The organism is Streptomyces sp. NPDC001663, from assembly GCF_042893105.1.
In the GTDB taxonomy this organism is placed as follows: domain Bacteria; phylum Actinomycetota; class Actinomycetes; order Streptomycetales; family Streptomycetaceae; genus Streptomyces.
The window spans coordinates 56992-280744 of sequence record NZ_JBIAUR010000014.1 but is presented as its reverse complement, the minus strand read 5'-3'; the positions used below and the strand labels follow the sequence as shown (position 1 = coordinate 280744).

Below are 223753 nucleotides of genomic sequence, written 5' to 3'. Positions count from 1 at the left end.
GTGGTCTCGCCCAGGTGCAGGTCGTTGCAGAGCGCGATCGACAGCAGATGCCGCCCCGGCGGCGGCTGCGGCGTGGTGAAGGAGTACGGACCCCCGATCGAGCCGAGCCCGTGGCGATTGGTGCCTACCGCGTTGCCGCGCACGAGATGCAGCGGTGTGGGCGTCGCGGCCACGCCCCGCGAGCGGGCCTGGTAGTAGTACGTCTGCCCGGGCTCCAGGTCCGTGAGCTCCACATAGTGGTGCGCCACCGGCCCGTCCTCCGCCGCGACGCGGTTCAGGCGGCCGGGATGGGTGCCGTAGACGACCTCGCCCTCGGTGACCGCGGGGAGCATGTGGCCCAGGCCGTCGCCGGTGCCGGGCACCCCGGTGTACCAGGTGATGACTGCACGGTCCTCGGTCAGCGTGACCAGTTCCAGATGGACGGCCGCCACGCCGCCGCGGTGACGGTGCTTGTTCCTGCCCCCGGGGCCGCGCAGGGCATCGGCGGCGGTCCGCAGCAGCGCGGGCGTGAGGAGGGCACCGGATCGCATGATCTGGCAGGGATCGGGGAGCGCCGACAGGGCGGCAAGGGGAGCGGACAGGCAGCAGCGCATGCCCAAGTGTGCCCGCCCGCAGTGAACGACCGCAGTGCTGTCGAGGGCGCGACAGAGTACGGAGAGGAACAAATCCCAGGTGGGTCCGCCTCGGATCGGCCGGGGTGATAATGCTCACCTCGTCATGATCAGCGCGGTTCGCCGCGGTATGTGCCGAAATACCACCTGTTTCCTTCGGGGTCGCGGGCCGCGAAGTCGCGGGAGCCGTAGTCGGTGACGTGCAGGTCCATGGTGATCTCGGCGCCGGCGGCCTTCGCGCGGGCGTGCACCGCGTCCGGGTCTGCGGTGACGACGTAGGCACTGAAGGCGCCCGGCGGGGTCGGACCGGTGGCGGGGTCCTGGTCCTCGCGCACCGAGCCCAGCATGACGCCGCCGCCCTCGGGCCAGCTCAGCTGGGCGTGCTCGACCCGGTCGGCCTCGCCGTAGACCACTGTCTCCTCGAAGCCGAAGGCGTCGAGGAGGAAGCGGATCAGGGCACGGGCGTCGTTCGCGCGCAGGGTGGGCCAGACCTGCGGGGCGGGCGGCTGCTTGGCGGTGTCGGACGTACTGGTCATGATCGTGCGCCTTCCCTCTCGCGGGAGCCGGCCGGAGCGGCCGGCGGTCACCACCAGGGTCAGGTGGACGGGTGGTGCCCGGATTGGATGTTTCGGAACTCCTGCGCCAGCCATGCGCTCGGCGTGCAGGAGGCCAGGGCGGCGAACTCGCGGTCGAGGTGCGACTGGTCCGCGTACCCGCAGTCGGCGGCCAGCCCCGCGAGGTCGGGGCGGCCGGGGCGACGGGCCAGTCGACGTCGTGCCAGGTCGAAGCGGATGACCCGGGCGGCCGCCTTGGGCGTCAGACCGATCTCCGCGCGGAAGCGGTTGCGCAGATGCCGGTCGCTGAAGCCGGTCTCGGCGGCGAGCCGGTCGACGCGCAGTCGGCCGCCGCTGGACAGCAGCCGCTGCCAGGAGCCCGCGACCGGATCGGCGGAGGCCGTCGCCACGCCGTCGAGCCGGGACAAACGGCCGAGCAGCCAGCTGTCGACGACGTGGAAGCGGGCGGCCCAGTCGGGTGCCTCGTGCAGCCGGTCGTGGACCTCGCGCACATCGGCGCCCAGGACGTCGTCGGCGTGGACGTCGATCCCGGCCAGCTCCCCGGCCGGCAGCCCGAGCAGGACGCGGGCGCCCAGCGGGCTGATCGCGACCTGGATGCCCGACTGCCGGCCGGGCACGTCGATGAGCGCCGGCGTGAGGTGCAGGCCGCCCAGCAGGGTGAGGTAGTCGCCGGGGGTGGCGAACGGGTCGGGGTGGGTGGCCATGCTCAGCGGTTCGTCGAGGGTGAGGATCAGCGTCAGCCACGGCGACGGCAGTCCGCGGTGCCGGCCGTGCGGGATGCCGCGCTGACGGTACCCGGAGTACCAGCCGACCAGCCCCCGCAGCGGCGGCGCAGGCACCGCCCGCACCGCCTCGTCCACGAACCCACCACCCATGCGCTCATTCTCCTGCGCCGACCCGCACCGCGCAGCAGCTGAGCAGGATCACGCACGGCCCTTGATTACGGCAGCCCCCACGGCTCACCCGACTCACTCACGCCCACCGGGGAGATGACGAGGTCGGGCCGTTCGCCGACGTAGAGCAGGACCTCGCGGCCCTTGGGCAGATCGACGGCGAGGTTGCCGTCGGAGGTCGTGCGGGTGTGCGCCGGACGGCCGTCGTCGAGAACGGCGGTCAGTCGGCCGTCGGGCAGACCGTGCCGGAGCACCAGCGGCTCGCCCGCCAGGCTGCGTACCCGCACGAAACGCGTGACCCCTCCGGAGCGCACCGCACTGACCAGGAAGGCCCCCTGCGCACGGAAGTCGTGGAGGGTGACATCGGCCCACGACTCCGGCACGGCGGGGAAGACCCGGACGACCCCGCCCCAGCTCTGGCAGAGCATGTCGTGCAGGGACTGCGAGGCCGACAGCGGCGTCTCGATGACCGGACCGGCCTCGGTGTAGTGGGTGTTGGCCCGGCACGGGTAGCGCGTGGTGGGATCGAAGAACTTCTTCAAATACGACAGTGCCGTGTCACCGCGGCCCATCATCGCGTACATCGACGCGGCGCCCGTATAGCTGTAGCCGCGGTGCGCACCCGTCAGCGCATGCCACCGGACCACCGTCTTCTCGATCAACTCCCGTTGCTCCGGCTGGTCCCAGTTGACGAGGTACAGCGGATAGACCATCAGCAGGTGGGAGTAGTGGCGGTGGGACTGGGCATAGGGCGTGTCCGCGCCGATCATGAAGCCGTTCTCGTCGACCGGATACGGCGTCAGTTTCGCCAGGATCTCCTGCCAGCGCGGTTTCAGCGCATCGTCGACTCCGAGGTGTTCGGCCACCTCCAGAAGAGTGGTGCAGCCCCAACGGATCAGCGCCAGGTCGTAGTTGGTGTCCTTCGGCGGAACCACCGGATACTCCGGGGAGAGCGTCGACGGCAGGTGGAGTCTGCCGTCGTCGCCCGGCTGGAGGAAGTGCCAGTAGTAGTTGATCGCGCGGCGCAAGAGCGGGTAGATCGTGTCGCGCAGCAACGCCTCGTCCATGGTGTGCCGGTAGCTCAGCCACGCGTTGTGCAACGCCCAGGTCAGATCGCCCACTTCGGCGCCGGTGCCGGGAGTTCCGACGCCGCGGTTGGCGAACATGTCGGAGCTGCGGCCGATGCCGGCACTGTCCGACTGGTACGAGGCGGGCACGTTGGCGACCAGCTGCTCCTGGCTCTGCCTCAGGGTGCTGGCCAGCGAGTCGAGTTCCAGGTGGTTGGAGCCGTGGATGAGCCAGTACTCCAACTGCACGTTGAGGTTCCACCAGACGGCGGGCCAGGGCGTGGGCTCCAGCCACGGCCCGGAGGTGGCCATCACCGGACCGCCCGCGCGGCTGGCCGAGGCGACCTTGTACAGCTGGATCCAGTGGAAGCTCTGCAGCCGCTGGTCGGGGATCGAGACGAAACTCTTGCGGTAGAAGGCGTGCCACCAACGGGTGTGCTGCGAACGCAGAGTTCCGTACGACCCCGCCCGCTGGACCTTCTTGAGCGAGACCTCCCCGGCCCGGGTGTTCGAAGGGTGGCTGTGCGCGACGCTGAGCACCAGCGTGTTGCCCGAGCGGCGGTGGGCGGTCGCGGTCTGCCCGCCGCCGACGAGCGGCTGGAGGACCTGCTCGACATCGCCAGTCGTCTGCGTGGTCCAGGGCGGGTTGGCGACATACCCGGCCGGCGGCGCCTCCTGGATCTTCCGTGGACTGATGGCCTCTTCGGGATGGAAGGTCCAGCGGACCTCCTCGTCACCGTCGGCGGTCACACGAGCCGCGAAGATCCCGTCGTGGATGAAGGCGGCGAGGGTCAGGGTCCCCTTGTCGGTCGTGATCGTGCCGGTGAGTTCGGCGTTCCACAGGCTCAGCCGCCAGTCGACGCCCGTGATGGTGCCGGCCGGGTCGAGGGTCAGATGCCCCACGGGCAGCCGGGCGGTGCCCCAGCCGCTGCCGAACTCGGGGCGGTGGTCCTGGACTTCGCCGTGTTGAACCGTGAAGCGGATGCTGTTCGCGTCCGGCTCCCGGTACACCATGCTGCCCAGCCGCCCGTCGCCCAGGAACGGACCCTCGTACCAGAGCGTGGGCAGCCGGTGCCACACCAGGTCCTGCCCGCGCAGGAAGTCGGCCCAGGCGCCGTCGGATTCCATGCGGTTGTGCAACTGCCAGCGAGCGCTGCGCGGGTCGGTGGCGGATAAGTCACGGGCGGGCTCGGCCTGGGCAACTCCGGGGATGGCAGCGGCAGTTGTGCCGCCCAGCACCGAGCCGAGCACGACTCGTCTAGAGGTCATTGCGGGTGCCTCCAAGATGCGACGGTTCCTGAACGTTGCAGGGGTGCGCGAGAGGGATCGCAGGCAATGCCGTAGCAGATTCAGCCGTAACAGATTCATCGGATCTATCTGTTGGCGCAGCGTAGAACTGGCTCGCGAGAGGCGTCAACAGTCCCACTCGACCGAAGATTGATCCGATGGATCAGCGGTAGGTGCGGAAGAACTCGGTGATGTCCCGTGCGAGCAGGCCCGGTTCCTCGTGCGCGGCGAAGTGCCCGCCGCGGGGCATGTGGGTGTAACGCGTGATGTTGTGGGTGCGCTCGGCCCAACTCCGCGGCGGACGGCTCAAGTCGGCGGGGAAGAGCGCGAGGGCCGTGGGGACGTGCACGCGCCGCACACGTCGGGTCAGTCCGTGGGCGTACTCGTAGTAGGGCCTGAACGAGGTCGAGATCGTGCCGGTGAACCAGTAGAGGGAGGCCTGGGTGAGGACGAAGTCGTCGCTGAACCGGGAGGACAGGTCGCCGCCGCAGTCGCTCCACGCGCGGTACTTCTCGACGATCCAGGAGAGCAGGCCGGCAGGCGAGTCGCTCAGGCCATGGCTCAGGGTGAGGGGGCGAGTGCTCTGCTGGTGTTGGTAGCCGCCCTCTTGCTGCTGCCAGGCGGCCAGGGAGTCGAGGTACGTCCGCTCTTGCGGGGTGAGACCGGAGGCGTCGTAGTCCTGCGGGCCCGCCACGGCCAGCACATGGATGGCGACGACTTCGTCGGGATGGGCCTCGGCAAGGCGTGAGGTGATGCCGGCGCCCAGGTCCCCTCCGTGGGCCGCGTAGTGCTCGAAGCCGAGTACGTCGCACATCAGCCGGTGCCAGAGGTCGTGGGTCTGTGGTGTGTCGGTGAGTTGGGGGCGCTGCGGCGAGAAGGCGAATCCGGGCAGGGAGGGCACGATCACAGTGAAGGCGTCCGTGGGTGTGCCTCCGTAGCGGGACGGAGCGGCCAACCGGTCGGCGAGAGCCGTCAGTTCGAGGAAGGAGCTGGGCCAGCCGTGCGTCAGGACGATCGGCAGGGCGTCCGGGTGTTCGCCGTCGTAGCGGAGGTAGTGCAGCGGCGTTCCGTCGATGTCGGCGAGGTGCGACGGGAGGGCGTTGATGGCGGCTTCGTGGGTCCGCCAGTCGAAGTCCGAGGCCCAGTACGCGACGAGACGGCGGAGTTCCGCGGTGTCGGTACCGGCGTCCCATCCGGTCACGGGCCAGGGCTCGGGCCATCGAGTGGCCTTCAGTCGTGCGCGCAGCTCGTCCAGTTCGGCGTCACTGACCGAGATCATTGCCGCTCCCGCTCGCCGGTCCCAGGGCCTGCACGATCGCCGCCCGGGTCATCTCTCGTGGTTCGGGTTCCGTCGTGAGGAGTGCATGCATGATCATCCCTTCGAGCAGGGCGTCCAGGCGGCCGGCGATCTCGGGACCGGTGAAGCGGGCCAGCACGGCTCGGCTGTCCTTCGTCCATTGCTGCGTCAGCTTGCGCAGGTCGGGATTGCGCAGCGCCGCCAGATGCAGCTCGAAGCCCAGGACCGCGCTGCGGCGCCGGGACGGACCGCCCTGCACGAGATCGACCAGGACCTCGACGAGGTCGTCGCGTGTGTGCACCGCCGTGAAGAGGTTCTCGAACTCGGCAGTCCGCTGTTCGACGTACCGGGCGAATGCCCGGGCGAGTAGATCGGCCAGGCTCGCGAAGTGGTAGGTGACCGACCCCAACGGCACGTCGGCACGCGCGGCGACCTTCCGGTGCGTGATGCCTGCCGCGCCGTCGCTCACGAGCACGTCGAGAGCGGCATCGAGCACTCGCTGCCTGCGCTCCGGATCGTGCCGACGAGCTCGCCGGGGGGACTCCACCTTCGCCATAAGAACAAAAGTACACTGGCTAAGAACGGATGTACGCATCGGGCTGCGAAGAGGGACGTGAGTGTGGACGAGCTCTTCTACCGGGACGCGACCGAGCTGGCCGAGCTGATCCGGACCCGGCAGGTGTCGGCCGTCGAGGTGGTCCGGACACACCTGGACCGGATCGACGAGGTGAACCCGGGGATCAACGCGATGGTGACCGTGCTCGCCGAGCAGGCGCTCGCCGCGGCCCGTGCCGCGGACGAAGCGGTCGCAGCCGGCGCCCCGACGGGTCCGTTGCACGGTGTGCCGTTCACGGTCAAGGACGCGCTGGACGTGGCGGGCGTTGTGACCACGCGCGGCTCCGCGCTGTTCCGGGACCATGTCGCGGCGGCGGACGCCACCGCGGTGGCCCGCATGCGGGCGGCCGGAGCGATCGTGCTGGCCAAGACGAATTTGCCGGAGTTCTCGTACTGGACCGAGACCGACAACGCGCTCGTCGGCCGGTGCCGCAATCCCTGGGACGGCGAGCGGACACCGGGTGGATCCAGCGGCGGCGAGTCGGCCGCGATCGCCGCCGGGATGTCGCCGCTCGGGCTGGGCAGCGACATCGCGATCTCGGTGCGCGGGCCGGCCCACGACACGGGGATCGTGGCGCTCAAGGCGACCCGGGGGAGGATCCCGATCACCGGACACTGGCCGGAAGTTCCGCGCCGCTATTGGCACGTAGGCCCGATGGCGCGCAGCGTGCGGGACATCGGGACCGCGTTGCGGGTGCTTTCCGGTCCTGACGGCGTGGACGGCGAGGTGCGGCACTTCCCGCCGGGCATCGACCGTGCCGACACTCCGGGCGAGGTGTCCGGGCTGCGGGTCGGCTGGATCACCGAACCCGGCTTCGGTCCCGTTGACGGTGAGGTGACGGCCACGGTCCTGGCCGCCGCCGACGCGTTGCGCGACCTCGGCTGCAGCGTCGAACCCGCTCCTGCACAGATGGTGGAGACATTGGAGGCGGTCGACGGGACGGCGTCCAGCGCCGTGCTGTTCACCGCGGAGATCGTGCCGTTCTTCCGGCAGATTGCAGCCGGACGCGAGCCGGAGTTGTACACCGTCACCCAACGAGCGATCACAGCGCCGGAAGTGACATCTGCCGACCTGGTCGCGGCCGGCCGGCAAGTCGATACGCTGGGTTCGCTGTTCGCCGGATACTTCGAGTGCTACGACGCGCTCCTGTGCCCCGTGTGCCCCCTCCCGGCCCCGCCGCACGCGCAGTCGAAGTACCGGGTGGGCGACCGGACCGTGCCGGCGCGCGGCATCATGCGGGCCACGGTGCCGTTCAACCTCACCGGCCTGCCGGCACTGTCGCTTCCGTTCGGAACCACCGCCGGCGGCCTGCCGGTCGGTGTCCAGCTCGTCTCCCGCTGGTACGACGAGGCAACCGTCCTGCGCCTGGGCGCCGCACTCGAAACGGTCAGCTCGGTCCGCGACCGCCACCCCGACCTCCCCGGCAGCTGACGGGCCTCGGCAGTAGGGCGGTGATCGCCCGATCGCACTCGCGATGGCGATCACCGCTGTCGTGCCTCAGGCAGAGATGTCGGTCTCCGTTCGCTGCTCTGCCTGGCCCGCGACGGGTGTCGAGGCGATGGGGGCGGGGCGGCGCAGGGTGAGGGCGATGCCGACGCCGAGGAGGGTGAGGGCGGCGGCACTGAAGCCGGCGGTGCGCAGGCCGGGGACGAGGTCGGGGCCGGTCGCGGTGTGGAGGCCCGAGTTGGCGATGGCGACCAGGATCGCCAGACCGACCGCGGAGCCGATCTGCTGGGTGGTGGAGGCCATGGCCGAGGCGATGCCCTGATGGTGGGCCTCGACCCCGGTTCCTGCCGCGACGAACATCGCGGTCCAGGCGATGCCCTGACCGAGGCTGAGCAGGACGACGCCGGGGAGCAGGGCCGGGTAACCGCCGCCGGGGGACATTGCCAGGGCCAGGGCGGTCATGCCTACGGCGCCCAGGAGCAGTCCGGTGATGATGGTGGCGCGGACGCCGACCTTGCCGAGCAGCTTCTCGCTGAGCTTGGTGCCGACCATGCCCACCAGCGCCGAGGGCAGGAACGCCAGACCGGTGGCCAGGGCCCCGTAGCCGCGGACGGTCTGCAGATAGACGGTGAAGAAGTAGTACTGGGCGCCGAAGGTGCCCATGAAGACGAAGGTGATGCCCATCGCGGCGACCAGGCTGCGGTTGCGGAACAGGTGCAGCGGCATCAGCGGGTGTGCGGCGCGGGTCTCGATGAGCAGGAACACCCCGATGAACAGCACGCCGGCCAGCAGCGCGGCGATGGTCTCGGCGGAGGTCCAGCCGGCCTCGGGGCCCTGTACGACGGCGAAGACCAGAGCTGTGAAGCCGACCGTTGCGGTGAGTGAGCCGGCCAGGTCGAAGCTGCGGCCGTGCTCACGCGGCGCGTCCTTGGGGGCGATGGCGAAGGCCGCGGCGGCGGCGCCCAGGGCCAGCGGGACGTTCACGTAGAAGACGGCTTCCCAGCCGAAGTAGTTGGTCAGGATGCCGCCCAGCAGCGAACCGAGCGCCAGGCCGACGGCCCCGGCTCCGCCCCAGATCGCAAGCGCTCGGTTGCGTTCGGCGCCTTCGGTGAAGGTGGTGGCGATCAGGGAGAGGGTGGCGGGCAACAGGAGGGCGCCGCCGAGTCCTTGGACGGCGCGGGCGGCCACGAGCAGTCCGGGGTCGGTGGCGAGTCCGCCGGCCAGGGAGGACAGGCCGTAGAAGGTCAGGGCGGTGGAGAACACCCGTCGTCGGCCGAGGATGTCGGCGGCCCGGCCGCCCAGCAGCAGGAAGCCGCCGAAGGCGACGGCATAGCCGCTGACGACCCACTGCAGGCTGTGTGCGTCGAAGCCGACCTCGCGGCCGATCTCCGGCAGGGCGACGTAGACGATGTTGTAGTCGATGGCGCTGATGAACTGGGCGAACGCCAGCAGGGCCAGCAGCAGCCCGGTCCCGCGGCGCGGGGAGGGGGACGGCATGAGGAGACAGCCTCTCGTTAGTAAGTGGTTGACCGCTTACATCTTGGGTCAAAGAAACGGGCCGCTCGGGGCGGCCCGGCTCGACGCTTTCCCTAGGCGTGCAGTGTGCGTGCCCAGGGGGCGTCGACGGAGGCGGCGTCGATCGCCACCACGACATTGCTCAGCAGGCCGTCGGCGAAGTATCGACGGATCTGCTCGTCCGAGGCGCCGGACACGGCGCGGACGTACTCGACCTGCTTGGCGTAGCAGGTGCGCACCGCCTCGCCGATGACCGGCTCGCTCGCGCTGCAGTTGGCGTGCATGAGGATCATGAGGACGTCCCGGTCGGCGATGACGTCGTCGTACGAGGCCGTCATCGCCTTGAGGACCGCTTCCGGATCGGTGCTGCGTACCGACGCGGCGGCCGAAGCGGCAGCCTCCCGCAGGCGGTCGGAGCAGTAGTCGACCAAGGCCGCGAACAGCGTTTCCTTGTCCTTGAACAGCCGGTACAGGTAACCCTGCGAAATGCCGGCGGCCTTGGCCACGTCCATCGTCGAGGTCCCGTAGTACCCGCGCGCGGCGAAGGCTTTGATCGCCGTACGCATGACCGTGGCTCGGCGTTCCTCGGCAGTGGAGCGCTGTCGTGTCCTCGTTTCCATGGAAGCAATTAATCACTCACATCTGGATGGTGTCAAACGAGCTCCCGCCAATGCGGCTTCAGGCGTTGCAGGGTGATGGGTGTCCCGTCTCGGTGGCGAGGCTTCGCGCGTGGAAGGACGTGGCTTCCACGCGTTCGAGCACACCGCGGACCCGGGCACGCTCGGCGCGGCGCGGATTGAGCGGGTGTACCAGGGGGCGGCAGGCCTTGCGGAAGGCCTCCAGCGCCTGATCGAGATCATGTGCATCGGCTGCGCGCTCCGGGCCGTCGGCCTGCGGCGCGCAGCGTACGAGGCGGTCGAGAACGAAGAGCAGCTCCCTCAGACGGAGTTCGGCGACCGCCCGGACGGTCGTGGGGACGACCAGCGCGGCCGCCAGAATCCCGCATCCGGCCCCCAGAACGGTCTCCTGGATACGGAGGGCGAGCAGTTCAGGGGAGAGCGTGTGCAGGAGCGAGAGCACCATGCTGAGCGAGGCGGTGATGAAGAAGGTCACCGCCCAGTAGCTGCCGGAGGGGGTGTAGAACATCCCGAAGATGCAGGCGAGGAGAAAGGCCAGGGCCAAGGCTGTGTGCCCGTCGGCCAGGACGGCGAGGCCGTATCCGAACGGCACCCCGGCGACCGTGCCGATCAGCCGCCGACCACTCTGCAGCAGGACGTCCCCGGTGTGCTCGGCATTGATGAACACGACCCACGCCGTGGCCACGGCCCAGTACCACAGGTGCGAAGAGAGAAGATGCCCGCCGAGTACGGCGAGCGCGGCCGCGGCGGTCACCTGGAACGCCTGCCGTGTCGTCTGCCGCCGCGGGCCGGAAGGCCCTGCCGTCCCCAGCCGCTGAGCGGCCGTGTCCGCACGTGCCGTACGGTGCAGCTCCGCCGCCGTGTCGCCGAGCAGCCCGCCAGGAGCCTCGTACAGGAACTCCTGCAGCAGCACCGCGGAGGTGTGCAGCCGGTCGAGACGTCGTACGACTCCGCGGACGCTGCCCGTGCCATCCGCCAGGAGCTCCGACGTGGCCCGCTGCGCATCACGCAGCCGTACGTCGAACCCCGTCCTCATCCGCTTCAGGATTCCGTACGACGTCGTCGGCACCAGGCAGAGCCGAGTGACCGCCGCTGCCGCGAAAGCGACGGCCAACGTCCCGGTCAGTTGCGGGAGTTGGTGGGACTGGATCCTGGCGAACTGGGACAGGAAGTACGCCATGAAGGCGAAGATCCCCAGGTCCAGGCCCCGTCGCCCGAAGCGGCGCGCATAGACCGCGGCGAAGATCAGCAGCAGGAAGGCCGGGTGGGAGGCGAGGGGGAAGGGTGCCAGGAGGCCCCCGGCCGTCAACGCGGCGAGGGTCACGGGAGCCCCGGCGAGCAGGGTGAGGAACTGGTTGCGGGGGTGCAGGTCGCTGATCCCCAACGAGGTGACCACCGCCGTGAAGCCGCCGGCCAGAAGCACGACTGACGGCTGGTCCAGGATCATCAGCGCGGCCAGGGTGAGCGTGAGACCGAGGACGGCACGAAGGGCGGCGGTCAGCCGCAGCAACCCCGGGTCGGCGGCGGCGAAGCGGTCCCACAGCGACTCTGTTTTCGCAGCCACCATGGTTGTCCGTTCCCTTGCCTCGCCCTTGTGACAAGCCTGACTCGTCGGGAGGGCGGGCGGTATGCGTCAGGTGACTGCTTCCGGGTCCGGGCGGGCCGTCGCGAGGGTGCCCTCGATGAGGTCACGCAGCTGGGACCGGGCGGTGATGCCCAGCTTGGGGAAGCTGCGGTAAAGGTGCGAGCTGACCGTGCGCGGTGAGAGGAAGAGCTTCTCGCCGATCTCGCGGTTGGTCAGCCCGCGGGCGGCGAGCCTGATGATCTGCTGCTGTTGCGGGGAGAGTTCGGCGAGCGCGTCGGGGGTCGAGTCCGTGACGTCGAGGCCGGCGGCGCGCGATTCGGTCCGGGCGCGCTCGATCCACGGCCGCGCGCCCAGGCGCCGGAAGGTCTCCAGGGCCTCGGTGAGCGGCCCACGCGCCTCGGCGATGCGCCGACGGCGCCGCAGCCACTCGGCGAGGTCGAGCAGGGTCTGTGCGCGTTCGAAGGGCCAGCGCTCCAGTCCCGGATCCGCCAACGCCGCCCGGAAGTGCGGCTCGGCGTCCTCGGGGTCCGCCAGCAGGCCACGGGCTCGGCCGATCAGCGCACGCAGGCGGGGAGAGGCGTTGTCCGCCAGCGTGTGTGCGGACCGCTCGACGATCGCTGCGGTCTCCTCGCGGCGGCCGCAACGCACCGCGGCGGCGGCCAGATCCGCGAGGGCGGGGTAGGAGGCCTGGTAGTGCACGGGCGCGCCATCTGCCTTGAAGACCAAGCGGAGTTGGTCGTACGCGGTCTCGTACGCACCTTCCGCGGCTGCCGCGGCACCGAGCGCGCGGCGGGCGTAGACGGAGACCGAGCGGCTTTCCAGCGGATCGATCAGAGCGAGCGCGTCCTCGGCCCGGGCGCGGGCCGTCTTCGCGTCTCCCTGGAAGGCCAGCACGGTGGCATCCACGGTGGCCGCACAGGCCACGGCGTGGTCGAGGCCGGCCGCCCGGCCGACCGCGGTGGTGCGGGCGCAGGCCTGACGGGCCTGTTCCCACCTGCCCCGTTCGACATAGGACCAGGCGACCGCGCCGCCCAGACCCTCCGGCAGCGCTCCCTGCAACTCCCAGCGGTCGAAGGCCTCGTCGAAGGCGCGGACGGCCTGCGGGGTCTCGTCCAGGAGCCACGCCATGATCCCGAGGGTGGTGAGCCGCTCCGGCCGGGCTTCCGCCTCGGCGGCCAACTGCGGCAGCTGGGAGGCGAGTTGGGCCCGGTCGTCGAAGGGGTCCGACACGGCCCGCACCCAGGTGCGCAAGCCCGTGTGCGAGGCGTCCTCGGGAAGGCGCCGCAGGATGTCCTGGATGCGATGCCGCTGGGCGTCCTCTCCGGAGTAGAAGCGGATCACGGCCGCGCCGGCCACGAGGTCCAGCGCGGCGGACGGCTCGGAGACCGCCAACTCCTCGGCGGCTTCGGCCAGTCGGGAGAAGACCACGCTGTGCCGTCCGGTCAGGATCGCCAGCCGTCCGGCCTGCACGGCGGCGGAGGCCAGCAGCGACACGTCATCCGTGCGTGCGCGTACGGCGGTGACCAGTTCCTCGACCCAGGCCATGTCTCCGGTGAACACGGCCGCCGAAGCGGCTTCGACCAGCAGCCGGGCACTGTCCTCGCGCCGCGGTGCGAGTTCCGCGGCGCGCTGCAGGGCCTTGGCCGCCGCCGCGTGGCCGCCGCGTCGGCGGGCCCGGGCGGCGGTCCGCTCCAGCTCAGCCGACACGGCCGCGTCCGGGCCCGGGCCGGCGGCGGCCAAGTGCCAGGCACGCCGGTCCGGTTCGTCGCGCAGCATCTCGGCGAGCGCGAGGTGCGCCTCGCGCCGGGCGGCCGAGGAGGCGGCGTGATACACGGCGGACCGGACCAGGGGGTGACGGAACCGGACGTCCCCGCCGGTCCGCCGGACCAGCCCGGCCTGCTCGGCGGGTGGCCAGGCCTCGTCCTCGGCGCCTGGCAGCCCCGCCGAGACGGCGGTCGCGGAGTCGGCGCTGTCCATGGCGGCCAGAAGCAGCAGGGCACGTGTGGTGGAGGCGGGGAGGCCGTTCAGGCGGGCGGCGAAGATCCGCTCGAGGTGATCGGTGAGCGGGAGCGGACCCGCGGGCGGCAGCGCCGTGGCCGTGTCCTGAGCGGTGGCCGCCCTCGTCAGTTCCACCAAGGCCAGCGGGTTGCCGCCTGCCTGGTCGAGGATCCGCGTCCTGGTGCGGCCGGTGGGGATCTTCGGCTGCAGGTCCAGCAGTTGACCGGCCGCAGCGTTGTCTAGCGGTCCCAGGGTGAGCGTCGGCACTTGACGGTCGAATCCCGGGAGGTGATCGCCGACACGGACCCCGATCAGCATCGTGACCGGTTCACCCTCCAGCCGTCGGGCGGCGAAGGACAGGACGTCGAGGGACGCGCGGTCGAACCACTGCGCATCGTCAAGGGCCACGAGCACGGGTCCTCGGTCGCCCAGGTCCGACAACAGGCTCAGGACGGCGACCCCGATCAGCATGAGGTCGGGTCCGGACGCGGCCGACCCCGCGCCGAAGGCGTCCTGCAGCGCAGCGCGCTGCCTCTGCGGCAGCTCCTCGACCTCGGCCCGCACCGTCCCCAGCAGCTGGTGCAGGGCGGAGAACGCCAGGCTCGACTCCGACTCGCTCCCCTCGGCACGCAGTACACGAGCGCCGTTGGCTTCGGCCCGACGCACCACCCGATCCAGCAGCGCGCTCTTCCCCGTGCCCGGGTCACCGACCAACATCAGCACCGGGTCGGCAGACACCGAGTCCACCGCATGAAAGAGGCGTGCCAATTCCGCGTCCCGGCCGACGATCAGTTCCCCTGGCTGTGTGTCCACGGAGTCAGGCTACAAGCGGCCGGGACCAGCGCCCGGGCCATGCGCGCAGGTGCAGTCACGTTACGGATACCGCACGCGCCGAGTCTGCTCGTACGTTTCCAGGGAATCCTCCGAATCCTCCGAATCCTCAAGGACACCCCATGGAACAAATCACGCTCGGCGACATCACCATCACCCGCGTATGGGAGTACTTCGGTCCCGTCGAAATGACGCCCGACTCCTTCTTCCCGGAAAGCCCGAAGGAAGTGTGGGACGACGGCGCCTCCTGGCTGACCCCGCACTTCCTGGATTCCGAGACCAATATCGTCAATTCCGCGATCCAGACCTGGCTGCTGCGCAGCGGGGGCAAGACCATCCTCGTCGACACCGGCGTGGGAAATCACAAGGAGCGCCCTTACGCCCCGGTCTGGAGCCGACTGGAAACCGACTTCCTGGCCAATCTCGCCCGCGCCGGCGTCCGACCGGAGGACGTCGACATCGTGATCAACACACATCTCCACATCGATCACGTCGGCTGGAACACATATCTGGACGGTCGGCAGTGGGTGCCCACTTTCCCCAACGCCACTTATCTGATGCCGAAGGACGACTTCGACTTCTGGAATCCCGAAAACAGTCACAAGCCGCTGCTCGGCCGCGGCAACCAGAACGTCTTCGAGGACAGCGTGGCCCCGGTGCACCAGGCCGGCCAGACGCTGCTGTGGGAGAACAGCCACCAGATCGACGCCGACCTCCGGCTGGACGCGGCTCCCGGACACACGCCCGGCTCCTCCGTGCTGACCCTCACCTCCGGAACGGACCGCGCGGTGTTCGTCGGCGACATGCTGCACAGCCCCGTGCAGATCCTCGAGCCGGACTCCAACAGCTGCTTCTGCGAGGACCCCGCGGGCGCCATCGCCACCCGGCGCAAGGTGCTGGGCTGGGCGGCCGACAACAACGCGCTCGTGATCCCCGCGCACCTCGGCGGCCACGGCGCCGCGGAAGTGGCCCGCGAGGCGGACAAGTTCGCCATCAAGGGCTGGGCCCCCTTCGCCCCGTACACCGAGCGGGCCTGAGGCCCGCAGAGAGGCACCACTGTGAACCACCACCCCGACCCCGTCGTGACCACGGCGCAGGGAGCCGTCCGCGGCCTGCGCCAGGGCGACACCACCGCTTTCCTCAACATCCCCTACGCCGCCCCGCCCCGCGGCGCCGCCCGATTCGCGCCGCCCCGACCGCATGAGCCGTGGGACGGCGTACGGGACGCCACCGTGCCGGGGCCCAACGCCCCGCAGTCCGAGCGCAAGCTCGGCAGCGTGGACATGTCCCCCTACTTCGGCACCGGTTGGAGCCGCGGGGAGGACTACCTCACCGTCAACGTCTGGACGCCCACGGCCGTGGCCGGCGACCTGCCCGTCATGGTGTTCGTCCACGGCGGCGGTTTCGTCGCCGGATCGACGCGGTCCGCCATGTACAACGGTTCCGCCTTCGCCCGCGACGGCGTCGTCCTGGTCACGCTCAACTACCTTCTCGGCATTGCCGGTTTCCTCGACATCCCCGGCGCGCCCGCCAACCGCGGCCTGCTCGACGTCGTCGCCGCACTGCGCTGGGTGCGGGAGAACATCGCCGCTTTCGGCGGTGACCCCCACAACGTCACCCTCTTCGGCCAGTCAGCCGGGGCGACCATCGTCGGCGGCGTGCTCGCCACCCCCGAAGCCACGGGCCTCTTCCGCCGGGCGATCGTCCAAAGCGGCAGCGGCCTGGGGGCGTTCACCACCGAACAGGCCGCCCGCGTCACCAAGGCAGCGGCCGAGGCCCTGGGCATCGAGCCGCACGTCGACGCCTTCGCGGACATCTCCGACGACCGACTGGTCGAGGCCGCCTCCCGGCTCGCGGGCATCGACCTGCAGACCGCGACGGACCGCGACCCGCTGATCGGACTCAGCCCCTTCAGCCTCGTACTCGACACGCAGCCCGCCGAAACGGTGGCCGCCGGCATCGGCAACGACATCGACCTGCTCATCGGAACCAACACCGAGGAGGGAAACCTCTACCTGGTTCCGGTGGACAAGTACGCAACCTCGACCGCCGGAGACGTCGACGACGTGGCGGCGCGCGCGCACCCGAAGCCGGCACAACTCGTCGAGACGTACCGGAAGTCACGCCCCGAGGCGTCCTTCGGCGAGCTGCGTTCCGCCATCATGGGCGACGCGCTGTTCGGCGCGGGCAGCCGGGCCCTGGCCGACGCACACGCCGCGCACCCCGAATCCGCCACCTACGCCTACGAGTTCGCCTGGCGCTCCCACGCGCTGGACGGAGAGCTCGGCGCCACCCACGCGGTCGAGCTGCCCTTCGTCTTCGACCTCGCGCACCACCCCCAACTGCACGGCCCCGCCGCCCTGCTCGGCCCCGACAAGCCCCCGGCGGACCTCGCCGCCCGTATGCACGAGACATGGGTCCGGTTCGCCGGGACCGGCAACCCCGGCTGGGACCCGTACGACGACAAGCACCGGGCCACGATGCGCATCGACGCCGAATGGACCCAGCTCGACGACCCCCGCGGCCAGGAACGACAGGCCTGGAGCTGACCCTCCGGCCGACCTTCTCAAGGACACACCATGACCAGAACCGTCATCACCACGGAGAACGCACCAATCCTGCCGGCCCCGCTGTCCCAGGGCATCCGCAAGGGCCCCGTCCTGCAGATCTCCGGGCAGCTCCCGCTCGATCCGGACACGGGCGAGGTCGTCGGCACCACGGTCGCCGAGCAGACCGCACAGACCCTGCGCAACGTCACCGCCGTACTCAAGGCGGGCGGCGCGGGCCTGGAAGACGTCGTGATGCTCCGCGTGTACCTCACCGATCCCGCCCACCTGGCCGAGATGAACGAATCGTACGCGGCGGCCGTCGGTGAGCCCTTCCCCGCCCGCACCACGGTCTACATGCAGCTTCCGCCGGGACTGCTCGTCGAGGTCGACGCCCTGGCAGTGCTGGACGACTGATCAGGATGACCGGTCGTCTGACAAGGGCGTGCGCCGGCCTGAGAGTTCCGCCGGCGGACCTGCTGGACGCCCTGTGCGCCCTGGCCGGACGACCGGGACCCCCCTCCGAGCCACATCCTGTACGTCGCGCCTACGAGCAAGTGCTCCTAGCGGTGGGGTCGTTGCCGCCGGGCGCGCTGCAGCCAGGCGATGTGAGCGCGGCCACGGACGTGTGTGCCGGCCTCCTGAACGCCGAAGTCCCGGCCCAGTCGGACACGGCCGCCCTCTGCATCCGGCGCACGGTCGACGACCTGGGACCGGCCGACCTGTGGGAGCTGGCTCGCAGCACCGCCATGACCCGTGACGATCTCACGCGGGGCGCTGCCGCAACCCTGGCGGAGGGAGACCTGGTCAACGGAGACCTTCTGGACGAACTCGCCGCGCACATCCTCGCGGAGGAGATCGCGGAACGGTCCCCGTGCCACTGGGGCCGGCACCACGCCGATGCGGTACGCGCCGCGCTGTACCGGAGTCTGGCCGACCTCGCGGATGCACTTCTGGAGGTGTCGGAGTCGACCCCGACGCCGCTGGACTGGACCGCGGACGCCAACGACGGGACGTGCGCCACTGCAGTGATCGACGGGGTGGAATACGGCGTAGTGGTCCAGGTGGCGGAAACCGCGTCCTCGGCCGCCGAGCCGGTCTGGCACCACCCCTCGCTCCCTGCCGCAGGCATCTCCTGGCAGTGGCGGATCACGAGCGGTCCGGCCGACCGTACCTTCCACGGCCGCGGGCCCTTCCCCTCCGTGCTCGCGGCACGGCACGCCGCCGAGTGCGCGATCACTGCGCTCGCCGCCGGGAGATGCGGCCTGTGAGGGCCTCTGAGCGCGGATCATCCCGCTCACGGGACGAAAAAAGCGGCGTAACTGGGACAATCCGATGTCGTTGACCCGGCTATGAAGAAGATCAGCGCCCTCGCCGCGCTCGCCATTGTCGGACTCGCCCTCGCCACCCCGGCCCACGCCGACGACAACAACAACAACGTCAGCGGTCCCATCGTCCTCACCACCCACCAGAACCCCTTCGGCGCCGACCTCTGCAGCGGAGCACTCGCGCTGGTCCCATGGGCCGCACCGTGGGCCGGCACCGCGCTGAACGACGCCTGCAACAACCGCGAGCACGTCGACCACGTACGCGACTAGTTGATGCAGCCCGGCGTGCATCCGGCCGGGCTGCACACGCACGCCGGTCGGCGCCTGATGGATGCGAGTCCTGCGCCCCGGCGTCGAGAAACCCGTTGGGCGGGATCGCGCCCCGTTGGTAACCTGCCGGAAGCCGTGACGTCGTGCGAGGAGGTGAGACCCATGAACGCTGTAGCTGTATGGGTGCTCCCCCTCTCCTTCACGGTCGGGCGATTGACATAGGTGTCCGCCGGGAGCGCCTCAAGAAGGCACTCTCGAGAGGCAACAACCTATGCATTCTGTGCAGTTCACTGCGGAGTCGACGTCGGACGGCATCCTCGAACGCGACTTCACCGTGGGGGAGATCCCCGGCGTGCTCTGGTCGCCCGCACCGTCATCCGCACCCGACCCCGTTCGCGCACCCTTGGTGCTGATGGGCCACGGCGGCGGCACCCACAAGAAGGCACCGGCCATGTCGGGCCGCGCCCAACGCCTCGTCCACGGCTGCGGTTTCCACGTCGCCGTCATCGACGCGCCCGGTCACGGCGACCGGCCGCGCACGCCGCACGACGAGCAGGAGATCGCCGTCATGCAGCAGGCGATGAAGGCGGGCGAGCCGGTCGGCCCGATCGTCGTCCGCTACAACGCCCACCTCGCGGAGCGCGCCGTACCGGAGTGGCAGGCAACCCTGGACGCCCTCCAGCAGTTGCCGGAGATCGGCGCCGACGGGTCGGTCGGCTACTACGGCCTGAACATGGGCACCGCGATCGGTGTGCCGCTGGCGGCGGCCGATCCCAGGATCACCGCCGCCGTCTTCGGCCTCTTCTGGCCCGACCCCCTGGCCGAGACGGCGAAGCGGATCACCATTCCGGTCGAGTTCGCGCTCCAGTGGGACGACGAGCACATCCCCCGCGAAGCCGGTCTCGCGCTGTACGACGCCTTCGCCTCGAAGGAGAAGACGCTGTACGCGAACGCGGGCAGCCACAAGGAGCTGCCCAGGTTCCAGGCCGACAGCGCGGTCCTGTTCTTCGCCCGACATCTCGGCAGGACCGTAGTGTCGGCCGACTGACCCGACGGGTATCGGCGCCCGGCAACCAGCCGGGCGCCGATACCGCTGTCAGGATTTTCCGAACAGCCCCTGGCCGTGGGCTAGTCGACGTCCACCGGACCGTCGTCCGTCTTCTTGTCCCGCCCCGAACGCAGCTGCAGCAGGCCGGACTTGTTGTCCTCGTCGGGACGGCGGTTCTCGGCGGAGTCCTGGTTGCCCAGGTTCTGGCGGACCGAGTCGAGGATCGTCAGGCCCTGCGACACCAGGCCGGCGGCGATCTCGCCGAGGCCGTCCGCGCCGTTGAGGACGTTGACGTTGGCGCCCGCGAGGCCGCCGGCCGCCTCCTTCACGATCTGCGGGAGCTGGTCGATCAGCATCCGGTCCAGCGCGACCCGGTCGTACGAGGCGGCCGCCTCAGCCTGGATCTTCATGCGCTGTGCGTCGGCTGCGGCGAGCACCCGGATCCGTTCGGCCTCGGCCTCGGCAGGCTTCACGATCTCGGCCACCAGCTGCTGCTGGCGCAGCTTGGCCTGGCGCTGGGCCAGCTCCGTCTGGGCGGCGAGCACCTCCTGCTGGGCGTGGGCCTGCGCCAGCGGTCCGGCCTGTGCGGCCTGAGCCTGGGCGCGGTCCACCTCGGCCGAGTACTCCGCCTTGACGATGGCGGTCTGCCGGGCGTACTCGGCCTGGTTGCGGGCCGCCACCTGCTCCGCCTCGACCGAGGCCTGGGTGGCCTGTGCCTGGGCGATCTGGGCCTGCCGCTGGATGGCCGCCTTGTGCGGCGCGGACATCGCGTCGATGTAGCCGGTGTCGCCGTCGTCGATCGACTGGATCTGCAGCGAGTCGACGATCAGGCCGATCTTCGCCATCTCCAGCTTCGAGGTGTCCAGGACCTCCGCGGCGAGCTTCTGGCGTTCGGTGACGATCTCCTCGACGGTCATCGAGCCGATGATCGCCCGCAGGTGACCGGCGAAGATCCGGCCGGTCAGGACCGACATCTGGTCCTGGTCGGAGAGGAAGCGCTGGCCCGCGTTGATGATGCTCTCGTGGTCGTTGCCGACCTTGAACGCGATGACGGCGCGGACGTGCAGTGCGATGCCCTGCCGGGTCACACAGGTCTCGGTGACCTCGGACTCGCACATGGAAAGGGTGAGGAAACGGGTCTTGCGGAAGATCGGGAGCACGAACTTGCCGTGCCCCGTCACCACTCGGAACGGCGCGCCCCCCAGTCCCCGCCGGCCGCCCGAGATCAACATCGCCTCGTCGGGAGCGGGAACGCGGTATCCGAACATGCTGTTTTACTCCTCAGTCTGCGCCGGCGGTGTCTCCGCCGAGCGCGTCCAATGGATCCACCCACTCGACGACGCCGACCTCACGGCATCCACGCGACTCGATCACGAGCACCGTCGCCCCCGTGGGCAGGGGATCTTCGGACCAGGCGAGGAAGGTCTCGGAACCGCCTCTGACGCGCACCAGGATCTCGCCGGGGCCCGCGGATCCGCGGGTTCCGATGAGGACTTTGCCCATGCAGCCGATCACGGCTTCGTCCTGCGGCATCATGGCCGCTCTCCTATGTTCTGGCCCACGATTCAGACGATAGACCCACCTCGGTCGAGGACCCAACGGGCGCGACGTTTCGGTCCGGCTGCAGCGAACGCGGAATGGTCCTACCTCGACTCCGAGTTGGGTGGCGCGCCCCGGGTGCCGGCCACCTCGTCGTAGTAGGACTCGGCCGCCGGGCCGAGGATCTCGTGCGCCTCCAGGAACATCTCGTGCGCCTCGTGGCCCACCCAGCCCGCCGGGAGGAGTTCGGTCGGCAGGTCCGGGTCGCGGAAGGGGAACTTGCGGTAGTCGTACGTCAGCCGCATGCGCTCGACCAGCGCGTCCTGGGGGCTGAGGGCTCCCGCCCGGTACGACGGCATGCGCACACGGTAGGTGCGCAGCAGCTCCCGGTAGTCCTCGTTCAGTGCGGCGAGGTCCCAGCTGCGGGCGGCCATCTCGCGGTCGACGGGCAGCCCGCCGGACTGGCAGCGCAGGGTGTCCAGGCGTACGGAGGGCTCGTCGGCGAACCTCTCCCGGACCTCCTGGAGCCGGTCGTGCGGGGAGACGTACGTGGACGGGGCCAGCGGGCCGAAGCCCAGCCAGGCCAGCTCCTTGCGGATGCGGTCGCGGACGCCGCGCTCGGATTCCGGGACCGAGTAGATGACCATGTACCAGTGCCGGTCCCAGTCGGACGGCGCCCGGTCGAAGATGCGTGAGCGGCCCTCGTCGAGGAGCTGGAGACTGCGCTTGTTGAGCGCGTAGAGCGTCTCCCTGCCCTCCCGCCGCACGTCGAACCAGCCCTCCTTGCGCATGCGCGCGAGGACCACCCGCACCGTGCTCTCACCGACACCGAAGCAGTCCATGAGGGTGCTCAGGGTGCGCAGCCGGGCGGCGCCGCCGCGGTAGCGGACGTAGTCGCCGAACAGGTCGAAGACGATCGATCGAGGCTTCACGGAAACGACTATGTCACACGGACGGCCGTTGCAGAGATGCGTTGCATTCCCGATAACTGCAAGCAGCACGGGCCTTTGAATGAGTAACAAATCATTGACGTCCGTGGAACGAGTGACACACAATGCCGGTGTGCGGGCCGGCCCGCGCCGATACTGGACGTGGAGGCAGGAGCCATGGTTTCTCGGATCGCTTGCGTGGGAGGCGGCCCCGGTGGGCTGTTCTTCGCGGCGCTCATCAAGCAGGCCGATCCGTCGGTCGAGGTGACGGTCTTCGAGCGGAACCGCGCGGAGGACACCTTCGGCTTCGGCGTGGTGTTCTCGGACGCGACGCTGGCCGCCATCCATGACGCGGATCCGGTGCTGCGCACCGCCCTCGCCGAGCACGGCCGGCACTGGGACGACATCGAGGTACGCCTGAAGGGGCAGCGCGTCCGCGTCGGCGGCAACGGCATGGCCGCCATCACCCGCAAGACCCTGCTGCAGCTGCTGCACCGGCGGGCCGAGGAGGTCGGCGTCGACCTCCGCTTCAGCCACGAGGCGCCCGCCGACCCCGGGCAGCTGGCCGACTACGACCTGATCGTCGCAGCCGACGGGGCGAACTCCCGCTTCCGCGACCGGCTCGCCGACGTGCTCGTGCCGGAGGTGGAGGTCGCGACCGCGAAGTTCATCTGGTTCGGCACGGACTACCTCTTCGACGGCCTGACCTTCGTGCACGAGCACGGCCCGCACGGCACCTTCGCCGTGCACGGCTACCCGATCAGCGACAGCGTCAGCACCTTCATCGTGGAGACGGACGAGGAGTCCTGGCGGCGGGCGGGCCTCGACGAGTTCGACACCGCGCAGCCGCCCGGCGCGAGCGACGAGAAGACCAAGGCCTACCTGGAGAAGCTCTTCGCCGAGCAGATCGACGGGCACGAACTGCTGGTCAACAACTCCCGCTGGGGCAATTTCCGCACCCGCCGCGCCCACCGCTGGCACAGCGGCAACGTCGTCCTGCTCGGCGACGCCGCGCACACCGCGCACTTCTCCGTCGGCTCCGGCACCAAGATGGCCATGGAGGACGCCGTCGCGCTCGCCGACAGCCTCCTCGCCCACCGCGACGACCTGCCGAGCGCCCTCGAGGCGTACGAGGCGGCCCGGCGCCCCTCGGTGGAGAAGATCCAGAACTCCGCCCGGCCGAGCCTGTCCTGGTGGGAGCACTTCGGGCGCTACCACGACGCGTTCGGGCCCACCCAGTTCGCCTTCCACTTCATCTCCCGCAGCATCGGCAAGGAACGCATCGCGCGCCGCGACCCGGACTTCGTCGAGCAGGTCGTACGCGACTGGCAGTCCGCGCACGAGGGCCACGCCCCCTTGGACACGCCAATCCGGCTGGGGGAGCGGGAGTTCACCGGACGCCGCCTGACCGGGGCCGACCTCACGGCACTGCGTGGCGAGGGCTGCCTGTGGGTCACCGCGCCCGAGAGCGAGGCCCAACTGCCGCAGATCTACGACCGGTTGGGCGAAGCCGCGGTGGAACTGGTCGCCGTACAGGGCGGAACCCCGCTCACCCGCTCGCTGCTCGCGGAACAGGCCCGGCTGGTGCACGGCGTGCCCGCGCTGGTCGTGGAGCCCGGGATGGACGACGACCGCGCCGAGACGCTGCTGCTGTCCGGACGCGCCGATCTGGTGGCGGGGGAGCAGGTATGACCACGGACCTCACCCCGCTGTTCGCGCCCGAGGGCGTCGTGGTGATCGGCGCCTCGCGGCAGAGCGGCAAGCTGGGCGCCGCCATGGCCCGGTCGCTGGCCGCATTCCCCGGCGCCCGCGCCCTGGTCAACTCCCGTCGCCCCGATCCCGGTGCGGGCGTGTACGCCTCGGTCGCCGAGGCCGCCACGTACACCGACGGACGGCTCGACCTGGCCGTCCTGTGCGTGCCCGCGACCGGCAGCGCGGACGCACTGGCCGAGGCGGCCGCCGCAGGCTGCCGGGCCGCACTGGTCTGCGCCGGCGGCTTCGGCGAGGCCGGCCCCGAGGGCGAAGCCCACGCCGACGCACTGCGCCGGGTCGCGGGAGAGACCGGGATCCGGCTCCTCGGCCCCAACACCTCCGGCTTCTTCACACCCCACCTGGGCCTGACCGCGAGCTTCGTGCCCGCGGCCGGGCAGCTCCCGGCCGGCGACATCGCCGTGGTCGCGGCCAGCGGCGGCGTCAACCACGCCCTCTCCTTCGACCTGGTCGCCGCCGGCAACGGAATCAGCCTCGGCGTGGGCATCGGCGCGGGCCTCGACGTCACCGCCGCGGACGTCCTGGAACACCTCGCCGAGGACGGCCGTACGACCGCAGTCGCGCTGCACCTGGAGACGGTCCCGGACGGGCCGCGGCTGGTGGAGGCCGTGCGCCGGGTGGCCGCCGTCAAGCCCGTCGTCGCGCTCGTCGTCGGCCGCAGCGACGTCGGTGACTTCGCCCGGTCGCACACCGGGGCGCTGGCCACCTCCTGGCGTACGACGCGGGCCGCGCTGCGGCAGGCCGGGGCGGTGGTCGTGGACGACGAACGGGAGATGGTGGACGCGCTCACCGCGCTCTCCCGCGTCCAGCTGCCCCCTCACAAGGAGCCGGGGCTCGCCATCGTGACCGCCCAGGCCGGACCGGGGCTGCTGCTCGCCGACCGGGCGGGCACCGACGGCGTCCGGATGCCGGAGCTGGCGGAGGCCACGCAGCAGACCCTCGCCGGGCTGCTGCCGCCGCTCACCTACCAGCGCAACCCGGTCGACACCGGCCGGCCCGCCGAGACCTTCGCCCGCGTGCTCGAGGCCACGGCCGCGGATCCGGACGTGGACCTGCTCGCCGTCTACGCCCTGACCGAGCCCGACAGCGTCGACCTCGCCTCGGCCGCGCAGGACGCGGGCCTGGGCGCTGACTCGCCCGCCGTGGTGGTCGTCGGCGGCCTTCCCGAGGACGTCGCCGAGCAGCGGGCGCGGCTGCACAAGGCGGGAATCCCGGCGCTGACCGGACCGGCCTCCGCCGCCAACGCCGTACGGGCCCTGGTCGCGCACGCCCGACAGCGCGCCTTCGGGGCGGCGGTGTCCGCTACCACGGCTGCCGCCCCGGTACCGCCCGGCCCTCTCGACGAGAACGCCGCCAAGTCCTTCCTCACCGAGCTGGGCATCCGCACCCCCGTCCGCGTCGCCTGCGACTCCCGCGCCGACGCCCACTACGCCCTGCGGCTGCTGGAGGGGCCGGTCGCGGTGAAGGTGCTGGACGCCGCGATCCTGCACAAGACCGAGATCGGCGGGGTCCACCTGGGCGTGCGTATCCCGGAGGAACTCGACGCGGCGCTGGACGCCATCGGGTCCGGCCGCCGGTATCTGGTGGAGGCGATGGCCCCGCCCGGCGTCGACCTCGTGCTCGGCGTGCGGCGCGACCCCGTGTTCGGGCCGGTCGTGCTGGCCGGACTTGGCGGTACGGCCGCCGAGGCGCTCGCCGACGTCGCGATCCGGCTCGCGCCGCTGACCGCCGCTGAGGCCGCCTCGATGCCCGACGACCTGGCCGCCCGCGCCCTCCTCGACGGCTGGCGCGGCGGGCCGGTGCTCGACCGGGCCGAGTTCGGGCGGGTCGTCTCCGCCCTCGCCGCCGCGCTCGCCGCGAGCCCGGACACCGCCGAGATCGAGATCAATCCGCTGCGGCTCACCGCGGACGGACTGATCGCCCTGGACGCCGTGATCGTCCCCACCGCTCCACCCGCACAGGACCGCTAAGGAGAACGACCATGCCCAGGCCGAGCAGCAAGGGTGCTGTCCCCTGGCCCGAGGAGTACGCCAGGCGGTACGCCGACAAGGGCTACTGGGAGGGCCGCGCGATCGGCGACCGGCTGCACGCCGTCGCCGACGCCGCTCCCGACGCGGTCGCACTCGTCGACGGCGAGCGGCGTCTGACGTACCGTCAACTCGCCGAGCGGGCGGACGCGGTGGCGCTGAGGCTGGCGGCCCTCGGGCTGCGCCCGGACGACCGGCTCGTGGTGCAGCTGCCCAACACCGCCGAGTTCGTGATCCTGACGTACGCGTGTCTGCGGCTCGGCGTCATCCCGGTGATGGCGCTGCCCGGACACCGCCGGCACGAGATCGGGCACCTGGTGGAACACAGCGAGGCGGTCGCCGTCGCCGTCCCCGACTTCCTCAAGGACCACGACCACCAGGCGATGGCGTTCGAGATCGCCGAGGGCTCGCCAACTCTTCGGCATGTCCTGGTACTTGGCGACAAGGTCGGCGACGACGCCGCGGACCTGGGGGAGTTGTGCCGTACGCCGGGCACGTCGGCGGACCGGGCCGCCGTGGACGCCCACCGGCCCGACAGTCGCTCGATCGCCGTGTTCCTGCTCTCCGGCGGCACCACCGGACTGCCCAAGCTCATCGCCCGCACCCACGACGACTACCTCTACAACGCCCGCCGCAGTGCCGAGGTCTGCGGATTCGGCGCCGACACCGTCTACTTCGCCGCGTTGCCCCTCGGCCACAACTTCCCGCTGGCCTGCCCCGGCCTCCTCGGCACCCTGCTGTACGGCGGCCGGGTCGTCCTCGGCTCACCCAACCCGGAGAAGGCGTTCCCGCTGGTCGAGCGCGAAGGGGTCACCGCCAGCGCCCTGGTCCCGGCCGTCGCCCAGCGCTGGCTGGACCACCACCGGGAACACCCCGGGGCCGACCTGAGCTCCCTGCGCGTGCTGCAGGTCGGCGGCTCCCGGCTCGCCGACCACGTCGCCCGCCGCGTCCGCCCCGAACTCGGCTGCACCCTCCAGCAGGTGTTCGGCATGGCCGAGGGCCTGCTCAACTACACACGCCTGGACGACTCCGAGGACGTCATCTGTACGACGCAGGGGCGCCCCATGTGCGCGGACGACGAACTTCTCGTCGTCGACGAACTGGGCAACCCGGTCCCCGACGGCACCCCCGGCGTGCTGCTCACCCGCGGCCCCTACACCCCGCGCGGCTACTACCGCGCCGAGGAGCAGAACGCCCGCGCGTTCACCGCGGACGGCTGGTACCGCACCGGCGACATCGTGCGACTGCTGCCCGACGGCAACCTCGTCGTCGAGGGCCGCGACAAGGACATGATCATCCGGGGCGGGGAGAACATCTCCGCGGAGGAGATCGAGAACTTCGCCTACCAGACCCCGGGCGTCGCCCGCGCCGCCGCCGTGGCGATGCCCGACCCTCAACTCGGCGAGCGGGTCTGCCTCTACGTCGTACCGGAAGCGGGCCGCACGGTGACCCTCGACGACGTCCACCACGTCATGGAGCGCGCCGGAGTCGCGGGCTTCAAGTTCCCCGACCGGCTGGTCACCGTCCCCGAACTCATCGCCACCAAGGTCGGAAAGATCGACAAGAAGGCCCTGCGCGCCGACATCGCGCGCCGCCTCGACGCCGAAGGAACCCCCCATGACCAGTGAAACCACCGTGCCGGTCATAGCCCCGGACGAGACCGACCCCGAACTGCGCAAGCTGTACGACGGGTTCGCGGCCGGCGGGCTCATCCCGCTGTGGACCGAGATCGGCAACCTGATGCCGCTCACCCCGCAGCCCGAGGCCGTCCCGCACGTCTGGCAGTGGGACACCCTGCTGCCGCTCGCCCGCCGGGCCGGCGACCTGGTACCCGTCGGGCGCGGCGGCGAACGCCGGGCGATCGCGCTCGCCAACCCGGGCCTGCCCGGACGGCCGTACGCAACTCCCAATCTGTGGGCGGCGATTCAGTACCTGGGACCGCGCGAGGTCGCCCCCGCGCACCGGCACTCGCAGGGCGCGTTCCGGTTCATCCTGGAGGGCGAGGGCGTGTGGACGGTCGTCAACGGCGACGCCGTCGAGATGCGGCCCGGCGACCTGCTGCTCACCCCGTCCATGCACTGGCACGGTCACCACCACGTCGGCGACGCCCCGATGGTCTGGCTGGACGGCCTGGACATCCCGCTCGTGCACCGGCTCGACGCCGGGTTCTTCGAGTTCGGCGAGGACGGGGTCTCGGACCGGTCCACCCCGTCCCGATCGAGGAACGAACGGCTGTGGGGCCACCCGGGACTGCGCCCCATCGCGGCGCCCAGTAGCCCCAACTCCCCGCTCATGGCCTACCGTTGGGCCGACACCGACGACGCGCTCACCGCCCAGCTGGAACTCGAGGACGAAGGCCACCCGGGCGTCATCGAGCCCGGCCACGCCGGTATCCGGTTCACCAACCCCGCCATCGGCCGCGACGCCCTCGCCAGCCTGCGCACCGAGATGCACCGCCTGCGCCCGCGCACGGCCACCGCCACCCGCCGCACCGTCGGCTCCTCGGTCTGGCAGGTCTTCCGCGGCAGCGGCACCGTCACCCTCGACGACCGCGTCATCGAGGTGAGCGCCGGCGACCTCATCGCCGTCCCCTCCTGGTGCGCGCTGACCATCGCCGCCGACACGCAGCTGGACCTCTTCACCTTCAACGACGCGCCCGTCTACGAGGCGCTCGACCTCGCCCGCACCGAAACCACCGGGAGCACCCCCGCATGAAGCTCGCCACCATCCGCACCGCCGAGGGCACGGCGGCCGTCCGCCTCGACGGCAACAAGGCTGTGGAGACCGGTGCTCCCGACGTCGCCGCCCTGCTGCGCCGCCCCGACTGGCGTACGGCCGCTGCCGCCGCCGAAGGCCGGGCGCACGACGTGGCCACCCTCGACCTCGCCCCGGTCGTCACCACCCCGGCCAAGATCTTCTGCGTGGGCCACAACTACCGCACCCACATCGCGGAGATGGGCCGCGAGATGCCGCAGTACCCCGCCCTGTTCGGCAAGTTCGCCAACGTCCTGCTCGGCGCCCGCGACGACATCGTCCACCCGGGCGAGACGGAGGAGCTGGACTGGGAGGCCGAACTCGGCTTCGTCATCGGCTCGCGACTGCCCCGCCGGGCCACCCAGGAGGAGGCGGCGGCCGCGATCGCCGGCTACACCGTCGTCAACGACATCTCCATGCGGGACTGGCAGTGGCGCACCCCGCAGTGGCTGCAGGGCAAGGCCTGGGAGGCCAGCACCCCGGCCGGGCCCTGGCTGGTGACCGGCGACGAGATCGACCACGCGGCCGACCTGGAGATCCGCTGCGAGGTGGACGGCGAGATCATGCAGCGCTCGCGCACCTCCGACCTGCTCTTCACACCGGCCGACATCGCCGCCTACCTCAGTACGTTCACGACGCTGGAGCCGGGCGATCTCGTCCTCACCGGCACGCCCGGCGGGGTGGGCGCGGCGCGCGATCCGAAGGTGTTCCTCAAGCCCGGCCAGGAAGTTCGGACCGTCATCGAGGGCCTCGGGGAATGCGTGAACACGGTTGTCGAGGACAAGCCGTGAGGGTCCTCGAATGGGTCGAGGAGGGGCAGCGACGGCTACAACAGGCCGTCGACGCACTGCCGTCGGCCGCTGTGGCCGAACCGTCCGCCCTCCCCGGCTGGACCCGCGGCCACCTCCTCACCCACCTCGCCCGCAACGCCGACGCCCTGGTCAACCTGCTGACCTGGGCCCGGACCGGAGTCCGTACGCCGATGTACGCCTCGCCCGACCAGCGGGCCACGGACATCGAGGCGGGCTCCGGACGCCCCCTGGCCGAACAGGCAGCCGACGTACGGGAGTCGGCCGCCCGTTTCGCCAAGGCGGCCGAGGCGCTGTCGGACGAGGCCTGGTCGGTGACGGTGGTCAGCGGCCAGGGCCGCGAGATCCCGGCGGCGGAGGTGCCCTGGCTGCGAGCCCGGGAGGTCTGGATCCACCTGGTCGACCTCGACGTGGGCGTCGGCATGGAGACGCTGCCGCCCGACTTCGCCTGGGCTCTCGTACGGGACGTGGCGAGCTGGATGTCGGGGCGTGTCGGAGAAGGTGTCGGCGCCCGACTCAACGCCGACGGCTTCGACACGGTCGCGCTCGGCACTCCCTCCTCCGGCGGCACGGTCTCGGGACCGCCGTACGCCCTCGCCGCCTGGCTCACCGGCCGGGGCGGCAGTGAAGAACTTCATGTCACAGGTGAACTCCCCCTGATTCCACGGTGGTTGTAACTCGATCAAAGGAGATCGGTATGAGCGAGACCTTCGTCCTGGTGACCGGAGCCTGCCACGGAGGCTGGGCCTGGCGCCCCGTCGCGAACGAATTGCGGGCGGCCGGGCACCAGGTGCACACCCCGACACTGGCCGGACTCGGCGAGGGCGACGACCCGCGCGAGGTGACCCTGACCGACTGTGTGGACAGTCTCGTGGAGTACGTCGAACGCGCCGGCCTGACGGACATAACCCTGGTCGGCCACAGCTGGGGCGGCTACGTGCTGGTGGGCGCGGCGCCCCGGCTGACCTCCCGGCTGCGGCGGCTGGTCTTCTGGAGTGCGTTCGTACCCAACGACGGCGAGTCGCTGATCGACGCGTGCCCGCCGCACTACGGCGAGATGTTCCGGGCCGTGGCGGCCGCGTCCGGAAACAACGGAGTGACCTTCCCGTTCGAGGTGTTCCAGCAGGCGTTCATGCAGGACGCCGACGAGGAGACACAGCGGATCGTCCACTCCCTTCTCGTACCGCAGCCCCTCGGCACGTTCACGGAGAAGCCGGACACGGGCGCGTTCTACGCGCTGGACATCCCGACCGCGTACGTCCTGTCCGAGGAGGACCTCTCCCTCCCCGGCGAGTGGCACTGGGCCGAGCGCTTCCCCCAGCGCCTGAAGAACCCGCTGATGATCGAGACCCCTGGCAGCCACGAGGCCCTCTTCACCCGCCCCGCCGACCTGGCCGACGCCTTCGTCCGGGCCTGCGCGGTCTAGGGAGGACCGGTACTGCCCCGGCCGACCGCCTCCGCGGCAGGCCGGGGCCCGGATCAGGCGCCCACGTACTCCGCGAGATGCTCGCCCGTGAGGGTCGAGCGGCCGTCGACGAGGTCCGCGGGGGTGCCCTCGAAGACGATGCGGCCGCCGTCGTGGCCGGCGCCGGGGCCGAGGTCGATGATCCAGTCGGCGTGGGCCATGACCGCCTGGTGGTGCTCGATGACGATCACGGACTTGCCGGAGTCGACGAGTCGGTCCAGCAGACCGAGCAGTTGCTCGACGTCGGCGAGATGCAGGCCGGTGGTCGGCTCGTCGAGGACGTAGACGCCGCCCTTGTCGCCCATGTGCGTGGCGAGCTTGAGCCGTTGCCGCTCGCCGCCGGAGAGCGTGGTGAGCGGCTGGCCGATGCTGAGGTAGCCGAGCCCGACGTCGACGAGCCGTTCGAGGATCCTGTGCGCGGCCGGTGTGTGCGCCTCGCCGGCGCCGAAGAACTCCTCGGCCTCGGTCACCGACATCGCGAGCACCTCGCTGATGTCCTGCCCGCCCAGGTGGTACTCCAGCACCGCCGCCTGGAACCGCTTGCCCTCGCAGTCCTCGCAGGTGGTGGAGACGCCCGCCATCATCCCCAGGTCGGTGTAGACGACCCCGGCGCCGTTGCAGGTGGGGCAGGCGCCCTCGGAGTTGGCGCTGAACAGCGCCGGCTTGACGCCGTTGGCCTTCGCGAACGCCTTGCGGATCGGTTCGAGGAGCCCGGTGTACGTCGCCGGGTTGCTGCGCCGTGAGCCGCGGATCGGGGCCTGGTCGACGTACACCACGCCCTCGGCGGTGGGAATCGAGCCGTGCACGAGCGAACTCTTGCCGGAGCCGGCCACGCCGGTGACGACGACGAGCACACCGAGCGGGATGTCGACGTCGACGCCCTGCAGGTTGTTCGCGGTCGCGCCGCGGATCTCCAGCGCGCCGGCGGCCGCACGTACCGTCTCCTTGATCGCGGCACGGTCGTCGAGGTGGCGGCCGGTGGTGGTGTCGCTGGCCCGCAGTCCCTCGACGGTGCCCTCGAAGCAGACGGTGCCGCCTGCCGTGCCGGCGCCCGGGCCGAGGTCGACGACGTGGTCGGCGATCGCGATCGCCTCCGGCTTGTGCTCCACGACGAGCACCGTGTTGCCCTTGTCCCGCAGCTGCAGCAGCAGGTCGTTCATCCGCTGGATGTCGTGCGGGTGCAGCCCGATCGTCGGCTCGTCGAAGACGTAGGTCACGTCGGTGAGCGAGGAGCCGAGATGGCGGATCATCTTGACGCGCTGCGCCTCGCCGCCGGACAGGGTGGCCGCCGGACGGTCGAGCGAGAGGTAGCCGAGGCCGATCTCCACGAACGAGTCGAGGCTGTGCTGCAGCGCGGTGAGCAGCGGCGCCACCGACGGCTCCGTCAGACCGCGGACCCACTCGGCCAGGTCCCTGATCTCCATCTTGCAGGCGTCGGCGATGCTGATCTTCTTGATCTTCGACGATCGGGCGCCCTCGCTGAGCCGGGTGCCGTCGCACTCGGGGCAGGTGGTGAAGGTGACCGCGCGCTCCACGAACTCCCGGATGTGCGGCTGCATCCCCTCCTTGTCCTTGGAGAGCATCGACTTCTGGATCCGCGGGATCAGGCCCTCGTAGGTCATGTTGATGCCCGCGATCTTCATCCGGGTCGGCTCGCGGTGCAGGAAGTCGTGCAGCTCCTTCTTGGTGAACTTGCTGATCGGCTTGTCGGGGTCGAAGAAGCCCGACTCGGCGTAGAGCCGCGAGTTCCAGCCGCCGCCCTTGTAGCCGGGGACGGTGATCGCGCCCTCCGCGATCGACAGGGAGTCGTCGTAGAGCTGGGTGAGGTCGAGATCGGTGACCGTGCCCCGGCCCTCGCAGCGGGGGCACATGCCGCCCGTACGGGAGAAGGTCACCTTCTGTGCCTTCTGCGCGCCGCGCTCGACGGTGATCGCACCGGCCGCCTTGACCGAGGGGGTGTTGAAGGAAAACGCACTGGGCGGGCCGATGTGCGGCTTGCCGAGCCGGCTGAAGAGGATCCGCAGCATGGCGTGGGCGTCGGTGGCGGTGCCGACCGTGGAGCGGGGGTCGCCGCCCATCCGCTGCTGGTCGACGCTGATCGCGGTCGTCAGCCCGTCGAGGACGTCGACCTCGGGCCGCGCCAGCGTGGGCATGAAGCCCTGGACGAAGGCGCTGTACGTCTCGTTGATCAGCCGTTGCGACTCGGCGGCGATCGTGTCGAACACCAGGGAGCTCTTGCCCGAGCCGGAGACGCCGGTGAACACCGTCAGCCGGCGCTTGGGGATCTCGACGCTGACGTCCTTGAGGTTGTTCTCCCGCGCGCCGTGGACGCGGATCAGATCGTGGCTGTCGGCCAGGTGCGGCTCGGGCGAGTGCGCGTCCGTCCTCATCGTGTCTCCATCCGTCGGGCGGGGCCGCCTTCGCGTGGTGTCCATGACGGTCAGGCTAGGCGCGGCTCGGGGGCCGGCGCTTCTCGATTCCTGATCGCTCGGGTCACCTGGTCGACGGTTTCCTCCGCCGGGCCGCCAGCAGCACGCACGCGACCGAGCCGAGCGCCACCGTGGCGAGCCCCGAGCCGCCGAGCGTCGCCCGCGGTCCCAGCGCCGCGGTGAGCGGTCCGCCGAGCGCCGTGCCGAGCGGGGAGGCGGTGAGCAGGGCCGCGCTGCGGGCCGCGAGCATCGCCGCCAGATGCTGCGGCGGCGACTTCGCCTGCATCAGCGTCACCGAGAGCGGCACGAACGGCCCGTAGATCGCGCCACCGAGCATGAAGCACACAACGGTGACACCGGTCGGCACGCCGAACCCGAACGGCAGCAGCGACAGCCCCCAGGCCATCACGATGGCGACCGTCACCGGCCACAGCGGCAGCCGCCGCAGCGCACCGACCGCGAGCCCGCCGAGCACCGCGCCGAAGCCGAACAGCATCCAGTACAGGCCGAGCAGCGCGCCCGGTGCATGCAGATCGGCGGTCACATGGAGCGGCAGGGCGACCTCGACCGGGCCGTACAGCAGGTTGAAGAACCAGGTGAGCGTCAGCAACCCGAGCAGCTCGGGCCGGGAGCGCAGCAACGCGAAGCCGCCGCGGGCGGCCTTCTGGTCGACCGGGGAGACGGCGGAGGCGGCCCCCGACTCCGGCAGCCCGGTGCGCACGACGACCACGGTGAGGAACACGTACGTGAGCGCGTCCAGGCCGAGCACGAGCGCCGAGCCGGTGTACGTCACCAGCACACCGGCGATCGCGGGCCCGGCGATCGTGGCGGCGAAGTTGAGCGTGCTGACGAGGGTGTTCGCGGCCAGCCGCTGCTCGTCCGGCAGCAACTCGGCCAGCAGCGTGTACTTGCCCGCGCTGCCCCACGCGTGCAGCAACGACGAAACCGCGAGCAGCACGACGTACAGCGTCGGCGTGAGCAGCCCGGCCAGCCAGGCCAGCGGTACGGCGCCGAGGACCACGCCACGCAGCACGTTGTCGGCGAGCAGCAGCTGCCTGGCCGGCACCCGGCGCAGCCGGCGGCCGAACGCCAGAGCGCCGACCACACCCGGCAGGGTGTACGCGGCCACTGCGCCGCCGACCCACAGCCCGGCACTCGCGTGCGGCGCGAGCTCGATGGCGAGCCACGCCACCGCGACGAAGCTCATCCCGTCCCCGAGATAGGAGACCGCGAAGCCGAGGATCAGCCGCCGGAACACCCGGTTGGCGAGCACCGGCCGGTAGGCGGTGGGCACAAGGCGCTGCACCACCCGGGGCATGTCGGCCGGATCGGCGACCTCCGGAGCGCTCACCGCCGCTCGCTGATGCGGATCAGGTTGCCCGCGGGATCCCGGAAGGCGCAGTCGCGCACGCCGTACGGCTGCTCGATCGGCTCCTGGACGACCTCGGCACCGCCTGCCTCCATCCGCTCGAAGGCGGCGTCGAGGTCGGCGGTGGCCAGCAGCACGCGGGCGTAGGTGCCGTTGGCCATCATCCCCACGACGGTGCGGCGTTCGTCGTCGGTGACGCCGGGGTCCATGGCCGGCGGCTCCAGGACGATGGACGTGCGCGGCTGGTCGGCGGGACCGACCGTGATCCAGCGCATCGTGCCGGAGCCGACATCGCTGCGGACCTCGAAACCGAGGATGTCGCGGTAGAAGGCCAGGGAGGCATCCGGGTCCTCGTGCGGAAGGAAGCTCGCGTGAATGGTGATGTCCATGCCTTTCACGCTAGGCGCGGCCCGGACGACGGGGCTTCTCGATTCCTGACCGTTCCGGTGACCTGTCACCTGGCTCTACGACGGTCGGGGCCACGACGGTCAACTCTCGCCCAGCACTGCCCGGATGACATGCCGCGCGTTGTTCGCCATGGCCGGGTTCGTCGTCCGGTAGTACGGCAGCGCAATCACCGCCTGCGAGAGGGTGCGCCCGCGGCCACGGCGCCAGGTCGCGTCGTCCACGTCAAGTGCCTTGCGGAAGGCGGCTCTTGCCTCGCTCGGCAGTAGATTCCACGCCGGGAAGAGGTCGCATGCCGGATCGCCCACCCCCATGCACCCGAAGTCGATCACGGAGGTCAACCGGCCGCCGTCGACCAGCAGATTGCCCGGCATCAGATCGGCGTGCAGCCACACCGGCGGCCCGTCCCAGTCCGGCGCCCGCAGCGCGTCCTCCCATACGGCGGTCAGCGCGTCACAGTCGACGCCCTCCTGCGGGATACCGCGCAGTTCCTCGATCGCCACCCGGGTCGAGACGTCGAGCGAGGCGAGCGGGCCGCCACGGTAGGCCGCCGGCGCCCCCGGCAGGTCGAGGCCGCGCATCGCCGCCACGAACGCGGCCAGATCCTCGGCCAGCGACACGGGTTCGCTCAGCGCTCCCTCCTCGGGATTGCGCCCGGACAGCCACCGGTACACCGACCACTGCCACGGATACCCCTCGGCCGGCTGCCCGGCCCCGAGCACCTCGGGAATCGCCGTCGGCAGCAGGGGCGCGAGCCGGGGCAGCCACTCCTGCTCCAGTGCCACGTCCTTGGCTCCGCCCTCCACCAGCGGCAGCCGTACGACCATGTCGTCGCCGAGCCGGTAGATGGCGTTGACCGTCCCGCCGGACGCAAACCGCTCGATCGCGAGCCCCGCCCAGTGCGGGAACTGCCCGGCGACCAGCCGCCGTACGAGATCGTGGTTGACGGCGTGCGTCTGCCCAGTGCTCATGGAGCGCCATCCGACCGTCCGGCGCCGATGGGCGTCAAACCCTTTTCCCCCGTGGGGTGTTCACAGGCACAGCCGGTCGCCGAGCGGGCTGCGCAGGTACAGCACGGCGTGGCGGTCGCGCGCTCGGTTGACCAGACCGGCGCGGTGGAGCACGCCGAGGTGTTGGCTCACCGTGCCGCGGCCAGCGCGGTGCGATCACTAGGAGCCAGCAGGCGTGCAGGGTGTCGGTGACGCGCTTCAGCAGGCCCGGAGGATTGGCGCGGGCCTCGCGCAGGAGTGGGTGCAGGGGGCGGCCGTCGGCGGCTGGAGAAGTCGCCTCGCAGTGCCGGCACGGGACCTGCTGAGCCGGGAGTCCATGGACTACGGCTACCGCCTGCTGGTCGCCGGTGGGACGAACCGGGGGCACAGGTGATCGTGGCGCGCCTCGCGGGCTAGGATCCGGACCATGGCTCTGACCATGGACGACGTGGACCGGTTCGAGGCCTCCAGGCCCCGCCTGGAGGCCATCGCCTACCGCCTCCTCGGCTCTGCGAGCGAGGCCGAGGACGCCGCGCAGGAGACGTTCCTGCGCTGGCAGGCCGCCGACGTCGACCGCATCGAGGTCCCCGAGGCCTGGCTGACGAAGGTCCTCACCAACCTGTGCCTCAACCAGCTCACCTCGGCCCGCGCGCGGCGCGAGACCTATGTGGGCCAGTGGCTGCCCGAACCACTGCTCGCCGGGGACCCGATGCTCGGCCCGGCCGACACCGCCGAGCAGCGCGAATCGGTCTCGTACGCGGTCCTCGCCCTGCTGGAGCGCCTGACCCCGAACGAGCGCGCGGTGTACGTGCTGCGGGAGGCCTTCGACTACCCGCACCGGGAGATCGCCGAGATCCTCGACATCACCGAGGCGTCCTGCCAGCAGATCTTCCACCGCGCCAAGAAGCACGTCGCGGAGGGCAAGGCCCGTACCGAGGTCGACGAGGCCACCGCGCGGCGGGTCATCGACGAGTTCCTCGCCGCTGCCACCAGCGGACGGACCGAGCCGCTCGTACGGCTGCTCACCGAGGACGCCGTCGCGATCGGAGACGGCGGCGGAAAGGTCCCGGCCCGCGCCAAGGCGTTCGAGGGGGCCCTCGCGGTCGCGAAGTTCATGCGGGGCCTGTTCAAGCCGGGCAAGGCCCAGCGCGCCCTGGCCGGCGGCTCGGTCGAGCTCCACGCCACGACCGCCAACGGCGGCCCGGCCCTCGTGGCCGTCGTCGACGGCCGGGTCTTCGGCGTCATGTCCCTGGAGATCACCGCCGAGGGCATCGCCGCGTTCCGCAACCAGGTCAACCCCGACAAGCTCGAACGCGCGACCCGGCACTGGGCGGCTGCCGACCACGGCGAACCCCTGGTCAGCATCTTCTGACCCTTTCGGCTCCAATGTGAGCTGCTTCACATCCGGTTCCTGTCAGGAAACGGCGGCCCGCCCGGTTCAGGAGGCGAATCCGCTGAAGACAGGACCAGACAGGAGCACGGACATGCAGCACCGCATCGTCGTCCTCGGAGCCGGCTACACCGGAGCCATCGCCGCCGGGCGCCTCGCCAGGCGACTGCACCGCGAAGACGTCGCCATCACCCTCGTCAACGCAGAGCCCGACTTCGTCGAACGCGTACGGATGCACCAGCTGGCGGTCGGCCAGGAACTCAAGCACCGGCCCTTCAACGAGATGTTCGCGGACACCGGCGTGGACCTGAAGCTCGCGAAGGTCACCGGCATCGACGTCGACCGCAGGACCGTCACCGTCATCGCCGGGAACGGCGCCGAGGAGCGCGAGGAGGAACTGTCGTACGACACCCTCGTGTACGCCCTCGGCAGCGGCTGGAACGACCAGGGCGTCCCCGGGACCGCCGAGCACGCCGACCAGATCGCGAGCCGCCCGGGAGCGCTGCGGCTGCGTGAACGTCTGGCCCGACTGGACGCCGGACAGCCCGTGGTCGTGGTCGGCGGTGGCCTCACCGGGCTGGAGGCCGCGACCGAGATCGCCGAGGCACGTCCGGACCTCGACATCGCCCTCGCCGCGCGCGGCGGCCTCGGCGACTGGCTCTCCGACAAGGGCCGCGGGCACCTGCGGAAGGTCCTCGACAAGCTCGGCATCACGGTGCACGAGCACACCGCCGTCACCGCCGTCGAGGCCGACCACGTCACCACCGCCGCCGGCACGTCCTTCCCGGCCGCGGTCACCGTGTGGACCACCGGCTTCGCCGTCCACCCGATCGCGAAGGCCACCACCCTGGACGTCACCGACACCGGCCAGATCGTCGTCGACGGCACCATGCGCTCGGTCTCGCACCCGGACGTGTACGCCATCGGCGACGCCGCCATGGTTATGGGCCCCGGCGACAAACCGCTGCGGATGTCGTGCGCCTCGGGCACCCCCACCGCATGGCAGGCCGCAGACGCCATCGCGGCACGCCTGACCGGCGGCAAGCTCCCGAACGCACCGCTCCGCTACTTCAACCAGTGCATCTCGCTGGGCCGCAGGGAAGGCCTCATCCAGTACGTCACCGCCGACGACCGCGCCGTGCGTGCGGCCCTGACAGGACGGTTCGCCGCCGTCTACAAGGAACTGATCTGCAAGGGCGCGGCCTGGGGCGTCGCCAACCCGACGCTCGGCATACCGACGAGGCGCCGCCGCGCGGTGCGGCAGCCGGCCGAGTCGACCCAGGCAGGCGCGGCGGTGAAGACACCGGCCTGACCCGCATGTTCGTCAGTCCGCGGTGGCCGGGCGGGGAGTGCCGTGGAAGACCTGACCGGTGTGCCAGGCGCGGTGGCCGGCCGCGACCGGGCGGGCGCCCGGCTGGGGGCCGAGGAGCGGACGGTCCGCGAGCGCGACGACGTGCTCGCGGGCGGCGGGGCTGTGGCCGACGAAGCGCTGGGAGACAAGTTTGCGGTGGCCGTCGCCGACGCCGAGGACGCCCTTGTCGAAGAGCTTGTGGTGCAGCGAGCACAGGCACAGCCCGTTGTCGACGTCGTCCGGTCCGCCGAAGGCCCACCAGCGCACGTGCGCGGCCTCCAGCCCGACCGGGACGGTGCCGATCCTGCCGTCGTAGCCGCAGAAGGCGCACCGGTACTCGTAAGCGGTCAGCACCAGTTCGCGCATGCGCCGGTCCCGCTGCCGCCGTACGGTCGAGAGCCGCTCGGTATCCGCCGGCTCCGGTTCCAGGCCGACGGCTTCGCACAACTCGCCGTGGAGCGAGGGCGGGAAGTGCAGGTCGAGCAGTAACTTGGCCATCCGGCCCAGCAGTTCGGGTTCGCGACGCAGGGCTGTCCGAAGCTCCGGCGCGAGCCGCCCGGTGGCACCCGTCTCCCGGAGATCCCGCACCCCGGTACCGGGACTGCCGGGCCCGCGGTCGGTGCGCACCTCCCACACGCCGTCGCTGACCAGGTGGTGGAACGGGTAGGCGGGCGTCGTCCTGTGGGGCGGACCGTACTCGGTCAGCAGACGCTGCAGGTCCTCCTCCACCGCGCTGTAACGCAGTTCGCTGTCGGGGTCCTGCTGGAACCGGCCGAGGGCGTGCAGGAGCAGCAGCGGCTTGTGCGGGGCGCGCGTCCCGCTCCTGGTCCACTGCCGGAGCTTCGCGACGCGCTCGAGCCAGTCCATGACCGGTGATCGTAGTGAGGTTCTGCCGGTCATGGAGCGGGCGGGCTCGCGTCCTCAATGCTGGTACGGCTGCTGCTGCGGCTGCCCGTACGCCGGCCCAGACTGCCCGGCGGCGGCCTGCGCCTGCAGCTGCTCCGCCTGCTCCTTGGTCACCTTCTGCTCCGCGCCGCAGAACGTGCACTGCGTCGCGTACTTCGTGGAGAACGGGAACAGCGGCACGAAGAACAAGGTGAACTTCGTGACGCGCTTGCGGAGCGTGTGCGCGGCGGGGTTTCCGCACTGGCCGCAGACGAGCGTGAGTATGGCGAGCTGGTAGAGGTAGCCCTTGGTGCCAAAAATGATCATTCGGAGGTTCCTTTCCGGAGCGAAGCCTGTCGGCAAACAGTACGACTGCCAAGTGCCGTGAACAGCCCACGCCGACCACCCGTAACCCCTGGTGTAGCCAGGCCCGTCGCGGCGGGCGGAACAGCGCGGACACGAAAGAGGCATGTGTTGCGGCAGTCATTACGAGGACGTACCGGACGTATCCCGCCCACGGCCCGGCTGGTGCGTGGCGCGACGCTGGCCGGCAGTCTGGCCCTGCTTCCGCTGGCCGCGGCCTGCAGCGGGGGAGAGGGCGACGGTGCCGCCAAGCCGAAGGGGACCAGGACGGCCGTGACCGACGCTCCCGCGGCGGGAGTCGTGGCACCGGCGAAGGTCGAGGTCATCGCCGGCCTGACCGGCTGCAAGGCCAAGATCCGTATCGAGGCGGAGGAACTGCGCCAGGGCGTGTGCCACACGAAGGCCGCCGACTACCTCATCACCACCTTCCCGCGGGACGAGTACCAGGAGGTCTGGCTCGACAGCGCCGCCATGTACGGGGGCAAGTACCTCGTCGGCTCCCGCTGGGTCGTCAGCGCGCAGCCGAAGATGCTGGAAGGGTTCCGGCCCAGGATCGGCGGGACCATCAAGCAGCTGGGGAGCATGAGCCCGACGCCGGGGCCGAGTACGACGTAGCGGCGGCTGCCGGGCCGCTACCGCCTGCGCGGCGTGAGGGCGGACGGTGTGCCGAAACGGACCGAGACTCCCGGCGAGTAAAGGACGCTGACCGGCGGGTCCGCCATGCGGGGCAGACCGGCCGCGGGGATCAAGTCGTCGTCCAGGTCGAGGAGTTCGGCCCGGTGCAGTGGCCAGGGTGCGTGTTCGTTCGGCAGGTGCACCGTGCGGCCGTGCCAGGTGACGTGCAAACCCCAGCGGGCGGTGAGGAAGCGTTCCAGGGGAGTGGGTTCCGCTATGCGGGCGCCGGTTCGCACCACCACCCGGCTCGTGGGTCCGCGGCCCGCCGGGCTTCCGCGTCGGCAGGTGTAGGTGATCCTGTTGCTGTCGTGGCGCAGGCGCATTGACGACCAGGTGTAGGGCAGTCGTACGCCGAGCCGGCCCATCAGCACGGGCAGCAGCCGGGCCGCGTCCAGGGAGCGGAACACGACGCCGCGTCGACCCTGCTCGTCCACGGAGTAGAGCCGTACGTTCGTCTCGCAGAACGTGCCGAGGTACGGCAGTCCGGGACCCGGTCCCAGGCCCACGCCCCGCATCAGGAACGGAACCAGACCGACGTAGGTGAGCCCGTCGAGGGTGTCCGGGCGGGTCCCGGACGGCAGGAGGCCGGCCACCCGCTCCGGCTCCACCGGCCAGTGCAGGAAGGTGAGTTGATGCCAGCCCTGTACCAGCGTCGGCCGCCGCACGGGCCGCGGGGTGGACAGGGTGACCGGCTCCATCTTCATGCCCAGCCTTCTAGCACGGGAGCGTCGGCTCCCCGTTCGAAGGAGGCCGTGTCCTGCGGCTGTGTGCGCAACGGCACAGTCAGGCCCGGTGGCCGGGCGGTGGTGCGGTGCTCTGTCTGACCACCAGGGTGGTCGGCACGAGGTCGGTGCCGGGGCGGGGGCCGCCGCGGGCGCGGATCTGCTCGAGGGCGCCCTGTACGCAGCGGCGGCCCACCTCGGCGAAGTCCTGGTGGACGGTGGTCAGGGGCGGCACGAAGAAGGCCGCGTCGGGGATGTCGTCGAAGCCGACGACGCTGATGTCCTCGGGGACACGGCGGCCGCGTTCGTGGAAGGCGCGCAGCAGACCGAGGGCCATCTGGTCGTTGGAGGCGAACACGGCGGTGCAGTCGGGCCGTTCGGCGAGTGCGAGACCGGCCGCGTAGCCGGACTCGGCGGACCAGTCGCCGTGCAGGGGCGGTGGCACCGGGCGGCCGGCCTCCTCAAGGACCGTGCGCCAGGCCTGAGTTCGGCGCTGGCCGGCGAACGACGTCTCCGGGCCGGTCACATGCCATACGGTGCGGTGGCCCAGGTCGAGCAGATGGCTCACGGCCTTGTGGGCGCCGTCGGCCTGGTCGGTGTCGACCACTCCGTAGCGGTCGCCGGCGTCGGAGTCCACGACGACGACATGCACGCCGGGCGGCAGCTGCACCGTGCCGGTGTCCAGCAGATGGATCTCCATGATGACGATGACGGCGTCCACCGCCAGCTCGCCCATGCGCGTGAAGGCACCCAGCACGTTGTCCTGGGTCGGGACGTCGATGGGGATCAGGGTGATCGCGTAGCCCTCGGCCGCAGCGTGCGTGGCGATCGCCTCCACGGTGCGGCTGTTGCCCGTCGAGGACAGGCTGAAGAGGATCACGCCGATGGTGTTGAACTGGCCGTAACGCAGCGCGCGGGCCGCGCTGTTGGGCCGGTAGCCCAGCTCCCGCATCGCCGCGAGCACCTGCTCCCGGGTCGAGGCGATCACGCCGGGATGCCCGTTGGAGACCCGCGACACCGTCTGCGACGAGACCCCCGCCAGCTTGGCGACGTCCGCCATGGACACACGCTGCTTACGCCGCCCACCGGGCACCCCGGAGCCACCCCGCTGTGCACCGCCCGCGGGCGCGGAAACCCGCTGCTCCGGCTCGTTCAGCCCCATAGCTGCACCACTCCCGCCTCCCTCGACCCACCGGATGTTACGCGTGGGACATCTTGACGGCCGTTGGAGCGGATGCCACGATTCCGACGCCTTCGAGTTTACGTAAACATCGCCACGTGACCAGCCCGCCGGAGACCCCGGCGACCCTTGTCGCAGACAGGATGTTTACGTAAACACGCCGTCGTGGTCGGTGATGCAGGGAGGGCGGAAGGACCGGCACACCTTGCGACGGCAGCTCCTGCACGCGCAGGCCCCCACGCGCCGAGCCGCCATCTCCTGAAAGGGCACGTTGATGCGCAAGACCCCCACCAGAAACCGCTTCACCCCCCGGCTGCGCGCCGCCTCCGTGGCGGTCGCGATCGCCGCGGTCACCGGTACCACCCTGGCCGGCAGCCCCGCCTCCGCCGCCGCGCCGAAGACGGACACCACCCAGTTCAAGGGCGTCAACTGGGCCGACCCGCGCGACAACTACGCCGACGACCTGCTTCAGCTCTCGGGCCTGTCGACCTCCGACACCTACGCCCAGACGTACGCCAAGGCGAGCCGGATCATCTCGGCGTTCCGCGCCAACCTCGGGGCCAACACCGTCCGTCTGCCCATCAACCCGTACACGGTCAACGGCTCGTACTGGAAGTCCTACCGTGGCGTCATCGACGCGGCGACGGACAGGGGCTTCAAGGTGATCGTGTCCTACTGGGAGGGCACCGGCACCCAGAAGGACGGCTTCATCGACGACGAGGCCACCTACTGGCCCATGTGGAACAACGTCGTCAAGGCGTACAAGGGCAACTCGAAGGTCTACTTCGAGCCGATGAACGAGCCGCACGGCTACACCGACACCCAGTGGGCCGACCTGGCCGCCAAGTGGCTGGCGACCTACCCGTCCGTCCCCCGCAACCGCGTGTTCGTCAGCGGCGCCGGCTACAACGACCACGTCACCTCGGTCTGCGCCGACCCGCGCCTGAAGGGCACGTACCTCTCGCTGCACCACTACGGCTTCTGGAAGGACTACGCGACCTACGACCAGTGGGTGGCCGACCTCAAGGAGCGCATCGGCGACTGCGCGAGCCGCACCGTCGCGGACGAGTTCGGTGCCCCGATGACCACGGGCCTGGACTACAACAAGCCCGACGCGACCAACAACTCGATCAACTTCATCCAGGCCGACACCGACACCTTCCGCAAGCTCGGGATGGGGTCCGTCTACTGGCCGGGCCTGCGCACCGACGACACGTACTCGATCCAGAAGCTGATCGGCGACGCCGCCAAGCCCTGGCTGGCCACCACCAACCAGTCCGGCGCCGACCGCCTCGCCTGGGCCTGGGGACGCGGCAAGGCCGTCCAGCCCTGACCCGCTCCCGGCAGGACCACCGGACGGCCCCGGCCCCGCTCACACCCGGGGCCGTCCGGCTCCACGCTGGGACCTGACGACGGTTACGGCTTGATACCCACCCCGGTCCACAGGCTGACCTCGGCGTCCGTGGCGCCGGAGTCGCCGTCCGGGCGCCAGCGGTGGCCGACCGTGATTCCGGGGTCGAGCAGGTCGAGTCCGCTGAAGAAGCGGGCGACGTCCTTCTGCGAGCGGAACTGCACCGGAGTCCCGGCATTGGTGTAGATGTCGGTGACCTTCTGCCAGGTGGCCGGGTCGAAGTCGGGCGTGCAGTGGCTCAGGGCCAGCGCGCTGCCCGAGGGGAGGACGGCCAGCAGACGCTCCACGATGCCGTACGGGTCCTGGGCGTCCGTCACGAAGTGCATCAGGGCGTTGAGCGACAGCGCCACGGGCCGGTCGAGGTCCAGGACCTCGGCCAGTGCGGGGGAGTTCAGCAGCGCGGCCGGGTCGTTGACGTCCGCCTCGATGTACGTCGTGCGGCCCTGGGCCGTGCTGCGCATCAGGCGCTCGGCGTACTTGAGGACCAACGGGTCGTTGTCGGCGTAGACCACCCTGGCTTCGGGGACCACGGACTGGGCCACCTGGTGCAGGTTCGGCTCGGTGGGGATGCCGGTGCCGATGTCCAGCCACTGACGGATGCCGTGCTCCTGGGCGAGGACGCGGGTGGCGCGGTGCATGAACGCCCGGTTCTCGCGGGCGCACACGAAGATGGCCGGGTAGGCCGACGCGACGGTCTCGGCGGCCTGCTTGTCGACCTCGAAGTGGTCCTTGCCGCCGAGGTAGTAGTCGTACATCCGGGCGGAGTGGGGCCTGCTGGTGTCGATGTCCCGCGCGGCGTGCGAGTTGGTCATCCTGTCCCTTTCGGTGCTGGGCGTGGGGGTGGGTCGGGCAGGTCGTCTCCGGGCGGCGGGCTCGGGCCCGTCCCGGTCGTGCCGGCGTTCTCGTGGTTCAGCCGGCCGTCAGATGGTCGGCGAGGCCCCGCTTGACCCCCGCGACGAACGCGGTGATCTCCTCGGGGGTGTAGATCAGTGCGGGCCCGGCGGGGTCGGTCGACTGCCGCAGTGCCACGCGGCCGTCGGCGAGCTGTTTCGTCTGCACGCACTGGCCGCCGTTGGGGCCGCTCCAGGGAGACTCCCAGCCGTGCTCGCCCAGTTCCGTCGCGGGCATCCCGTTGTAGACGTGGCGGACCGTGCCGTCCGCGGTGGTCATGACATCGGTGGTGGTCATGCGTACTCCTTGCGCATGCGGTTAAGGAGCGCCCTGCTGTCCGCGTCCGAGGTCAGCAGGGACATGCGGTTGTGGGCCTCGAGATGGGCCGCTACGTCCGAGCGCTGGTCCAGGTACATCGCGCCGGAGAGGATCTCGCTGTAGACGATGTCGGGCAGCTCCGGCTCCTCGAACCGGAAGTAGGTGAAGGGGGCGCACGCGCCGACGTGGGCGCCCGCGGTGAACGGCACGACGTCCACGCTGACGTGCTCCAGCTCCGAGACCTCCAGGAGCCGCTCGATCTGCTCCCGCATCACCTCGGGGCCGCCCACCACCCGGTGCAGAACGGCTTCCTCCAGCACCACCCACAGCGTCGGGGCGTCCGGTCTCTCCAGCAGGCTCTGGCGGCGCAGCCGCACGTCCACGCGCCGCTCGAGGTCCTCCTCGCTGCCATTGGGTAAACCCCCGCGCAGCACCGCGCGCGCGTACCGGGGCGTCTGCAGCAGGCCCGTCACATAGTGGGGCTCGTACGTGCGCAGCGTCCTGGCCCCGGTCTCCAGACTGACGTAGCCGCTGAACCAGCCGGGCAGCACATCGCGGTACATGTGCCACCAGCCGGGCTCGTTGGCCCGCTCGGCGAGGGCGACGAACTCGTCTATCTCCTGCCGGTCGGCGCCGTACGTCTCGAGCAGCTTCTCCACGTAGAGGGGCTTGAGGGCGACCTCCGCCTTCTCCAGGCGGCGGATGGTCAGCGACTTCACCCGCAGCGCCCTGGCCGCCTCCTCCAGCGACACGCCCGCGTCCTGGCGGCGCTCCTGCAGCCGCCGGCCGAGGATCATGCGCAGCACGGTGGGCGCGCTGGAACCGCTGCCCGTGCCCGGACGACCTTCGCTCACGCCCTACCTCCTGAGGGACCGTCACTGGTTCAACAATGACGGCGACTTGATGATGTCGCCAGACGGATATCGGCTCGATGAAATTATCAGGCAGCCGGTTGCAGCTTGAACTCGCCTGCGAGCATAGTTACTTGTGTGAATCGTTTCGACGGTCACAGCGCGCCCGTCCCCCACGGAAGGCCAACTGCCGTGTCCCCCCACACGACTTCCTCCCCACAGCTCTTAGACGTCTCGAGCCCGGACCGCACACACTGGCTGGAAATCCCGGCCCAGCGATCCAGTGTCAGGATCGCCCGCCGCTCCCTGGGCGCACGGCTGCGCGCCTGGAGCCTGCCGGGCGAGCTGTGCGCGGACGCCGTCCTGCTCGTGTCCGAACTGGCCACCAACGCCGTACGGCACACCTTCAGCGCGCGCATCCTGTGCGGCATCGGGATGGTCACGGACAGCCTGCTCCGCCTCGAGGTGCACGACCACGACCACACGGGCCGCAGCCTGCCCCGCTGCGAGCCCGGCCCCGACGACGAGGGCGGCCGCGGCCTGCTCCTCGTCGAGGAACTCGCCGACGCCTGGGGGGTGGACCGATCCAGACTCACCGGCGGCAACGCGGTGTGGGCGAACCTGAAGGCCTGAGCAGACGCCCGCTAGTCCTTCGAGGGTGTCAACTCGGCGAGCAGCAGGGTGCGGTCGTCGGCGCCGGCCGTGGCGGAGGGGGTGCCCAGCAGCCGTCCGCACAGGGACTGCAGCGGGTCCTGGCCGTCGGTGACGGGCTCGGCGGCCGCCGTGTCCAGGGCGCGGGCGAGGCGGGTGATCTCGTGGTCGATGTCGGCGTCGCGGGACTCGACCAGGCCGTCGCTGTAGAGCACGAGCAGGGCCGGTTCGGGCACGGTCAGCACGGTCGCCTCGTAGCTGCCCGTGCCGAGGCCGAGGGGCAGGCCCGGACTGGCCAGCGCGACCGGCGCTGTCCGGCCGTCGGGGCCGCGCAGCAGTGGGGGAGGGTGGCCGGCGCCGACCAGGGTGCAGGTGTGCTGCCGGGGGTCCCACTCGGCGTAGATGCAGGTCGCGAAGGAGGCGCCGGGGGTGTCGCTGGCGAGTGCGTCCAGGCGCCGTACGAGATCGGCCGGCGGGATGTCGAGGCCCGCCAACGTCCGGACGGCGGTGCGCAGTTGGATCATCGCGACGGCGGACTCCGGACCGTGCCCCATGGCGTCCCCGACGACCAGGCTGACCCGGTCGCCGGGACGCCTGAGTACGTCGAACCAGTCACCGCCGATGATGTTTTCCTGCCCGGCCGGCAGACAGCCGTGGGCGATGCGGCATCCCTCGGCCTCCCGCACCGTGCCGGGCAGCAGGCTGCCCCGGATCGCCAGGGCGGTGCGGCGCTCGCGCTCGTAACGGCGCGCGTTGTCCAGGGCTATGGCGGCCCGGGCGGCCAGCCACTCCACGGCCGCGATGTCTCCCGGGCTGAAGGGGCCCTTGCCCTTGCCGCGCGAGCAGACGACGAAACCGACGGCGGTGCCCCGCAGTTGGATCGGGACGACGGCGAACGAGGCCACGCGCAGGAGGTCCTCGAGCCGCGCGTCCCCGCCCCCGGAGGCGACCAGCCGCTCGGACGTGTACGGGTCGACCGAGTCGAGCAGCTGTGTGTGGCCGGTGGCGAGAGCGCGGGCGTAGGGAGTCTCGCGCGGGAAGACGAGCACCTCGCCGACCGGCAGCACGCCCGCCCAGTCCTCCAGGGCGTCCGTGCCGACGCGCACGGCCAGGCGGCGTGCCTCTATCTTGGGCGGGTCCGCGACGGCGTACGCGTTCTCGTCGCGCAGCCAGCGCTCCAGCAGGTGGACCGACGCGGCGTCGCAGAATCCGGGGGTCAGCGCATGCACGACGTGACTGCCGGTGAGCCGCAGGTCGAGTTCGGAGCCGATGGCGTCGGCCGCCGGGGAGAAGGCCGACCGACGGGGTGAAGGCAGGGCGGCAGGGATCGCGTCGGTGCGGCTGCGCGGTTCGTTGCGCAGGGTCGTGCCTTTCCGGGTGGGGGTCCGGCGGTACGGCGGGACGGGCGGCTCGCCGTGCGTCGTCGGCAACTATATGATGACGTGTCAAGGCCCCTGGTGAAAGAGGGAGTTGCGGTGCCCGACAGCGAAGGTCTCCCGCCGGGGACCGATCCGGACAAGGCGAGCGTCGCCCGGGTGTACGACGCCCTGCTGGGCGGGGAGCACCACTTCGCCATCGACCGGGAGGCGGTGGCCGCCATCACGGCCATCGAGCCCCAGGCGCGCACGCTGGCCCGGGCCAACCGCGCCTTCCTCGGCCGGGCCGTGCGCTTCCTGGTCGAGTCCGGGGTACGGCAGTTCATCGACCTCGGCTCGGGCATCCCCACCCAGGGCAACGTGCACGAGGTGGCGCAGGCGGCCAGCCCCGGGGCGCGGGTGGTCTACGTCGACAACGACCCCGTGGCCGTGGCGCACAGCGCGTCGCTGCTCGCCGACAACCCCGACGCGGACATCGTCGACGCCGACATCCGGCGGCCGGCCGACGTCCTGGCCTCCCCGCAGGTGCGCAAGCTGATCGACTTCGACCAGCCGGTCGCCGTACTCATGAATGCGATCCTGCACTTCGTCACGCCGGAGGAGGACCCCGTCGGCCTGGTGGCCGCCTTCCGGGACGTCCTGCCGGAGGGCAGCTTCCTGGCCATGTCGCACGGCACGCACGAGGACCGCCCGGACACGGCCGACGCGGTGAGCAAGCTCTACAAGTCCAGGGCCACCTCGCCGGTCACCACCCGCTCCCACGACGAGATCCTCGAACTCTTCACCGGCTTCGACCTCGTGGAGCCAGGCCTGGTCCACCTCCCCCTGTGGCGCCCGGACCCGGACGACCTGATCCCGGACAACCCGAAGGAGTACTGGGTGTACGTGGGAGTCGGCCGCAAGGGGCCGTAGGCGGCGGGCAAGGAGCGAGATTCACCGGCCGGACAATCGGTCGAGGAGGCCGGGTACGTTTTGGCATCGTCGGTGGATGCTTGTCTACCTGACCGGGTCAAGCTGCTCGGGCAAGACCACGATCGCATTCGCTGTGGCTCGGCGTTTCCCGGACATGGCCGTGCACGACGTTGATGAATCCGGTGCCCTGCGCGATGCGGCCAGCGAGTTCTGGGTACGTCGCGCTCTCGAGTACCAAGAGCGCGGCACCGACATGCTGGTGGCCGGGCAGGCGCCACTGGGCGAGGTCCTGGCCGCCCCTTCCGCGCCATTGCTGGACGGTATCGCCATGTGTCTGGTCGATGTCGCCGACCAGGAGCGTCGCGCACGGCTCGCACGGCGACAGCCGGGAAAGTGGGACCGGGCGGCCGTGGACGCGTTCGTGGGCTGGGCCGCATGGCATCGGGGCCACGCCCTTGATCCGCGCCACCGACCGGAAGTGCTCGTCGAAGGCATCCGGCAGGGCCCCGCATGGCACCGGTGGAGCGGTTGGACGGCCGAAGATCCGCGATGGTCCACTCATGTACTCGACACCACGGGACGGCCGATCGATCTGTCCGTAGCCCAGATCGAGGCGTGGATCACAGAACAGCGGAGCGCGCACACGGCCGGACTCCTTCCGCTTCGACGTGGCTGGGACGTCACATAGGACCTCTCCGACCGATCATGTGACCAGAGCTGAAGCCTGGCGTCGTCGATCCGGTCATGGTCACCCTCAGGCACGATCACCATGATCCCGGTGTGTAACGTGCAAGCCGCGCCGGACGTGCCCAGAGCGCGCTCGAACCGTACAGAAGCGGGGTTCCATGCCGAAACGTCATGTGGTGGTGGTCGGGGCGGGAATCGGCGGCCTCACGGCCGCCGTGGCACTGCACCGCCGCGGCTGGCACGTCACCGTCTGCGAACGCGCCCCCGAACCTCCGACGACCGGCGCCGGCATCGGTCTCGCTCCCAACGCCCTGCGTGCTCTCGACGCCATCGGCGTCGACGCCGCCCGGGCCGCCGGCAGTTCCGTACCCGTGACGATGGGCCTGCGCCGCTCCGACGGTCGGTGGCTCACCCGGGCCGCGACCGCGGACATGGCGGCCCGCTACGGCATGCCTCCGATCGCCGTCCCGCGTCCGGCCTTCACCGCCGCCCTGGCCGCCGCCCTGCCGCCGGAGGCACTTCTCTACGGCACTGCCGTGACCGGTGTCGACGACGCCATGAGCCGCCCGACCGTCCGTACGGCAGTCGGCCCGGACCTTCCCGCCGATCTGGTCGTCGCCGCTGACGGCATCCGCAGCCCGCTGCGCCGCATGTGCTTCCCCGACCACCCCGGTCTCCACTACATCGGCGAGACGGCCTGGCGAACCATCGTGGACGCCCCGGACCTGCGAATACCTGCCATGAGCGAGACCTGGGGGAGGGGCGAGCGGTTCGGCGTGACCCCGCTCGCCGACGGTCGGCTGTATCTCTACGCCACCGCGGTCGTCCCGGCCGGCACCAGCTCGGCCGACTCCCGCGCCGAACTCCGCCACCGCTTCGGCTCGTGGCACGACCCGATTCCAGCCCTGCTGGACCGCGTCCACCGCCTCGACCGGGCCGACGTCCTCCAGAACGACCTCTACGACCTGGCCGCCCCGCTCCCCCGCCTGCACCACGGCCGGATCGTCTGGCTGGGCGACGCCGCCCACGCCATGGCCCCCAACCTCGGTCAGGGCGGCTGTCAGGCGATCGAGGACGCGGTGGTCCTCGCCCACCTGCTTCCCCACGGAGACAGCGTGGACCGCATGGACTCCGTCCCGGCCGCCCTCGTCGCGTACACCGCCGCCCGCCGCGACCGTACCGACGCCGTCCGCGTCCGCGCCCGCCGGATCGGCCGCCTGGGAGCCCTCCGTAACCCGCTCGCGGTGGCGGCCCGCGACTTCACGGTCCGTGCCACCCCCACCCACCTGGCCCTGCGCGGCATGGACGACCTCTTCAACGGCTTCCGCCTCCCCGGGTAGCCGGGACCGGCGAGCTTCTGTCGTCGAAGCGACGGACCTCCAGCTTGCGATGCACACACCGCACTCGCAGGCCGGCCACCGATCAGCCGTGTGAACAACGCTGCGGGCACCTTGGGCGTTTCGTTTAGATCATTCCCTTCGGTCGCCGATGAGTTTCGGTGTGCCGGACGGTCCAAGTCGGCACACCTAACAAAGGGAGAACCCGATGGGCACGACGCGCCTGCATCCGATGACTCACATCGCCCGTCGCATGTTCGAGCTCCTGGAACCGATCTGCCTGGTCACCTTCCTCGCCGACGAGTGCAACGAGGAACTGGCCGCACTCGGCCACCGCACCTACTGGGACGGCTACTTCGCCAGCCGCGCCGCACCACTGGGACGGGTGCCGGCCCACGTCGTGCACGCAGCCTTCTACAACTTCGCCGACGGGGAAGCCGCACGGCACATCCCCAGCGCCTGGGAGACGATCCCGCCCGATGCCTCCGTCGCCGCGCGGGAGCGGGGCAGCGCGGCCTCCCTACGGCGCATCCTCGGCGACGAGCTGGCCGACTCCCCGGGCCTGGTGCGCGCCGCGGACCTGACCACCAAGGCCGCGACGAGCGCCCCCACCGAAGGCCGGGTGATGTACGCCGGCATGCGCACCCTTGAGGTACCCAGCGACCCCGTCGCCCGCCTGTGGCATTCCGCGACCATGCTGCGCGAGCACCGCGGCGACGGGCACATCGCGGCTCTCGTCGGCGCCCGCATCGGCGGCACGGAGGCCCACGTGCTCTCCGCCCTGGAACAGGGCATCCACCCCCCAGAGTCGTTCGGACGCATCCACCACCTGCCTAAACAGCGCCTGGCCGCGGTCATGGACGGTCTGCGCGAACGCGGACTCATCGACACCGACGGCCACTTCACCGACGCCGGCCGCGCGACCAAACAACGCATCGAAACCCTCACCGACGAACTCGCCACCCCGCCCTACGACGCCCTGTCCCCCGCCGAACTCGACGAGCTGATCACCGAGCTCGAACCCATCACCGCGATCCTGGTGGCCACAGGCTCGCAGTGACACGCAGAAATTGCTGCAGATCTTCGCCGGCATCGCCGCACACTCAAGCCGTTTCCCACGGCTTGGCGGGCGGTCAGTCGGTCAGTGGATAGTGGCAGGCGACATGGCGACCTACGGGCGTCGGTGCGAGCCGGGGGCGCTCCACGGCGCAGCGCTCGCGTGCGTACGGGCAGCGGGTGCGGAAGGGGCAGCCCGTCGGCTTGTCCACCGGGTTGGGTACCTCGCCGGTGAGGACGATGCGTTCCCTGGGTGGTGCGTCTGGCGCGCTGCCGTCGTCGATGTCCGGCACCGCGGACAGCAGCGCCTGTGTGTAGGGGTGGGCCGGGGCCTCGAACAGGGCTTCCGTACCGGCGAGTTCGACGATCTCGCCGAGGTACATGACGGCGATCCGGTCCGACACATGGCGGACCACGCCGAGGTCGTGGGCGATGAAGACGTAGGTGAGCGCGAACTCATCCTGGAGGTCGGCGAAGAGGTTCAGCACCTGGGCCTGGATCGACACGTCGAGCGCGGACACCGGCTCGTCGGCGACGATCAGCTTCGGGTTGGTGGCCAACGCCCGGGCGATTCCGATGCGTTGGCGCTGACCGCCGGAGAACTCGTGCGGATAGCGGTCCAGGTGCGCCGCCGCCAGTCCTACGACGTCGAAGAGCTCGGCGACCCGGCGGCGGACGGTGGAGGCGTCGCCGTAGCGGTGTACGAGCAGCGGCTCGGCCACGATGTCGCCGGCGCGGCGGCGGGGGTTGAGCGAGGCCTGCGGATCCTGGAAGACCAGCTGCATGCCCGGGCGCACGGGCCGCAGTCGGCGCGTGGACAGGGTGCTGATGTCCTGCCCGTCGAACTCGACCCGGCCGCCGGTGAGTTCGGTGAGCCGGACCAGGCAGCGGCCCAGGGTGGACTTGCCGCATCCCGACTCGCCGACGATGCCGAGGGTTTCGCCGGTGTGGACGTCGAGCGACACCCCGTCCACGGCTCGTAGAACCTTGCGGCGGCGGGTGAGTGGGTAGTGCTTGGTGACGTCCGTGGCGCGCAGCAGGACGTCGCCCGCGGGAGGCGCGTCCTCGTCCACCGCCACGATGTCCTGTGCCGTCACTTCGCCGCCTCCGTGTCGATGTCCGCCGGGCCGGTCGCTCCCGCATCCGTGTTCGTGTCCGCCGGGCCGGTCGCCGCCACCCGTGCCGTCAGGCGCAGAGCCGCGCGGTCGTCCGGTGGCAGCCAGCAGGCGTCGCGGTGGGTGTCGCCGGACAGCGCGGGGCGCTCCTCGCACCGCTCGTGACGCAGCCTGCAGCGCGGTGCGAACGCGCATCCCTCCGGAAGGCTGCCGGGCGAGACCGGCATGCCCGCGATGGTGGGCAGCCGTCGCAGCCGAGGACCGCCGACGCGGGGCACCGAGTCCAGCAGGCCCCAGGTGTAGGGGTGCCGGGGACCGTGGAACACCGCCCGGCGCGGGCCCTCCTCCGCCGCCCGGCCGCCGTACATCACCAGGACCCGGTCGGCGATCTGGGAGACCACACCCATGTCGTGCGTGATGAGCACGACGGCTGCACCGCCCGCGTTCAACTCCCGCATCAGGTCGAGGATCTGGGCCTGGACGGTGACGTCCAGCGCGGTGGTCGGTTCGTCGGCGATCAGCAGTGCGGGGCTGCAGGAGAGGGCCATCGCGATGACCGCGCGCTGGCGCATGCCGCCGGAGAACTCGTGCGGGTAGGCGTTCACCCGGGAGGCCGCGTCGGGGATGCCGACGTCGGAGAGCAGCTGGACCGCGCGGGCCTGCGCCGCCTTGCGGGACACCTGCTCGTGCGCACGTATCTGCTCGGCGATCTGCCAGCCGACCGTGTACACGGGGGTCAGCGCGGTCATCGGGTCCTGGAAGACCATAGCGATCTCCCGGCCTCGTATCGCACGCATCTCCTTGTCGGGAAGGGCGAGCAAGTCGCTGCCACGGAAGTGGACTTCGCCCGACACCGTGACGTTGGGGTTGGTCAGCAGGCGCAGGACGGCCAGCATCGACACGCTCTTGCCGGAGCCCGACTCGCCCACCACGCCCAGGACTTCGCCGGGTGCGACGGTGAAGGAGAGACCGTCGACGGCCGTGACCGGGCCGGTGCGGGTGCGGAAGGAGACCCGCAGGTCGCGTACGTCCAGCAGGGGTTCAGGCATGGCGGGCCCTCGGGTCGAGTCGCGCGTACAGGATGTCCACCAGGGCGTTGGCGAGGACCACGAAGAAGGCCGCGTAGAGAACGGTCCCCATGATCACGGGCAGGTCGAGGTTCTGCAGGGCGTCGAAGGTGAGCTTGCCGATGCCGGGCAGGCCGAAGACCACCTCGGTGAGCAGCGCCGCGCCGCCCACGAGGGCGCCGAAGTCCAGGCCGAACAGGGACACGATGGGGATCAGCGAGCAGCGCAGGGCGTGGCGCAGCAGGATCCGGCGCTCGGACAGTCCCTTGGCGCGGGCCGTGCGGACGTAGTCCTCGTTCAGGGCGGTGATGACCTCGCCGCGCAGGAGGCGGGCGTAGATCCCGGCGTACAGCAGGGCCAGGGTCAGCCAGGGGAAGAGCATGTGCAGCGCCCACTGGCCCGGGTCCTGACTCAGGCCGACGTAGCCGGGCGGTGGCACCCAGGAGAAGACCGAACTGTGCAGCTGCTTCTGCGTGATGAGGTTGACGACCTCGCCGAGCCAGTAGGCGGGCAGCGAGACGCCGACCACGCCCACGAGCATGATCAGCGGGTCGGCCGCCTTGCCGCGCAGAGTTGCCGCGGCCGTGCCCATGAGGATGCCGGCCACCATCCAGATCACCGCGGCGCCGACGACCAGCGACAGGGTCACCGGGGTGGCCTGCACGATCTGCGGGATGACCCGGGCGCCGCGGTTGACGAAGGACTCCAGGTCCCGGTCGACAAGCAGGTGACGCATCATCAGCAGATAGCGGATCGGCATCGGGCGGTCGAGGCCGAAGGAGTGCCGCACTTGGGCGAGGGTGGCAGGGTCGGCGTTGCGGCCCGCGATGCGTGCCGCGGGGTCGACTCCCGGAGTGGCGAAGAAGATCAGGAACACCAGGACGCTGATCGCGAACATCACCAGCAGGGCCGAGCCGAACCGCTTGAGCGCGAAGGACAGCATGGCAGCGTCACACCCCTCCGCGCAGCCGGGCGCTCGGGTCGAGCGCGTCGCGTACCCCGTCGCCCAGGACGTTGAGGGCCGCCGTGGTGAGCGCGATCAGCAGACCGGGGGCGATCGTCACCGTCGGGCGGGTGTAGAGCAGGCCCAGACCGTCCTCGATGATCGTGCCCCAACTGGCGTCGGGCGGCTGCACGCCGACGGACAGGAAGGACAGCGCCGACTCGGTGAGCATGGCCAGCGCGGTCATCAGCGGGACGAACACGATCGCCGTGGGCAGCACGTTCGGCAGCACCTCCCGGCGCAGGATGCGCAGGGTGGGCGCGCCGGAGCCGACGGCCGCGTGGATGAACTCCTTGTTGCGCAGCACCAGCACCTGACCGCGCAACGGCCGTGCGATGTACGGGACATAGATCGCCGCGATGATCGCGACGGGCAGCCACAGGCTCCCCGCGTCGACGGTGAGCGGGCCTAGCTTGAGCCCGTTGGTGAGCAGGACCACCGACAGACAGATGGCCAGCAGGTACACCGGGAAGGCCCAAATGACGTCCAGGATCCGGGAGATGACGGAGTCCACGGCGCCGCCCGTGTACCCGGCGACGACCCCGACGGCCGTACCGACGACGCAGGTGAGCAGAGCCGCGGTGACACCGATGAACAGGCTCGTACGGCCGCCGTAGAGCAGACGTGCCATGACGTCGCGGCCCTGGTTGTCGGCGCCGAGGAAGTAGTGGGCGGGGTCCCAGGTCGGGCCGATGGGCGTGACGCCGAGGCCGAGGCCGGTGCTGCTCGGGGTGAGCACCGGCACGGTCTTCCCGTCGACCACCGTGGTGCCGGAGACATGGGACTGGAAAGGGTCGGTGTGGGCGATGTGGGCCGCGTACAGCGGCGCGCACAGCGTGGCCAGGACGACGATGAGCAGGACGACGGCCGCGGCCAGCGCCGACCTGTTGCGCACCAGGTCGGCGGCGGCCGTCCGCCAGGGGCCCGGCGAGCGCCGGGCCTCAGCGGTCAACAGGGGCTCTGAGGCGGTCATTTGACCCACAGCTGCCCGACGAGCATGTAGAACTGCTTGCTGAACTGGTAGTTGCCGACCCGCTTCGACGTGAAGTCGACGAGCTTGGGGTTGATCAGCGGGACGACCGGCGACTCGGCCATGACTTGCTGGTCGATGGCGCCCCACTGCTGGTTGGCGTTCTTCTGGTCGGTCTGTGCGGTCTTCAGCGCCGTGTGCATCTTCGTGTCGATGCCCTTGTCGCAGAAGCCGGAGATGTTGATGCTCGAGTCGCTGCCGGGGTGGAACGAGGCGCAGGACAGGAGCACGTTGAGGAAGTCCGAGGCCGCCGGATAGTCCTGGTACCAGGAGGTCAGCGCCAACTGCACCTTGTTCTTGGTGTTCTGGATGTAGGTGAACTGGATGTTCGGCGACAGCGGCTTGAGCTTCGCCTTGTAGCCGAGCTGGGTGAGCAGGCTCTGCAGGTACTGCCCGATCGACTTGTTGACGTCGTCGTCCTGGACGACGATGCCGACCTCCTGCCCGGCCGTACCGGACTTCTTCACCAGCTCCTTGGCCTTGGCGAGATCCGCGGCCTTCCAGGTCGAGCCGCCGCCCTTGGTGTAGTCGCACGAGTCGACGTGCCCGGGGAAGCCCGGTGGCAGGACCGTGCAGGCGGGAGAGGCGAGGTTGGTGCCGCCGTACAGCCGGACCACGGCCGCCCGGTCGACGGCGTAGTTGATGGCCTGACGCGCCAACTTGTTGTTGAACGGCGCCATGTTGACGTTCAGCGTCGCGTACCAGAACGCGGTCAGCGGGTTCACATGCGTCTGCGAGGCGTACTTGGTGCCCATCTCACCCAGCCGGTCGGTGGGCGGCGCGTCGAACATCCAGTCCGCCTGGCCGTTCTCGACGGCGGTGACCTCGGACTCCACCGTCTGCCCGAAGGTGTAGTCGATGACGTCCGGATAGCCCTGCGGCGACGCCTGCCGCGACCACTCCTTGAAGTGCGGGTTGCGCACCAGCTTCAGCTCGCGGTTCGGATCGTAGGAGGCGGCCATGTACGCGCCGGTCGACGGCAGCGGCTTGGTTCCGGCGTCCTTCGTGGGCGAATCCTTCGGTACGACGCTGGCGTGCGGGACGGCCAGTTTGTACGGGAACTCGGAGTCCGCGGCGGTGAGGTTGATGGTGACCGTGTTGCTCTTCGCGTCGCCGATCACGCCCTTGGACAGGGTGCAGGAGGCCGGCTTCTTGATGCAGGCGTCGGCGCCGACGATGCCGTTGTAGAAGGTGCCGGCGGTGGGGCTGGAGACCTTGAAGATGCGCTGGAAGGACGCCACCACGTCATCGGTGGTCAGCGCCTTGCCGTTGGAGAAGGTGATGTCCTTGCGGAGCGTGAAGGTGTACGTCCTGCCGCCGTTGGTCACCTTCGGCATCGCCGCCGCCAGGTCCGGGACGACGGTGAACGACTGCTGGCCGCCGACCTTCTTGAACGCGAGCAGACCGTCGTACATCGACTGGTACAACTGCCAGTACTGGAGCGTGTAGTTGACCTGTGGGTCGAGGGTGCCGGCGGCCGCATGGGCGATCAGCTTCAGGGTGCCGCCCTGGTGCTGCGGCTGGAAGGCGGAGGACCCGGAGCCGGACGAGGACGCGCTCGGGTTGTCGGAGGAGCCGCTGTCGGAGGACGAACAGGCGGCGGCGGTCAGGGCGAGGGCGACGGTGGCGGCGGCGAGCGCGCCCCGTCTCGTGCTGCGGGACATCGCAGTGAACTCCCGTCGGGGGAACGGCCGTTGGGGTCAGTCGGTGGAGTCGAGGAAGGAGCCCACGACCCGGAGGTAGAGCTCTTCTTCTTCGACGTGCGGCATGTGGCTGGAGTGCTCGAACATGTGCCAGCGCACATCGGGGATGTGGTCGGCGAAGGGGCGCAGGGTCTCGGGGGTCGCCTCGTCGTAGCGGCCGGACACCAGCAGGGTGGGTACGTCGATCAGGTGCAGCCGGTCGACGACGGACCAGTCCTTGAGCGTGCCGACGACATGGAACTCGTTCGGCCCGTTCATGGTGTGGTACACGGTCGGATCGGCCGCGATGTTGTCCCAAGTCGCCTGCACTTCGGGCGGGTTGGGCGTCAGGCGGCACACGTGGCGCTCGTTGAAGACCTGCTCCGCCGCGCGGTAGGCGGGGTCGTCGGTGGTTCCGGCGGCCTCGTGGGCGAGCAGGGTGTGCTGGACCTCCGGAGGAAGTTCGGCGCGCAGTTCGGCCGCCGCCCTCAGCCACAGCTCCATGGACGCGGGGGAGTTGGCGATGACCAGACCCCGCAGTCCGGTCGGGCGCCGTACGGCGTGCTCGGCGGCGAGCATGCCGCCCCAGGACTGGCCGAGCAGGTGGTAACCGTCGGCGATGCCCAACGCCTTGAGGACGTTGTCGAGTTCGTCGAGGAAGAGCTGGACGGTCCAGAAGTCGGCGCCCTTGTCGGGCAGATGGGTGGACAGTCCGGTGCCGAGCTGGTCGTAGTGCACCACCTGGCGGTCCTGCTGGGCGATGTTCGCGATGCTGAGTGTGTAGTTGTGACCGGCGCCGGGCCCGCCGTGCAGGACCACCAGGGGGGTCCGGCCCGGTTCGCCCGTGATCCGGTACCAGGTGGAACAGCCGTTGAAGTCGACGGTTCCGGTGTGGTTCGGTTCGGGGATCGCCACGAGGAAGCCTCCCGGACCGGCCGGTGCGAGCCGGCCGCTGGCTGAAACGGTGTGGGTGTGACGGATGGGTGAGATAGTGATTGGGTAAATGGTCAGCGCACAAGACCTTTTAGCGGGGCCGGGCCAATACGTAACGGCGTGTTTACGTGGCCCGCGTGCGTTAACAAGAGCGGCGAACAAGGGGGAACCAGCTGACATCCGTACCTGAGGCATCCGAACCGGGTGGCGAGTTCTCGCGGGTGCTCGACCGTGTCCTCCTCGGCGGCGCGCCCTCGCCCGAGCTGCGCCCGGTGCGCGTGGCCTCCGCCGTCGACGAGGTCTCGGATCGGCTGCTCACCGCGATCGCCGTAGGAGACTTCCTGCCGGGCGAACGGCTGCCGGTGGAACGCGAGTTGATCCAGCTGCTGCGGGTCAGCCGCCCCACCGTGCGCGAGGCGATCGCCCGTCTGCAGGCCGTCGGCGTCGTCGAGATCCGCCGCGGCCGCAACGGCGGTGCCTACGTCCGCGACAGCTGGACCGAGTCGACCGCGGCCGCCGTCCGGCACACACTCGTGCCCCGCTGGGAGGAGTTCGAGCAGCTATTCGACCTGCGCGGGCTGGTGGAGGGCATGGTGGCCGCGACGGCAGCCCGGCGCCGCAGCTCCGAGGACGTCGACTCCATGCGGGACGCCCTGACCGCATACCTTTCCGCCCGCACACCGCGCGACGAACAGACCGCGGACAGCGCCTTCCACCAGGCCGTCCGCACCGCCACGGGCAACCCGCAAATCGTCATGCTCAGCCGCGACCTGCTCGCCCGGATCAGCCTCGGCTTCCCCGTCGAACCCTGGGGCAAGGGCGAACGGACCGACTTCCACCGCGGCGGCGAGGACCACAAGGCGCTCTACGAGGCCATCGCGGCCGGTGAGCCCGAGCGGGCGGAGGAGATCGCCCGGCAGCACTTCATGATCAGCGCCGAGATGATCCGTGACGTGCTGGCGCGGGTTCGGGGCGTGGAGCCGTCCTGAGGGGCAGACCTGCCGACCGGATGGTCGTGCCTGTCGATTCGGGGGGACGCTCTTCGTGTAGAGGGTGAGAGGCCGGCGCCTGGCCGGTCCGAGCGAAGGGCTGTGATGACGATGACCGGGGTGTCCACGCTGCTCACCGGGCGGGGTCTGGTCGAGTCACCGCGGTGGCACGGCGACCGGCTGTACTTCTCCGACTGGACCGCCGGCGAAGTGATTGCCGTAGACCTGGCGGGCCGCAGCGAGGTCGTCGCCCGGGTGCCGTCACTGCCGCTGTGCACCGCCTGGCTCCCGGACGGCGACCGTCTGCTGATCGTCTCCTCGGCCGACGGGCGGCTGCTGCGCCGCGAACCCGACGGCAGCCTGGTCACCCACACCGAGCTCGGCGCAGCCGGCTGGAACGACATCGTGGCGGACGGTCGTGGCAACGTCTACGTCAACCAGGTGGGCTTCGACCCGACGGCCGGGCAGGACGTCAAACCCGGTGCCGTCCACCTGGCCGGCCCCGACGGCAAGGTGCGCGAGGTGGCGGACGACATCGCCTTCCCCAACGGCATGGCGGTCACCGCGGACGACTCCACGCTGATCGTCGCGGACTCCTACCGCCACCAACTCGTCGCCTTCGACATCGACGCCGACGGCGGACTCTCCCGGCGGCGCGTCTGGGCCGACCTGGACGAGGGCGCACCGGACGGTATCTGCACCGATGCGGAGAACGCCGTCTGGTACGCCGACGTACCCAACCGGCGGTGCGTACGCGTCGCAGAAGGCGGCACCGTCCTGAACACCGTACCGCTGGATCGCGGAGCCTTCGCCTGCGTGCTCGGCGGCCCCGACGGCAGGACGCTGTTCATCACAGCCGCACGATGGCAGGGCATGACGGAGTCCGAGATGGTGGCGCCCGGAAGCGGCCAGGTGCTCACCGTTCCGGTCGAGGTGCCGGGAGCGGGCCGGCCGTAGCAGCTGCTGGTCACAGGAACGGCGTGCCCGCATCCAGCCCCGACAGCACCCGGCCGTACAACTCCAGGTTGGTCGCGGGATTGACGAAGGAGTGCAGGTTCAGGGCGGCCACATCCCGCACCGCCCGCTGAATGGGCACCTCCCGGTGCAGCGACGACGCCCCGGACGCGGAGGCGATCAGGTCCACGGCCTCCTTGCACAACCGCGCCACATAGCCGCTCTGCGCCCGGATCCTGGCCCGCTCCTCCTCCGAGTACGGCTCGCCGGCCTCGATACGGGCGACGAAATCGCGTGTCAGCAGCTCGGCGCAGGAGATCTTCAGCGCCGCCTCGGCCGCCTGGAGATGGGTGACCGTCGCCTCGTTCTGCCGCTGGTGGAAGGTGTACGTGATGCCCCGCCGATGGATCCGCTCGCTGAACTCCTCCAGCGCCCCGCGCGCCAGACCGAGCGCGTTCGGCGCCGTCCAGGCGCAGAACAGCAGCAGGACGGGCATCCGGTAGAAGGGGTCGTCGGCGTTGGACTTGGAGGGGAACTCGCCGTTCAGGAGGGGCCCGACGGGCAGCACTCGGTGCGCGGGCACGAAGACGTCACGGGCCACCACGCTGTTGCTGCCGCTGCCCGCAAGCCCGGAGACATGCCAGTCGTCGAGGATCTCCAACTCGGCCATGGGCACGGCGGTCCACAGCACGTCCGGCGGACCGTCACCGGATTCGACGCGGGCCGTCAGCAGGTGCCAGTCGGCGTGCCGGCAGCCGGTCGCGAAGCCGGAGGTGCCGTTGACGACGTAGCCGTCGTCCGTGGCGACCGCGGTGGCGTCCGGGATGAGGGTGCCGCCGACCCGTACATCAGGACTGGTGAAGATCTCGTCCTGCGCCTCGTCGGGGAAAAGTGCGGCGATGAACGCGCAGCCCGCCTGGATCAGTGCGGCGAAGGCGGTCGAGCCGCAGCCGGCGGCGATCTCGGCCAGCACATCGACCTGGATACTCGGCCGGGTCTGGTAACCGCCGTACCGCCGTGGGACGTTCATCCGGTAGATCCCGGCCTCCGTCAGCGCCGCGACGACCTCGTCCGGCACCCGCCGCTCCTGCTCGGTGCGCAGCGCGCGCTCGCGGATGAACGGCCGTAGCGCTCGCGCGCGTTCGACGATGCCGGTGTCGGAGTGGGGCGCTGACGACGGAGCCATGGCGGACCTCCGGGCAGGCACGACGGAACCTCACCGTTTCGCGGATCGGTGAGAGTGTCAACGCCCTCTGATACACCGGGAGTTGACCTCGGTGGCGGGGAGCCGGTCAGGCGTTCGTGCGTGACAGGTGGTCGGGGAGGTCGGTGAGCCGATCGATGCGGAGCACCGTCTCGTCTGCCGTCGGCGACGGTCCACCGGTGACGAAGTCGATGCCGCGGTCCAGCCAGATGCCGGTGAGCCCGGCGAGGGCGGCTGCGTTCACATCGCTCTCCAGCATGTCGCCCACGTTGACCGCCTGCGCGGGGTCCGTCCGCATCCACCGGCAGGCGGTGGCGTAGGCGACGGGCTTGGCGGCACCGAGCTCGGTCGGGGTCAGGACGGCTTCGAAGTACTCGAGGAGGCCGAAGCGGGCGAGTTTGGCGCGCTGCTGCTCGGGGTCCCCGTTGGTGAGAACGGCCAGACGCGGTCCTCGAGGAAGCCGTTTCAGGGTCTCCAGACAGGGCTGGACATCGGGGTAGCACCGCCAGGACTCCTCGAACACGGTGAGGTAGCGCTCGGCGATCCAGGCGTCCAGAAGGGCGGGACTTTCCGGAACCGGCTCGCCGAGCATCGGCAGGAAGGAACGGAGCCTGCGTCGGTGGTGTTCGGCGAAGGAGCACTGCCCGGCCAGGTATTCCCGCATGTGGCGCGCCTCCAGCGTCCACCACAACGGCGCCAGCTCCTCCGGTGGAGCCGTCGCGTTCGGCGAGGCCCGGACGATCTCGCCGATCGTTTCCCACACTGCGCTTCGATGATCGACCAGGGTGCCGTCCAGATCGAAGAAGACCACATCCGCCATGGGGTGATCATCTCGTGGCGCTCGTCCCTGACGCCACAGTGGGCGCAGCACCGACCACATCTGTTCAGCCACTGCCCAGTCGGTCCGCCAGGCAAGCCAGATAGAGGGCCATCGTCGTGCGGTGGTCGCGCAGTGAGCGGCCGGTGATCTGCTCGATCTTGTTCATGCGGTAGACGACGGTGTTGCGGTGGATGTGCAGCGCGGCGGAGGCCCGGACCAGATTGAACCCGCTCTCGCACCAGGCGGTGATCGTGTCCCGCAGCGCCGGCCAGTCCGGCTGGGCGCGCAGGCCGGCGGTGGTGAGGTCGAGCAGGCGGCTGCGTGCGGACTGGTTCACCGCGGCCAGGACCTGGTGGACGCGCAGGTCGGCGATCTGCTGGACGGGGGAGTCCCCGGCCGAACGCCCGCCCAGGCGCAGGGCGTCGCACGCGTCCTGGTAGGAGTCGTGCAGACCGGCGACGGAGTCGGCAGGCTCGCCGATGCCCACGCGTGCCGTAAGTCCGTCCTGCGCGGCGACCACGTCGACGACCCGTCGGCAGTCGGCGACCAGGGCAGTCGTCCCGCGGCGGGCCGGACAGCGGTGCAGGACGCCGATCCGCCCCGGAGCCGTACCGGCCACGATGTCCTGGGCGTCGGCGAAGACCTCGCGGACGGTGCGCAGCAGTTCCGTGCGGACCAGCGCCACGTCCTGGGTGGGGGCGCCCCGGCGCCGCGCGGCGCCCTCGGGCACGGTCACCTCGATGGCCACCGCGACCCGCTGCAGCCGTAGGTCGAAGCCGAGTTCGGCGGCACGGAACACGAGGAAGTCGCCCTCGACGACCTGGGGATCGTAGGAGGCGATGTCGGCGAGCAGCTTCTCCGCCGCCCGCTCCGAGAGCAGACGGGAGCGCAGCATCACGGACTCCCGCAGCAGGATCTCCGTCTGCCGTTTCACCAGCAGTCCGAAGCGGCGCACCTGTGCGGGCGTGCCGGTGATGCCGACGGTGCCCACCGCCCGGCCGTCGGTGACGAGCGGCAGGGTGACTCCGGGGCGTACCCCGCGCAGTTGCTGGGCCTGTGAGGCGTTGTGCGTGGCCGGTTCCTGTGTACGGACGACCTCGACCGACGCCTCGTGGAAGGAGCCGACCCGGCTGCTGTCGCCGCTGCCGATGACCATGCCCTCCGCATCGGTGATCAGCACGTTGAAGCCGATGACGGCGGAGGTGTCCCCGGCGATCTCCTGGGCGAGTGACGGGCTCAGCACGACGGTTCCTCCCATGCGGGGGAGCGGGCCGGGGTTGGACGCACCGTACAGGGCAGCGCACGATTCCGGCCACAAGTTCGTACGAAGTGAACGGTGACGCGCCGCCGGGCCGATCTCTAGCGTATGGGCCCAATCAACCTCCCGCCGAGGGCACAGCGCGGTGAACGGCGGGCCCCCTCAGTGCCGATACGGAAGGCCCACGCCGATGATCCGTGTGCGCTCACTCGCCGTCGCTCTGTCCGCGATGCTGATGATTTCCACGGTCGCCGCCTGCAGTTCGGACGGCGACGACTCCCCGAAGAACGTGTCCGCGAAGACCGCCGCCCTGGGCACGCTCACGCCCGGCGTCATCAAAGTGGCCGTCCAGCCCTACGCGCCCTACACCAGCGTCCAGGGCGGCAAGATCGTCGGCCTGGACGGCGACATCCTCGCCTACGTCGCCAAGAAGCTCGGCCTCCAAGTCAAGCCGCAGGTGACGGACTTCGCCGGCATGCTCGCCGGAGTGCAGTCCCGCCGGGTGGACATCACCGTCGGCGGTGTCGCCTGGTCCGCCGACCGGCAGAAACAGGGGCTGTTCACCGACCCGCCGTACTACTCGCCCCCGGCGATGGCCGTCCGCAGCGGCAAGACCTACAAGACGGTCGACGACCTCAAGGGCCTGAATCTCGGCACGGTCGAGGGCTACGTCTGGGTCAAGTCCATCCAGTCCGTGCCCGGCGCCAAGCTGCACGCCTACCCGGACGCCACCGGCGTCTTCGACGACCTCGGCGCGGGCCGCGTCGACGTCGGCTTCCTCGACCCGCTGATCATCATCGCGGCGCAGAAACAGCGTCCCGAACTGAAGATCAGGACGGAGTACCTGACACCGCCGACCGCCGCCGAGGTCAAGGCCAAGCCCGCCTACGCCTACTTCCAGCCGTACCAGACCGGCTTCTATCTCCCCAAGCAGGCAACCAAGTTGGAGAAGGCGATCTCCGCGCAGATCGACGCCATGTACACCAACGGAGAGATGGCCAAGCTGGTGAAGAAGTACGGCGGTGACCCCGAGCAGTTCCTCAAGCCCGCCGCCGACGTCGCCACCGCGCGCCGCGGTGTGGACCGTCCGAGCAGCTGGACGCCGCCGTCCATCGGCCAGTGAGGGGAGGGAACATGTCCGGCCTCTTCCAAGTCCCCTGGTCCGACTACCGGTCCGACCTCCTCGACGCGCTCTGGCGCACCGTCTCCTACACCCTGGTCAGCTTCGCCGGTGCGGTCCTCCTCGGCCTGGGTGTGGCGCTGCTGCGGCTGAGCAGGGCGTGGCCCGCGCGGGCCGTCGCCGCCGTCTACACCGAGGTGTTCAAGAACGTCCCGCTGCTGGCCATCATCTTCCTGACCTACTTCGGCCTGGCCTCGGCCGGCATCCGGCTGGACGTGTTCACGGCCGGCTGTCTCAGCCTGATCGTCTTCTACGCCGCCTACCTGTCGGAGATCTTCCGCTCCGCGATCAGCGGCGTGCACGCCGGACAGACCGAGGCGGGCGAGGCGCTGGGACTGGGCCGCGCGGGCATCTTCGCCCATGTCGTCCTGCCGCAGGCCGTACGCCAGGCCCTGCCCGGCACCAACACCATGCTGGTCGACCTGCTCAAGTCCACCTCGCTGCTGGTCACCGTGTCCGCCGCGGAGCTGATGTCGGAGGGCCGCCTGATCACCTCGGCCACCTTCCGGGCGCTGGAGGTGTATCTGGTCATCTCGGCCATCTACTTCGCCCTGTGTTACCCGCTCTCCCAACTGCTCCTGCTGCTGGAGCGGAAGGTGCGCGCCGGGGTTCCTCTGTCGCCCTGGCGACGTCGCCGGGTGCGGGCCGCTCGTGCGCTGCTCGCGGCCGACCTCGGCGCGGCAGCCGACCTGAAGGAGGCGACCGTATGACCGAGCCAGTGACCACGGAGAAGACCGCCGCCCCGTCGGACCGCGCCGAGGCGGTCGTACGGATCGAGGGCCTGAGCAAATCCTTCGACGGCCGCCTGGTGCTCGACGACGTGAACCTCGAGGTCGACCGCGGCCGCATCGTCAGCGTCATCGGGCAGAGCGGCGGCGGCAAGACGACCCTGATGCGCTGCGTCAACCTCCTCGAACGCCCCGACCGGGGAACGGTGGAGGTGGCCGGCGAGGTGGTGCACAGCGGCGGCCGCACGCTCTGCCGCGATCTGCCCAGGCTGCGCCGCACGGTCGGCATGGTCTTCCAACGCTTCAATCTCTTCCCGCACTTGACCGCCGTGGAGAATGTCGTCCTGGCGCAGCGCAAGGCAGGCATCCCGGAGCCGGAGGCCCTGGAGCGTGCCGTCGCGCTGCTGCGCCGGGTCGGTGTGGCCCACCGCGGCCTCGCCCAACCCGACCAGCTCTCCGGCGGGGAACAGCAACGCGTCGCCATCGCCCGGGCGTTGGCGCTCCGCCCCGAGGTACTGCTCTTCGACGAACCCACCTCCTCCCTCGACCCGGAGGCCACCCGCGAGGTGCTCGGCGTGATGCGCGAACTGGCGGCCGACGGTATGACGATGCTGCTGGTCACCCACGAACTGCCCTTCGCCCGCGAGGTGTCCGACCACGTCGTCTTCGTCGACGGCGGCCGGATCGTGGAGGAGGGCGCGCCGCGGGACGTCCTCGACCGCCCGGTCCACGCCCGCACCCGCGAGTTCCTCACCGCCTACGAGTCGGCGTCATGACCGCCCCCGTGGTGGTGCTCGGCGGCGGCGTCGTGGGCCTGTGCACCGCGTACTACCTGGCCGAGGCAGGCCTCGAGGTGGAGGTCGTCGAACGGCGCGGTCTGGGCTCGGGAGTCTCCCGGGGCAACGCGGGCTGGATCTGCCTCAGCCACTCAACACCCGTACCGGCACCGGGGGTTGTCCGGTACGCACTGCGCTCGCTGGGCCGACCGGACTCGCCCCTGTATCTACGCCCGCTGCCCGACCCGGCGTTCGTCCGCTGGCTGTGGCGCTTCTGGCGCAGCAGCACACCGGCCGCCTTCCGGCGCGGCTACAGGGCGATCGCCGAGCTGAACCGCACCACCTTCGACCTCTTCGACGGCCTGCGCGAGGCCGGCGTCGACACCACCCTGACCCGCCCGGGCATGGTCCACGCCTTCCTCACGCCGGCCGAGGCCCGCCACCACCTCGCCGTACAAAGGGAGATGGCGGACGGCCGCTATCCCCTCCCCGACGACGTCACCACCGGAGACGAGGCCCGTCTGCTGGACGGCGCCCTGTCGTCCGCCGTTCGCGCGGCCTACCTGGTCGAAGGCGAGGGAGTGGTCGACCCGGAGGCCTTCGCCCAAGGCCTCGGTCAGGCACTCGCGGCGGCCGGAGTGAAGATCCACGAGAACACGGAGGCGGTGGGTTTCCGGACGGCAGGGGGGCAAGTCGCCGCGATACGAACCGACTTGGGCGAGATTCCCTGCTCGTCCGTCGTCATCGCGGCCGGTATGCGCTCCTCACGTCTGCTGGGTGCTCTGGGCCACCCGCTGCCCCTCCAGGCGGGCAAGGGCTACAGCTTCTCGGTGGACCTGGACCCGGCCCCCCGGCACACCTTGTACTTCGGCGAACGCAGGGCCGTGGCCTCACCGATCGCCGGCACCACCCGCATCGGCGGCACGATGGAACTGAGCGGCAACAACAACCGCCTGGACTGGCGCCGAGTCGTCGCCGTGGCTCTCGCCAGCCGCCACTACCTGGGCCGCTGGTTCGACGACCCGGACGATCTCGTCGGCCTGATCCGCGACCCCTGGGTCGGCGGCCGCCCCTTCCTCCCCGACGGTCTCCCGGTCATCGACCGGGTTCCCGGCCACGACAACGCCTTCGTGGCCACCGGCCACGGCATGCTCGGCGTCACCCTGGGCCCGGTCACCGGCCACCGTCTCACCGAGTACGTCGTGACAGGCAGACGCCCCGCCGCCCTGGGCCCGTTCCGCTTCGACCGGCTGCGCCGCTGAACGTCGGTGCGCGGAAACGCAGTTGTAGGGCGGCGGGGCCTGCGATATCCATACCGAGTGCTGCGTGGTGACAGAGCCGGGCTGCGGGCCCGGCACGAGGACGACGTTCCGGTACTCCACCGCGAGCTCTACGAGGACGTGGCCACCCGCTCCCGCGCCGACTCGCGCGCCTGGCGGCCCATCCCGGAGGGCTCGCCGGAGTCCCCGTACGCGGTGACCGCCCCGTCCGACACGCTGGCCTGCTTCTCGGTGGTCGACCTGGAGTCACAGGAGCTGGCCGGCGAGGCCCTCCTGTGGAACATCGACGCCCACAACCGCAACGCCCACCTCGGCATCTCGCTCCGCCCCGCGTTCCGCGGACGCGGACTCGGAGCGGACGTCGTCCAACTGCTCTGCCACTACGGCTTCGTCGTACGCGGCCTGCAACGCCTGCAGGTCGAGACGCTCGCCGACAACACCGCGATGATCGCCGCCGCGACCGGCGCGGGGTTCACGGTCGAGGGCAGGTTGCGAGCGGCGGCCTGGGTGTACGGCTCGTTCGAGGACGAGGTCGTCCTCGGGCTCCTGGCCCGCGAATGGGCGGGTGCGGAAACCGCTCCCCACGCAGAGCCCTGAGCGGGCGCGAGGACACACGGCGGCCAGGAGTTCGTAACAAGCCATTGACAACGGCTTTGCCCGTGGGCACTCTCATGTGCACGCGGTTGGCTAAACGATTAGCCAACCCGAAATCCACCACTTTGGGCAGGGGCAATGGCGCGCCGGATCGGGATCAAGGACGTGGCCGCGGCGGCAGGTGTGTCGACCGCGACCGTGTCGCACATCCTGAACGGCGTCGAGGGCAAGCGGGCCAGCGCGGAGACCCGGCAGCGCGTCCTGCAGGTCGCCGAGGAGCTCGGGTACGCGCCGAACGGTCTCGCCCGGGGCCTCAGGCTGAAGCGCTCGCAGACCATCGGCTTCGTCAGCGACGAGATCGCCACCACCCCTCACGCGGGCCGGATGATCCTGGGTGCCCAGGAGGCCGCCGCCGCCGAGGGCCTGGTGCTGCTGCTGGTCAACACCAGCGGCGATGCCGAACTGGAGCGCACGAGCATCGAGATGCTGCTCCAGCGGCAGGTGGACGGCGTGCTCTACGCGGCGATGTACCACCGCAACGTGCGCCTGCCGGAGAGCCTGGGCTCGACGCCCACCGTGCTGCTGGACGCGCGTGCCGAGGACCCCGCCATCCCCTTCGTCGTACCCGACGAGGTCCAGGGCGGTTACACGGCGGTGCGCGAGCTGACCGACCACGGGCACCGCAGGATCGGTGTGACCGTGCAGACCGTCGACGTGCCCGCCCGGCAGGGCCGCCTGGAGGGCTACCGCAAGGCGCTGGCCGAGGTCGGCATCCCGTACGACCCGTCGCTGGTCGCCGCGGAGACGGCGGTGCCCTTCGGCACGACCGCCGGCGACGTGGAGACGGGCTACCGGGCCGCCCGGCGGCTGCTGACACTCGAACAGCGGCCGACGGCGCTGTTCTGCTTCAACGACCGGATGGCCGCCGGTGCTTACCGGGCCGCCGCCGAGTTGGGACTGTCCATCCCCGGCGACCTGTCGGTCATCGGGTTCGACAACCAGGAGCTGGTCTGCGAGGCCGTTCACCCCGCGCTGAGCACGGTTCAGCTTCCGCACTACGAGATGGGGGCGCGGGCCGTGGCCCAGCTGCTCGCACTCACCAAGACGCCGGGCCGGCCACCGGGCCCGGACACCCAGGAGATGCTGCTTTGCCCGCTGGTGGCGCGGGCATCGGTCGCTTCGCCGCCCCGACTCTGACCCCGGGACGGCGAAGCAGTTCGCACCATGACAGGCGACCGTCGCAACCGGTCGTCATGCCCGTCAGTACATGAACACAGTGAGGGTACACACATGTCCCCCGAGACTTTCAACGAGTCGTCGGACTCCTGCAGCCTGCTGATTTCCGACTTCCAGGCCTCCCAGGCGCGAGGGCACTGAGCCGCGCGCTCCCCGCCGACCGGGCGTCGGCGTTCCGGTGAACCTCTCCCACAGCTCGCCATCGGCCTCAGTTCGGCCCGCGCTCCCGTCGCCATGCCGCCGGAGCCTGCCGCGAGCACCGGCGGAGGCCACCTTCTTCGAGTCCTACGAAGGGATGGCGGCCGGCGCTGCCCGGTGACCGTCCCCGCTGCTCTCCGCACATACCGAAAGGCACGTGTGTGTCCACCGCGCCCTGTGATCCGTTCCGGCCCGTCGCGCACCTGCGCCCGCCCCGCAACTGGATCAACGACCCCAACGGTCTGGTCTTCCACGACGGCCACTACCACGTCTGCTACCAGTACAACCCCTACGGTACGACCCACGCGAACATGCACTGGGGCCACTTCCGCAGCCCCGACCTGCTGAGCTGGGAACCGCTGCCGATCGCCCTGTCGCCGACCCCGGGCGGCGAGGACGCCGACGGCTGCTTCTCCGGCAACGCGGTCTCCGACGGCGACCGGCTCGTCGCCTTCTACTCCGCGAACCGCTGGGAGCGCTGGCACCAGCCGGTCACTACTGCCACCTCCCTCGACGGCGGCCGGACCTTCACCCCGCGCGGAGAATTGCTCGTCCCCGAACCGCCCGGCGGCTGCACCATGTACCGCGACCCGTACGTCTGGCGGCACGGTGATGGCTGGCGGATGCTGGTCGGCGCCGCCCTCGCGGACGGCCGCGGCGCGGCCCTGCTCTACGAGTCGCCGGACCTGGACACCTGGACCTACCTGGGCCCCTTCGACGCCCGCGAGCAGCAGCCGGTCGGCGGCACCGACCTGCACACCGGCGAGGGCTGGGAGTGCCCGCAGTACCTCCCGGCGAGCTCCGAAGGCCCCGGCGCCCTCATTTTCAGCGCGTGGAACGAACGCGACGAAGCACGCTGCGTCGCCGCCCTCATCGGTGCGGAACACGGGGACGCCTTCGAGGCCGGTCCGCCCGTCCTCGCCGACCACGGCCCCGACTGCTACGCACCCGCGCTGCTGCGCGCACCGGGCGGCCGCTGGCTGCTGTGGGGATGGTCCTGGGAGGCCCGGGAGGAATCCTGGGTGCTCGCGGACGGCTGGTCCGGCATGCTCACCCTGCCCCGCGAGATCTCCGTCGACGCCGACGGCACGCTGCGGCAGCAGCCCGCCGCCGAACTGTTCGCCCTGCGCGGCGAGCACACCGTGCACACCGCGGGCGAGGTCCACGGCCCGGAGCCGGTGGAACTCGGCGGCGTGGGCCGCGCCTTCGACCTGACGGCCCGTCTGGAGCCCAGCGGATCCGCCGGACTGCGGCTGCTGACCGACCCGGACGGATCCGAGTACCTCGACATCCGCGTGGACACCGCGACCGGCGAACTGGTCGTCGATCGCGACCACAGCTCCCTCGACCCCCGCGCCCACGGCGGCACCTACCGCATGCCCTGCCCCGCCGGCCAACCGGTCGAGCTGCGCGTGGTCGTCGACCACTCCGTCGCCGAGGTCTTCCTGACCTCCACCGGCCAGGTGCTCACCCTGCGCTTCTACCCGACGGGCGACGGCCCGTGGCGATTGCAGGCCCGCAGCGCGCCGGACGCACGGCTCGGCTACACGGTCGACGCCTGGGCGCTGCAACCCCTCGTGATCAAGGAGCCGAGCGCCGACGCGCCGTAGGGCTCGCGGCGATCCCGAACCCCCCATGCACCTCGCACCACCCACCCTCATCCCGGCACCACACCTGGAGGCACCAACGATGATCGCCGGAACCAGCAGAGCCCGTCGGACGGCCGGTACGGCCCTGGCCCTCGTCCTGCCCCTGACGGCGCTGGCCGCCTGCGGGGGAGGCGGCGGCAGCACGGCCAAGTCCGCCGCGGGCAGCGGCACGGGCACCATCACCGTCTGGGCCCATCAGGGACAGGCGAGCGAGGCCACCGCCCTGCAGAACGCGGTGAAGACCTTCAACTCCGCGCAGAAGAAGGTCAAGGTCAAGCTGACGCTGATCCCCGACACCGACTACACCAAGACCATCACCGCCACCGACGCCGCCAAGCTTCCCGACGTGATGGAGTTCGACGGCCCGACCATGGCGAGCTTCGTCTACAACCAGAAGCTCGCCGCGATCGACGACTACGTCTCCGCCAAGACCCTGGCCAACGCCACGGACGCCATCAAGGCCGAGGGCGAGATCGACGGCAAGCACTACGGCCTGGGCATGTACGACTCCGGCCTCGGCATCTACGGCAACAAGAAGCTGCTGGACGCGGCCGGGATCAAGTACCCCACCGGTCTCTCCGACGACTGGACCGCGGCCGAGTTCACCGCCGCCGTCAAGAAGCTGGCCGCCAAGGACTCCGACGGCAAGAGCCTGGACCTGCAGGAGAGCAACGGCTACGCGAACGAGTGGGGCACCTACGGCTTCGCCCCGATCGTCTGGTCGGCCGGCGGATCGCTGTTGAAGGACGGCAAGGCCGAAGGCGCCCTCGACACCTCCGCCGTGGCCTCGGCGCTGAAGACCTTCCAGGGCTGGAAGAAGTACACCGACCCCAACACCGACGGAAACGCCTTCGCCAAGGGCCGCGTGGCGCTCAGCTGGGTCGGCCACTGGATGTACCCGGCCTACAGTAAGGCCCTCGGCAAGGACCTCGTCGTGCTGCCGCTGCCCGACTTCGGCGACGGCCCCAAGACCGGCCAGGGCTCCTGGGCCTGGGGCATCGGCGCCGACACCAAGAACGGCAAGGCCGCCGGCGCCTTCCTCGACTCCCTCCTCAACGACACCAACGTCACCGCGATGACCACGGCCAACGGTGCCCCACCCGGCACGAAGTCGGTGCTGGCCAAGAACCCGCTGTACAAGCAGGGCGGCCCGCTGCAGCTCTTCGCCGACCAGCTCGCCAAGCCGTGCGGCGACAGTGACATCACCAAGTCCTGCGTCGCCGTGACCCGTCCGGTCACCGCCGGATACCCCACGGTCACGGCCAAGTTCAGCCAGGCCCTGAGCGATGTCTACGGCGGCACCGACCCGAAGACCGCCCTGGCCAAGGCCGCCCGCGCCATCGACCAGGACTTCTCGGACAACGACGGCTACAAGCTGCAGTAGCAGGCATCCAGCAGCCGGGAGGGCCGGGCGCACACGGGCCGACCACGACAGCGCCCGTCCCTCCCGGCCGGGAAGAGGACCCCTACGTGACCACCGTGAACCCCGCACCAGCCGCACCCGCCGACCGGAAACCGATCTCAGCACCGACATCCGCCAAGCCCCCTCGGGCCGGGCGCAGGAACCGCGACCGGGTGCACGGGCTGCTGATGTCCGCGCCCGCCCTCGGCGGCCTCATCGCCTTCGTCGGTGTGCCGTTCGTCTACGCGGTCGTGCTCTCCTTCTACAACGTGCGTCTCGGCTCGCCGCTGCCGCCCCGCTTCTTCGGCCTCGAGCAGTACCGGCGGATCTTCACCGACCCCGACATGTCCGGCCCGTTCCTGCGGGCCCTGCTGAACAACCTCACCTTCGCCGTGGTCGTGGTCCCCCTGCAGACCGGCCTGGCCCTGGCGCTGGCGATCCTCCTCAACCGCAAGCTCAAGGCCATCGGCCTGTTCCGGTCGTTGTTCTTCCTGCCGGTCGTCTTCCCGATGGCGCTGGTTGCCGTCATCTGGCGGCTCATCCTGGCCCGCAGCGGCGACGGTCTGCTCAACTCCGCGCTGCACGCGGTGAGTTTCGGCAACTGGGGCGCCTTCGACTGGCTCGGCGACACCGCCACCGCCATGGCCTCGATCATCGTGCTGTCCGTCTGGCAGGGCGTCGGCTTCCAGATGGTCATCCTTCTCGCCGGTCTCCAGCAGATCCCCGGCGAGCTCTACGAGGCCGCCCAGCTCGACCGGGCCACACGGCGGCAGCAGTTCCGCCATGTCACCCTGCCCGGCATCCGCGGCACGCTCGTGTTCGTCGCCATGCTCACCTCGGTGCTGTCCTTCCGCGTCTTCGACCAGATCTACGTCCTCGTCAAGGGCGGCGGTCTCGACGAGGACGCCACCCGCACGGTGATGTACCAGGCCGTCACCACGGCCTTCGACCAGAACAACGTCGGCCAGGCGTCCGCGATCACCGTCGTCTTCTTCCTGATCGTCGTCGTCCTGACCCTGATCCAGCGCCGTGTCGTCCGTGTCGGCAACGAGGACTGATCCCCATGGCCCAGACCCGTACACCCCTGCACCGCTTCCTCGACTACACCGTCCTGAGCGTCCTGGCCTTCGTCTTCGTGCTGCCCGTCCTCTACCTGATCCTCGGCAGCTTCAAGCCCTCCGACCAGGTGCTCAGCGGCCTGACCGGCTTCCTGCCCACCCACCTGTCCTTCGACAACTACACAGCCGTCCTGGACAACTTCAACTCCGATGCCACCGGCTACTTCTGGCGCTTCATGGGCGTCTCGCTGCTGCTGTCCACCGTCGTGGTCCTCGGCGGACTGATCGTCAACTCCGTGGCCGCGTACGGCCTTTCCCGGCTGCGGTGGCGTGGCCAGGGCGCCGTCTTCACCCTCGTACTGCTGCTGATGCTGGTGCCGTTCGAAGCGGTGGCCGTCCCGCTGTTCTACATGTTCAACGACCAGCGCAACACCATCTACATCCAGGCCGTCCCGTTCATCGCGAACGCCTTCTCCATCTACCAGTTCGCCACGTTCTTCCGCGCGATCCCGCCCAGCATCGAGGAGGCGGCCCGGATCGACGGCGCCGGACCCTGGCGCACCTTCTTCGCGATCATCGTCCCGATGTCGAAGCCGGTGTTCGCCTCGGTCGCGATCCTGACCTTCCTCACCCAGTGGGGCGCTTTCCTCTGGCCGGTCCTGATGGTCTCCGACCCCTCGGTGCGCCCGCTGCCGCTGGAGATGAGCGTCTTCCAGGGCCAGCAGCCCGTGGACTGGGGCCAGGTCCTCGCCTTCGGCGTCCTGCTGGTCCTGCCCGTCCTGATCGTCTTCGCGTTCTTCCAACGGTGGTTCGTCCAGGGCGTCGCCAGCTCGGCCGTCAAGGGCTGAACTTCCGCTCCTGGAAAGGAACTTACCGACGCCGGGGTGTGCGTCAGCGCCCGCGCAGCGGATTGGCCCGCGCCGCCGCCAGCAGGTACCACGCCGTCGCGCCCGTGTGCCGGTACGGGTAGTAGCCGAAGCCGAACCCGGTGTCCAGCGGACTGCTCGCCGACACCACACCCGACCGTTCCGGCAGGGCCTTGCTCCCCACGGTCTGGCCCGCGCCGAGTCGGTCCTGGGCCCGGTCGATGGAGGCGACGAGGCGAGCGGCGCGCCGTTCGTCGCCGGGCGCGCCGCGATCGCGCAGGGCCAGGGCGAGATGGGCGGTGCCCTCGAACCACACGCCGTTGCGGTCGGGCTTGGGCTGCGAGGGCGCGATCGGTGAGTCCTCGTCCGCCACGAGGGAGGCCGAACTGAAGGTGACGCCTTCGTACGACTGCCCCGCGGGAACCGTGCTGTTGGGCCGCTCGGCGGTGTCCAGCACCGCGAGCTTGCCCGCCGCCCAGTCCACCGACCGGGCCCGCCGGCGGTCGTGGAGCGAGAGATGGCTCCAGGTCTGGGTGTCCTCGGGGATCGGGGAGGTGTTGACCGTGACGCCGTCGTTGGTGCCGGTGTAGAAGAACCCGCCGGACTCGTTCCACATCCTGTCGAGGAACGCCTCGGCCCGAGCGCGCCGCTCCAGCCAGGCGGCGTCCCCGGTCAGCCGCGCGAGACGCCCGAACAGACAGGTCAGATCGATGTTGTGCTCGGTGGAGGTGAACGGCAGCTTCTTGTCGGCACCGTCGACCCCGAACTTGTAGCCACCGAGCGGCTCATCGGTCCGCGCGTGCGCCTCCACCCATTCACCGATCCGTACGGCACCTGCGAGGAAGCGGCGCGCCTTCGTACGGCCCGCCAGTGCGGCCAGCGCGATACCCGCCCACGCCATGTCCCCGACTGCCGTACCGGTGAAGCCGAATTGGGGACCGACGTTCACCGTGCCGTCGGCATGGACGAAGCCGTCCGGCTGCGCCGAACCGTCGTAGAAGACATACGGCCCCACGTTGTACGCCTGCCGAAGCCGGCCGTCCGTGTACTGCGGGTCATGGCCCTGCGCGTACAGCAGCGCGTCACCGAGAGCCACGGCTCTGGCCCGCGAGTCGGGGCCGGGGTGGGCGAGGTGGGCCAGGATCGCGAGGGCGTTGTCGTAGGTGAACGCCGTGCTGAAGAGGCCGGCCTGATCGCTGTAGCTCTGGGTCAGGCGGATGCTGCCGTGGTCCGGATAGCCGTCCATGGCCGCGTCGAGGAAGGCGTAGCCGCGAGTACGGGCATCTCCCGCTCCGGCGGCGGGAGTTGAGGCGCCGACTGCGCGAGCCGCACCGTTGCCGAAGACGGTCAGGGCGGCTGCGGCGGTACCGGCCCCGATGAGCGTCCGACGGGTGACGCTACCGGCCATGAGTGATCTCCTCGGGGTCAGTGACGCGGCTCGATCGATTCTGAGAGCGCTCTCAACGGGGCACATTCTGCTGGGGTCGGCGGAGGCGGTCAAGGTGATGAACGAGGGATGAGGTGCTCGAGTGCCGGACGAGGCGCCGGATCGCCCCGAGCCCCAACTTGCCGCGTTCTGCCCGGCCTTCACGGACCGGGCACATCCGTGTAGGTGAGAGCGCTCTCAGTCATAACCGTTGACGCCTTCGCGCGGCCGGCACCACAGTGACGGACGCGGTTTTCCGTTGCAGCCGCCACCTCCTGTTTCCCCCCACCTCGTGGAGGTCACCCCGTGTTGCACCACAAGCATGCAAGGAAGAGGCGTCGACTGCTCAAGGCAGCCATCGGCGCACTGAGCGGGCTGGCCCTGCTCGGCGGTGGTCTGTACGGCCTCGCCAGTGCCGACGTTCCGTCAACTCCCAACGGCTGGAGCCTGGTTTGGAGCGACGACTTCTCCGCCGCGGCGGGCAGCCTGCCCTCCAGTGACAACTGGATCATCGACACCGGGACCAGTTACCCGGGCGGCGCCGCGCACTGGGGCACCGGCGAGGTGCAGACGTACACCTCGGACCCCGCCAACCTTCAGCAGGACGGTGCCGGGCATCTGAAGATCACCCCGATCAAGGACGCGGCCGGCAACTGGACGTCCGCCCGGATCGAGACCCGGCGCAGCGACTTCGAACCACCGGCCGGAGGCAAGCTGCGCATCGAGAGTCGCATCCAGGTCCCCGACGTCACCGGCGACGCGGCCGACGGCTACTGGCCCGCCTTTTGGACCCTGGGCGCGCCCTTCCGTGGCAACTACCAGAACTGGCCCGGCATCGGCGAGTTCGACGTCATGGAGAACGCCAACGGCGCCAACAAGGTCTTCGGCACGCTCCATTGCGGCACCAACCCGGGCGGCCCGTGCAACGAGACCAGCGGCCTGGGCGCGAGCAGGGCCTGTCCCGACACCGCCTGCTCGGGCAACTTCCACACCTACGCCTTCGAGTGGGACCGCAGCGCCTCCCCGCAGGAACTGCGCTGGTACGTCGACGGCGTGCAGTACCACTCGGTCAACGCCTCCCAGACGGACGCATCCACCTGGAACGCCGCGACGGGCCACGCCCACTTCATCCTGCTGAACCTGGCGATGGGCGGCGCCTTCCCGGACCCACTCGCCGGACACGCCACCCCGAGCTCGTCCACTCGATCCGGAGTGCCGATGCTCGTGGACTACGTGGCGGTCTACAGCTCGACCGGCGGTTGAGGCGTCCCCGCTGCGGCGTGCGCGCGTCAGTCCGTAGCACCCGCCACCCGATCGAGGAACCCGTCGACGAGGTGGCTGGCGTTGGCCCGGGCGGTCGCCTCCAAGTCACCGCTGAGGGCGAGGAGTTGGCCGGGGTCGACGCCGTGCCGCAGCGCCTGCTGCTCGCCGCCGTTCGCCAGCCACCCCCGCAGCATCCACATGGTGATCTCCGGATGGAACTGCACCCCGAGGCTCCGTCCGACCCGGAACGCCTGCACGCCCACCTCGTTCCGCGCCAACTCCTCGGCGCCCGGCGGCAGTACACAGCGGTCGTAGTGCCACTGCATCCAGGGGCCCCGGCCCACGAGAGAGGCGTCGTACGTGTCGATCTCGGTCCAGCCGATCTCGGGACGCGGCGACGCCTCGACCGAGCCGCCGAGGGCGGTGGTCAGCGCCTGGGCGCCGAAGCAGACGCCGAGCACCGGTATGCCGAGGTGGTGGGCCTTGCGCAGCAGCGCGAGCTCCTCGCCGATCCAGCTGCCGACGGCCGTCTCGTCGTACACCGACCACGGCGCACCGAGCGAGACGACGAGGTCCCAGTCGGCGGCATCGGGAAAGTCGAAGACCACGTCCGGCGCGCGGTGACGCTGCTCGGGCACGACGGTCACGGTGCTGAGGCCGTAACCGCGCTCGACGAGCCGGGCGCCGACCAGCCCGGGCTCGGTCAGGTGGTCGTGCTGGATGACGAGTGCGCGCACGGTGGGGCTCCTCGGCGGTCGGTGGGTTCGGCGGGGCCCTTCGAGCATAACGTTTGAGATCAAATGACGATCAGAGCCAGCGCCGGGCCGCCTCCACGCTGTCTCCGCCACTGGTGTTGAACGCGATGGCGGCCTGGGGCGCATGGCGGCGGATCAGGTTCACGATCTGCTCGAAGAGCGGAAGGAGTTGCTCTGCCTTGCGGATGCCGCCGCCGACGACCACCACGTCCCACGGACGCTCGGTCAGGGATGCGACGAGGGCGGACTCGGCCGTCCCGTCGAACACGACCAGTGCCATGGCCGCGGCGATGCCGTGCTCGCCGAACCGGGCCAGCTCCATGTCGAGAGCCGCGAGAAGGGCCTGACCGTCGACGCCGGGTATTGCCTGCGGGTCGTAACCGACAACAAGTACAGAAGGCACCGAGACTCAGCCCTTCGCCCGTCGCCCACTGCGCCGAGGTGCCGGCTCGGCCCCGTTGAGCAGGGACTGGCGGCGTTCCTCGCCGTTCTCCTCCACCTGGAGGACCACGCGGCGCAGGCTCTCCGCCACGGTGCGGCACTCCTCGTCCGTCAACTGGCCCGTGACGAAGGCCTCTTCCTCGTTGAACGCCGGGAACAGGCGCTGCATCAGCTGCTCGCCCTCGTCGGTGAGGCTGAGCAGGACCAGCCTGCCGTCCGACGGGTGGCCGGCCCGTCGGATGAGTCCGCGTGACTCCAGGGTGCGCGACACGCCGGTGAGCGTCCCCTTGGAGATGCCCGCCTCCTCGGCCACGTGCCGGGTCTCCGACTCGCCCCACACCCATACGACCCACAGCACGACGAACGCCGTCCAGGTCAGGTCGGAGCCGCGCAGTACGGAGTTCTCCACGTGCTGGCGCACCGCGGAGGCGGCCCGGTAGATGTTGGCCACGGCCGCCATCTGGTCCCGGCGGATCGGGAAGCCGCCGAGTTTCGCCGCGGCGAGCTTCTCGGCTTCGGTGATGGATCGCTGGCCGGGCACAGGCGCTCCCTCGCTCTTTCACTCTCTTTGACCGTTCGGGCTCAAATTGTACGAGGGGAGCCGGCGCTCGTGGACGATGCGTCCGTCGAAGACCGTCAGGTCCACCTCCGCGTCCGTGATCGCGTGCGGGTCCAGATCCAGCAGCGGGCGGTCCAGGACGCACAGGTCCGCGACCTTTCCGGTCTCGATCGACCCCTTCCACTCCTCCGCGAAGTCCTGACGCGCCGCATTGATCGTGTACGCCCGCAGGGCCTCGGCCAGGCCCACGCACTGCTCCGGGCCGCTCTTGCGGCCGCTCGCCTTCGACTCCCGCAGCATCATCGCGGCCACCCCCTGCCGCCAGTCCGGCTCGGTGATCGGTGCGTCGGAGCTGGCGCAGACCGCGACTCCGGCCTCGACGGCCGAGCGCACGGGCCACTGGTACGCCGAGCGCTCGGGCCCGACGACCTCGTCCATCAGGTCGGAGATGGTCCACTTGATGGCCGGGTTCATGTTGATGCCGTACCCGTGCGCGGCGAGCTTGGCCAGGCCGGCGGCGCCGACGAAGTCGCCGTGGATGACGTAGTGGCGGGCGTCGGGCCGCGGGGAGGCCTCGTTGGCGGCGAGGAACGCGTCGACGACCGTGTCGATGGCCCGGTCGCCGGTGACGTGCACGCCGAGCTGGAAGCCCGCCTCATGGGCGATCCGGATCATCTCGCGCAGCTCGTCGACCTGGAGCGCCGGGGTGGCGCCGTGCACGCACAGCGCGCCGTGGCCGCCGCCGGCGTAGGGCTCGTTCATCCAGGCCGTACGGTTCGGCGGCACCCCGTCGCCGAAGATCTTGACACCGATGGTGCGCAGCAGGCGCGGGTCGGCGGACTCCGGGCGGCGCAGCTCTGCCAGCCCCTTGCGCAGCTCGTCCGCGGAGCCGCCCATCGGCGCCGGCAGCAGCAGAACACTGACCCGGGCCTGCAGTTGGCCGGTGGCCGCGAGGTCGGCGTACGCGGTCCAGTTGTCGGTGCTAAGACCGCCGAAGAGGGTGGTGGTGCCGCCGGGGCCGAGACCGGGCTCGGTATAGCTGGTGATGCCGCGGGAGTGGAGCTCGGCGATCACGTTCTGGATGGCGTGGCGGCGCTGGGCCACCGTGGGGGAGGGGAGGGCCGCCTGGACCAGGCCCTGGGCGGCCTCGCGCAGGATTCCGGTGGGTTCGCCGTCCGGGTCCAGGTCGATCACGCCGCTCGGCGGTGGCGCGCTCGCCGCGTCGATGCCGCACTGTCGTAGCGCCGCGCTGTTGACCCACACCATGTGCGAGGAGAAGTCGGTCAGACAGACCGGATTGTCCGGCGCGACCGCGTCCAGGTCCCGGCGGTGCGGAAAGCGGCGCGGGTCGGCGAGACACTCCGCGAGATAACCGGGGTCCCAGCCCAGCCCGACGAGCCACTCACCGGGCCGGGCCGCGCGCACCGCCCGCTCCACGGCGGCCGCGATGTCGGCGATCGAGCCCACCGCCGGGTGCCCGACGGCGATGGCGAACGGCGGCTTCGTCATGCCGTACGCAGCCCCGTGCAGATGGGAGTCGTTGATGCCGGGCAGGACGGTCCGCCCGCCCAGTTCGACGACCCGCGTGCCGGGCCCGGCCAGGGCGCGGATCTCGGCGTCGCCGCCGACGGCGACGATGCTCCGGCCGCGCACGGCCACGCCCTCGGCCACGGTGAAGCCGTCGTCGACGGTCAGGACCTGGCCGCCGGTCAGGATGAGGGTGGGGGTGCTGTCGCTCACGCGATGCCTCTCTGATCTGTTCTGAGAAACGTAGGTCGGGGGACGGTTCACCGCGACAGCCGCGGGCCGAAGTACGCGAGCGCCGCGCCGGCCACGAGGGCGACACCCTGAGCCATCTGCTGCCAGAAGGCGGGCACGTTCAGCAGGGTGAGACCGTTCTGCAGGCAGCCGAGGAAGAGCACGCCGAGCAGCACCCCGAAGACCGAGCCCGAGCCGCCGGTCAGCGCGACTCCGCCGAGCAACACCGCGGTGAGCACGGTCAGTTCGAACCCGGCCCCCGAGGTTCCGGCGACGACACTGTCCAGCACCGACGCTTTGATGGCGCCTGCCAGAGCGGCCGCGACGCCCGTGACGACGAACAGCGCGAAGGGCGTACGGCGCACGCCGATGCCGGAGAGGTAGGCGGCCTCCCGGTTGACGCCGATGGCGAAGACGTGCCGCCCGGCCGGCGTGAGCGCCAGAAACAGCGCACCCGCCACCAGCACCAGCGCGGCGATGACGACCGGCGCCTCGATCCCGGCGATCCGCGCCCCGCCGAGCCAGGCGAACCCCGACCCGAAGCTGCTCAGCGGCAGCGGAAACAGCTGCTGCGCCAGCCCGCGCACGGCGGTCAGCATGCCCAGCGTCACGATGAAGGCGGACAGCCCCAGGTAACAGCACAGGATGCCGTTCACCACGCCGACCGCCGCCCCCACGACGAGCGCGCCGAGCACCGCGACGACCGGCGACTGGTGCTGCTGCCCGGCGAGCCAGCCGGCCACCAGCCCGCCCAACGCGAGGGTCGAGCCGACCGACAGATCCAGGTAGCCGCTGATGACCAGCAGCGCGAGCGGCACGGCCACGATGGTGAGCGTGGCCGCGTCGGTGGCGATCCCACGCAGATTCCCCGCGTCGAGAAAGCTCCCGGTCGTCAGCTGGAACACCAGCACCATCAGGGCGAGCACAACGAGCAGCGGATGCCGCCGCACGGCGGTGAGCCCACTGCCGGCCAGGGCACGCGGCCCCGGAGCGAGACGGTCGGCGGGTGAGGTGGTCGCGGTGGTCATGCCGCTCCTTCCGAGGTCGCGGAGTCGTTCGGGTCGTGTATGTCCACGTCTGCGTCGTGTACGGCCGACAGCAGCGCCGCCTCGGTGAGTTCGGCCCCGCTCAGCTCACCGACGATCCGTCCCGCGGCGACGATCAGGCAGCGGTCGGCCAGCGCGACGACCTCCTCCGGGTCGCTGGAGGCGAACAGCACGGCCGTGCCCCGCTGTTCGGCGAGCGCCGACACGACCTGGTAGATCTCCTGCCGGGCGCCCACGTCGACGCCCTGCGTGGGCTCGTCCAGCAGCAAGACGTCCACGCTGCGCGCCTCGTTGATCCACCGTCCCAGGACGAGCTTCTGCTGGTTCCCGCCGGAGAAGGCGGCGGCCGGCAGCCGCGGCCGGGCGGGGCGCAGCCCGACGGCCTCGGACAGTGCGCCGAAGATCCGCCGCTCATGGCCCAGCGACCGCACACCGTGCCGGGCCAGCGGACGAATCGACGGCAGCAGCGCGTTGTCCTGGGCGCTCAGCCCCGGGAACAGCCCCTGTCGGCGCCGGTCCGCCGGTACGAGCGCGATCCCCGCGGCCAGTGCCTCGGCCGGGCGGGTGGCCGCGACGGTACGGTCACCGACGCGCACCGTTCCGCCGGACGCGCGGCGCCTGCCGTACAGGGTCTCGAGAATGCGCGTACGGCCGGCGCCGATGAGCCCGTACAGTCCGACGATCTCGCCGTCGGCGACACTGAGGTCGACAGACCCGAATCCGGGGCCGCGCAGCCCGTCCACCGTGAGGCGGGCCGGGCGCGCAATCTCCGCGGCGCGCGCCCGCCCCCGACCGGCAGGGACGGCACGGCCGGCTGCCGGGCCGACGATCGCGGCGACCAACTCCCGCCGCGTCCGCCCCGACATCACCGACTGATGGGTCACCCGCCCGTCCCGCAGGACCGTCACGGCGTCCGCGAGCCGCTCAACCTCAGCCAGCAGATGGGTGACGTACACGATCGCCAGGCCCTGGACGCGCAGATCCTCCACCCGCTCGGCCAGGGCGTCGCTCTCCGCCCCGGACAGCGCGGCCGTGGGCTCGTCGAGCACCAGCACCGAGGCGCTGCGGCTGAGCGCCTTGGCGATCTCCACCAACTGCCGCTGCCCCATGGGCAGTTCGCCCACCCGGTCGCGCGGCGAGCAGTGCGCCGCGACGCGCTGCAGCAGCCCGGCAGCCACCTCTTCCTGGGCGCGCCGGTCGATGCGCCCGTACCGGGTCCACTCCTGGCCGAGGAAGATGTTCTCGGCCACCGTCAGTGAGTCGACGACGCTGAGCGTCTGGAAGATGACCGCCACACCCGCGGCGATCGACTCGCGGGGACTCAGCCGCGTATGGCTGCTCCCGCCGACCTCGATCGTGCCCGCGTCCGGCGGGAAGGCCCCGCCGAGGCACTTGATCAGCGTGGACTTGCCGGCGCCGTTGTGACCGAGCAGGGCGTGCACCTGGCCCGCCGGGACGGTGAGGTCGACACCGTCCAACGCCCGTACGCCGCCGAAGGACTTGCTCAGCCCACGCACACGAAGGTTCGGCACATTCGGTTCGGACATGACCGGTGCCTACGAGTTCTGCGCGAGCAGCGCGTCGATCCGCGCCGTGTCGCCGTGCTGGACGAGCGCGATCGGCACCTGGACGCTGGGGTTCTTCTTCCCGGCGGCGACCGCGAGCGGCACGTCGACGACGGCGGACGCGATGTCCTGCGGCGCCAGCGCGGCCGAGGCGCGGTAGAACGTGCCCTGCTTGACGGCGAGCAGCGAGGGAGCGGCACCGTCCTGCCCGCCGACGAAGGTCTTGGCGTCGTCCTTCGCCCGTCCCGTCTGCTGCAGCGCCTTGAAGCCGCCGTAGGCCGCGGCGTCCGTGACCCCGAGGATGATGTTCAGGTCGGGGTGCTTGGCGAGGATGGCGCGGGACTTCGACAGCCCCGTGTCGGGATCGATGGCCTGCTCCTCGGCGACGACGTCGACGCCGGGCGCGTGCTTGGTGAAGGCGTCGATCATGCCCTTGGTGCGCTCGCGGCCCAGCTGGATCGTGCTGTCGGTGAGGAAGGCGACCTTGCCCTTGCCGCCGAGATGCTGGTCGGCCCACTTCGCCGCGGCCTCCCCGAGCAGCGTGCCGCCCTTGAGGAAGCTGAACTGGATGTCCGCGCTCTGGTGCTCCAGTGTTCCGCCGTACGTCACCCAGATCAGCCCGGCGTCCAGCGCCCGCTTCGCGATCGCCTCGGTGGCCTCGAAGACCATCGGGATGGACACGATCGCCGGGACCTGCCGGCTGACCCAGGTGCCCAGGTTGGTGGCCTGGGTGTCGGCGTTGCTCGCGTCGCTGGTGGTCAACAGGGAGACGTGGTGCTTCTTCGCGGCGGCGGTGGAGAGCTTCACCAGCGTTGCGTAGAGCGGGAGTTGGGTGAACGGATAGTCCAGCCCGATCTTGCCGAGAGCCTTCGCGCCCGACGACGATCCGACCGCCGCGTTCTCGGCCTTCGCCGAGCCCGCGCCGTCGTCCGGCGCCGAACAGCCCGCCGCGGCCAGCGCGGTGGCCGCCGCCACACCGCTCGACCACGCGAGGAACTGCCGGCGTGAGGCCGGGGGAACGGCCTGCGGGAATCTGGTCATGGCGGTGCTCTCCTAGGAAAACGGGCCCGTCACGGCGGGCGTCCGACAGTGCCGAACAGAAAAGCCCCGGGCTCCCGGCCCCGCCATCCGTACAAATACCGACTCTCCGAACCGCCGGGCCCGACCAGGAGGAGCCGGGGCGCGGCAACAGCCGAGGGGTTGCCCGACACCCACCCCATCCCTATCGTTAGGGTCCAAACAATCTCGCCGTAACAGTTCCTCCGTGGTTACAGGGGCCCTCGGGAGGCTCACATGCTCAGCCACCAGCAGCTCGCCGCCGCGACCCGCATCGGCATGCTCACCCGCGAACGCGACACCGCCACGGCCTGCGGCTTGGCCCTGCAGGAGCTCGGCCGGGCCTTGCCGTTCGACGCCGTGACCCTGCTCGGCATCGACCCCGTCTCCGGCACGCATGTGCAGATCGCCGGCGTCGGCTACACCGCGGAGACCTCCCAGGCCCTGGCCGCCGAGTTCGTCTCGACTCCGTGGTACGCCAATGTCGTACGACAGGAGTTGCCGCGCTCCATCTCCGAGGACGCCGACGATCCCGGACCGCGCTTCCGGCACGGCTGGTTCTACGCCGAGCGGGTCCGCCCGGCCGGCTTCCGTGACGGGCTGACCGGGGCGCTGCGCCGAGACGGGCGCCTGGTCGGCCTGATCCATCTGTCCACGGAAGGCGCGGACACCTACGACACCGAGGCACGGCAGTTGCTCGCCTCGATCCTCCCGGCCCTCGGCATCCTCACCGACCCGACGGCCCATGCCGAGCACGATCTGCCGCCGGGAGCGGGCGCGAACCTCGTCACCGCCGAGGGCGTCATCGACGTGCCGGGCCGAGCGCCCGCCGGGGCCTTGCAGGACGAGGCGTTCACCAGGCTCGTCGAGGTGTTCGCCCTCTCCCGCGGCCTGCGCCTACGGGCCCTGTGGCCGGTCGGGTCCGAGTGGCACCGCGTGGTGCTGCGCCGCTGCGCGGTCGGGCCGGGGGCGGCGACGCGGACGGCGGTGCTGGTCCACGAGGAGCGCGCCGAGCTGCCGTACGGACTGAGTCCGCGGGAGCTGGAGGTGCTCACGCGGGCGGCCAGGGGGCAGACCAACCAGGCCATCGCGCAGGCCCTGTTCCTGTCGCCGCGGACCGTGCACAGCCACATCGAGCACCTGCTGCGCAAGACCGGCTGCGTCTCGCGCGCCGAGGCCACGGCGCTCGCCGTGCGGGACGGCGTGCTGCGCCCCGCGCCGGAAGACCTGGAGTACTTCGTGGAACGGGCGCCCGCCGCCCGGGAACAAGGAGCAAGCCGACGATGACCCGCGCACCCCGCATGCTGCTCGTCCTCAGTGAGAACTGGACCCTCACCGGCGGCCGCGCCGACCTGCCCACGGCCGTACGGTGGGCCCGCGAGGCCGAGGACGCCGGCTTCGACGCGGTCATGGTCAGCGAACACATCGTGCTCGGCCCCGACGCGGGCGCCGACGGCATCATGGGCAACCCCCGGGACTACGCCCTGCCGGGCAACCAGGACCCGTACACCCCCTGGCCCAACTCGCTGCTCCTGCTCGCCTCGATCGCCTCCGTCACCGAGCGCCTGCGCCTGGCCGCCGCGGCCGTTCTCGCCCCGCTGCGTCATCCGCTGCTGATGGCCAGGGAGTTGGGCACCCTCGACCTGCTCAGCGAGGGCCGGCTGCTGGTGCAGCCCACGGTCAGCTGGAGCAGGGACGAGTACGACGCCCTGGGCATCCCCTTCGGCAGGCGGGGCCGGCTCCTCGACGAACACCTGGAGGTGTGGGCGAAGGCCTGGGGCCCGTCCCCGATTTCGCACGAGAGCGAGCACTACACCTTCCGGGACGTCTACTTCGAGCCCAAGGCCCACCGCCCCGAAGGCCCGCGCCTGTGGTTCGGCGGCCAGCGCCTGCACGGTCCCGTCCTGCGCCGACTCGTCCGCTACGGCCACGGATTCCACCCCCTGGGCAGGCCAACACCGCAGGACATGCAGCTGCTCAAGGACGCCATGGCCGCCGCCGGCCGGGACGTCACCGACCTGGAGATGATCGGCGGCACCCAGGCCGTCTTCCCCGACGACCACTCACCGGCGGACCTCGGTGCGGCCCTCGCATCGATCCCGGAACAGCTGGAGCAGGGCTTCACGACGTTCTGCATCAAACCGAACCAGTTCATCGACGACCCGGACGGGGTCGGGGCGTTCTGCCGCGAAGTGATGCGCCGGGTCGAGGCGTTGACCGCGTAGGGGCGGGAACCCGCCGCCCCGACTGCGGTGTGATGATGGCCGTCATGGCGATGTCGACGGCCTTCACGGAGATGTTCGGAGTACGGCACCCGATCGCGCTGGCGCCCATGGGCGGTTCGGCCGGCGGTGCGCTCGCGGCGGCAGTCTCGCGCGGCGGCGGACTCGGGTTCCTGGGCGCCGGGGGCGGGGACCGGGAGTGGCTGGCCCGTGAGGTGCCGATCGTGGCGGAGGCCGAACTGCCTTGGGGTGTCGGCTTCTTGAGCTGGGCGGCCGACGTCGGCGCGGTCGAAACGGCACTGGAGCACGGGCCCAAGGCGGTGATGCTGTCCTTCGGGGATCCGAGCCCGTTCGCGGCACGGGTCCGCGCAGCCGGTGCGGCGCTGATCATCCAGGTGACCGATCTGGAGGAGGCCCGGCAGGCGGTCGACCTGGGTGCCGACGTCATCGTGGCGCAGGGCACCGAGAGCGGCGGCCACGGGGCGCGGCACGGGCGGTCCACGCTGCCGTTCGTGCCGGTCGTGGTGGATCTGGTGGCACCGGTGCCGGTGCTGGCGGCCGGAGGGATCGCCGACGGCAGGGGCGTGGCCGCCGCCCTGGTGCTGGGAGCGGCCGGGGCGCTCGTCGGCACCCGCTTCCAGGCCACCGCCGAGGCCCTGGTCGACCCTTCGATCGCCAAGGCGATCGTCGAGGGACGCGGGCAGGACACGGAACGCAACCGCGCCCTCGACATCGCCCGCGGGTCCGACTGGCCGTCGAGGTACACGGCGCGCACGCTCGGCCATCCCTATCTCGACCAATGGCGGGGCCGGGAGGCGGAACTCGCCGCCAACCAGGAGGCACAGCAGGCGTATTGGGCCGACGTGGCGCGCGGCGAGATACCGCCGTTGCCCGTCTGGGCCGGCGAAGCCATCGACCTCATCACCGACCTGCCGCCCGCGGCCGACCTCGTCGCCACCCTGGCCGCGCAGGCCGAGGAGGCGCTGGCCCGGGCGGGACGGCACTGACCGTACCGGAGCGTGTGAGATGTCTTGACGTGTACTCGGCAAACTGGTTTCTATGGGAGCGCTCCCACGCCTACTCGCCTTCCGATGCCTGAGTTTCTTGGCGCTCACTCTCCCTGGAGTCGCAGTGAGAAGAACAAGAAGCACGACACGAAAGAGCTCCTTGTCCAAGCTGCTGACCGGCCTGGTGACCCTCGTCGGACTTCTCGCCTATGGCGTCCTGTCCCCGACCGTCGCCCAGGCCGCCCAGTCGCCCGGCACCCTCGCCACCGGCCTCCACATCAGCAACGGCCGCCTGGTCGAGGGCAACGGCAACGACTTCGTCATGCGCGGCGTCAACCACGCCCACACCTGGTACCAGGGCAGGACCCAGCAGTCGCTGGCCGACATCAAGGCGCTGGGCGCCAACACCGTCCGCGTCGTCCTCGCCGACGGCCACCGCTGGAGCGCCAACAGCGCCTCGGACGTGGCCAACGTGATCGCCCAGTGCAAGGCCAACCGGCTCATCTGCGTACTGGAGGTGCACGACACCACCGGCTACGGCGAGGAGAGCGCGGCCGGCACGCTCGACGAGGCGGCCGACTACTGGATCGGCCTGAAGAGCGTGCTCGCCGGTGAAGAGGACTTCATCGTCATCAACATCGGCAACGAGCCCTGGGGCAACACCGATCCGGACGGCTGGACCGCCCCCACCATCGCCGCGATCAAGAAACTGCGCGACGCGGGGCTCGAGCACACGATCATGGTCGACGCACCCAACTGGGGCCAGGACTGGCAGGGCGTCATGCGGGCCAACGCGCAGTCCGTGTACGACGCCGACACCACCGGCAACCTGATCTTCTCGATCCACATGTACAGCGTCTTCGACACGGCCCAGGAAATCACCGACTATCTCAACGCCTTCGTCAACGCCGAACTGCCCATCCTCATCGGCGAGTTCGGAGGACCCGCCGACCAGTACGGCGACCCGGACGAGGACACCATGATGGCCGCGGCCCAGCAGCTGAAGCTCGGCTATCTGGCCTGGTCCTGGAGCGGCAACACCGACCCGATCCTCGACCTGGCGCTCAACTTCGATCCCACGCAGCTCAGTTCGTGGGGCCTGCGCGTCTTCAACGGCGCCAACGGCATAGCCCGGACCGCGAAGGAAGCCACCGTCTTCAGCGGCGGCGGCTCGGGCGACACCCAGGCCCCGACCGCGCCCGGCACCCCCAGCGCCTCGGCGGTCACGGCAACTTCCGCCACCCTCGGCTGGACCACAGCGACCGACAACGTCGGAGTCACCGGCTACGACATCGTCCGCGTCAGCGCCGGCGACGAGACCAGGGTCGCCACCTCCACCACCAACACGGCGACCGTGTCCGGCCTCACCGCCGAGACGGCGTACACCTTCGCCGTCTACGCCCATGACGCGGCCGGCAACCGTTCCGCCCGCTCGGCCACGGTGAGCGTCACCACGGACAAGGCGGCGAGCACCCCGTGTTCCGTGGGTTACCGCGTCGTGGGGGAGTGGCCGGGCGGCTTCCAGGGCGAGATCAGGATCGGCAATCCCGGAACCGCCGCGATCACCGGCTGGAAGCTCGCCTTCGCCTTCGCCGACGGCCAGACCTTCTCCAACATGTGGGGCGGCACGGCCACCCAGTCCGGCGGCACGGTGAGCGTGGCCCCCGCCTCCTACACCACCACCATCCCGGCCGGCGGTTCGGTCACCGTGGGTTTTATCGCCAACAAGGGCAGCACGAACACGGCCCCGACGGCGTTCACGCTCAACGGCAGTGCGTGCACGGCGAGTTGAGCTCGCTACCAGGTCACCGGCAGCTCATAGACGCCGTAGACGACCCCGTCGTCCTTGAACGGGATCTTCTCCAGCTCGGTGGCCCGGTGCAGGTTCGGGACGCGGCGGAACAACGTGCCGTAGACGACCTGGAGTTCGAGGCGAGCGAGGGGCTGGCCCAGGCACTGGTGGATGCCGAAGCCGAAGGCCATGTGGCGGCGGGCGTCGCGCCGGAGGTCGAGGCGCTCGGGGTCGGGGAAGCGGTCGGGCTCCCAGTTGCCGGTGGCGCCCGGGATGATGACGCCCTCGCCGGCGCGGATGACGCGGCCGCCGATCTCGATGTCGTCGAGGGCGACGCGGCGCTGGCCGTTGTGGACGACGGTGAGGAAGCGCAACATCTCCTCCACCGCGCCCGCGAGGACCTGCGGGTCGTCGGTGTCGCGGACGACGGCGAGCTGGTCGGGGTGTTCCATGAGGGTGAGCACGCCCAGGGCGATCATGTTGGCGGTCGTTTCGTGCCCGGCGCCGAGCAGCAACAGGCCCAGCATCGCGGCCTCTTGGCGCGTGAGGTCGCCGGCCTGTATCCGGGCGGCCAGGTCGGAGAGCATGTCGTCGGCCGGGTCGGCGAGTTTGGCCTGGAGTTGCTCGTCCAGGTACGCGAGGAGTGCGCCGGAGGCGGCATGTGACTCCTCGAGCGAGGCGTCCCGGCGGACACCCACCTTGCTCTTGCTCTGGAAGAACTCGTGGTCCTCGTACGGGACTCCGAGGAGTTCGCAGATCACCAGCGAGGGCAGCGGCAGCGCGAGGGCCTCCACCAGGTCGACGGGATTCGGGCCGGCCAGCATGGCGTCGATGAACTCGTCGGTCATCCGCTGGACCGCCGGACGCATGGCCTCGATGCGCTTGATGGTGAACGGCGCGGTGACCATCCGGCGGATGCGGGCGTGGTCGGGATCGTCCATGTTGAGGAAGGACGGCGGCATCTGGGAGTAGGCCTGCTGGAAGGCCGCACTGAAGTGGGGGAAGCCGGTGTGCCTCGGGTCGACGCTGAGTCGTTTGTCGCCGTACAGCGCCCGCTGATCGTCGTAGCGGGTGATGAGCCAGGGCGTGCTGCCGTCCCACAACCGCACCTGGGAGACGGGCTGTTCGGCGTGCAGCCGCATCAGCTCGGGGGGCGGGGCGAACGGACATCCGGCCGCCCGGGGCATCGGGAACTCGGGGATCGTCTCGTCCGTGGCGCCGGCCGGGGCGTGGGTCATGTCACTCCTCCATGGTGGGGGGACCTTCACGGCGGGGGACTTTCAAGGTGGGGGACTTTCAAGACCGGGTGAAGGGAGCCGTCGCCATGCAAGCCCACGAACCTGACAACTTCCGGTCAGCAAGCTGACAGAAGATCGATCTTGGCCGGAACTCGGCTACCGGGCGGGGGCGTCCAGACCCACAGCGTGGGCGGGGTCCGGGTTGAACACCGGGTGGTAGCTCTCCGGCGGCGCGAGATACGTGGCAGGCAGGCCGCCGGTGTCGATGACGATCTGGTCGACGGCGATGGCCGGGTCGACCATGAACAGCCGCAGGACGTGCTCGCCGGGCGTGGAGACGGTCACCGTGGCGGTCAGCTTCTCGACGCCCTCCTCCACGTTGCGGGCCCAGGCGTCTCCGCGGTTGCCGGTCGCGACGGCCTGCCCCGTCAGAACGGTGACCGGCTGATCGTCCAGTGCAACGGCCAGCCGACGACGTCCGCGCTCGTCGAGCGAGGGCAGCCGGAAGACGGTGACGGGAAAGTCTCCGGTGCTGGTGAAACGCACCAGGTAGCTCAACTCCGGTGCGCCGGCGGCGATGTTCTCGGTGATCGGTGCCGCGGTCGAGGGCACCGCCTCCATGGCTCCGCCACGACGGCCGAGCCCGCGCACGGTTCGCCAGCGCGAGCCGCCGCGCGCCACCCGTCGGTCGGCATGGCGGGCGTCGATCGAGACGTACCCGCCCGCCTCGACGAACCCACGGGCCCGCCGACTCGCCCGCTCCCCGTCGTTGACCACCCGCAAGGGCACCTCGACCCGCCGATCGGCACCGCTGACGACGACCGTGGCGTCGTACGTCCCCTCGGGCACCCGCTCCCAGTCGACCTCGACCCACACCCGGACCTGCTCGGTGATCGACCCGCCTGCCGAACTCAGCCGCACCCACGGATGACTGGCCTCCGCAGCCCAAGTCACCGCCAGGAAACCGGTGTTGAAGACATCCAGGAAACGGCGGTCGCGCATGCAGGAGGAGAAGACCAGCGGCCGTTCCGCTCCGGTCTCGTTCCCTTCGGCGGCCACGCCCAGTCCGGAGGTGTCCTGCCGTGTGACCCTGGTGACGCTCGGGCGGCCGGGAGCCTTCGGTATCTGGGAGGGGTAGGGATTGATGTACCCGTCCCATTTCCCGTCGGCCACCTCGGTGTTGTACCGCGCGGTGAGCGCCTGCTCGTCGGCGTGGGCGGCCTCAGCGAGGTCCGCGAAACGGTTGGTCCCCGCCCCGCGGCCCTGACGGGCAGCGAGCGCATTACGGTCGGCCCAGTAGTACTTCAGGTTCATCAAGTACGCGCCGTGCACTGGGTATTCGACCAGCTCGTAGAATGCATCCCGGTAGGCGTCGGGAAGTCGGGCCCCCACGGCCTGCGTGCGCTGCAACAACCGGTCGTAGGCGCCCATCCGGCGCCCCGCCTCGTCCCCGTGGTGGATCACGGAGAAGATGTCGCGGTCGATGAACTCCGGGCGCCGCTCCGCCGCGAGGCGGTAGTACTCGCTGCGGATCGCGGCGATCTCCTGGCCGTGGCGCTGCCCGAACTGCCGACCCGCCCATTCGGCCATGAAGCCGCTCCCGGCGTCGTCGGCGCTCCACCGGTCCACGTCCCAGGCCATGTCCATACAGAAGGACAGCCCGTTCTCGATCGACTTGAGATCGCCGACGTTGAAGATCCACATCCGGTCGACTCCGTGCTCGTGCACCCGCCGCAACTCCTGCCAGACCTTGGCCAGTTGGGTGGTGTCCAGCCACAGATAGCTTCGGGGGCGGCCCCAGTAGGAGAGGTGGTAGTAGATCCCGTTGCCGCCGGAGCGGGCGCGCTCGTCGTCGTTCGGCAGCTGGCGCATGTTGCCGTGGTTGTCGTCCGGCCAGATCAGCGTGACGTCGTCGGGGACCTGGACACCCGCGTTGTACAGGTCCAGGACCTCCTTGTACGGGATGAAGATCTGCGGCTCGACGACGGCGCCGACCTCTTCGGTGAGGATGCGGCGCTGGTCGGCGATGATGTTGTTCATCACCACGACCTTCTCCGGGATCGTGGTGGCGTTCTTCGTCTCCAGCGCGCTGTCGTGCAGCCCTCGCATGCCGAGCGTCCAACTGCTCTCGTACGCGGCGTTCTCGCGGGCCCGTGCTCTCCAGTAGTCGGAGATGACGCTGGGGTTCACCGTGTAGTCGTACACGGGCAGGCTGCCGTCGGCGTTGCGATGCTCCTGTGCCCAGGGGTCCCACTCGTGCACGCCGTTGCGCAGCAGGGCCTCGGGGTGGCTGGAGCCGACGACTATGCCGTAACGCTCGGCGAGTTCGGGGTTCTCGCGGTACTTGTTGAAGAAGTCGGAGTACGGATGCATGGCCGGCCAGAGGTAGTTGGCCTTCAGGCGGAGCAGCAGTTCGAAGATGCGCCGGTAGGTCTCGGGGCCGATGTTCTTGTCCGGTTCCTGGGTGCGGTGCGACCAAGTGGTCAGATTCTGCTCGTCGTTGAGGAAGACGCCCCGGTAGCGGACGGAGGGCTCGTACCGCTTGACGGGTCCCGCGGGCACGGTGACGGTGTCGTGGTGCTCGACGGGTACGTCGGCCCACCAGTGCCAGGGCGACACCCCGATGCGCTCCGAGGTGTCGTAGACGCCGTAGACCGTTCCGCGCCGGTCGCTGCCCGCGATCACCAGGGCCCGGTCGACACCGGGCACCGGCCGGTCCACCACCTGGGTGACCGAGGCTTCCCGGCGCCCCCGCACCCGCGAGACGTCGAGCCGCCCCTGGGCGACGAGCCGGTCGATGACCGGGCTGGCGCCGAGGGTGCCGACCAGGACCAGGGCGGTGGCCCGGTCGGGGAGCGCGTGCAGGAGTAACGGCCGTACGCCGCTGACCCGTTCGACGTCGGCCTGGAGGTCGCCGGCGGCGCGGATGACGGCGGAGTCGTCTGCCGGGTCCACGAACACGGGGGCTGCGGTGCCGTCCTGCACCAGAGGTAAGCCGGGCCCGGCGGTGGTGTGGACGTTCGTGGGAAGCGCGACGGGGAGCAGCGGGGCCACCCCGACGGCGGCCATTCCCCGAAGGAACGCCTTGCGGGACCACTGAGGCGACGAGCCGGGTTCGTGTGAGGCGCTGTGGGGCACGAGACGCTTCCCTTCCGCCGGACAAAGTATGTCGAGGTGGGCTGGCATGGTCATGCTAGAAAGCGCTTGCCGTGGCACCTTAGGTCAGGGATGGGTGGACGTCCACAGTGGTGACGGGATCCAGGAGGGGGGCTTGTCGGAGCTGAGCCGGGCCGTTGCCGGCCTGGCCGATGAGTAGCGCCGTCGGACCGGGTCTACAGAACATCGACAACAGTCCGGATCGAGATCACAGGAGGCCAGAGTGTCCACATCAGTGCTCGACATGTCGGTGTCACTGGACGGGTACATCGCCGACCCCGACGACTTCCTCGGCGGAGACGACGGCGAGCGGCTGCACAAGTGGGCCGACGCCGATGGTGAGTCGGGGGGCCTGTCCGGGGTGGCCGTCCAGTTCCAGGACGAATGGACTGCGGCCGGTGCGGTGCTCGTGGGGCGGCGCACGGCAGAGCTCATGGACCACTGGGGTGGTGATCACGGGGGTCTGCCGATCTTCGTGCCCAGCCACCGTCCACCCGGCCCGGCTGCGCGTTGGGGTTATCCGTTGGTGACGTACGTGCTGGACGGCATCGAGAGCGCCATGGCGCAAGCCAAGGCCGCCGCGGGGGAGAAGGACGTACAGGTGCGCGGCGCGTACACAGCGCAACGGGCGCTCGAGGCCGGGGTGCTGGACGAGATTCAGATCCACCAGATTCCGGTGCTGCTCGGTGGCGGCCGCCGGCTGTTCGACGTCCTTCCGTCGCAGATCGAGTTGGAGATCCTCCGAGTGATCGACGCTCCGGAGGCGACCCACATCCGCTACCGCGTCCGTCGCTGAGCTCGCTGCCCGCGGGGCGGCGCGGCAGTTCCGTATGACGGAGTCACGGCGGGCGGCGCGGCGGCCTCGTACCCTCAACTGTCATGGACGCAGCCGGGGACACGTCCGCCGTGACGAACTTGCTAGCCAGGTATGCCGAGTTGGTCGACGACGGCGACTTCGCCGGTGTCGGCGTGCCGTTCTCCGACGCCGTGTTCATCGGAAGCGGGGGCCTGTCAGCGGCCGTGAAGCCGTCGAGAGGATGCTGCGCGACACGGTGATCCTCTTGGAGCGTCGGATTCGCATTCACTTGGTGGGCGACCTGAGTCGCCACCTGCGTGCATAGCCACGCTGGATGCCTCACTCAACGGGCTGCGCGAGCGCGTTCAGGGCCGCGTCGAGTCGGTGCGCCGCCTCCTCGGCCACCGGGCGCAGTGCTTCGAGTCCGGTGAGGGCGGTCATCGTGCCCGGGTCGAGGGCCTGCACCGTAGTGCCGTCGACCTCGGCGCGTACGACGACGTTGCAGGGCAGGAGCAGCCCGATGGCGCGGTCGATGTCGAGCGCCCGGTGGGCCAGGGGCGGGTTGCAGGCGCCGAGGATCACGTAGTCCTCCATGTCGTGACCGAGCTTGGCCTTGAGCGTGGCGGCGACGTCGATCTCGGTGAGGATGCCGAACCCCTGCTCGGCGAAGGCCTCACGTACCGCTGTGACGGTGGTGGCGAAGTCGGCGGTGACGTGAACGGTGCGGTCGTAGCGCATTGTGCGGATCCCTTCGGGGTGTGGTGTCGGTCCTTGGCGCAGTAACGATAATACCCCCAGGGGTATTCAGTCCTCGTCTCGGATACCCCCTGGGGTATGAGGTATGCTCCGAACCTCTCAGATACCCCCTGGGGTATAAATGCCGAGGAGGAAGCATGTCCACAGCCACCACCACCGACGCACCCGACGCCGGGGGCGCCGAGGATCCCTCGCCGCCGGGTCCGGCCGGGCCGCTGGGGCGGCTCGGGGCCTGGACCGCCGGGCGCTTCAGGCACGTACTCATCGGCTGGCTGGTGGTCGTCGGCGTCCTGGGTGCGTTCGCGCCGCAGGTGACCTCGGTGCTGTCCGGTGCGGGGTGGCAGAGCAACGGTTCGGAGTCGGTGAAGGTCCGGGAGCTGGCCGAGAAGCACTTCGGCGGGACCGGTTCCTCCGCGATACAGGTGGTTGTGTCCTCCAGGGAGGGGCAGGTCGGTGATCCCTCCGTGCAGCGCGTCATCGCCGAGGTCACAAGGGAGTTGAAGTCCGACGACCGGATCGGCGAGGTCGTGGCACCTCAGGCCGGCGCGAGCATCAGCCGTGACGGCAGGACGGCCGTCGTGCTGGGCGGGGCCGCGGCGAACACCGACGACATGGTGCGCGCCGCGGAGGACCTCAAGGAGCCGCTGCGCAAGCTGTCCACGGACGACGTGACCGTGCGGGCCACCGGTGCCTCGGTGATGTGGAGCGACTTCAACACCGCCAATCTCGAGGCGATGATCCACGCGGAGATCCTGTCCTGGCCGGTGACGCTCGCGGTTCTGGTCGTGGCGTTCGGCTCGCTGGTCGCCGCGGGACTGCCGCTGTTGCTCACCATGGCGGGACTGGCCGCCTCGGTCGGCTCGCTCGTCCTCATCAGCCACGTCACTCCGATCTCCATCTGGGCGATGGACTTCGCCCTGATGTTCGCGCTCGCGCTGGGCATCGACTACGCCCTGTTCCTGGTGATCCGCTTCCGGGCCGCCCTCGCGCACAGCGGTGACCGGCGGCGGGCCGTCGAGGAGACCATGGACACCGCGGGCAAGGCGGTCCTGCTGTCGGGGCTGACCGTGCTCGTCAGCCTGTCCGCGGTGATGCTCGTGCCCGCGCCCGCCGTGCGGACCATGGCCGTCGGCATCATGCTCTCCGTCGTCTTCGTCCTCGCCGCCACCCTCACGCTGCTCCCGGCGGTCCTCGCCAAACTCGGGCCGAAGGTCGACAAGTTGGCCTTGCCCCGGACCCGCACCGACCGGACCGAGTCGCCGCGCTTCGGCGCGTGGGGTGAGCGCCTGTGGCGGCAGCCGCTGCGGTTCGGCGCCCTCGCGCTGGCCGTTCTCAGCGCCCTGGCCGTGCCGGTGTTCGGGCTGAAGACGGCGATGCCGTCCATCAAGGTCGTGCCCGAGAGCGACAGTTCACGTCAGGGCTATGCCCTGGTGCAGCAGAGCTTCGGCAAGGGAGCACCGGGCATGCTGCAGATCGCCGTACCGGATGCGTCCGTCACGGCGACTGCCGATGCGCTGAAGTCGGCCGACGGCATCGCGGGCGCTCTGCCGGCCCAGCGGGCGGCCGACGGATCCGGGTGGAGCCTCATCCAGGCCGTGCCGTCCGTCGATCCGTCCGACCCCTCGCTGGCGAAGGCCGTGGACACGCTACGTGCGGAACTCCCGGGTGATGCGCTGGTCGGCGGCGCCGCCGTGGAGAACCTCGACCTCAAGCAGGCCCTGGACGACAAGGCGCCGCTCGTCATCGGGGTCATCCTGGTCCTCGGCTTCCTCCTCCTGCTGGTCGCCCTGCAGGCTCCGCTGGTCGCCGCCATCGGCGTACTGACGAATCTGCTCGCCACCGCCGCCGCCTTCGGTGTCGCGAGGCTGATCTTCCAGGAGGGGCATCTGTCGGACCTGCTGGGCTTCGAACCGCAGGGCTTCCTCGACGGGTGGGGGCCGGTGTTCTTCTTCGCGATGATCTTCGCCATCGCCATGGACTACACGGTCTTCCTGCTCTCCTCCGCCAAGGAGAACTACGAGCGGACCGGTGACCCCAGGCAGGCGGTCGTTGGCGCCCTCGCCCAGTCCGGCCGGGTCGTCTTCGCCGCGGCCGCGGTGATGGTCGCGGTGTTCTTCACCTTCGCGCTCGCCGATCCACTGCCGCCCAAGGAGATGGGCATCGTGCTCGGCGTCGCCGTCCTCCTGGACGCCTTCCTCATCCGGCTCGTCCTGCTCCCGGTGCTGCTGCGTCTGACCGGTCGGGCCGCGTGGTGGTCACCGGGATGGCTGCGCCGGGTGCTGCCCGCGATCCGGTTCTCGCACGGCTGAGTCGCGGCTCGGGATACCCCCTGGGGTGATCGCGCTGCGGTCTCTCACATACCCCGGGGGGTCTTACGGGCGTCGCCCTCAGGCCAGCGAGAGGAAAAGCTTCTCCAGGCGGGCGCGCATCTGCTCGCGGCTCTCGTCGGACTTCGCGTCACCGTCGACGTCCGTCAGGCACTGCTGCAGACCCGTGGCGATGATGGCGAACCCTGCCCGGTCGAGAGCGCGGGACGCCGCGGACAGCTGCGTCACGACTTCCTCGCAGTCCCGCCCCTCCTCGATCATCCGGATCACACCGGAGATCTGGCCCTGCGCCCTGCGCAGCCGGTTCAGCACGGACTTCAGCTCCGCACCCGCGAGTTCCAGATCCACCATCACTCCTCAGAAATACCCCTAGGGGTAATATACCAACCTCGGCCAGGTGCCGAAGGGCACTGGCCCTGCCGCTGGCCGCCCCGCTGCTGGACCGGACGGGCTCGCCCTGGAGCATCGCCGGGCTGCCGGCCGCGGCGTACGTCCTGAGCCGGGTCCTGATCGCATGCACCCGGAGACGAAGGACGTCGACATCCACTCGACAGGCGCCAGGGCATCCACCCGGTGGATGTCCGTGATCCAGGAGTCGAATGAGTCAAAGGGTAGGCGTGGGACTCATTCTGACCCATAGTCATGCAAGTCCTGATGCCACCCCTTACGGCACGGCCACGGCGGTACCCCACTGCGCGCCCTGGTGACCGCCTTCGTGGAGACCCTGCATGCCCGGTTTCGCTCCGCCGCCCGTACCCGCCGACGATCTCCTCGTGCACAGCAACGAGCCCGCGCCCGAAGCCGGGGGCCATGTGCGCGTGACGCTCCTGATGGCCGGCAGTTGTCTGACGGTCCTCGGCGCGGTGCTGCTCGCTCCGATGCTTCCGAAGCTGCAGGGGAAGTTCGGTGCGGCTCCCGACGCGGACGCGCTGGTGCCGATGATCCTCACGGTCCCCGCGCTCGCGCTCGCCCTGCTCGCTCCCCTCGCGGGTCTCATGATCGACCGCTTCGGGCGCAAACGCCTGTTGGTGGGCGCGACCCTTCTGTACGCGCTCTTCGGCACCGCCCCGCTGTGGCTGGACTCGCTTCGTGCCGTCGTGGCCAGCCGGGCCCTGCTCGGTGGCACGGAGGCGTTCGTCATGACCGCCTGCACCACACTGATCGGCGACCATTACAGGGGCCGGGTGCGCGACCGGTACCTGGCCGTGCAGTCGGTGTGTGCCACCGTCTCCGCCACCGCCTTCATCATCCTCGGCGGCGCCATGGGTGCCTCGGACTGGCATGCCCCGTTCAGGCTCTATGCCGTCGGGCTGCTCCTCGCCCCCGCGATGGCCGCGTTCCTGCCCAGGTCCGGATCGCACGCTGCCGCGTACGAGGAGCCCGACGTGGCGCGGCGCCCGGCCCCGGCCCTCCGGCTGGCGGGCATCTGCCTGCTCTCGGTGTTCGGCGGCATCGTGTTCTATGCGGTCCCGGTGGAGACGGCGTACCTGATGAACGGCCTGGGCATAGAGTCCAGCGGCCTCATCGGCATGGTCACGGCGATCGCCAGCGCGGGCACGGTCTGCGGGTCTGTCATCTTCGCCTCCATGATCGGCAGGCCGGAGCGCAGGCTGCCCGCGATCTTCGCCCTGTGCGGAGCGGGGTTCGTGGTGATCGGCCTCGCCCACAGCGTGGCGGTCCTGATCCTCGGCACCTTCCTGAACTGCATCGGCACCGGCTTTCTGTTGCCCTCACTGGTCACCTGGGCGATGTCCAAGCTGGAGTACGCCAACCGAGGTCGCGGCACCGGCCTGTGGACCGCGTCGTTCTTCCTCGGACAGTTCCTCTGCCCGTTCGTTCTGATGGCCCTGGTGTCCGCCACCGGCCTCCGCACCACCGCGATGAGCAGCCTCGGCCTCGCCTCGGTGGTCGTGGCGATCGGGCTGCTGCCCCTTCTCCGGCGGACGGCGGCTTTCCGGGGGGCCACCCGGGCATGACTCGGTAGTGGTCCGAAGGTGACGACGGCGGCGCCGCGCGGCGCGAGCGATTCCGGGATGGCCGTGCTGTCCGAGGACACGGCGTCAGAGGCTGGCGCCGCGGTCGGTGGGCAGGATGCTTTTCAACTTCCGTGCCACCTCAACTTGCTTTTGCCCGGAAGGGGAAGTGGCGGCTCGGTGGCACCGGCAGGGCTACTCGGCGTTGGCGAGGATGTCGGCCAAGGCCGTGACGGCCTGCTCTGCGTCGGGGCCCTCGGCGCGGACGGTCACAGTGGTGCCGACTGTGGCGCCCAGTCCCATCACGGCGAGGACGCCGGTCGGGTTGACGGTGCGGCCGGTGTGCTCCAGTTGTATGGCGCTGGCGAATCCCGCTGCGGCGCGGGCGAGTTGGCCCGCGGGGCGGGCGTGCAGGTTGGCGGGCAGGATGACGACCTTCTCGTGAATGGCCGAGTTCGTCGTGGCGGCGTCAGAGCTTGGGGACATTGCGGGCCTCCTTGGCGGCGTCGGCTACGGTCTTCAGGTCGGCGCCGGATGCGGCGGTGACGGCGGCTGCGACGGCTCCTTCGACGAAAGGTGCGTCGATGATCAGCACGTCGGGGCTGGGGTGGTCTTCCAGGACGGTGCGGGCGGTCAGGACGGCGCTGCCGAGGTCGGGGAGGACGACGACGCCGGCTCCGCGGTCGGCGTGGCGGATCGCGCTCAGGACGCGGTCGTAGCTGGTGCCGATCCGGCCGTCGTCGGTTCCTCCGGCGATGGCGAGGGGGACCGTGTCGGAGCCGATCTGCTCCACCAGCAGGCGAAGGCCCGCGGCGAGCTCAGCGCTGTGGGACACGAGTACGATGCCGACAGAGTTACTCATGAACAGGTACGTTAAATCTCGGAACGCTGTTCATCAATACTGAATCGAGGAGAAATTTTCGATGGTGCAGGCGGTGCAGCGTGCGGTGCAGATCTTGCGGGAGCTCGCGTCCACCGGTCCTCGGCTGGGTGTGACCGAGCTGGCCGACCGCCTGGGCGTGGCCAAACCGACCGTGCATGCGCTGCTGCGCACACTGGAGGGCGAGGGGCTGGTGGTGCAGGACCGTGACAGCTCGAAGTACCAGCTCGGCCCGGATCTGGTGCAGCTGGGCAACGCCTACCTGGACACCCAGGAGCTGCGGACCCGCTCGCTGACCTGGGCGGACCAGCTCGCCACGCGGGCGAACGAGGCGGTATGGGTGGCTGTGCTCACCGGCGACCACATCCTGGTGGTGCACCACGCCTTCCGGCCCGAGGGCGCCGTGCAGATCCTCGAGGTGGGTGCCAGCATTCCGTGGAGCACCTGTGCCCTGGGCAAGGCCATCGTGGCCTGCATCCCGGCATCCGAGCGCGAGCGGCTGCTCGCGGGCGAGCCGGCCGTGCTGACCGGCGCCAGCATCACCGATCCGCAGGAGCTGGCCGGGCAGTTGAAGGAGATTCTCCGGACGGGCTACGCGGTCGAGGACCAGGAGTCCGCCATCGGGGACGCAGGTATCGCATCCCCTGTCTTCGACCGATCCGGCGAGGTGGTCGGCGCCATCGGCATCGTCGGTCCCGTCGAGCGTCTGCTGGCCGAACCGGCACGTCAGGAGCTTGCCGTCGTGGTCCGCGAGACCGCCCGTAACCTCTCCCGCGACTTGGGTGCCCCTCGCGGGGGCGCCCGGACCACGGGTACCTGAGAGGCGGCTGCGTCCGCCCTCCGGTACCCTGCCCGGCCCCTCGGCACGCTGCCGGGGGGCCTTTCGCGTGTCCGGGACCCGGTTGTCGCCGAAGCTCTTGACAGGTGCGAAACGTGGGCTTAATTTCCGGAACAACGTTCATCAATGATGAACACCTCGCCGGAAGCGCTGAGCTGTCCGGTTCCCCTGGGCCGGCCGCCGGGATGCCCGACCCCGACCACCTGGCGGCCACCCTCATAGCCTGCTCAACGCGGAGGAGGTGAGCGCCCCGAGCCGTAGCCCGGCACTGGGCGCCGTCCATGGAAGAAAACACCTACCCACAGAAGCTTCTCGCCGAAATGCTGGGCACCGCGGTGCTGGTGTTCATCGGCGTCGGTTCGGTCCCCGCAACACTCATCGTCGGCGGCGACGCACCGTTCACCATGGCGCAGCTGGGCATGATCTCGCTGGCCTTCGCCACCGCAGTGATCGCCATGGTCTATGCGATCGGCCATGTCTCCGGCTGCCAGATCAACCCGGCCATCACGCTGGCGTTGGCGGCCACGAAGAAGATGCCCTGGCGGGACGTCCCCGGCTATGTCGCCGCCCAGGTGGCCGGGGCGGTGCTGGGTGCTCTCGCGATCGTCGGAGTGCTGGGCAAGAAGGCTGTCGACGTAGGCCTCGGAATCGCCGCCTACGGCACCGGTGTTGGTGCCGGGCAGGCCTTCTTCGCCGAGGCGGTCGGCACGTTCATCCTCGCCTTCATCGTCTTCGGGGCCATCGACCGGCGCGCGGCCGGCGGTTTCGCGGGCCTGGCCATAGGCCTTGGCGTGTTCGCGATCATCATTCCGGTGGCGCCCGCCACCTCGGCGTCCATCAATCCTGCCAGGACGCTCGGCCCGATGATCACTGGAGAGCTGTTCGGCGGAACGGTCCACTGGGATCAGCTGCCCGTCTACCTTGCCGCCGAGGTGGTCGGAGCCGTTGCTGCCGGCGTGCTCTACGTCGCTCTCAACACCCACCGCAAGGCGACCACCGCAACTCCAGCCGAGAACCGGGATGTTGAGCCCGCCACCGCCCAAGGAGTCCTGTCGTGAAGAAGCTCATCAATGCGCCCGAGGCGGTGCTGGACGACGCCCTGGCCGGGATCGCCGCCGCCCACCAGGAATTGACGGTCGACGCGGAGAACAAGGTGATCGCCCGCGCGGGCGGCACCAGGCCGGGCAAGGTCGCCCTTGTCTCCGGCGGCGGCTCCGGGCACGAGCCTCTGCACGGGGGTTTCGTGGGGCTCGGCATGCTGGACGCCGCTTGTCCCGGCGAGGTGTTCACCTCTCCCGTCCCGGGCCAGATGCTGGCTGCTGCCCAGGCCGTGGACGGCGGCGCCGGCGTGCTGTTCATCGTGAAGAACTACACCGGCGACGTACTCAACTTCCAGATGGCCGCCGAACTCGCCGGTGAGGAGGGCCTCACGGTGGAGACCGTTCTGGTCGACGACGATGTCGCCGTCCAGGACTCCAGCTTCACCGCCGGTCGCCGCGGCACCGGAGCGACCGTCTTCGTCGAGAAGATCGCCGGCGCCCTCGCCGAGCAGGGCGCCGACCTCGCCACCGTCGCCGAGATGGGCAAGCGGGTCAACGCCGCCTCCCGGTCCTTCGCCGTGGCACTGACCGCCTGCACAACTCCCGCCTCGGGCAAGCCGGGCTTCGACCTGCCCGAGGACGAGATGGAGGTCGGCGTCGGCATTCACGGCGAACCCGGCCGCCGCAGGGAGAAGCTCCGCCCGGCCAAGGAGATCGTGGCCACCGCCCTGGAGGCGATCCTTGCCGACCAGCCGTCGGCTGCCGGGGACGAGACCGTCGTCATGGTCAACGGCCTGGGTGGCACACCCCTCATCGAGCTGTACGTGGTCTTCAAGGAGGTAGCAGCCGCCCTCGCGGACAGGGGAGTGGTTGTCGCCCGCAGCCTCGTCGGGAACTATGTGACCAGCCTGGACATGGCGGGCGTTTCCATCACCGTGTGCAAGGCCGACGCCGACATGCTGTCCCTGTGGGACGCACCCGTGAACACCCCCGCACTGCGCTGGGGCGTCTGAACCGAGCCGGGGGCGGGGCTGCGCGACAGCGGGGTCCTGGCCGGAGACAACCCCTCCGGCCGGGCCACGCTGCCGGATCAGCCCCCGCCCCCGGATCGCCCCACCGCAAACACCCACGCACCAACCACGAACGGAGACACCGTGGACACCGACCTCGCCCGCACGTGGGTGCAGGCCATCGCCGTCGCTGTGGACCAGCACAAGGACCATCTCACCCAGCTCGACTCGGCCATCGGCGACGCCGACCACGGCATCAACATGCACCGCGGCTTCTCCGCCGCGGCCAAGGCCCTTGCCGGATCGGAGCCGGACACCGTCGGGGCCGTGCTGGTCAAGGCGGGCACCACCCTCATCTCCAGCGTCGGAGGCGCGTCCGGTCCGCTGTACGGCAGCGCGTTCCGCGCCATCGGCAAGGCGCTGGAGGCGCCGACGGCCGACACGCAGCAGTTCGCCGCCGCCCTCGCCGCCGGCCTCGAAAGCGTCCAGAAGCTCGGCGCGGCAGAGCCCGGTGACAAGACCATGGTCGATGCCTACGGCCCCGCGGTGGCCGCCTTCCAGTCGCAGGTCGACTCCGGTGGGGACTTCGCCGCCGCGGCCGGGGCCGCGGCGGATGCTGCCGAGGAGGGCATGCGCGCGACCACCCCCCTGCAGGCACGCAAGGGCCGGGCCTCCTACCTCGGTGCCCGCAGCATCGGCCATCAGGACCCCGGCGCCACCTCCACCGCCCTGATCTTCCGCGCCCTCGCGGAGACGGTGGAGGCCCGGTGACCCGCCAGGCCTACACCGGGCATACAGCCGCATCCGGCACAGCCCTGGGCTTCCTCCATCGCACCGACCGCCCACCGACCGCCGCCCTGCTTCCCCATCGCACCAGCGGCGATCCCGCCCAGCAGATCACCGACGCCTTCGACGCCGTCGCCACCAACCTCCTCGACCTGTCCGCCTCGCTGCGCGAGCAGGGCAAGGACGAACAGGCCGACATCATGGAGGTCAACGGCTACATCGCGCAGGACCCCGATCTACGCGAACAGGCGATCAAGCGCACTCGCCAAGGGCAGCCGGTGCCCGTCGCCGTCCGGCAGGCCGTCGACACGTATGCCGGAATCATCGCCGCCCTGGACGACCCGACGCTGGCCGAACGCGCCGCCGATGTCCGGCAGGTCGGCCGCCGCGTCCTGGCCTGGCTGCACGGTGACACGGGCCCCGCACCTGACCGGCCCCTGGTCCTGGTCGCCCATGAAATCGGCGCGGCAGACCTGCTCGAACCCGGCCGCACCGTGGCCGCCGCCATATCCGTCACCGGCGGACCCAACTCCCACGCCGCCATCGTCGCCCGCTCCCAGGGCATACCTCTCCTGCTCTCCGTCGACCCCGCCCTGCTCGACGAACCGGACGGACAGGAGATCCTCCTCGACACCGATCGGGCGTCCGCGGTCGTCCATCCCGACGACGACGAACGCCACACCGCGCTCCACGCAATGCAAGCCGCCCGCACCCGCCGCCTCGCGCTCGCCGGGGAACGCCACCTGCCCGCCGAGACGCTCGACCACCGCCCTGTCGTTCTGCGGGCCAATGTCGCCACCCCGGCCGACGCCCGCGCAACGCTGACCGCGGGCGCCGACGGCGTCGGCCTGCTCCGCACCGAGTTGCCCTTCCTCAACCATCGTGCCTGGCCAACCCGCGACCACCATGCGGCTGCGCTCATTCCCGTCCTGCGCGCCCTTGCGGGACAGGTCGTCACGGTGCGCACCCTGGACTTCGCCGACGACAAGCTGCCGCCGTTCCTCTCAACAGGCCGTGCGGACGGGCGTATTGGCCGCGGGCTGCCTCTCATGCTGGCCCAACCGGATGCTTTCGCCGATCAGTTCCGCAGCCTGCTCGGCGTCGGAGCGGAAACCGACCTGCGCATCATGATCCCCATGGTCGCGAGCGTCGACGAACTCCGTTCCTGCCGTGCGCTTCTGCAGTCCGCGGCCGCGGAACTCGGGGTCCCGGAACCTCCGCTGGGCATCATGGTCGAGCTCCCCGAGGCCGTGGCAGCGGCTGACGACCTTGCCCGCGAAGCTGCCTTCCTCTCCATCGGCAGCAACGACCTGACCTGTCAGATCCTGGGGCTGGACCGGCGCGACCCCGCCGCCACCCCTGCCATGGCCGCACACCCCGACGTGCTCGACGCCATCTCCCAGGTGGTCACCGCCGCACACCGCCACCACCGCCAGGTCTCCGTCTGCGGTGACGCTGCCGCTCATCCACTTGTCACCCCCCTCCTCATCGGCCTCGGCTGCGACAGCCTCTCCGTCGCACCCGCCGCCCTCGACGAAGTCCGCTCCCGTGTCCGTCGGCTCCGCCACGACGCCTGCGCTTCCACGGCAGCTGCCGCCCTTGCCCTGCAAACTCCCGAAGACGTATGGCAACTCGTCCAGCAGCTCAATCGCGAAGGACCCGGCCTTGGCCCGCAGCAAGATGAAGGGAAGTAGCCGTCAGCCGTGACGCTCGTTTGACGCTCCGGGTACTTCACACGTTCCCTGTCCGATGACGGAAACTATCGAAGAGCGACCGGCATCTCAGAGGACAACTCCCATGGCCCAGACGGCACTTGAACGTGTATTGGCCCTGGTGGCCGACCGGCGGGACGAGTTCGACGAAAAGCGGCACGTGCCGCGCGAGGTCGTCGCCGAGTTCAAGAAGGCGGGCCTGTACCGGGCCAGTGCGCCGCGACGCTTCGGTGGCGAGCCACTGGCGCCGGCCGAATTCCTGCGGCGGATCGAGCGGATATCCGAGGTCGACGGTTCCGCGGGCTGGGTCGCCAGCTTCGGCTCGTCGCTGATCTACCTGGCCGCACTGCCGCTCGAGACGCAGGCCGAGCTGTACTCCGACGGCCCCGACGTCGCCTTCGCCGGGGGACTGTTCCCCGTCCAGCCCGCCGAGCGGGTCGCGAACGGCTACCGGGTCTCCGGCCGTTGGAAGTTCGCCAGCGGCTGCAAGGGAGCGGATGTCCTCGGCGTCGGCATCAAGGCCGGCGAGGACAAGGCCGGGCGGCCGCTCACCGCCGTACTGCGGCCCGAGCAGGTCGAGATCGTCGAGAACTGGGACGTCGTCGGCCTGCGCGGCACCGGCAGCCACGACCTCGTCGTCGACGGCGTGGTCGTACCAGAGGAGTGGACCTTCGTCCGCGGTGGCGAGCCCACCGTCGACGAGCCGCTGTACCGCTATCCGGCCGTCGCCTACGCCGCACAGGTGCTGGCGGTCGTCGGCCTCGGCGTCGCCCGCGCCGCACTCGACCATGTCATCGCCCAGGGCGGGCACTCCGGCTTCACCGGTGGACCCAAGGCCGCCGACCGGGCGACGTTCCGCATCGGCCTGGGCCGGGCCGAGGCCCAACTCCGGTCCGCGCGCGCCTTCTTCTACGAGACCACGCAGGAGGTGTGGGAGGCGGTGGAGGGCGGCGATCGGGCCACTGCGCACCAGGCCAGCCTGCTGCGACTGGCCGCCGCCCACCTCGCCGGGACCTCATTCGACGTCGTCCGGTCCGCGTACCGGCTCGCCGGCATCCCCGCCATCGCGGAGGCCGGCCCCTTGCAGCGCTATTTGCGGGACGCCTCCGTGGTCCCGCAGCACGCCTTCCTCCAGGAGGACATCTACGACGGCGCGGGCGCCGTCCTCACCGGAGTGCAGCCCTTCCCCGGCTACCCGTAGCCGCACCTTCGTGCTCGTTCCACGCCTGCCTGACACGCCTCCGACTGTGGGCTGTGCGCGGCGTTGACGCGTTGGCGTCATCGGCGGCCTTCGTGTGCCACCGCGCACGCTCAACGGGGGCGGGCCCGAGCGCCGTCCATCCGTTTTTCATCCGCGTCACAGCCTCCTGGCCTGCGGTGTGAGAGCGGCGCAACTGAATGTCACACGCGGTCTAACAGGTCGGAAACCGCCGGCTCCGGCGATCGGACTAGCGTCGTGGCATGAGGGTGTGGACGCCGTTACGGCCGCTGCTCGGCAGGCTTGGCGCAATCGGCAAGGGCAGGCCGGGGAGCCGGCACCGCGACCCGACGACTGCCGGTCGTCGGCCGGTGCCCGGCTGGGGCAGCATCCGGGGCCGGGTGGCGGTGGTCATCACGGTTCCCATCTGCCTGCTGCTGGCGGTGGCCGGTGTCGCCGTGCACGGCAGGGCCGAGGCCCTCGGCGATGCCCGGACGACCCGTGCCGAGGTCGGCCTCAGCCTGCGCATCCAGGCCCTGGTCCACCAGCTGCAACGCGAACGCGGCCTGACGAACGGCCTGTTGGGCGGCGAGAAGGACTTCCGCCCACCGCTCACCACCACGCGCAAGCGCGTTGACACGGCGCTGAGCGGACTGCGCAGCGAAAGCGCGGTCGAGGGCGTCGTCCAGCGGGACCTGCGGCGCCTTGCCGCCGTCCGTACCGCCGCCGACAAGGGCACCGCCGACCAGGCGGCGACCCTCACCTTCTACACCACCGCCATCGGCGCCCTGAACACCGTAGACCCGGTGGCGGAGACCGCGACGGGCGCGGACGCCCAACTCTCCGACGGGCTGGCCGCGTTGCGGGAACTGGCCGCGGCCACGGAGTCCGTGGCCCTCGAACGCGGCCTCCTCAACGGCGTGTTCGCGAAGGGCGCCTTCCACGGCCACGCGTACATCGACTTCACCGAGGTGCGCGCCGAGCGCGTCGCCGCCCTCGCCCGCTTCCGGCAGGTCGCCACCGCACCCCAGCGCGCGGCCCTGAACAAGGCCTTCGCAACCGCGGACGCCCGACGCGCCACCGCCTACGAGAACCAGGCGGAAGGCGCTGCCGACGGCTCCGCGCTGCGGGCCGACGCCGGCACCTGGTGGGACGTGATGACCGTACTCGTCGATGATCTGTACGCCGTCCAGCAGTCGGTCGGCGACGACGTACGGCATCGGGCCGACCGGCTCAGCCACGATGCCGAGCTGGGCCTCTTCGCCTATCTCGGCGCGGGAACCCTCATCGCCGTGCTCGTCGCAGGCCTGGCCGCCTTCGCCTCCCGCTCCCTCACCCGCCCGCTCCGCACACTCGCCGAGGCCGCCCACGACGTGGCGACTCACCGGCTGCCCGCGACCGTCGCCCGTATCCAGCAATCCCCGCAGGACCAGGTGGAGCCCCTCCCGCCGGAGTCCACGCCGGACACCCCTGACGCACGCCTGCTGGGCGGCGCGGCGGAGATCACCGCAGTCGCGGACTCCCTGCACGAGGTGGAACGAACCGCCGTCCACCTGGCCGCCCAGCAGGCCGGCCTGCGCCGCAACACCACCGAGTCGCTCGCCAACCTCGGCCGCCGCAACCAGAACCTCGTACGACGTCAGCTCGGCCTGATCACGCGCCTGGAGCGGCAGGAACTCGACCCGGACGCCCTCGGCGAACTCTTCGAACTCGACCACCTCGCCACCCGGATGCGGCGCAATGCCGAAAGCCTGCTCGTACTGGCCGGGCAGAATCCGCCGCGGCCTACGGTCGCACCCGCCGGCGCCCTGGAAGTCGTCCAGTCCGCCGTCGCCGAAGTGGAGCAGTACCGGCGGGTCCTGATCGCGACCGTCGAGCCGGTACGGGTGCGCGGGCACGCCGTCGCCGACGTCGCCCACCTGCTCGCCGAACTCATCGAGAACGGGCTGAACTTCTCGCCGCCGACCGAACCGGTCGAGGTGCACGGCTGGTACGACGCCGAGGACGACACCTACTCCTTCGCCGTCGTCGACCACGGCGTCGGCATGTCCGAGGCCGACAAGCAACGCGCCAACGCCCGCCTCTCCGACTCCGGCGAGGAGGCCCTCCTCGCCACGCCCACACGGTTCCTCGGCCACCTCGTCGTCGGCCGGCTCGCGCACCGTCTCGGCGAGGGCACCCAGGTCCACCTCTTCGACACCACCGGCGGCGGGCTGTCGGCACTCCTGGCCCTCCCCGGACGCCTGCTCGCCCCCGCCGAGGACCCCAACACCCCAGCGCCGCCCGCCAAACCCGCTGTCTCCGCCCTGCTCAACGGCTTCCGAGCGGGTGTCGCCCGTGGCGAGGCCCGGACCACTCAAGGAGCGTCATCGTGACCACCGCCGTCCAGAGTTTCGGCTGGCTCATCTCGGAGTTCGTCCGCACCGCCGACGGTGTCACCGACGCCGTCGCCGTCTCCTCCGACGGCCTGCTCATGGCCGCCTCGGACACCCTCGGCCGGGATCGCGCCGACCACCTCGCCGCCGTCGTCTCCGGCATCACCAGCCTCGCCCAGAACGCGGCCACGGCACACGGCTTCCGCGGCATGAAGCTCGTCATGATCGAAATGCTCGGCGGCTTCCTCATGGTCGGCCGCATTCGCGACGGAAGCTGCCTCGGCGTCCTCGCCACTGAGGGCTGCGACGTGGGTCTGGTCGGCTACGAGATGGCCGTCCTCGCCGACCGCTGCGGGGAACTGCTCACGCCGCAGCTGGTGCGCGAACTTCAGTCCATGCCTGCGTGAGTCGAACGTTGGCGTGCTGGACCGTTGTATGCGGCGGCGTGGCCTTGGGGTGCCGAGAGGCCGAGGTCAGGCGGCGATCGACAGCCCGATGTACGCCACCGCCACCAGGGCGAGCACGGCGGCGGGTACGGCCCGGGCCGGCGGGTCGCCGTGGCGCAGGTGCACCACGGCGGCCGCGGCCATCAGCACGGTCAGCCCGGCCGCGGCCGCCGCGCCGAGCGGCAGCCAGGCCAGGCCCGCCAACAGCCCGGCGGCCCCGACGACCTCCAGCGTGCCGACGACCCGGTACAGGCCCGGCGACATGCCGAGATGAGCTGCCGTCCGCCGCATGACCGGTACGGCGGCGATCTTCGCCACGCCCAGCGGCACAAAGACCAGGGCCGGCACAACGGCGGTGATGATCTGTGCCGTTCTCATCCCTCGGCGCTCCTGCGACCGCGGCGGTCCGCTCCCAAGTGGGCGTAGTAGTCGATGAGTTCGGGCGCGTCCACGGCGGCCGGGTTGACGACCTGCTCGACGGGCGCGCCCTGCAGCAGGCGCTTGACCGGGACCTCGAGCTTCTTGCCGGTGCGGGTGTGCGGGATGCCCGGCACTTCGAGGATCTCGTCGGGCACGTGCCGAGGCGAGGCGCCAGTGCGGATCACCCCCTTGATCTTCTCCCGCAGCGCCTCGTCCAGCACCACCCCGGCCGCCGGGACCACGAACAGCGGCATCCAGTAACCGCCGTCCGGCTCCTCCGCGCCGATGACCAGCGCCTCCGCGATCTCCGGGAGCCGCTCGACGACATCGTGGATGTCGGCGCTGCCCAACCGCACGCCGTTGCGGTTGAGCGTGGAGTCGGAGCGGCCGTGCACGATCACCGAGCCGTGCGAGGTCACCGTGATCCAGTCGCCGTGCCGCCACACACCCTCGTACGCCGAGAAGTAGGCGTCGCGGTAGCGGGCGCCGTCGGGGTCGTTCCAGAACGACAGCGGCATCGACGGCATCGGACGGGTGACCACCAGCTCACCGACCCGGTCCACCACCGGGAACCCCTCGGCGTCGTACGCGGACAGCGCCACGCCCAGGTGAGGCGCCGACAACTCGCCCGCCCAGACAGGGGTGTTGGGCGCGCTGCCCGCGAAGCCGGAGACGATGTCGGTGCCGCCGCTGATGGAGGCGAGCAGTACGTCGGCGCCGACGTGGTCGCGCACCCAGGGGTAGGCGGAGGCCGGCAGTGCGGAGCCGGTGCAGCCGACCACGCGGATCGCCGACAGGTCGTGCACGGACGGGTCGATGCCGAACTTGGCCATGCCCAGCAGGTATTGGGGGCTGGTGCCGAAGACGGTGACACGGTGGCGGGCCGCCAGCTCCCACAGGACGTCGGGGCGGGCGAACGGGGCCGGGCTGCCGTCGTATGTGCACGTGGTCGCGCCGGTCAGCAGGGTCGAGACGACCAGGTTCCACATCATCCAGTGCGTGGTGGTGTACCAGAGGAGGCGGTCGCCGGGGCCGAGGTCCGAGTGCAGGCTCAGCGTCTTGAGGTGCTCCAGTACGACGCCGCCGTGGCCGTGCACGATGCCCTTGGGCAGACCGGTGGTGCCGGAGGAGAACACGACCCACAGCGGATGGTCGAACGGCACGGGCGTACAGGCGAGTTCTTCCGTACGGGTGGAGGCGTCCTCCCAGGGCACCACCAGCGACGGGTACGCCCGCGACGGCCAGGGCAGGCCCACATGATCCACCAGCACCGCCGCCTTCAACGTCGGCAGGGCGCGGGCCAGTTCGAGCGCGGCGTCGCGGCGGTCGTGCGTGGTGCCGTTGAAGAGGTAGCCGTCGGCTGCGATCAGTACGGTGGGCTCCAGCTGGGCGAACCGGTCGGCAGCCGCATTGGGGGCGTAGTCCTGCCCGCACACCGACCACACCGCACCAAGGCTCGCGGCGGCCAGGAACACGACGATCGCATGCGGGGTGTTGGGCAGATAGCCGACGACCCGGTCGCCCTTGCTGACGCCCAGGTCGCGCAAGGTGGCGGCGACGGAGGCGACTTGGGCGCGCAGCCGCTGCCCGGTCACCTCGTACCCGGAGCCGGTCTCGTCGAGGGCGACGATCGCCACGTCCTCGTCGGCGAGGTTGCGCAGGGCGTGGTGCGCGTAGTTGAGGGTGGCGCCGGTGAACCAGCGGGCGCCGGGCATGGTCTCCTCGGCCAGCACGCTCTCGTACGGGGTGTCCGCGTCGATGTCGAAGTACTCCCACACCGCAGCCCAGAAGCCCTCCAGGTCGGTGACCGACCAGCGATGCAGGGCGGCGTAGTCACCCGCGTCGATGCCCTGGCGCCGGGCGAACTCGGCGATGCGGCTGGTGTCCGTCGTCTCCGGGTCGGGCGTGAAGAAGGGCGCCGGGGATGGCGTGCTCATCGCGTCGTACTCCTCAACAGGCTTTGCGGGGCGGTTCGTTGGGACCGGAGAGGGGCTCGGGTGGTGTGCAGTAGGGACGCCCAGGCGGCCGTACCGGTGAAGTCGCGGCCGCCGGACGGGACGACGTCCATCACGATGCGGTCCGGCCGCAGCAGCACGGCGTCGGCCCGCGCCTCGTGCAGCCATTCGGCAAGGCTGCCGTCGTCGCCGAGGCCGGTCACGGAGACGGTCCGGGCGCCGAGACCGTCGACGACCGTCTGCGCCGAGGGGGAGAGTGGCGCGGCGGTCAGCACGGCGAAGGAGTCGCCGAGCAGGTCGTCGAGGCGGGCGCGCCGGCCGTCGACGACGACCCACGGCTGCGGACAGTGGCGGCCCACCAGATCGCGTCGGCCGAGGCGGAAGCGGCGTCGTACGAGCGGTCCGGCGGTCAGCGCCGGGCTGAGGTCACGGCCGACTGCCGCGGTCAGGCCGGGGATGCGGACGGCCGCGCCCAGGGCGCCGCGGCGCAGGGCGGCAGCACCGTCCTGGCCGCCGGTCATGGCCCAGCCCATGGCGACCGCGAGCCGGATGACATGCCGGGCGTGGGGTTTGCGTTCGCCCTCGTACGTGTCCAACAGCCGCTCGTCGGCGCCCTGTTGGAGGACACGGGCGAGCTTCCAGGTCAGGTTGTAGGCGTCCCGCAGACCCGCGCACAGCCCCTGCCCGATGAACGGCGGGGTGAGATGAGCCGCGTCGCCGAGGACGAAGACACGCCCCCGGCGCCAGCGGTCGGCGATCCGGGCCCGGAAGGTGTACTGCGCCTGCCGTAGCACCTCGAAGTCGGCGCCGGACGCGAGGTCCAGCCACGGAGCGAGCAGCTCGCGCAGCCGCTCGTGGTCCGGTTCCGCATCGTCGGGCAGCCGGAACTCCCAGCGGTAGCGATCCTCGCCGACGCGCATGAAGGTGGCCGGCCGATGCGGGTCGCAGATCTGCTCGACGCCCTCCCAGCAGCGCACATGCGCCTTGGTCCGGACGTCGATGACCGTCCAGCGCTCCTCGAAGTGCAGGTCCTCCCATACCGCGCCGATGGCCTCGCGGGTCAGGCCGTTGGCGCCGTCGCAGCCGAGCACGGCGTCCGCCCGCAGTACGTGTTCGCGCTCGCGGTCGCGGTAGGTCACCCGGGCCGGACCGTCGTCGTCCTGCTCGACGCACGTGACCTCCACGCCGCCGCGCAGGTCGCACTCCGGTGTGCGGTCCAGCGCCTCGCGCAGCACCCGCTCCAGCTCGGGCTGGTCGAACATGCTGGTCTGCGGGAAACCGTGCGCCCCCTGGACGGCACGCGGGAACTCGGCCATCACCCGGTGGCGGGCGTCCAGGAGCCGCAGCCCACGTGCCGGGCGGGAGATCGCGGCGAACTCCTCGGCGACACCGGAGGTTTGGAGGATGCGGCAGACCTCGTCGTCGGTGGCGACGGCGCGCGGGAGGGGGTAGACATCGTGGTGGCGTTCGAGGAGGACGCTCCTCACGCCGCGCCGGGCGAGCAGGAGGGCGGCGGTCACGCCCACGGGTCCGGCTCCGACGATCACCACGGGTACGTCTGTCGAGTTGTGCTCGACGGTCATGTGCGGCTCGCTTCGGGTATCAGTTCGCGTCGGTCACGGAGGTGCGCTGTTCGCCGAGGTCGATGCGCCCGTCCGGCGTGGCGATGGTGGCGGTCACGAGGTCGCCCGCGTGCAGGTAGTGCGGGTTCTTCGCCTGGCTCTTGAAGAACGCCTTCCACTTCGCGGCGGGCGGCAGCAGCGAGCCGATCTTCTCGACTGCCTTGGGCGGCGCCTTCAGAGCCGTGCCGCCGGGGGTCCCGGTCAGCAGCAGGTCACCCGGCTCGAGCGTCTGGAAGCGGGCCAGCAGGGTCAGCGCCTGCGCCGGACGGACGATCATGTCGGCCAGGGTGCGGTCCTGACGCAGGTCGCCGTTGACGCTCAACTTCAGCCGCAGATCGAGGAGATGGGCGAAGTCGTCCGGCTCCAGCAGGGCGAGGTGGGGCCCGGTGGGCGTGAAGGTGGGGTACGACTTGCTCTCGTAGAACTGGGTCTTGGTCAGCTGTACGTCGCGGGCGCTGACGTCGTTGGTGACGACGAGCCCGGCGACGTACGAGGGCAGATCCCGCTCCTCGACCACGGTGCCCACCGGCAGCGGCGCCCCCATGACAAGGCCGAGCTCGACCTCGTAGTCGAGGAATTTCACGTGCGACGGACGCACGATGGCCTCACCGGGGCCGCTGACCGAGCCGGACGCCTTGCGGAAGAACGCGGGTGGGATGTCGCCGGTGAAGCCCGAATCGCGGGCGTGGCTGCGGTAGTTGACCATCTGGGCGACCACCCGGCACGGGGTGGTGACCGGGGAGAGGGCGACCAGGTCGGCGACCGGCGTGCCCGCCTCACCCGAAAGCGCCGCCTCTCGTACGGCGGCCCGGTCGGCGAGGAGTTCGGCAGTGGTGACGGCCTTCGTGTCGACGGGGACGGCGCGGTCGCCGAGGACGACCCACCAGCCGTCGGCGGTGCGCAGGACGTTGGTGCTCATGTCAGTGCCTTCGTAAGGGAGTCGGGCGAGGAGGGGAGTCAGGAGTTGGCGGCCTTGAGCAGGCCGAAGAGTCGTGCGGGGTCCATCTCGTTGTCGCCGCGCAGCGCCTCGATGACATCGCGGACCCGCTGCGGCGAGGGGCTCGCGCCGAGGAAGTCGCGGGTGGCCGGCGGGCCCCACTGGGCCAGCCCGCTGGTCGACATGGGCGCCCAGCCGGGCTCGACGTCGCAGGAGAACAGGTCGCCGTCGGCGAAGTGCTCCAGCATGAAGTGGTCGGGATCGCGCCAGTAGTCGAAGAGCTGGCTGCCCTGGATGTGCCTGCCGATGCCCCAACTGCGCTTGTAGCCCCGCTCCTTGAGGTACTCGCCGCCGGCCGCGATCGAGTCCAGGTCGGTGACCTGGTAGGCGGAGTGGACATAGCCGTTGCCCGGGCCCAGATGCATGGCCAGCGTGTGGTGGTCGACGGCCAGGCCGCCCTGGTCGCAGCGGATGAACGCCATCGTCGGCCCGCGCCCGCGCTGCCCGTCCAGGAACAGGAAGTCGGACACGATCATGCCGAGGGTGTCCAGGTACCAGTCCAGCGCTCGGGCGAACACCCGTGTCTCCAGGACCACATGGCCCAGCCGCTGGATGCGGGACGGCTCGCGGGGCGGGCGCTGGGTGGCGTTCGTACGACGGTGATCGGTGCCGAAGTTCAGCAGCAGCGGCTGCTGTTCGGGCAGCGCCGGCAGCTGCTCGCCGCAGTGCACCACGCGCACCGGGAAGCCCGACGGGTCGAGCAGGTTCACGACCTTGCCGCCGCCGGGCACGTCGGCGTCCCGCACGTCCGTCCCCGTCACCCGGGCGAGCCGGTCCAGGTCGGACCGCTCGGCGGCGCGGAAGGCCGTGCCGATGAAGCGGGAGGTCCGCCCGCGCCGGATCACCATGCAGGGCGAGCCCGCGAAGGTGCCTCGCAGCCAGAGGCTGTCCGGAGTCCGGGCGGCCACCGAGAAGCCGAAGTCCCGCGCGAACACTTCCGCCCGCTCCGGATCGGGCTTCTCGAACTCCAGCCAGGCCAGGTCCGCCACCTTGATCACCGGGTTGCGGGACCGGCCGGGGTGTTCGCCGCGCTGGGCACCCTGCTCACTGTGCAGGTCCTGATGGGCCGTCCTGGACATGACGTCCTCCAAGCAACATCGTTGTAATGAGGAAATCATCAGCATTGAAACTTTCATCGTCAAGACCTGACCGCAAAGAAGCTGAGAGTTTCGTCAGAACTGCAATGGTCGTGTCACGGTTGCTAGACTCGCGCGTATGCCCACGTCAGCCCCGCCCCGCAACCGCTTCGAACGGCGCCGCGCCGAGACCCGTCAGGCGCTGGTGCGCGCCGCCCGGCAGATACTGGCCGAGACCGGGGACACCAGCGCGAGCATCCAGGCGATCGCGGAACGCGCCGACGTCGGCTTCGGCTCCTTCTACAACCACTTCGAGTCGAAGGCGGAGCTGTTCGACGCGGCGGTGAAGGACGCCCTGGAGGAGCTCGGCCAGACCTTCGACGAGCATCTGGAGGGCATCGACGACCCCGCGGAACTCGTCGCGGCGGGCTTCCGTCTCAGCGCCCGCCTGGCCGACGCCCAGCCCGAGCTGATGCAGGTGCTGCGCCACCGCGGGCTCAGCCACCTCCACTCCGACTCGGGCCTGGCCCCGCGCGCCGTGCGCGACCTGGAGGTCGGCGCCGCCTCGGGCCGCTTCACCGTGTCCGACCCGGTGGCCGCGCTGACCGCGCTGGGCGGTTCCCTGCTGGCGCTGCTGGAAATGCGCTTCGCCCGGCCCGAGCTCGACGGCGACGAGGCCGCGTCGAACCTGGCCGAGCTGCTGCTGCGCATGCTGGGCGTCCCGGCGGAGGACGCCCGCGACGTCGCGCGGCGACCGCTGCCCGATCTCGACTGACGCCGGGCCGCGGGTTCACGCGGACGACGAACTCGGGCGGAACGTAACCGACTTGCCGGTGAAGCGGGCGTCGATCCCGTGCTCCGTCGCGGTGACCGACCGCAGGCGCAGGCCCTTGGGAACGTTCTGCAGGGGAATCGGATCCTTCAGGGCCCTGTCGAGCATCGCCTTGGCGGGAGGGATCAACTCGCCCCGCGTGACGCGGAGATCCGTGAAGGCGACGCGGTTGCCGGAGGCCGCCGAGACGGCCGCACTCACGGTCACGTCACCGACGAGCGGCAGGCTGACCGTCGCATCGACGCGGCCGGGCTCGTCGCCCTGCGAGACGTCCACGCCGAGCGCGTCCGAGAGGTCGTCGTACGACAGGAAGGCGGTCGCCTCGACGCTGCCCGCATGAGCCGTGTCGGCGCTGCCCGAGGTCTTGAGCCGGTCGAGACCGACGGTCAGCTTCGTCACCGGCAGCGGCCGGGTGGATCCCCGGGCGGGTATGTGGCGGGCGGTGATGTCCACATGCCGCAGGCTGCCGCTCGCCAGCTGCGTCAGCACGGGAAACCCGCTGACGTGCACCGAAGGTCGCTGCGGGGTGTCCATGCCGTCCTGGAACGCGCTCGCCGTACGGCCCTCCGCGCGGGCCGCGGCGACGCGGTCGACGGCGACGGCGCCGACCAGCAGGGCCGCCAGGGAGGCGATGGCGATGATTTTGCGGCGCCGTCGCGGGGACGGGGGGCTCGCATAGACGGAGGCGTCGCCGTAGTAGGGCTCGCCCACGGGCTCCTCGTCGTACTGGGACTGGTACATGGCTTTCCTCTCGAGGTGTGGAACTACTGGGTGGCGACGAGTGAGGGAGCGCTGAGTTCGCGGACTCGCGCGGCGGCGAGGTCGCCGTCCACTCCCACCGCGATCAGGGCGGCCGTCGCGGTGCGGGTGCCGTCGTCGCTCCAGGTGCCGGCGTTCACGCACTCCAGAAGCGCGAGGATCAGCCCTTCGAGGGCCCGGCTGAGCGGCTCCGGCGGGACGCTGGTGTGAAAGACGCCCTGCCGCTGCCCTCGCTCGGTGATCGCCGTCGCCGTGGCGCGGGCGGGACCGAGGATCTCGTCCACGCGGTCCGCCCCCAGATCCTGCGGCGCGAGTCTCAGCAGCGTGCGATAGCGGTCGCCCACGGGCCACAGGGCCAGGACGAAGCGGGCCATGGCGGTGACCGCGTCGGGGCTGGGACTCGTCACGTCCGTCAGGGCGCGCCGCAGCGCCTCCGCGGCGTCCGCGACGAGCCCCCCGACCAGCGCGGACCGGCCGGCGAAGTGGTCGTAGACGGTACGGCGCACCACACCGGCAGCCTCGGCGATGTCGCCGAGGCTGCTGTCGGGGTCACGGCCGAGTTCCTGCCGTGCCGCTTCGAGGATGCGGGCCCGGGTGAGCTGTGTCTGGCGGCGTCCACCGCCTGTGACGTGCGGGTTGGTCATGTCGGACCTCCGGTCGACGGGGAGGGCGGATTCGATACTTGCACATGGACGGGTAATTAACTAGTCTGCACATCGTTGGGCAAATAACTGTCCGTCAGTGCCGTGGCCGTGCCCGCGCTGCTTCCGCCGATCCGCAGATCCCCGTATCTGCCCCTCGCCCTGGAGAGCCCCCGATGCCGCTCTTTGTGAACACACCCGCCGAGAAGATGACGGAGCCCTATCCGCGGCGCTGGTGGGCCCTGCTCGTGCTCTGCCTGAGCCTGCTGATCGTCGTCATGGCGAACACGTCCCTGATCGTGGCCGCGCCCGACATGACCCGTGACCTCGACCTGACCAGCAGCGATCTGCAGTGGGTCATCGACGGCTACACCGTCCCCTACGCCGCGCTGATGCTGGTGCTGGGCTCGATCGGCGACAAGTACAGCCGCCGCGGCGCGCTGATCCTGGGCCTGCTGATCTTCGCAGGCGGTTCGGTGATGGGCGGCCTGGTCCACGAGACCGAGCTGGTCATCGCGGCCCGCGCGATCATGGGCGTGGGCGCCGCGGTGGTCATGCCGGCGACCCTCTCCCTCCTCGTCGCGGTCTTCCCGAGGGCCGAGCGCGCCAAGGCCATCACCGCCTGGAGCGCCACCTCCGGCCTCGCCATCGCCGCCGGCCCGCTGGCCGCCGGCTGGCTGCTGGAGAACCACGCCTGGGGCTCCACCTTCCTGATGAACGTCCCCATCGCGGTCCTCGGCGTCATCGGCGCCGCGCTCCTGGTGCCGCCGTCGAAGGCGGAGAAGATGGGCGGCATCGACTACGTGGGCGGCCTGCTCTCGATCGTCTCCGTCGGCTCCCTGGTCTACGCGACCATCGAGGGCCCGCACTTCGGCTGGGGCGTCGGCCCGATCACAGCGGCCGTGGTCGCGGGTGTCGGCCTACTGGCCTTCGTCGCCTGGGAGTTGCGTCACCCGCATCCGATGCTGGACGTCCGCAAGTTCAGGGAGCGCCCGTTCAGCGGCTCGATGCTCGCGGTGCTGTTCTTCTTCTTCGGCACGTTCGGCTCGATCTACTACTCCACGCAGTTCCTTCAGTTCGTCCTCGGCTACAACGCGCTGGAGACCGGCATACGACTGCTGCCGCTGGCCGGAGCCGTCTTCGTCGGCGCCGCGGTGACCGGCAAGCTGGCGCCCAAGCTGGGCGTGAAGCCGGTGGTCGGCACCGGCATGGTGATCGGTACTGCGGGTGTCTTCCTGCTGACGCGGATCGAGTCGGGCTCGACGTACACCGACTTCCTCGCGTCGCTGCTGATGCTCGGCTTCGCGATCGGCCTGAGCCTGTCCCCGGCGACCGACACCATCATGGGCTCCTTCCCCGAGTCGGAACTGGGCGTCGGCGGCGGCGCCAACGACACCGCGCTGGAACTCGGTTGCTCCCTGGGCATCGCGATCCTCGGCTCGCTGCTTGCCACGTCGTACAAGGACAAGCTGGCCGACCTGGTCGGCGGCCACCTCCCGGCCGCCGCGCTGGACACCGCCAAGGACTCGGTCGGCGGCGGCCTCGCGGTCGCCGAGCAGGTCGCGAAGAACCCCGACGGTGGCCCCCAGCAGGCCCAGTCCCTGGTCGCCGCGGTCCACGAGTCCTTCGCCCACGCCATCGCCCACACCAGCCTCATCGGCGCGATCATCATGGCCGCCGGCACGATGATCGTCATCGCGGTCCTGCCCGGCCGCAAGTCGGCCGGCAAGCACCGCCAAGAGGAGCCGGTGGCGGCCGAGGCCGACCGGGACGAGGAGTACGCCGACTCCGTCCAGTGACCCGGCCCCGTTCCTGGGAGTCCTGCCCGGCCTCGTCCTGTCGGGGCCGGGGAACGGTGTCCAGGGAGCCCCGTCAGGACTGGGCGAGCTGCTCCACCCGCGCGTGCAGATGCTCGACGGCGTCCTCGGACTCCGGCTTCATCAGCACGCTCCTCAGGATCCGGGCCCCGTCGGCGTCCGCGCCGACCTTGGGATGCCGTACGGCGAACGCCTCGCGGCTCGCCCTGAAGGTGCTCAGGAACACCGGGTCCGGGCCGGCCATACCGTCGGCGAGGATGCGGGCGGAGGCCGCGTCGATGCCGGACAGGGCGGCCGGTTCGACGGTGGGGAAGTAGCTGACAATGTCCAGCTCGGGCTGTTGGTAGAGCTCCAAGTGCTCTGATACGGCGATGAGTTCCGCCCACCTCACGGCGGCCCGTCGGCCGGCCGCCAGGACCCGGCCGAGGCCGTCCGGTGTCGGTGGCAGCAGCCGGAACGTGAGCCACAGGGCCGCGGCGGCCGCCCCCGCCCGGGAGCACTCCAGGCTGATCTCGCCGAGATGGAGTTCGGTCGAGGTGAAGTAGGTGTACGGCGAGTCGTGGAGGTAGAAGCGGCCGACCTCGGGGTCGCGGAAGAGGACCGCGCCGCAGCCGTAGGGCTGCAGGCCGTGCTTGTGCGGGTCGACCACGACCGAGTCGCACCGGGCGATGGCCAGCCAGGGCCCGGGCGGGAGTCCCTCCGGTCCGTCGGCGCCGACGAGCAGGGTGAAGAAGCCGCCGTACGCGGCGTCGACGTGGACACGGACGCCGTGGCGCTCGGCGACGGGCAGCACCTCGTGGACCGGATCCACGGCACCCAGCCCGGTCGTGCCGGTGGTCACGACGACCGTGCCGATCTCGCCGGAGCCCAGGACGTCCTCGAGCGCATCGAGGTCCATGCGGCCCCGGCTGTCGGTGTGCACCGGGTGGCCGGTCATGCCGAGGACGTGGCACATGCGGCCGTGGGTGTAGTGGGCGTCCTCGCTGTAGGCGATGCCCCGGCCTGGATGGAGTTCGCGGGCCACGAACAGGGCTTCCAGGTTGGCGATCGTGCCGCTGGTGGTGAGGTGGCCGAGGTGGGTGTCGTAGCCGAACATCGCCGCGAGCTGTGCGACGACCTCACGTTCCATTGCCGCGGTGGCGGGACCGCCGTCCAGGGCGTGGTTGTTGGGGTTGATCAGCATGGCGGTGAGATAGCCGACCACGGCGGCGAGGTGCGGGGGCTTGAGCATCTGACCCGCGTAACGCGGATGGAAGAAGGGGTAGTTGTCCTTGAGTCTGCCCGTGAAGTCCTCGAAGACCGCCGCGAGGCGGTCGTCGTCGACTTCGAGCGACGGGTGTGTGCGGTACGGGCCGAAGGTGTCGGCCCACTCCTGTATCGCGTCGGTGGCTCGGCCGAGCCAGTGCTGCAGATCCACTGTGCTCTCCCTCTCTCGCGGGTGGTGCCGCACACCATAGGATTTCATTGACTACTCAGCAATTGACTGCTCAGTGATTGAGACAGCAGTAGGTGAGTCGGCAGTAGGTGACCTGACAGTAGGGTTCGTACGTGAATGCCAGAAGCTCCCGGAGCCATGAGACCGCCGCAACCCGTGCCGCCAGCAGCCCGCTGGTGCGCGATTTCGGCCTGCTGATCAGGTCCGCCACCCGCATCGAGCAGCGGATCGACAGCGCGGTGCGGCAGGAGTGCGGCATCAGCCACACGATGCTGGAGGTGCTGATACGGCTCTGCCGCAAGCCCGGCGAGGAGGTCTCGCAGCGGCAACTCGCCGACGACCTCACCCTCACCAGCAGCGGCACGACCCGGCTGGTCGACCGCATGGAGGAGGCCGGGCTGGTCCGCCGCGTGCCGTCTCCCGGGGACCGCAGGGTGGCCCTGGTGGAGCCGACCGACGAGGGCCGGAAGGTGTTCGTCAGCGCCGCGGCCGTACACGCGCGTGTGGTGCAGGAGTGCTTCGTCAAGCCCCTGACCGCCGACGACTACACCCGGCTCACCCAGGCGTTGGGCGAGATCGACAGGGCCCTGCGCTCGGAGGGCGGGTCACACTCGTAGGTTTCGCCGCCCGGTTGAACTTGACCCTAGATTCCGGGTTGCCCTGGTGGCCCGGCGCAAGGAGCGGCTGGACGCGCTCGTCGAGCAGCTTGCCGGTGAGGGCATGGAGGCGGCCGCCTTCTCCGCCGACCTTTCCCGGCCTGCCGAGGTGCCCGCTCTCGTCGACGCGATTCGTGACCGCTTCGGCCGTATCGATGTCGTCGAGTACGGGCCGATCAGCGGCGAGCAGGGATTCACCGCGGCCGCCCGGCTGGACGCGGCCACCCTGGAGGGTCTGCTCCCCTTGCTGCTGCTCACCCCCGTCGAGGTGGTCCAGGCCGTGCTGCCGGAGTGGACCGAGCGCGGCGACGGGGCCTTCCTGCTGACGCACGGCTACTCGGCGGCGCAGCCGCTGCCCCAACTCAGCGGTGTGGGACCGGTGATGTCCGCCGCCCGCAACTACCTGTACTCCCTCAACGCCGAACTGGCCGGCACCGGTGTCTACGCCGGAACGCTGACCATCGGGGCCGCGATAGGCCGCAGTGAGATGGGCGAGGCGGCCGCGGCCCGGATCGAGGTCGAGTCGGCGGACGGCACGCAGTTCCCGGTTGTCGACCCGGACGAACTCGCCGAGCACTACTGGGACATGTACGTCAAGCGTGACCGAGTCGAACGGTTTCACCCCGAGACGCTGACTCCGCAGGCCGCGGCGTAGCAGCCGCCGTCAGGCCTCCTGCAGCACCGGGGCGGCAACCTCACCCGACCCACGGACGATCAGCCGGGTCGGAACGGTGACGGTGCGTGCTCGGGAGCGGTCGCCGTCGAGGCGGGCGAGGGCGGTTGTCGCAGCCGCCCTGCCGATTTCCTCGGGGTCCTGGGCGACGACCGTCAGGGCCGGTTCGAGCGCCTCGGCGAGCGATACGTCGTCGAAGGCGACGACGGCCACGTCCTTGCGCTTGCTGCGGGCGAGTTCGGCCACGCTGCCCAGCGCCATGATGTTGTTGCCGGCGAACAGGGCCGTGGGCGGATCGGCCAGATCGAGCAGGGCCGAGGTGACGGCCTCGGCCCCCTGCTGGTCGTGTGCGCTGACGACGAGCGAGCGGTCGTAGGCGATGTCGGACTCCTGCAGGGCGGCGCGGTAGCCGGCCAGACGCTCGCGACGCGTGTAGAGCTTGGTGGGCAGGTCACCGATGAAGCCGATGCGCCGGTGCCCGTGGGCGATCAGGTGGGCGACGCCATCGTGGGAGCCCTCGCGGTTGGAGCTGACGACGCTGTCCGTGGACAGTCCCGCACCCGGACGGTCGATGAAGACGACGGGCAGGCCCCTGGTGCGGTGGGCCTTGAGGTGGGAGTGGTCGGCGCCCACGGACGGCACGACCATCAGGATGCTGACGCGGCGGGCGAGGAACTTGTCCGTCAGCGCGCGCTCACGGTCGGGATCGTCCGCGGAGGAGCCCATGAGCAGGGTCAGTCCGCGGTCGCGGACGGTGTCCTCGATGCTCCTGGCCACGGCCCCGAAGAAGGGGTTGGCAAGGTCGGGGATGACCAGTCCGACGGTGGTGTCCGGTCCGCCCACGCGGATGTTGCGGGCCATCAGGTTCGGCTGGAAGCCGAGTTTGGCGACGGCGGCGAGAACCTGTTCCCTGGTCTCGGCGGAGGCGGGTCCGTCCTCGTTGAGGACGCGGGAGACGGTCTTGGCGCTGACGCCCACTTCTCGGGCGACGTCTGCCAGCGTCGGGCGGCGGTTCGCTGCCATGGAGGAAACAGTCTCCTGTGCTCGTCGGTTCCGACCGCGGCCTCGGCCGGAACCTGTGAGTGATTCAGTTGGCCTGAACTCCCGCGGCCTTCGCGGCCTCGGAATCCGCTACGACAGTACCTCCGGCCGCATCGACGGTGAGCGCGCCGGTCATGATGGCGACGACCTCCGCCATGGAGTAGTCGGACGGCTTGATCACGGCAGCACGCTTACCCAGCCGGTGGACGTGGATCCGGTCGGCGATCTCGAAGACGTGCGGCATGTTGTGGCTGATCAGGACCACCGGCATGCCCTTGTCCCGGACGCGGCGGATGAGGTCCAGGACCTGCCCGGACTCCTTCACGCCGAGCGCGGCCGTGGGTTCGTCCATGACCACGACGCTGCTGGCCCAGGCGACGGATCGGGCGACCGCGACGGCCTGCCGCTGTCCACCGGAGAGCGTCTCGACCGACTGCGTGAGCGAGCGCAGACCGATCTTCAGGTCGGCCATGTGCTCGGCGGCCTCCTGGCGCATGCGCTTCTTGTCCAGCATGCGGAAGACACTGCCGAGGACACCGGGGCGGCGCAGTTCGCGTCCGAGGAACATGTTCGAGGCGATGTCCATGGAGGCCGCCACGGCGAGGTCCTGATAAACCGTCTCGATGCCGTGGGCGCGGGCACTCTGCGGACCGGAGAAGGTGATGGGCTTCCCGTTGAGCCGTATCTCGCCCGCGTCGGGGACCACCGCGCCGGTGAGCGCCTTGATCAGGCTGGTCTTGCCGGCGCCGTTGTCGCCGATGACGGCGAGCACCTCACCGGGCAGCAGGTCGAAGTCGGCGCCGTCGATCGCGGTGACATGGCCGTAGCGCTTGACCAGACCGCGGGCCTGCAGCACGGGCGTGGGGGAGGAGGTGGCGGTCATCGGGCCTTCTTCCGGGAGATCTGGTCGACGGTCACCGCGAGGATCACCAGGATTCCGGTGATCAGGGTCTGGTAGATGGAGGCGACGCCCATCAGCTGCAGGCCGTTGCGGAAGACGCCGACGATGAGGACGCCGATGAAGGTGCCCAGCACCGAACCGCGCCCGCCGAAGAGGCTGGTGCCGCCCAGCACCACGGCCGTGATGCTGTCGAGGTTGTCGGTCTGGCCCGCCTGCGGGTCGCCGACTCCGGTGCGGGAGATGAGCAACAGGGCGGCGATGCCGTAAAGGAGACCCGCCACGGTGTAGATGCCGATGGTCAGGCGGGAGGTGCGGATGCCGTTCAGGCGGGCCGCTTCCTGGCTGTTGCCCAGGGCGTAGACGTGCCGGCCCCAGCTGGTGTTGCTCAGCGCGTACGCGAGGAGGAGGAACAGGGCGATGGTGACCAGGGAACCGTAGGTGATGTCGGTGTGGCCGAGCGGGAAGGTCTGGCCGAGGGCCGTCAGCGGGCCGGGCAGGCCGGTGACCGTCTGCTCCTCGGAGTAGATGTGGGTCAGCGCGAACGCCACGTTGAGCATGCCGAGGGTGACGATGAACGGCGGCAGCGGGATCTTCTGCACCAACAGCCCGTTGAGCAGGCCGAATCCGGCGCACACGGCGATGCCCAGGGCGATGGCGACGAGCGGGGGCAAGGTGCCGTTGGCGGCCATCTTGGCGATCATGATGCTGCCGAATGCCATCACTGCACCGCACGACAGGTCGATGCCCGCCGTGAGGATGATCAGGGTCTGGCCGATGGCGAGCGTGCCGACGACCATGACCTGCTGCACGATCAGCGAGAAGTTGCCGCCCGTGAGGAACTGGTCGGTTGAGATTGAGAAGAAGACGCAGGCCAGGAGGAGGGCGACCAGCGGGCCGGTGGTCGGTGCCGTGAGCAGTCTGCGGGCCGCGGTCGGCACTTTGAGCTCGGCGTACGGCGAGGACTTGCTCGGGGGCGTGGTCGTGGCTGTCATGCGAAGTCCTTGTCGGAAGACAGATGTCCGTGTCCGTCCTCGTCGCAGGCGTCGGAGGACAAGGAGACGAGGGGGCGGCCGCCCCTGGTCGGGGAGGAGGGGCCGGCCGCCCCGCTGAGGGGGAGTGGCGGAGTCGTACGGTCCTGCGGGGCGGCTCAGCCCCAGCAGTTCTGCAGGCCGAACGCGGTGTCCTTGGACGTGACACCGGCCTGTGCCTTGTCGGTGATCAGATTGACGCCGGTGTCGGTGTAACCGGACGCCTTCTTGCCGTTCTTGGCGTACGTCACCACGGCCTTGACGCCCTCCGCGGCCATCTTCAGCGGGTACTGCTGGGACGTGGCGGCGATCTTGCCGTCCTTGACCGCCTGGGTGCCGGTGCAGCCGCCGTCGACCGAGACGATCAGTACGTCCTTCTCCCGGCCCTTGGCCTTGAGCGCGGTGTACGCGCCCAGCGCGGCCGGCTCGTTGATCGTGTAGACGAGGTTGATGTCGGGCGCCTTCTGCAGACAGTTCTCCATCGCCGTCTGGCCCTTGGCCTGGTCGCCGCCGGTGTCCTGGGCGCAGGCGACGTCCTTGTCCGTGGCGCCGAAGCCCTGCAGGAAGCCGTTGTGCCGCTGCACGCCCACGGAGACGCCCGGCGCGAGGTCGAGGGTCGCGATCTTCGCGGTCTTGCCCTTCATGGCGGCCTTGGCGTACTGGCCGATGAGCTTGCCGGCGTTGAGGTTGTTGGTGGCGAAGAGTGCGTCGACCGCGCTCTGCGGCTCGGTCGGGGTGTCCAGGGCGATGACCAGAACGCCCTTGGCGCGGGCCTTCTGGATCGCGGGCACGATGGCCTTGGAATCGCTCGGGGTGATCAGGATGCCCTTCACACCGGAGGCGACCATGTTCTCGATCGCGGTGACCTGACCGGCGTTGTCACCGTCGAACTTGCCTGCGGCGCTGACCAGTTGGGCGCCGTCCGCCTTGGCGGCCTTCTCCGCGCCCTCCTTCATCTTCACGAAGAACGGGTTGGTGTCGGTCTTGGTGATCAGACCGACCTTGATGCTGCCCGAACCGGCGCTGGTGGAACCCGACTTGGAGCCGGACCCGCAGGCCGTCAGCGTGAGGGCCGCGACGCCCATGACCGCGGCGACTCTGAGCAGAGGGGAGGACAGACGAGTGGTGCGAGGCATCTTCGACTCCTGTGAGATGGCGAGCGGCACGGGGGCTGGGGATGACTACATGCCGCCCGGTGTCATCGTTGACTTATGTCATCGTTGACACCGCATGGCGAGGATGATGGACTCCGGCTCCGGGAAACGTCAATGCCTTGCGCTCGTCACAAATCGGCAAACACCGGCGGCCGCCGCCCACCCCGGCCGTCCGGCAGTCGCGCCACGACGTACCCGCTGCGTCCGTACGTCCGTCAGAGAAGAGCAGCTCATGAGCCTGCGCCAGATCACCGTCCTGGGAGAGTGCGTCGCCGACGCCTTCACCGAACCCGCGAACACCACGAACGAACTCGCCCTGCGGGTGCTGCCGGGCGGCGGACCTGCGAACACGGCGGTGTCTCTGGCCCGCCTCGGCACCCCGGCCCGCTTCCTCGCGCGTCTGTCGGGCGACGTGTTCGGCCGGCTGTTCCGCGGCCACCTGGAGGCGTCGGGGGTGGACCTGTCGGACGCCGTTGCGGCGGCGGAGCCCAGCACGCTGGCCGTGGCCGAGCTGGACGCCCAGGGGCAGGCGGCGTTCTCGTTCCACGCCCAGAACACGGCCGACTGGCAGTGGACCACCGAGGAGTTGGCGCGGGTGGACCTGTCCGACACCGCCTGCGTGCACACCGGATCCCTCGCCCTGGTCCAGCAGCCCGGGGCGGCCGTGGTGGAGGACTTCCTGGCGGCGGCCGCCTCCGCTGCGACCATCAGCATCGACCCCAACGTCCGGCCGCTGCTCGTGCACCCCGACGCCTACCGGGCCCGTCTGGCTCACTGGTGCGCCCTCGCCGACGTGCTGCGTCTGAGCGAGGACGACCTGGAACTCCTGCTGCCGGGCACCGCGCCCGAGCAGGCGTGCGACATCTGGCACGCGGCCGGAGCGCGGCTCGTCGTGATCACCCGTGGTGCCGACGGTGCACTGGCCTCCCTCGACGGCGAACGGGTGCAAGTGCCCGCCGTACCGACGGCCGTCGTCGACACGGTCGGGGCGGGGGACTCCTTCACCGCCGGCCTGCTGCACCACCTGGGCGCCCGCGGACTCCTCGGCGGCCGACTGACGGAACTCGGCCTCGACGACGTGGCGGAGGCCTGCCGGTTCGCCACCCGGGTCGCGGCCCTGACCTGCACGGTTGCCGGTCCCAACCCGCCTTGGCGGAGCCAGTTGGAGCAGCTTGCCGCGGCCGATCCCGCGTGACGGGTACGTGAGCGGCGTAGCGGGAGATCACGACCGAACCGTTGACGCGGCTGCGGGAGCGAGGTCATCATCAGGCCCTCGATGTCATCGATGACACAAGTCAACGATGACACCTTGGCTGCACCGCGGGCGAAGACGTCACCAGGAGACGTCATGCGCTCTGGACCCACCCTCCTACCGCGGCCGACCCCATACCGGCCCGACCACGAAGGACTCGACACCGTGAACAAGACCCTGCTCGCCGAGTTCACCGCCCGCGAGGGCACGGAGGACGAGGTCTCCCGGCTGATCCTGGAATACGCCAAGAAGGTGCGCGAGGAAGAGGGCAACCTCGCCTTCGACGTCTACACCAGGGCGGCCGAGCCGCGCGCCTACTGGATCTTCGAGGTGTACCGGGACGAGGACGCCTTCCAGGCCCACCTGAAGGCCCCGTACGGCGGCCCGTTCAACACGGCTCTCACCCCGCTGATCGAGGAGGACGCGTCGGTGCTGACGTTCCTCGACCCGCTCTCGTGACCGGCGGCGATCCGGACCGACGCAAACGCGTCTGAACGGCAGGGAGCGGGTGAGTCATACCCGTTCGCCATGGACGTCCGTCGAGACGTGGTCGCGCTCGAACCCGAGCTTTGCGAGGACTTCCTGTACGTCGTTGTCTGCGCGTGCGGCATCGCCGGCGACGTCGGCAAGCTGATCACTGCCGCGCAGGCGCGGTACTGTCCCGCAGTGTCTGGGCTTCCTCGATGCAGCGGCGATCGAGGCGTAGACCGGCTACCCCATCCGCGCCGGCCACCTGCAACACGGTCAACAAGTGGGGGTCGGGCATCCGAGTGCGGTGCCGGCCTGGTCGCGGGCTGCCCGAGCGGAGCCCGTGGACAGCTGTCGCGGGCCCCGGTCGGACGGGCGGATCAGCGCAGTCCGGCGAAGAGATCGTTCTCGGGTACGGCCGCGCCGGTGGCGTCCTGGACACGTACGAAGGTCTCCATGCCCATCAACTCGCCGAACCTCTCCTTGCCCATTTTGAGGAAGAAGATGTTCTCGCCCTGACTGGCGTGCGCGGCCAGCGCGTCGAACTTCTGACCGCTGAACGCGGTGGCGTCCACCCACGTGGTGATCTCATCGTCGGGGAGACCGATCTCGGCCATCGCGGCGGCCTCGGCGGGATCCGGCTCCGGCATGTCCGGATGAAACTCGCGCATGATCTCCCCGAACCGCTTCATCATCGAGCGGGGCATCGTGGTCCAGTAAACCTTCGGTGTCAGCGCGGTCATCTCCAGCGCCGCCATCGTGATGCGGTGGGCCTGGATGTGGTCGGGGTGGCCGTAGAAGCCGTTCTCGTCGTAGGTGACGACCACATCAGGTCGGTAGTGCCGCATGAGTTCCGCGAGTCGGGCCGCACCCTTCTGCACGGGGGTCTGCCAGAAGGAACCGGGGGCGTCGTTGCTCGGCCAGCCCATCATCCCGGAGTCGGCATAGTCCAGCATCTCCAGATCGCTGACCTTCAGGACGTCACAGCTCGCCAGCAGTTCTTGACGGCGCATCAAGGCGACCGCCGCCGGATCGTGGCCGGGATCGCCCGGCTTGACACCCCCCGGTCCGTCACCGCAACCGCCGTCGGTACACGTCACGAGAACCGTGCGGATGCCTTCCGCCGCGTACCGCGCGAGGACCCCTCCGGTTCCGGTGGCCTCGTCGTCGGGGTGAGCGTGCACTGCCATGAGCGTCAAGGGCCGGTCAGTCATGAGTCAGTCCTCCTGCAGAAAATACGTCTTGGTCCAAGTAGCGCGGCGGGTGTACCGCGATCCTGGGGCCCGGATCCTGATGGGACGGACGACCTCGTTTTCTCCGTGTCCCCCGCCCATGCGGCACCGGTCCCTCGGTCGATGCAACCGTGCCGGCCGGACCGGCTGTTCCCGGCGCGGCCGCATAGCCTTCCAGACCTGGGGCGACCAGAACGGCTGAGACACCTGGGCGTCCGAAAATCTCAGTTGATCTGGACCCTGGCGTATGAATACTGACTGTCGTCTCAGTTGATCCGGTCTGCTTCCGGCGTTTCGAATTGGACCAGTGGAAGGGCCTGCGAGAGTTGACCATGCACGATGACGAAGTGGACGTGACCACCGAAGTCGTCGCGACCTTGATCCAGGAACAGTTCCCTCAGTGGAGTGGCAAGGCAATCCAACGCCTGTCGTCGACCGGGACGGTAAACGCCATCTTCCGCATCGGGAACGACCTCTCTGCGCGTTTCCCACTGCGTCTGACCGATGCTGCCGAAGTGCTGGCGGTTCTGGAACAGGAAGCCCGGGCGAGCGCGGAGCTGGCACAGGTGTCTCGGTTTCCCGCCCCGGAACCCGTCGCCTTGGGAAAGCCCGGAGCGGGTTACCCCATGCCGTGGTCGGTCCAGACATGGTTGCCGGGCACGGTCGCCTTTGACGCCGACCCGAGTGGGTCGGACGCTTTTGCCGAGGACCTTGCGGCCCTCATCTCAGCCCTCCGGCACGCCGAGACGCGGGGGCGGCTTTTCAGCGGCGAAAGTCGTGGCGGCGTTCTCGCTCACCACGACGATTGGATGGCGAAGTGCTTCGAGGAGAGTGAGGGGCTGCTCGACGTGCCCCGTCTGCGCCGGGTGTGGAGCCACCTTCGGGAATTGCCACGCACGGGTGCCGACGTGATGAGCCATGGTGACTTGATTCCCGGCAATGTACTGGTCGCGGGAGACCGGCTCAGCGGCGTACTCGACACCGGCGGCTTCGGCCCGGCCGACCCCGCGCTGGATCTGGTCAGTGCCTGGCACCTGTTGCAGCCAGGCCCGCGGGAAGTGCTCCGGCGGAGACTGCTCTGTGACGATCTGGAGTGGGAGCGCGGCAAGGCATGGGCGTTCGAACAGGCGATGGGTGTTGTCTGGTACTACGTCGAGAGCAATCCGACGATGAGCAGAATGGGGCGCCGGACACTCGACCGCATTCTGGAGTCGATGGAGTGATGTCGCCCCGATCGTAGGCCGTGCAGCGACTGGACTGGATGGCAGGGAACGCCGTGGACGGGGTTCGTTCAGGGACGCTGGAGAAGATCGGCGACAAGCCGGAGCGACCGGAAGTCGCTCGACTTCCTGGGCTCGGCGGACGAGGCGCTGCTGGATGTCGGGTTCGCGGACAAGGCAGGCGAGACGCCGGCCGCATGATTGCCTGTTCCTGGAGAGCAGTCCCGTCTCGCATTTGAAATTGGGCTGGACAACAAACAACCCCAGGCAGCTGACCTGGGGTTTCACAATGCGTCTCATCGACGTCCAGGAAGAGCAGGGGGAGGCCTGCACCATCGGCCATGGTCGTCAGCCGTCGGCTGCGGCCGGTGCTGTTGGTATCACCCGCACGCCGGCTTCACGAACGGCCGTACAAGTCGCGTCGTCTTCCGGTGCGTTGGTGATGAGCACATCCAAGTCTTCGGGGCCGCAGATCTTCACCATGCCGGTGCCGGGGAACTTGCTCCTGTCGGCGAGGAGGGCCACCCTGTCGCCGGCGGCGATCATGGCGCGCCGGGCGGGCACCTCGGCCACGGTGGTGTCCATGACCTGGCCCCCGGGCCGCAGGCCGCACGCGCCCATGAACAGCCAGTCGGCGTGGACTTGGCGGAGGTTGTCCTCGGCCATGAAGCCGTCCAGCATGCGTGACTCGCGGATGACCATGCCGCCGAGCAGCATCAGCTCGATGTTCTCGTCATCGCTCAGTTCGTCGTAGACCGCGAGGTTGTTGGTGATCACCGTGAGCCGGCGGCCGCGCAGTTGAAGGGCCAGCCGGTGGACCGTTGTGCCGCTGTCGAGGATGACCGATTGGCCGTCCTCGATCAGGGTGGCCGCTCGGGCGGCGATCGCGTCCTTCTCGTCCACCCACACCGCGGCCGCCTCGTCAAAGGGCGGCGGCTCCTCCTCGATGACCGCTCCGCCGTGCACCCGGGTGAGACGCCCGTCTGCCTCCAGTTTGAGGAGATCGCGGCGGATGGTCGCCGCACTGGCATCCAACTGCTCGGCGAGGTCGGTCACGGAGGCGGTGCCGCCGGAGCGCAGGGCCTGCAGGATGAGTTGGTGTCGTCGTTCTGCCAGCACGAACCGGACACTACACGCTGTCGGTCGATGCAACCTGCCCAGGTTTGGCTGCAGTTGACGACTGCGCGCACCCAGCGCGGCTGCTCAGGAAAGCCCTGAGTGCGCCGTGATCACGGAACGGTGCGTCTCTCGGCGGAGGAAAGGGAGCGAAGTCCTCTTGCATGTTCTATGGCATACAACATAAGTTACCTACCGGTAGTATCGGTGTGCCCGAGAAAGGCCGGTGACGGCGTGAGCCCGCGCAAGAGCGACAGCCGGGAGCGGATGGTCGTCGGTACCGCCGCTCTGCTCGGTGAGTACGGCGTCGGCGCGACCAGTGTCGACCGGGTCCTGGCGCGCACCGGTGCCCCGCGCGGGTCGGTCTACCACCACTTCCCGGGCGGGCGTGCCCAGTTGATAAACGAGGCGGTGGCACTGGCCGGCGACTACGTCGCCGACCTCATCGACGCCGCGACGCGGGCCGACGACGTGACCGAGGCGATGGACGCGTTCTTCGCCCTGTGGCGGGACCGGCTCGTGGAGAGCGACTTCCGGGTCGGCTGCCCGATCGTGGCGGTGGCCGTCGAGACCAACGACGACGCCCCGCACCTCGCCCGCTCCGTCGCCGAGGTCTTCGCTCGCTGGCGGGACGCCTTGGCCGGCCTGTTTCTCCGCAACGGTCTGCCCGAGGCGCGCAGCAGGCGGCTGGCCGCCTTCGTCATCGCCGCGGTCGAGGGCGCCGTGATCATGTGCCGGGCCGAACACAGCACCGCGCCCCTGGACGACGCCGCCGCCGAGATCCACGACCTGCTGGTCCACGCCCTGCCCGACCGGTCCGACCCCGATCCCGGCCACGGCACCCGCCCGTGACCGCCCAGCCCGAGGGAGCCGTCATGCCCCAACTCGACCGCCAGGACAACGTCTTCGTCCTCGACCTCGGAGACGGCGAGAACCGTTTCCACCCCGACTGGATCGCCGCCGTCGACGCCGCGCTGGACGAGGTGGAGAAGGCGGACGGGCCGCGTGCCCTGGTGAGCACCGCGACGGGCAAGTTCTACTCCAACGGCCTCGATCTGGACTGGCTGTTTGCCCACGCCGACCAGCACCAGGACTACGTCGTCTCCGTGCACGGGCTGTTCGCCCGGCTGCTGACTCTGCCGGTGGTCACCGTGGCGGCGCTGCAGGGGCACACCTTCGCCGCCGGCGCCATGTTCTCCCTGGCCCACGACTTCCGGGTGATGCGCGCCGACCGGGGCTTCTGGTGTCTGCCCGAGGCCGACATCAACATCCCCTTCACGCCCGGCATGTCGGCCCTCATTCAGTCCCGCCTGACCCCGCGGACCGCGCACGAGGCCATGGTCACCGCCCGCCGCTACGGCGGCCAGGACGCCCTGGCCGCCGAGATCGTCGACCACGCCGTGGACGAAGATGCCGTACGGACCACGGCAGTCGGGATCGCGCAGGCCCAGGCCGCCAAGGCGGGCGATACTCGCGCGACGATCAGGACCCGCATGTACGCGCCGGTCCTCGCCGCACTGCGCGACACCGGTAACCCCCTCGGCTGAACCCGAACCCCGAGCACCACACAGCAAGGAGCACTCCCGTGTCCACGACCGACCTCACCGCCCTGTCCGGCCTGGAGTTGATGCGCTGGATACAGTCCGCGCCGCCGACCGAGGCCGACATCCCCTCCATCGGCAAGCTGCTCGGCATGCGGTTCGACGAGGTGGAGCACGGCCGTATCGTCATCTCGCTCGACACCCGCCCCGACTTCGCCAACCCCCTCGGCGCCGTCCACGGTGGCATCGCGGCCACCCTCCTGGACTCCGTCATGGCGTGCGCGGTGCACACGACCCTGCCCGCGGGTGTCGGCTACACGACCCTCGAACTGAAGGTCAACTACATCCGGGCCGCCCACACCGGCGGCCAGACGCTCACCGCGGAGGGGAACGTCGTCCACGCCGGCCGACGCACCGCCACGGCGGAGGGCAAGGTCGTGGACGACCAGGGGAAGCTGATCGCGCACGCCACCACGACCTGCCTCATCCTCGGACGAGACTGAGGAGCCCGCTGTCGTAGACGATCCGAATGGTGATCGTCAGGGCGGTGGCAGCGAGCAGGGCCAGGGCCTCGGACAGACGGGTCCGGGGTCTGGCAGCCCCAACCCCGCTGCAGGTACCGGAGCAACGGGATGTCGTCGGGGATCGTGGCCCGTTCGGTGTGGCTGTCGTCGAATAACTCGGGTGCGGCCGAAGGCACTTGCGCATAGGGTTCCGCGCGCAGGGCTGCCACGGCGCCCTGGCGGCAGCAGTCGGCCAGCGGATCGGAGATGTGCAAGGAATGACTTCTCAATTGTTCGCGCTCTGCTTCGATGCGAGCCATCCGCTCCGGCTCGCACAGTTCTGGTCCGGGCTCCTGGGGTGGGAGATGACCGACGATCCGCACGACGGCGTCGCGCTTCTGCCCAGTGACGACACCGGGTTCCGTATCCGTTTTGTGCCGACCGAGGAGCGGAAGGTCGGCCAGAACCGGATGCACTTCGACCTGACGAGCACATCCCTGGAGGGCCAGCAGCAGACCGTGGCCGACGCGCTGAAACTCGGCGGGCGGCACATCGACGTCGGCCAGCGCCCGGAGGAGGGGCATGTGGTGCTCGCCGACCCCGACGGCAACGAGTTCTGCGTCATCGAGCCGGGCAACAACTTCCTCGCGGACTGCGGCTTCATCGGAGCGCTGGCCTGCGACGGTTCGCAGGAGGTCGGATACTTCTGGAGCGAAGCGCTGAGGTGGCCGCTGGTCTGGGATCAGGACCAGGAGACCGCGATCCGCTCGCCGCACGGCGGTCCGAAGATCACGTGGGGTGGTCCGCCCGTCGCCCCGAAGACGGGGAGGAACCGGCTGCATTTCGACCTCGCTCCACCGGCCGACAGCGATCAGAAGACGGAGGTCGACCGCCTCGTCTCCCTCGGGGCGACCCGAGTCGACTCCGGCCAGGGCGAGACCGGTCGGGTGGAGATGCTCGATCCCGACGGCAACGAGTTCTGTGTGCTGACACCCCGGTAGCGGGGCCGGTGCTCGCCGACAGTGAGCGCGGTGTGCTGCCGTCGAAGGCGATGCCGAGGGCGCTCGCGGGGTGAACTCGGCGGCGGTTGCAATGGTGTTGGCCATCATGCTCGGAGATGGCTTGACGGGCCGCCGCCACCATCAGTTCGTAGTTGCGGCGGGAGTCGGCGCGCAGAATCCCCTCCACCGAGTTCGCCGTCCAGACCGTCGCCGTGCGCTACGCCGCGGTCGCCGTACTGGCCTCCCGTAACTGGCCAGGGTCGTCGACGAGTTGGGCCGCACAAGTCAAAGACGTGTTGCTACGCGGACCAGGTCGGCGACTGCGCGAAGTCGGCTCTGCGGTGGCCATGCGATCACCGTCGTCACGGGCGGAGCATCCACCACCGGCACGGCGGCGAGGTCGCTGCGCAGGTCGGTGGCGGCGGACTCGGGCACGATCACGGTGGTGCGGCCGAGCGCGATGAGTTGGAAGAGCTGTGTCAGGTTCCGTACCTCTGCCCCTGATCCCTCCGGGTAGGTGCCGCCGGGATCGGGCCAGCGGGCCATCGGGAGTTCCGGCAGTGCGGTGACTTCGGCCAACCGGATCTGGGAGCGGCCGGCAAGTGGGTGAGAGCTGGGCAGAATCGCCAACTGCCCCTCGGTGTACAGGATTTCGGTGTCGAGTCCGACCGTCGAATCGAACGGCAAGTGCAGCAGAGCCACGTCGGCTTGACCGGCCTGCAGCAGTTTCTGGTGCTGATGCGCCTCGCAGAGCAACAGATCCACGGTGGCTGCGCCGGGCTCCGCGCGGTAGGCGTCGAGCAGTTTGGCCAACAACTCGCCGGCGGTGCCGGACTTGACGGCGAGAACGAGACGGGGGCGCCTTTGCGCAGCTTGCTGGGTACGTCGCTCGGCTGCGGCCACCGCGCTGAGGATCGCGCGCGCCTCCGACAGCAGTACGGCCCCGGCTTCGGTGAGGGTGACCTTGCGGCTGGTGCGCTCCAGCAGGGTGACCCCGAGCTGTCGTTCGAGCCGGGCGATGGCGCGGGACAGGGGCGGCTGGGCCATCTCCAGACGCTCGGCGGCCTTGCCGAAGTGCAGTTCCTCGGCGATGGCGACGAAGTACCGCAGCTCGCGTATTTCCATGCAGGCACGGTAACCGCGGCCGGGGGTCGATCGATATCGCTCGGGTCGAAAGCTGCTTCTCGATTGATTGGTCACGCTTGGCCATTTCGGGATGAGTGTCCGGGATGGATCAAGGAATGGTTTCGGCGACTCGTGCTGCCCGGATCCTGGGGGTGTCGACGCGGACGCTGCGCAGGTACACGGCTTCCGGTGTGCTGGCCGACCGTCGGTCTCCGGGCGGGAAGCGCATCTTCTCTGTGGTGGGGTTGGAGGCGCTGCGAGCTGAGGCCGGAAGGCTGCCGGACGTTGACGGCGTGGTGCTGTACGGGCGTGTGTCGTCGCAGCGGCAGCGGGCCGAGGGCGACCTTGACAGGCAGATGTCCCGGCTGCGGAAGGCGGCTGCTGGTCGTCTGGTGGTCGGGGAGTTCTCCGACGTCGCCTCGGGGCTTTCGGACCAGCGCCGAGGGCTGCGTAGGGCGTTGACGATGTGTCAGCGGCCGGAGGTGTCGGTGCTTCTGGTCGAGCACGAGGAGCGCCTGGCCCGGTTCGGCACCGGGGTCATGCGGGATGTGATGCTCCCTGCCTTCGGCGTGACGCTGGAAGTCGCACGTACGGACGAGGGCCTGGACGCTTCGCAGGAGTCGGAGCTGGTGCGGGACATGCTCGCGGTGGTCACCTCGTTGTCCGGCAGGTGGTACGGGCAGCGGTCGGCGAAAGCGCGGGCCTCACCCAGTGCATCAAGTCGACCATCGCCCAGCCGGACGTGTAGGACATACTTGGCCAACGATGAGGTGACTTGCTCGATATGAGAGGAGGTCAGCGAGTGGCACGTAAGCGGAAGAACAAGCACCTTCGTGTGCTCGCTGCCCCCTTCACCGTTGCCGCGCCGTCCGGTGCACGGATACGGGACCGGCTGCACGTCACCGAGGCCGATGCCGAGGTACTGACGCGGGTCGGCAGGCACCTGGGCTGTCTCCAGCGGGCCGATCTCGCCCGTCGTGTCGAGATCGGGAAGGTGCCGGCGAGGGACAACCAGCGAGCCGACCGTAAGCGCGGCCTGACCAAGCAGTCGTCGTCGCGCATGGCCGGGGCCATGACGAGGGCGAGCGAGGACCAGTACCAGCTGGCGGTGCGGTGCCTGTACGACGACGCAGCCAGTCTACGCAAAGCGGTCCGCACCATCACCCAACGGCTGGACGCTCCCTGCGGGGGACGTAAGGGCAAGGTCCGCGGCTACCGGGACCAGGCCGAGCGGTTCCAAAAGCAGCGCCGCCTCCAAGTCCTCAAGGTCCGCCTCGCGGCGGTAGAGCAGCGCATCCAGGACGGCCGTCCAAGCATCACGGTCGGCAGCCGTCGTCTGGCGAAGGCACGGCACAACCTCCAAGACGCCCAGCTCACCGAGCAGCAGTGGCGCGAGCAGTGGGACGCTGCCCGACTCTTCCTCACCGCCGACGGCGAGTCCGGCGCCCCACACGGCAACTACACCATCAGCGTCGACCCGGCCGATAGCCTGGTGACGCTCGTCCTCCCGGAGCCGCTGCGGAACCTGGCCAACGCCCCGCGGGGACGGTTCCGGCTCGCGTGCACCGTGACGTTCTCCCACCGCCGGCAGGAGTGGCTCGACCGCGCCAGCGCGAACCGTGCCGTCAGGTACGACATCACCTTCGACCCGAAGCGTGGCCGCTGGTACCTGGACGCATCATGGTCGGCCGACAAGGCAGCCCTGCCGACGCCCGAGGAGATCTGCGAGTTCGGCGAGCGCACGCTCGGCATCGACCTGAACGCCGACCACGTGGCGGCCTGGGTGCTCGACCCGCACGGCAACCCCATCGGCGCCCCGATCACGATCCCGCTCGACCTCACCGGCCCCGCTTCGCAGCGTGACGGCCGCCTTCGCGAGGCGATCAGCCAGCTCCTGGCCATCGCCCGCGAGCACGGTTGCGCGGGGATCGTGGTGGAGAACCTCGGCTTCGATGACGCACGATCGACCGGCCGGGAAACCATGGGCCGCGGTAAGCGAGGTAAGACGTTCCGCCGCACCGTCGCCGGCATCCCCACCGCACGCTTTCGGGAACGACTGCGCGCAATGGCCTTCCATGCCAGCCTCGTCGTGATCGCGGTCGATCCGGCTTACACCAGCATCTGGGGCGAGAGGTACTGGAAGACCCCGCTCCAGCAGCAGAACCAGCAGCCCACGGTCACTCGGCACCATGGTGCCGCAGTGGCTATCGGCAGGCGTGGCCTGGGACACAGAATTCGGCGTCGGCCAAGTGTGACCGCCAGCGACCAGAGGATCGCTCGACGGAGAGCTACTGGCCAGACCGTATTCGTTGCCATGCCACGCAGGGCCACGAGCCCACCCAGGACAGCGGGCACGCCAAACGGAGGCGGCAAGACCCGACGGTGCCAAGGTGACCAGCTCGTGCTGTTCCCCGACCTCGAAGACCGTTCGCAAGGTCACCGGATCACCGATCCGGTTTGCATTGATTCGGCCAACAGTGGCCAATCACGATAGGAACGGTATTGCTGCACTACCGAGATGGTGTTGGTGCCAGGTCGCGGCGCGGCCATGCTCGCTGTCATGAGCGAGAAGACAATCGCGCTGGTCACCGGCGCGAACAAGGGAATCGGGTACGAGATCGCGGCCGGGCTGGGCGCATTGGGCTGGAGCGTCGGTGTCGGCGCTCGAGATGAGCAGCGCGGGAAGGATGCCGTGGCGAAACTGCGCGCGGCGGGTGTCGACGCGTTCGGCGTGCCCTTGGACGTGACCGAAGACGAGAGCGTGATCGCCGCGGTGCGGCTGGTCGAGGAGCGAGTGGGACGCCTTGACGTGCTGGTCAACAACGCCGGCATCGCGGGCGGTTGGCCGGAGGAGCCCACGACCATCGACGTCGAGACCGTGCGGCGGCTGGTGGAGACGAACGTCATCGGCGTCATCCGGGTCACCAACGCGATGCTGCCGTTGCTGCGCCGGTCGGCGCACCCGCGGATCGTCAACCAGTCCAGTCATGTCGGCTCTCTGGCCCTGCAGACCACGCCCGGCGTCGACCTCGGAGGGATCAGCGGGGCGTACGCGCCGACGAAGACCTACCTCAACGCCGTCACCATCCAGTACGCCAAGGAGCTGAGCGACACCAACATCCTGATCAACAACGCCTGTCCCGGCTACGTGGCCACCGACCTCAATGGTTTCAGCGGTACGCAGACCCCTGAGGAGGGTGCGGTGATCGCCATCCGGTTGGCGACACTGCCGGACGACGGCCCCAGCGGCAGGCTGTTCGACGACAGTGGCGTCGTGCCGTGGTGACTTCCTCGCCCCCGCGGGTGGCCGTGGACGCCGGTGGGGCGGCGTACGCCGACGCGGTGTCGGGGGTACGCCGCCCTCGGGCGGGACGAGTTGCGGGAGGCGGCCCGCGCGGTCATGGCGGTTACTTCGGGTCGCTGTTGAACTTTGCGGCCGACCAGAAGTAGCCGAGCACCGCGAGGCCCAGGCACCAGGCGATGGCGAGCCAGCCGTTGTGGCCGATCTCGGTGCCGAGCAGCAGGCCGCGCAGGGTCTCGATGGCCGGGGTGAACGGCTGGTACTCGGCGATCGGCCGGAACCATCCCGGCATCGTGTCGGCCGGGATGAAGGCGCTGGAGATGAGCGGCAGGAGGATCAGCGGCTGGGCACTGTTGGCGGCTGCTTCGGCGTTCGGGCTGGCCAGGCCCATGCCGACGGCGATCCAGGTGAGCGCCAGGGCGAAGAGGGCGAGCAGCCCGAACGCGGCCAGCCATTCCAGGGCGGTGGCGTCGGTGGAGCGGAAGCCGATGGCCACGGCGACGGCGCCGACGAGGACCACGCTCATCACGCACTGCAGCACGCTGCCGATGACGTGTCCGATGAGTACGGAGCCGCGGTGGATGGCCATGGTGCGGAAGCGGGCGATGATGCCCTCGTTCATGTCGGTGGCGACGGACACCGCGGCCCCGATCACGGTGCCGCCGATGGTCATCATCAGGATGCCCGGGACGATGTAGGCGATGTAGTCGGAGCGGTCGGTGCCGCCGATGCCCGCGCTCATCACGTCGCCGAAGATGTAGACGAACAGCAGCAACAGCATGACCGGGGTGAGCAGCAGGTTCAGGGTGAGCGAGGGGTAGCGGCGGGCGTGCAGCAGGTTGCGCCGCAGCATCGTCTTCGAGTCGCGTACGGCGAGGGAGAGGGCGCTCATCGGGCAGACTCCTTGGGCTGGTTGGGGACGTTGCCGGGCCCGGTGAGGGCGAAGAACACGTCGTCGAGGTCGGGGGTGTGCACGGTCAGTTCGTCGGCTTCGATGCCTGCGGCGTCCAGCCAGTCGAGGAGGGAGCGCAGTTCGCGCTGGCTGCCGTCGCTGGGGATGTGCAGGGCCAGCGCCTCGTCGTCCCGGGTCACCTCACGTAGCGCGGAGGCGGCGGACCGGTAGGCGGCGGGGTCGGTGAAGCGGAGCCGGATGTGTCCGCCGGGGATGAGCCGCTTGAGCTCCTCGGCGGTGCCTTCGGCGGCGATCCTGCCGTTGTTGAGCACTGCGATGCGGTCGGCGAGTTGGTCGGCCTCCTCCAGGTACTGGGTGGTGAGGAAGACGGTGGTGCCGCCGGTGACGAGTTCGCGGATGATCTGCCACATGTTGTGGCGGGAGCGGGGGTCGAGTCCGGTGGTGGGTTCGTCGAGGAAGATGATCCGCGGGTGGCCGACCAGGGTCATGGCGATGTCGAGGCGGCGTTTCATGCCGCCGGAGTAGGTGGAGGCGGGTTTCTGTGCGGCGTCCAGCAGGTCGAAGCGGGCCAGCAGTTCGGTGGTGACCCGGCGGCCCTCCGCGCGGGGGAGGTGGTGCAGGTCGGCCATGAGGAGCATGTTCTCCTCGCCGGTGATCAGGCCGTCGACGGCGGAGAACTGGCCGGTGACACCGATCGCGGCACGGACCGCCTGCGGGTCGGCGGCGAGGTCGTGGCCGCCGACGCGGATCTCGCCGGAGGCGGGGTCGGGGGAGATGAGGGTGGAGAGGATGTTGACGGCGGTGGTCTTGCCGGCGCCGTTCGGGCCGAGCAGGGAGAAGATCGTTCCCTCGGGGACGGCCAGGTCGATGCCGTCGAGCACGACCTTGTCGCCGTAGGACTTGCGCAGCCCGTGCGCCGCGATGGCCGGGGTGGTCATGAGGGGGCTCCTTCAGAAGCTGCGGATCAGGGGTTGCGGATCAGAGGCTTGTGGATCAGACGCTGCGGGCGGTGATGTCGCCGCGGGAGGTGGTGGCGCGGATGTCGAGTGCGGCGGTGCCGTCGTTCTTGAGGGCGTTGCTGACGCGGCCGTAGTCGGTGCCGGCGTCCAGGACGGCCGAGACGCCGGTGGCGGCGGTGACGGAGATGTCGCCGTCCTGGGTGCGGAGCACGACGGTGCCGCGCACGGCCTCGGCGATCCGGATGTCGCCCCGTGCGGTGCTGATCTCCGCAGGGCCGTTCAGGCGGCCGACCTCGACGTCGCCGTCGGTCGCGGTGAGGCGGATGCTCGCGGCCTCGTCGATCTTGATCTGGCGGTACGCGCCTTCGAAGGCGATGTCGCCGAGGCGTCCGACTCCCCGGAGTTCGGCGGCGGCCGCCTTCACCTCGACGCGGGAATCGGCGGGCAGTTGAACGGTTACCTCGACGGATCCGGAGTTGCCGAGGATCCGGTTCTGCGCCGCGGGGGCCGCGATGCGCAGGATGCCGTCGTCGTAGGCGACCTCGATCTGCTCCGCCGCCTTCACATCGCGGCTCTTCGAGGCGTCCGCGGGCAGGACCTCGACCACGGTGTCGGCCCGGTCGGCGGCGATGAACCGGATGCGGCCCGCGGGGATGTCCAGGACGGCGGAGACGGGGGCGGCGGTGTCGAACTTCTGCATCGTGCTCTCCTTCGATTCACTGTTTCGGATGAAGGAAAAGCTACGTTGCGTTCAAGGAACTGGCAACAAGTTCGTTGCGAGAAATGGCAGTCTATGCAGGTCAAGGCTAAGAAATCGTTGCAATGGTTTGAGATTTAATGCAACAGTGGTTACCTGTTGCGTTGCAATGGATTGAAAATGAACGCTATGCTGGCGGCGGCACCAGGGAGAGATGAAGGAGATCGCAATGCCGGGAGGCAGGCTCACCCAGCAGGAACGCCAGCAGATCGCGTCGGGGCTGGCCGACGGCCTCGCCTACGCGGAGATCGCCAGACGTCTCGACCGTCCGACCTCGACGATCACGCGTGAGGTGATGCGCAACGGCGGCCCCGCCGCCTACCGCGCCGACCTGGCCCACCACGCCACCGAACGCCGCGCCCACCGGCGCAGGCAGGCCGCGCCCCGGGGCGGGGTGGAGGCACCCGCGCAGGCTCATGGGCGCGACGCCGCCGCCGTGCGCGAGTACGAGGAGACGCTGGCCACCCTGTTCATTCAACAGGGCCTGCCCAAGATGATGTCCCGGGTGCTGACCTGTCTCTACACCACCGACGCGGGCAGCCTCACCGCGTCCGAACTCGTCCAGCGCCTTCAGGTCAGCCCGGCGTCCGTCTCCAAAGCGATCGCGTTCCTCGAGAACCTGGACCTCGTCCGCCGGGAACCGGGCGAGGGCCGCCGCGAGCGCTACGTCGTCGACGACGACGTCTGGTACCAGTCGATACTCGCCAGCGCCCGCTCAACCGCCCAACTCGCCGAGACCGCACGGCAGGGCGTCGGCATCCTCGGTTCCGGCACCCCGGCCGCCACCCGCCTGGAGAACATCGCCCGCTTCGTCGGCTTCGTCACCGAGAGCATGACCCGGGCCGCGGAACAGGCCCGCGAGGTCCTCCACACGAAACCCGAAACGCCCTCGGACGGCGCTGCCGAGCCGAGTTAGAGAGATTCACCGACCGGAGGGCAGTTTCGCGCTGATGGATCGAGCCACCTGCACCACCTTGTCGTCCGACACAGTGGCCGGCTTGGTCGAGGTGTCCGCCGTGGTCGCGAAGGACAGCACCCAGGCCCGGGCTCCCGAGTTCCACACGACGAAGGTGATGTGCTGCCGCGTCTGTACCTGATGGGCGGTTTCCCGAAAGGCCTGCCGGCCCAGGTCGCTCAGCGCGTCGACCCGCACGTCACGCATCCCGGCCGGGGCCGGGTGCGCGCTCAGGTCGTGGGCGGCGGACAGTTCGGTGGCGTAGGTGCGGGAGGCCGGGGTGAGGGAGAGCATCGACGTCCCGTCGGCGGCTGCGTAACCGCACACGTCCGGCGCGTCACCCTTGTCGGGGCTGACCTGGGCCGTGGGCCGGGCGTCGGTGATGAGCTGCTTGGCGGCGTCCGCGGTCAGGGCCGTGCACAGCTGGGACGGTGGCTGCGTCTTCACCGAACCGGCGGCGGGAGCGGTGGGTGCGTCGGCGGTCGAGGACGTGGAGTGGGTCGGGGTGCTGCAGGCGGTCAGCAGACCGAATGTGATCGCCGCGATCGAACCGGCGAAGGCAAGGGAGAAACGACGCACCATCATGGGATGAGGTCCTGTTGGTCGGGTGAATTCGGGGGGGCGAGCCAAGAGGCACCCCGCCGGTCGACGGGGTGCCTCAGGACCGGTCACGACCGGACGCGGTCACGACCAGGCAGGGTCACCAGACGTGGTACGTCCCGTAGTCGCTCACGCGCAGGTTGGTCGTCCAGCTGCCCCAGCGCTCGTTGGGGGACCAGGTGTACTGGTAGGCCCTGCCGTTCGGGTTGCTCGGGCTCGGCAGGCAGGACTTCCCGGTGGAGTGGTAGATGCCCTGGTAGACGCCCTGCGTCCAGCGGCGCTCCACGACCTGGATCGGCTGGGCGAACTGCCCCGGCCGCAGGTTGGTCGTGAAGGTGTACGAGGTGGTGGTGGAGCCGTTGCGCTCGTACGAGGGGGTGAGCTCGGCGAGCTGGCTCAAGGCCTTGTTGAGGGCACCCGGCAGCTTGAGCTTGAGGCCGGCCGACCACTTCCAGCCCGTCGTCTTCGACTGCTGCCAGGCGTAGGAGCAGCTGGGAACGTTCCAGGGGCACTGGAAAGTGGGGCCCCGCCAGACCCAGTCCTGCCAGGTCTTGGACGCCTGCTGCACGCCCACCGACCGCGTCTTGTCGGGCGTCGACCAGTTGCCGGCGATATCGGCCTGGGAGCCGTCCGAGTTCTGCAGGCACACCGTGCCGGCCGCCGAGGCGGAGCCAGGGGCCGCGATCACCACCAGCGGGGCCAGCGCCAGTGCCGACAGCCCCATCCACTTGCCACCCATGGGGCTCTTCCTCCGTACGGCCACGGAATCCCCACCACGGCTGCCACCGTTGATCTTCACCCTTGTCTCCTCTGCGTCTTCGGCGCCATTCGGCCGAATCGAGTGAGCAGCTTCATGAACGTTCTTTGCACCGTGCGCGGCAGTGTGCGCCCGGCGTCCGGCACCGAGATTTGCTGCCGGGGAGTTGTTCGGACACCCGCCCCATGGGGCCAATCAATGGATTGCCCTGCATGTACGGAATCGTTCGACTGCCCGTCGCTCCTGCGTTGCGCATTTGTCGGCGCAGCGGCACGAATCAGGCCAGTAGGCTCCGGGGAACAGGCGCCGAACAGCAGCGGTGGCGAAGCATCCGGGAGTACTCGCCGACATGGACGGACGACCCAGCCACGAGCCCGGCATCCCTCGTATGTCGAGACACGACTGGTGGGGCATCGTGCTCGAAGCGCCCGATCCACGGGCGCTGGCCCGCTTCTACTCGAGGCTGCTGGGCTGGGAGATCGCCAAGGAGGACGAGGACGGGGCGGCCATCGCGCCGCCGGAGGGCGTGGCCTACATCGCCTTCCAGTTCTCGGACGGGTACGTCCCTCCGGTCTGGCCCGCCCAGGACGGCACTCAGCGGATCACGATGCACCTCGACTTCGAAGTCGTCGATCTGCAGGCGGCCGTGGCACACGCGCTCGAACTCGGCGCGCGGGAGGCCGGCCACCAGCCGCAGGAGAACGTCACAGTGATGCTCGACCCGGCCGGTCACCCGTTCTGTCTCTACGTGGACGGCAGCGGCAGCTAGCGGAGGAATTCCCCGGGCGATCGTTGGGCGTGGGGCTAGGTTGGCGTGCATGAAGAGGCGGGGGCGGAGCTATGGGTATGTGGGGCCCGCGGAGCTGAAGGCGTTCGTTCGGCCGGGGAGTGAGGGGTCGCGCATCTGCTCGGCGGCGGACTTCGAGCGGTGGGTTTCGGAGCGGTCCGCAGAGGACTTGGCCGAGCCGTTCACCTTTGTTGTCGACCTCGCTGGTGTGCTGCGGCTGGCGCCGCGCCGTAGCGAACACGTCGCGTGTTCCGGCGCGGAGCGGGTGCTGGGTGCCGGTGAGGTGCGTTTCCGCCGGGAGCCCGGACGGTGGGTGGTGGACGAGGTGAGCAACCACTCGACCGGTTACTGCCCGGATGCTGGCTCGTGGCCGGCCGTCTCGGAGGCCCTTGACCGGGCCGGTGTCCATCACCCGTCCGGATTCACTCACGAGGTGGTGTTCCGCCGATGCCCTTCCTGCGGGCAGCTCAACATCGTGCGGGAGAGCGACTGGTTCTGCGCCTGCTGTGACGAGGTACTGCCGCGGGAGTGGAACGTGGACGACGCGCGGGACTAGTCGGCGGCTTGTCGGGGAGCAGGGCGGGTCATGCGCCGTACGAGATCCTCCCAGGCCGTTTGCAGGCGCGTGGCGGTCATGCCGCGCTGTTGCAGCAGGTCATCGTCCCAGAGCCCGATCTCCAGGAACGTGAGCAGGGCGTAGGCGAGGCATTCGCGGTCCCCGTCCACGCCTCCCTCCTGCAGGAGTGCCGTCATGTGGCTGTGGAAGGCGCGGCCCAACTCCGAGCGGTGCCGGCGCTCGCCGAGCACGTGGCGGACGAGGGCGGCGCCCACGTCTTGGTCGTCGGCGGCGCGCTCCAGCAAGGTGCGTCCGAAGGCCAGGAGTCGATCCACGGCCGGGGCGCCCGGCCCCAGCGGGGGCGGACCCTCGGAGTAGGCCTCCTGGAACTCTGCCTCGGCGTCGCCGAGCAGAGCCAGCAGCAGGCCCTCGCGGTCACCGAACCGCCGGAAGAGCGTGCCCTTCCCCACGCCGGCGGCCCGCGCCACGGCCTCCATGGTCACCTGCTCGGCTCCCCGCTCGATCACCAGGCGGGCCGCCGCTTCCATGATGCGGGCCCGATTGCGGGCGGCATCCGCCCGCTCGGTGCAGGGATTTGCCGACGGGAGCGTCATGATTCGTTCCCGGCGAAGTTCTCCTTCTCGCTGTTCTCCTCCACGTGAGTCTGAACGGGGACCCGCTCGGCCAGGTTCCCCAAGTTCCCGTCCGATCGCACCGGCAGTTCGGCGGGCGACCCGCGCTACGACGGCATCGAGGCGCAGCTTGCTGCGGGACCGGGCATCGCGGTGCCCGCGATCACCCTCGACGGCGCGTTGAATCCGTTCACCCCGCCGGGCGACGGCACCAGCGCGTACCGTGCGAAGTCAGCGGCCCGTACGCCCACCGCACGCTGGAGGGCATCGGGCACAACGTGCCTCAGGAATCCCCGGAGGCGTTCGCCCAGGCCGTCCTGGACGTCGACCGCCTCTGACAGCTGACGGCCGCGCGAGTCCCGTCGCGTCGGCATCTCGTACGAAAGCAGGAGATGCACGTCATGGACATGAAACTCGAAGTCGTCGTGGTGCCGGTGGCCGACGTCGACCGTGCCAAGGGCTTCTACACGGGGTTGGGCTGGCGGCTCGACGCGGACGTCGCCACCGACGAGAACTTCCGGGTGGTGCAGGTGACACCGCCGGGCTCGCCGGCGTCGGTCATCTTCGGCACCTCGGTCACCTCCCAGACACCGGGCTCGGCTCAGGGCCTGCACCTGATCGTGGACGACATCAACGCCGCGCACGGGGAGTTGAAACGGCTCGGCGCCGAGCCGAGCGAGGTGTTCCACGACGCCGGCGGCGTCTTCCACCACGCCGGGACCGACGCGCGGGTGCCGGGTCCGGATCCGCAGCGCAGCAGCTACGGCTCATTCGTGTCGTTCAGCGACCCGGACGGCAACGGCTGGGTCCTGCAGGAGATCACCACCCGGCTCCCGGGCCGCCTGGATGCCGCGACCACGACGTTCGCCTCGGCCGAGGACCTGGCGGGCGCGCTGCGCCGCGCCGCCGCCGCGCACGGCGAGCACGAGAAGCGCATCGGTGCGGAGGACCCGGACTGGCCGGACTGGTACGCCGAGTACATGGTGCGCGAGCAGGCGGGTACCGAACTGCCGTCCTGAGCAAGGCGGCTGCTCGGTACGGCCCTGCACCCATCGTCAACGTCGGCTCGACGGCCGGACGGGTCGCCCGGCCCGGCAGCAGCGTCTGCGAGATGCTGGTTCGCGCCGGTGATCAGACGTGGTAGCCGCCGCGGGAGACGGACGGAGGGGCTACGACTACGGCAGGAAGGTCTGCGCCGTGCGGCCCTGTCTCACAGTGAGACAGTGACCATCGCCACCGACCGACACCCTGGAGGTGATTCTCCGAGGCAAGGGAGGCCAGGGATGGGGACGCGGTCATGGGGACATCGGGATCGGTTGTTGGTGTTCGGCGGACTCGGTGTCCTGGTGGCGGTGTGCGGAGCCGTCGCCGCGGCCGTCGGCGCCTCCGCCGGTTCCGGCTTGATGCTGTCGGGGACCGTGCTGGGCTGTTGGGAGGGGTTCGGGCTGTGGCTGCACGGCGCATACGGACGGAGTGCCCGCGAGGAGTGACCGTCCACGCGCCGTCCCGCCGTCAGCCGGTGTGCGGACCGAGCCGGATCCCGTACGCCGCGATCTTCCGGTAGATCGTCGCCCGGGAGATTCCCAGCGCCTTCGCGGCTTTCGCCTTGTCGTCACCGTGGCCGAGGAGGGCCTGGACGATCAGGTCACGCTCCGTGGACTCCCAGGCGGACAACGGGTGTTGGGCCTGGGACAGCACGGACGGCGGTAGGTCGCTCTCCTCGATCACCGAGCCCGTGCGATGCGCCTCGGCATATCGGAGCGAACCGGCGAGCTGGCGGACATTGCCCGGCCACGGAGCCCTGGACAGGGCCCGCAGCACGGCCTCCGTGCAGGTGGCGTCCCCACCCTGGCGGGCGATCAGGTTGCTCACGAGCGCCGGGATGTCGGTCGTACGATGCCGCAGTGGCGGCACCGTCACCTCGGCCCCGAAGCGTGCCCGTACGGGATCGACGTGGTCCGCGGCCTTCCGCTGCCCGCCCGCGCCGGGCAGCGTCGGCCCCTCGCGCGTGAGCAGCGCGGCCACCCAGCCGGACCGCCCCGCTGTGCTGCGCAACACGCCGTCGAGCTGCCCGGCCACCATGGCCGGCAGCAGTTCGAGATGGCGCAGCACCACCGTGCCCCGGTCCTCGGCCAGGTCCTGGAAGACGGCACCCAGCCAGGCGGCCGCCCCGCCGCGCACGTCGGCCGCGTCGTGCACGGCATACGGGGCGGTGGGTGCGACGTGCCGGTGCACGGCCCGTACGAGCTCCTGCTTGCCGGTGCCCGCCTCGCCGTCCACCAGCGTCCAGCGCCCCTGCCCGCAGTGCCGGATCAACTGCTGCACCACGCCCCGGAAGGCGGGGCTCGAACCGGCGATTCCCGGCAGCGGCGGCATCCTGGTCGCCGTGCGCGGTGCGGGCGCCTCCTGCTCCGCGACCAGCCGCAGTTCGATCAGATACGCGGCCGGGCTTCCCACGGATGTCCCGTCCGCCACCTCCCGGCCCCGCACTTGCACCGTCCGCCCGTCGCTCAGCACCAGACGTTGTTCGTGCAGCCCCGCCGGGTCCGCGGCCAGTTCCCGCAGCCGGCGGTGGTCGTCCGGGCCGAGCAGCTCCGTCGCGGCCGCGTCGGCGAGCAGCAGCCCGTCGGTGAGGGTGACCAGGGCCCGCCGAGATCGCTGACGTGACGTCAGGAAGGCGCGGAACGCCGCTCGTTCCCGCTCCGAGCCGATCTCCAGCAGCCGCTCCTCGATGTCGGCGGCGGCCTCCCTCACCAGCGCCATCATCAACGGCGAGGCCGTGTGCTGCCAGGAGGTCAGGTCGATCAGGCCGAGCACCCTGCCACTGGCCGGGTTGCGGATGGGCGCGGCCGCGCACGACACCCGCTGCAGCCGCTCGGAGAAGTGCTCCGAGCCGAAGACGTGTGCCGTGCGGCCGTCCTCGGCGGCGGTGCCGATGCCGTTCGTGCCGACGTACTCCTCGGCATAGCTGAAGCCCGGTGCCAGACAGATGTCGTCGAGGTGGCCGTGCAGAGCCTGGTCACCCGTCCGGCGCTCACGCACCCGGCCCTTGGAGTCGGTCAGGATCAGGGACGTCGGGGTGTCCTGGAGGGCGTCGGAGAGCCGGTCGAGGACCGGGCGTGCGGCCGTGACCAGCCGGGAGTGGGGGTCGAAGTCGGCGTTGTAGGGCGCCTCGATACGGTCCGCGTCCACGCCCCAGAAGCGAGAGCGCTGCCACGAGTCGAGAATGGGTGCCCGCACCTCGGAGGACGGGACGGCGGCCCCTTCCAGGAACAGGTTTCGGGCACGGACCGGGTTGAGGTGCGGGAACGGGCGGTCCGGGCCGAGCGGGGAGACAGGCGGAGACGGCCTCGTCCCGTCGAGAGGGTGCGCGGATTCCAGGGGTTCCATCGGCTCTGTGCCTTCCGCCGTGCGACGACGCCGCTGGTCGTGCGACGACGCTCCGGGTTCCGGTAGTGCCAGCACGTTAAGTCCGGCCGACGGGCGCAGGCCATACCTGCGTGGTGACCCGTGTCTCAACTTGAGACGACGGGCCGTCGCAACCACCCCCACGATGGGCGACGCCCGGTCACAGACGGCAGTGCGCCGCCGGTTCCGCCGGGATCACCGCCGAGTCAGCCGGAGGAGCATCACCCGTGAGCCGACAGAGCCTGAGCAAGGCGCACAAGAAGATCACCGAGTTGTCGTGGGAGCCGACGTTCGCAACGCCGGCCGACCGCTTCGCAACCGACTACCGCTTCGACAAGGCCCCCAAGAAGGACCCGCTCAAGCAGGTCCTGCGCTCCTACTTCCCGATGGAGGAGGAGAAGGACAACCGGGTCTACGGCGCGATGGACGGCGCCATCCGCGGCAACATGTTCCGCCAGGTCCAGCAGCGCTGGATGGAGTGGCAGAAACTGTTCCTTTCCATCATCCCGTTCCCCGAGATCAGCGCGGCCCGCGCGATGCCGATGGCGATCGGCGCGGTGCCCAACCCGCAGCTGCACAACGGGCTCGCCGTCCAGATGATCGACGAGGTGCGTCACTCGACGATCCAGATGAACCTCAAGCGCCTCTACATGAACCACTACATCGACCCCGCCGGGTTCGACATCTCCGAGAAGGCGTTCGCCAACTGCTACGCCGGCACCATCGGCCGCCAGTTCGGCGAGGGGTTCATCACCGGCGACGCGATCACGGCCGCCAACGTCTATCTGACGCTGGTCGCCGAGACCGCGTTCACCAACACCCTGTTCGTGGCGATGCCCGCCGAGGCCGCCGCCAACGGCGACTACCTGCTGCCCACCGTCTTCCACTCGGTGCAGTCGGACGAGTCCCGCCACATCTCCAACGGCTACTCGATCCTGCTGATGGCCCTCGCCGACGAGGACAACCGCCAGCTCCTGGAGCGCGACCTGCGCTACGCCTGGTGGAACAACCACTGCGTCGTCGACGCCGCCATCGGCACCTTCATCGAGTACGGCTCCAAGGACCGCCGCAAGGACCGGGAGTCCTACGCCGAGATGTGGCGGCGCTGGATCTACGACGACTACTACCGGTCGTACCTGATCCCGCTGGAGAAGTACGGCCTGAAGATCCCGCACGACCTCGTCGAGGAGGCCTGGAAGCGCATCTGGGACCAGGGCTACGTCCACAAGGTCGCCCAGTTCTTCGCCACCGGCTGGCCCGTCAACTTCTGGCGCATCGACGGGATGACGGACGAGGACTTCGAGTGGTTCGAGTCCAAGTACCCGGGCTGGTACGACGAGTACGGCGCCTGGTGGGAGGCGTACAACCGGATGCGGCACCCGGGCCGGAACAAGCCGATCGCCTTCGAGGACGTCGGCTACCAGTACCCGCACCGCTGCTGGAGCTGCATGGTGCCCTGCCTGATCCGGCAGGACATGGTGGTCGACAAGGTCGACGGGCAGTGGCGCACGTACTGCTCGGAGACCTGCGCGTGGACCGACACCACCGCGTTCCGGCCCGAGTACGAGGGCCGCGCCACGCCGTCGATGGGCCGACTGACCGGCAAGCGCGAGTGGGAGACGCTCTACCACGGCCAGGACCTCGCCGACATCGTCCAGGACCTCGGCTACGTCCGCGACGACGGCAAGACCCTGATCCCGCAGCCGCACCTCGACCTCGACGACCCGAAGAAGCTGTGGACGCTCGACGACGTCCGGGGCAACACCTTCGTCAGCCCCAACATCACGCTCAACGAGATGTCCGACGAGGAGCGCGAGGCGCACGTCGCGGACTACCGCGGCCGCACCAACATCACCCCGTCGGCGATCTGACGGTCCCGCGCGAGGGGCGGCGACAACTCCGTCGCGGGGTCGCCGCCCCGGAAAGGGCTGGTCCTTGTGGGCGACAAGCACCGCATCCGATTCGAACCGGTCGGCATCGAGATCGAGGCCGACGAGGAGGAGACCGTCCTGGACGCCGCGTTCCGCCAGGGCGTCCAGCTCATGCACGGCTGCAAGGAGGGCCAGTGCTCGTCCTGCAAGTCCTTCCTGCTGGACGGCGACCAGCAGATGGAGCGCTACTCCACCTTCGCGCTGGCCGACTACGAGAGCGAGGAGGGCTACGTCCTGCTGTGCCGGGCACACGCCTACGGCGACCTCACCGTCGAACTCATCAACTACGACGAGGAGATGCTGCTCAGCGGTATCCCGCCACGTGAGGTGCGCACGACCGTCGCCGCCGTCGAGCCGATGACGCACGACATCGTCCGTCTCACGCTCGATCCCGGGGACGAACTCCCCTACCGCACCGGACAGTACGTCGACATCCGGGTACCCGGAACCGAGCACTGGCGTTCCTTCTCCATGGCTCAACTTCCCGGCGGCACGCTGGAGTTCCTCATCAAGCGCTACCCCGGCGGCCTGTTCTCCGGCCTCCTCGACGGCACCCTGCGCCCCGGCGACCCGCTGACGGTCAAGGGCCCGTACGGCACCTGCGTCATGCGCGACGCCCCCGACCGCGACCTCATCCTGCTCGCGGGCGGCGCCGGCATGGCACCGATCCTGGCCCAGCTGCGCGGCCTCGCCGCCACCGGCAGCATCCGTCGCACCCGCTTCTACTACGGGGCGCGCACCGAGCGGGACCTGTTCGCCCTCGACGAGATCGCCGAACTCGGCAGTCGCCTCCCGGACTTCGCCTTCGTACCCGCCCTGTCCGAGGACCCGTCGGGCTCGTACGAACAAGGCCTGATCACCGACGTCGTCGACCGGCACGAGGGCGACCTGTCGACCGCCGACGCCTACCTGTGCGGCCCGCCGCCCATGTGTGACGCCGCACTCGACCTGCTCACCGGCAAGGGCATGCCCGAGGAGCGGATCTTCCTGGACAAGTTCACCACTTCCACCGACACCTGACCCGACCGTCGCGAGGAGCCGTACGCATGACCACGCAAGCCGACAAGCCGGTCAAGGCCGAACGCAGCTTCCCCAAGCCTCAGTTCACCGACGCGGAGGCGGGAGCGCTCGTCTTCCCGAGCTCCACCAGCCGCACCTTCTCCTACTACAAGCCGCAGAAGCTGCGAGCCACGATGTACGAGGACGTCACCTTCGACGTCCAGCCCGACCCCGAACGCCACCTGACGCAGGGCTGGATCTACGGCTTCGCCGACGGCTCCTCCGGCTACCCGCAGGACTGGACGGCCCTGAAGTCGTCCGACTGGCACCGCTTCCTCGACCCCAACGAGGAGTGGGAGCAGACCATCTACCGCAACAACGCCAACGTCGTACGGCAGGTCCAGCAGAACCTGGCCAACGCCCGCAAGGCGGAGGCGTACGGGCAGTGGACCCGCTCGTGGACCCAGTTCGTCGAACGGCACGTCGGCGCGTGGATGCACGCCGAACAGGGGCTGGGCATGCACGTGTTCGTGGCGATCCAGCGCTCCGCACCCACCAACATGATCAACAACGCGTTGGCGGTGAACGGCGCGCACAAGCTGCGCTTCGCACAGGACCTGGCGCTGTACAACCTCGACATCGAGGAGCAGCTCCAGGGCTTCGACGGCTCCGCCCACCGCGAGGTGTGGCAGTCGGACCCGGCCTGGCAGGGCGTGCGCGAGAACGTCGAGCGGCTCACCGCCGTGCAGGACTGGGCCGAGAGCCTGTTCGCGACGAACCTCGTCTTCGAGCCCCTCGTCGGTGAGTTGTTCCGCAGCCACCTCGTCCTGCAGATCGCCGCTCGCAACGGCGACTACACCACCCCCAGTGTGATGGGCGCCGGCGAGAACGACTACGACCGCGACCTGCGCTACACCCGAGCCCTGTTCACCCTGCTGCTCGGCGACGACAGCCACGGCCCCGGCAACAAGCAGGTCGTCCAGGAGTGGCTGGAGCGCTGGGTCCCGGTCAGCCTCGACGCGGCGCGCCGGCTGCAGCCGCTGTGGTCGCAGCCCGCGGAGAAGCCCGTCCGCTTCGAGGACAGCCTCGACCGCGCCAAGGAGCGCTTCGCCCGCCTGATCGAGGACCTGGGCCTTCGGGCGCCCGCCGACCGCACCAGCGAGAGGACCGCGAAGTGACCAGTACCGCACCCCAGCCGTTCCACGCGGACCGCACCTCGTCGAACAAGTGCGGCGTGACCCTGATGAACAACCAGAACGGCCACGTCGTCGCCGATGTCATGCGCGGCAAGGAGCACGTCACCGTCACCGACTACCCGTCGATGATCCGCGTGGACGGCGAACGCGTCCTCACCTTCGACTTCGACGAGATCTCCAAGGCCCTCGGCTTCGACTTCGACCAGGCCGACTTCGAGGAGATCATGTCCACCCACTACGGCCGCATGGTCCACCTCGACGACCGCACGATGCTCTTCGCCAACCCCGAGGACGCCGCCGAGTACATCGACTTCGACCTGAGTCCGGTCGACTGACGCCCCGAGGAGCACGCATGTACCGCAAGGACGGCGTCGACTACTTCATCGTCGACGGACACATCCACTTCTGGGACGCGAGCGAGGCCAACACCGCCAACAAGTACGGCGAGGGCTTCATCCGCTGCTTCTACGACTACCAGCGCAACCTCAGCCCCGAGGAGTGGGTGTGGCCGCTGGAGAAGTTCCGCAAGTACAGCGAACGCGACCTGATCCACGACCTGTTCGACACCGGCTACGTGGACGTCGGGATCTTTCAGCCCACGTACCTCAACGAGTTCTACCGCAGGGGCTTCAACACCACCGAACGCAACGGCGAGTTGGCCCGCAAGCACCCCGACCGGCTGATCGCCAACGGCTCCTTCGACCCGCGCGAGGGCGAGGCCGGCCTGGAGCGGCTGCGGAAGCTGGCCACCGAGTGGCAGCTGCGCGGCGTCAAGCTCTACACCGCCGAGTGGCGCGGCTCGTCCAAGGGGTGGAAGCTGTCCGACCCCGAGGCACACGACTACCTGGCGCTCTGCCAGGAGCTCGGCATCCGCAACATCCACGTCCACAAGGGCCCCACCATCTGGCCGTTGAACCGGGACGCGTTCGACGTCGCCGACATCGACGACGCGTCCACCGCCTTCCCCGGCCTGAACTTCATCGTGGAGCACTCCGGACTCCCACGCCTGGAGGACTTCTGCTGGATCGCCACCCAGGAACCCAACGTGTACGCGGGCCTGTCGGTGGTCATGCCCTTCATCCACACCCGGCCGCGCTACTTCGCCCAGATCATCGGCGAGTTGCTGTACTGGCTGGACGAGGACCGGATCGTGTTCGGCAGCGACTACGCGATCTGGAGCCCGAAATGGCTGATCGAGAAGTTCGTCGACTTCCAGATCCCCGAAGACCTCCAGAGCGAGTACGGCACGCTCACCACCGACGTCAAGCGCAAGATCCTCGGGCTCAACCACGCGCGACTGTACGACCTGAAGGTCCCCGAGAGCGCGGCACAGTCAGCGGTGCCGGCATGACCGCCGTCGCCGAGGCGGTCGACCGCGTGACCGCCGTCAACGCGGCGTTGGCGGCGGTGCTCGACCCCGAACTCGACCGGCCCATCACCGACTTGGGGTTCGTACGGGCCGTCAGCGTCGGCGCGGACGGCTCCGTGGAGGCCAGACTGCGGCTGCCCACCTACTTCTGCGCCCCCAACTTCGCCTGGCTGATGGTGGAGGACGCCCGTCGCGCGCTGGCCGCGCTGGCCTGGGCGGGCGAGTGCACGGTGGTTCTGGAGGACCACTTCGCCTCGGACGAGATCAACCAGGGCGTGGGCTGCGGGCGGTCGTTCGCCGAGGCGTTCCCCGGGCTCGCCGACGCCGACCAGATGGCGGAGCTGCGGGCCGTCTTCCTGCGCAAGGGCCATCTGGCCGCCCAGGCCGGACTCGGCAAGCGGCTTCTCGAACGCGGCTGGACCTTCCGGCAGTTGGCGGATGCGGTCGTCGGCGATCTGCCGGAACGCCTCACGGTGACGCTGCGCCGTCGGCGCACCCTGCTGGGCCTGCCCGCGGACGCTGCGGCGCCACTGTTCCTCGACGACGAGGGGCACGCCGTGCCGGCGGTGGGTCTGGAGCGGCATCTGCTGCGGGGGCGTACCGCCGGAGTCGGCATCGGCACCAACACCGAGCTGTGCGAAGGGCTGTTGGCGACCCGCTACGGGCCCGGATCCCGGAAGGAGGAGAGCGCATGAAAGCCGTACGCCTGCATGGCTACGACCGTCGGCCGGAACTGGACGAGGTGTCCGAGCCGGTGCTGTCGGGGCCGCTCGACGTGATCGTGAAGATCGGCGGCGCCGGAGTGTGCCGCACCGACCTGCACATCATCGAGGGCCAGTGGCAGGCCAAGAGCGGTGTCACCCTGCCGTACGTCCAGGGCCACGAGAACGCCGGCTGGATCGCGGAGGTCGGCTCCGCCGTCACCGGCCTGTCCCCGGGCGACCCGGTGATCCTGCATCCGCTGGCCACCTGCGGGCTGTGCGCCGCCTGCCGGCGCGGTGACGACGTGCACTGCACGGCGAGCGCCTTCCCCGGCATCGACTCCGACGGCGGCTTCGCCGAGTATCTGCGCACCAACGCCCGCGCGGTCGTCCCGCTCGACCCCGGGCTCGCCCCGGCCGACGTGGCGGCGCTGGCCGACGCGGGCCTGACGGCGTACCACGCGGCGAAGAAGGCGGCCCGCAGGCTTCCGCCGGGTGCCAGGGCCGTGGTGATCGGTGCGGGCGGGCTCGGGCACGTCGGTATCCAGGTGCTGCGGGCGCTGACCCCGGCCGAGCTGATCGTCGTCGACCGGTCGGCGGAGGCGCTGAAGCTGGCCGAGCAGCTCGGCGCGCACCACACCGTCGTCGCCGACGGCGGCCAGGTCCAGCAGGTCGCGGACCTGACGGATGGTCAGGGAGCCGAGGCAGTCCTCGACTTCGTCGGCGAGGGCGGTGCGCTGGAAGACGGCGTACGAATGCTGCGACGGGCCGGCGACTACTACGTCATCGGCTACGGCGGCACCCTGTCCGTGCCGACCATCGACATCATCTCCACCGAGATCAACTTCGTGGGCAACCTGGTCGGCTCCTACACCGACCTGGTGGAACTGATGGACCTCGCCGCGCGCGGCCTGGTCACCCTGCACACGGTCACCTACCCCCTGGCCGACTTCGGCCGGGCCCTGGACGACCTGGACCAGGGCCGGGTGCGCGGGCGCGCCGTGCTCGTGCCCTGAGCCGCGCCTCCCCGTACAGGTGGCGGCGGCCGCTCCGTGGACCCGTACACGAGGGTCGGCGCACCACGGATGCCCGCACTCCCGGCCGCCGCCACCGCCTCCTTCTCTTCCGAACGCCCTTTGGACAGACCAGCCTTGAAGGGACGACACCGCCATGGCGAAGGAACTGCGTTTCAATGCCGAAGCGCGCGCACTGCTGGAGAGCGGGGTGAACGCACTGGCCGACGCGGTGCGCGTCACCCTGGGCCCGAAGGGTCGCAACGCGGTCCTGGAGAAGCTGACCGGACCACCCACCATCACCAACGACGGCGTCACCATCGCCCGCGAGATCCAGCTGAAGAACCCCTTCGCCAACATGGGTGCCCAGCTCGTGAAGGAGGTGGCCACCCGCACCAACGGGGACGTCGGCGACGGCACGACAACCGCGACCGTGCTCGCCCAGGCGATCGTCCGCGAGGGACTCAAGTCCGTCAACGAGGGCGCCAACCCCGTGCTGTTGAAGAACGGCATCGAGGCCGCCGTGGCCGCCGCCGTCGACTCACTCACCGCCCAGTCACGGCCGGTACGCACCGACGACGAACTCGTGCGCGTGGCAGCCCTGTCCGCCAACAACGACCCGGCCATCGGCGAGGCCATCGCCCAGGCCGTGGCCCGCGTCGGCCGCACCGGCGTCGTCACCGTGGAGGAGTCGTCGGCATTCGGGCTGAGCGTCGAGTACGCGGAGGGGCTGGAGTTCGACAACGGGTGGCTCTCCCCGTACATGGTCACCGACCAGGGACGCATGGAGACGGTGCTGGAGAACCCGTACCTGCTGTACTGCGACACGAAGATCAGCAAGGTGCAGGACCTGATGCCGATCCTGGAGCAGGTGACGCGCACCGGCTCCCCGCTGGTCGTCGTGGCGGAGAACGTGGACGGGCCCGCGCTCGGCATGCTCGTCACCAACGCGGCGCACGGCACGTTCCGTTCACTCGCGGTGCGCGCCCCCGGTTTCGGCTTCCGGCGGATCGCCGAGCTGGAGGACATGGCGGCGCTGACCGGCGGGCGGGTGATCACGGGTACGGCCGGCCGCACCCTGGAGGGCGTCACCCTGGACGACCTGGGGCGCGCGGAGAAGGTCATCGCCACGGAGCGTTCCACCACGGTGCTCGGCGGGGCGGGCGGCGACGAGAGGGTCGCCGAGCGGATCGAGAACCTCAAGATCGAGCTGGAGCGGGCCACCAACGAGCACGACCAGGACAAGCTGAGCGAGCGCATCGCGAAGCTGTCCGGGGGCGTCGCCGTGATCCGCGTCGGCGCGGCCAGCGGCGTCGAGCTCAAGGAGAAGCAGATGCGGCTGGAGGACTCGCTCGCCGCGACCCGGGCGGCGGCCGAGGAAGGGATCGTGGCCGGCGGGGGTGCGGCGTTGCTGCACGCTCGTGCGGACGTCGCCGCGCTTGAACTCCCCGGCGACGAGGTCGCGTTGGGCCGCGCCATCGTCGCCAAGGCGCTCGCCGAACCGCTGCGATGGATCGCCATCAACGCCGGGCTGGATCCGGACGAGGCGGAGGCGAAGGTCGCGGCGCTGCCGGTCGGGCATGGTCTGGACGCTTTGCGCGGTGACTACGACGACCTGCATCTGCGGGGAATCGTCGACCCGGTCAAGGTCACGCGTAGCGCTCTGCTGAGTGCCGCGTCGATTGCTGCGCTGCTGCTGACGACCGAGACGCTGGTCGTCGAGGAGGTCGTCGGGAATCCCGGTGCCATTTATTCGCCGGAGATCGGGGATTTGGCGGAGGGGCTGCCGCGGCCGTCCAACATTCCGTAGTGGTTGGTCGGCGTCGCGTCTGCGATGTGCGGTGCTTGGCCGTGTGCGGATGCGTCGTGGCTGGTCGCGCCCACGCGGCAGAGCCGCATATCGACAGAGCCCCGCGCCCCTGAAGGGGCGCATCACCTACCCCCGACCAAGAAAGCAGCGGCATCATGGCGGCCGAACCGTACCCTGCCCGTTCCGGGCAGATCGATCCCCCAGCCTTCGCTCCCATTGGCGTACCCAGCCGCACTCCGGGCGAACGACGTCCCCGACTGCGCTCCGGGCTGTCGTACAGCCTCCTCGGGCCGGCGTTCGTCGCCGCGATCGCTTACGTCGATCCGGGGAACTTCGCCACCAATGTGCAGGCCGGCGCGACCTTCGGGCCGCTGCTGCTGTGGGTGCTCCTCGCGGCGAACGTCGTGGCGATGCTGCTGCAGTACCTCTCCGCCAAGCTCGGCGTCGCCACCGGGATGAGTCTGCCGGAGCTGTGCCGTGTCCGATATCGAAGGCCGGTGGTGTGGGGGTTGTGGGTGCAGGCGGAGGCGGTCGTGGTGATGACCGACCTTGCGGAGGTGGTCGGTGGGGCCATCGCCCTGCATCTGCTGTTCGGGCTTCCCTTGTGGGTGGGCGGCGTGGTGGTCGGGGCGGTGTCGCTGCTGCTGATGCCGATGCGCGGGCGTGGGCGGCGCCGGTTCGAGGTGCTGATGGCGGCGGGCCTGGCCTGTCTACTGGGGCTGTTCCTCGGACAAGTGCTGGGAGCCGGTGCTCCGTTGGCCACCGCCGCCGACGGACTGACGCCGCGGTTGTCGGGGGCCGAGAGCGTGGTGCTGGCCGGGGGGATCGTCGGCGCCACCGTCATGCCACACGTGATCTATCTGCACTCGGCGCTGACCAGCGACCGCTACAGCCTCTCCCTCGTGCCCGGAGCCGGCGGTCCGTCCGACGACCCCGATCGACCGCTGCGCAGACGCCTTCTGCGCCACGTACGCACCGACGTGCTGGTCGCGATGGGGCTCGCGGGTGCCGTCAACGTGGCACTGCTGGTGTCGGCGGCGACCCTGTTCCACCCCGGTGCGCCCGAGGCCGCCGACTCGCTGGGTGCGGCGCACGACGCCTACGGGCGGCTCGTCGGCCCGGTCGCGGCCCTCGCCTTCGCGCTCGCCCTGCTCGTCTCGGGCCTCGCGGGAACCAGCGTCGGCATGTATGCGGGCGAGGTGGTGATGGGCGGGTTCCTCGGCCGCCGGATCCCCGTCCTGCTGCGCAGGCTGCTCACCATGACACCCGCGATCGTGGTGCTCGCCGCCGGCGCCGGCCCTACGGAGAGCCTGGTGTTCAGCCAGATCATCCTCTCCTTCGGCATCCCGTTCGCGCTGGTCCCGCTGGTCCTGCTCACCCGCGACGCCGGCGTCATGGGCCGCTGGGTCAACCGACGGGCGACGACGTGCGGGGCATGGGTCATCAGTGCGACCGTGGTGGCGTTGAACGTGGCCCTGCTGGTGAGCCTGTCCGCCGGTTGAGCGTTCGCCCGTCGAACCAATGGGCGGCTCGCTCTCGCGCCGAAACCTGTGGGCATGAAGCCGGCAGATCGCCGCCTGCTTGCGGAGGAACTCGACGCGGAGAGCCTGGACCGGTTCGTCGACCGGCGGCACAGATCGCGGCGAGGCTGCGGTGTGGCGGCGTTGACGTCGGTGGGGCCGACGCCGGCCGCATCGATCCGGCCCGTGTGAGCGGTGCAGACAATGTGAATCCGGTGCGAACGCCCAGTCCCGTCCCCTGAAGCGCTGGGAGCATGTCCGTCTTGGCGGTGAGATCGGCTCGCGGCCGAGAGCCGAGGGGGCCGTATGCCGGAAGCCGACATTCGATGAACCCGAGCCGTCCGAGGAGCCGGGAAGCGCGGCAGGGGCCCTCATGAGTGAGCGGCAAGTGGTGCGGGCGGCCAACGGCTTCGCCTACGGATGCATCGGCGCGGACATCCACGTCTTCGGTGACGGAACACCGGTGTACTTGCTGTTCACCCGCCACGCCATGCCCGTCCTGGACTCGGAGTGGATGCGTGCGCAGCCCAGCCGGATGCTGGATGCGCGCGCGGAGATCGTCGACTTCACCGGCCGCGAGGCCGAACACGCCGATCTGCTCGCATGGCGCGACGCCGAACCGCGCTTGGCGGTGCGGTATTTGCACGGCGAAGGCGGACAGGGCAAGACACGGCTGGCTGCGCGACTCGCTCGTGACTCGGAGCGGGCGGGTTGGCTGGTGGTGGACGCGGCGCACGGCACCGACACCCATCCGGCCGCGGAAGGCAGCCAGAACCTCGACCTGCGCGGGAAGACGGGCGTGCTGCTGCTGGTCGACTACGCCGACCGATGGCCGTTGACGGACTTGAACTGGCTGTTCCACAACCGGCTGCTGCGCCGGGAGGCACCCGTGCGGGTCCTGCTCGTCGGCCGCTCCGTGGGCGGTTGGCCGGCTCTGCGCGGCAGGCTCGACCGGCTCCGGGAGAACATCGACACCTCCGACCAGTTCCTCGCACCACTGCCCGGCGACGGCCCCGCACGTGCCGACATGTTCGCCGTTGCGCGCGACAGCTTCACCCGCCACTACGCGCAGGCACCGCCCGTCCCGCCCGAGCCGCCCCAGCCGCTGGACGCCCCCGAGTTCGGGCTGACGCTGGCGGTGCACATGGCTGCTCTGGTCGCGGTGGACGCGGCGGTCTCCGGTCGCAGCCTGCCCACCGACATGGTCGGCCTCACCACCTACCTGCTGGACCGTGAGCAGGAGAACTGGCGTCAGCTGTACGAGAACGCCGAGCGGGGCCTGGACCACCGGACGTCCGACCGGGCAATGGCGAGGGCCGTGTTCGCCGCCGTCCTCGCCGGCCCCGCCACCACGGCCACGGCCACCGACATCATCGACACGATCATGCCGCAGGTGTCCGCCCCCAGGCTCCTGACCGACCACGCGACCTGTTACCCGAGCGCCGGTCCGGCGACCGGACTGCAGCCGATGCTGCCCGACCGGCTCGCTGAGGACTTCCTCGCGCTGATGGTGCCCGGTCACGCCGTCAGCGCCTACATCCCCGACCCGTGGACCGTGGACGTCGCCGAAACGTTGCTGTCGACGCCGAGCACCTCCGCGTGCGCACCCCGCGCGCTCACCTTCCTGGCCTCGGCCACCGACCGATGGCCGCACGTCGGTACCACCGTGCTGTACCCCCTGCTGACCGGTCGCCCGCAGGCCGCACTCGAGGCCGGAAGCCCGACCCTGACCGCCATCGCCGGCATCGGCCTCGCCGCGGACCGGCTCGCCCCCGAACTGCTGGCGGTCCTGGAGGTCATCGAGCCGCTGCTGCCCGAGGGTTCACACGTCGATCTGGACGTGGGGACCCTGGACGTCCTCGAACGGCTCACCGCCCACCGCCTCACCAGTACCTCGGACCCGGCCCGGCGTGCCTGGCTGTACGGCACCCTGGGCAGACGCCGCAGCAACGCGGGCCGCTGGGCGCAGGCGCTGGAGGCCGACGAGTACGCCGCACGCATCAACCAGCAACTGGCTGACGACGACCCCCGATACCGGCCCCACCTGGCGATGGCCCTCAACAACCTGGCCTCCGCGCTGTCTCACAACGGCCGGTCACGCGAAGCCCTCACCCAGGCGCGGCGGTCGGTCGTCCTGCACCGGCAACTGGCTCAGGACGACCGGCGCGAACGTTCCTCGCTGGCCCTGTCGCTGCGGAACCTGGGCAGCCGACTCGCCGAGGAAGGAATGACCGACCAGGCCGTCGCGGCCATCCGAGAGGGCGTGACCATCCGGCGTGAACTCGTCACCGCCGATCCCGCCCAACACCTGCCCGACCTCGTCGCCGACCTCAACAACCTCAGCAACCTCCTTGGGGAGCAAGGTTCTTGGGCGGAGACCGAGGCGATGGTGCGCGAGGCCGTCGAAGCCGGCCGACAGCTGGTAGAGGTCAGCGAGGCCGAGTACCTTCCGCTCCTCGCGGGAACGCTGACGGGCCTGGGCCGAGCGCTGCTGGGACTGGGACATGACGCCCAAGCGCTGGCGGTGACGCAGGAAGCCGTCGCGCTCTACCGTCGGCTGGCTTCGGCGAACCCTGCCACCTACCGACCCGACCTGGTTCGTGTCCTGCTCAACCTCAGCACGATGACGGCCGAACTGGACCGTGGTGAGGAGGCTCTCGAACACGCGGAAGAGGCGCTTGGGATAGCTCGGCAGGCGGCCGAGGACGAGCCGGAACTCCACCGCGGCAGCCTGGTCGCGGCACTGGACACGCTCGGAGAGCGGCTGGACCGCCTCGGACGTGGAGACGATGCCCTGACGGCGTTGGCCGACGCTGTCGCCGTATTCGAACAAGGACCAGGACCCTCGGTCTTCGACCACGACCACATGCGCCGGATGTACCGCCTGGCCGGGATGTACGCCGATGCCGGAGACCACCTGAACGAAGCCCGCCTGCTGCTGAATCTCAGCACGGGGATGACCCTGCCGCATGCCATCGACGCCGCGCGACGGGCCGCCGAGATCTATCGCCGGGAAGGTCGCGGCGAAGACGAAGCCGCGGCGCTGATCAACCTCAGCATGCTGTTGAGCTCCAACGACCTGGCGGAGGCCACCGAGCACACCCATCGCGCCATCGCCCTCTTCCGCGAGACGGGCAACCGCAACCTCGAGGGCGCGGCACTGGTCAATCTGAGCAGCCTGTTACAGCTCGCCGAGCGCTACCCCGAGGCAATCGCAGTCGCCGAGGAGGCCCACGCCATTCTCGGTGACCTCGACGACGGCGATGAGGGCAACCCGTTGTTCCAGAGGGGAACGGCCCTCCTGGAAGCCGGCCAGGTCGAGGAGGCCATCACCTCGCTCCAGCGGGCCGCCACCGCCTACCGCGACAAGGGCAAGGGCGAATACGAGGAGAGCGGGCATCCCTGGGGACAGGCCGACACCCTACGACGGCTCGCCGACGCACTCGTGAGTGCCGAACGGTTCACCGAAGCCGCAGAAACACTGGGACAGGCCGCTGCGGGCTTCGAGGCGATCGGCAATACGGGCCGGGCGAACGAAGCACTGTTGACTCGCTGCGCCACGCTGATCGCGGCGGCCCGCCCCGAGGATGCCGCCGTCCTGGCCGAACAGCTCGTCAACCGCTACCGGGCGGCCGCCGATCGAGCAGGTGAGGCCAAAGCGCTCGGGTACCTCGCATCAGCGCGTCTCGATGCAGGGCCGGCCGATGAGGCTCTGGGGCCGTGCGAAGAGGCGGTCGCGATCTTCCGTGAACTGGACGACCCTCAGCACATGCGGCACGAGGCCGCCGCGCTGTTCAACCTCGGCAAGATCCGGGACGACCTGGGTCTTCACGACCGGTCCGGGACCGCCTACGAGCGGGCCGCTCTGAAGTGGCGCGAGATCGGTTCTCCGGGCGAAGAACACTCGGCCCTGTATCGCCTGGGCACTTCGTTGTTCCAGCAGTACCGCCACCACGAGTCCGCCGAGGCCTACCAGCGGGCCGTGGAGATCTGCCGCCGGTCGGGCGACCGGCATGCCGAGGCCAAGTCGCTGTTCGGCCTGGCCGCCGCGCTCGTCGAGCTGGGGCGGCTCGACGAGGCGTCCGCCGCGGCCGGGCACGCCGCCGCACTGTTCCAGGCTCTGGGCGACCAGCACGGCCACGGCGCCGCGATGGACCGCCTCGCCGCCGCCCTCCATGGCCTCGGACGATCCCAGGGTGCCGTCGAGCCCGCGGCCGAGGAGGCTGTCGCGGCCTTCCGCCGACATGGGGACCGCCAAGGCGAAGCGCTGACCCTGGACTTGGCCTGTGCCGCACTGCTCCAGGCACAGCGCTGGGACCAAGCCGTCTCCTTCGCCGAACGGGCGCTGGCGGTCTTCGCCGAGTGCGCCGACGCGGAAGGAGAGGGTGAGGCGCTCATTCACCTCGGCCTTGGATTCGCGATGAAGCGACAGCACGCCAAGGCAATCGACGCCTACGAACGCGCGGCCGGCCACTTCCGCGAGACCGGGCGTGAGGACGACGAAGCCCGAGCCCTGCACGGCCTGGGCGAAGCACTGTCACGCGAAGAACGCTACGACGAAGCCGTGGCTGCCAACCGGCGCTGTGCCGGCATCCTCAACGCCCATGGCGAGCACGCCACGGAGGGTTTGACCCGACTCAACCTCTGCGACGCGCTGGAACGCCTCGACCGGTTCACCGACATCGTCCCGGAAGCACACCGCGCCGTCACCGCCTACACCAAGGCCGGCGACCGCGCGGGAAAAGGCAAAGCCCTCATCCGACTCGGCAGAGCGCTGGCAGTGACCGGCGCCACCGACGAGTACGTGGCTGTTCTCGACCAGGCCGCCGGCATCTTTCAGGAGACGGGCGACCCTGCCAACGAAGCCCGCGCCCGCTTCGAACTCGGCGCCGCGCTCCTCAACAACAACGTGATCGACGCACCGATCATCCCCCTGGAGCGAGCCGCAGTCAGCTACGCCAGAGCCGGCATGCTCCTTCACACGGGTATCGCCTCGCTCAACCTCGGCACCGCCTACAAGGACGCGCACCGGCTGGAAGAGTCCATCGCCGCATACCGGCAGGCCGCCGAGATCTTCGCCGAGCAGCGGGACCCGGAGCACGAGCATCAGGCACTCGGCAGACTCGGCGCGGCACTCATGGAAGCCGGCCGGTACTCGCAGGCGATACCGCCGGTGCGACGGACGATCGCCATCTGCCAGAGGCTCGGCGCACGCACCGACGAAGGCATGGCCCAGTTGATGCTCGGCGCCATGCTCACCGATCTGGGCCAACTCGAAGACGGTGCGGCCGCCAGCCGCCGGGCCGCCGAGATTTTCCTGGAGGCCGGTCGGCGAGAGCTGGCCGAACTGGCCCTCGGCAATCTCCGACGAGCCCTCGACCGCCGCGACTTCCACTGATGTCGGTCCCGGCGAGTGACTTCCCTCAGCACTCGATGATGTTCACCGCCAGACCGCCCCGGGCCGTCTCCTGGTACTTCACGGGCATGTGGGCGGCCGTTGATCATGTGGTTGCCATGCAGTTTTGGCGTGTCCGGGCTCACGTTGAGTCGCACTAGGGCAGGTCTCGGGTGCGAATCCCGAAGGGGCTCGGGCGGTGCTGCGGTTGTCGGCCCGGGATGTGGCAGCGGAAGGAAATGGCCGCAGGGGCGCTGTCCGCAGACCTGGGAGCAGCGCTAGGCTGGCTGACGAGGCCCGAGCCCCCGGCAGCAGCTCAGTTGCTCTGCTCCAGGGAGGCGCGCGGCGCACGCAGGTCTCGACATCAGCGATATGATACGCCTCGGTTCGGCGTAGGGGTGTCGGGCGCACCGTGACCTGACCCTCTTGCCGACCGGTTGGCGGCCTGTGCTGAGCGCCACCACATCCGCCGGCGACATCTCGTGGCGCCTTGCGGACCGGTTCCTCCTGGAGGTCGCGTACGCGACCTGCGTACCGGCGAACATCACGCCCAGCCACGCAAGGAGTCCCCTGTGACTGCGACCGCTCACGAGTCCCCCGAGGCCACCCTCGGCGACGAGTTCGGCAAGGAACTCGAGCGCATACGCTCTGAGATCATCGCCGCGCGCGGCGCCGACGACGCGCGCTACATCCGTGGCGTGATCGCCGCCCAGCGCGGTCTGGAGGCGGGAGGCCGGATCGCGCTCGCCGTCTCGCTGTTCCCGCCCGCCTGGGTGGCGGGCACCGCCCTGCTCTCTCTCGCCAAGATCCTGGAGAACATGGAGCTGGGTCACAACATCCTGCACGGCCAGTGGGACTGGATGGGCGACCCGGCGATCCACTCCACGACCTGGGAGTGGGATTTCCTCACGCCCGCCGAGGCCTGGAAGCACACCCACAATCATCTGCACCACACCTGGACCAACGTCGTGGACCGCGACCGCGACCTCGGGTACGTCGTCTTCCGGATGAGCGCCGATCAGGCCTGGCATCCGCGCCATCTCGCCCAGCCGTTCTACAACTTCCTGCTCGCGCCCCTCTTCGAGTGGGGCATCGCGCTGTACGACCTGGAACCGGATGCCGTCGTCGCCGGCCGCAAGCCGTGGCGTTCCTTCCTGGACGACGTGAGCGGGTTTCTCGCCAAGGCGACCCGGCAGCTCGCCAAGGACTACGTGATCTTCCCGCTGCTGGCCGGGCCCTCCGCGCTGCCCTGTCTGCTCGGGAACCTCACCGCCAACACGGTGCGCAACCTCTGGACCCACACCGTCATCTTCTGCGGCCATTTCCCCGGCGACGTCCAAACGTTCACCGAGGAGCACATCGAGGGCGAGACCCGCGGTGAGTGGTACCTGCGTCAGGTCCAAGGCTCCGCCAACATCGAAGGCGGCCCGCTCTTCCACGTCCTCAGCGGCAATCTCGGCCACCAGATCGAGCACCATGCTTTCCCGGATCTGCCCAGCAACCGCTACGCCGAGATCGCCCCGCAGATGCGTGAACTCTGCGAGAAGCACGGCATCCCGTACGTCACCGGCCCGTTGTGGCGGCAGTACGGCTCCACCTGGGGACGCATCCTGCGCTTCGCCGTACCGACCGGCTGAACTGCCGGACGGACTGAGGCGTTCGCCTTCGTGTTTCAGCTGACGCCGACCTTCACCGATCGCTTCCCCATGCTCGACAGGGCGCAGTGCACCATGTCTCGTCGACGCGGTGCTCGGCCGGGTCGAGGGCGTGCAGAACACGGCCACCGCAGGCCGACCGGTGTGAGTTGCGCACCGGTTTCCTGCGGTGGCTGTGCCCCCTGCGGAGAGGACGGTGTCACTGACCGGTGGGCGCCGACATGTGCAGCAGCCGTTCGGTGATCTCCCGGTACTGCCTGAGCGCGAGCCGTAGTTCCTCGGTCTGCGCGTCGGTGTCCTGGTCCTGCCAGCGTGCGCGCAGGACGCGGCGCCGTTCTGTGAGGGTGTCGGTGAATCGGGTGGCGACATTGTCGAGGACGGCGTCGGCCTCTTCCACCGCCTGGCGCGGGTTGTCGACGAAGGTGGTCAGGGCCTGTTGAAGGCGCAGGGTGAGCTTGTCCCGTTCGCCCTGCGAGACCAGGCCCCGGCCTGGCCCCGGATCGGAGCCGCCGGCGCTGGTGCCGGGCTCAGGTGGTGCGTGTTCGGCGTCGTGCGACATCAGGTGCTGCTTCCCTTCGCGTGGCGTCGGGTCAGTGGCCACGGTGCGTGGCCCTGGTCGTCGGGGGACGGCCGGTGAGACCGGCCCGGGTCGGCCGGCTGCTCGGTGACCAGTGCTTCGAAGAGGCTTCGGGCTTCGACCATGGCCTCCCGCATTTCCTCGGTTCCGCTCTGGTCGCGGGCCGCTGCATGCATGCCGCGGTAGCCCTGGACGTAGTGGCCGTGGTGGATGGACAGGGCGGCGATCTGGTCCTCGAACTGCTCGCTGTCGGGGAAGCCACGGTCTCTGGCCAGGCCTGCCAGCAGCGCGTCCGCCTCGGTGACGGCCTGCTGCGGTGATTCGACGAACTGCTCCTGGACAATGGCCCATTGAGTCACGTAGTGCTCGCGGACCTCGGGTGACAAGGGCCGCTGGGTGAGGGAGCCGTGTCGCTCCACACGCTCGCCAAGTTCCTGTTCGGCGGCCTTGGTGTCGCCGCCGTGGTGGGCGACGGTGCGGGCGTACTCGGGGCCGAAGCGCCGCCTCAGCCCGCGCCCGCCACCGCCCCGCATCCGTCCACGTCCGAGGTAGAGGAGGCAGGCCACACTGATGACGATCACAGCGATGATCACGACGGTGAACATGGCCGCCTTCTCTGGCTCTCGTTTTGCACGTCGGTCTGCTTCATTGCCGTCAATTCCTGTCGGTTCATTGGGTGTTGAGGCCTGCGGGGTGGTGTCACGGCGTGGGAACGGGTCCTGTCGTGCCGCTGCAGCCGCCTGCTGCGGGTGGTTCGGCCGATGCGTTCGGTGATCCGGCCCTTGAACGCCTGTGCCTTGTGCCTGGTTGTCCGTCCGATGCTCATGGCCGCCCCCTGCTTGTGCGGTGAGCGGGCGGCCGCGCGTGATCGCCGTACAGGCCGTCGTTCCCGCGGGGTGAGTTCGGGCGTGGAGCGGATTACCTGCGACCACGGCTGTAGCGGCGGCGGCCACCGCCGCGCCCGCGCTTGGCGAAGCCGACGATCCAGACGACCAGCAGGACGGCCGCGACCCACCACAGGATCTGCATCGTGAAGCCGAAGCCGAAGACCACCAGGATCAGCAGAAGGAGAAGAATCCAGATCATTGCCGGGCCTCCAGACCGCGGGGATTTCCTGGTTCCGCGGGGTCCGGGCGAAGCGGGAAGGTGGAATGCTGCGCCCGAATGATCCGGAGTGGCATGGCCCTACGCCGTGTTGTCAGTCAACGCCCGGCATCCTCCCGTGTCAACGCAGCGTCGGCACCGGGCGGTTCCGGGAGCTGCGCCGGGACCGCCGGGGTGAACGGAGCCTCGGCGAGGGCTTCGACCGGTGGCGGTGTCGGCAGGATGTGGTCCTCCCACCAGGACAGGGCCAGCACGGTGGCGAGCAGGACGAAGGGCGTCGAAGCGGGAATGATCAGCGCGTACATGTGTACCGCCTGGTGTGGGACGTGTGCGACGCGGCGGGCAGCAGATCGGTGCCCGCTCGGGGCGCATCGGGTGCACCGGTAGCGTGATTGCGGGGCGTGCGGGAACGGCCTCGCTCGTGACGCGGCGGGTTCCGACACCGATGCGCGGGGTGCGCCCCCTGGGGAGCGCGCGGGCGGTGCGACGCTGCCGGGGGCAGGGGCGGCATGGCGCACGCTAGCCCTCGCAGCAGTCCCCCGACAGGTGTCAAGCAGCCATCCATGCCGGGCAGGAGGCGCTGACCTCGCGCCGTATCCGCAACCGTTGGGCAGGACTACGCTGCGGGGTGAGGCCCCAGTCCCCGGTATCGAAGCCGTGTCCCGCTCCCGGGGAGGCCCACGTGTTCGTCCTGCTCCTCATCCTCATCGCGGTCCTGTTCGGCTTCGGCTTCCTGCAGCCCGTCTGGTGGGTGGCCGCGGCGGTGCTGGTCTACGGCGCGACCCGCTACGGCCGTGATCGTGGCGGAGGCCGGAGCCGCAGCGGCCCTTCCGACCTCGGGGACTACCGGGACTACCGCGAGCGCCGGGACCGCCGCGAACGCTGGGACCGCCGCTACAGCCGCCAGAACCGGGCGCGCTGGCGGCGCGAGGACCGCCGGGACCACGAACACCACAGGTGACCGTGGAGTGGACCGGCAGCCGTGGTTTCCGGCCCGGCTTCAGCAGGGCCGGACACGTCGAACTCGTCAAGAGGAACATGCCATGCAACGCACAACCCTGCTCCAAGAGGACTGGTGGAAGCTGCGGGCCGAGGCCACCTGTGGGGACGCATCGGCGGGAGAGGACGTCGTCGCACTGCGCGCCGAGAACGATCAGCTGCGGCGGGCGCTGGCCGGCCGTGCGGTCGTCGACGAGGCCCGCGGCATGATGATGGTCCTGACCCCCTGCAGCCGTGGGACGGCCAGGGACCTGCTCGTCGACATCTCGCGGCAGTGCAACACCAAACTTCCGGAGGCGGCCGCAGCCATGGTCGCCGCCTGGGAGGGCAAGCCGCTCCCGCGGCCAATGCAGCGGGCGCTGCGGCGTGCACTGCGGCGGCTTTACGCGGAAGACCGAGGGTGTGACTCACCCCCGGCCGATGAGCCGTCCAGGTAGGGAGAGGCCATGATTCACGCAGCCGACGTCCGGGAATGGCGCAACCGCGACGTCGTCGACACCGAGTCGCACAAGATCGGTGTCCTGGAGGCGGTCTATGTGGACACCACCACCGACGAGCCGGCCATGGCCACGGTGCGGACCGGACTGCCCACCCGGCACCGCCTGGTCTTCGTCCCCCTCGAGGACGCGATTGCCGGGCCCGGCTATCTCAAGGTCGGCTATGTCAGAACCCTGGTGAAGCAGGCCCCTTCGATCGGTACAGACGACGTGCTTCCTGCCGAGCAGGAGGAAGCGATCTTCAAGCACTACGGACTGCCGTACCAGCCCGGCGCGGCCGGCGAACGGCAACTGGCGCGCCGCTGACCACCTACGGACGGGACGACTGCCGTGTTCGCCGCAGCCGGGATCTGCGGTGGCAGCCGTCCGCTCACGCAGACACCGGTGGGGCCATGGCTCCTGGTCGCCGTCGCGATCGAGCTGATTCTCCTCGGCGTCTTCATCCTTCGCCTCAGCCCGCCGGCGCCGCCTGTGAAGCGGTGGCCCAAGCCGGGTCGGCGAGGTTTCAACTCTGCTGGCAGGGCTAGTCGTTGGACATGTCCAGACGCTACGGCGGAAGCCCCGCGGGGACGGTCATCTCCATCATCGCGGACATCGCGGCACTGATTCTGATCCTGTGGATCGCCCTCTACCTGTTCGACGCCAACACCGCCAACAGCACGGTCTCCTGGGTCCATGACGCGGCGAACTGGCTCTCGGGCTGGTCGCACAATCTGTTCACCATCCACTCGGACAACTGGCGCACCGTGGTCAACTACGGTCTGCCCGCTGTCGTCTACCTGCTGATCGGTCACGCGGTGGCCGGCCGGGTCAACCGGACCTAGCCTCTCTTCCGCCGACGCGCAGCCGCGCGTAGAAGTGAAATGCGGAACGCATCGGCAGCGCCTGGAACCGCCCGTATCCATCGGGCGGAGGCGGCCATGACATGCAGTTCACCGTCCCGATCCGTGAGCAGCACAGGTCCGGCCCTCACGCCGATGGCCACGGAGCCCGACGGCCGTCGGGCTCCGGAACTATCCAGGGACATTGATGGGGAATCTCAGAGAAGAAGAACGGGCGCCCAAGCACAAGGTGCTCGACCTGACGGTTGTGCAGGTAGTGGCGAGCGCACTCGCGACTGTGGTCGGTGCGGTGCTGGCGTCCCTGCTGGGGGTGACGGGGACGATCATCGGAGCCGCCGTGGTCAGTACCAGCGCGACCACCGGCGCGGCGGTCTTCTCGCATGCTTTCCGCCGGACAGGCGAGGGGATCCGTAGCCGGGTGCCGCCCGTGGGAGTGCCGAGGACGCCGGGCGAGGAGCGGGCGGAACACCGTGCGGACGCCCGGGCGGCGTTCGGGGCACCGGCCGACGCCAAGGCTGTTGACGCCAGGCCGCCCTTCGGGCCCGGTGGCCCGGATGGCGAGCACGACGGGACGACAGCGGGCTCCGCGCCTCCCGAAGGCGAGTCGATCACCACCTATCGTGTCGGCTCCGTCCGGAGAGCCATCGGATGGAGGAAATACGCCCTGGCGACGGGCCTGGTGTTCGCCCTGGCGATGGTCACGGTTACCTCGGTGGAGCTGATCATGGGCAAGCCGGTGGCGGCCGTGGTCAAGAATGAGCCGGGCAGGGGAACCTCGGTGGGCGGTGGCTCGGCGGGTACCCCCGGTCCCGCAGACAGCCGGGTACCCACCCAGAGTGCGTCCAGCGGCACGGCGCCGCACACGGCAGGCTCTGCCTCGCCGGACGCGAGCGCGGCGCCGGACACCGGTTCTGGTCCCAGTCTCGGCCCCACCCCCAGCTCCAGCCCCAGCGGTTCGGCGTCGTCCGCGCCGTCCAGCGGCGCTGCCGTGAGCAGTTCCGACGCCACCCACCGCTGATTGAGCGGTGACCAGCCGGCCCAGACCTCGGCGGGCGGCCTCGGCGGCGAGCGGAGAGGGTAAGACCCGGCCGCTCGGACAGCCACGCCCGTGTCTGCCCGGGCGAGGCAAGGCCTAGTGCACCCGGTCCTCGCTGGTCTCCTGCGTGTCCTCGTCCGGCAGGTGCACGTCGTTGACCGCGATGTTCACCTCGACGACCTCCAGGCCCGTCATCCGTTCCAACGCCGCGATCACGTTCTCACGGACCTCTGCGGCGATGTCGGTGATGCTCACTCCGTATTCGACGACGACCTGGAGGTCGATTGCGGTCTGCTTCTCACCGACCTCGACCTTGACGCCACGCCCCGCGCTCGCGTGCCCGCCCGGGACCCGGTCGCGCATCGCGCCCATGGTGCGGGTGAATCCGCCGCCCAGCGCGTGGATTCCGGGGACCTCCCGTGCGGCGATGCCGGCGATCTTCTCCACCACCCCGTCCGCGATGGTCGTCCGGCCGCGGGTCTCCGGCGGTTCCTGGGGCCCGGACCGGGCGGCGTGCAGCGTCGTGCCCAGGGCGGTGCGGGGCTCATCAGAGCCGGGCTTGGGCAGGGTCGAACCGTTCGGCTCCGTCATGCGAAGCCACCTCCTCGGGTGGTGCACGGACTGCCGTGCCCGGACGGCCAACGGCCGCCGTGTTTCGTGCCGCTTGCCGAGTACCGCGCTGCGCATCGGGCATGCCTGCGTACGGCATCACATCGCGGCCAAGGTCCAGGCGCTGGGAACAGGCGGGTCACCCGACCCCCACCGGACCGCGCCGGGGACTATGCTGCTGTACGGACGTCCCAGACCCTGGCGGCTTGTCGTTGCTCGACACAGATGGTGCAGGGAGCGGGCTCGTAGTCCGTCACCCCGCGCATCCCTGGAGGGAACCGGGTGGTCCTCTGTCCTGTCGCACAGGCGGGCGGACCGGCCTGGCTCCGACTCCGCCGAACGTACGCCCCCACCGGGAGCGCGCCAAGGGGGCCGGGTATCCGGCGTCACCGCGTTCACTGCCGGATGGTCCTCAGAACCGAGGCGTCATGTCCCTCCCACAGCTCGTCGTGTATCGCCATGACCGGAGGAAACGGGCACTGATCACCCTGGCGGGTGAGATCGACCTGGAATCGGCGCCACTGGTGGGCACGGCATTGGAGCGCTGTCTGCACGACGACATGCGCACCATCGACGTCGATCTCACCCCCGTCACCTTCTGTGACTGCAGCGGCCTCAACGCCTTCCTGCACGCTGCGCAGCAGACCACCGTGGCGGGCGGGACGCTGCGGCTGCACCACCCGCCGCCGATGCTCGCCCTTGTCGTCGGCCTCGCCGGCTGCGGGTTCCTGCTTCTCGGCCTTCCGTCCGGCCACCTGCCACCTCCCCTCGGCGACACCCTGGCCGCGCCCAGTCCAGGGCCGCCGCACGAGTCTGTCCCGCACGCGCCTGTTCTCTCGGGCGATGTGCGATGACGGCCGAACCCGGGCGGGGACCGTCACGGAGGCCGGGGGACGGCGAGCCCACTGCCATGGCTCCGGTGCGGTTGCGTCGGCTGAACCGTTGGCTGGTGGAGGGCATGCGGGAGGATCTGGCGGATCTGTACGTGGAGTCCCGGGTAACGGCGCCGGGTGATGCGTACCGTCGTCCCAGCTGCCAGAACTTCCTGAACCGTCTCACCACGGACATGCGCCGGCCGGGATTCGCCATGGTGATCGGCGAGACGGACAGGCTGATGGGATGCGCCTTCGGATTCCCGGTACGCGGCGACGGCTCCTGGTGGTTCGGCTTCGACGGAGTGTTGCCGCGCGGCATCGATCAACTCACGGTGTCCGACAGGGTCTTCGCGTTCGGGGACATCCTGATCCGGCCGCACCCGCAGGACCGGGGCCTCGCCCGCCGGGTGCAGGAGCGGCTGCTGACCGACCATCAGGCGTCGCTCGGTGCCACCCTGGTGGACCAGGCCGATCGTGCGACCTCCGCTGCGCTGCGCTCCTGGGGATGGCTGGATGTCGGGGAGCTTCGCAGGCCGCCCGGTCCCACCACGTTCCGCGCGCTGGTGCTTCCCGTCGGGGAACGCACCACGGCGAGGCTGGCGGGCCTCGTCACGATGCCCGGAGGCGGTGGCCCGGGGGGTCCCTGAGAACCGGTCGGCCCGCATTCGGATGCTGGTGGCCGAGCAGGCGGCGCGGTGTTCGGGTCGGTGTGGTGGACGTGTGCACCGCGGCCGTGGCCGCGCTCCCGGTTGGCGGGGCCGGGCTGTCGGCGATGTCCAAGGCCGTGCCGAGTCACCCGCTGTGCAGCACCGACACCGTCAGCGAGCAACAAGAGGAGCTCCAGCTCACACTGGGCGAGGGGCCCGGTGTGGACGCCTTCCTGCACGGCTCGGCCGTCCTGACACCCGATCTGCTCACCCGTGATCTGCAGGACCGCTGGATGGTGTTCGCCGAGGCGGCCCTGGAAGCCGGGGCCCGCGCGGTCTTCGCGCTCCCTGTGCAGACGGGGGGCGATCAGCCCGGGGGTTCTGGACCTGTACGCCCACCTTCCGGTCCGGTTGGACGCGGAGGAATTGGCGGATGCGATGGCGTTCGCCGATCTCGCGACCCTGGTGGCTGCTCGACGCGCGAATCGACGAGACGGGCGGGCCGCCCGATGGCCCCGTCGAGGACCTGGGTGCGTACCGGGCGGAGATCGACCAGGCCGGCGGGATGCTCACGGTCCAGCTCGGCGTCGGCATCGAAGAAGCCTTCGTCCGGCTCCGCGCCTACGCCTGGCCCGTCGGCTTCGTTTCCCACCGGACGCGGAGCCGGACCACTGGTAAGGACACCTGACGTATCGGTACCGGCCGAGTCACGAGCTGTACTTCCTGCCCCGTCGGGCCGGGACAGTCTCAATCGAGGGTGCCCACGATGGATCGACAGCTCCTGGCCAAGACCTTCGTCGAGCTGGCCGACAACCTGGTCGCCGACTTCGACCTCATCGACTTCCTGCACCTCCTGACCGACCGCTGCGTCGGCATGCTCGATGCGAGCGCCGCCGGGGTGCTGCTCGCCGACCGGGACGGCAAACTCCGTGTCATGGCCGCCTCCGACGAACAGGTGCGTCTGCTGGAGCTCTTCCAGCTCCAGAACGACGAAGGGCCCTGCCTCGAGTGCTTCCGCACCGGCGCACCGGCGATCATCCACGACCTGACCCGGGAGGTCGACCGCTGGCCGCGCTTCGTCACGGTGGCTCACCGCAGCGGATTCGGGGCCGTTCAGGCCCTGGCCGACGTCGCCATCATCAGCCTGCTGCAACAACGCACCGCCCAGCGCAGCACGGTGCTCAACGAGTAGTTGCAGACGGGCTTGAACAGCCGGGTGCTGATCGAGTAGGCGAAGGGGAAGCTCGCCGAACGCCAGGGCATCGACATGGAGCAGGCGTTCAGCGCACTGCGCGGTTACGCCCGTTCCCACAACCGGCGCCTGGCCGACGTGGCTCGCGCCTTCATCGACGACTCCGAACCCCTTCCCGGTCTGGGGTCCTGACCCACGCCCCGGCGGGGTTCGCTACTGCTTGGCGCCGTCCTCGATCAGACGGCGGTGCAGTTCCGTTGTCATGACGTGGATCGCTCGCGTCAGCTCGGTGTTGGTCTTGAGTTCCAACTCCTGCTCGATGAAATCGTGGTCGGCCTTGATCTGCTGGAAGGCCGCCTGCCGGTTCTGGCCGATCATGACGAACGTGGAGAGGAAGATCGCCTCCAGCGACACCACGAGCGTCAACGTGGGCCAGGGGCTGGCCTCGACGAACAGCATCCAGAGCGCGAAGGCGATGGCGTGGAGGTAGACGAACGGCATCGAACCGGCGAACTTGGTGATGGCGTCGGCGATCCGCAGTTGGACATCCCCGGCACGGTTGTTGCGGTGCGCAACCACTGCGGGGTGATGCATGGCCTGGCTGTCCTGCTCGCTCATGGCGGCGCGCCTCTCGCGTTTCGGGGCTTTTCGCGGGGCACCGCCGACCACAGGCCACGGCCCCCCGCGCGTCCCTGGAGCCTAATCGTGGGACTCGGCCATCACCTGGTCGCGCGGGGCGCACAGCTGCGGATGAGCAGAGGGGAGACGCGCATCTGTGGGTGGCGGTGCCCGGAGCGGCCGGGTACTGCGTCCAGGGACAGGGCGCTGAAGCTCTCCAGCGCCTTCTGGCCGAGCCGTGCCTCCGCATCGGCGAAGCCGGTGTGCACGGCGATCTCGCGGACGGAAAGTTCGTGGCTATAGAGCGCAGCGCACGCATTCGTGGCGGAACGGACCCTGCCACGCAGTTCCTGCACACCGTCGCGGCACATGTACGCCCCGGAGGTGGTCTCGGAAGCGCCGTTTCACCTCGCCGAGGATCGTCGCTACGGCAAAGCTCGGGAAGGCGGTACCGCGGCTCGGCTCGAAGCGGGATACCGCCTTGACCAGGCCGAGTTGGGCGACCTGCGTGAGGTCTTCGAAAGTCTCACCACGACGGCGGAAGGGCCGCGCCGGCCGTACGGCCATCGGCATCCAGGCACACGACCTCCGGGCCGCCGTGATCAGCAGCGGCCTGACCTCGCTGCTGGACACCTTCCCCGCGGGACCCGCCGACGACGTCGAACTCCTCGGTCCGCCGACTGGAGGGGCCGCAGTGCCTGGCGCAGCTCCTGTCGTACCGGTTCCGGGAGCGCCTCGTCCTGCGCCGTGGCGACCAGGGCCGCGGCGTCGATCACCGCGCGGCTCACCAGGGCCCGCTCCAACTGCTCGTTCGGGGCTCGCAGTTCGACGACCTCGGCCAGCAGAGCTGCATCCTTCGCCGAAGCCACCCCCCTCAGCAGCGGCTGCTCTTCGCGGGGCGTGCTCACGTGGTGCATGGTGCGTACCTCACAACGCAGCCATCCTGTCCATAGGCGGTCGGTGGTACGCCAGTTGTCGTGGCCGTACCGGACCGGTGGGGCAGGCGGTGGTGTCGGTCAATTGTCGTGCTCGCTGTCCCGACAGACCTCGCGCCTTCAGCGCCCCCGATGCCGACGGCGGTCCCCGCGGTCCCGGTGTTCCCCGGGATCAGAACCGCCGCCACGGTCCCAGCCCCCGCCTTCACCACGGCGGCCGTATTGGATGGCGCCGAACACCAGCACGGCCGAGGCCGCGGCCACCCAGCAGATGGGGTAGAGGAAGCCGAAGCCGAACAGGACCACGATGAGAACGAGAAGGAACACGAACACGGCGGGCCTCTCCGGAGCGGAGCGTCACTGCCGGGGGCCGGGGCCTGTTCGAACAGGGTAGCCCTGCCCGGAGACAGCTGGTGGTGCGCCAGGGGTTCGGGTGCGAGTTCTTCGTCTGCGGGACGAGTGGCGGAGGTGCTGTTCATGAGTTCTGGTCTACGGGTCGACCGGGGAGCGCTGGGAGAGTGGGCGGGAGGTTCGCGGCCGCTCTGGGAGCTGCTTCAGCGGCTGCCCCCGCCGGGGAAGCGGTCTGCGTTGTCCTGAGAACCGTTCGTTGTGCTGATCACGGGCGTGGTGCCGGTGCCGAGCGGGTCAGGGCGAGGCGAAGCCTTCGCACGGCCGTGGTGACCAAGTGGCCTCGTGCCCTGTCGGACTTCTCGCGAAGGGGAGCTGTGGGATCGGGGCGTCGGGCGAGCCCTCGTAGCCTGGTGCGGCTGTTGTGCTCGACGAGGATCGGCACGTAGTTGGCGATACGAGCGTTGCTGAGCGGCTGGTAGCAGTCCTGAACCACCTTCCGCACGACCGCGGGTGTCAGCAGGCCGGCGTAGGTGGCCGTCAGATGGTCTGTGAGCCTCTGAAGGGTGTCGGGTAGCGCGGTCTCGGCTGTGTTCGCGCCCATGGCGCGCTCCTCACTTCGCAGACGCCCGACCGCGGCAGCCGATTGGTATCCGGGTGCTCGGCGCCGGTCCGTCCACTCCCCACACTTGCACGGATCGCGTCCGCGGAACGGCCCACCGGATCTGTTCACCGACTGGCCATCTCGGCTGGGTCGGGCGCGCTCCAACTGCGCCTGCTGCAGACCGTGGTGGACGTCTCCGCGGAGAAGAACAGCACGCTGGTCATGCCGTTCCCGGTGGAGATGCTCCGCTTCTTCGAGCACCAGAGCAGGGAGACCGACGGCGAGTTCGCGCGCCGGAGTGTCCCGCGCCCCGCGCTCTCCGAACCGGCCGCCCCTGCCCTGCCCTCCGCGACCGCCTTCCCTCAGAGCGGCGAACGGGTCGGCTTCGACGGTGACCGGATCGGCAGTCGCGCGGCAGTGGCGCGGGACCGGCGGGACAACTGGCCGACACACGCGGACTCCGACTCCGACGCGTCACACGCCCACGGCTGATCCCCGTCTGGTCCCGGGCAGCCGGCGGGTGAGCGCGAAGCGCCATGGCGATGAGTCGTCCACCATGGGTGTTGTACACGGGGATGGTCTCTCCTGGACCTTTCAGGGACTTTCATGCCTGTCCCAGGGAGCTTCCAGGGACTTTCCGTCGCGTAAGCAGGGAAGGCCCCGGCAGCGCTGAAAGATACGAACGCGCTGGGCAGGGCCCGTTCCCTCAGCACTCGATGATGTTTACCGCCAACCCGCCCCGCGCCGTCTCCTTGTACTTGACGCTCATGTCGGCGCCGGTGTCCTTCATGGTCTTGATGACCTTGTCGAGGGAGACATGGTGGCGGCCGTCGCCGCGCAGTGCCATGCGGGCCGCGGTCACCGCCTTCACCGACGCCATGCCGTTGCGTTCGATGCAGGGGATCTGGACCAGGCCGCCGACGGGGTCGCAGGTGAGGCCGAGATTGTGTTCCATGCCGATCTCGGCGGCGTTCTCGACCTGTTCGGGGCTGCCGCCGAGCACCTCGGCGAGGCCGCCCGCGGCCATCGAGCAGGCGGAGCCGACCTCGCCCTGGCAGCCGACCTCGGCGCCGGAGATGGAGGCGTTCTCCTTGAAGAGCATGCCGATCGCGCCCGCCGCCAGCAAGAACCTCACCACGCCGTCCTCGTCGGCGCCGGGGACGAAGTTGAGGTAGTAGTGCAGGACGGCCGGGATGATGCCGGCCGCGCCGTTCGTCGGGGCGGTCACGACACGGCCGCCCGCCGCGTTCTCCTCGTTGACCGCCATCGCATACAGCGTGACCCACTCCATCGCGTGCGCCAACGGATCGCCCCCGGCGCGCAGTTGGCGGGCCACGGCCGACGCCCGGCGGCGTACCTTCAGCCCGCCCGGCAGGATGCCCTCGCGCGACAGACCCCGGGCCACGCACGCCTCCATGACGCGCCAGATCTCCAGCAGTCCCGCTCGGATCTCCTCCTCCGTGCGCCACGCCTTCTCGTTCTCCAGCATCAGCGCCGAGACCGACAGGCCGGTCTCCCGGGCGAGTCGGAGCAGTTCGTCGCCGGTGCGGAAGGGGTACTTCAGCACGGTGTCGTCGAGCTTGATGCGGTCCTCGCCGACCGCGTCCTCGTCGACGACGAAGCCGCCGCCCACCGAGTAGTACGTCTTCTCCAGCAGCGGGACTCCCTCGGCGTCGTACGCGAAGAGGGTCATGCCGTTGGCGTGGTACGGCAGCGCGCGGCGACGGTGCAGTATCAGCTGCGTCGAAGCGTCGAAGCCGATCTCGTGGGCCGGCCCTGTCTCCGTGCCGAGCAGCCGGATCCGCCCGGTCGAGGTGATGCGTTGGACCTCGTCGTCGGCGGATTCGACGTCGACGGTGTGCGGTTCGTGACCTTCGAGGCCGAGCAGTACGGCCTTGGGGGTGCCGTGGCCGTGGCCGGTGGCGCCGAGCGAGCCGAAGAGTTCGGCCCGCACCGAGGCCGTCTGCGCGAGCAGGCCGTCCTTCTTCAGCCGGCCGACGAACATACGGGCGGCCCGCATCGGACCGACCGTGTGGGAGCTGGACGGTCCGATGCCGATGGAAAAGAGGTCGAAGACGCTGATGGCCACGGCGGGCTTCCTTGTCTGCGCGTAGCGGTGCGGAGGGCGGGGCCGGGGGAGAGGCTCTAGTTGCCCAGGCCGGGGTACAGCGGGTGCTTGTCGGCCAGGGCCTTGACCCGGGCCTTCAGTGCTTCCGTGTCGTACGAGGGCTTGAGGGCTTCCGCGATGACGTCGGCGACGTCCGCTCGGCGTCGACCGCGGTGGCGATCTCCGGATCCGGCTTGTGCAGGGGCGTGTTGAGCAGTGTCATCGCGGATTCCCTCGTGTGTGGGCGCAGTGGGCGGCGTACGCATCGGCGGACAGAGCGCCCGCGATGTTCTCGACCCGTAGCCGGAACAGCCAACCCGTGCTGTACGGGGCGGAGTTGACGGCCGTCGGGTCGTCGTCGAGCGCGGTGTTCACTTCCAGGACCTCGCCCGAGGCGGGCGAGTAGAGGTCACTGGCGGCGGTGGGCGACTCGATTCGCCCGCAGGACTCCCCGGCCTCGACCCAGGTGCCGACCTCGGGGAGCCGGAGGTGGACGACATCGCCGAGGGCCTTCGCCGCGAAGGCGGTGATGCCGACGGTGGCGTTGCCCTTGTCGACGGCCAGCCACTCGTGGTCCCAGGTGTAACGCAGGTGCCGGGGAACGCTCATCGCGACCTCCGAAAGACGGCCGCCGAGCGAGTCGGGAGGCATCGAAGTCATGAGGCCACGGCCACAGTTGCGGGCGTGAGCGTGCGGCGGAGTCGGTTGAACAGCTTGGGCTGATTCATGGCGAGCACGGCCACCGGAACGTCGTCCTGGCGATAGACCGCGATGAAGGAGCGGCTGTCGACGTCGCCCTCGACGATGTGGGGCCGGGCGCCGGGAGCGACGTGTCCGGCGAGCTGGATGCGTACCCGGTACTGGTCGGACCAGAAGTAGGGCGCGACGGCCGGGGCCGGAGCCGACGTGCCGGACAGCAGGGTGCGGGCCGCGGTCTTGGCCTGCTCGGTGGCGTTGGTCCAGTGCTCGATGCGGGCGTACCGGCCGGTGAAGGGGTTGGGGCAGCGGGCCACGTCGCCGACGGCGACCACGCCCGGGACGCTGGTCGCGCATCCGGCGTCGCACACCACGCCGTCGTCCACCTGGACGCCCGACCCCGAGAGCCAGTCGGTGTTGGGGCGTACGCCCACCCCGACCACGACGATGTCGGCGGGGAGCGCACGCCCGTCCGCCAGGCGCACCCCGGTGACCCGGCCGTCGCCGGTGAATCCCGCGACGCCGGTTCCGCGCAGCAGCCGTACCCCGTGGTCGTCGTGGAGCGAGGAGCACACCAGCCCCATCTCACGGCCCAGTTGGCGCTCCAGCGGGACGTCGAGCGCCTCGACGACCGTGACGTGGAGGCCGAGCCGGTGAGCGGTGGAGGCCACCTCGGCACCGATGAACCCGGCGCCGATGACGACGACCCGGGGCAGGCCGTCCAGCAGCTCGGCGCGCAGGGCGATGGCGTCGTCGAGGGTGCGCAGGGTGTGGATGCCGGCCAGTCCGTCCGCGCCGGGGATCATGCGGGCACTGGCGCCGGTCGCGACGACGACGCCGTCGGTGCGCAGCTCCTGTCCGCCGGCCAGGGTGACGGTGCGGGTCGCGGGGTCGAGCCGTACCGCCCGCTCGCCCAGCAGCCATCGCACGCCCAGGTTCTCGTACTCGTCCGCGTCGCCGAGGGCGAGCGCGTCGGCGTCGAGGTCCCCCTTGAGGAAGTCCTTGGACAGCGGCGGGCGGTCGTAGGGGGAGTGGCGTTCCTCGCCCACGACGACGAGCTCGCCGTCGTATCCCTCCGCGCGCAGTGCGCGCACCGTGCTCAGGCCTGCCAGCGAGGCCCCGACGACGGTGATGGTCCTCATGCGGGTTCTCCCACGGTGACGTCGAGCCGGATGGTGCCGTCCTGCACGGAAACGCGGTGGGTGCGCACGGGGATCTTGGCCGGTGCGCAGGTCGGACGGCCGGTCCGCAGGTCGAACGAGGCCGCGTGCAGGGGGCATTCGACGAAACAGCCCTCCAGCCAGCCGTCGGCCAGCGAGGCGTCCTGGTGTGTGCAGGTGTCGTCGACGGCGTAGACCTCGCCGTCCTCGGTGCGGAACACCGCGACGGGGGCGGGAACGCCGTCGGTCACGCGGATGGACTCGCCAGGCGGCAGGTCTTCGATCCGACACACCGTGATCATGGGGAAACCTCCGGGTTGCGGGTGCCCGACAGGGATGGGGCCGCCGGGCGGGTGGTGGGGCCCGCGAGCTGTCTCGACGGCGGAGCCGAAAGGAGCGTGTAGCGCATTGTGCAACTAGACTCGTTATGCGCAACATCGTCCCTATCGCTCGGAGAGGTTGTCAAGAGGGGATCCCGTCGAACGTTCAGATAGTGCACAATGTTGCGCCATGAGCAACGAAATGGACGGCCACGGGCAGGCGGAGTCTCCGGTGCAGTCGGTCGACCGGGCGGTGGCGGTGCTGGAGCTCCTGGCTCGTCAGGCGGAGGCGGGCATCACCGAGATCGCCGCCGAGCTCGGCGTGCACAAGTCGACGGCGTCACGGCTCGCCGTGGCCCTCGAGATGCGCGGACTGGTGGAGCAGCTGGAGGAGCGGGGCAAGTACCGCCTGGGTCTGGGGCTGGTGCGGCTGGCCGGTGCCGCCGCGGTCCGGCTGGACCTCTCGCAGCAGAGCCGCCCGGTCTGCGAGCGGCTGGCGGCCGAATTCGCGGAGACCATCAACCTGGCGATCCTCGACGGCGACGCCGCCGTCAACGTCGACCAGGTGCTCGGGCCCTCGGTGATCACCACCCACAACTGGGTGGGCCGACGCACCCCGCTGCATGCCACCTCCAGCGGCAAGGTGCTGCTGGCGCATCTCCCGGAGGTGGCGCTGAGCAGCAGGCTCGCCGGCCCCCTGGAGCGCTACACCCCTCGGACCGTGACCGACCCAGAGATCCTGCGGCAGCAACTGGAGAGCGCCCGCGCGGACGGGTACGCCTCCTGCACCGAGGAGCTCGAGACCGCCCTGAACGCCGTGGCCGCACCGGTCTTCGCCTACAACGGCCAGGTGGCCGGTGCGATCAGCGTCTCCGGGCCGTCCTTCCGGCTGGCGGAGCACCTGCTGCCACAGGCGGGCGCCGCGGTGCGGGCCGCAGCCGCGGAGGTCTCGGCCCGGCTCGGCCATGTCGGCACGAACTGAGGTCCAGGTGCCCTCGGTGGTCGTTCCTTCCTTCTCCTTGCAGGTCATCCGCCGACTGCGGGTCGGTCTCCGGCAGCCGCATCGGGGCCGCCGCGGGCACCTATCTGTGCCGATCTCACTGGATCGGCTGGGTATCGGCACGCGCCCTTCCCGGTCGTTCCCGGCGGTCCGCAGCCGGCGGGGAGCGCCTGCGCGACGGTGACCTCGAACGATCCTGACGGCGTCACGGGCGCCGAACCCGCACGTCATGCGGACGGCCGGCCCCTGCCAGGGGCCGGCCGTCCGCATGTGCCGGGAGGGGCTGCCCCTCGAAGGAAAGTTTGCGCGGCCGTGCTCTTGACACCGCTAGACCAGCAGGCAGACTAGTGTTGCTCATAGCGAGTCAATGTGCGTAATACGCAACAATAAAGATTGAGGGTTCGACAACTCGGCCTCGGTCTCCCCGGTCTCGGGGCACACCGGAACTCGTCCAGTTCCCCTCGCCGGATCTCCCCAGCGGACCGGTCCGGCGTCCCCAGTCATCCAGAACGTCCGGCCGGAGGTCGCACTCGGCCGCTCCCCTCAGCGAGGAGTTCGACAGTGACACACGAGGTACGCGCCGTCGTCGCACGGAAGAAGGGCGCCCCGGTCTCGGTGGAGACCGTCCTGGTGCCCGACCCGGGGCCGGGCGAGGCGCTGGTGCAGGTCCAGGCCTGCGGTGTCTGCCACACCGACCTGCACTACCGCGAGGGCGGGATCAACGACGAGTTCCCCTTCCTGCTCGGCCATGAGGCGGCCGGCGTGGTCGAGGCGGTCGGCGAGGGCGTCACCGAGGTCGCGCCCGGCGACTTCGTCGTCCTCAACTGGCGTGCGGTCTGTGGCAGTTGCCGCGCCTGTCGCCGTGGGCGGCCCTGGTACTGCTTCGCCACCCACAACGCCACCCAGCCCATGACGCTGACCGACGGCACCAAGCTGTCCCCGGCCCTGGGCATCGGCGCGTTCGCCGAGAAGACCCTCGTCGCCGCCGGACAGTGCACCAAGGTCCAGGCGACCGCCTCCGCCGCCGCGGCGGGCCTGCTCGGCTGCGGTGTGATGGCCGGGTTCGGTGCCGCGGTCAACACCGGAGGCGTCGGCCGCGGCGACTCCATCGCGGTCATCGGCTGCGGCGGCGTGGGCATGGCCGCCATCGCCGGCGCCCAGGTGGCCGGCGCGTCGAAGATCATCGCCGTCGACCTCGACGAGCGGAAGCTGGAGTGGGCCGGGAAGTTCGGCGCCACCGACACCGTCAACTCCTCCAAGACCGACCCCGTCGAGGCCATCCGCGAGCTCACCGGCGGCTTCGGCGCCGACGTCGTCGTGGACGCGGTGGGCCGCCCGGAGACGTACCAACAGGCCTTCTACGCCCGCGACCTGGCCGGCACCGTCGTCCTGGTCGGCGTGCCCGCCCCGGAGCGGACGATCGAGCTGCCGCTGCTGGACGTCTTCGGCCGTGGCGGCGCGCTGAAGTCCTCCTGGTACGGCGACTGCCTGCCCTCCCGGGACTTCCCCGTTCTGATCGACCTCTACCTGCAGGGCCGCTTCGACCTCGACGGCTTCGTCACCGAGAAGATCGCCCTGGACGAGGTGGAAGCGGCGTTCGAGAAGATGCACGGCGGCGAGGTCCTGCGCTCGGTGGTGGTCCTGTGACCGCGCGCATCGAACGCCTCGTCACCGCCGGAACCTTCCACCTGGACGGCGGCAGCTGGGAGGTCGAGAACAACGTCTGGCTGATCGGCGACGACCACGAGGTACTGGTCGTCGACGCCGCCCACGACAGCGAGGCGATCGCCGCCGCGATCGGGGACCGCCGGCTCGTCGGCATCGTCTGCACGCACGCCCACAACGACCACGTGAACGCGGCCCCGGCACTCGCCGACCGCACCGGCGCCCCGATCCTGCTCCACCCGGCGGACACGGTGCTGTGGAAGGGCGTCCACCCCTGGCGCGAGCCCGACCGGGAGCTGGCCGACGGCCAGGTGCTCACGGTCGCCGGGACCGAGCTGCAGGCGCTGCACACCCCCGGGCACTCGCCGGGCGCTGTCTGCCTCCACGCACCCGACCTGGGCGTGCTCTTCTCCGGGACACCCTCTTCCAGGGCGGCCCCGGGGCCACCGGCCGCTCCCACTCCGACTTCCCCACGATCATCGCGTCGATCCGCGACCGACTGCTCACACTCCCCGCGAGCACCGTCGTGCACACCGGTCACGGCGGCGACACACAGATCGGCGCCGAAGCACCCCAGCTGGACGCCTGGATCGCCCGAGGGCACTGATCCGCCTGCTACCGAACACGAAGGAGGAAACCATGGCGGCAGCGCCGAAGGTGGTCATCATCGGGGCCGGCATCGTCGGATGCGCACTCAGCGACGAACTGACCGAACGCGGCTGGAGGGACGTCACCGTCCTCGAACAGGGCCCGCTCTTCACCACGGGCGGCTCCACCTCGCACGCACCCGGTCTGGTCTTCCAGACCAACTCCTCGAAGACCATGACGGAGTTCGCCCACTACACCGGCGAGAAGTACGGCCGGCTGACCCTGGACGGGCAGTGGTGCTTCAAGCGGGTCGGCGGCCTGGAGGTGGCCACCAGCCCCGAGCGGCTGGCCGAACTCCGGCGCCGGCACGGCTGGTTGACCTCCTGGGGCGTGGACAGCCGCCTGCTGTCGCCCGAGGAGTCCGTCGGACTGCACCCGCTGCTCGACCCGGAGCGCATCCTCGGCGGATTCCACATCCCCACCGACGGCCTGGCCAAGGCCCTGCGCGCGGGCGAGGTGCAGGCCCGACGGGCCATCGAGCGCGGGGCCCGCTTCCTCGGCCACCACACCGTGACCGGGATCGAGACGACCGGCGACCGGATCAGCGCGGTCGCCACCGACCAGGGCACCTTCCCGGCGGACGTCGTCGTCTCCTGCGCCGGATTCTGGGGGCCGAAGATCGGCCGGATGGTCGGCCAGGCGGTGCCCCTGGTGCCGCTGGCCCACCAGTACGCCAGGACCACCCAACTCCCGGTTCTCCAGGGCCGCAACGACGAACTCACCGAGGCCTCCCTGCCGATCCTGCGCAACCAGGACGCCGGCCTCTACTACCGCGAACTCGTCGACCGCATCGGCATCGGCTCCTACGCGCACCGCCCGATGCCCGTCTCCCTGGACGACGTCCCGCACCCGCGCGACGCCGCCGTGATGCCGTCCTCCCTGGACTTCACCGAGGCCGACTTCGAGGGAGCCTGGGCCGACTCCCAGGCGCTGCTCCCGTCCCTGGCCGACGCCAAGGTCGAAGAAGGCTTCAACGGCATCTTCTCCTTCACCACCGACGGCATGCCGCTGATGGGGGAGTCCCGCCGGGTCCAGGGCTTCTGGCTGGCCGAAGCCGTCTGGGTCACCCACTCCGCAGGCGTAGCCAAGGCCATGGCCGAATGGCTGGTCGACGGCCGGCCCACCACCGACGTCCACGAGTGCGACATCAACCGCTTCGAGGAGGTCCAGCTGGCCCCCTCGTACGTACACGAGCGCAGCTGCCAGAACTTCGTCGAGGTGTACGACATCCTGCACCCGCTGCAGCCGGTGGAAGCGCCCCGCCCGCTGCGGGTCAGCCCCTTCCACTCCCGTCAGGAGGCCCTCGGCGCGGTCTTCCTGGAGGGCGGCGGCTGGGAGCGGCCGCACTGGTACGAGGCCAACGCCTCGCTGCCCGAGGTGGTCCGCATCCCCGGCCGTAACGCGTGGGCGTCCCGCTACTGGTCACCGATCGCCGGCGCCGAGGCCCTGGTCACCCGCGAACGCGTCGCCCTGTACGACATGACCCCGCTCAAGCGGCTGGAGGTCACCGGCCCCGAAGCCCTCGCCTTCCTCCAGGAGTTGACGACCAATCAGCTCGACAAGCCGGTCGGCTCGGTCACCTACACGCTGCTGCTCGACCACGCGGGCGGCATCCGCAGCGACCTGACCATCGCCCGCCTGGACACCGACCGCTTCCAGATCGGCGCCAACGGCAATCTCGACCTGGACTGGCTGCTGCGGCGCCTGCCCGGCGACGGCTCCGTGCAGGTGCGCGACATCACCGCCGGCACCTGCTGCCTGGGCGTATGGGGGCCCAGCGCCCGCGACCTGGTGCAGCCGCTGACCGACACCGACTTCTCCCACAGGGGCTTCGGCTACTTCAAGGCCAAGCAGGCCTACCTCGGCGACGTCCCCGTCACCGCGATGCGCCTGAGCTACGTGGGCGAACTCGGCTGGGAGATCTACACCACCGCCGACCTCGGCGCCAAGCTGTGGGACACCCTCTGGGAGGCAGGTCAGGAGCACGGGATCATCGCCGCCGGTCGCAGTGCTTTCAACAGCCTGCGCCTGGAGAAGGGTTACCGCTCCTGGGGTCACGACATGACCACCGAGCACAACCCCTACGAGGCCGGCGTCGGGTTCGCCGTACGCAAGAACAAGCGGCACTTCACCGGCAAGCTCGCCCTGGACGGCATCACCGACGAGACGGTCGGCCGCCGGCTCACCGCGCTGGTGATCCAGGACCAGCAGGCCGTGGTGATGGGCCACGAACCGGTCCACGTGAAGGGCCGCCCGGTCGGCTACGTGACCAGCGCCGCGTACGGCTACACCATCGACGCCCCGATCGCGTACGCCTGGCTCCCCGCCGAACACGCCGCCCCCGGCACGGCCGTGGAGATCGAGTACTTCGGCGCCAAGGTCCCGGCACTCACCGCGGCCGAGCCGCTCTTCGACCCGGAGATGCTCCGCATCCGCCGCTGACCGAAGACTTCGAGGAGAGATCGACATGCCTTCTTCGTACGACGTCATAGTCGTCGGCCTGGGCGGGATGGGCAGCGCCGCCGCCTACCACCTGGCCGCCCGCGGGCAGCGGGTGCTCGGCCTGGAACGCTTCGGCCCGGCCCACAACCTCGGCTCCAGCCACGGCGGTTCACGCATCTACCGCCAGGCCTGCTTCGAGGACCCCGCCTACGTGCCGCTGCTGCTGCGCGCCCACGAACTGTGGGAGAAGCTCGGCGTCGACTCCGGCCGCGAGGTCTTCACCGAGACCGGCGGCATCATGATCGGCCGCGAGAACAGCCTGGCGTTCTCCGGAACGCTCAGCAGCGCACGGCAGTGGGGTCTTGCGCACGAGGTCCTCACCGCCACCGAGATCCGCCGGCGCTTCCCCACCTTCACCCCCGCCGACCAGGACGTCGCCTTTTACGAGCACAAGGCCGGCATCGCCCGGCCGGAGGAGACAGTCAGCGCCCACCTGGCACTGGCCCGCGCGCACGGCGCCGAACTGCACTTCTCCGAGGGCGTTCTCGGCTGGGAGGCCGAGGGCCGGGGCGGCAAGGCCTGGGTGGTCACCGACCGCGGCGCCTACACCGCCGACCATCTGGTCATCGCCCCCGGCGCCTGGGCGCCCAAGCTGCTGTCCGACGTCGGGGTGCGGGTGACGGTCGAGCGGCAGGTCATGTACTGGTTCCAACCCGAGGGCGGCACCGGCCCGTTCACCGCGGACCGGCATCCCGTCTACATCTGGGAGGACCCGGACGGTACCCAGATCTACGGCTTCCCGGCCCTCGACGGCGCCGACGGCGGAGCCAAGGTCGCCTTCTTCCGCAAGGGCGTCCCCAGCGACCCGGACACTCTCGACCGGGAGGTGCACCCGGAGGAGATCGCGGCCATGGCCGAGTATCTGCGCCCGCGCATCCCCGCCCTGCCCGGCCGCTTCCTCAAGGCCGCCGCCAGCATGTACGCCAACACGCCCGACGAGCACTTCGTCCTGGCCCGGCACCCCGAGCACGCGCAGGTGACCGTGGCGTGCGGGTTCTCCGGTCACGGCTTCAAGTTCGTGCCCGTGATCGGCGAGATCCTCGCCGACCTGGCCCTCGAGGGCACCACCAGGCACCCCATCGAGCTCTTCAACCCCCGCCGCGTGCGCGTCTGACCGCTCACCGAGCTGCTTCCGAGCGACCTTTCCGGCGACTCTTCCGAGCGACTTTCCGAGGTGAATGACCATGACCACGACCAGCCTGCCCCCGAGCCTGATCCCCACGCTGTCCGGGGAGCACTACACCGACCCCGAGATCTTCGCCCTGGAACAGGAGCGCATCTTCGAGGCCATGTGGTTCTGTGTGTCCCGCTCCTCGGAACTGGCCAGGCCCGGCCAGTTCCGCACCTACCAGGTCGGCCGGGAGAGCGTCCTCGTCTCCCGTTCCCGTGACGGCTCCGTCAAGGGGTTCCTCAACATCTGCCGGCACCGCGGCGCCAAGCTGTGCACCGAGGAGTCCGGCGAGGTCAAGCGTGCCTTCCAATGTCCGTACCACGCCTGGACCTACGGCCTGGACGGCAAGCTCGTCGCTGCACCGAACCTGACGTCGATGCCGGACATCGACCGGGTCCAGTACGGCCTGATCAACGTCCACATCCGCGAGTGGCTCGGCTACGTGTGGGTGTGCCTCGCCGACGCTCCGCCGTCCTTCGAGGAGACCGTCATCGGCGATGTCGTCTCACGGCTGGGCGACACGGAGTCGATCGAGAACTACGGGATCGACGACCTCCAGGTGGGCCGGCGCATCACCTACGACGTGAAGGCGAACTGGAAGCTCATCATCGAGAACTTCATGGAGTGCTACCACTGCGCCACGATCCACCCCGAACTCACCGAAGTACTCCCGGAGTTCGCGGACGGCTACGCGGCCCAGTACTACGTCGGCCACGGCGCCGAGTTCGGCGACGAGGTCCAGGGTTTCACCGTCGACGGCAGCGAGGGTCTGGACCGCATCCCCGGTGTCGCGGAGGGACAGGACCGCCGCTACTACGCGATCACCGTGCAGCCGCAGGTCTTCATCAACCTGGTGCCCGACCACGTGATCTTCCACCGCATGTACCCGATGGCGGAGGACCGCACGGTCGTCGAGTGCGACTGGCTGTACCTCCCGCACGTGGTGGAGAGCGGCAAGGATGTGAGCCGGTCCGTTGAGCTGTTCCACCGCGTCAACCAGCAGGACTTCGACGCCTGCGAGCGCACCCAGCCGGGGATGAGTTCCCGGGCCTACGTCAAGGGCGGGGTCCTCGTCCCCAGCGAGCACCACATCGGCGCTTTCCACACCTGGGTGCAGGAGAAGCTCGGCACGGCTTCCGCCCACTGACCCGCTCGCTGCCACCAGGCTTTGATCGGCTCCCGTGAGTAAATAGGGGGCATGCTCTCCGACTTCACGCACGAGCACGACGGTGAACGGCTCAGCGGTGTGTACGGCGGTGATCCTTCCGGGGTCACCGCCGTGGTGCTGCATGGCGCGGGCAACGGCAGCACGGAGCGACTGCTGCCGTTGGTGCGGGAGTTCGTCGCCCACGGCTGTCGGGGTGTCGCCTTCGACTTCTCCGGACACGGCGAAAGCACCGGAAAGCTCAGTGAGTTGAGCCTACGGCGGCGGTTCGAGCAGGCCGTCGCGGTGATCGACGCGTACGCGGGGGCGGACAGGCCACTGATCCTCGTGGGGTTCAGCATGAGTGGGCAGACGGTGGCGGATCTCGTCCGGCACTACGGGGATCGGGTGGCGGCGCTGGGGCTGTGCGCGCCCGCCGTGTACTCGGCCGAGGCGTGGGACGTGCCCTTCGGGGAGGGCAACGGACGGTTCAGCGGGATCATCCGGCGCCCGGACAGCTGGCGCGAGGCGCCCGCGCTCCCGGCGCTGCGGGCGTACGAGGGCCGGGCGGTGCTCGCCGTGCCCGGCACGGACGCGGTGATCCCGCCCGCGGTGACGGAGGCCGTACAGGATGCGCTGGCGGCGCGCGCCCAGTACACGCGCTTCGAACTCCCCGACTCCGAGCACCAGTTGGGACTGTGGTTCCGTGATCACGCCGAGGACCGGCGGGAGTTCGTGGAGGCGGTGCTGACCGGCCTCCAGGACCGGGGCTGGTCGGCCACGCGTGCATGGGTGGCCAAGCGGCTCGGCCACGGCCGCTCGGTCGCCGACTCCCGTCTGCTGTACGGAGGTTGGAGTTCCCAGATGCGCCGGCTGTCGCTCGACGACGGCACGGACCTGGTGCAACGGACTTTCGTCAAGCCGTTCTTCCGCCACCACGGGCCCGGGCTGCTGGCCCGCGAGGCATCCGTCCTGACGCTGCTCGCCGGGGAGGAAGGCGTCCCGGCACCCGGGCTCGTCGCCGTGGACGCAACGGCCGAACACTGCGACCACCCGACCCTGTTGATGACCGCGCTGCCCGGTCGCGTCCGCGTGGACGAGGACGACCTCGACCGGCGCCTGGACCTGCTCGCGGCCCAGCTCGTCCGCGTCCACGGCGTCGTACCGGCCGAAAGGCCGCGCACATACCAGGCGTGGACGTCCCCGGCGCGCGTCCGCACCCCGGACGGCGACCCGTGGGAGCGGGCCGTCGACGTGATCCGCCGCGACCCGCCGCCGTACGAAGGCCGCTTCCTGCACCGCGACTTCCACCCCGGGAACGTGCTGTTCACGGGAGCCGGGCCGGAGTTGCGGGTCAGCGGCGTCGTCGACTGGGTCGAGACCTCGTGGGGTCCCGCCGACCTCGACGTGGCGCACTGCTCAACCGCGCTCGCTCTGCTGCACGGACCGCAGCACGGGCTGGACTTCCGCGAGCGGTACGAGGCACACGGCGGCCGCGACCTCGCCCACGGCCCAGACCACTTGTACTGGCGGCTGCTCGACGCCCTGCACTACTGCCCCGACGCGGCGAAGCTGGCCGGACCGTGGCGTGAGCTGGGGCGCGACGATCTGACGGCCGGGGTGCTTGGGGCACGACTGGAGGCGTATGTGGACGGGCTGCTGAAGCGGTACGGCTGACGGGCCCCGGGGCGTGTATCGGAAGTGATCAGGGTGAGTGGCCGGCCAGTGTCCGAAGCCTGAGATCCGTGGTTCGACGCAGACCTGGGAGGTGGACGTATTGGCCGCCGTGGTGCTCGTTCACGGCCTGTATCACCGTCCGGAGCACTTCGCCGTGGTGGCGGAACGCTTGCGGACCGCAGGCACCGAGGTTGTCGTTCCCGAGCTTCACCGGGGCTCGTTGCCCGCTGACACGGCCGCGGTCCAGGCGGCCGTCGACGCACTGCAGGAGCCTCCGATTGTGCTCGGTCACTCCTACGGCGGGTCAGTGATCACCGGGGTGAACGGAGCGGGGCACCTGGTCTATGTGGCGGCCTTCGTGCCGGATGCGGGCGAGAGCGCGGCAGGTCTGGGCGGGGCGTCGCCTCAGCTCCAGGAGGCGATCACTCCTGAGCCCGACGGCTGGACCAGCCTGCACTCCGACCGGGCTGTCGGCACTCTCTACGGTGACTGTCCCGAACCTCTCGCCGCCTGGGCGGTCGGTCTACTGCGTGCACAAGCCCCTGGCTGCGGGCGCGGAGTCCCGGGGCACCAAAGCTGGAAGCACACGCCCTCCACCTACATCGTCTGCGCACGAGACCGGGCCATCGACCCGGTCCTGCAACGGAAGATGGCCTCGCGCTGCACCTACGTGCGTGAGTGGCAGACAGGCCACTCCCCGTTCGTAGGACAGCCCGATCTCATTGTCGAACTCCTGCAGGAACTGCTCGCGTGTCCTGGCGGGGACTCCTGAGCGGGCGCGCGTGAGAGCTCAGGTGTGATCTCGGCGTCGACCTCCAGGACTGAGGGCCATGCCCTGCCGGGCGAGCGGGGCGGCGTCAGGTCCGGCCCACCGCCCTCGCCCGCTCCACTGCCGGCCCGATCGCCTCCGCGACCGCGTCGATGTCCTCCTTCGTGGAGGTGTGCCCCAGCGAGAAGCGCAGGGTGCCGCGGGCGAGGGCCGGGGCGGTGCCCGTGGCGAGGAGAACGTGGCTCGGGCGGGCCACGCCCGCCGTGCAGGCCGAGCCGGTGGAGCACTCGATGCCCTGTGCGTCGAGGAGGAGCAGCAGGGAGTCGCCCTCACAGCCGGGGAAGGCGAAGTGCGCGTTGCAGGGGAGGCGGCCCGCCGGGTCGGGGTCGCCGCACAGGATGGCGTCGGGCACCGCCGCCCGTACCCGATCGATCAACTGGTCGCGCAGGAGACCGATCTCGTACGCGTGGTCCGCGCGCCGCTCGGCGGCCAGGCGGGCGGCGACGGCGAAGGCGGCGATGGCGGGGACGTCGAGGGTGCCGGAGCGGACGTGCCGCTCCTGGCCGCCGCCGTGCAGGAGGGGCACGGGCGTGTGTCCGCGGCCGAGCAGCAGGGCGCCGATGCCGTGCGGGCCGCCCATCTTGTGCCCGGTCACGGACATCGCGGCGAGTCCGGAGGCGGCGAAGTCCAGCTCCACCTGGCCGAAGGCCTGCACCGCGTCCGAGTGCATCGGGATGCCGAACTCGCCCGCGATCTGCGCGAGTTCACGGATCGGCAGCACCGTACCGATCTCGTTGTTGGCCCACATGACGGTGACCAGTGCGACGTCGGAGGGGTCGCGCGCAATCGCTGCACGCAGCGCCTCGGGATGCACACTGCCGTAGGAGTCGACCGGCAGCCACTCGACGTGCGCGCCCTCGTGGTCGGCCAGCCAGCCGACGGCGTCGAGCACCGCGTGATGCTCGACGGGGCTGACGAGGATGCGGGTGCGGTGCGGATCGACGGCGCGCCGGGCCCAGTACAGGCCCTTGACGGCGAGGTTGTCGGACTCCGTACCGCCCGCGGTGAAGACGACTTCGCCGGGGCGTGCGCCGAGCGCGGCGGCGAAGGTCTCCCGGGACTCCTCGACCGTACGCCGGGCGCGCCGGCCGGCAGCGTGCAGCGAAGCCGCGTTGCCGAAGACGGCAAGCCGGTCGGCCATCGCCTGCACCGCTTCCGGAAACATCGGCGTGGTCGCCGCGTGGTCGAGGTAGGCCACGTGAGTGCTCAGGCTCTCAGCGGAAGACGACCGTGCGGTTGCCGTTGACCATCACACGGCTCTCGCTGTGCCACTCCACGGCCCGGGCCAGGACCTGCGCCTCGACGTCGCGGCCGACGGTGACCAGCTCCTCCGGGTCGTGTGCGTGATTCACCCGAACCACGTCCTGCTCGATGATCGGGCCCTCGTCCAGGTCCGCGGTCACGTAGTGCGCCGTGGCGCCGACCAGCTTGACCCCACGCTCGTGGGCCTGCACATAAGGCCGCGCGCCCTTGAAGCTCGGCAGGAACGAGTGGTGGATGTTGATCGCCCGGCCGTCGAGCTGCTTGCACAGGTCGTCCGAGAGGATCTGCATGTAGCGGGCGAGGACCACCAGGTCGACGTTCAGCTCGTCGACCAGCTCCATCAGCCGGGCCTCCGCCTCGGTCTTCGTCTCGCGGGTCACCGGGACGTGATGGAAGGGGATGCCGTAACTGCGGGCCAGCGGCTCGAAGTCGCGGTGGTTGGAGACGATCGCCGGGATATCGATGTTGAGGGCGCCGACGCTCTTGCGGAAGAGCAGGTCGTTCAGGCAGTGGCCGAACTTCGACACCATGATCAGGGTGCGGGTCGGCCTGGAGGCGTCGTAGAGCTGCCAGGAGATGTTGAACGCCTCCGCGACCGAGCCGAAGCCGGTGCGCAACTCCTCCAGGCCGAGACGCGGATCCGTGACGTGGAAGCGGACCCGCATGAAGAAGTGGTCCTGCAGCCGGTCGTCGAACTGCTTGCTCTCCAGGATGTCGCCGGTGTGCCGTACGAGGAAGCCGCTGACGGCGTGGACGATGCCGGCCCGGTCGGGGCAGGAAAGCGTGAGGACGTACTCGCGGCCGGGCTGCGAACGAGGAGACATGACATCCTCCATTGATTCGTATTACGCAACAGATAGAGTGATACGCAACAGCATCTTCCCGGTGGCCACCGCGCCGGTCAAGAGATGCGACCGTCACTGTGCGGACTGTCGGCTGCAGGGCCGTGAGCGGCAACACTGGACCCCTGGATGCGCCCAGAGGCTTGCGCTTGCTGGTCGGCGCGCGGAGTGTGGCCGGGCAGGTGTTCCTTGCGTCGGCGAGGCGTTCGCCAACTCCGACCTCAGCCGCGCCAACTCCGGCTCGCTCAGCCCGACTTCACGCAGCCGTCGCATACGGTCCGCGTGCGTTAGTCGCGAGCGCATCGCGCCGAAGACGATCACGCGGGGCGGCGGGACGGATGGCTCAACAGGCAAGGTCAGGCCGCCGGAGCAGTGCGTGCCGTCCGTCGACAGCTCGACGGTGCCGGGGTGTTGCCGAAAGGTCCGAGAACCCGACCGGGCCTTGCGAAGCGGACAGCTGTCCGGTACGTTCCCTCGTACCGGACAGCTGTCCGCTTCTCTGTCACGGAAAATGCCTCTGCCATGAAACTGCTGATCCTCGGGGCGACCGGCCCCACCGGCCGCCACGTCATCGACTCGGCCCTGCGGGCCGGTGACTCGGTCACGGCCTTCGTGCGCAACCCGGCGGCCCTGGGCGACCTGGCCGACAAGGTCACCGTCGCCACCGGCGACGCCACCTCGCGCCGTGACGTCTCCGCCGCCGCCGGGCAGGACGTGATCGTCTCCGCCCTCGGCATGGGAACCTCGGTGCGCGCGAACGGTCTCTTCACGCGTTCCGCGGCGGCCGTGATCGACACGGCCCGGGATGTCGGCGTCTCCCGTCTGGTGTGGCTGTCGTCGTTCGGGGTCGGCCACACCTTCGACTGGTCGAGTACCACGCAGAAGTTGATCTACCGCACGCTGCTTCGGTCGATCTACGCGGACAAGGCCGTCGCGGACGAACACATCCGCTCCAGCGGGCTGGACTGGACCGTCGTCCTCCCGACCAGGCTGACCAACGACCCCGCCAAGGGCACGTTCCTCGCGGACGACCGCCTGCCGATGAAGGGCAACCCGACGATCAGCCGGGCGGACGTCGCCGCCTTCATGCACCGGGCGGCACACGGCACCGAGTGGATCCACCGCAGCCCTGTGATCACCGATTGAGGGCAGGGCTGCAACTCCCGTTGAAGGTAAGCCTGTTCGGATCATCCCGCGGTGACCGCCCGGCCCTTCACGATCACCACTGACTGTGGAAGGCTTCGGCGCAGGCGACCCCGGCGGTGAGGAGAGCCGATGACCGATCACGACCGTGCGCCCGCCGTGCTGGACGAGGTGAAGGACCGCAAGGCGTATCTGACCTTGAACCGGCTTGACCGGCTCAACGCGATCGGCTCCCGGTTGCCCGGCGAACTCGCCGGCGCGGTACGGAAGGCGGACATTGACCCGGACGTACACGTGGACGCGCAGGTCGTGGAGTTGGCATTCCGGATGGCGGTGTGCCGGTGAACCAGCTCGCCATGCAAAAGCTGATGATCAATCAGGCGTACGACAACATGGCGCTGCACGGCACCCAGATCCTGGCGACGCTGTTCGACGGCATCACCTGGCACTCGCCGGAGGGCCGTTGGTTCCGGGAGTCCGCCGCCACCCACGGTTTCCACGAGGCGGTCAAGTGGCGTGACACCGGCCGCTGGATCCCCACCGCGGACGACCTCGAGGAGGGCTGACGGACATGACGCCCGCGCTGAAAGAGTCGTACTGGCCCGCCGACACCTCCCGCCCGGTCCTGGAGCTGACGACGGGCGAGGTGCTGCGGCAGGCCGCGGCGGCCGTACCGGACCGTATGGCACTGGCCGAAGTCGCCCCGTCCGGTGCCTCGTTGACCGGCGCGGACCGCACCGACCGCACCTGGACCTACGCGCAGCTGCTCGCCGACGCCGAACACGCCGCGTCCTGGCTGGCCGGGCGGTTCGCTCCGGGTGAGCACATCGCCGTATGGGCGCCCAACGTGCCCGAATGGGTCGTCCTCCAGTACGGCGCCGCGCTCGCCGGCCTGGTCCTGGTGACCGTCAACCCGGCTCTTCGAGAGGCGGAGTTGGAGCATGTGCTGGGGCAGTCGCGATCCGTAGGACTAGTACTGACCGACGCCTTCCGCGGAACCGACATGGCTGGACAGGCGGAGCACCTCGCACCGCGCCTGCCCCTCCTGCGCGAACGCATCTCCTTCACCGGCTGGCTGGACGAGATCCGCCGCACCCCGCCCGCACCGCTGCCGACGGTCGAACCGGGCGCCGCGGCGCAGGTCCAGTACACCTCCGGCACCACCGGAGTACCGAAGGGCGCCCTGCTGCACCATCGCGGACTCGTCACCAATGCCGCCCTGGTGGCCGACCGTGCCCAAGTCGCCGAGGGCGGAACATGGTTGACGGGACTGCCACTGTTCCACACCGCCGGCTGCGGGCTGTCCGTACTCGGCACCGCCCTGCGACGGGGCACTCTGGTGCAGCTCCAGCTCTTCGACCCGGGGCTCGCCCTGGAAGCCCTGCAGAAGTGGCGGGCCACAAGCTTCGCCGGCGTGCCGCGCATGCACGCCGCACTCCTGGCCCACCCCGGCTTCGACACATACGACTTGAAGAGCTGCGACGTCCTGGTGTCCGGCGGCGACCTGGTACCGCCGGAGCTCATCGCGGCGGCCGAGCGGCGCTTCGGCGCCCGGTTCTCCACCGTCTACGGTCAGACGGAACTCAGCCCCGTCATCACCCAGACCAGCCCCGACGACAGCGCGCAGGACAAGCAGCACGCGGGTCGTCCGCTGCCGCAGGTCGAGGTCAAGATCGTGGAACCGGGCGGCACCCGGATCCTGCCGCCCGGTGAACAGGGCGAGATCTGCGCCCGCGGCCACCAGGTCATGCTCGGCTATCACGACCTGCCCGAGGCCACCGCCGAGACCGTCGACGCGGACGGCTGGCTGCACACCGGGGACCTGGCCACCATGGACGAACGCGGCTACGTCACCATCACCGGCCGCCTCAAGGACCTGATCATCCGCGGTGGGGAGAACATCTACCCCGCCGAGATCGAGACCGCGCTGGCCGCCCATCCCCTCGTCCGCGAGGCCGTGGTGCTCGGCATCCCGGACCCCGGCTGGGGCGAACAGGTCGCCGCCGTGATCAGCCCCGCCGACCCCGACCGCCCACCCACCGCCGCAGCCCTCCACGACCACCTGCGCGCCGCCCTGGCCCCGCACAAGACACCGCGCCACTGGTACCTGTCCGACGACATTCCCGCCAACGCCATGGGCAAGACCCAGAAGTTCATCCTGCGCCGCCGCATCACGGAGGGCACCGTGCCCGAACTCGACTGAGAAGCCAGGCAGACACGGGCAGGGCCTGCCGGGAACAATGTCCCCGGCAGGCCCTGGAGCGACCGGTGTTCAACTCACCCCGGCCGGCGAACCCCTGAGAAGGTGTGCTTGTTTGACTCTCGGGCGACCTGAGACTCGCAAAATGGTCCCGTGCTGAGCATCGGGAGCTTTTCGCTGGTCACCGGTCTGTCGATCACCGCGTTGCGGCATTACGACGACGTCGGGCTGCTGAAACCCGCCTACGTCGACCCCGACACCGGATACCGACGCTACCGGTCCGACCAGGTTGACGAGGCACGTCTGTATGCGACGTTGCGCCGTCTCCAGGTTCCCGTCGATGCGATGCGCGCGGTTCGCGAACACGGCATCGGCGCCGTGCTTGCCGAGCACCGTGAACGCCTGCAAGCCAGAGCCGACTCGCTGACGACGCTCATGGAGACCGTCGATCGCTACATGGAGAAGGGGCTACCCGTGAAGACCCGCCGTATCAGCCAAGTCACGATCGTGGCCGATGACCTGCCTGCCTCGGTCTCGTTCTACCGCGACGCTTTCGACGCCGCCTACCACGAGGAGATCAGCTCGTTCCAGTTCGGCACATACCCTGACGACGACTTCTTCCTCTTGACCGTGGCCAATCCCGACTCACACCCGTGGCCCGGCGGACCGGCCAAATTCGGCCTGGGCGTCGAGGACGTCGACGCCGCTCATGCGCGTGCGCTCGCCGCCGGCGCCGTGGAGATCGAAGCACCGGTCGACAGGCCGTGGAAGCCACGGTCCTCGACCGTGCAGGATCCCGGCGGAAATCACATCGACCTGTACCAGGGGTGAGCCCAAGCCCAGCGCGTGTGTTACGCGAAAGGTCACCGAGACGACATCGCTCAATCAGTTATCCGCCGGACAGAACTCAGGCGTCCCGGAATCGGTCCCGGATCTCGGGGAGTTGCCGGAAGCCGGCTGACTTGTAGGTGGCAACGGCACCGGCATTGGAGCTAGGGGTGCAGACGACCGCGCTCGACGAGCCGAGCTCTTGGAGTGCGCCCGCCGCGGCGACGGTGATCGCCTTGCCGTAGCCGTGACCGCGATGTTCCCGATGCACGCCCATCGGCTCGAGCAACCCGGGCTTCCCCGCACCGGCCGACCACACCGTCACCGCCGCCACCGCGTGGCCCTGGTCGTCGTACGCGACCAGACACTGGGCGTCGGCGTACGGCAGTCCGGCCGCCATCGCGTGCCAGCTCTCGTCCGTGAACGTCGACCTGTCGAACGATGCCCGCTGTACGGCGGCCCGCACGTGCGCCTGCGTCGGCCCGATCGCTTCGATCCGCACGCCTGGTTCCTTCACCGGTTCCGTGAGGTCGCGGCGCAGCGGTGTCCACGGTTCGTCGGTGTTCCAGCCAACCTCGGACAGCAGGTCCTGGATCAGCGCGTCCATCGGCGCCTCGACGTTCACCTTCCCCGCCGGCAGTACGTCGCGCTCCGGCCGGGTCAATGTCCTCGGCCAGCCGCTGCGCCAGCTCCTCGTCCCGCTGAGCGTCCGGCGCGATCGTCAGCCGCAGCAACTCGGGACCGTCCAGCAGTCCGACGGCAAGAATCCGTCCGTCCCGTCTCCAGGTCCGTACCGCCGCGGCCGTCGCGTCCGCACCGAACCGCCAGAACCAGCCCAGGTCCCCTGGGTGCAGTTGCATCGGCGCCCCGTCGTACTGCCACTCCCGCAGCACGCCCACCGCCTCGCTCAGCCCCTCAACTCCCGGCCGGCCCAGCACAATCGCCATACCCCCGATCACACACCACCATGTCGACGGCCCGCACCCGGTTTTCGGGCGGCGGGCGGGGTGGGCGGTGTCAGGCGAAGCCGAGGGCCCCGTTCAGGTGGCCGGCAACCCGTAGGCGCGGTCGTAGTGCTGGGCCACCAGGTGCCCGGCTCCGTCGCAGGAGATCTGCCAGTCGTTGACACCGGTCTCCCGGCCGTCCGTGAAGTTCCACAGCAGTCCGCCGGAGGCGGTGTCGATCGCGAAGAAGCCGTTCTTGTTCTCCTGGGCCGGGACGTAGACGGCGTTCGCTCCCACCGCGATCGGATGGTCGACGTTGAGGCGAGGCGTCTCGCAGAACCAGCGTCGGGAGCCGTTCGCCGCGTTGAAGGCGTAGACGCCGTAGGGGTCGTTGCCGGTGGCGTAGACGGTGTTGCCGCCCGCTCCGAGCGAGGCGAACAAGCCGTGCTCGGCCTTCGCCCGCCAGCGGAGCCTGCCGGTGCTCAGCTCCAGGGCGATGAGCTCGGAGCCGATGGCGAAGACCGTCTGGCCGAGCACGGCGAGACCGGGCCGCAGGTCGTAGCCGACCGGGTGCCGCCAGCGCAGAGTGCCGCCGTCCCGGGTGTTGCGGACCGAGACGTTGCGCAGTCCGTCGGCGTAGACGAAGTAGTCGGACGTGACGACCGGTTGAAGCGGGATGCCGACGTCTTCGGCGCTGATCGGTATCACCGCGGCCCGGCGAGCCTGGAGGTCGACGCCGAAGACCGCGTTGGTGGTGGTCGCGACGCCCTGCTCCGCCGACTGGCGCTGCAGGTGGGCACCGAGGACGGACACGGCGAAGCTGTCGTAGCTTCCGAGCAGTTGGTCGAACTGGAAGTCCTGGCCGAAATCGAGGGCGAACCGCTCGGCGCCGTCGGCCGGGTCGACGCCGATCACCGTGGCGCCCGTACCGAGCGCGACGGCGGCGCCGTAGGTCAGCAGCACGGGGGTGGGCGAGAGACTGATGCCCGGGTAGATCCACTTGGGGTGGGAGCCGTTCTCCAGGTCGAGGCAGATCATGGTCCCCGGGCGGGCCTTCAACAGGGCCGTGCCGTCGTTGAAGACGGCCGGGGTCTGCAGCAGCGGGTCGCCGCGGTAGACCCAGGTCGGCTCGGGGGCCGGGCCGAGGGGACTCACTCGGTGCGTACGGGTCGCCCGCCGAGTTGCGACAAGCACCGTACCTGCGACGACCGCCGTCCCCGCGGCCGTGGCGAGGATCGCGCGCCGGGACATGCCGGGGCGTGCGGGGGAGTGGCGGTGCACGGGCGCGTAGGGACGTTTCGGCGCGGGAATCTCCGCTTGCGCCGGGCTTCTGAAGGGTGCCGGTTCAGGTGGCTCGGTGGCGAGCCCGATGCCACCGGTTTCGCCGTCCCCGCATTCGGTTGTGTCCCAGGATCGACCGGCGCTGTCCCTTCCAACCCCTGGGCCCCCGTCGTCGGTGACGGCTTTGTCGTGCGCAGGCCGTGCGACCGTCGCACACGCCGACCCCTGTCGGCTGGACGTCGAAGGCAGCGAGCCGGGTGCGTCGGTGGTGACCCGAGCAGCGGCCGGGGTCCGGGTGAGGAGGTCGAGGTCCATGACGGCCGCCTGGTAGCCGGCGATGGTGGTGGCCACCGGCGCGGGCAGCCAGTCCTCTGTCAGCGACTGTTCGACGCCGCCGGGAGCGCAGGCCGCGGACAACCGGTCGGGGCCGATACGAAGGGCCGGATCCTTGATGAGACAGAGGCTGATGATCTTGTCGAGGGGGTCGGTCACCCCGGTCAGGTCGGGCGAGCCATGAACCACCTGGTAGAGGAGGGTGGCAGCCGCGGCACCGCTGAACGGCGGGCGTCCGCACGCGGCGAACGCCAGCACCGAGCCGAGGCAGAAGACATCTCCCTCCGGCCCCATCGGATCGCCGGTGGCCTGCTCCGGACACATGTACTCGAGGGAGCCGAACAGGCCGCCGGTGCCGGTGAGTTGATAGCCGTCACGGGCGCGCACGATGCCGAAGTCGATGACGCGCGGGCCGTCCGCGGCGAGCAGCACGTTGGACGGTTTCAGGTCGCGGTGCACGAGTCCTTCGGCATGCACCGCGATCAGCGCCTCGGCCATGCCGGCGCCGAGGGCGAGTACCGACTCCACCGGCAGCGGGCCGTGCTCGGCGACGGCCTCGGCGAGGGTGGGGCCGGGAATGTAGGCGGTGGCGAGCCAGGGCGTCTCCGCGTCCGGTGCGGCGTCCAGCACGGGAGCCGTGTAGGTGCCGCCGACCGCTGCCGCGGCCGCCACCTCGCGCCGGAAACGGATGCGGAAGCTCTTGTCCTCCGCCATCTCGGGACGGATCACCTTGACCGCGACGGTCCGGCCGTCCGGCGCGGCCGCCAGAAAGACGCGCCCCATGCCGCCTGCCCCGAGCCGAGCCACGAGACGGTAGGGACCCAGCCGTTCGGGATCTTCTGGGCGAAGTGGCTTCATGCCCTCAGCCGCCTGTTCTCAGTGGTGGCGGGCGGGAGTCCCGCCCGCGTGTGGGGGAGAGGCCCGGAGGGGGTCTGGCAACACAGTAGAGGCTGAAGTGAGGGACGAGGCCGTGCCCAGCAGCCGTCTGCAATTACCGAGAAGTAGGTGACATGGCCCTTCTCCTCTTACTCCAGGGCGATTTGATGGTGTGTCAGATGTTAAGTGACACGTGTCTGCGCTGCGGGAACAGTGCGCGATACGCAACAAGGGATGAGTGGAACGGCTGTAGAGGCCAAAGACCTCCGATGTGTTGAAGGTCACCCGTTTCCGTCCGTGTCCGCTCTCCTCCTCATCGAAGCCCATGAATGGGGAAGTAGTCCGTCGGTGGCGAACTCCGCCGGCAGCAGTTCCGCGACCGGATCACCGGGCCGCCGCCGGCTGCCCGATGAGGCGCAGTTCATCTCTTGGTCAACCGTCGGCGCGTACGAAGACGGGCTTGAGGTGCTTCTCGGGCAGCGCGTCGGGGAGTTGCTCCCAGTCGAGGACGTCGGAGACGACCCGCTCCGGTGCGACCTTTCCCGCGGAGGCCAGTTCGAGGGCATCCGGGATGTGGTTGCGGACGTTGTCGCGTGCGATGCGCAGCGTGACGCCTGTGAGGTACATGTCGAGAAGCGGCAGCTCACCCGGGCGGAAGTGATTGCCCGCCGACTCGCAAATCCCCTCCGGAGCAAGGGACTTGACGGCGAGCGCGAGCTGCTCGACGCGGCCCGTTGCCTCTACCGCGAGGTCGAAGCCGTGCCGTTCCGGCTCGATCGTCTCGGCCGTACGGGCGCCATAGCCCTCGGCGATCTTGCGGTGCTCCGGATCGGGGTCGACGTAGAGGACGTCGGAGGCGCCGAGGGCGCGGGCGATGTCGCAGACGTACAGACCGATGCTGCCGCGCGCGACGACCAGGACCCGGGCGCCGGGCTTGTTTCTCAGGTGAGGCGCGACCAGCCGCCAGGACAGCGACCAGTTGTCGCTCGCCGATGCCATGGCGACTGGGTCCAGACCCGCCGGCAGCGGCACGAGCATGGCGTCCGCGTAGGGAACGCGGACCAGGTCGGAGAACAGCCCGCCCCAACTGCCGCCGATGGGTGCGCCGTACATGGCCATGTGCGGTACGGCCGTGCAGTGCGCGGTCAGTCCGGCGCGGCAGTTGTCGCAGGTGCCGCAGTTGATGGACCAGGGGACGACCACCAGATCGCCGGGCGCCACCGAGGTCACCGCGTCGCCGGTCTCGACGACCCGGGCCACGCATTCGTGGCCGAGGGCGAACGGCGGGTCAACGAAGCTGTGTCCGGCGAGGATTGCGGAGTCGACGTCGCAGGAGGTGGCGGCGACCGGCGCGACGATCGCCTCCTGGCCGGACCGGAGCTTCGGGTCTGGCGCCTCGCGCCACTCGACCGAGTGCCGGGCGACGTAGGTCAGTTCACGCATCGGTCTGCTGCCCCTTCGCCAGGGCGACCAGGTCGGCGTAGCGGATGACGGATCCGCCCGCGCCCCAGGTGCCGTCGGCCTGCTCGTGCACCAGCACCCACACCCGCAGGGCGTCGTCCTGGCCCAGCCCGGCCGCCGTGAGCACGGTATTGGTGGCGTCCTCGACGAGACCGGCCTTGCGCCGCTCGGACACCGCGCCCTGTGGAACCGTCACCTCCACCAGGAAGCGGGGCGCGTCGTCCTCGGCGGTGGTCTGTGCCCCCTCGGGCAGCTCGACGAGGTAACTCCACGCCTGGGCGCGGAAGAACGGGGTGTCGGGCGCGCCCTCCCAGCGCAGCAGTACGGCGGCCAGGTCCCGCTGGACGGTCTTGCGGCCCTCCTCGGTCAGCGAACCGGACGGGGCGGTGAGCCGGATCATCGGCATGACGAAGTCTCCCTTCGACGGAGCGCGGCTCATACGGAGCGCGGCTCATACGGAGCGCGGCTTATGACGGGCCCACGACGGGGCTTATGGCGGGGCTTACGACGGGGATTCGCTCACGACGAGGTCTATAACAGTCGTTATAGCCCGAGGTCACGCTAGGCTATGACGAGCGTTATATCCAGAGGGGAGTACGGCCGTGGCCGAATCCAGCGTGCCGTCGCGCGAGCGCATCGTGGCCGGTGCGGCCGACCTGATCAGCAGACGTGGCCTGAGCGCCGCGAGCATCCGGGAGCTGGCCAAGCACGCCAAGGCGCCGCTCGGCTCGACGTACCACTACTTCCCCGAGGGGAAGCAGCAGTTGGCCACCGAGGCGGTGCGGTACGCGGCTGGAGCGGTGAACCGCGTGCTGCGCAAGGAACTCGGCGCGGGCCCGGTCGCCGGACTGCGCGCCTTCCTGGCCCTGTGGCGCGGCATCGTCGTCGAGAGCGACTTCCGTGCCGGCTGCCCGGTCCTGGCCGTCGCCGTGGAGGAGCCGCCGGCCGACGAGATCCCGCCGGCCCTGGTCGCGGCCGCCGAGGCGTTCGAGGGCTGGGAGCGGCTGCTCGCCGACATGCTGCGCGAGCACGGCGTCGGCCCCGATCCGGCCACGGAGCTGGCGGCTCTCGTCGTGGCCGCTGTCGAGGGCGCCACCGCCATGTGCCGCGCCAAGCGCAGCGCCGAGCCCCTCGACCAGGTCGCGCGACAGCTCGAAGCGGTGATCACCGGGGCGCTCGGCCCCTCAGTCTGACGGAGGGGGCTCGGGGCTCACGCGCCGATCGCTGCCCGAATCAACTTCGCCTTTTCTTCGGTGAACACGCCGCTGTCGAGGAGGGAGAGGACGGACAGGGTGCCGCCGCCGGATCCCCAGCTGCCCTCGTCGATGACGCGGAAGTTGACCCACCAGGTCGGCGACGGCTCCTGCAGCCCGCACGCCTCGGCCAGCGCGGACAGTACGCGCTCGATGACCTCGGCCCGGACCCCGCGGCGCCAGTCCCCGTCCATGACCGCCACGTCGATCACCATGACGTCGGCCTCCGGGCCGATGTCCGCCAGCAGGCGCCCGCCGATGGCCATCATGTCCGGCTCGCGCTCCACGAAGTGCACCTGGAAGCCGACTCGCGCGGGCGGCGTGAACTGCCCCACCTCGGGCACCAACACCGCGTCCGTCAGCGTCTCGGCCAGCGTGCGCCGCTGCTCCAGGCTCAGACGCCCCTTCGGTGTGTTCACGGTGATGATGGTCAAAGCCAACCTCCTATAACGATTGTTATAGCCGACCCTGCACCGAGATCTATAACGAGTGTCATATCCAGTGTGATCGCGCACGCCGCCAAGCCGCGTTCGTCGCTCGGATCGGCGGCTAAGGTGGACCCAAGCGGACACCTGTCCGCTGTTGTGGGACGTGGCGGGCAGATGGCTGCCGAGCGAGGGCTTCACGTGGGAGCCCGGGAGGAGAGCGAGTGGGTCCGAAGGGTGACGCGCCCCAGCGCTCGGACGCGCAGCGCAATCGCGAGCGCATCCTCGACGTGGCCCTGGCCGAGCTGACGCGTGCCTCGGACGTCCCGCTGAGCGCGATCGCCAAGAAGGCGGGCGTCGGACAGGGCACGCTGTACCGGCACTTCCCGGACCGCGAGACGCTGGTCCTCGAGGTGCACCGCCACGAGGTGCAGCAACTCGTCGACAGCGCGGCCGAGTTGCTGAAGACCCGGGAGCCCGACAAGGCCCTGCGTGAATGGATGGACCGCCTCGCCGACTATGCCACGGCCAAAGCCGGCCTGGGCGAGGCGCTGCGCCAGGCCACCAGTGCGACGGGAGGTCCGGAGAAACCGGGCTACTCGCTCGTGGCCGGCGCGATCGAACTCCTCCTGCTTGCCAACGACGAGGCCGGGACCATCCGCCCGGGAGTGACCGCCGACGACTTCACCCTCGCGATCGCAGGCATCTTCCAGATCGACCGCCACGACGACTGGCAGTCCCGGGCCACACGACTGCTGGACATCGTCATGGACGGCCTGCGCACGGGAGCGCCCGGGCGGCGGTGAGGTGCGGTCGGCGGGTTCGGTGCCGTCCGATCTCCGATGTCCTGTACCGCCTCTTCGAGCTCGGCCCAGTGCTGGGGGAGCGCGGCGCCCGCGACATGCTGCAGGCCCGCGCCGAACTGGAGGTCGTGGTCGCCGGCTTGGCGGCCACGGCTCACGACGAGGCCGGCGTGGAACTGCTGCGCGCCCGGCTCACCGCAATGCACGAGTGCCCGGAGGGGGCGTTTCCTGAGGCGGACACCGCCTTGCATGCCGCGTTGGCCGAGCTGGCGGGCAATGCGGTGTTGCGGGATGTGCTGCGGGGGATGCGGCGATGGTCCAGCGCGGCTGGGTGGAGCGCACCGGTGAGGTGTGGTCGCGTGAGGTCACCTATGCGGACCATGTGCCGATCTTCGAGGCGGTGGAGCGGGGCGATGTCGAGGTGGCCCGCGCCGCGATGGCCGCCCACACGGAGGGCGCGACCCGACGGCCCGCTGGAAGCTCTCGAGCAGCGCGAGGACGCCTGACCGGAGCGCGGATCTGCGCGGGGACTGCTCGCTTCCGCGCAGGAGCTCTGCAGCGGTTCTGGTCGGGCCCCCGACCCCTCGCCCCCAGGCACGCCGCCGCGCTCGCGCCGCCGGTGCGGGCCTGCCCCGCGGAGTGTTCGTCCGGCGTCCGTATGCGCTACGGCGTGCCGGTGAGCTTGCCCATCACCTCGTACAACTCCTGTGAGGTCAGCGGGCCGGTGGGGAGCGGGTGCGCGGCCTTGGTGCGCAGGCCGTCGAGGACGAAGGCGAGGCCTCGGCGCCAGGCATCGGGGGCGACCTCTGCGGCCGCACGGGACAGCAGGGCATTGGTGCCGAGGACGAACAGCAGGTCCTCGCCGGTGAAGTCGGCGCGCAGGGCGCCGGAGCGCTGGGCACGCTCGACGATGCTCTCGGCGGAGGCGCGGGAGCGTTCGCAGAGGGTCATCAGGCGGGCGGCACCCGGGTAGCGGCCGGCGACCACGTCGCCGATCGCCGGGTCGGTGGCCTGCAACTCACAGAGCCTTTCGACGTAGTACACGAATCCGTCCCAGGCGTCGTCGCGCGCCAGCGCCTGCTCGGCGGCCTCGTCGAGGCGGGCCGCCGCCAGGCCGGTCACCACCTCGTCGATGAGTGCCTCGCGCGTGCCGAAGAGGTTGTAGAGGGTGCCGTGGCTCACACCGGCCCGGCGGGCGATCTCCTTGAGGGAGACCTGGAGGCCTCGTTCGTGAAAGAGCTCGGCAGCGGCTGACCGCAGCTTCTCGGCGTTGCGTTGGGCGTCGGCCCGCATTCGGTGTGCCTCCTGGTGGTGTCCCTACCGCCTTCATGGTCGCATCCATGCATCCGACGTAACTTGACCTGTAGGTCAAGTTACGTGTTACGGTCAGAGGGAAGTTGACCGGCAGGTCAAGATTACTTCGTCCTCTTGGAGATCCCCATGGCAACGTTGCTGCACCTGGACTCGTCCCTGTGGCCCGAGCAGGCCTCGACCTCCCGCGCCGTCACCGCCGCCTTCCGCAAGGCCTGGGAGGAGCAGCACCCCGACGGCATCGTGGTCTACCGGGACCTCGATGCCGACCCGGTGCCGCACCTGGACTCCCTCGCCGCCGTGGCCGGCCTCACCGACCCCGCCGGCCACACCCCGGAGCAGACGGCGGCGATCGCCCGGCGGCTGAGGTTCGTCGAGGAACTGGAGGGCGCGGACGCGGTGCTCATCGGCGCCCCGATGATCAATTTCACGGTCCCCTCCACTCTGAAGGCCTGGCTCGACCAGGTGGTGGTCCAGGGCCGCACCTTCGCGGTCGAGGAGTCCCCGATCAAGGGCACCCCGGTGTACGTGGTGGCCAGCCGGGGCGGTTCCTACGCGCCCGGCACCCCGCGCGAGGGCTTCGAGTACGTCCAGAACTATCTGCAGGCCGTCCTCGGCGACATGCTCGGCATGGAGGTCGACTTCATCGTCCCCGAGCTCACTCTGGCGCACGTCACCCCGGCCATGGCCGAGCTGATCCCGCTCGCCGACGCATCCAGGGCCAGGGCCCACGAGGACGCGGCCGTCAAGGGCAAGTCCGCCGCCCTCAAGGCCATCGCCTGACGACATCCCCCATGTGACGACGATTGGATTCCCCATGCCCGAGCCCGTTGCGCCGTACGACACGCCGGCGCAGTACACGGCCCCAACTGCCCTGAACACAGAGGCCGTTGAACCCGAAGCGGCCACAGCTCCCCTCAAGAACCTCGGCCAGGAAGACGCGGCCGTCTGCACGGACGGTGTGTGTGTCCTGTGAGCGCGCTCCGCATCGACGTCTGGTCCGACGTCGTCTGCCCCTGGTGCTACATCGGCAAGCGGCGCCTGGAGGCGGCACTGGACCGCTTCGAACACACCGGAGAGGTGGAGGTGCACTGGCACAGCTTCCAGCTCGACCCCTCGCACCCCAAGGGCGAGCGCCGGCCGGTATTCGAGACCTTGGAGCAGAAGACCGGGGCCCCGCCCGACCAGGTACGGGCGATGACCCGGCAGGTCACCGAACTCGCCGCCGCCGAAGGGCTGTCGTACGACCTGGAGCGGGCCGTCTCGGTCAACACGATCGACGCGCACCGCCTGAGCCATCTGGCCGCCGCGCACGGACTCGGCGACCAGATGCACGAACGGCTGCTGCGCGCCCACCTGTGCGAGGGCGAGACCGTCGACGACCCCGACACGCTGGTGCGGCTCGGCACCGAGATCGGTGTTCCCGAGGACGAGATCGTACGGACCCTGAACAGCGACGCCTACGCGGACGCTGTACGGGCCGACTTCGACGAGGCACGCCGCTACGGCGCCACGGGTGTCCCCTTCTTCGTCCTCAACCGCACCTACGGACTTTCCGGCGCCCAGCCCGCCGAGACCTTCCTTTCGGCCCTGCGTACCGCTTACGCGGACGGCGGTGCCGCGGTTCGGCCGCCCGCTACATTGCCTTCCACGTTCCGTCGATGAGGCATACAGGCCCTCGGCGCGCGGCGTCTGAAGCCGGTCACGAGGAGGGGGGTGTCACTCGGTGCGGGCCCCGCCCTTCACGATGGTCTGGCCGAACTGGCGGACCTGCGGGAGTGTGGTGACGACGTGGGCCACGACGCGTTCGCTGAGGCAGATGTGGCGGTGCGGTGCCTCTCCGGGGAAGCGGACGAAGTCGCCGGCCGCCAGGTCGACCGGCGTTCAGCGGGCCGGTGCGGGCTCCGGCCGGCTCTGGCCCTGTCAAGGGGCGTAGTTGGTGCGGCCTGGGCCCGGCTTCTCGACGCCCGCGTCTCGGCTCAGCCGGCGATGCCGTCGCTGCGATCCCGTCCCCGGGTGCCGCGAAGTCGCGCGTAGACGGCGTTTGTGGCTCAAGGGCTGTCCCCGCCGATCGACTCGTCGTCCGGGTCGTCGGTCGCGTACAGGGTGGGCCCGAGACGTGCGGCCAGCGTGCTTGCAGCTAGGCGCGTTTGTGCGACGGTGCCGTCGGCGCTCATTGTCAGCGCTGCGTAGTACCCCAACTCCCTCCAGTCCGTGGGCATGTGGAAGAAGAACTCCGTCGCGTCGTCCGGGTATTCGTCGCGCAGCAAGGGAAGCAGCTCATCCAGAGTGCAAGTGCCGCCCAGACCGCTGATCATGACGGTCACCTGGTTCGGTGCCGACCGCCACGCCCGCACATGGGCATAGCCCTCCCACCCGTTGAACTGCCGCACGCAATGCTCGTCGCGGACCATTTCCGGATAAGCGCGTTCAACAGCCAAGAGGAATCCCCTTTTTCTGGGTACCTGGCTTCAACACCCCACAACAGCAGTTCCACGGTAGGGGTGAAGGGGCGCCGGGTGACCGTGCCAGGCAGTCGACGCGGGTTGTCCGAGAAGGTCAACGGAGGTTGCTGAGGCGGCAATTCGATCCCGTTGCGGGCCGGACCGGGGGCGGCGCAGTCGCATAGGCTGGGGTCACCGGCGTGGCGGGTGGGGGAGACTCGGGTGGATGATCGTGAAACCGGCGATCCCAGAGTGATGTTCGCGGCAGCGCTGACCCGGCTGCGTCGGCGTCTGCCGGACGTGTCGGACGAGACCCTGGCCCGGCGGGCCAGCGCGGTGGTGCTGCCGTCCGGGCGCCGGGTCGCCGTCAACGCGCGCAGGCTTGGCGAATGGGCCAACGGTCAGTCGGTACCGCGCAAGTTCGAAGCCGTCATGGTGTTGGTGCAGGCCGTCGAGAGGGCGGCTGGAGGCGCGTCCGCCGAACAGCCCACAGTGGCGCACTGGCAGCAGCTGTGGCGTGCCGCGCGGGATTACCGGAGCAGCCCCGCCGCTGGACAGCCGCCGTCGCAGCCCCAGTCGCAGATCGTGATCGGTCGTCCGCCGAGTGATGCCGCCGCGCTGCGGCGGCGCGACGGGTTGTCCGACAGCATCGACGCGGGCATGCAAGACCCATCCGTCCGGCAGATCCTGCTCACGGGCGCGGGCGGCGTCGGCAAGTCACAATTGGCCTCGGCGGCGTTCCACCGCGCCAAGCAGCGGGCCGAGATTTTGCTCTGGGTGCCCGCGGGCGACCGCCTCTCGGTTCTGGGCAGTTACGCCCGTGCGTGGCGGGTGTTGTCCGGGGTGCGCATCGCGGGCATCACGGGCAGCGAGGGGGAAGCGCCCCTGCCCGGCATCGAGCGCGGTGGGGACGACGAGACCCAGGCCGACCTGTTCCTGACCTGGCTGAGATCAACCGCCACGCCCTGGCTCGTGGTCCTCGACGACATCGACGACCCGGGCGAACTGGCCGGGCTCTGGCCTGCCGGAGACGCCGGTCGGACCGTCCTGGTCAGCCGTCGGCGGGACGCCACGCTGCTGCGCCCGGGCGTCCGGGTGATTCCCGTCGGCGTGTTCACCGCCGACGAGGCCACTGCCTACCTGGCCGACCGGTTGCTGCTCGAAATGGGCGACCTGGGGCCGGCCGCCAGGCACCACGGGTCCCAGGCGCACCGTCGCGAGGATCTGGCGGCCCTTGCCGCGATGCTCGGCCACTTTCCGCTCGCCCTGTCCCAGGCGGCCGCCTTCCTCATCGACACAGGCATGCACCTGCCTGCGTACCTGAGCCTTCTGGCCGATCGGCGGGAGAGCGTCGCCGCTCTGCTCCCGCCCTCCTCCCCGGCGGACGAGCACGGCGGCACGGTGACGAGCACACTGCAACTCGCCCTCGGGCGGGCGGAGTCGCTGGCACCGCGCGGGACCGTCCGTGCCATGCTCGAACTGATCTCGATGTTCGCGCCCGACGGCATTCCCGACGCCGTACTGCTCGGTTCGGCGGCGCGCGAATGGCTCGGCGGTGGCCCCGTCCCGGAACGGGGTCCTCTGCTGGCCTTGCGGGCACTGCACCGGTTGAGTCTGGTCACCCACCATGGACCTGCCGGCCCTGCGGTCGTGGACGTGCATTCCCTCGTCCAACGCGCGATCCGTGACGAGGTACCGCCCGATCGCCGCGAACGGCTCGCCACGGCCGCGGCCGACGCGCTGGAGGAGGTATGGTCCGCGCCGGACTGCGAGCCGGAGACGGAGACCGTCCTGTATCGCAGCGCCGAAGTGCTGCTGGCGCACGCCGACGGTCATCTCTGGCGCGCCGGTGGCCTGCATCCCCTGCTCCGCCGGTTCGGGCAGCATCTGACCGCTCTGGGGCGTCCCGCCGCGGCTCTGGACATGGCCCAGGGGCTGGCCGACCGGGCCCGGCGGCGGCTGGGCGACGGCCACCGGGACGTTCTGACGCTGAGGGCGCAGGCGGCCCAGGCGGAGGGCGACCTCGGGGGCACCGCGGCGGCACTTCGGTCGCTGGGGAGGATACGACGCGAGGCGGAGGGCAGCCTCGGCCGCACGGACCCGGACACGCTGTCCATCCGACTGCAGGAGGCGCGCTTCCGGATGGAGTCGGGTCTCATCGATGCCGCGCTGGCCGACTTCGTCACCCTGGCCGCCGACGCGCGGGCGACGCTCGGCGCCGGTGACCCTGTGGTGACCGACGCCGACGACCATGTCGCGCTGTGCCGCGGGCTCTCGGGGGATGCCCACGGCGCGCGCGACGGGTACGCCGCGATCGCCCTTGAACTGGAGCGGGACCTCGGGCCCAGCCATCCGAGGACGTTGAAGGTCCTCACCGACCTGAGCCGGTGGATCGGGGAGACGGGTGATGTGCGGCTGGCTGTGACCACCTACCAGCAGGCGGTCGACGGCTTGGCCTCCGTCCTCGGCCGGCTGCACCCCGAGACCCTCATAGCCCGGCACAACCTCGCCTACTGGCACGGAATCGCCGGCGAACTCGACAGGGCGGTCGAGCAGTTCGTCACAGCGGCCGACGACGCCGAACTCGCGCTTGGCGCCGAGCACCCCACGACCCTGACCTACCAGGTCAACCTGGCGTTCTGGCGAGGTGTCGCCGGCGACACCGCTGCCGCGCTGCACAGCCTGGAGGGGCTGCGGCCCACCCTCGAACGGGTGCTGGGTGCCGACCACCCACGCACCCTGCGGGCTCGGCAACAGCAGGCCGAACTCCTGTACCGCCGTGGTGACCACACCACCGCGGCAGATCGGCTCACCACCCTGCTGACCGACATGGTCCGGATCCAAGGCGCCAACCATCCGCGTACCCGAGAAGCCGAGCAGCTGCTGGCGCGATGGTCGCGGGAGCAGGCCGCCGTGGTCTCGCGGCAAGCCTTCAACGCGACGGAGAAGGCGCAGGTCGCCCCGGACGCAGAGTCCTGACCACCGCGCCGCCCGCCACGGCGGCGACCGTGCCGCCGATCGCCACCTCGATGTTGAGACGCTCGCGGTCCTGGACGCTCCGGAGGTCGTCTCTCGCTCGCGCCTTGTCCTCGGGCGAGAGCTGGAGGTCATAGAGACGATGTTCGGCCAGCTGCCGGTCGTCCTTGTTCGCGTACGTCAGCAGGCTCAGTACGGTGAACGCGACGCCCACCACGATCATGATTACGCCCACCACGGACATGGTCCTGCGCATGATGCCTCCTGATGGCGGCGGCCGGAAGGTTGCCGCTGCCGTGTCGTGAGGCTGTCGAAGCTAGAACGGGGGCCCGTTCGCCGTCCTTCGCTGAGCCCGCCGGCCCCGACATCGGCCCAGGTCAGCAGCGGGACGGCGGCTCCCGCTCCGGCCCGGTGCGGGAGCACCGGCTGCCGGACCGTGACAGACAAGGACCTGGACCACGTACCGGGCAGCTGACCGGCGGGTCATTCCGGCAGTGGCGCGGTGAGATGCAGAGGCGTTCATGCGGAAGTTCGGTGAAGGGGTGTCAGCCTTTTCGTCAGTGCAGAAAATGGATCCGGACTGAATATTCGGCTGATCAGCTCGTCTGAGTGACGTTTCAGGAGTGCCCATAGTGTCGCGCGACTTGTATGAAACGGTGGCGCAGGTGTTACCGGTGCTCCTGCTGGCGCTGATCTTCGAATCCCGGCACCTGGAGCGCCTCCGCCGCGAGCCGCGCCGGTTACGTCGCGACGATCCTGCGGGCGTGCGGTTCTGGACCAAGAGCCGGTCGCGCGTCTACTTGCTGTCTGTCGCGGTGATCGTTCTGGGCGACATGGGACTGTGCGTACTGATGCTGGCCGGCGGTGTCACGGACAGCGTGCCGCTGCGCGCCGTGGTGGTTACCGGCGTGATGCTGGCGTTGGTCACCTTGCTGTTCCGGATCCCGGTCGACGTCTTGGACGCCACCCGTGAGCCGGAGACGCACACCGGGTCCGGCGACTGATCCCTACACCGCAACCACGGGTTCTCATCGGTGCGTCGAGGCCGGTGGTACGGCGTCCGCCGCGCGATGGTGGCGGAAGCCGGGGAACAGCAGGAGCAGGGTGAGCGCGGTCGCGACCGCCAGGACGCCGCCGCCGCTGACGGCCCATGTGGGTCCCAAGGCCGAGCCGGCCGTGCCGTGCGCGAGGTCGCCCAGCCGCGGCCCTCCCGCGGCCACCACCGTGTCGATGCCCTGCAGGCGGCCCCGCATCCCGTCCGGAACGGCGGTCTGCAGGACGGTTCTGCGGAAGACGCCCAGCACGAGCAGCGCGCCGCCCGCCAGGACCAGCCAGCCGGCCGCCGCGACCAGCGAGCCGGCCAGTCCGAACCCCGCCACGGCCAGCCCCCACACGCCCACCGAGACCGCGACCGCGATGCCATGACGGCCCACGCGGGTGAAGGCCCCGGACAACAGCCCTGCCAGCACGCCACCGGCCGACAGCGCGGCGTACAGCACGCCGATGTCCGACGCGTGGAATCGCTCGCTGGCCAGTTGCGGAAAGAGGGCCGTGGGCAGACCCAGGAACAAGGCGGCGAAGTCGGCCAGATACACCACCGACAGCACTCGATGGCGAGCTACGAGCCGGAACCCGTCCGCGATCTGACGGATACTCACCTCCTGCCGCTGCCCGCCGTTACCGGTGGGCCGAAGGGCCGGCAGCCGCCACACCGCCCACACCGTCGCGCTGACGGCGACGGCATCCGCCAGATACAACACCTGACCCCCCACCACCGGCAGCAGGACGCCCGCCAGCAGCGGACCGGCCAGCCCGGCGGACAGGACGACCATCGACTGCAACGCATTGGCGGCGGGCAGCAACTCCGGCGGCACCAGACGCGGCACCACGGCCCTCCCCACCGCGGAGTTGGCGCCGAACAAGGCCTGCTGCACGCCCACCAGCACGAGCAGCAGGCCCACCGACCGCAGGCCCGCCCACGTCTGCGCCCACAACAGCAGCGACGTCAGGCCGATGCCGGCCGTGGTCGCCAGCAGCACAAGCCGCCGGTCCCGTACGTCGGCGAGCGCACCTCCCCACAGTGCCGCCGCGGCCATCGGCACGAAGCCAACCAGCCCGGCCAGGCCGACGTAGGCCGAGGAACCGGTGAAGCCGTAGAGCTGCAACGGTACGACGACCGCCGTCAGTTGAGCCCCCAGCCCGGTCACGATCCCGGCCGCCCACAGCCGCCTGAACTCGCCCACCCGCAACGGCCGTACGTCCACCAGCACCCGCGCCTCCTCGTCCGCCCGGTCCGTGAGCCGATGCTGCGGGCTTCCCTTGGGGCAAGGTCAACAAGTGCCGTCACACACCTGACATGGGGGAGCAGGAATGCCCCTCGTGTGCCCTCCGGTTGAGCCGTGTATGACCATCGGCGTAGCTCTTCCTCTCCAGAACCGGATCGACCCAACGGTGCAACTCGCCCGGGAGGTCCACGAGTTCGGACTGCACTCCGCTTGGTTCGGACAGACCTTCGCCTACGACTCGCCCTCGCTCGCCGCGATCGTCGGCCGCGAGGTGCCCGGCCTGCACGTCGGGACCGCTGCCGTGCCGGTCTTCGGCCGCCATCCGCTGCTCGTCTCCAGCCAGGCCCAGACGGCCCAGGCCGCAACCGGCGGCCGCTACCACCTCGGCCTCGCCCTCGGCACCAAGCACCTGACCGAGACCGGCTTCGGCATCCCGTACGAGCGGCCGATCCGCCGCCTCCGCGAGTTCCTCACTGCCCTCCGCCAACTCGTGGAGACGGGCAGTGCCGACTTCCACGGAGAACTGCTGACCGCCACCACACCACTGCCGGCGTCGGTGCCGGGAGCCGAACCGCCCGTGCCGATCCTGGTCGCCGCCATGGCACCGCAGGCACTGCGCGTCTCCGGCGAACTCGCCGACGGCATCCTGCCGTTGCTGGCAGGCCCGCGCGCCCTCGCCGAGCACATCGTCCCGGCCGTCACGGCGGCGGCAGAGGCGGCGGGCCGGCCGGCGCCCCGGATCGTCGCCTTCGTCCCCGGCGTGGTCACCGCGGACGTGGATTCGGTACGGGAGACCGCGACCGAGACGCTCGCGTTCTATGAACAGTTCCCCTCGTACCAACGCGTCATCGGGCTCTCCGGCGCTACCCGGGCCGCCGAGCTGGCCGTGATCGGCGACGAGGAGACCGTCGCCGCCGAGGTACGCCGGTATCGCGAGGCGGGGGCGACGGAGGTGGCGTTCACCGCGACGGACCTGGGCGGCAAGGAGGACCGACGGCGCACCTGGAAGCTGCTCGGGGAGCTGGCGAACGGCTGACACCGAAGCGCTTCGTGGCCGCGGGACTCCTAGGATCCGGCCGGGGGAGCGGCTCGCGCCGTCAGCGCGCCGACGGCTCGGACGCGGTGAAGCGCTCGAAACCCGCGTGGAAGGCCGTGCCCTGCGGGTCGGTCGCGCTGTAGTGGAAGGCGGCCACGCCGCAGCCCCGCTCGTCGAAGGCGGCTCCGGTGTACGAGGCGACCCGCGTGCCGTCGAGGGCGAGCTCCACCTTGATCCGGCCCTGGCCGGCCGGGGAACAGGTCATCGACATGTCGACCTGCTGCCGGCTCTCCACCTTCCGGCCCACGTCCGCGAGGTCGACCTCGACGACCCGGTCATGCTGGAATTTTCCTTTGTACCGGAACTCGCGCACGATCAGGGCCTCCTGACCCGTGGTCAGATAGGTCGCCCAGCGGGAACCCTTCTGGTAGTCCCCCGAACCGTTGCACCACAGCCCGACCCCGCCCTCGCCCCCGTACCACTCCGTCTGAGTGCTCAACTCCACCGCGAACGAGGAAGGTTCGAAGGGCGCCTGCGGCCACACCTCCAGCTCGGACCTGGGATCCACCAGCATGGTCCCGCCCTTGTGCGTGATCTTCGCCAGGGCCGGGTCCTTGTGCGCCCAGTCGCCCGAGTCGGTCAAGTCATCGGTGTACGACAGGGGTTGGGAGCCAGCGGAGGCCGAGCCATGGGCCTGCGGGCCGCCCTCCGTCGCCGAGCCCCCCGAGGTGGTGATGAGCACGATGGCAAGCAGTACCGCAGCCGCGGCGCTACCGGCCGCGAACCCCCACAGCCGCAGCTGCTTGGAGCTCGAACCGGAACCGGCACCGCTACTTCCGGAGCCGGGCGCTGGTGGTTGCGGTGGCGTACTCGACTCGGTGCGCGCGCCCTCCGCCGCCCCCGCGAGCCGGGCGACGAGCTGGGCAGCGGTGGGACGTTCCACCGGATCCTTGCGCAGACAGTCGGCGATGACCGAACGGACCGGCTCCGGCACCGCCGTGAGATCCGCGTCGCGCTCGCACACGGCGACGAGCACTTCGTAGTCGTTCTCCCCGTCGAAGGGATGCCGTCCCGTGGCGGCGAAGTACAGGGTGCCGCCGAGGGAGAACACATCGGAAGCCGCGGTGACCCGGGCCGACTTGACCTGCTCGGGCGACATGTAGGCGGGCGAGCCGAGCACACTGCCCGGTGTGGTGAGCGCCGACTCGAGCAACCGGTCGTCGCGGGCGATACCGAAGTCGATGATCCGCGGTCCGTCCGGGGAGAGCAGGATGTTGGACGGTTTGATGTCCCGGTGCACGACACCCACCCGGTGCACCTGCGCCAACGCGTGCGCCACGGCCAGCGCCAGCGGCTGGAGCCGCCCGGAGGCCAGCGGGCCGTTGTCGGCCACGTGCTTGTGGATCGTGGGCCCCGGGACGAACTCGCTGACGATGTACGGGTGTCGCCCGGACAGGTCGGCATCGAGGACCCGCGCCGTGGCCAGCTCACCGACCCGGCTCGCCGCGCCGAACTCCCGGCGTACGCGGGCGAGGGCGACCTCGTCGTACTCCTTGCCCGGCAGCAGGAACTTCACCACGACCTGTCGCCCCGTCCGGTCCCGGGCGAGCCACACCACACCTTGCCCGCCCCGGCCGAGCTCGCGCTCGCAGACGTACCCGCCCACCGACAACTGCATCCGCGGATCCATGCCCCCGCCCCCAGCCCCGCCCCCGGTTCATGGCTGCCTTCCAGCGTATCGGCGGCTCCCCGGACCGCGACAGGCCTCCCGGCCGGGTCTCCTGCCAGGGGAAGTGAAAGGTAGCGGCCCAGCCCGGAGTCGACTTCGGGTGCCTTCCCGGTGATGCGTGCGAGGCGGGCCGGTACCGTCACCGGGCAACCGCGTGAGGGGAAGATCCACCTGTGAACCTGGGCACCGTCGGACAGGCAGTCGGGCTGTTCACCGTCACCAACATCGACGACATTCTCGTCCTGTCCCTGTTCTTCGCCCAGGGCGCCGGACACCACGGCTCCTCCCGCCGGATCGTCGTCGGCCAGTACCTCGGCTTCGCCGCCATCCTCGCCGTCGCCGCTGCCGCCGCGTTCGGCGCCACCTTCCTGCCCGAGTCGGCCATCCCCTACCTCGGGCTGCTGCCCCTTGCGCTCGGTCTGAAGACGGCCTGGCAGGCCTGGCAGCACCGAGCCGACGAAGACGACGATCAGCAGGCAACGGACGGCGGCCCGAAGGCCCTGGAAGTCGCGGCCGTGACCTTCGCCAACGGAGGCGACAACATCGGCGTCTACGTCCCCGTCTTCGCCACGGCCGGCGTCGGCGGCATGAGCGTTTACGCGATCGTCTTCCTCGTCCTCGTGGCGGTGTGGTGCTTCGCGGGCCGGTTCTTCGCCACTCGTCCCGTCATCGCCAAGGCGCTGAGCCGATGGGGGCACATTCTGCTGCCCCTGGTCCTGATCGCCCTCGGCCTGCTCATCCTCATCGAAGGCGGCGCCTTCGGCATGTGAGGACGGCTGAGCCGGGCCCGCGGCGCCTGCCCAGAAACCGCTTCAGGCGGCGCGCACCTACCTCCGGAACGCCTCCAGCTCGAGCGTGGACTCCAGCCGCATGTCTCAGCTGCGTTCCTGTACAAGCTTCACGCGGTGCCCCTCGGGATCGCGCAGCCAGGCATATCGAAGTCGGCCGTCCGGTGAGTCGGTCGGACCCGTCAGTGGCTGGCCTCCTGCATCGAGCGCCGTCCGATGCAGGTCGTCGACGTCGTTGCACCACAAGACGACCTCGGTGTTCTCCCCGGGCGTCGTGGCGATGCCGAAAAGCTCGCTGCCCACGCGGGCCGAGCTGAACCCGATCCGGACGCCCGCGGCCTCCACCTCGACCTGGTGCGGCTCACCCTCGGCGGGGAAGCGGAATTTCTCCGGCATCCCGAGATCACGGAAGAACGCCGCGCAGCGCTCCACGTCGTCGCACCACAGGTTCACCTGAACCGCCTCGAACGCCGCCATGCTCACACGCTACTTGGCCAGGCCCGCCGGCAAGGCGTCGAGCGGCGGTGCCGCGGTGTCGGTCGCCTGTCGGGGGCTGTCGGTCCGGTGTCGGCGGCTTGTCGGCAGAGGCCCGGAGTCTTTCCGGAGACGGCCGGCCGGAGCTCACCGGGCGGCCCCGATCCCGAGGAGCCACCATGCACACGCCCGTCACGATCATCGGCGCCGGACTCGGCGGACTCACGTTGGCCCGCGTCCTGCACGTCCACGGCATCCCGGTCACCGTCTACGAGTCGGAGTCCTCGCCGACGGCGCGCACGCAGGGCGGAATGCTCGACATCCACGACTACAACGGGCAGCTCGCCCTCGAGGCGGCCGGTCTGATGGACGAGTTCCACGCCATCGTCCTGGAGGGCCGCCAGGCGATGCGGGTCCTCGACCTGGACGGGACCGTCCTGTTCGACCAGCCCGACGACGGCACGGGCGGACGCCCCGAGGTGCAGCGCGCCGAACTGCGACAGATCCTCCTCGACTCGCTCCCGGCCGGCACCGTCCACTGGGGGCACAAGGTCAGCGGCACCCGCGCTCTCAGCGAGGGGCGCTACGAGGTGGCCTTCGCCGACGGCGGCACCGTCGTCACCGGCCTGCTGGTCGGTGCGGACGGCGCGTGGTCGCGGGTCCGGCCGTTGCTCTGCGATGCCACACCGTCGTACGTCGGAACGTCGTTCGTCGAGACCTACCTGTTCGACGCAGACACCCGGCACCCGGCCGCCGCGAAGGCGGTCGGCGGCGGGTCGCTGCTGGCGCCCTCGCCGGGCAAGGAGATCTTCGCCCACCGGGAGAGCGGCGACACCCTGCACAGCTACATAGCGCTGTCCAAGCCCCTGGACTGGTTCGCCGCCGTCGATTTCACCGACCCCGCCGCGGTGACCGCGCGGATCGCCGCGGAGTTCGACGGCTGGGCACCCGAGCTCACCGCGCTGATCACCGACGGCGACACCGCACCGGTCCTGCGCCCCCACTACGCCCTTCCGGCCGAGCACCGGTGGGACAGGGTGCCGGGCGTGACCCTGGTCGGTGACGCGGCCCACCTCGCGGCCCCGAACGGCGAAGGTGCCAACCTGGCCATGCTCGACGGCGCCGAACTCGGCAAGGCCCTCGCCGCTCACCCCGAAGACATCGAGGCCGCGCTCACCGAGTACGAGCAGGCCATGTTCACCCGCGCCGCCGAGATCGCCACCTTCGAAGGCGCCGAGATCCACCGGATCGACTCCGAGAACAACACGGCCCACGCCCTGGTCGCCGCGTTCACCCAGGCCGTGCAGACGCCCTGAGCCGCGGCGGAGAGCCGCGGCGCAAAAGGCGCCGCGGCTCCGTGTCCCCTGGTGTCCGGTCCCGCCGGCCGAGCCCCTAGAAGGGGGCGCAGAGACCGGGGAACGCGTTGCAGTTGCGCAGGTTCGGGTCCCAGCTGGTGTTGGAGCTGGAGAAGAACACCTCCGGCACCCAGCCCCAGTTGCCGTTGTCCGCCTCCGTGAAGGCCCAGGCGTCGTTGCAGTAGCTGCCGGAGCAGAACTGCGGGCCCAGCGTGTCGCCGCGGAACCAGTTGGTGTTGGCGCTGTTGATGGTGCCGACGCGGGTGCTCGACCCGGGCGCCGAGCGCACCCCGATGCTGCCGCCCCACAGACGGCAGTAGTTCACCTCGCCCGCACCGTGGTGGGCTCCGGCCGGTATGTAGGAGTAGGTGACGTTGCAGGCGGTGTCGTACTGCGCCCCGGACGGTGCGGCCGAGGCCGGGGCGGCGGTGACGCCCAGGGCCGTGACGACGGCCGCCGCCGTGGCGGCGAACGCCGCGGCCAAGGACTTCGCTGTGTTCCTCACTGGTGTCTCCTCATGCTCGGGTCCCGTGGGCGGTGCGCCCCGGGTGGTGCGAAAGGGAGTCTCAGCCCCGCAGGGCGGGCGTTCCCGGGCCCTGTCCGGGCGTCCCGTTGCGGCGTCCGATCCGGTCGGCGAGCCGTGCGAGGCGTTCGTCGGACGGAGGGACGTCGATGTGGAAGTGGGCCTCGTAGGGGGTGCGGAAGCGGCCGCCCCAACGCACCACTCCCGCGCATTCGGTGAGGATGTCGGCGATGGCGGCACGTTGCGCGGGGAAGAGCGACCCGGTCGCGCCCGGTGGATGGGCGCCCGGGCGGATGTCGACGGCGGTGCCCGAGGCGTAGTTGGTCCGAAAGCCCCGCAGACCGTGGGGCGCCCGGAAGCCGCGGACGTCGTCGGGTCCGAGCGCTTCGACCTCGTAGTGGTAGCGGCTGATCACATGGACCAGCACCGTGGAGACCGCGCCGAGCCGCACCGCGACCGTGGCACCGGTGCCCGGTACTGCCCTGCTCCATACGGCGCCTCCGATGTCGGCCCCCTTCTCCATCGGCCAGCCGTTCGCGCTGCTGCTGCCGGTGCGCGGCCGTGCCTGGGGGCGCAGCCCGGCTCTGCGGGCCGCTGACGGAGGGCCGGGTCCGTCCGTCGCCGCGGCAGCGGTGGCGAGGGCGGGGACGGTCCCGGCGGCGCATACGAGTCCGGCGGCGGTGCGCAGCAGCAGGCGCCGGGGCAGGGCAGGGTCGGGTAAGGCCATGGCGTTGCCTCCGTTGGGACGGCGTGGATGGGCCTGGGAAGGCGCGGTTGGGCCGCGTCAGTCGCGGAAGAGATGGTTGTACTTCTCGAAGACGGCGAAGAGGCCGATCATCGCGTTCCCGTAGCGCTGGGCGCCGTCGCCGGTCCCGTTGTACCGGCCCATGATCCTTCGGCTGTCGTCGTCACTGCTCGCGACGGATGGACGTGCGACACCGATGTCGGCGGCTCCCTCGACGAGGACGGCCGGGATGGTGCTGACGTTGTACACGTCGTCGTCGTGGAGGCTGCGCCACATGGTTTCGAGGTCGTCGGAGTTGGCGGCGTCCATGATGCGGTCGGTGATGATCCCCGCGCGCACGCAGTAGTTGCGGGCCCGGATGCCGGTGGCCGCGAAGATCTGCCCGAGGCCGGTGCTGCTGTCGTCCTTCAGGCCTGCTT

The 223753-nt window shown here is 70.2% G+C and carries 216 protein-coding genes and 7 pseudogenes (2 of these 223 running past the window's edge); 120 read left to right on the top strand and 103 right to left on the bottom strand.

The features are described from left to right. From ACFY1L_RS38930 to ACFY1L_RS38905, 6 genes are all read right to left on the bottom strand, one after another. A protein-coding gene (locus ACFY1L_RS38930; RefSeq protein WP_388835510.1) for a metallophosphoesterase crosses the window boundary here: on the bottom strand, positions 1-593 show its beginning. Its footprint begins 958 nt before the window's first position; the window shows 593 of its 1551 coding nt (coding positions 1-593); it begins with the start codon at positions 591-593; its stop codon lies beyond the left edge, outside the window. A gap of 128 nt (positions 594-721) precedes the next feature. Continuing rightward, on the bottom strand, positions 722-1147 hold the full coding sequence (locus ACFY1L_RS38925) for a VOC family protein (protein ID WP_388835507.1): 426 nt from the start codon (positions 1145-1147) through the stop codon (positions 722-724). A gap of 59 nt (positions 1148-1206) precedes the next feature. Next, positions 1207-2061, bottom strand: a complete 855-nt coding sequence (locus ACFY1L_RS38920) for a helix-turn-helix domain-containing protein (protein WP_388835504.1) — start codon at positions 2059-2061, stop codon at positions 1207-1209. A 65-nt stretch (positions 2062-2126) separates the two neighbouring features. Beyond that, positions 2127-4415, bottom strand: a complete 2289-nt coding sequence (locus ACFY1L_RS38915; protein ID WP_388835501.1) for a Tat pathway signal sequence domain protein — start codon at positions 4413-4415, stop codon at positions 2127-2129. A gap of 181 nt (positions 4416-4596) precedes the next feature. Next, the gene (locus tag ACFY1L_RS38910; protein WP_388835498.1) at positions 4597-5712 is read right to left on the bottom strand and encodes an epoxide hydrolase family protein; all 1116 of its coding nucleotides are present in this window, start codon (positions 5710-5712) and stop codon (positions 4597-4599) included. Then, positions 5696-6286 carry a TetR/AcrR family transcriptional regulator gene (locus ACFY1L_RS38905; RefSeq protein WP_388835495.1) on the bottom strand — a complete coding sequence of 197 codons (591 nt, stop codon included), beginning with the start codon at positions 6284-6286 and terminating at the stop codon, positions 5696-5698. Before ACFY1L_RS38905 ends, ACFY1L_RS38910 begins: the two co-directional genes overlap by 17 nt. Before the next feature lie 57 nt (positions 6287-6343). On the opposite strand from ACFY1L_RS38905, the gene ACFY1L_RS38900 reads away from it, so the two are divergent. Then, positions 6344-7777, top strand: a complete 1434-nt coding sequence (locus tag ACFY1L_RS38900; protein ID WP_388835492.1) for an amidase — start codon at positions 6344-6346, stop codon at positions 7775-7777. Positions 7778-7843: 66 nt separating this feature from the next. Here the strand turns inward: ACFY1L_RS38900 and ACFY1L_RS38895 are convergent, their stop codons facing one another. The 4 genes from ACFY1L_RS38895 to ACFY1L_RS38880 all read right to left on the bottom strand — a co-directional run bounded on the left by ACFY1L_RS38895 (position 7844) and on the right by ACFY1L_RS38880 (position 14341). Continuing rightward, positions 7844-9289 carry an MFS transporter gene (locus tag ACFY1L_RS38895; protein ID WP_388835490.1) on the bottom strand — a complete coding sequence of 482 codons (1446 nt, stop codon included), beginning with the start codon at positions 9287-9289 and terminating at the stop codon, positions 7844-7846. 92 nt (positions 9290-9381) lie between these two features. Beyond that, positions 9382-9927, bottom strand: coding sequence for a TetR/AcrR family transcriptional regulator (locus ACFY1L_RS38890; protein WP_388835487.1), 546 nt, complete (start codon positions 9925-9927; stop codon positions 9382-9384). A gap of 58 nt (positions 9928-9985) precedes the next feature. Next, entirely contained in the window at positions 9986-11512 is a 1527-nt protein-coding gene (locus ACFY1L_RS38885; RefSeq protein WP_388835484.1) for an FUSC family protein, read from the bottom strand. Positions 11513-11578: 66 nt separating this feature from the next. Then, entirely contained in the window at positions 11579-14341 is a 2763-nt protein-coding gene (locus ACFY1L_RS38880; RefSeq protein WP_388835481.1) for an AAA family ATPase, read from the bottom strand. A gap of 140 nt (positions 14342-14481) precedes the next feature. Here ACFY1L_RS38880 and ACFY1L_RS38875 point away from each other — a divergent pair, with 140 nt between their 5' ends. The 6 genes from ACFY1L_RS38875 to ACFY1L_RS38850 all read left to right on the top strand — a co-directional run bounded on the left by ACFY1L_RS38875 (position 14482) and on the right by ACFY1L_RS38850 (position 19551). Continuing rightward, positions 14482-15396 carry an MBL fold metallo-hydrolase gene (locus ACFY1L_RS38875; protein WP_388835479.1) on the top strand — a complete coding sequence of 305 codons (915 nt, stop codon included), beginning with the start codon at positions 14482-14484 and terminating at the stop codon, positions 15394-15396. A gap of 21 nt (positions 15397-15417) precedes the next feature. Then, a complete protein-coding gene (locus tag ACFY1L_RS38870; protein WP_388835476.1) occupies positions 15418-16908 on the top strand; it encodes a carboxylesterase/lipase family protein in 1491 nt (496 codons plus the stop codon). Between the two features lie 30 nt (positions 16909-16938). Beyond that, positions 16939-17322 (top strand): RidA family protein, encoded by a 384-nt coding sequence (locus tag ACFY1L_RS38865; protein WP_388835473.1) that lies wholly within the window; start codon positions 16939-16941, stop codon positions 17320-17322. A gap of 191 nt (positions 17323-17513) precedes the next feature. Continuing rightward, a complete protein-coding gene (locus tag ACFY1L_RS38860) occupies positions 17514-18176 on the top strand; it encodes a hypothetical protein (protein ID WP_388835470.1) in 663 nt (220 codons plus the stop codon). A gap of 81 nt (positions 18177-18257) precedes the next feature. Beyond that, positions 18258-18503, top strand: coding sequence for a hypothetical protein (locus ACFY1L_RS38855; protein ID WP_388835467.1), 246 nt, complete (start codon positions 18258-18260; stop codon positions 18501-18503). A gap of 271 nt (positions 18504-18774) precedes the next feature. Further along, positions 18775-19551 carry a dienelactone hydrolase family protein gene (locus tag ACFY1L_RS38850; RefSeq protein ID WP_388835463.1) on the top strand — a complete coding sequence of 259 codons (777 nt, stop codon included), beginning with the start codon at positions 18775-18777 and terminating at the stop codon, positions 19549-19551. Between the two features lie 80 nt (positions 19552-19631). Here ACFY1L_RS38850 and ACFY1L_RS38845 read toward each other — a convergent pair whose 3' ends face one another. The 3 genes from ACFY1L_RS38845 to ACFY1L_RS38835 all read right to left on the bottom strand — a co-directional run bounded on the left by ACFY1L_RS38845 (position 19632) and on the right by ACFY1L_RS38835 (position 22022). Continuing rightward, positions 19632-20819 carry an SPFH domain-containing protein gene (locus ACFY1L_RS38845; RefSeq protein ID WP_388835460.1) on the bottom strand — a complete coding sequence of 396 codons (1188 nt, stop codon included), beginning with the start codon at positions 20817-20819 and terminating at the stop codon, positions 19632-19634. 13 nt (positions 20820-20832) lie between these two features. Then, positions 20833-21084, bottom strand: a complete 252-nt coding sequence (locus ACFY1L_RS38840; RefSeq protein ID WP_388835607.1) for a hypothetical protein — start codon at positions 21082-21084, stop codon at positions 20833-20835. A gap of 110 nt (positions 21085-21194) precedes the next feature. After that, the gene (locus tag ACFY1L_RS38835) at positions 21195-22022 is read right to left on the bottom strand and encodes a PaaX family transcriptional regulator C-terminal domain-containing protein (protein WP_388835456.1); all 828 of its coding nucleotides are present in this window, start codon (positions 22020-22022) and stop codon (positions 21195-21197) included. 195 nt (positions 22023-22217) lie between these two features. Here ACFY1L_RS38835 and ACFY1L_RS38830 point away from each other — a divergent pair, with 195 nt between their 5' ends. Genes ACFY1L_RS38830 through ACFY1L_RS38800 form a run of 7 tightly spaced genes read left to right on the top strand, consistent with a single transcriptional unit; the run spans position 22218 to position 30805 of the window. Continuing rightward, positions 22218-23711, top strand: coding sequence for an FAD-dependent monooxygenase (locus ACFY1L_RS38830; RefSeq protein ID WP_388835453.1), 1494 nt, complete (start codon positions 22218-22220; stop codon positions 23709-23711). Next, positions 23708-25759, top strand: a complete 2052-nt coding sequence (locus ACFY1L_RS38825) for an acetate--CoA ligase family protein (RefSeq protein ID WP_388835449.1) — start codon at positions 23708-23710, stop codon at positions 25757-25759. The genes ACFY1L_RS38830 and ACFY1L_RS38825 overlap by 4 nt, the downstream gene beginning before the upstream one ends. An 11-nt stretch (positions 25760-25770) precedes the next feature. Beyond that, positions 25771-27444, top strand: a complete 1674-nt coding sequence (locus ACFY1L_RS38820) for a (2,3-dihydroxybenzoyl)adenylate synthase (protein WP_388835445.1) — start codon at positions 25771-25773, stop codon at positions 27442-27444. Then, entirely contained in the window at positions 27434-28531 is a 1098-nt protein-coding gene (locus ACFY1L_RS38815) for a cupin domain-containing protein (RefSeq protein ID WP_388835442.1), read from the top strand. The genes ACFY1L_RS38820 and ACFY1L_RS38815 overlap by 11 nt, the downstream gene beginning before the upstream one ends. Beyond that, the gene (locus ACFY1L_RS38810) at positions 28528-29361 is read left to right on the top strand and encodes a fumarylacetoacetate hydrolase family protein (RefSeq protein WP_388835439.1); all 834 of its coding nucleotides are present in this window, start codon (positions 28528-28530) and stop codon (positions 29359-29361) included. The genes ACFY1L_RS38815 and ACFY1L_RS38810 overlap by 4 nt, the downstream gene beginning before the upstream one ends. Continuing rightward, entirely contained in the window at positions 29358-30056 is a 699-nt protein-coding gene (locus ACFY1L_RS38805) for a maleylpyruvate isomerase family mycothiol-dependent enzyme (protein ID WP_388835436.1), read from the top strand. Before ACFY1L_RS38810 ends, ACFY1L_RS38805 begins: the two co-directional genes overlap by 4 nt. 20 nt (positions 30057-30076) lie before the next feature. Next, on the top strand, positions 30077-30805 hold the full coding sequence (locus ACFY1L_RS38800; protein ID WP_388835433.1) for an alpha/beta fold hydrolase: 729 nt from the start codon (positions 30077-30079) through the stop codon (positions 30803-30805). A gap of 53 nt (positions 30806-30858) precedes the next feature. Here ACFY1L_RS38800 and ACFY1L_RS38795 read toward each other — a convergent pair whose 3' ends face one another. From ACFY1L_RS38795 to ACFY1L_RS38780, 4 genes are all read right to left on the bottom strand, one after another. Further along, positions 30859-33234 (bottom strand): ATP-binding cassette domain-containing protein, encoded by a 2376-nt coding sequence (locus ACFY1L_RS38795; protein ID WP_388835430.1) that lies wholly within the window; start codon positions 33232-33234, stop codon positions 30859-30861. 103 nt (positions 33235-33337) lie between these two features. Continuing rightward, the gene (locus ACFY1L_RS38790; RefSeq protein ID WP_388835427.1) at positions 33338-34624 is read right to left on the bottom strand and encodes an MFS transporter; all 1287 of its coding nucleotides are present in this window, start codon (positions 34622-34624) and stop codon (positions 33338-33340) included. Beyond that, complete coding sequence (locus ACFY1L_RS38785) at positions 34621-35031, bottom strand: VOC family protein (protein WP_388835424.1); 411 nt, start codon at positions 35029-35031, stop codon at positions 34621-34623. Before ACFY1L_RS38785 ends, ACFY1L_RS38790 begins: the two co-directional genes overlap by 4 nt. A 99-nt stretch (positions 35032-35130) precedes the next feature. Next, complete coding sequence (locus ACFY1L_RS38780) at positions 35131-36018, bottom strand: aminoglycoside phosphotransferase family protein (RefSeq protein WP_388835421.1); 888 nt, start codon at positions 36016-36018, stop codon at positions 35131-35133. A 214-nt stretch (positions 36019-36232) separates the two neighbouring features. Here ACFY1L_RS38780 and ACFY1L_RS38775 point away from each other — a divergent pair, with 214 nt between their 5' ends. The 3 genes from ACFY1L_RS38775 to ACFY1L_RS38765 all read left to right on the top strand — a co-directional run bounded on the left by ACFY1L_RS38775 (position 36233) and on the right by ACFY1L_RS38765 (position 38738). Next, positions 36233-36430 (top strand): hypothetical protein, encoded by a 198-nt coding sequence (locus tag ACFY1L_RS38775; protein ID WP_388835419.1) that lies wholly within the window; start codon positions 36233-36235, stop codon positions 36428-36430. 33 nt (positions 36431-36463) lie between these two features. Beyond that, on the top strand, positions 36464-37408 hold the full coding sequence (locus ACFY1L_RS38770) for an RNA polymerase sigma-70 factor (protein WP_388835416.1): 945 nt from the start codon (positions 36464-36466) through the stop codon (positions 37406-37408). A gap of 112 nt (positions 37409-37520) precedes the next feature. After that, positions 37521-38738, top strand: coding sequence for an NAD(P)/FAD-dependent oxidoreductase (locus tag ACFY1L_RS38765; protein WP_388835413.1), 1218 nt, complete (start codon positions 37521-37523; stop codon positions 38736-38738). A gap of 12 nt (positions 38739-38750) precedes the next feature. Here ACFY1L_RS38765 and ACFY1L_RS38760 read toward each other — a convergent pair whose 3' ends face one another. Continuing rightward, entirely contained in the window at positions 38751-39644 is an 894-nt protein-coding gene (locus tag ACFY1L_RS38760) for a phosphorothioated DNA-binding restriction endonuclease (RefSeq protein ID WP_388835410.1), read from the bottom strand. 54 nt (positions 39645-39698) lie between these two features. Beyond that, positions 39699-39989, bottom strand: coding sequence for a zinc-ribbon domain-containing protein (locus ACFY1L_RS38755; RefSeq protein WP_361255628.1), 291 nt, complete (start codon positions 39987-39989; stop codon positions 39699-39701). 201 nt (positions 39990-40190) lie between these two features. Here ACFY1L_RS38755 and ACFY1L_RS38750 point away from each other — a divergent pair, with 201 nt between their 5' ends. Beyond that, positions 40191-40640 (top strand): hypothetical protein, encoded by a 450-nt coding sequence (locus tag ACFY1L_RS38750; RefSeq protein WP_388835407.1) that lies wholly within the window; start codon positions 40191-40193, stop codon positions 40638-40640. A 17-nt stretch (positions 40641-40657) separates the two neighbouring features. Here ACFY1L_RS38750 and ACFY1L_RS38745 read toward each other — a convergent pair whose 3' ends face one another. Together ACFY1L_RS38745 and ACFY1L_RS38740 are read right to left on the bottom strand one after the other, a co-directional pair. Beyond that, on the bottom strand, positions 40658-41404 hold the full coding sequence (locus ACFY1L_RS38745) for a YqjF family protein (protein ID WP_388835404.1): 747 nt from the start codon (positions 41402-41404) through the stop codon (positions 40658-40660). Between the two features lie 79 nt (positions 41405-41483). Continuing rightward, the gene (locus tag ACFY1L_RS38740; RefSeq protein WP_388835400.1) at positions 41484-42482 is read right to left on the bottom strand and encodes a LacI family DNA-binding transcriptional regulator; all 999 of its coding nucleotides are present in this window, start codon (positions 42480-42482) and stop codon (positions 41484-41486) included. A 394-nt stretch (positions 42483-42876) separates the two neighbouring features. On the opposite strand from ACFY1L_RS38740, the gene ACFY1L_RS38735 reads away from it, so the two are divergent. Further along, positions 42877-43935, top strand: a complete 1059-nt coding sequence (locus tag ACFY1L_RS38735) for a glycoside hydrolase family 5 protein (protein ID WP_388835397.1) — start codon at positions 42877-42879, stop codon at positions 43933-43935. 83 nt (positions 43936-44018) lie between these two features. Here ACFY1L_RS38735 and ACFY1L_RS38730 read toward each other — a convergent pair whose 3' ends face one another. The 3 genes from ACFY1L_RS38730 to ACFY1L_RS38720 form a co-directional block, all read right to left on the bottom strand. Further along, positions 44019-44825, bottom strand: a complete 807-nt coding sequence (locus ACFY1L_RS38730) for an SAM-dependent methyltransferase (RefSeq protein ID WP_388835394.1) — start codon at positions 44823-44825, stop codon at positions 44019-44021. Positions 44826-44922: 97 nt separating this feature from the next. Further along, on the bottom strand, positions 44923-45201 hold the full coding sequence (locus tag ACFY1L_RS38725; RefSeq protein ID WP_388835392.1) for a DUF397 domain-containing protein: 279 nt from the start codon (positions 45199-45201) through the stop codon (positions 44923-44925). Beyond that, positions 45198-46076 carry a helix-turn-helix domain-containing protein gene (locus ACFY1L_RS38720; protein WP_388835389.1) on the bottom strand — a complete coding sequence of 293 codons (879 nt, stop codon included), beginning with the start codon at positions 46074-46076 and terminating at the stop codon, positions 45198-45200. The genes ACFY1L_RS38725 and ACFY1L_RS38720 overlap by 4 nt, the downstream gene beginning before the upstream one ends. Positions 46077-46265: 189 nt before the next feature. Here ACFY1L_RS38720 and ACFY1L_RS38715 point away from each other — a divergent pair, with 189 nt between their 5' ends. Beyond that, positions 46266-46706, top strand: a complete 441-nt coding sequence (locus ACFY1L_RS38715; RefSeq protein WP_388835386.1) for an ATP-binding protein — start codon at positions 46266-46268, stop codon at positions 46704-46706. Between the two features lie 11 nt (positions 46707-46717). On the opposite strand, the gene ACFY1L_RS38710 is transcribed toward ACFY1L_RS38715, so the two are convergent. Next, the gene (locus tag ACFY1L_RS38710) at positions 46718-48154 is read right to left on the bottom strand and encodes a PP2C family protein-serine/threonine phosphatase (RefSeq protein ID WP_388835383.1); all 1437 of its coding nucleotides are present in this window, start codon (positions 48152-48154) and stop codon (positions 46718-46720) included. Positions 48155-48199: 45 nt separating this feature from the next. Here ACFY1L_RS38710 and ACFY1L_RS38705 point away from each other — a divergent pair, with 45 nt between their 5' ends. From ACFY1L_RS38705 to ACFY1L_RS38690, 4 genes are all read left to right on the top strand, one after another. Then, positions 48200-49012, top strand: a complete 813-nt coding sequence (locus tag ACFY1L_RS38705; RefSeq protein WP_388835380.1) for an SAM-dependent methyltransferase — start codon at positions 48200-48202, stop codon at positions 49010-49012. Positions 49013-49088: 76 nt separating this feature from the next. Then, positions 49089-49700 (top strand): hypothetical protein, encoded by a 612-nt coding sequence (locus tag ACFY1L_RS38700; protein WP_388835377.1) that lies wholly within the window; start codon positions 49089-49091, stop codon positions 49698-49700. Between the two features lie 157 nt (positions 49701-49857). Then, on the top strand, positions 49858-51039 hold the full coding sequence (locus ACFY1L_RS38695) for an FAD-dependent oxidoreductase (RefSeq protein ID WP_388835374.1): 1182 nt from the start codon (positions 49858-49860) through the stop codon (positions 51037-51039). A 205-nt stretch (positions 51040-51244) separates the two neighbouring features. Continuing rightward, positions 51245-52096, top strand: a complete 852-nt coding sequence (locus tag ACFY1L_RS38690; protein WP_388835371.1) for a MarR family transcriptional regulator — start codon at positions 51245-51247, stop codon at positions 52094-52096. A 73-nt stretch (positions 52097-52169) separates the two neighbouring features. Here ACFY1L_RS38690 and ACFY1L_RS38685 read toward each other — a convergent pair whose 3' ends face one another. From ACFY1L_RS38685 to ACFY1L_RS38660, 6 genes are read right to left on the bottom strand one after another with little or no spacing between them, the layout of a single operon-like run. After that, positions 52170-53189: an ABC transporter ATP-binding protein gene (locus ACFY1L_RS38685; RefSeq protein WP_388835368.1), complete on the bottom strand. Its 1020-nt coding sequence runs from the start codon at positions 53187-53189 to the stop codon at positions 52170-52172. After that, the gene (locus tag ACFY1L_RS38680; protein WP_388835365.1) at positions 53186-54256 is read right to left on the bottom strand and encodes an ABC transporter ATP-binding protein; all 1071 of its coding nucleotides are present in this window, start codon (positions 54254-54256) and stop codon (positions 53186-53188) included. The genes ACFY1L_RS38685 and ACFY1L_RS38680 overlap by 4 nt, the downstream gene beginning before the upstream one ends. After that, a complete protein-coding gene (locus tag ACFY1L_RS38675; protein ID WP_097259426.1) occupies positions 54249-55217 on the bottom strand; it encodes an ABC transporter permease in 969 nt (322 codons plus the stop codon). The genes ACFY1L_RS38680 and ACFY1L_RS38675 overlap by 8 nt, the downstream gene beginning before the upstream one ends. A 7-nt stretch (positions 55218-55224) precedes the next feature. Then, a complete protein-coding gene (locus ACFY1L_RS38670; RefSeq protein WP_388835362.1) occupies positions 55225-56250 on the bottom strand; it encodes an ABC transporter permease in 1026 nt (341 codons plus the stop codon). Further along, positions 56247-57971, bottom strand: coding sequence for an ABC transporter substrate-binding protein (locus tag ACFY1L_RS38665; protein ID WP_388835359.1), 1725 nt, complete (start codon positions 57969-57971; stop codon positions 56247-56249). Before ACFY1L_RS38665 ends, ACFY1L_RS38670 begins: the two co-directional genes overlap by 4 nt. A gap of 36 nt (positions 57972-58007) precedes the next feature. After that, entirely contained in the window at positions 58008-58904 is an 897-nt protein-coding gene (locus tag ACFY1L_RS38660) for a proline iminopeptidase-family hydrolase (RefSeq protein WP_388835356.1), read from the bottom strand. 239 nt (positions 58905-59143) lie between these two features. On the opposite strand from ACFY1L_RS38660, the gene ACFY1L_RS38655 reads away from it, so the two are divergent. Continuing rightward, the gene (locus tag ACFY1L_RS38655) at positions 59144-59911 is read left to right on the top strand and encodes a FadR/GntR family transcriptional regulator (protein WP_388835353.1); all 768 of its coding nucleotides are present in this window, start codon (positions 59144-59146) and stop codon (positions 59909-59911) included. Positions 59912-60016: 105 nt separating this feature from the next. Further along, the gene (locus ACFY1L_RS38650; protein WP_388835350.1) at positions 60017-60868 is read left to right on the top strand and encodes an SMP-30/gluconolactonase/LRE family protein; all 852 of its coding nucleotides are present in this window, start codon (positions 60017-60019) and stop codon (positions 60866-60868) included. A 10-nt stretch (positions 60869-60878) separates the two neighbouring features. Here ACFY1L_RS38650 and ACFY1L_RS38645 read toward each other — a convergent pair whose 3' ends face one another. The 3 genes from ACFY1L_RS38645 to ACFY1L_RS38635 all read right to left on the bottom strand — a co-directional run bounded on the left by ACFY1L_RS38645 (position 60879) and on the right by ACFY1L_RS38635 (position 64147). Then, positions 60879-62051 carry a flavin-dependent monooxygenase gene (locus ACFY1L_RS38645; protein WP_388835347.1) on the bottom strand — a complete coding sequence of 391 codons (1173 nt, stop codon included), beginning with the start codon at positions 62049-62051 and terminating at the stop codon, positions 60879-60881. Positions 62052-62157: 106 nt separating this feature from the next. Further along, a complete protein-coding gene (locus ACFY1L_RS38640; RefSeq protein WP_388835344.1) occupies positions 62158-62889 on the bottom strand; it encodes an HAD family hydrolase in 732 nt (243 codons plus the stop codon). Between the two features lie 64 nt (positions 62890-62953). Then, positions 62954-64147, bottom strand: coding sequence for a CdaR family transcriptional regulator (locus tag ACFY1L_RS38635; protein WP_388835341.1), 1194 nt, complete (start codon positions 64145-64147; stop codon positions 62954-62956). A 190-nt stretch (positions 64148-64337) separates the two neighbouring features. On the opposite strand from ACFY1L_RS38635, the gene ACFY1L_RS38630 reads away from it, so the two are divergent. The 10 genes from ACFY1L_RS38630 to ACFY1L_RS38585 all read left to right on the top strand — a co-directional run bounded on the left by ACFY1L_RS38630 (position 64338) and on the right by ACFY1L_RS38585 (position 75096). Then, positions 64338-65270, top strand: coding sequence for a substrate-binding periplasmic protein (locus tag ACFY1L_RS38630; RefSeq protein ID WP_388835338.1), 933 nt, complete (start codon positions 64338-64340; stop codon positions 65268-65270). Between the two features lie 11 nt (positions 65271-65281). Further along, positions 65282-66037, top strand: a complete 756-nt coding sequence (locus ACFY1L_RS38625; RefSeq protein ID WP_388835335.1) for an amino acid ABC transporter permease — start codon at positions 65282-65284, stop codon at positions 66035-66037. Continuing rightward, a complete protein-coding gene (locus ACFY1L_RS38620) occupies positions 66034-66831 on the top strand; it encodes an amino acid ABC transporter ATP-binding protein (RefSeq protein ID WP_388835332.1) in 798 nt (265 codons plus the stop codon). Before ACFY1L_RS38625 ends, ACFY1L_RS38620 begins: the two co-directional genes overlap by 4 nt. Continuing rightward, complete coding sequence (locus ACFY1L_RS38615) at positions 66828-68093, top strand: NAD(P)/FAD-dependent oxidoreductase (RefSeq protein WP_388835329.1); 1266 nt, start codon at positions 66828-66830, stop codon at positions 68091-68093. The genes ACFY1L_RS38620 and ACFY1L_RS38615 overlap by 4 nt, the downstream gene beginning before the upstream one ends. A gap of 57 nt (positions 68094-68150) precedes the next feature. Continuing rightward, entirely contained in the window at positions 68151-68708 is a 558-nt protein-coding gene (locus tag ACFY1L_RS38610; RefSeq protein ID WP_388835326.1) for a GNAT family N-acetyltransferase, read from the top strand. A gap of 135 nt (positions 68709-68843) precedes the next feature. Further along, a complete protein-coding gene (locus tag ACFY1L_RS38605; protein WP_388835322.1) occupies positions 68844-69902 on the top strand; it encodes a LacI family DNA-binding transcriptional regulator in 1059 nt (352 codons plus the stop codon). Between the two features lie 398 nt (positions 69903-70300). Continuing rightward, a complete protein-coding gene (locus tag ACFY1L_RS38600) occupies positions 70301-71749 on the top strand; it encodes a glycoside hydrolase family 32 protein (protein ID WP_388835319.1) in 1449 nt (482 codons plus the stop codon). A gap of 79 nt (positions 71750-71828) precedes the next feature. Continuing rightward, the gene (locus tag ACFY1L_RS38595) at positions 71829-73172 is read left to right on the top strand and encodes an ABC transporter substrate-binding protein (RefSeq protein ID WP_388835316.1); all 1344 of its coding nucleotides are present in this window, start codon (positions 71829-71831) and stop codon (positions 73170-73172) included. A gap of 86 nt (positions 73173-73258) precedes the next feature. Next, positions 73259-74248, top strand: coding sequence for a carbohydrate ABC transporter permease (locus tag ACFY1L_RS38590; RefSeq protein ID WP_388835313.1), 990 nt, complete (start codon positions 73259-73261; stop codon positions 74246-74248). 5 nt (positions 74249-74253) lie between these two features. Next, the gene (locus tag ACFY1L_RS38585; RefSeq protein ID WP_388835310.1) at positions 74254-75096 is read left to right on the top strand and encodes a carbohydrate ABC transporter permease; all 843 of its coding nucleotides are present in this window, start codon (positions 74254-74256) and stop codon (positions 75094-75096) included. Positions 75097-75139: 43 nt separating this feature from the next. Here the strand turns inward: ACFY1L_RS38585 and ACFY1L_RS38580 are convergent, their stop codons facing one another. Further along, entirely contained in the window at positions 75140-76522 is a 1383-nt protein-coding gene (locus ACFY1L_RS38580; RefSeq protein WP_388835307.1) for a Tat pathway signal sequence domain protein, read from the bottom strand. 324 nt (positions 76523-76846) lie between these two features. Here ACFY1L_RS38580 and ACFY1L_RS38575 point away from each other — a divergent pair, with 324 nt between their 5' ends. Then, entirely contained in the window at positions 76847-77803 is a 957-nt protein-coding gene (locus ACFY1L_RS38575; protein ID WP_388835304.1) for a glycoside hydrolase family 16 protein, read from the top strand. Positions 77804-77829: 26 nt separating this feature from the next. Here the strand turns inward: ACFY1L_RS38575 and ACFY1L_RS38570 are convergent, their stop codons facing one another. From ACFY1L_RS38570 to ACFY1L_RS38540, 7 genes are all read right to left on the bottom strand, one after another. Next, positions 77830-78540 carry a type 1 glutamine amidotransferase gene (locus ACFY1L_RS38570; RefSeq protein ID WP_388835301.1) on the bottom strand — a complete coding sequence of 237 codons (711 nt, stop codon included), beginning with the start codon at positions 78538-78540 and terminating at the stop codon, positions 77830-77832. Between the two features lie 70 nt (positions 78541-78610). Beyond that, on the bottom strand, positions 78611-78961 hold the full coding sequence (locus tag ACFY1L_RS38565) for a hypothetical protein (protein ID WP_388835298.1): 351 nt from the start codon (positions 78959-78961) through the stop codon (positions 78611-78613). Positions 78962-78967: 6 nt separating this feature from the next. Further along, the gene (locus tag ACFY1L_RS38560) at positions 78968-79540 is read right to left on the bottom strand and encodes a MarR family winged helix-turn-helix transcriptional regulator (RefSeq protein ID WP_388835295.1); all 573 of its coding nucleotides are present in this window, start codon (positions 79538-79540) and stop codon (positions 78968-78970) included. Between the two features lie 18 nt (positions 79541-79558). Further along, on the bottom strand, positions 79559-81298 hold the full coding sequence (locus ACFY1L_RS38555) for an amidohydrolase (RefSeq protein WP_388835292.1): 1740 nt from the start codon (positions 81296-81298) through the stop codon (positions 79559-79561). Between the two features lie 47 nt (positions 81299-81345). After that, on the bottom strand, positions 81346-82344 hold the full coding sequence (locus ACFY1L_RS38550; protein ID WP_388835289.1) for an ABC transporter permease: 999 nt from the start codon (positions 82342-82344) through the stop codon (positions 81346-81348). Continuing rightward, on the bottom strand, positions 82341-83909 hold the full coding sequence (locus ACFY1L_RS38545; RefSeq protein WP_388835286.1) for a sugar ABC transporter ATP-binding protein: 1569 nt from the start codon (positions 83907-83909) through the stop codon (positions 82341-82343). Before ACFY1L_RS38545 ends, ACFY1L_RS38550 begins: the two co-directional genes overlap by 4 nt. A 9-nt stretch (positions 83910-83918) precedes the next feature. Beyond that, the gene (locus tag ACFY1L_RS38540) at positions 83919-84968 is read right to left on the bottom strand and encodes a sugar ABC transporter substrate-binding protein (RefSeq protein WP_388835283.1); all 1050 of its coding nucleotides are present in this window, start codon (positions 84966-84968) and stop codon (positions 83919-83921) included. Positions 84969-85220: 252 nt separating this feature from the next. On the opposite strand from ACFY1L_RS38540, the gene ACFY1L_RS38535 reads away from it, so the two are divergent. The 4 genes from ACFY1L_RS38535 (at position 85221) to ACFY1L_RS38520 (ending at position 90004) form a co-directional block, all read left to right on the top strand. Next, positions 85221-86270 carry a response regulator transcription factor gene (locus ACFY1L_RS38535; RefSeq protein ID WP_388835280.1) on the top strand — a complete coding sequence of 350 codons (1050 nt, stop codon included), beginning with the start codon at positions 85221-85223 and terminating at the stop codon, positions 86268-86270. Then, entirely contained in the window at positions 86267-87208 is a 942-nt protein-coding gene (locus ACFY1L_RS38530) for an LLM class flavin-dependent oxidoreductase (RefSeq protein ID WP_388835277.1), read from the top strand. Before ACFY1L_RS38535 ends, ACFY1L_RS38530 begins: the two co-directional genes overlap by 4 nt. Positions 87209-87252: 44 nt before the next feature. Continuing rightward, positions 87253-88212 (top strand): nitronate monooxygenase, encoded by a 960-nt coding sequence (locus tag ACFY1L_RS38525; protein ID WP_388835274.1) that lies wholly within the window; start codon positions 87253-87255, stop codon positions 88210-88212. Between the two features lie 124 nt (positions 88213-88336). Beyond that, entirely contained in the window at positions 88337-90004 is a 1668-nt protein-coding gene (locus tag ACFY1L_RS38520) for a cellulase family glycosylhydrolase (RefSeq protein WP_388835271.1), read from the top strand. Positions 90005-90009: 5 nt separating this feature from the next. On the opposite strand, the gene ACFY1L_RS38515 is transcribed toward ACFY1L_RS38520, so the two are convergent. Together ACFY1L_RS38515 and ACFY1L_RS38510 are read right to left on the bottom strand one after the other, a co-directional pair. Next, positions 90010-91242, bottom strand: coding sequence for a cytochrome P450 (locus tag ACFY1L_RS38515; protein ID WP_388835267.1), 1233 nt, complete (start codon positions 91240-91242; stop codon positions 90010-90012). A 156-nt stretch (positions 91243-91398) separates the two neighbouring features. Then, complete coding sequence (locus tag ACFY1L_RS38510) at positions 91399-94311, bottom strand: glycosyl hydrolase 115 family protein (protein WP_388835264.1); 2913 nt, start codon at positions 94309-94311, stop codon at positions 91399-91401. Positions 94312-94621: 310 nt separating this feature from the next. On the opposite strand from ACFY1L_RS38510, the gene ACFY1L_RS38505 reads away from it, so the two are divergent. Next, the gene (locus tag ACFY1L_RS38505; protein WP_388835261.1) at positions 94622-95194 is read left to right on the top strand and encodes a dihydrofolate reductase family protein; all 573 of its coding nucleotides are present in this window, start codon (positions 94622-94624) and stop codon (positions 95192-95194) included. Positions 95195-95277: 83 nt separating this feature from the next. Next, on the top strand, positions 95278-95454 hold the full coding sequence (locus ACFY1L_RS38500; RefSeq protein WP_388835258.1) for a hypothetical protein: 177 nt from the start codon (positions 95278-95280) through the stop codon (positions 95452-95454). A gap of 79 nt (positions 95455-95533) precedes the next feature. Here ACFY1L_RS38500 and ACFY1L_RS38495 read toward each other — a convergent pair whose 3' ends face one another. Beyond that, positions 95534-95932 (bottom strand): DUF302 domain-containing protein, encoded by a 399-nt coding sequence (locus ACFY1L_RS38495; RefSeq protein ID WP_388835255.1) that lies wholly within the window; start codon positions 95930-95932, stop codon positions 95534-95536. Positions 95933-96087: 155 nt separating this feature from the next. On the opposite strand from ACFY1L_RS38495, the gene ACFY1L_RS38490 reads away from it, so the two are divergent. Next, on the top strand, positions 96088-98259 hold the full coding sequence (locus ACFY1L_RS38490; protein ID WP_388835253.1) for an MMPL family transporter: 2172 nt from the start codon (positions 96088-96090) through the stop codon (positions 98257-98259). A gap of 78 nt (positions 98260-98337) precedes the next feature. Here the strand turns inward: ACFY1L_RS38490 and ACFY1L_RS38485 are convergent, their stop codons facing one another. After that, the gene (locus ACFY1L_RS38485; RefSeq protein ID WP_388835604.1) at positions 98338-98625 is read right to left on the bottom strand and encodes a metal-sensitive transcriptional regulator; all 288 of its coding nucleotides are present in this window, start codon (positions 98623-98625) and stop codon (positions 98338-98340) included. A gap of 380 nt (positions 98626-99005) precedes the next feature. Here ACFY1L_RS38485 and ACFY1L_RS38480 point away from each other — a divergent pair, with 380 nt between their 5' ends. Continuing rightward, a complete protein-coding gene (locus ACFY1L_RS38480) occupies positions 99006-100253 on the top strand; it encodes an MFS transporter (RefSeq protein ID WP_388835250.1) in 1248 nt (415 codons plus the stop codon). A gap of 192 nt (positions 100254-100445) precedes the next feature. Here the strand turns inward: ACFY1L_RS38480 and ACFY1L_RS38475 are convergent, their stop codons facing one another. Together ACFY1L_RS38475 and dhaM are read right to left on the bottom strand one after the other, a co-directional pair. Beyond that, a complete protein-coding gene (locus ACFY1L_RS38475; RefSeq protein WP_388835247.1) occupies positions 100446-100736 on the bottom strand; it encodes an HPr family phosphocarrier protein in 291 nt (96 codons plus the stop codon). Then, positions 100720-101112 (bottom strand): dihydroxyacetone kinase phosphoryl donor subunit DhaM, encoded by a 393-nt coding sequence (dhaM, locus tag ACFY1L_RS38470; protein WP_388835244.1) that lies wholly within the window; start codon positions 101110-101112, stop codon positions 100720-100722. The genes ACFY1L_RS38475 and dhaM overlap by 17 nt, the downstream gene beginning before the upstream one ends. Before the next feature lie 61 nt (positions 101113-101173). Here dhaM and ACFY1L_RS38465 point away from each other — a divergent pair, with 61 nt between their 5' ends. The 8 genes from ACFY1L_RS38465 to ACFY1L_RS38430 all read left to right on the top strand — a co-directional run bounded on the left by ACFY1L_RS38465 (position 101174) and on the right by ACFY1L_RS38430 (position 110496). Continuing rightward, positions 101174-101950, top strand: a complete 777-nt coding sequence (locus ACFY1L_RS38465; RefSeq protein ID WP_388835241.1) for an IclR family transcriptional regulator — start codon at positions 101174-101176, stop codon at positions 101948-101950. A gap of 299 nt (positions 101951-102249) precedes the next feature. After that, positions 102250-103026 carry an MIP/aquaporin family protein gene (locus ACFY1L_RS38460; protein ID WP_388835238.1) on the top strand — a complete coding sequence of 259 codons (777 nt, stop codon included), beginning with the start codon at positions 102250-102252 and terminating at the stop codon, positions 103024-103026. Further along, a complete protein-coding gene (dhaK, locus tag ACFY1L_RS38455) occupies positions 103023-104021 on the top strand; it encodes a dihydroxyacetone kinase subunit DhaK (RefSeq protein ID WP_388835235.1) in 999 nt (332 codons plus the stop codon). The genes ACFY1L_RS38460 and dhaK overlap by 4 nt, the downstream gene beginning before the upstream one ends. A 141-nt stretch (positions 104022-104162) precedes the next feature. Further along, on the top strand, positions 104163-104789 hold the full coding sequence (gene dhaL / locus ACFY1L_RS38450) for a dihydroxyacetone kinase subunit DhaL (RefSeq protein WP_388835232.1): 627 nt from the start codon (positions 104163-104165) through the stop codon (positions 104787-104789). Further along, complete coding sequence (locus tag ACFY1L_RS38445) at positions 104786-106498, top strand: phosphoenolpyruvate--protein phosphotransferase (protein WP_388835229.1); 1713 nt, start codon at positions 104786-104788, stop codon at positions 106496-106498. Before dhaL ends, ACFY1L_RS38445 begins: the two co-directional genes overlap by 4 nt. Before the next feature lie 103 nt (positions 106499-106601). Next, complete coding sequence (locus ACFY1L_RS38440) at positions 106602-107717, top strand: acyl-CoA dehydrogenase family protein (RefSeq protein ID WP_388835226.1); 1116 nt, start codon at positions 106602-106604, stop codon at positions 107715-107717. Positions 107718-107977: 260 nt separating this feature from the next. Further along, on the top strand, positions 107978-110089 hold the full coding sequence (locus ACFY1L_RS38435; RefSeq protein WP_388835223.1) for a nitrate- and nitrite sensing domain-containing protein: 2112 nt from the start codon (positions 107978-107980) through the stop codon (positions 110087-110089). Further along, entirely contained in the window at positions 110086-110496 is a 411-nt protein-coding gene (locus ACFY1L_RS38430) for a roadblock/LC7 domain-containing protein (RefSeq protein ID WP_388835220.1), read from the top strand. The genes ACFY1L_RS38435 and ACFY1L_RS38430 overlap by 4 nt, the downstream gene beginning before the upstream one ends. Positions 110497-110562: 66 nt before the next feature. Here the strand turns inward: ACFY1L_RS38430 and ACFY1L_RS38425 are convergent, their stop codons facing one another. Genes ACFY1L_RS38425 through ACFY1L_RS38405 form a run of 5 tightly spaced genes read right to left on the bottom strand, consistent with a single transcriptional unit; the run spans position 110563 to position 116608 of the window. After that, positions 110563-110913, bottom strand: a complete 351-nt coding sequence (locus ACFY1L_RS38425) for a DoxX family protein (RefSeq protein ID WP_388835217.1) — start codon at positions 110911-110913, stop codon at positions 110563-110565. Further along, the gene (locus ACFY1L_RS38420) at positions 110910-112892 is read right to left on the bottom strand and encodes an acetoacetate--CoA ligase (RefSeq protein WP_388835214.1); all 1983 of its coding nucleotides are present in this window, start codon (positions 112890-112892) and stop codon (positions 110910-110912) included. Before ACFY1L_RS38420 ends, ACFY1L_RS38425 begins: the two co-directional genes overlap by 4 nt. Continuing rightward, complete coding sequence (locus ACFY1L_RS38415) at positions 112889-114493, bottom strand: bifunctional 3-(3-hydroxy-phenyl)propionate/3-hydroxycinnamic acid hydroxylase (protein WP_388835211.1); 1605 nt, start codon at positions 114491-114493, stop codon at positions 112889-112891. The genes ACFY1L_RS38420 and ACFY1L_RS38415 overlap by 4 nt, the downstream gene beginning before the upstream one ends. A gap of 19 nt (positions 114494-114512) precedes the next feature. Continuing rightward, entirely contained in the window at positions 114513-115451 is a 939-nt protein-coding gene (locus tag ACFY1L_RS38410; RefSeq protein WP_388835208.1) for a fumarylacetoacetate hydrolase family protein, read from the bottom strand. 38 nt (positions 115452-115489) lie between these two features. Next, complete coding sequence (locus ACFY1L_RS38405) at positions 115490-116608, bottom strand: VOC family protein (RefSeq protein ID WP_388835204.1); 1119 nt, start codon at positions 116606-116608, stop codon at positions 115490-115492. A gap of 136 nt (positions 116609-116744) precedes the next feature. Here ACFY1L_RS38405 and ACFY1L_RS38400 point away from each other — a divergent pair, with 136 nt between their 5' ends. Continuing rightward, entirely contained in the window at positions 116745-117380 is a 636-nt protein-coding gene (locus ACFY1L_RS38400) for a TetR/AcrR family transcriptional regulator (RefSeq protein WP_388835201.1), read from the top strand. Positions 117381-117395: 15 nt separating this feature from the next. On the opposite strand, the gene ACFY1L_RS38395 is transcribed toward ACFY1L_RS38400, so the two are convergent. Together ACFY1L_RS38395 and ACFY1L_RS38390 are read right to left on the bottom strand one after the other, a co-directional pair. After that, positions 117396-118178 (bottom strand): DUF2993 domain-containing protein, encoded by a 783-nt coding sequence (locus ACFY1L_RS38395; protein ID WP_388835198.1) that lies wholly within the window; start codon positions 118176-118178, stop codon positions 117396-117398. A gap of 23 nt (positions 118179-118201) precedes the next feature. Then, positions 118202-118840 (bottom strand): TetR/AcrR family transcriptional regulator, encoded by a 639-nt coding sequence (locus ACFY1L_RS38390; RefSeq protein WP_388835195.1) that lies wholly within the window; start codon positions 118838-118840, stop codon positions 118202-118204. 173 nt (positions 118841-119013) lie between these two features. On the opposite strand from ACFY1L_RS38390, the gene ACFY1L_RS38385 reads away from it, so the two are divergent. Next, positions 119014-120636 (top strand): MFS transporter, encoded by a 1623-nt coding sequence (locus tag ACFY1L_RS38385; protein ID WP_388835192.1) that lies wholly within the window; start codon positions 119014-119016, stop codon positions 120634-120636. Positions 120637-120709: 73 nt separating this feature from the next. On the opposite strand, the gene ACFY1L_RS38380 is transcribed toward ACFY1L_RS38385, so the two are convergent. Continuing rightward, the gene (locus ACFY1L_RS38380) at positions 120710-122071 is read right to left on the bottom strand and encodes a pyridoxal phosphate-dependent decarboxylase family protein (RefSeq protein ID WP_388835189.1); all 1362 of its coding nucleotides are present in this window, start codon (positions 122069-122071) and stop codon (positions 120710-120712) included. A 131-nt stretch (positions 122072-122202) separates the two neighbouring features. On the opposite strand from ACFY1L_RS38380, the gene ACFY1L_RS38375 reads away from it, so the two are divergent. Together ACFY1L_RS38375 and ACFY1L_RS38370 are read left to right on the top strand one after the other, a co-directional pair. Next, positions 122203-122706, top strand: a complete 504-nt coding sequence (locus ACFY1L_RS38375) for a MarR family winged helix-turn-helix transcriptional regulator (RefSeq protein WP_388835187.1) — start codon at positions 122203-122205, stop codon at positions 122704-122706. A 46-nt stretch (positions 122707-122752) separates the two neighbouring features. Beyond that, positions 122753-123400 carry an SDR family NAD(P)-dependent oxidoreductase gene (locus ACFY1L_RS38370; protein ID WP_388835184.1) on the top strand — a complete coding sequence of 216 codons (648 nt, stop codon included), beginning with the start codon at positions 122753-122755 and terminating at the stop codon, positions 123398-123400. A 9-nt stretch (positions 123401-123409) separates the two neighbouring features. Here the strand turns inward: ACFY1L_RS38370 and ACFY1L_RS38365 are convergent, their stop codons facing one another. The 4 genes from ACFY1L_RS38365 to ACFY1L_RS38350 form a co-directional block, all read right to left on the bottom strand. Continuing rightward, complete coding sequence (locus ACFY1L_RS38365) at positions 123410-124441, bottom strand: LacI family DNA-binding transcriptional regulator (RefSeq protein ID WP_388835181.1); 1032 nt, start codon at positions 124439-124441, stop codon at positions 123410-123412. A gap of 64 nt (positions 124442-124505) precedes the next feature. Further along, positions 124506-125342, bottom strand: a complete 837-nt coding sequence (locus ACFY1L_RS38360) for an ATP-binding cassette domain-containing protein (RefSeq protein WP_361255398.1) — start codon at positions 125340-125342, stop codon at positions 124506-124508. Further along, positions 125339-126352 (bottom strand): ABC transporter permease, encoded by a 1014-nt coding sequence (locus ACFY1L_RS38355; protein ID WP_388835177.1) that lies wholly within the window; start codon positions 126350-126352, stop codon positions 125339-125341. Before ACFY1L_RS38355 ends, ACFY1L_RS38360 begins: the two co-directional genes overlap by 4 nt. A gap of 155 nt (positions 126353-126507) precedes the next feature. Further along, positions 126508-127524, bottom strand: a complete 1017-nt coding sequence (locus ACFY1L_RS38350; RefSeq protein WP_388835174.1) for a sugar ABC transporter substrate-binding protein — start codon at positions 127522-127524, stop codon at positions 126508-126510. Between the two features lie 250 nt (positions 127525-127774). On the opposite strand from ACFY1L_RS38350, the gene ACFY1L_RS38345 reads away from it, so the two are divergent. From ACFY1L_RS38345 to ACFY1L_RS38335, 3 genes and pseudogenes are all read left to right on the top strand, one after another. Then, complete coding sequence (locus ACFY1L_RS38345) at positions 127775-128737, top strand: carbohydrate kinase (RefSeq protein ID WP_388835171.1); 963 nt, start codon at positions 127775-127777, stop codon at positions 128735-128737. A 222-nt stretch (positions 128738-128959) separates the two neighbouring features. Further along, positions 128960-129253, top strand: coding sequence for a putative quinol monooxygenase (locus ACFY1L_RS38340; RefSeq protein WP_388835168.1), 294 nt, complete (start codon positions 128960-128962; stop codon positions 129251-129253). Between the two features lie 69 nt (positions 129254-129322). Further along, positions 129323-129561 (top strand): annotated as a pseudogene (locus tag ACFY1L_RS38335) (hypothetical protein); the annotation flags it as partial. Between the two features lie 81 nt (positions 129562-129642). Here the strand turns inward: ACFY1L_RS38335 and ACFY1L_RS38330 are convergent. Beyond that, positions 129643-130476 (bottom strand): PIG-L family deacetylase, encoded by an 834-nt coding sequence (locus ACFY1L_RS38330; RefSeq protein WP_388835165.1) that lies wholly within the window; start codon positions 130474-130476, stop codon positions 129643-129645. 350 nt (positions 130477-130826) lie between these two features. On the opposite strand from ACFY1L_RS38330, the gene ACFY1L_RS38325 reads away from it, so the two are divergent. Further along, the gene (locus ACFY1L_RS38325; protein WP_388835162.1) at positions 130827-131717 is read left to right on the top strand and encodes an aminoglycoside phosphotransferase family protein; all 891 of its coding nucleotides are present in this window, start codon (positions 130827-130829) and stop codon (positions 131715-131717) included. 345 nt (positions 131718-132062) lie between these two features. Here the strand turns inward: ACFY1L_RS38325 and ACFY1L_RS38320 are convergent, their stop codons facing one another. Continuing rightward, the gene (locus tag ACFY1L_RS38320; RefSeq protein ID WP_388835159.1) at positions 132063-132833 is read right to left on the bottom strand and encodes a DeoR/GlpR family DNA-binding transcription regulator; all 771 of its coding nucleotides are present in this window, start codon (positions 132831-132833) and stop codon (positions 132063-132065) included. A 231-nt stretch (positions 132834-133064) separates the two neighbouring features. Here ACFY1L_RS38320 and ACFY1L_RS38315 point away from each other — a divergent pair, with 231 nt between their 5' ends. The 4 genes from ACFY1L_RS38315 to ACFY1L_RS38300 all read left to right on the top strand — a co-directional run bounded on the left by ACFY1L_RS38315 (position 133065) and on the right by ACFY1L_RS38300 (position 135875). Then, a complete protein-coding gene (locus ACFY1L_RS38315) occupies positions 133065-133682 on the top strand; it encodes a TetR/AcrR family transcriptional regulator (protein WP_388835156.1) in 618 nt (205 codons plus the stop codon). A 23-nt stretch (positions 133683-133705) separates the two neighbouring features. After that, on the top strand, positions 133706-134377 hold the full coding sequence (locus tag ACFY1L_RS38310) for an enoyl-CoA hydratase-related protein (protein WP_388835153.1): 672 nt from the start codon (positions 133706-133708) through the stop codon (positions 134375-134377). Between the two features lie 38 nt (positions 134378-134415). Continuing rightward, positions 134416-134874, top strand: coding sequence for a PaaI family thioesterase (locus tag ACFY1L_RS38305; protein ID WP_388835150.1), 459 nt, complete (start codon positions 134416-134418; stop codon positions 134872-134874). Between the two features lie 278 nt (positions 134875-135152). Further along, positions 135153-135875 carry a VOC family protein gene (locus tag ACFY1L_RS38300; protein WP_388835147.1) on the top strand — a complete coding sequence of 241 codons (723 nt, stop codon included), beginning with the start codon at positions 135153-135155 and terminating at the stop codon, positions 135873-135875. Positions 135876-136160: 285 nt separating this feature from the next. Here the strand turns inward: ACFY1L_RS38300 and ACFY1L_RS38295 are convergent, their stop codons facing one another. Continuing rightward, positions 136161-137000, bottom strand: coding sequence for a LysR family transcriptional regulator (locus tag ACFY1L_RS38295; RefSeq protein WP_388835145.1), 840 nt, complete (start codon positions 136998-137000; stop codon positions 136161-136163). Positions 137001-137104: 104 nt separating this feature from the next. On the opposite strand from ACFY1L_RS38295, the gene ACFY1L_RS38290 reads away from it, so the two are divergent. The 3 genes from ACFY1L_RS38290 to ACFY1L_RS38280 are packed head-to-tail and all read left to right on the top strand — an operon-like array spanning position 137105 to position 140286. Continuing rightward, positions 137105-137788, top strand: coding sequence for an IS607 family transposase (locus tag ACFY1L_RS38290; protein ID WP_388835600.1), 684 nt, complete (start codon positions 137105-137107; stop codon positions 137786-137788). A 47-nt stretch (positions 137789-137835) separates the two neighbouring features. Next, a complete protein-coding gene (locus tag ACFY1L_RS38285) occupies positions 137836-139494 on the top strand; it encodes a hypothetical protein (protein WP_388835142.1) in 1659 nt (552 codons plus the stop codon). Positions 139495-139548: 54 nt separating this feature from the next. Then, entirely contained in the window at positions 139549-140286 is a 738-nt protein-coding gene (locus ACFY1L_RS38280; RefSeq protein WP_388835139.1) for an SDR family oxidoreductase, read from the top strand. 121 nt (positions 140287-140407) lie between these two features. Here ACFY1L_RS38280 and ACFY1L_RS38275 read toward each other — a convergent pair whose 3' ends face one another. Genes ACFY1L_RS38275 through ACFY1L_RS38265 form a run of 3 tightly spaced genes read right to left on the bottom strand, consistent with a single transcriptional unit; the run spans position 140408 to position 142873 of the window. Continuing rightward, complete coding sequence (locus tag ACFY1L_RS38275; RefSeq protein WP_388835137.1) at positions 140408-141193, bottom strand: ABC transporter permease; 786 nt, start codon at positions 141191-141193, stop codon at positions 140408-140410. Then, positions 141190-142152: an ATP-binding cassette domain-containing protein gene (locus ACFY1L_RS38270; RefSeq protein WP_388835135.1), complete on the bottom strand. Its 963-nt coding sequence runs from the start codon at positions 142150-142152 to the stop codon at positions 141190-141192. The genes ACFY1L_RS38275 and ACFY1L_RS38270 overlap by 4 nt, the downstream gene beginning before the upstream one ends. A gap of 55 nt (positions 142153-142207) precedes the next feature. After that, positions 142208-142873, bottom strand: a complete 666-nt coding sequence (locus tag ACFY1L_RS38265) for a DUF4097 family beta strand repeat-containing protein (RefSeq protein WP_388835133.1) — start codon at positions 142871-142873, stop codon at positions 142208-142210. A gap of 226 nt (positions 142874-143099) precedes the next feature. Here ACFY1L_RS38265 and ACFY1L_RS38260 point away from each other — a divergent pair, with 226 nt between their 5' ends. After that, complete coding sequence (locus ACFY1L_RS38260) at positions 143100-143846, top strand: helix-turn-helix domain-containing protein (RefSeq protein WP_388835597.1); 747 nt, start codon at positions 143100-143102, stop codon at positions 143844-143846. 6 nt (positions 143847-143852) lie between these two features. On the opposite strand, the gene ACFY1L_RS38255 is transcribed toward ACFY1L_RS38260, so the two are convergent. Beyond that, positions 143853-144470, bottom strand: coding sequence for a hypothetical protein (locus ACFY1L_RS38255; RefSeq protein ID WP_388835131.1), 618 nt, complete (start codon positions 144468-144470; stop codon positions 143853-143855). Between the two features lie 115 nt (positions 144471-144585). Beyond that, positions 144586-145284, bottom strand: a complete 699-nt coding sequence (locus ACFY1L_RS38250) for a hypothetical protein (RefSeq protein WP_388835129.1) — start codon at positions 145282-145284, stop codon at positions 144586-144588. A gap of 307 nt (positions 145285-145591) precedes the next feature. On the opposite strand from ACFY1L_RS38250, the gene ACFY1L_RS38245 reads away from it, so the two are divergent. Beyond that, complete coding sequence (locus ACFY1L_RS38245) at positions 145592-146011, top strand: VOC family protein (protein WP_388835126.1); 420 nt, start codon at positions 145592-145594, stop codon at positions 146009-146011. Between the two features lie 49 nt (positions 146012-146060). Further along, positions 146061-146585 carry a hypothetical protein gene (locus ACFY1L_RS38240; protein ID WP_388835124.1) on the top strand — a complete coding sequence of 175 codons (525 nt, stop codon included), beginning with the start codon at positions 146061-146063 and terminating at the stop codon, positions 146583-146585. Here the strand turns inward: ACFY1L_RS38240 and ACFY1L_RS38235 are convergent. Continuing rightward, a complete protein-coding gene (locus tag ACFY1L_RS38235) occupies positions 146582-147199 on the bottom strand; it encodes a TetR/AcrR family transcriptional regulator (RefSeq protein WP_388835121.1) in 618 nt (205 codons plus the stop codon). The two genes, ACFY1L_RS38240 and ACFY1L_RS38235, sit on opposite strands and share 4 nt — an antisense overlap. A gap of 96 nt (positions 147200-147295) precedes the next feature. On the opposite strand from ACFY1L_RS38235, the pseudogene ACFY1L_RS38230 reads away from it, so the two are divergent. The 3 genes and pseudogenes from ACFY1L_RS38230 to ACFY1L_RS38220 all read left to right on the top strand — a co-directional run. Beyond that, positions 147296-147555: pseudogene (locus ACFY1L_RS38230) on the top strand (alpha/beta hydrolase); the annotation flags it as partial. Positions 147556-147618: 63 nt separating this feature from the next. After that, positions 147619-148236 carry a VOC family protein gene (locus tag ACFY1L_RS38225; protein WP_388835119.1) on the top strand — a complete coding sequence of 206 codons (618 nt, stop codon included), beginning with the start codon at positions 147619-147621 and terminating at the stop codon, positions 148234-148236. Positions 148237-148500: 264 nt separating this feature from the next. After that, positions 148501-148707 carry a hypothetical protein gene (locus ACFY1L_RS38220; protein WP_388835116.1) on the top strand — a complete coding sequence of 69 codons (207 nt, stop codon included), beginning with the start codon at positions 148501-148503 and terminating at the stop codon, positions 148705-148707. A gap of 22 nt (positions 148708-148729) precedes the next feature. On the opposite strand, the gene ACFY1L_RS38215 is transcribed toward ACFY1L_RS38220, so the two are convergent. Then, positions 148730-150607, bottom strand: coding sequence for a sigma-54-dependent Fis family transcriptional regulator (locus ACFY1L_RS38215; protein ID WP_388835114.1), 1878 nt, complete (start codon positions 150605-150607; stop codon positions 148730-148732). Between the two features lie 245 nt (positions 150608-150852). Here ACFY1L_RS38215 and ACFY1L_RS38210 point away from each other — a divergent pair, with 245 nt between their 5' ends. The 12 genes from ACFY1L_RS38210 (at position 150853) to ACFY1L_RS38155 (ending at position 168196) form a co-directional block, all read left to right on the top strand. Continuing rightward, the gene (locus tag ACFY1L_RS38210) at positions 150853-152496 is read left to right on the top strand and encodes a methane monooxygenase (protein ID WP_388835110.1); all 1644 of its coding nucleotides are present in this window, start codon (positions 150853-150855) and stop codon (positions 152494-152496) included. Between the two features lie 66 nt (positions 152497-152562). Then, positions 152563-153576: an FAD-binding oxidoreductase gene (locus tag ACFY1L_RS38205; protein ID WP_388835107.1), complete on the top strand. Its 1014-nt coding sequence runs from the start codon at positions 152563-152565 to the stop codon at positions 153574-153576. A 26-nt stretch (positions 153577-153602) separates the two neighbouring features. Further along, positions 153603-154733, top strand: a complete 1131-nt coding sequence (locus tag ACFY1L_RS38200; protein WP_388835104.1) for an aromatic/alkene monooxygenase hydroxylase subunit beta — start codon at positions 153603-153605, stop codon at positions 154731-154733. Beyond that, positions 154730-155086, top strand: a complete 357-nt coding sequence (gene mimD, locus ACFY1L_RS38195; RefSeq protein WP_361255310.1) for a propane 2-monooxygenase effector subunit MimD — start codon at positions 154730-154732, stop codon at positions 155084-155086. The genes ACFY1L_RS38200 and mimD overlap by 4 nt, the downstream gene beginning before the upstream one ends. Before the next feature lie 17 nt (positions 155087-155103). After that, positions 155104-156102, top strand: a complete 999-nt coding sequence (locus ACFY1L_RS38190; RefSeq protein ID WP_388835101.1) for an amidohydrolase family protein — start codon at positions 155104-155106, stop codon at positions 156100-156102. Next, positions 156099-156815 carry an iron-sulfur cluster assembly protein gene (locus ACFY1L_RS38185; RefSeq protein WP_388835098.1) on the top strand — a complete coding sequence of 239 codons (717 nt, stop codon included), beginning with the start codon at positions 156099-156101 and terminating at the stop codon, positions 156813-156815. Before ACFY1L_RS38190 ends, ACFY1L_RS38185 begins: the two co-directional genes overlap by 4 nt. Beyond that, on the top strand, positions 156812-157837 hold the full coding sequence (locus ACFY1L_RS38180; RefSeq protein ID WP_388835095.1) for an NAD(P)-dependent alcohol dehydrogenase: 1026 nt from the start codon (positions 156812-156814) through the stop codon (positions 157835-157837). The genes ACFY1L_RS38185 and ACFY1L_RS38180 overlap by 4 nt, the downstream gene beginning before the upstream one ends. A gap of 154 nt (positions 157838-157991) precedes the next feature. Further along, positions 157992-159644: a chaperonin GroEL gene (gene groL / locus ACFY1L_RS38175; RefSeq protein WP_388835093.1), complete on the top strand. Its 1653-nt coding sequence runs from the start codon at positions 157992-157994 to the stop codon at positions 159642-159644. Positions 159645-159799: 155 nt separating this feature from the next. Continuing rightward, entirely contained in the window at positions 159800-161146 is a 1347-nt protein-coding gene (locus tag ACFY1L_RS38170; protein ID WP_388835091.1) for an Nramp family divalent metal transporter, read from the top strand. 54 nt (positions 161147-161200) lie between these two features. Next, entirely contained in the window at positions 161201-161356 is a 156-nt protein-coding gene (locus tag ACFY1L_RS38165) for a hypothetical protein (RefSeq protein ID WP_388835088.1), read from the top strand. Positions 161357-161537: 181 nt separating this feature from the next. Next, positions 161538-166562 (top strand): tetratricopeptide repeat protein, encoded by a 5025-nt coding sequence (locus ACFY1L_RS38160; RefSeq protein WP_388835085.1) that lies wholly within the window; start codon positions 161538-161540, stop codon positions 166560-166562. A 569-nt stretch (positions 166563-167131) separates the two neighbouring features. Then, positions 167132-168196 carry a fatty acid desaturase family protein gene (locus ACFY1L_RS38155; protein WP_388835082.1) on the top strand — a complete coding sequence of 355 codons (1065 nt, stop codon included), beginning with the start codon at positions 167132-167134 and terminating at the stop codon, positions 168194-168196. Positions 168197-168413: 217 nt separating this feature from the next. On the opposite strand, the gene ACFY1L_RS38150 is transcribed toward ACFY1L_RS38155, so the two are convergent. The 4 genes from ACFY1L_RS38150 to ACFY1L_RS38135 form a co-directional block, all read right to left on the bottom strand. Beyond that, entirely contained in the window at positions 168414-168773 is a 360-nt protein-coding gene (locus ACFY1L_RS38150) for a hypothetical protein (RefSeq protein WP_388835078.1), read from the bottom strand. After that, positions 168773-169396, bottom strand: coding sequence for a hypothetical protein (locus ACFY1L_RS38145; protein WP_388835075.1), 624 nt, complete (start codon positions 169394-169396; stop codon positions 168773-168775). The genes ACFY1L_RS38150 and ACFY1L_RS38145 overlap by 1 nt, the downstream gene beginning before the upstream one ends. 313 nt (positions 169397-169709) lie before the next feature. Continuing rightward, complete coding sequence (locus tag ACFY1L_RS38140) at positions 169710-169877, bottom strand: hydrophobic protein (protein ID WP_388835072.1); 168 nt, start codon at positions 169875-169877, stop codon at positions 169710-169712. Between the two features lie 116 nt (positions 169878-169993). Next, positions 169994-170200, bottom strand: a complete 207-nt coding sequence (locus ACFY1L_RS38135; RefSeq protein ID WP_388835069.1) for a hypothetical protein — start codon at positions 170198-170200, stop codon at positions 169994-169996. A gap of 377 nt (positions 170201-170577) precedes the next feature. On the opposite strand from ACFY1L_RS38135, the gene ACFY1L_RS38130 reads away from it, so the two are divergent. The 5 genes from ACFY1L_RS38130 to ACFY1L_RS38110 all read left to right on the top strand — a co-directional run bounded on the left by ACFY1L_RS38130 (position 170578) and on the right by ACFY1L_RS38110 (position 173251). Beyond that, entirely contained in the window at positions 170578-170856 is a 279-nt protein-coding gene (locus ACFY1L_RS38130; RefSeq protein WP_388835066.1) for a hypothetical protein, read from the top strand. An 82-nt stretch (positions 170857-170938) separates the two neighbouring features. Beyond that, a complete protein-coding gene (locus ACFY1L_RS38125; protein ID WP_388835063.1) occupies positions 170939-171331 on the top strand; it encodes an ANTAR domain-containing protein in 393 nt (130 codons plus the stop codon). A gap of 9 nt (positions 171332-171340) precedes the next feature. Further along, positions 171341-171697 (top strand): PRC-barrel domain-containing protein, encoded by a 357-nt coding sequence (locus tag ACFY1L_RS38120; protein WP_388835060.1) that lies wholly within the window; start codon positions 171341-171343, stop codon positions 171695-171697. A 230-nt stretch (positions 171698-171927) separates the two neighbouring features. Continuing rightward, on the top strand, positions 171928-172215 hold the full coding sequence (locus ACFY1L_RS38115) for a hypothetical protein (RefSeq protein WP_266958095.1): 288 nt from the start codon (positions 171928-171930) through the stop codon (positions 172213-172215). 205 nt (positions 172216-172420) lie between these two features. Beyond that, the gene (locus tag ACFY1L_RS38110; RefSeq protein WP_388835057.1) at positions 172421-173251 is read left to right on the top strand and encodes a hypothetical protein; all 831 of its coding nucleotides are present in this window, start codon (positions 172421-172423) and stop codon (positions 173249-173251) included. 114 nt (positions 173252-173365) lie between these two features. Here ACFY1L_RS38110 and ACFY1L_RS38105 read toward each other — a convergent pair whose 3' ends face one another. Next, positions 173366-173860, bottom strand: a complete 495-nt coding sequence (locus ACFY1L_RS38105; protein ID WP_388835054.1) for an Asp23/Gls24 family envelope stress response protein — start codon at positions 173858-173860, stop codon at positions 173366-173368. A 446-nt stretch (positions 173861-174306) separates the two neighbouring features. On the opposite strand from ACFY1L_RS38105, the gene ACFY1L_RS38100 reads away from it, so the two are divergent. The 4 genes and pseudogenes from ACFY1L_RS38100 (at position 174307) to ACFY1L_RS38085 (ending at position 176784) form a co-directional block, all read left to right on the top strand. Then, positions 174307-174732 (top strand): STAS domain-containing protein, encoded by a 426-nt coding sequence (locus ACFY1L_RS38100; protein ID WP_388835052.1) that lies wholly within the window; start codon positions 174307-174309, stop codon positions 174730-174732. A 104-nt stretch (positions 174733-174836) separates the two neighbouring features. Further along, on the top strand, positions 174837-175400 hold the full coding sequence (locus tag ACFY1L_RS38095) for a hypothetical protein (RefSeq protein WP_388835049.1): 564 nt from the start codon (positions 174837-174839) through the stop codon (positions 175398-175400). Positions 175401-175833: 433 nt separating this feature from the next. Continuing rightward, complete coding sequence (locus ACFY1L_RS38090; RefSeq protein ID WP_388835046.1) at positions 175834-176088, top strand: ANTAR domain-containing protein; 255 nt, start codon at positions 175834-175836, stop codon at positions 176086-176088. A 78-nt stretch (positions 176089-176166) separates the two neighbouring features. Further along, positions 176167-176784, top strand: a pseudogene (locus ACFY1L_RS38085) (ANTAR domain-containing protein). A 21-nt stretch (positions 176785-176805) separates the two neighbouring features. Here ACFY1L_RS38085 and ACFY1L_RS38080 read toward each other — a convergent pair. The 6 genes and pseudogenes from ACFY1L_RS38080 to ACFY1L_RS38055 form a co-directional block, all read right to left on the bottom strand. Next, positions 176806-177210, bottom strand: coding sequence for a DUF1003 domain-containing protein (locus ACFY1L_RS38080; protein ID WP_388835043.1), 405 nt, complete (start codon positions 177208-177210; stop codon positions 176806-176808). Between the two features lie 101 nt (positions 177211-177311). After that, positions 177312-177479 carry a hypothetical protein gene (locus ACFY1L_RS38075; protein WP_388835616.1) on the bottom strand — a complete coding sequence of 56 codons (168 nt, stop codon included), beginning with the start codon at positions 177477-177479 and terminating at the stop codon, positions 177312-177314. Between the two features lie 44 nt (positions 177480-177523). After that, positions 177524-177789 (bottom strand): annotated as a pseudogene (locus ACFY1L_RS38070) (sigma factor); the annotation flags it as partial. A gap of 23 nt (positions 177790-177812) precedes the next feature. After that, positions 177813-178118 (bottom strand): hypothetical protein, encoded by a 306-nt coding sequence (locus ACFY1L_RS38065; protein ID WP_388835041.1) that lies wholly within the window; start codon positions 178116-178118, stop codon positions 177813-177815. Between the two features lie 147 nt (positions 178119-178265). Then, the gene (locus ACFY1L_RS38060; protein ID WP_388835038.1) at positions 178266-178478 is read right to left on the bottom strand and encodes a hypothetical protein; all 213 of its coding nucleotides are present in this window, start codon (positions 178476-178478) and stop codon (positions 178266-178268) included. A 283-nt stretch (positions 178479-178761) separates the two neighbouring features. Continuing rightward, on the bottom strand, positions 178762-179097 hold the full coding sequence (locus ACFY1L_RS38055; protein ID WP_388835036.1) for a three-helix bundle dimerization domain-containing protein: 336 nt from the start codon (positions 179095-179097) through the stop codon (positions 178762-178764). A gap of 183 nt (positions 179098-179280) precedes the next feature. On the opposite strand from ACFY1L_RS38055, the gene ACFY1L_RS38050 reads away from it, so the two are divergent. Beyond that, positions 179281-179589 (top strand): hypothetical protein, encoded by a 309-nt coding sequence (locus ACFY1L_RS38050; protein ID WP_388835034.1) that lies wholly within the window; start codon positions 179281-179283, stop codon positions 179587-179589. A gap of 214 nt (positions 179590-179803) precedes the next feature. On the opposite strand, the gene ACFY1L_RS38045 is transcribed toward ACFY1L_RS38050, so the two are convergent. The 5 genes from ACFY1L_RS38045 to ACFY1L_RS38025 all read right to left on the bottom strand — a co-directional run bounded on the left by ACFY1L_RS38045 (position 179804) and on the right by ACFY1L_RS38025 (position 183362). After that, a complete protein-coding gene (locus ACFY1L_RS38045) occupies positions 179804-181186 on the bottom strand; it encodes an L-serine ammonia-lyase (RefSeq protein WP_388835031.1) in 1383 nt (460 codons plus the stop codon). A gap of 115 nt (positions 181187-181301) precedes the next feature. Continuing rightward, positions 181302-181427: a hypothetical protein gene (locus ACFY1L_RS38040; RefSeq protein ID WP_388835613.1), complete on the bottom strand. Its 126-nt coding sequence runs from the start codon at positions 181425-181427 to the stop codon at positions 181302-181304. After that, complete coding sequence (gene gcvH / locus ACFY1L_RS38035; protein WP_388835028.1) at positions 181424-181813, bottom strand: glycine cleavage system protein GcvH; 390 nt, start codon at positions 181811-181813, stop codon at positions 181424-181426. Before gcvH ends, ACFY1L_RS38040 begins: the two co-directional genes overlap by 4 nt. 47 nt (positions 181814-181860) lie before the next feature. Continuing rightward, positions 181861-183042 carry an NAD(P)/FAD-dependent oxidoreductase gene (locus tag ACFY1L_RS38030; RefSeq protein ID WP_388835025.1) on the bottom strand — a complete coding sequence of 394 codons (1182 nt, stop codon included), beginning with the start codon at positions 183040-183042 and terminating at the stop codon, positions 181861-181863. Beyond that, positions 183039-183362, bottom strand: a complete 324-nt coding sequence (locus tag ACFY1L_RS38025; RefSeq protein WP_388835023.1) for a bifunctional 3-phenylpropionate/cinnamic acid dioxygenase ferredoxin subunit — start codon at positions 183360-183362, stop codon at positions 183039-183041. The genes ACFY1L_RS38030 and ACFY1L_RS38025 overlap by 4 nt, the downstream gene beginning before the upstream one ends. Before the next feature lie 208 nt (positions 183363-183570). Here ACFY1L_RS38025 and ACFY1L_RS38020 point away from each other — a divergent pair, with 208 nt between their 5' ends. The 8 genes and pseudogenes from ACFY1L_RS38020 (at position 183571) to ACFY1L_RS37985 (ending at position 193959) form a co-directional block, all read left to right on the top strand. Then, positions 183571-184362 carry an IclR family transcriptional regulator gene (locus tag ACFY1L_RS38020; RefSeq protein ID WP_388835020.1) on the top strand — a complete coding sequence of 264 codons (792 nt, stop codon included), beginning with the start codon at positions 183571-183573 and terminating at the stop codon, positions 184360-184362. 579 nt (positions 184363-184941) lie between these two features. Then, positions 184942-186027 (top strand): S-(hydroxymethyl)mycothiol dehydrogenase, encoded by a 1086-nt coding sequence (locus ACFY1L_RS38015; protein WP_388835017.1) that lies wholly within the window; start codon positions 184942-184944, stop codon positions 186025-186027. Continuing rightward, positions 186024-186652: pseudogene (locus ACFY1L_RS38010) on the top strand (MBL fold metallo-hydrolase). The gene ACFY1L_RS38015 and the pseudogene ACFY1L_RS38010 overlap by 4 nt, the downstream one beginning before the upstream one ends. 32 nt (positions 186653-186684) lie before the next feature. Beyond that, positions 186685-189135 (top strand): FAD-dependent oxidoreductase, encoded by a 2451-nt coding sequence (locus tag ACFY1L_RS38005; RefSeq protein WP_388835014.1) that lies wholly within the window; start codon positions 186685-186687, stop codon positions 189133-189135. A 25-nt stretch (positions 189136-189160) separates the two neighbouring features. Beyond that, positions 189161-190309: an N-methyl-L-tryptophan oxidase gene (gene solA / locus ACFY1L_RS38000; protein WP_388835011.1), complete on the top strand. Its 1149-nt coding sequence runs from the start codon at positions 189161-189163 to the stop codon at positions 190307-190309. 70 nt (positions 190310-190379) lie between these two features. Continuing rightward, positions 190380-191513, top strand: coding sequence for an aromatic ring-hydroxylating dioxygenase subunit alpha (locus ACFY1L_RS37995; protein ID WP_388835008.1), 1134 nt, complete (start codon positions 190380-190382; stop codon positions 191511-191513). Between the two features lie 51 nt (positions 191514-191564). Then, a complete protein-coding gene (locus ACFY1L_RS37990; RefSeq protein ID WP_388835006.1) occupies positions 191565-193187 on the top strand; it encodes an alpha/beta fold hydrolase in 1623 nt (540 codons plus the stop codon). Positions 193188-193287: 100 nt separating this feature from the next. After that, the gene (locus ACFY1L_RS37985; RefSeq protein WP_388835003.1) at positions 193288-193959 is read left to right on the top strand and encodes an alpha/beta hydrolase; all 672 of its coding nucleotides are present in this window, start codon (positions 193288-193290) and stop codon (positions 193957-193959) included. Positions 193960-194044: 85 nt separating this feature from the next. Here the strand turns inward: ACFY1L_RS37985 and ACFY1L_RS37980 are convergent, their stop codons facing one another. The 3 genes and pseudogenes from ACFY1L_RS37980 to ACFY1L_RS37970 form a co-directional block, all read right to left on the bottom strand. Continuing rightward, a complete protein-coding gene (locus ACFY1L_RS37980; protein WP_388835000.1) occupies positions 194045-195214 on the bottom strand; it encodes a cysteine desulfurase family protein in 1170 nt (389 codons plus the stop codon). Between the two features lie 16 nt (positions 195215-195230). Beyond that, on the bottom strand, positions 195231-196103 hold the full coding sequence (purU, locus tag ACFY1L_RS37975) for a formyltetrahydrofolate deformylase (RefSeq protein ID WP_388834997.1): 873 nt from the start codon (positions 196101-196103) through the stop codon (positions 195231-195233). A gap of 318 nt (positions 196104-196421) precedes the next feature. After that, a pseudogene (locus tag ACFY1L_RS37970) lies at positions 196422-196529 on the bottom strand (sulfurylase large subunit); the annotation flags it as partial. Between the two features lie 114 nt (positions 196530-196643). Between ACFY1L_RS37970 and ACFY1L_RS37965 the strand changes: the two are divergent. From ACFY1L_RS37965 to ACFY1L_RS37945, 5 genes are all read left to right on the top strand, one after another. Continuing rightward, entirely contained in the window at positions 196644-197267 is a 624-nt protein-coding gene (locus ACFY1L_RS37965; protein ID WP_388834994.1) for an NAD(P)-dependent oxidoreductase, read from the top strand. A 129-nt stretch (positions 197268-197396) separates the two neighbouring features. After that, positions 197397-197609, top strand: coding sequence for a hypothetical protein (locus tag ACFY1L_RS37960; protein ID WP_388834991.1), 213 nt, complete (start codon positions 197397-197399; stop codon positions 197607-197609). A gap of 11 nt (positions 197610-197620) precedes the next feature. Continuing rightward, entirely contained in the window at positions 197621-197830 is a 210-nt protein-coding gene (locus ACFY1L_RS37955) for a hypothetical protein (protein ID WP_388834988.1), read from the top strand. Positions 197831-197835: 5 nt separating this feature from the next. After that, positions 197836-199467, top strand: coding sequence for an AMP-binding protein (locus ACFY1L_RS37950; RefSeq protein ID WP_388834986.1), 1632 nt, complete (start codon positions 197836-197838; stop codon positions 199465-199467). Between the two features lie 150 nt (positions 199468-199617). Continuing rightward, entirely contained in the window at positions 199618-200295 is a 678-nt protein-coding gene (locus ACFY1L_RS37945) for a VOC family protein (protein WP_388834983.1), read from the top strand. Between the two features lie 76 nt (positions 200296-200371). On the opposite strand, the pseudogene ACFY1L_RS37940 reads toward ACFY1L_RS37945, so the two are convergent. The 4 genes and pseudogenes from ACFY1L_RS37940 to ACFY1L_RS37925 all read right to left on the bottom strand — a co-directional run bounded on the left by ACFY1L_RS37940 (position 200372) and on the right by ACFY1L_RS37925 (position 205593). Then, positions 200372-201239, bottom strand: a pseudogene (locus ACFY1L_RS37940) (GNAT family N-acetyltransferase). A gap of 93 nt (positions 201240-201332) precedes the next feature. Further along, positions 201333-203633, bottom strand: a complete 2301-nt coding sequence (locus ACFY1L_RS37935) for a PQQ-binding-like beta-propeller repeat protein (RefSeq protein WP_388834980.1) — start codon at positions 203631-203633, stop codon at positions 201333-201335. A gap of 525 nt (positions 203634-204158) precedes the next feature. Then, positions 204159-205169: a zinc-binding dehydrogenase gene (locus tag ACFY1L_RS37930; protein WP_388834977.1), complete on the bottom strand. Its 1011-nt coding sequence runs from the start codon at positions 205167-205169 to the stop codon at positions 204159-204161. Beyond that, positions 205162-205593, bottom strand: a complete 432-nt coding sequence (locus tag ACFY1L_RS37925) for a tautomerase family protein (RefSeq protein ID WP_388834974.1) — start codon at positions 205591-205593, stop codon at positions 205162-205164. The genes ACFY1L_RS37930 and ACFY1L_RS37925 overlap by 8 nt, the downstream gene beginning before the upstream one ends. 196 nt (positions 205594-205789) lie before the next feature. Here ACFY1L_RS37925 and ACFY1L_RS37920 point away from each other — a divergent pair, with 196 nt between their 5' ends. After that, on the top strand, positions 205790-206380 hold the full coding sequence (locus tag ACFY1L_RS37920) for a TetR/AcrR family transcriptional regulator (RefSeq protein ID WP_388834971.1): 591 nt from the start codon (positions 205790-205792) through the stop codon (positions 206378-206380). 17 nt (positions 206381-206397) lie between these two features. Here ACFY1L_RS37920 and ACFY1L_RS37915 read toward each other — a convergent pair whose 3' ends face one another. Continuing rightward, entirely contained in the window at positions 206398-206874 is a 477-nt protein-coding gene (locus ACFY1L_RS37915) for a 4-oxalocrotonate tautomerase family protein (protein ID WP_388834968.1), read from the bottom strand. Between the two features lie 215 nt (positions 206875-207089). On the opposite strand from ACFY1L_RS37915, the gene ACFY1L_RS37910 reads away from it, so the two are divergent. Continuing rightward, positions 207090-207671 carry a TetR/AcrR family transcriptional regulator gene (locus ACFY1L_RS37910; protein WP_388834965.1) on the top strand — a complete coding sequence of 194 codons (582 nt, stop codon included), beginning with the start codon at positions 207090-207092 and terminating at the stop codon, positions 207669-207671. A gap of 95 nt (positions 207672-207766) precedes the next feature. Next, the gene (locus tag ACFY1L_RS37905; protein ID WP_388834962.1) at positions 207767-208174 is read left to right on the top strand and encodes an FCD domain-containing protein; all 408 of its coding nucleotides are present in this window, start codon (positions 207767-207769) and stop codon (positions 208172-208174) included. A gap of 157 nt (positions 208175-208331) precedes the next feature. Here the strand turns inward: ACFY1L_RS37905 and ACFY1L_RS37900 are convergent, their stop codons facing one another. Further along, complete coding sequence (locus tag ACFY1L_RS37900) at positions 208332-208961, bottom strand: TetR/AcrR family transcriptional regulator (RefSeq protein ID WP_388834959.1); 630 nt, start codon at positions 208959-208961, stop codon at positions 208332-208334. A gap of 147 nt (positions 208962-209108) precedes the next feature. Between ACFY1L_RS37900 and ACFY1L_RS37895 the strand changes: the two genes are divergently transcribed. Genes ACFY1L_RS37895 through ACFY1L_RS37885 form a run of 3 tightly spaced genes read left to right on the top strand, consistent with a single transcriptional unit; the run spans position 209109 to position 210644 of the window. Next, positions 209109-209762 carry an FMN-dependent NADH-azoreductase gene (locus tag ACFY1L_RS37895; RefSeq protein WP_388834956.1) on the top strand — a complete coding sequence of 218 codons (654 nt, stop codon included), beginning with the start codon at positions 209109-209111 and terminating at the stop codon, positions 209760-209762. A 34-nt stretch (positions 209763-209796) separates the two neighbouring features. After that, positions 209797-209955 carry a hypothetical protein gene (locus ACFY1L_RS37890; protein ID WP_388834953.1) on the top strand — a complete coding sequence of 53 codons (159 nt, stop codon included), beginning with the start codon at positions 209797-209799 and terminating at the stop codon, positions 209953-209955. Continuing rightward, positions 209952-210644 carry a DsbA family oxidoreductase gene (locus ACFY1L_RS37885; RefSeq protein ID WP_388834951.1) on the top strand — a complete coding sequence of 231 codons (693 nt, stop codon included), beginning with the start codon at positions 209952-209954 and terminating at the stop codon, positions 210642-210644. The genes ACFY1L_RS37890 and ACFY1L_RS37885 overlap by 4 nt, the downstream gene beginning before the upstream one ends. A 386-nt stretch (positions 210645-211030) precedes the next feature. Here the strand turns inward: ACFY1L_RS37885 and ACFY1L_RS37880 are convergent, their stop codons facing one another. Then, positions 211031-211420 carry a hypothetical protein gene (locus ACFY1L_RS37880; RefSeq protein ID WP_388834948.1) on the bottom strand — a complete coding sequence of 130 codons (390 nt, stop codon included), beginning with the start codon at positions 211418-211420 and terminating at the stop codon, positions 211031-211033. A 225-nt stretch (positions 211421-211645) separates the two neighbouring features. Here ACFY1L_RS37880 and ACFY1L_RS37875 point away from each other — a divergent pair, with 225 nt between their 5' ends. Next, positions 211646-214402: a tetratricopeptide repeat protein gene (locus tag ACFY1L_RS37875; RefSeq protein ID WP_388834945.1), complete on the top strand. Its 2757-nt coding sequence runs from the start codon at positions 211646-211648 to the stop codon at positions 214400-214402. On the opposite strand, the gene ACFY1L_RS37870 is transcribed toward ACFY1L_RS37875, so the two are convergent. Continuing rightward, positions 214356-214655, bottom strand: coding sequence for a hypothetical protein (locus ACFY1L_RS37870; protein WP_388834942.1), 300 nt, complete (start codon positions 214653-214655; stop codon positions 214356-214358). The genes ACFY1L_RS37875 and ACFY1L_RS37870 overlap by 47 nt on opposite strands. A gap of 376 nt (positions 214656-215031) precedes the next feature. Here ACFY1L_RS37870 and ACFY1L_RS37865 point away from each other — a divergent pair, with 376 nt between their 5' ends. After that, positions 215032-215403, top strand: coding sequence for a hypothetical protein (locus ACFY1L_RS37865; protein WP_388834939.1), 372 nt, complete (start codon positions 215032-215034; stop codon positions 215401-215403). 24 nt (positions 215404-215427) lie between these two features. Here ACFY1L_RS37865 and ACFY1L_RS37860 read toward each other — a convergent pair whose 3' ends face one another. Further along, on the bottom strand, positions 215428-216669 hold the full coding sequence (locus ACFY1L_RS37860) for an MFS transporter (protein ID WP_388834936.1): 1242 nt from the start codon (positions 216667-216669) through the stop codon (positions 215428-215430). Between the two features lie 133 nt (positions 216670-216802). Between ACFY1L_RS37860 and ACFY1L_RS37855 the strand changes: the two genes are divergently transcribed. Beyond that, positions 216803-217720, top strand: a complete 918-nt coding sequence (locus ACFY1L_RS37855) for an LLM class F420-dependent oxidoreductase (protein ID WP_388834932.1) — start codon at positions 216803-216805, stop codon at positions 217718-217720. Between the two features lie 61 nt (positions 217721-217781). Here ACFY1L_RS37855 and ACFY1L_RS37850 read toward each other — a convergent pair whose 3' ends face one another. Beyond that, positions 217782-219410, bottom strand: a complete 1629-nt coding sequence (locus tag ACFY1L_RS37850; RefSeq protein WP_388834929.1) for a serine/threonine-protein kinase — start codon at positions 219408-219410, stop codon at positions 217782-217784. 212 nt (positions 219411-219622) lie between these two features. On the opposite strand from ACFY1L_RS37850, the gene ACFY1L_RS37845 reads away from it, so the two are divergent. Beyond that, entirely contained in the window at positions 219623-220219 is a 597-nt protein-coding gene (locus ACFY1L_RS37845; RefSeq protein WP_388834926.1) for a cadmium resistance transporter, read from the top strand. Positions 220220-220324: 105 nt separating this feature from the next. Here the strand turns inward: ACFY1L_RS37845 and ACFY1L_RS37840 are convergent, their stop codons facing one another. Further along, on the bottom strand, positions 220325-220714 hold the full coding sequence (locus ACFY1L_RS37840) for a VOC family protein (RefSeq protein ID WP_388834924.1): 390 nt from the start codon (positions 220712-220714) through the stop codon (positions 220325-220327). Between the two features lie 176 nt (positions 220715-220890). Here ACFY1L_RS37840 and ACFY1L_RS37835 point away from each other — a divergent pair, with 176 nt between their 5' ends. Then, positions 220891-222027: an FAD-dependent oxidoreductase gene (locus ACFY1L_RS37835; RefSeq protein ID WP_388834921.1), complete on the top strand. Its 1137-nt coding sequence runs from the start codon at positions 220891-220893 to the stop codon at positions 222025-222027. Positions 222028-222103: 76 nt separating this feature from the next. Here the strand turns inward: ACFY1L_RS37835 and ACFY1L_RS37830 are convergent, their stop codons facing one another. The 3 genes from ACFY1L_RS37830 to ACFY1L_RS37820 form a co-directional block, all read right to left on the bottom strand. After that, on the bottom strand, positions 222104-222571 hold the full coding sequence (locus ACFY1L_RS37830; protein WP_388834918.1) for a hypothetical protein: 468 nt from the start codon (positions 222569-222571) through the stop codon (positions 222104-222106). Positions 222572-222632: 61 nt separating this feature from the next. Continuing rightward, positions 222633-223316: a hypothetical protein gene (locus ACFY1L_RS37825; RefSeq protein WP_388834915.1), complete on the bottom strand. Its 684-nt coding sequence runs from the start codon at positions 223314-223316 to the stop codon at positions 222633-222635. Between the two features lie 57 nt (positions 223317-223373). Next, positions 223374-223753 carry the end of a glycoside hydrolase domain-containing protein gene (locus ACFY1L_RS37820; protein WP_388834912.1) on the bottom strand. Its footprint extends 1801 nt past the window's final position, so 380 of the gene's 2181 nt are visible here — the last part of the coding sequence; its start codon lies beyond the right edge, outside the window; the stop codon is at positions 223374-223376.

Bases quoted from the DNA above. Each gene is read 5' to 3' on its own strand.
- ACFY1L_RS38925 (WP_388835507.1), bottom strand. From the start codon at position 1,147: ATGACCAGTACGTCCGACACCGCCAAGCAGCCGCCCGCCCCGCAGGTC.
- ACFY1L_RS38920 (WP_388835504.1), bottom strand. From the start codon at position 2,061: ATGGGTGGTGGGTTCGTGGACGAGGCGGTGCGGGCGGTGCCTGCGCCG.
- ACFY1L_RS38915 (WP_388835501.1), bottom strand. From the start codon at position 4,415: ATGACCTCTAGACGAGTCGTGCTCGGCTCGGTGCTGGGCGGCACAACT.
- ACFY1L_RS38910 (WP_388835498.1), bottom strand. From the start codon at position 5,712: ATGATCTCGGTCAGTGACGCCGAACTGGACGAGCTGCGCGCACGACTG.
- ACFY1L_RS38905 (WP_388835495.1), bottom strand. From the start codon at position 6,286: ATGGCGAAGGTGGAGTCCCCCCGGCGAGCTCGTCGGCACGATCCGGAG.
- ACFY1L_RS38895 (WP_388835490.1), bottom strand. From the start codon at position 9,289: ATGCCGTCCCCCTCCCCGCGCCGCGGGACCGGGCTGCTGCTGGCCCTG.
- ACFY1L_RS38890 (WP_388835487.1), bottom strand. From the start codon at position 9,927: ATGGAAACGAGGACACGACAGCGCTCCACTGCCGAGGAACGCCGAGCC.
- ACFY1L_RS38885 (WP_388835484.1), bottom strand. From the start codon at position 11,512: ATGGTGGCTGCGAAAACAGAGTCGCTGTGGGACCGCTTCGCCGCCGCC.
- ACFY1L_RS38875 (WP_388835479.1), top strand. From the start codon at position 14,482: ATGGAACAAATCACGCTCGGCGACATCACCATCACCCGCGTATGGGAG.
- ACFY1L_RS38865 (WP_388835473.1), top strand. From the start codon at position 16,939: ATGACCAGAACCGTCATCACCACGGAGAACGCACCAATCCTGCCGGCC.
- ACFY1L_RS38855 (WP_388835467.1), top strand. From the start codon at position 18,258: ATGAAGAAGATCAGCGCCCTCGCCGCGCTCGCCATTGTCGGACTCGCC.
- ACFY1L_RS38850 (WP_388835463.1), top strand. From the start codon at position 18,775: ATGCATTCTGTGCAGTTCACTGCGGAGTCGACGTCGGACGGCATCCTC.
- ACFY1L_RS38845 (WP_388835460.1), bottom strand. From the start codon at position 20,819: ATGTTCGGATACCGCGTTCCCGCTCCCGACGAGGCGATGTTGATCTCG.
- ACFY1L_RS38840 (WP_388835607.1), bottom strand. From the start codon at position 21,084: ATGCCGCAGGACGAAGCCGTGATCGGCTGCATGGGCAAAGTCCTCATC.
- ACFY1L_RS38825 (WP_388835449.1), top strand. From the start codon at position 23,708: ATGACCACGGACCTCACCCCGCTGTTCGCGCCCGAGGGCGTCGTGGTG.
- ACFY1L_RS38820 (WP_388835445.1), top strand. From the start codon at position 25,771: ATGCCCAGGCCGAGCAGCAAGGGTGCTGTCCCCTGGCCCGAGGAGTAC.
- ACFY1L_RS38815 (WP_388835442.1), top strand. From the start codon at position 27,434: ATGACCAGTGAAACCACCGTGCCGGTCATAGCCCCGGACGAGACCGAC.
- ACFY1L_RS38810 (WP_388835439.1), top strand. From the start codon at position 28,528: ATGAAGCTCGCCACCATCCGCACCGCCGAGGGCACGGCGGCCGTCCGC.
- ACFY1L_RS38800 (WP_388835433.1), top strand. From the start codon at position 30,077: ATGAGCGAGACCTTCGTCCTGGTGACCGGAGCCTGCCACGGAGGCTGG.
- ACFY1L_RS38795 (WP_388835430.1), bottom strand. From the start codon at position 33,234: ATGAGGACGGACGCGCACTCGCCCGAGCCGCACCTGGCCGACAGCCAC.
- ACFY1L_RS38785 (WP_388835424.1), bottom strand. From the start codon at position 35,031: ATGGACATCACCATTCACGCGAGCTTCCTTCCGCACGAGGACCCGGAT.
- ACFY1L_RS38780 (WP_388835421.1), bottom strand. From the start codon at position 36,018: ATGAGCACTGGGCAGACGCACGCCGTCAACCACGATCTCGTACGGCGG.
- ACFY1L_RS38770 (WP_388835416.1), top strand. From the start codon at position 36,464: ATGGCTCTGACCATGGACGACGTGGACCGGTTCGAGGCCTCCAGGCCC.
- ACFY1L_RS38765 (WP_388835413.1), top strand. From the start codon at position 37,521: ATGCAGCACCGCATCGTCGTCCTCGGAGCCGGCTACACCGGAGCCATC.
- ACFY1L_RS38760 (WP_388835410.1), bottom strand. From the start codon at position 39,644: ATGGACTGGCTCGAGCGCGTCGCGAAGCTCCGGCAGTGGACCAGGAGC.
- ACFY1L_RS38755 (WP_361255628.1), bottom strand. From the start codon at position 39,989: ATGATCATTTTTGGCACCAAGGGCTACCTCTACCAGCTCGCCATACTC.
- ACFY1L_RS38745 (WP_388835404.1), bottom strand. From the start codon at position 41,404: ATGAAGATGGAGCCGGTCACCCTGTCCACCCCGCGGCCCGTGCGGCGG.
- ACFY1L_RS38740 (WP_388835400.1), bottom strand. From the start codon at position 42,482: ATGGCGGACGTCGCCAAGCTGGCGGGGGTCTCGTCGCAGACGGTGTCG.
- ACFY1L_RS38735 (WP_388835397.1), top strand. From the start codon at position 42,877: ATGCGCAAGACCCCCACCAGAAACCGCTTCACCCCCCGGCTGCGCGCC.
- ACFY1L_RS38730 (WP_388835394.1), bottom strand. From the start codon at position 44,825: ATGACCAACTCGCACGCCGCGCGGGACATCGACACCAGCAGGCCCCAC.
- ACFY1L_RS38725 (WP_388835392.1), bottom strand. From the start codon at position 45,201: ATGACCACCACCGATGTCATGACCACCGCGGACGGCACGGTCCGCCAC.
- ACFY1L_RS38700 (WP_388835377.1), top strand. From the start codon at position 49,089: ATGCTTGTCTACCTGACCGGGTCAAGCTGCTCGGGCAAGACCACGATC.
- ACFY1L_RS38695 (WP_388835374.1), top strand. From the start codon at position 49,858: ATGCCGAAACGTCATGTGGTGGTGGTCGGGGCGGGAATCGGCGGCCTC.
- ACFY1L_RS38690 (WP_388835371.1), top strand. From the start codon at position 51,245: ATGGGCACGACGCGCCTGCATCCGATGACTCACATCGCCCGTCGCATG.
- ACFY1L_RS38680 (WP_388835365.1), bottom strand. From the start codon at position 54,256: ATGCCTGAACCCCTGCTGGACGTACGCGACCTGCGGGTCTCCTTCCGC.
- ACFY1L_RS38675 (WP_097259426.1), bottom strand. From the start codon at position 55,217: ATGCTGTCCTTCGCGCTCAAGCGGTTCGGCTCGGCCCTGCTGGTGATG.
- ACFY1L_RS38670 (WP_388835362.1), bottom strand. From the start codon at position 56,250: ATGACCGCCTCAGAGCCCCTGTTGACCGCTGAGGCCCGGCGCTCGCCG.
- ACFY1L_RS38665 (WP_388835359.1), bottom strand. From the start codon at position 57,971: ATGTCCCGCAGCACGAGACGGGGCGCGCTCGCCGCCGCCACCGTCGCC.
- ACFY1L_RS38650 (WP_388835350.1), top strand. From the start codon at position 60,017: ATGACGATGACCGGGGTGTCCACGCTGCTCACCGGGCGGGGTCTGGTC.
- ACFY1L_RS38645 (WP_388835347.1), bottom strand. From the start codon at position 62,051: ATGGCTCCGTCGTCAGCGCCCCACTCCGACACCGGCATCGTCGAACGC.
- ACFY1L_RS38640 (WP_388835344.1), bottom strand. From the start codon at position 62,889: ATGGCGGATGTGGTCTTCTTCGATCTGGACGGCACCCTGGTCGATCAT.
- ACFY1L_RS38635 (WP_388835341.1), bottom strand. From the start codon at position 64,147: ATGGGAGGAACCGTCGTGCTGAGCCCGTCACTCGCCCAGGAGATCGCC.
- ACFY1L_RS38630 (WP_388835338.1), top strand. From the start codon at position 64,338: ATGATCCGTGTGCGCTCACTCGCCGTCGCTCTGTCCGCGATGCTGATG.
- ACFY1L_RS38625 (WP_388835335.1), top strand. From the start codon at position 65,282: ATGTCCGGCCTCTTCCAAGTCCCCTGGTCCGACTACCGGTCCGACCTC.
- ACFY1L_RS38620 (WP_388835332.1), top strand. From the start codon at position 66,034: ATGACCGAGCCAGTGACCACGGAGAAGACCGCCGCCCCGTCGGACCGC.
- ACFY1L_RS38615 (WP_388835329.1), top strand. From the start codon at position 66,828: ATGACCGCCCCCGTGGTGGTGCTCGGCGGCGGCGTCGTGGGCCTGTGC.
- ACFY1L_RS38605 (WP_388835322.1), top strand. From the start codon at position 68,844: ATGGCGCGCCGGATCGGGATCAAGGACGTGGCCGCGGCGGCAGGTGTG.
- ACFY1L_RS38595 (WP_388835316.1), top strand. From the start codon at position 71,829: ATGATCGCCGGAACCAGCAGAGCCCGTCGGACGGCCGGTACGGCCCTG.
- ACFY1L_RS38585 (WP_388835310.1), top strand. From the start codon at position 74,254: ATGGCCCAGACCCGTACACCCCTGCACCGCTTCCTCGACTACACCGTC.
- ACFY1L_RS38580 (WP_388835307.1), bottom strand. From the start codon at position 76,522: ATGGCCGGTAGCGTCACCCGTCGGACGCTCATCGGGGCCGGTACCGCC.
- ACFY1L_RS38550 (WP_388835289.1), bottom strand. From the start codon at position 82,344: ATGACCACCGCGACCACCTCACCCGCCGACCGTCTCGCTCCGGGGCCG.
- ACFY1L_RS38545 (WP_388835286.1), bottom strand. From the start codon at position 83,909: ATGTCCGAACCGAATGTGCCGAACCTTCGTGTGCGTGGGCTGAGCAAG.
- ACFY1L_RS38540 (WP_388835283.1), bottom strand. From the start codon at position 84,968: ATGACCAGATTCCCGCAGGCCGTTCCCCCGGCCTCACGCCGGCAGTTC.
- ACFY1L_RS38535 (WP_388835280.1), top strand. From the start codon at position 85,221: ATGCTCAGCCACCAGCAGCTCGCCGCCGCGACCCGCATCGGCATGCTC.
- ACFY1L_RS38530 (WP_388835277.1), top strand. From the start codon at position 86,267: ATGACCCGCGCACCCCGCATGCTGCTCGTCCTCAGTGAGAACTGGACC.
- ACFY1L_RS38525 (WP_388835274.1), top strand. From the start codon at position 87,253: ATGGCGATGTCGACGGCCTTCACGGAGATGTTCGGAGTACGGCACCCG.
- ACFY1L_RS38515 (WP_388835267.1), bottom strand. From the start codon at position 91,242: ATGACCCACGCCCCGGCCGGCGCCACGGACGAGACGATCCCCGAGTTC.
- ACFY1L_RS38510 (WP_388835264.1), bottom strand. From the start codon at position 94,311: ATGGCCGCCGTCGGGGTGGCCCCGCTGCTCCCCGTCGCGCTTCCCACG.
- ACFY1L_RS38500 (WP_388835258.1), top strand. From the start codon at position 95,278: ATGGACGCAGCCGGGGACACGTCCGCCGTGACGAACTTGCTAGCCAGG.
- ACFY1L_RS38495 (WP_388835255.1), bottom strand. From the start codon at position 95,932: ATGCGCTACGACCGCACCGTTCACGTCACCGCCGACTTCGCCACCACC.
- ACFY1L_RS38490 (WP_388835253.1), top strand. From the start codon at position 96,088: ATGTCCACAGCCACCACCACCGACGCACCCGACGCCGGGGGCGCCGAG.
- ACFY1L_RS38480 (WP_388835250.1), top strand. From the start codon at position 99,006: ATGCCCGGTTTCGCTCCGCCGCCCGTACCCGCCGACGATCTCCTCGTG.
- ACFY1L_RS38475 (WP_388835247.1), bottom strand. From the start codon at position 100,736: ATGTCCCCAAGCTCTGACGCCGCCACGACGAACTCGGCCATTCACGAG.
- dhaM (WP_388835244.1), bottom strand. From the start codon at position 101,112: ATGAGTAACTCTGTCGGCATCGTACTCGTGTCCCACAGCGCTGAGCTC.
- ACFY1L_RS38465 (WP_388835241.1), top strand. From the start codon at position 101,174: ATGGTGCAGGCGGTGCAGCGTGCGGTGCAGATCTTGCGGGAGCTCGCG.
- ACFY1L_RS38460 (WP_388835238.1), top strand. From the start codon at position 102,250: ATGGAAGAAAACACCTACCCACAGAAGCTTCTCGCCGAAATGCTGGGC.
- ACFY1L_RS38440 (WP_388835226.1), top strand. From the start codon at position 106,602: ATGGCCCAGACGGCACTTGAACGTGTATTGGCCCTGGTGGCCGACCGG.
- ACFY1L_RS38435 (WP_388835223.1), top strand. From the start codon at position 107,978: ATGAGGGTGTGGACGCCGTTACGGCCGCTGCTCGGCAGGCTTGGCGCA.
- ACFY1L_RS38425 (WP_388835217.1), bottom strand. From the start codon at position 110,913: ATGAGAACGGCACAGATCATCACCGCCGTTGTGCCGGCCCTGGTCTTT.
- ACFY1L_RS38420 (WP_388835214.1), bottom strand. From the start codon at position 112,892: ATGAGCACGCCATCCCCGGCGCCCTTCTTCACGCCCGACCCGGAGACG.
- ACFY1L_RS38415 (WP_388835211.1), bottom strand. From the start codon at position 114,493: ATGACCGTCGAGCACAACTCGACAGACGTACCCGTGGTGATCGTCGGA.
- ACFY1L_RS38410 (WP_388835208.1), bottom strand. From the start codon at position 115,451: ATGAGCACCAACGTCCTGCGCACCGCCGACGGCTGGTGGGTCGTCCTC.
- ACFY1L_RS38405 (WP_388835204.1), bottom strand. From the start codon at position 116,608: ATGTCCAGGACGGCCCATCAGGACCTGCACAGTGAGCAGGGTGCCCAG.
- ACFY1L_RS38400 (WP_388835201.1), top strand. From the start codon at position 116,745: ATGCCCACGTCAGCCCCGCCCCGCAACCGCTTCGAACGGCGCCGCGCC.
- ACFY1L_RS38395 (WP_388835198.1), bottom strand. From the start codon at position 118,178: ATGTACCAGTCCCAGTACGACGAGGAGCCCGTGGGCGAGCCCTACTAC.
- ACFY1L_RS38390 (WP_388835195.1), bottom strand. From the start codon at position 118,840: ATGACCAACCCGCACGTCACAGGCGGTGGACGCCGCCAGACACAGCTC.
- ACFY1L_RS38385 (WP_388835192.1), top strand. From the start codon at position 119,014: ATGCCGCTCTTTGTGAACACACCCGCCGAGAAGATGACGGAGCCCTAT.
- ACFY1L_RS38365 (WP_388835181.1), bottom strand. From the start codon at position 124,441: ATGGCAGCGAACCGCCGCCCGACGCTGGCAGACGTCGCCCGAGAAGTG.
- ACFY1L_RS38360 (WP_361255398.1), bottom strand. From the start codon at position 125,342: ATGACCGCCACCTCCTCCCCCACGCCCGTGCTGCAGGCCCGCGGTCTG.
- ACFY1L_RS38355 (WP_388835177.1), bottom strand. From the start codon at position 126,352: ATGACAGCCACGACCACGCCCCCGAGCAAGTCCTCGCCGTACGCCGAG.
- ACFY1L_RS38350 (WP_388835174.1), bottom strand. From the start codon at position 127,524: ATGCCTCGCACCACTCGTCTGTCCTCCCCTCTGCTCAGAGTCGCCGCG.
- ACFY1L_RS38345 (WP_388835171.1), top strand. From the start codon at position 127,775: ATGAGCCTGCGCCAGATCACCGTCCTGGGAGAGTGCGTCGCCGACGCC.
- ACFY1L_RS38330 (WP_388835165.1), bottom strand. From the start codon at position 130,476: ATGACTGACCGGCCCTTGACGCTCATGGCAGTGCACGCTCACCCCGAC.
- ACFY1L_RS38325 (WP_388835162.1), top strand. From the start codon at position 130,827: ATGCACGATGACGAAGTGGACGTGACCACCGAAGTCGTCGCGACCTTG.
- ACFY1L_RS38310 (WP_388835153.1), top strand. From the start codon at position 133,706: ATGCCCCAACTCGACCGCCAGGACAACGTCTTCGTCCTCGACCTCGGA.
- ACFY1L_RS38300 (WP_388835147.1), top strand. From the start codon at position 135,153: ATGACTTCTCAATTGTTCGCGCTCTGCTTCGATGCGAGCCATCCGCTC.
- ACFY1L_RS38295 (WP_388835145.1), bottom strand. From the start codon at position 137,000: ATGGAAATACGCGAGCTGCGGTACTTCGTCGCCATCGCCGAGGAACTG.
- ACFY1L_RS38290 (WP_388835600.1), top strand. From the start codon at position 137,105: ATGGATCAAGGAATGGTTTCGGCGACTCGTGCTGCCCGGATCCTGGGG.
- ACFY1L_RS38280 (WP_388835139.1), top strand. From the start codon at position 139,549: ATGCTCGCTGTCATGAGCGAGAAGACAATCGCGCTGGTCACCGGCGCG.
- ACFY1L_RS38275 (WP_388835137.1), bottom strand. From the start codon at position 141,193: ATGAGCGCCCTCTCCCTCGCCGTACGCGACTCGAAGACGATGCTGCGG.
- ACFY1L_RS38270 (WP_388835135.1), bottom strand. From the start codon at position 142,152: ATGACCACCCCGGCCATCGCGGCGCACGGGCTGCGCAAGTCCTACGGC.
- ACFY1L_RS38265 (WP_388835133.1), bottom strand. From the start codon at position 142,873: ATGCAGAAGTTCGACACCGCCGCCCCCGTCTCCGCCGTCCTGGACATC.
- ACFY1L_RS38260 (WP_388835597.1), top strand. From the start codon at position 143,100: ATGCCGGGAGGCAGGCTCACCCAGCAGGAACGCCAGCAGATCGCGTCG.
- ACFY1L_RS38255 (WP_388835131.1), bottom strand. From the start codon at position 144,470: ATGATGGTGCGTCGTTTCTCCCTTGCCTTCGCCGGTTCGATCGCGGCG.
- ACFY1L_RS38245 (WP_388835126.1), top strand. From the start codon at position 145,592: ATGGACGGACGACCCAGCCACGAGCCCGGCATCCCTCGTATGTCGAGA.
- ACFY1L_RS38240 (WP_388835124.1), top strand. From the start codon at position 146,061: ATGAAGAGGCGGGGGCGGAGCTATGGGTATGTGGGGCCCGCGGAGCTG.
- ACFY1L_RS38235 (WP_388835121.1), bottom strand. From the start codon at position 147,199: ATGACGCTCCCGTCGGCAAATCCCTGCACCGAGCGGGCGGATGCCGCC.
- ACFY1L_RS38225 (WP_388835119.1), top strand. From the start codon at position 147,619: ATGGACATGAAACTCGAAGTCGTCGTGGTGCCGGTGGCCGACGTCGAC.
- ACFY1L_RS38220 (WP_388835116.1), top strand. From the start codon at position 148,501: ATGGGGACGCGGTCATGGGGACATCGGGATCGGTTGTTGGTGTTCGGC.
- ACFY1L_RS38215 (WP_388835114.1), bottom strand. From the start codon at position 150,607: ATGGAACCCCTGGAATCCGCGCACCCTCTCGACGGGACGAGGCCGTCT.
- ACFY1L_RS38200 (WP_388835104.1), top strand. From the start codon at position 153,603: ATGACCACGCAAGCCGACAAGCCGGTCAAGGCCGAACGCAGCTTCCCC.
- ACFY1L_RS38190 (WP_388835101.1), top strand. From the start codon at position 155,104: ATGTACCGCAAGGACGGCGTCGACTACTTCATCGTCGACGGACACATC.
- ACFY1L_RS38185 (WP_388835098.1), top strand. From the start codon at position 156,099: ATGACCGCCGTCGCCGAGGCGGTCGACCGCGTGACCGCCGTCAACGCG.
- ACFY1L_RS38180 (WP_388835095.1), top strand. From the start codon at position 156,812: ATGAAAGCCGTACGCCTGCATGGCTACGACCGTCGGCCGGAACTGGAC.
- groL (WP_388835093.1), top strand. From the start codon at position 157,992: ATGGCGAAGGAACTGCGTTTCAATGCCGAAGCGCGCGCACTGCTGGAG.
- ACFY1L_RS38170 (WP_388835091.1), top strand. From the start codon at position 159,800: ATGGCGGCCGAACCGTACCCTGCCCGTTCCGGGCAGATCGATCCCCCA.
- ACFY1L_RS38165 (WP_388835088.1), top strand. From the start codon at position 161,201: ATGAAGCCGGCAGATCGCCGCCTGCTTGCGGAGGAACTCGACGCGGAG.
- ACFY1L_RS38160 (WP_388835085.1), top strand. From the start codon at position 161,538: ATGAGTGAGCGGCAAGTGGTGCGGGCGGCCAACGGCTTCGCCTACGGA.
- ACFY1L_RS38150 (WP_388835078.1), bottom strand. From the start codon at position 168,773: ATGTCGCACGACGCCGAACACGCACCACCTGAGCCCGGCACCAGCGCC.
- ACFY1L_RS38145 (WP_388835075.1), bottom strand. From the start codon at position 169,396: ATGTTCACCGTCGTGATCATCGCTGTGATCGTCATCAGTGTGGCCTGC.
- ACFY1L_RS38140 (WP_388835072.1), bottom strand. From the start codon at position 169,877: ATGATCTGGATTCTTCTCCTTCTGCTGATCCTGGTGGTCTTCGGCTTC.
- ACFY1L_RS38135 (WP_388835069.1), bottom strand. From the start codon at position 170,200: ATGTACGCGCTGATCATTCCCGCTTCGACGCCCTTCGTCCTGCTCGCC.
- ACFY1L_RS38125 (WP_388835063.1), top strand. From the start codon at position 170,939: ATGCAACGCACAACCCTGCTCCAAGAGGACTGGTGGAAGCTGCGGGCC.
- ACFY1L_RS38120 (WP_388835060.1), top strand. From the start codon at position 171,341: ATGATTCACGCAGCCGACGTCCGGGAATGGCGCAACCGCGACGTCGTC.
- ACFY1L_RS38115 (WP_266958095.1), top strand. From the start codon at position 171,928: ATGTCCAGACGCTACGGCGGAAGCCCCGCGGGGACGGTCATCTCCATC.
- ACFY1L_RS38110 (WP_388835057.1), top strand. From the start codon at position 172,421: ATGGGGAATCTCAGAGAAGAAGAACGGGCGCCCAAGCACAAGGTGCTC.
- ACFY1L_RS38105 (WP_388835054.1), bottom strand. From the start codon at position 173,860: ATGACGGAGCCGAACGGTTCGACCCTGCCCAAGCCCGGCTCTGATGAG.
- ACFY1L_RS38100 (WP_388835052.1), top strand. From the start codon at position 174,307: ATGTCCCTCCCACAGCTCGTCGTGTATCGCCATGACCGGAGGAAACGG.
- ACFY1L_RS38095 (WP_388835049.1), top strand. From the start codon at position 174,837: ATGCGGGAGGATCTGGCGGATCTGTACGTGGAGTCCCGGGTAACGGCG.
- ACFY1L_RS38090 (WP_388835046.1), top strand. From the start codon at position 175,834: ATGCGATGGCGTTCGCCGATCTCGCGACCCTGGTGGCTGCTCGACGCG.
- ACFY1L_RS38080 (WP_388835043.1), bottom strand. From the start codon at position 177,210: ATGAGCGAGCAGGACAGCCAGGCCATGCATCACCCCGCAGTGGTTGCG.
- ACFY1L_RS38055 (WP_388835036.1), bottom strand. From the start codon at position 179,097: ATGGGCGCGAACACAGCCGAGACCGCGCTACCCGACACCCTTCAGAGG.
- ACFY1L_RS38040 (WP_388835613.1), bottom strand. From the start codon at position 181,427: ATGACACTGCTCAACACGCCCCTGCACAAGCCGGATCCGGAGATCGCC.
- gcvH (WP_388835028.1), bottom strand. From the start codon at position 181,813: ATGAGCGTTCCCCGGCACCTGCGTTACACCTGGGACCACGAGTGGCTG.
- ACFY1L_RS38030 (WP_388835025.1), bottom strand. From the start codon at position 183,042: ATGAGGACCATCACCGTCGTCGGGGCCTCGCTGGCAGGCCTGAGCACG.
- ACFY1L_RS38025 (WP_388835023.1), bottom strand. From the start codon at position 183,362: ATGATCACGGTGTGTCGGATCGAAGACCTGCCGCCTGGCGAGTCCATC.
- ACFY1L_RS38020 (WP_388835020.1), top strand. From the start codon at position 183,571: ATGAGCAACGAAATGGACGGCCACGGGCAGGCGGAGTCTCCGGTGCAG.
- ACFY1L_RS38005 (WP_388835014.1), top strand. From the start codon at position 186,685: ATGGCGGCAGCGCCGAAGGTGGTCATCATCGGGGCCGGCATCGTCGGA.
- solA (WP_388835011.1), top strand. From the start codon at position 189,161: ATGCCTTCTTCGTACGACGTCATAGTCGTCGGCCTGGGCGGGATGGGC.
- ACFY1L_RS37995 (WP_388835008.1), top strand. From the start codon at position 190,380: ATGACCACGACCAGCCTGCCCCCGAGCCTGATCCCCACGCTGTCCGGG.
- ACFY1L_RS37990 (WP_388835006.1), top strand. From the start codon at position 191,565: ATGCTCTCCGACTTCACGCACGAGCACGACGGTGAACGGCTCAGCGGT.
- purU (WP_388834997.1), bottom strand. From the start codon at position 196,103: ATGTCTCCTCGTTCGCAGCCCGGCCGCGAGTACGTCCTCACGCTTTCC.
- ACFY1L_RS37965 (WP_388834994.1), top strand. From the start codon at position 196,644: ATGAAACTGCTGATCCTCGGGGCGACCGGCCCCACCGGCCGCCACGTC.
- ACFY1L_RS37960 (WP_388834991.1), top strand. From the start codon at position 197,397: ATGACCGATCACGACCGTGCGCCCGCCGTGCTGGACGAGGTGAAGGAC.
- ACFY1L_RS37955 (WP_388834988.1), top strand. From the start codon at position 197,621: ATGCAAAAGCTGATGATCAATCAGGCGTACGACAACATGGCGCTGCAC.
- ACFY1L_RS37950 (WP_388834986.1), top strand. From the start codon at position 197,836: ATGACGCCCGCGCTGAAAGAGTCGTACTGGCCCGCCGACACCTCCCGC.
- ACFY1L_RS37935 (WP_388834980.1), bottom strand. From the start codon at position 203,633: ATGGGGCGCGTCTTTCTGGCGGCCGCGCCGGACGGCCGGACCGTCGCG.
- ACFY1L_RS37930 (WP_388834977.1), bottom strand. From the start codon at position 205,169: ATGCGTGAACTGACCTACGTCGCCCGGCACTCGGTCGAGTGGCGCGAG.
- ACFY1L_RS37925 (WP_388834974.1), bottom strand. From the start codon at position 205,593: ATGCCGATGATCCGGCTCACCGCCCCGTCCGGTTCGCTGACCGAGGAG.
- ACFY1L_RS37905 (WP_388834962.1), top strand. From the start codon at position 207,767: ATGCTGCAGGCCCGCGCCGAACTGGAGGTCGTGGTCGCCGGCTTGGCG.
- ACFY1L_RS37900 (WP_388834959.1), bottom strand. From the start codon at position 208,961: ATGCGGGCCGACGCCCAACGCAACGCCGAGAAGCTGCGGTCAGCCGCT.
- ACFY1L_RS37895 (WP_388834956.1), top strand. From the start codon at position 209,109: ATGGCAACGTTGCTGCACCTGGACTCGTCCCTGTGGCCCGAGCAGGCC.
- ACFY1L_RS37890 (WP_388834953.1), top strand. From the start codon at position 209,797: ATGCCCGAGCCCGTTGCGCCGTACGACACGCCGGCGCAGTACACGGCC.
- ACFY1L_RS37870 (WP_388834942.1), bottom strand. From the start codon at position 214,655: ATGCGCAGGACCATGTCCGTGGTGGGCGTAATCATGATCGTGGTGGGC.
- ACFY1L_RS37855 (WP_388834932.1), top strand. From the start codon at position 216,803: ATGACCATCGGCGTAGCTCTTCCTCTCCAGAACCGGATCGACCCAACG.
- ACFY1L_RS37850 (WP_388834929.1), bottom strand. From the start codon at position 219,410: ATGGATCCGCGGATGCAGTTGTCGGTGGGCGGGTACGTCTGCGAGCGC.
- ACFY1L_RS37840 (WP_388834924.1), bottom strand. From the start codon at position 220,714: ATGGCGGCGTTCGAGGCGGTTCAGGTGAACCTGTGGTGCGACGACGTG.
- ACFY1L_RS37835 (WP_388834921.1), top strand. From the start codon at position 220,891: ATGCACACGCCCGTCACGATCATCGGCGCCGGACTCGGCGGACTCACG.
- ACFY1L_RS37825 (WP_388834915.1), bottom strand. From the start codon at position 223,316: ATGGCCTTACCCGACCCTGCCCTGCCCCGGCGCCTGCTGCTGCGCACC.